At 52.6% G+C, this 217,466-nt stretch carries 192 protein-coding genes, 1 pseudogene and 2 other annotated features; of the genes and pseudogenes, 155 read left to right on the top strand and 38 right to left on the bottom strand.

Features of this window, described 5'->3' with window-relative positions:
* Positions 1–446 precede the first annotated feature (446 nt).
* Together AC0YNV_RS31665 and AC0YNV_RS31660 are read right to left on the bottom strand one after the other, a co-directional pair.
* Positions 447–1,385: a hypothetical protein gene (locus AC0YNV_RS31665; protein WP_475771576.1), complete on the bottom strand. Its 939-nt coding sequence runs from the start codon at positions 1,383–1,385 to the stop codon at positions 447–449.
* A 213-nt stretch (positions 1,386–1,598) separates the two neighbouring features.
* A complete protein-coding gene (locus AC0YNV_RS31660; RefSeq protein WP_475771575.1) occupies positions 1,599–3,107 on the bottom strand; it encodes a UDP-N-acetylmuramoyl-L-alanyl-D-glutamate--2,6-diaminopimelate ligase in 1,509 nt (502 codons plus the stop codon).
* A 474-nt stretch (positions 3,108–3,581) separates the two neighbouring features.
* Between AC0YNV_RS31660 and AC0YNV_RS31655 the strand changes: the two genes are divergently transcribed.
* Both AC0YNV_RS31655 and AC0YNV_RS31650 read left to right on the top strand, forming a co-directional pair.
* Complete coding sequence (locus tag AC0YNV_RS31655; RefSeq protein ID WP_475771574.1) at positions 3,582–4,487, top strand: NAD(P)/FAD-dependent oxidoreductase; 906 nt, start codon at positions 3,582–3,584, stop codon at positions 4,485–4,487.
* A gap of 44 nt (positions 4,488–4,531) precedes the next feature.
* Positions 4,532–6,304, top strand: coding sequence for a glutamine--tRNA ligase/YqeY domain fusion protein (locus AC0YNV_RS31650; protein ID WP_475771573.1), 1,773 nt, complete (start codon positions 4,532–4,534; stop codon positions 6,302–6,304).
* 152 nt (positions 6,305–6,456) lie between these two features.
* Here AC0YNV_RS31650 and AC0YNV_RS31645 read toward each other — a convergent pair whose 3' ends face one another.
* Positions 6,457–8,004: a DHA2 family efflux MFS transporter permease subunit gene (locus tag AC0YNV_RS31645; RefSeq protein WP_475771572.1), complete on the bottom strand. Its 1,548-nt coding sequence runs from the start codon at positions 8,002–8,004 to the stop codon at positions 6,457–6,459.
* 152 nt (positions 8,005–8,156) lie between these two features.
* Between AC0YNV_RS31645 and AC0YNV_RS31640 the strand changes: the two genes are divergently transcribed.
* The 3 genes from AC0YNV_RS31640 (at position 8,157) to AC0YNV_RS31630 (ending at position 13,466) form a co-directional block, all read left to right on the top strand.
* Positions 8,157–9,062, top strand: coding sequence for a TetR/AcrR family transcriptional regulator (locus tag AC0YNV_RS31640; RefSeq protein ID WP_475771571.1), 906 nt, complete (start codon positions 8,157–8,159; stop codon positions 9,060–9,062).
* Between the two features lie 49 nt (positions 9,063–9,111).
* Positions 9,112–9,366: a binding site (T-box leader), on the top strand.
* A gap of 61 nt (positions 9,367–9,427) precedes the next feature.
* The gene (ileS, locus tag AC0YNV_RS31635) at positions 9,428–12,190 is read left to right on the top strand and encodes an isoleucine--tRNA ligase (RefSeq protein ID WP_475771570.1); all 2,763 of its coding nucleotides are present in this window, start codon (positions 9,428–9,430) and stop codon (positions 12,188–12,190) included.
* Between the two features lie 400 nt (positions 12,191–12,590).
* Complete coding sequence (locus tag AC0YNV_RS31630) at positions 12,591–13,466, top strand: CAP domain-containing protein (RefSeq protein WP_475771569.1); 876 nt, start codon at positions 12,591–12,593, stop codon at positions 13,464–13,466.
* A gap of 121 nt (positions 13,467–13,587) precedes the next feature.
* Here the strand turns inward: AC0YNV_RS31630 and AC0YNV_RS31625 are convergent, their stop codons facing one another.
* Positions 13,588–14,376: an SDR family NAD(P)-dependent oxidoreductase gene (locus tag AC0YNV_RS31625; RefSeq protein ID WP_475771568.1), complete on the bottom strand. Its 789-nt coding sequence runs from the start codon at positions 14,374–14,376 to the stop codon at positions 13,588–13,590.
* Between the two features lie 147 nt (positions 14,377–14,523).
* On the opposite strand from AC0YNV_RS31625, the gene AC0YNV_RS31620 reads away from it, so the two are divergent.
* From AC0YNV_RS31620 to AC0YNV_RS31505, 24 genes are all read left to right on the top strand, one after another.
* A complete protein-coding gene (locus AC0YNV_RS31620; protein ID WP_475771567.1) occupies positions 14,524–15,105 on the top strand; it encodes a TetR family transcriptional regulator in 582 nt (193 codons plus the stop codon).
* 543 nt (positions 15,106–15,648) lie between these two features.
* Positions 15,649–16,809, top strand: a complete 1,161-nt coding sequence (locus tag AC0YNV_RS31615) for an extracellular solute-binding protein (RefSeq protein WP_475771566.1) — start codon at positions 15,649–15,651, stop codon at positions 16,807–16,809.
* On the top strand, positions 16,809–17,966 hold the full coding sequence (locus AC0YNV_RS31610) for a CaiB/BaiF CoA transferase family protein (RefSeq protein ID WP_475771565.1): 1,158 nt from the start codon (positions 16,809–16,811) through the stop codon (positions 17,964–17,966). The genes AC0YNV_RS31615 and AC0YNV_RS31610 overlap by 1 nt, the downstream gene beginning before the upstream one ends.
* Entirely contained in the window at positions 17,963–18,424 is a 462-nt protein-coding gene (locus AC0YNV_RS31605) for a MaoC family dehydratase (RefSeq protein WP_475771564.1), read from the top strand. Before AC0YNV_RS31610 ends, AC0YNV_RS31605 begins: the two co-directional genes overlap by 4 nt.
* Positions 18,425–18,487: 63 nt before the next feature.
* Entirely contained in the window at positions 18,488–19,603 is a 1,116-nt protein-coding gene (locus tag AC0YNV_RS31600; protein ID WP_475771563.1) for a Gfo/Idh/MocA family protein, read from the top strand.
* Positions 19,604–19,761: 158 nt separating this feature from the next.
* Positions 19,762–20,436: a response regulator transcription factor gene (locus tag AC0YNV_RS31595; RefSeq protein WP_475771562.1), complete on the top strand. Its 675-nt coding sequence runs from the start codon at positions 19,762–19,764 to the stop codon at positions 20,434–20,436.
* The gene (locus tag AC0YNV_RS31590) at positions 20,433–21,830 is read left to right on the top strand and encodes a sensor histidine kinase (RefSeq protein ID WP_475771561.1); all 1,398 of its coding nucleotides are present in this window, start codon (positions 20,433–20,435) and stop codon (positions 21,828–21,830) included. The genes AC0YNV_RS31595 and AC0YNV_RS31590 overlap by 4 nt, the downstream gene beginning before the upstream one ends.
* 70 nt (positions 21,831–21,900) lie before the next feature.
* Positions 21,901–22,815 (top strand): ABC transporter ATP-binding protein, encoded by a 915-nt coding sequence (locus tag AC0YNV_RS31585; RefSeq protein WP_475771560.1) that lies wholly within the window; start codon positions 21,901–21,903, stop codon positions 22,813–22,815.
* Positions 22,812–23,525 carry an ABC transporter permease gene (locus AC0YNV_RS31580; protein ID WP_475771559.1) on the top strand — a complete coding sequence of 238 codons (714 nt, stop codon included), beginning with the start codon at positions 22,812–22,814 and terminating at the stop codon, positions 23,523–23,525. The genes AC0YNV_RS31585 and AC0YNV_RS31580 overlap by 4 nt, the downstream gene beginning before the upstream one ends.
* 1 nt (position 23,526) lies before the next feature.
* Positions 23,527–24,273 (top strand): ABC transporter permease, encoded by a 747-nt coding sequence (locus tag AC0YNV_RS31575; RefSeq protein WP_475771558.1) that lies wholly within the window; start codon positions 23,527–23,529, stop codon positions 24,271–24,273.
* Positions 24,274–24,431: 158 nt separating this feature from the next.
* Entirely contained in the window at positions 24,432–26,276 is a 1,845-nt protein-coding gene (locus tag AC0YNV_RS31570) for a sensor histidine kinase (protein WP_475771557.1), read from the top strand.
* The gene (locus AC0YNV_RS31565) at positions 26,251–27,756 is read left to right on the top strand and encodes a response regulator transcription factor (protein ID WP_475771556.1); all 1,506 of its coding nucleotides are present in this window, start codon (positions 26,251–26,253) and stop codon (positions 27,754–27,756) included. Before AC0YNV_RS31570 ends, AC0YNV_RS31565 begins: the two co-directional genes overlap by 26 nt.
* Positions 27,757–27,891: 135 nt before the next feature.
* Positions 27,892–29,274, top strand: coding sequence for an ABC transporter substrate-binding protein (locus AC0YNV_RS31560; protein WP_475771555.1), 1,383 nt, complete (start codon positions 27,892–27,894; stop codon positions 29,272–29,274).
* Between the two features lie 130 nt (positions 29,275–29,404).
* On the top strand, positions 29,405–30,274 hold the full coding sequence (locus AC0YNV_RS31555) for a carbohydrate ABC transporter permease (RefSeq protein ID WP_210040007.1): 870 nt from the start codon (positions 29,405–29,407) through the stop codon (positions 30,272–30,274).
* Entirely contained in the window at positions 30,271–31,104 is an 834-nt protein-coding gene (locus tag AC0YNV_RS31550) for a carbohydrate ABC transporter permease (RefSeq protein ID WP_475771554.1), read from the top strand. Before AC0YNV_RS31555 ends, AC0YNV_RS31550 begins: the two co-directional genes overlap by 4 nt.
* Before the next feature lie 124 nt (positions 31,105–31,228).
* Complete coding sequence (locus AC0YNV_RS31545) at positions 31,229–32,317, top strand: Gfo/Idh/MocA family protein (RefSeq protein WP_475771553.1); 1,089 nt, start codon at positions 31,229–31,231, stop codon at positions 32,315–32,317.
* 34 nt (positions 32,318–32,351) lie between these two features.
* Positions 32,352–33,458 carry a Gfo/Idh/MocA family protein gene (locus AC0YNV_RS31540; protein ID WP_210039847.1) on the top strand — a complete coding sequence of 369 codons (1,107 nt, stop codon included), beginning with the start codon at positions 32,352–32,354 and terminating at the stop codon, positions 33,456–33,458.
* A gap of 41 nt (positions 33,459–33,499) precedes the next feature.
* Positions 33,500–34,303 carry a sugar phosphate isomerase/epimerase family protein gene (locus AC0YNV_RS31535; RefSeq protein WP_475771552.1) on the top strand — a complete coding sequence of 268 codons (804 nt, stop codon included), beginning with the start codon at positions 33,500–33,502 and terminating at the stop codon, positions 34,301–34,303.
* Between the two features lie 326 nt (positions 34,304–34,629).
* Positions 34,630–36,132, top strand: coding sequence for a sulfatase family protein (locus tag AC0YNV_RS31530; RefSeq protein ID WP_475771551.1), 1,503 nt, complete (start codon positions 34,630–34,632; stop codon positions 36,130–36,132).
* Between the two features lie 93 nt (positions 36,133–36,225).
* Positions 36,226–37,230: a Gfo/Idh/MocA family protein gene (locus tag AC0YNV_RS31525; RefSeq protein WP_475771550.1), complete on the top strand. Its 1,005-nt coding sequence runs from the start codon at positions 36,226–36,228 to the stop codon at positions 37,228–37,230.
* Positions 37,231–37,256: 26 nt separating this feature from the next.
* Positions 37,257–37,814, top strand: coding sequence for an adenylyl-sulfate kinase (gene cysC / locus AC0YNV_RS31520; RefSeq protein WP_475771549.1), 558 nt, complete (start codon positions 37,257–37,259; stop codon positions 37,812–37,814).
* A gap of 7 nt (positions 37,815–37,821) precedes the next feature.
* The gene (locus tag AC0YNV_RS31515; protein ID WP_475771548.1) at positions 37,822–39,240 is read left to right on the top strand and encodes a sulfatase family protein; all 1,419 of its coding nucleotides are present in this window, start codon (positions 37,822–37,824) and stop codon (positions 39,238–39,240) included.
* Positions 39,241–39,300: 60 nt separating this feature from the next.
* Positions 39,301–40,191, top strand: coding sequence for a helix-turn-helix domain-containing protein (locus AC0YNV_RS31510; RefSeq protein WP_475771547.1), 891 nt, complete (start codon positions 39,301–39,303; stop codon positions 40,189–40,191).
* Positions 40,192–40,242: 51 nt separating this feature from the next.
* Entirely contained in the window at positions 40,243–41,655 is a 1,413-nt protein-coding gene (locus AC0YNV_RS31505; protein ID WP_475771546.1) for a sulfatase family protein, read from the top strand.
* A 95-nt stretch (positions 41,656–41,750) separates the two neighbouring features.
* Here AC0YNV_RS31505 and AC0YNV_RS31500 read toward each other — a convergent pair whose 3' ends face one another.
* On the bottom strand, positions 41,751–43,040 hold the full coding sequence (locus tag AC0YNV_RS31500) for a beta-propeller fold lactonase family protein (RefSeq protein WP_475771545.1): 1,290 nt from the start codon (positions 43,038–43,040) through the stop codon (positions 41,751–41,753).
* Between the two features lie 251 nt (positions 43,041–43,291).
* On the bottom strand, positions 43,292–43,594 hold the full coding sequence (locus AC0YNV_RS31495; RefSeq protein WP_475771544.1) for a putative quinol monooxygenase: 303 nt from the start codon (positions 43,592–43,594) through the stop codon (positions 43,292–43,294).
* Positions 43,595–43,972: 378 nt separating this feature from the next.
* On the opposite strand from AC0YNV_RS31495, the gene AC0YNV_RS31490 reads away from it, so the two are divergent.
* Genes AC0YNV_RS31490 through AC0YNV_RS31470 form a run of 5 tightly spaced genes read left to right on the top strand, consistent with a single transcriptional unit; the run spans position 43,973 to position 49,157 of the window.
* Entirely contained in the window at positions 43,973–44,818 is an 846-nt protein-coding gene (locus AC0YNV_RS31490) for an STM4015 family protein (RefSeq protein WP_475771543.1), read from the top strand.
* Positions 44,819–44,820: 2 nt separating this feature from the next.
* Positions 44,821–46,098, top strand: a complete 1,278-nt coding sequence (locus AC0YNV_RS31485; protein WP_475771542.1) for an STM4014 family protein — start codon at positions 44,821–44,823, stop codon at positions 46,096–46,098.
* The gene (locus AC0YNV_RS31480; RefSeq protein WP_475771541.1) at positions 46,095–46,880 is read left to right on the top strand and encodes an STM4013/SEN3800 family hydrolase; all 786 of its coding nucleotides are present in this window, start codon (positions 46,095–46,097) and stop codon (positions 46,878–46,880) included. The genes AC0YNV_RS31485 and AC0YNV_RS31480 overlap by 4 nt, the downstream gene beginning before the upstream one ends.
* A 43-nt stretch (positions 46,881–46,923) precedes the next feature.
* On the top strand, positions 46,924–48,300 hold the full coding sequence (locus AC0YNV_RS31475; RefSeq protein WP_475771540.1) for an STM4012 family radical SAM protein: 1,377 nt from the start codon (positions 46,924–46,926) through the stop codon (positions 48,298–48,300).
* Positions 48,297–49,157, top strand: coding sequence for an STM4011 family radical SAM protein (locus AC0YNV_RS31470; RefSeq protein WP_475771539.1), 861 nt, complete (start codon positions 48,297–48,299; stop codon positions 49,155–49,157). The genes AC0YNV_RS31475 and AC0YNV_RS31470 overlap by 4 nt, the downstream gene beginning before the upstream one ends.
* Before the next feature lie 61 nt (positions 49,158–49,218).
* Here AC0YNV_RS31470 and AC0YNV_RS31465 read toward each other — a convergent pair whose 3' ends face one another.
* Genes AC0YNV_RS31465 through AC0YNV_RS31450 form a run of 4 tightly spaced genes read right to left on the bottom strand, consistent with a single transcriptional unit; the run spans position 49,219 to position 52,785 of the window.
* Entirely contained in the window at positions 49,219–50,097 is an 879-nt protein-coding gene (locus AC0YNV_RS31465; RefSeq protein WP_475771538.1) for a metal ABC transporter permease, read from the bottom strand.
* 2 nt (positions 50,098–50,099) lie between these two features.
* Positions 50,100–51,029, bottom strand: a complete 930-nt coding sequence (locus AC0YNV_RS31460) for a metal ABC transporter permease (protein WP_475771537.1) — start codon at positions 51,027–51,029, stop codon at positions 50,100–50,102.
* Between the two features lie 10 nt (positions 51,030–51,039).
* Positions 51,040–51,798, bottom strand: a complete 759-nt coding sequence (locus AC0YNV_RS31455) for a metal ABC transporter ATP-binding protein (RefSeq protein WP_475771536.1) — start codon at positions 51,796–51,798, stop codon at positions 51,040–51,042.
* A 24-nt stretch (positions 51,799–51,822) separates the two neighbouring features.
* Complete coding sequence (locus AC0YNV_RS31450; RefSeq protein WP_475771590.1) at positions 51,823–52,785, bottom strand: metal ABC transporter solute-binding protein, Zn/Mn family; 963 nt, start codon at positions 52,783–52,785, stop codon at positions 51,823–51,825.
* Between the two features lie 356 nt (positions 52,786–53,141).
* Between AC0YNV_RS31450 and AC0YNV_RS31445 the strand changes: the two genes are divergently transcribed.
* The 19 genes from AC0YNV_RS31445 to AC0YNV_RS31355 all read left to right on the top strand — a co-directional run bounded on the left by AC0YNV_RS31445 (position 53,142) and on the right by AC0YNV_RS31355 (position 69,460).
* Complete coding sequence (locus tag AC0YNV_RS31445; protein WP_475771535.1) at positions 53,142–53,588, top strand: MarR family winged helix-turn-helix transcriptional regulator; 447 nt, start codon at positions 53,142–53,144, stop codon at positions 53,586–53,588.
* A gap of 83 nt (positions 53,589–53,671) precedes the next feature.
* Complete coding sequence (locus AC0YNV_RS31440) at positions 53,672–54,070, top strand: DoxX family protein (RefSeq protein WP_475771534.1); 399 nt, start codon at positions 53,672–53,674, stop codon at positions 54,068–54,070.
* A 36-nt stretch (positions 54,071–54,106) separates the two neighbouring features.
* Complete coding sequence (locus tag AC0YNV_RS31435) at positions 54,107–54,733, top strand: nitroreductase family protein (protein ID WP_475771533.1); 627 nt, start codon at positions 54,107–54,109, stop codon at positions 54,731–54,733.
* Between the two features lie 53 nt (positions 54,734–54,786).
* Positions 54,787–55,731, top strand: a complete 945-nt coding sequence (locus AC0YNV_RS31430; protein ID WP_475771532.1) for a ring-cleaving dioxygenase — start codon at positions 54,787–54,789, stop codon at positions 55,729–55,731.
* Positions 55,732–55,734: 3 nt separating this feature from the next.
* Complete coding sequence (locus AC0YNV_RS31425) at positions 55,735–56,349, top strand: alpha/beta hydrolase (protein WP_475771589.1); 615 nt, start codon at positions 55,735–55,737, stop codon at positions 56,347–56,349.
* An 88-nt stretch (positions 56,350–56,437) separates the two neighbouring features.
* The gene (locus tag AC0YNV_RS31420) at positions 56,438–57,361 is read left to right on the top strand and encodes an ABC transporter ATP-binding protein (RefSeq protein ID WP_475771531.1); all 924 of its coding nucleotides are present in this window, start codon (positions 56,438–56,440) and stop codon (positions 57,359–57,361) included.
* The gene (locus tag AC0YNV_RS31415) at positions 57,358–58,104 is read left to right on the top strand and encodes an ABC transporter permease (protein ID WP_475771530.1); all 747 of its coding nucleotides are present in this window, start codon (positions 57,358–57,360) and stop codon (positions 58,102–58,104) included. Before AC0YNV_RS31420 ends, AC0YNV_RS31415 begins: the two co-directional genes overlap by 4 nt.
* A gap of 50 nt (positions 58,105–58,154) precedes the next feature.
* Positions 58,155–58,733, top strand: coding sequence for a hypothetical protein (locus tag AC0YNV_RS31410; RefSeq protein ID WP_475771529.1), 579 nt, complete (start codon positions 58,155–58,157; stop codon positions 58,731–58,733).
* Positions 58,726–59,046 (top strand): winged helix-turn-helix domain-containing protein, encoded by a 321-nt coding sequence (locus tag AC0YNV_RS31405; RefSeq protein ID WP_475771528.1) that lies wholly within the window; start codon positions 58,726–58,728, stop codon positions 59,044–59,046. The genes AC0YNV_RS31410 and AC0YNV_RS31405 overlap by 8 nt, the downstream gene beginning before the upstream one ends.
* A gap of 142 nt (positions 59,047–59,188) precedes the next feature.
* Positions 59,189–59,476, top strand: coding sequence for a HesB/YadR/YfhF family protein (locus AC0YNV_RS31400; RefSeq protein ID WP_210039873.1), 288 nt, complete (start codon positions 59,189–59,191; stop codon positions 59,474–59,476).
* A 77-nt stretch (positions 59,477–59,553) separates the two neighbouring features.
* The gene (locus AC0YNV_RS31395) at positions 59,554–59,727 is read left to right on the top strand and encodes a hypothetical protein (RefSeq protein WP_475771527.1); all 174 of its coding nucleotides are present in this window, start codon (positions 59,554–59,556) and stop codon (positions 59,725–59,727) included.
* Positions 59,728–59,918: 191 nt separating this feature from the next.
* Positions 59,919–60,452, top strand: coding sequence for a YceI family protein (locus AC0YNV_RS31390; protein WP_475771526.1), 534 nt, complete (start codon positions 59,919–59,921; stop codon positions 60,450–60,452).
* A gap of 227 nt (positions 60,453–60,679) precedes the next feature.
* Positions 60,680–61,999: a response regulator transcription factor gene (locus AC0YNV_RS31385; RefSeq protein ID WP_475771525.1), complete on the top strand. Its 1,320-nt coding sequence runs from the start codon at positions 60,680–60,682 to the stop codon at positions 61,997–61,999.
* A gap of 6 nt (positions 62,000–62,005) precedes the next feature.
* Positions 62,006–63,796: a sensor histidine kinase gene (locus AC0YNV_RS31380; RefSeq protein WP_475771524.1), complete on the top strand. Its 1,791-nt coding sequence runs from the start codon at positions 62,006–62,008 to the stop codon at positions 63,794–63,796.
* 171 nt (positions 63,797–63,967) lie between these two features.
* Positions 63,968–64,876 carry an ABC transporter permease gene (locus AC0YNV_RS31375; RefSeq protein WP_379113359.1) on the top strand — a complete coding sequence of 303 codons (909 nt, stop codon included), beginning with the start codon at positions 63,968–63,970 and terminating at the stop codon, positions 64,874–64,876.
* On the top strand, positions 64,870–65,730 hold the full coding sequence (locus AC0YNV_RS31370; protein WP_475771523.1) for a carbohydrate ABC transporter permease: 861 nt from the start codon (positions 64,870–64,872) through the stop codon (positions 65,728–65,730). Before AC0YNV_RS31375 ends, AC0YNV_RS31370 begins: the two co-directional genes overlap by 7 nt.
* A gap of 50 nt (positions 65,731–65,780) precedes the next feature.
* Positions 65,781–67,316: an extracellular solute-binding protein gene (locus tag AC0YNV_RS31365; protein WP_475771522.1), complete on the top strand. Its 1,536-nt coding sequence runs from the start codon at positions 65,781–65,783 to the stop codon at positions 67,314–67,316.
* A 106-nt stretch (positions 67,317–67,422) separates the two neighbouring features.
* On the top strand, positions 67,423–68,259 hold the full coding sequence (locus AC0YNV_RS31360) for a phytanoyl-CoA dioxygenase family protein (RefSeq protein ID WP_475771521.1): 837 nt from the start codon (positions 67,423–67,425) through the stop codon (positions 68,257–68,259).
* A gap of 217 nt (positions 68,260–68,476) precedes the next feature.
* Positions 68,477–69,460 (top strand): aldo/keto reductase, encoded by a 984-nt coding sequence (locus tag AC0YNV_RS31355; RefSeq protein ID WP_475771588.1) that lies wholly within the window; start codon positions 68,477–68,479, stop codon positions 69,458–69,460.
* 173 nt (positions 69,461–69,633) lie between these two features.
* Here AC0YNV_RS31355 and AC0YNV_RS31350 read toward each other — a convergent pair whose 3' ends face one another.
* Positions 69,634–69,762: a hypothetical protein gene (locus tag AC0YNV_RS31350; protein ID WP_379113321.1), complete on the bottom strand. Its 129-nt coding sequence runs from the start codon at positions 69,760–69,762 to the stop codon at positions 69,634–69,636.
* 164 nt (positions 69,763–69,926) lie between these two features.
* Between AC0YNV_RS31350 and AC0YNV_RS31345 the strand changes: the two genes are divergently transcribed.
* From AC0YNV_RS31345 to AC0YNV_RS31330, 4 genes are all read left to right on the top strand, one after another.
* The gene (locus AC0YNV_RS31345) at positions 69,927–70,787 is read left to right on the top strand and encodes a hypothetical protein (protein WP_475771520.1); all 861 of its coding nucleotides are present in this window, start codon (positions 69,927–69,929) and stop codon (positions 70,785–70,787) included.
* An 84-nt stretch (positions 70,788–70,871) separates the two neighbouring features.
* Positions 70,872–71,378, top strand: a complete 507-nt coding sequence (locus AC0YNV_RS31340) for a metallophosphoesterase family protein (RefSeq protein ID WP_475771519.1) — start codon at positions 70,872–70,874, stop codon at positions 71,376–71,378.
* A gap of 72 nt (positions 71,379–71,450) precedes the next feature.
* On the top strand, positions 71,451–72,329 hold the full coding sequence (locus AC0YNV_RS31335; protein WP_475771518.1) for a radical SAM/SPASM domain-containing protein: 879 nt from the start codon (positions 71,451–71,453) through the stop codon (positions 72,327–72,329).
* 231 nt (positions 72,330–72,560) lie between these two features.
* Positions 72,561–73,313: a hypothetical protein gene (locus AC0YNV_RS31330; RefSeq protein ID WP_475771517.1), complete on the top strand. Its 753-nt coding sequence runs from the start codon at positions 72,561–72,563 to the stop codon at positions 73,311–73,313.
* Positions 73,314–73,352: 39 nt separating this feature from the next.
* Here the strand turns inward: AC0YNV_RS31330 and chrA are convergent, their stop codons facing one another.
* Positions 73,353–74,564 (bottom strand): chromate efflux transporter, encoded by a 1,212-nt coding sequence (gene chrA, locus AC0YNV_RS31325; RefSeq protein ID WP_475771516.1) that lies wholly within the window; start codon positions 74,562–74,564, stop codon positions 73,353–73,355.
* A gap of 283 nt (positions 74,565–74,847) precedes the next feature.
* On the opposite strand from chrA, the gene AC0YNV_RS31320 reads away from it, so the two are divergent.
* Genes AC0YNV_RS31320 through AC0YNV_RS31300 form a run of 5 tightly spaced genes read left to right on the top strand, consistent with a single transcriptional unit; the run spans position 74,848 to position 79,575 of the window.
* Positions 74,848–75,864 (top strand): NAD-dependent epimerase/dehydratase family protein, encoded by a 1,017-nt coding sequence (locus tag AC0YNV_RS31320; protein WP_475771515.1) that lies wholly within the window; start codon positions 74,848–74,850, stop codon positions 75,862–75,864.
* Positions 75,864–76,940, top strand: coding sequence for a dihydrodipicolinate synthase family protein (locus AC0YNV_RS31315; RefSeq protein WP_475771514.1), 1,077 nt, complete (start codon positions 75,864–75,866; stop codon positions 76,938–76,940). Before AC0YNV_RS31320 ends, AC0YNV_RS31315 begins: the two co-directional genes overlap by 1 nt.
* Before the next feature lie 35 nt (positions 76,941–76,975).
* Positions 76,976–77,662, top strand: coding sequence for an L-serine ammonia-lyase, iron-sulfur-dependent subunit beta (gene sdaAB / locus AC0YNV_RS31310; RefSeq protein WP_475771513.1), 687 nt, complete (start codon positions 76,976–76,978; stop codon positions 77,660–77,662).
* Positions 77,659–78,537: an L-serine ammonia-lyase, iron-sulfur-dependent, subunit alpha gene (gene sdaAA / locus AC0YNV_RS31305; protein WP_475771512.1), complete on the top strand. Its 879-nt coding sequence runs from the start codon at positions 77,659–77,661 to the stop codon at positions 78,535–78,537. The genes sdaAB and sdaAA overlap by 4 nt, the downstream gene beginning before the upstream one ends.
* Positions 78,538–78,597: 60 nt before the next feature.
* Positions 78,598–79,575 carry a Gfo/Idh/MocA family protein gene (locus AC0YNV_RS31300; protein ID WP_475771511.1) on the top strand — a complete coding sequence of 326 codons (978 nt, stop codon included), beginning with the start codon at positions 78,598–78,600 and terminating at the stop codon, positions 79,573–79,575.
* A gap of 118 nt (positions 79,576–79,693) precedes the next feature.
* Here AC0YNV_RS31300 and AC0YNV_RS31295 read toward each other — a convergent pair whose 3' ends face one another.
* Positions 79,694–81,856, bottom strand: a complete 2,163-nt coding sequence (locus tag AC0YNV_RS31295; RefSeq protein ID WP_475771510.1) for a heavy metal translocating P-type ATPase — start codon at positions 81,854–81,856, stop codon at positions 79,694–79,696.
* Positions 81,857–82,132: 276 nt separating this feature from the next.
* Here AC0YNV_RS31295 and AC0YNV_RS31290 point away from each other — a divergent pair, with 276 nt between their 5' ends.
* The 19 genes from AC0YNV_RS31290 (at position 82,133) to AC0YNV_RS31200 (ending at position 115,873) form a co-directional block, all read left to right on the top strand.
* A complete protein-coding gene (locus AC0YNV_RS31290; RefSeq protein ID WP_475771587.1) occupies positions 82,133–82,510 on the top strand; it encodes an ArsR/SmtB family transcription factor in 378 nt (125 codons plus the stop codon).
* Between the two features lie 210 nt (positions 82,511–82,720).
* Complete coding sequence (locus tag AC0YNV_RS31285; RefSeq protein ID WP_475771586.1) at positions 82,721–83,860, top strand: GntR family transcriptional regulator; 1,140 nt, start codon at positions 82,721–82,723, stop codon at positions 83,858–83,860.
* A 372-nt stretch (positions 83,861–84,232) separates the two neighbouring features.
* Complete coding sequence (locus AC0YNV_RS31280) at positions 84,233–85,672, top strand: ABC transporter substrate-binding protein (RefSeq protein WP_475771509.1); 1,440 nt, start codon at positions 84,233–84,235, stop codon at positions 85,670–85,672.
* Between the two features lie 95 nt (positions 85,673–85,767).
* Complete coding sequence (locus tag AC0YNV_RS31275) at positions 85,768–88,719, top strand: extracellular solute-binding protein (RefSeq protein ID WP_475771508.1); 2,952 nt, start codon at positions 85,768–85,770, stop codon at positions 88,717–88,719.
* A gap of 141 nt (positions 88,720–88,860) precedes the next feature.
* Entirely contained in the window at positions 88,861–89,763 is a 903-nt protein-coding gene (locus AC0YNV_RS31270; RefSeq protein ID WP_475771585.1) for a carbohydrate ABC transporter permease, read from the top strand.
* A 6-nt stretch (positions 89,764–89,769) separates the two neighbouring features.
* Positions 89,770–90,642, top strand: coding sequence for a carbohydrate ABC transporter permease (locus tag AC0YNV_RS31265; RefSeq protein WP_475771507.1), 873 nt, complete (start codon positions 89,770–89,772; stop codon positions 90,640–90,642).
* Positions 90,643–90,661: 19 nt separating this feature from the next.
* Complete coding sequence (locus tag AC0YNV_RS31260; RefSeq protein ID WP_475771506.1) at positions 90,662–92,722, top strand: YIP1 family protein; 2,061 nt, start codon at positions 90,662–90,664, stop codon at positions 92,720–92,722.
* Between the two features lie 24 nt (positions 92,723–92,746).
* On the top strand, positions 92,747–95,455 hold the full coding sequence (locus AC0YNV_RS31255; RefSeq protein ID WP_475771505.1) for a DUF5696 domain-containing protein: 2,709 nt from the start codon (positions 92,747–92,749) through the stop codon (positions 95,453–95,455).
* On the top strand, positions 95,448–96,341 hold the full coding sequence (locus AC0YNV_RS31250; RefSeq protein WP_210039897.1) for a carbohydrate ABC transporter permease: 894 nt from the start codon (positions 95,448–95,450) through the stop codon (positions 96,339–96,341). Before AC0YNV_RS31255 ends, AC0YNV_RS31250 begins: the two co-directional genes overlap by 8 nt.
* A 271-nt stretch (positions 96,342–96,612) precedes the next feature.
* Positions 96,613–97,566, top strand: coding sequence for a carbohydrate ABC transporter permease (locus AC0YNV_RS31245; RefSeq protein ID WP_210039898.1), 954 nt, complete (start codon positions 96,613–96,615; stop codon positions 97,564–97,566).
* Positions 97,567–97,593: 27 nt separating this feature from the next.
* The gene (locus AC0YNV_RS31240; protein WP_475771504.1) at positions 97,594–98,622 is read left to right on the top strand and encodes a family 20 glycosylhydrolase; all 1,029 of its coding nucleotides are present in this window, start codon (positions 97,594–97,596) and stop codon (positions 98,620–98,622) included.
* A 130-nt stretch (positions 98,623–98,752) separates the two neighbouring features.
* On the top strand, positions 98,753–101,551 hold the full coding sequence (locus AC0YNV_RS31235; protein WP_475771503.1) for an alpha-mannosidase: 2,799 nt from the start codon (positions 98,753–98,755) through the stop codon (positions 101,549–101,551).
* 454 nt (positions 101,552–102,005) lie between these two features.
* Positions 102,006–103,529, top strand: a complete 1,524-nt coding sequence (locus AC0YNV_RS31230) for a HEAT repeat domain-containing protein (RefSeq protein WP_475771502.1) — start codon at positions 102,006–102,008, stop codon at positions 103,527–103,529.
* A gap of 1,479 nt (positions 103,530–105,008) precedes the next feature.
* Positions 105,009–111,071: a glycosyl hydrolase family 28-related protein gene (locus tag AC0YNV_RS31225; RefSeq protein WP_475771501.1), complete on the top strand. Its 6,063-nt coding sequence runs from the start codon at positions 105,009–105,011 to the stop codon at positions 111,069–111,071.
* 182 nt (positions 111,072–111,253) lie between these two features.
* Positions 111,254–112,477: an enolase C-terminal domain-like protein gene (locus AC0YNV_RS31220; RefSeq protein ID WP_475771500.1), complete on the top strand. Its 1,224-nt coding sequence runs from the start codon at positions 111,254–111,256 to the stop codon at positions 112,475–112,477.
* Positions 112,478–112,501: 24 nt separating this feature from the next.
* A complete protein-coding gene (locus AC0YNV_RS31215) occupies positions 112,502–113,344 on the top strand; it encodes an NAD-dependent epimerase/dehydratase family protein (RefSeq protein ID WP_475771499.1) in 843 nt (280 codons plus the stop codon).
* Positions 113,345–113,674: 330 nt separating this feature from the next.
* Positions 113,675–114,640: an ABC transporter permease gene (locus AC0YNV_RS31210; protein ID WP_475771584.1), complete on the top strand. Its 966-nt coding sequence runs from the start codon at positions 113,675–113,677 to the stop codon at positions 114,638–114,640.
* A gap of 26 nt (positions 114,641–114,666) precedes the next feature.
* Positions 114,667–115,551, top strand: a complete 885-nt coding sequence (locus AC0YNV_RS31205; protein WP_475771498.1) for a carbohydrate ABC transporter permease — start codon at positions 114,667–114,669, stop codon at positions 115,549–115,551.
* A 145-nt stretch (positions 115,552–115,696) separates the two neighbouring features.
* Positions 115,697–115,873, top strand: a complete 177-nt coding sequence (locus AC0YNV_RS31200; protein ID WP_475771497.1) for a hypothetical protein — start codon at positions 115,697–115,699, stop codon at positions 115,871–115,873.
* 248 nt (positions 115,874–116,121) lie between these two features.
* On the opposite strand, the gene AC0YNV_RS31195 is transcribed toward AC0YNV_RS31200, so the two are convergent.
* From AC0YNV_RS31195 to AC0YNV_RS31180, 4 genes are all read right to left on the bottom strand, one after another.
* Positions 116,122–116,343 (bottom strand): DUF2905 domain-containing protein, encoded by a 222-nt coding sequence (locus AC0YNV_RS31195; protein ID WP_475771496.1) that lies wholly within the window; start codon positions 116,341–116,343, stop codon positions 116,122–116,124.
* A 161-nt stretch (positions 116,344–116,504) separates the two neighbouring features.
* Entirely contained in the window at positions 116,505–116,672 is a 168-nt protein-coding gene (locus tag AC0YNV_RS31190) for a hypothetical protein (RefSeq protein ID WP_475771495.1), read from the bottom strand.
* A 1-nt stretch (position 116,673) separates the two neighbouring features.
* A complete protein-coding gene (locus AC0YNV_RS31185; protein ID WP_475771494.1) occupies positions 116,674–116,829 on the bottom strand; it encodes a hypothetical protein in 156 nt (51 codons plus the stop codon).
* Positions 116,830–117,023: 194 nt separating this feature from the next.
* Complete coding sequence (locus AC0YNV_RS31180; RefSeq protein WP_210039908.1) at positions 117,024–117,155, bottom strand: sporulation protein YjcZ; 132 nt, start codon at positions 117,153–117,155, stop codon at positions 117,024–117,026.
* Between the two features lie 261 nt (positions 117,156–117,416).
* On the opposite strand from AC0YNV_RS31180, the gene AC0YNV_RS31175 reads away from it, so the two are divergent.
* From AC0YNV_RS31175 to AC0YNV_RS31165, 3 genes and pseudogenes are all read left to right on the top strand, one after another.
* On the top strand, positions 117,417–119,171 hold the full coding sequence (locus tag AC0YNV_RS31175) for a Rieske (2Fe-2S) protein (RefSeq protein WP_475771493.1): 1,755 nt from the start codon (positions 117,417–117,419) through the stop codon (positions 119,169–119,171).
* Positions 119,172–119,222: 51 nt separating this feature from the next.
* Positions 119,223–119,306: pseudogene (locus AC0YNV_RS31170) on the top strand (S-layer homology domain-containing protein); the annotation flags it as partial.
* Between the two features lie 387 nt (positions 119,307–119,693).
* Positions 119,694–120,341 carry a TetR/AcrR family transcriptional regulator gene (locus AC0YNV_RS31165; protein WP_475771492.1) on the top strand — a complete coding sequence of 216 codons (648 nt, stop codon included), beginning with the start codon at positions 119,694–119,696 and terminating at the stop codon, positions 120,339–120,341.
* Positions 120,342–120,542: 201 nt separating this feature from the next.
* On the opposite strand, the gene AC0YNV_RS31160 is transcribed toward AC0YNV_RS31165, so the two are convergent.
* Complete coding sequence (locus AC0YNV_RS31160; protein WP_475771491.1) at positions 120,543–121,775, bottom strand: FAD-dependent monooxygenase; 1,233 nt, start codon at positions 121,773–121,775, stop codon at positions 120,543–120,545.
* A gap of 228 nt (positions 121,776–122,003) precedes the next feature.
* On the opposite strand from AC0YNV_RS31160, the gene AC0YNV_RS31155 reads away from it, so the two are divergent.
* The 6 genes from AC0YNV_RS31155 (at position 122,004) to AC0YNV_RS31130 (ending at position 128,005) form a co-directional block, all read left to right on the top strand.
* Positions 122,004–122,162: a hypothetical protein gene (locus tag AC0YNV_RS31155; protein ID WP_210039910.1), complete on the top strand. Its 159-nt coding sequence runs from the start codon at positions 122,004–122,006 to the stop codon at positions 122,160–122,162.
* A gap of 60 nt (positions 122,163–122,222) precedes the next feature.
* The gene (locus tag AC0YNV_RS31150) at positions 122,223–122,387 is read left to right on the top strand and encodes a hypothetical protein (protein ID WP_210039911.1); all 165 of its coding nucleotides are present in this window, start codon (positions 122,223–122,225) and stop codon (positions 122,385–122,387) included.
* A gap of 267 nt (positions 122,388–122,654) precedes the next feature.
* A complete protein-coding gene (locus AC0YNV_RS31145; protein ID WP_475771490.1) occupies positions 122,655–123,848 on the top strand; it encodes a beta-ketoacyl-[acyl-carrier-protein] synthase family protein in 1,194 nt (397 codons plus the stop codon).
* Between the two features lie 51 nt (positions 123,849–123,899).
* Complete coding sequence (locus AC0YNV_RS31140) at positions 123,900–126,281, top strand: EAL domain-containing protein (RefSeq protein WP_475771489.1); 2,382 nt, start codon at positions 123,900–123,902, stop codon at positions 126,279–126,281.
* Positions 126,282–126,390: 109 nt separating this feature from the next.
* Complete coding sequence (locus AC0YNV_RS31135) at positions 126,391–126,990, top strand: nitroreductase family protein (protein ID WP_475771488.1); 600 nt, start codon at positions 126,391–126,393, stop codon at positions 126,988–126,990.
* 187 nt (positions 126,991–127,177) lie between these two features.
* Positions 127,178–128,005 (top strand): sugar phosphate isomerase/epimerase family protein, encoded by an 828-nt coding sequence (locus AC0YNV_RS31130; RefSeq protein WP_475771487.1) that lies wholly within the window; start codon positions 127,178–127,180, stop codon positions 128,003–128,005.
* A gap of 163 nt (positions 128,006–128,168) precedes the next feature.
* Here AC0YNV_RS31130 and AC0YNV_RS31125 read toward each other — a convergent pair whose 3' ends face one another.
* Positions 128,169–128,468 carry a hypothetical protein gene (locus tag AC0YNV_RS31125; RefSeq protein ID WP_475771486.1) on the bottom strand — a complete coding sequence of 100 codons (300 nt, stop codon included), beginning with the start codon at positions 128,466–128,468 and terminating at the stop codon, positions 128,169–128,171.
* Between AC0YNV_RS31125 and AC0YNV_RS31120 the strand changes: the two genes are divergently transcribed.
* Both AC0YNV_RS31120 and AC0YNV_RS31115 read left to right on the top strand, forming a co-directional pair.
* Positions 128,414–128,656, top strand: coding sequence for a helix-turn-helix domain-containing protein (locus tag AC0YNV_RS31120; RefSeq protein WP_475771583.1), 243 nt, complete (start codon positions 128,414–128,416; stop codon positions 128,654–128,656). The two genes, AC0YNV_RS31125 and AC0YNV_RS31120, sit on opposite strands and share 55 nt — an antisense overlap.
* 268 nt (positions 128,657–128,924) lie before the next feature.
* Positions 128,925–129,281, top strand: coding sequence for a winged helix-turn-helix transcriptional regulator (locus AC0YNV_RS31115; protein ID WP_475771485.1), 357 nt, complete (start codon positions 128,925–128,927; stop codon positions 129,279–129,281).
* 70 nt (positions 129,282–129,351) lie between these two features.
* Here AC0YNV_RS31115 and AC0YNV_RS31110 read toward each other — a convergent pair whose 3' ends face one another.
* The gene (locus tag AC0YNV_RS31110; RefSeq protein WP_475771484.1) at positions 129,352–129,978 is read right to left on the bottom strand and encodes an FMN-dependent NADH-azoreductase; all 627 of its coding nucleotides are present in this window, start codon (positions 129,976–129,978) and stop codon (positions 129,352–129,354) included.
* A 250-nt stretch (positions 129,979–130,228) separates the two neighbouring features.
* Here AC0YNV_RS31110 and AC0YNV_RS31105 point away from each other — a divergent pair, with 250 nt between their 5' ends.
* The gene (locus AC0YNV_RS31105; protein ID WP_475771483.1) at positions 130,229–130,825 is read left to right on the top strand and encodes a TetR/AcrR family transcriptional regulator; all 597 of its coding nucleotides are present in this window, start codon (positions 130,229–130,231) and stop codon (positions 130,823–130,825) included.
* Positions 130,826–130,890: 65 nt separating this feature from the next.
* On the opposite strand, the gene AC0YNV_RS31100 is transcribed toward AC0YNV_RS31105, so the two are convergent.
* Positions 130,891–131,775: a helix-turn-helix domain-containing protein gene (locus AC0YNV_RS31100; RefSeq protein ID WP_475771482.1), complete on the bottom strand. Its 885-nt coding sequence runs from the start codon at positions 131,773–131,775 to the stop codon at positions 130,891–130,893.
* A gap of 182 nt (positions 131,776–131,957) precedes the next feature.
* Between AC0YNV_RS31100 and AC0YNV_RS31095 the strand changes: the two genes are divergently transcribed.
* From AC0YNV_RS31095 to AC0YNV_RS31025, 15 genes are all read left to right on the top strand, one after another.
* Positions 131,958–132,800: a phytanoyl-CoA dioxygenase family protein gene (locus AC0YNV_RS31095; RefSeq protein WP_475771481.1), complete on the top strand. Its 843-nt coding sequence runs from the start codon at positions 131,958–131,960 to the stop codon at positions 132,798–132,800.
* A gap of 149 nt (positions 132,801–132,949) precedes the next feature.
* Positions 132,950–133,855 (top strand): copper amine oxidase N-terminal domain-containing protein, encoded by a 906-nt coding sequence (locus tag AC0YNV_RS31090; protein ID WP_475771480.1) that lies wholly within the window; start codon positions 132,950–132,952, stop codon positions 133,853–133,855.
* A 142-nt stretch (positions 133,856–133,997) separates the two neighbouring features.
* Complete coding sequence (locus tag AC0YNV_RS31085; RefSeq protein WP_475771479.1) at positions 133,998–134,669, top strand: PspA/IM30 family protein; 672 nt, start codon at positions 133,998–134,000, stop codon at positions 134,667–134,669.
* A 124-nt stretch (positions 134,670–134,793) separates the two neighbouring features.
* Positions 134,794–135,198, top strand: coding sequence for a DUF350 domain-containing protein (locus AC0YNV_RS31080; RefSeq protein ID WP_210039924.1), 405 nt, complete (start codon positions 134,794–134,796; stop codon positions 135,196–135,198).
* A 36-nt stretch (positions 135,199–135,234) separates the two neighbouring features.
* The gene (locus tag AC0YNV_RS31075) at positions 135,235–135,741 is read left to right on the top strand and encodes a DUF4178 domain-containing protein (RefSeq protein ID WP_475771478.1); all 507 of its coding nucleotides are present in this window, start codon (positions 135,235–135,237) and stop codon (positions 135,739–135,741) included.
* A gap of 12 nt (positions 135,742–135,753) precedes the next feature.
* The gene (locus tag AC0YNV_RS31070; protein ID WP_475771477.1) at positions 135,754–136,491 is read left to right on the top strand and encodes a DUF4247 domain-containing protein; all 738 of its coding nucleotides are present in this window, start codon (positions 135,754–135,756) and stop codon (positions 136,489–136,491) included.
* Between the two features lie 248 nt (positions 136,492–136,739).
* Entirely contained in the window at positions 136,740–137,291 is a 552-nt protein-coding gene (locus tag AC0YNV_RS31065; RefSeq protein WP_475771476.1) for an MOSC domain-containing protein, read from the top strand.
* A gap of 116 nt (positions 137,292–137,407) precedes the next feature.
* Positions 137,408–137,737: a metal-sensitive transcriptional regulator gene (locus tag AC0YNV_RS31060; protein ID WP_475771475.1), complete on the top strand. Its 330-nt coding sequence runs from the start codon at positions 137,408–137,410 to the stop codon at positions 137,735–137,737.
* Between the two features lie 94 nt (positions 137,738–137,831).
* Positions 137,832–138,032 carry a copper ion binding protein gene (locus AC0YNV_RS31055; protein ID WP_210039929.1) on the top strand — a complete coding sequence of 67 codons (201 nt, stop codon included), beginning with the start codon at positions 137,832–137,834 and terminating at the stop codon, positions 138,030–138,032.
* An 89-nt stretch (positions 138,033–138,121) separates the two neighbouring features.
* A complete protein-coding gene (locus AC0YNV_RS31050) occupies positions 138,122–140,548 on the top strand; it encodes a heavy metal translocating P-type ATPase (RefSeq protein WP_475771474.1) in 2,427 nt (808 codons plus the stop codon).
* A 16-nt stretch (positions 140,549–140,564) separates the two neighbouring features.
* Positions 140,565–141,431, top strand: coding sequence for a hypothetical protein (locus AC0YNV_RS31045; protein WP_475771473.1), 867 nt, complete (start codon positions 140,565–140,567; stop codon positions 141,429–141,431).
* A 240-nt stretch (positions 141,432–141,671) separates the two neighbouring features.
* Positions 141,672–142,367 carry a response regulator transcription factor gene (locus AC0YNV_RS31040; RefSeq protein WP_475771472.1) on the top strand — a complete coding sequence of 232 codons (696 nt, stop codon included), beginning with the start codon at positions 141,672–141,674 and terminating at the stop codon, positions 142,365–142,367.
* A gap of 37 nt (positions 142,368–142,404) precedes the next feature.
* Positions 142,405–143,520 (top strand): sensor histidine kinase, encoded by a 1,116-nt coding sequence (locus AC0YNV_RS31035; protein ID WP_475771471.1) that lies wholly within the window; start codon positions 142,405–142,407, stop codon positions 143,518–143,520.
* 125 nt (positions 143,521–143,645) lie between these two features.
* On the top strand, positions 143,646–145,022 hold the full coding sequence (locus AC0YNV_RS31030) for a cytochrome P450 (RefSeq protein WP_475771470.1): 1,377 nt from the start codon (positions 143,646–143,648) through the stop codon (positions 145,020–145,022).
* Positions 145,023–145,091: 69 nt separating this feature from the next.
* Positions 145,092–146,060, top strand: a complete 969-nt coding sequence (locus tag AC0YNV_RS31025) for an ArsR/SmtB family transcription factor (RefSeq protein ID WP_475771469.1) — start codon at positions 145,092–145,094, stop codon at positions 146,058–146,060.
* Positions 146,061–146,121: 61 nt separating this feature from the next.
* On the opposite strand, the gene AC0YNV_RS31020 is transcribed toward AC0YNV_RS31025, so the two are convergent.
* Positions 146,122–146,352 carry a hypothetical protein gene (locus AC0YNV_RS31020; protein ID WP_475771468.1) on the bottom strand — a complete coding sequence of 77 codons (231 nt, stop codon included), beginning with the start codon at positions 146,350–146,352 and terminating at the stop codon, positions 146,122–146,124.
* A 40-nt stretch (positions 146,353–146,392) separates the two neighbouring features.
* Here AC0YNV_RS31020 and AC0YNV_RS31015 point away from each other — a divergent pair, with 40 nt between their 5' ends.
* The 6 genes from AC0YNV_RS31015 to AC0YNV_RS30990 all read left to right on the top strand — a co-directional run bounded on the left by AC0YNV_RS31015 (position 146,393) and on the right by AC0YNV_RS30990 (position 155,672).
* On the top strand, positions 146,393–147,286 hold the full coding sequence (locus AC0YNV_RS31015) for a helix-turn-helix transcriptional regulator (RefSeq protein WP_475771467.1): 894 nt from the start codon (positions 146,393–146,395) through the stop codon (positions 147,284–147,286).
* 644 nt (positions 147,287–147,930) lie between these two features.
* Positions 147,931–149,865, top strand: coding sequence for a 1,4-alpha-glucan branching protein GlgB (gene glgB / locus AC0YNV_RS31010; RefSeq protein WP_475771466.1), 1,935 nt, complete (start codon positions 147,931–147,933; stop codon positions 149,863–149,865).
* A 63-nt stretch (positions 149,866–149,928) separates the two neighbouring features.
* Positions 149,929–151,095: a glucose-1-phosphate adenylyltransferase gene (locus AC0YNV_RS31005; protein WP_210039938.1), complete on the top strand. Its 1,167-nt coding sequence runs from the start codon at positions 149,929–149,931 to the stop codon at positions 151,093–151,095.
* Positions 151,092–152,204: a glucose-1-phosphate adenylyltransferase subunit GlgD gene (gene glgD, locus AC0YNV_RS31000; RefSeq protein WP_475771465.1), complete on the top strand. Its 1,113-nt coding sequence runs from the start codon at positions 151,092–151,094 to the stop codon at positions 152,202–152,204. Before AC0YNV_RS31005 ends, glgD begins: the two co-directional genes overlap by 4 nt.
* Before the next feature lie 55 nt (positions 152,205–152,259).
* The gene (gene glgA, locus AC0YNV_RS30995; protein WP_475771464.1) at positions 152,260–153,702 is read left to right on the top strand and encodes a glycogen synthase GlgA; all 1,443 of its coding nucleotides are present in this window, start codon (positions 152,260–152,262) and stop codon (positions 153,700–153,702) included.
* A gap of 2 nt (positions 153,703–153,704) precedes the next feature.
* Positions 153,705–155,672, top strand: coding sequence for a glycoside hydrolase family 15 protein (locus AC0YNV_RS30990; protein WP_475771463.1), 1,968 nt, complete (start codon positions 153,705–153,707; stop codon positions 155,670–155,672).
* A 201-nt stretch (positions 155,673–155,873) separates the two neighbouring features.
* Here AC0YNV_RS30990 and AC0YNV_RS30985 read toward each other — a convergent pair whose 3' ends face one another.
* The 6 genes from AC0YNV_RS30985 to AC0YNV_RS30960 form a co-directional block, all read right to left on the bottom strand.
* A complete protein-coding gene (locus tag AC0YNV_RS30985) occupies positions 155,874–156,002 on the bottom strand; it encodes a sporulation protein YjcZ (RefSeq protein ID WP_210039942.1) in 129 nt (42 codons plus the stop codon).
* A 162-nt stretch (positions 156,003–156,164) separates the two neighbouring features.
* Entirely contained in the window at positions 156,165–156,635 is a 471-nt protein-coding gene (locus AC0YNV_RS30980) for a spore germination protein GerPE (RefSeq protein WP_210039943.1), read from the bottom strand.
* Positions 156,632–156,874 (bottom strand): spore gernimation protein GerPD, encoded by a 243-nt coding sequence (locus AC0YNV_RS30975; RefSeq protein ID WP_210039944.1) that lies wholly within the window; start codon positions 156,872–156,874, stop codon positions 156,632–156,634. Before AC0YNV_RS30975 ends, AC0YNV_RS30980 begins: the two co-directional genes overlap by 4 nt.
* Positions 156,875–156,887: 13 nt before the next feature.
* Positions 156,888–157,682 (bottom strand): spore germination protein GerPC, encoded by a 795-nt coding sequence (gene gerPC / locus AC0YNV_RS30970; RefSeq protein ID WP_475771462.1) that lies wholly within the window; start codon positions 157,680–157,682, stop codon positions 156,888–156,890.
* 28 nt (positions 157,683–157,710) lie between these two features.
* Entirely contained in the window at positions 157,711–157,914 is a 204-nt protein-coding gene (locus tag AC0YNV_RS30965) for a spore germination protein GerPB (RefSeq protein ID WP_210039946.1), read from the bottom strand.
* 9 nt (positions 157,915–157,923) lie between these two features.
* Positions 157,924–158,145, bottom strand: coding sequence for a spore germination protein (locus AC0YNV_RS30960; RefSeq protein WP_475771461.1), 222 nt, complete (start codon positions 158,143–158,145; stop codon positions 157,924–157,926).
* Between the two features lie 214 nt (positions 158,146–158,359).
* On the opposite strand from AC0YNV_RS30960, the gene AC0YNV_RS30955 reads away from it, so the two are divergent.
* From AC0YNV_RS30955 to gndA, 10 genes are all read left to right on the top strand, one after another.
* Complete coding sequence (locus AC0YNV_RS30955) at positions 158,360–158,785, top strand: Hsp20/alpha crystallin family protein (RefSeq protein ID WP_475771460.1); 426 nt, start codon at positions 158,360–158,362, stop codon at positions 158,783–158,785.
* Positions 158,786–158,964: 179 nt separating this feature from the next.
* Positions 158,965–159,165 carry a hypothetical protein gene (locus tag AC0YNV_RS30950; RefSeq protein WP_210039949.1) on the top strand — a complete coding sequence of 67 codons (201 nt, stop codon included), beginning with the start codon at positions 158,965–158,967 and terminating at the stop codon, positions 159,163–159,165.
* A gap of 150 nt (positions 159,166–159,315) precedes the next feature.
* Entirely contained in the window at positions 159,316–161,385 is a 2,070-nt protein-coding gene (locus AC0YNV_RS30945) for a bifunctional aldolase/short-chain dehydrogenase (protein ID WP_475771459.1), read from the top strand.
* Positions 161,386–161,422: 37 nt separating this feature from the next.
* Positions 161,423–161,803: a sensory rhodopsin transducer gene (locus AC0YNV_RS30940; RefSeq protein ID WP_475771458.1), complete on the top strand. Its 381-nt coding sequence runs from the start codon at positions 161,423–161,425 to the stop codon at positions 161,801–161,803.
* A 27-nt stretch (positions 161,804–161,830) separates the two neighbouring features.
* Entirely contained in the window at positions 161,831–163,051 is a 1,221-nt protein-coding gene (rhaI, locus tag AC0YNV_RS30935; protein WP_475771457.1) for an L-rhamnose isomerase, read from the top strand.
* Positions 163,048–164,523 carry a rhamnulokinase gene (locus AC0YNV_RS30930; protein ID WP_475771456.1) on the top strand — a complete coding sequence of 492 codons (1,476 nt, stop codon included), beginning with the start codon at positions 163,048–163,050 and terminating at the stop codon, positions 164,521–164,523. The genes rhaI and AC0YNV_RS30930 overlap by 4 nt, the downstream gene beginning before the upstream one ends.
* A gap of 46 nt (positions 164,524–164,569) precedes the next feature.
* Positions 164,570–165,331, top strand: coding sequence for a DeoR/GlpR family DNA-binding transcription regulator (locus AC0YNV_RS30925; RefSeq protein ID WP_475771582.1), 762 nt, complete (start codon positions 164,570–164,572; stop codon positions 165,329–165,331).
* Positions 165,332–165,568: 237 nt separating this feature from the next.
* The gene (locus tag AC0YNV_RS30920) at positions 165,569–166,165 is read left to right on the top strand and encodes a hypothetical protein (protein ID WP_210039954.1); all 597 of its coding nucleotides are present in this window, start codon (positions 165,569–165,571) and stop codon (positions 166,163–166,165) included.
* 166 nt (positions 166,166–166,331) lie between these two features.
* Positions 166,332–167,924 (top strand): gluconokinase, encoded by a 1,593-nt coding sequence (locus AC0YNV_RS30915; RefSeq protein WP_475771455.1) that lies wholly within the window; start codon positions 166,332–166,334, stop codon positions 167,922–167,924.
* A 296-nt stretch (positions 167,925–168,220) separates the two neighbouring features.
* Complete coding sequence (gene gndA / locus AC0YNV_RS30910; RefSeq protein ID WP_210039956.1) at positions 168,221–169,639, top strand: NADP-dependent phosphogluconate dehydrogenase; 1,419 nt, start codon at positions 168,221–168,223, stop codon at positions 169,637–169,639.
* Here the strand turns inward: gndA and AC0YNV_RS30905 are convergent.
* Positions 169,636–169,938 (bottom strand): hypothetical protein, encoded by a 303-nt coding sequence (locus AC0YNV_RS30905; RefSeq protein ID WP_210039957.1) that lies wholly within the window; start codon positions 169,936–169,938, stop codon positions 169,636–169,638. The two genes, gndA and AC0YNV_RS30905, sit on opposite strands and share 4 nt — an antisense overlap.
* 152 nt (positions 169,939–170,090) lie before the next feature.
* Here AC0YNV_RS30905 and AC0YNV_RS30900 point away from each other — a divergent pair, with 152 nt between their 5' ends.
* From AC0YNV_RS30900 to ptsP, 6 genes are all read left to right on the top strand, one after another.
* The gene (locus AC0YNV_RS30900) at positions 170,091–170,609 is read left to right on the top strand and encodes a shikimate kinase (RefSeq protein WP_475771454.1); all 519 of its coding nucleotides are present in this window, start codon (positions 170,091–170,093) and stop codon (positions 170,607–170,609) included.
* Positions 170,610–170,651: 42 nt separating this feature from the next.
* Complete coding sequence (gene aroA, locus AC0YNV_RS30895; protein WP_475771581.1) at positions 170,652–171,944, top strand: 3-phosphoshikimate 1-carboxyvinyltransferase; 1,293 nt, start codon at positions 170,652–170,654, stop codon at positions 171,942–171,944.
* A 50-nt stretch (positions 171,945–171,994) separates the two neighbouring features.
* A complete protein-coding gene (locus tag AC0YNV_RS30890) occupies positions 171,995–172,429 on the top strand; it encodes a CoA-binding protein (protein WP_475771453.1) in 435 nt (144 codons plus the stop codon).
* A gap of 163 nt (positions 172,430–172,592) precedes the next feature.
* Positions 172,593–173,396, top strand: a complete 804-nt coding sequence (locus AC0YNV_RS30885) for a hypothetical protein (protein ID WP_475771452.1) — start codon at positions 172,593–172,595, stop codon at positions 173,394–173,396.
* 135 nt (positions 173,397–173,531) lie between these two features.
* Entirely contained in the window at positions 173,532–175,415 is a 1,884-nt protein-coding gene (locus tag AC0YNV_RS30880) for a glucose PTS transporter subunit IIA (RefSeq protein ID WP_475771451.1), read from the top strand.
* Positions 175,412–177,169 carry a phosphoenolpyruvate--protein phosphotransferase gene (gene ptsP / locus AC0YNV_RS30875; RefSeq protein WP_475771450.1) on the top strand — a complete coding sequence of 586 codons (1,758 nt, stop codon included), beginning with the start codon at positions 175,412–175,414 and terminating at the stop codon, positions 177,167–177,169. The genes AC0YNV_RS30880 and ptsP overlap by 4 nt, the downstream gene beginning before the upstream one ends.
* Positions 177,170–177,207: 38 nt before the next feature.
* On the opposite strand, the gene AC0YNV_RS30870 is transcribed toward ptsP, so the two are convergent.
* On the bottom strand, positions 177,208–177,729 hold the full coding sequence (locus AC0YNV_RS30870; RefSeq protein WP_210039964.1) for a type 1 glutamine amidotransferase domain-containing protein: 522 nt from the start codon (positions 177,727–177,729) through the stop codon (positions 177,208–177,210).
* Between the two features lie 85 nt (positions 177,730–177,814).
* On the opposite strand from AC0YNV_RS30870, the gene AC0YNV_RS30865 reads away from it, so the two are divergent.
* The 5 genes from AC0YNV_RS30865 to AC0YNV_RS30845 all read left to right on the top strand — a co-directional run bounded on the left by AC0YNV_RS30865 (position 177,815) and on the right by AC0YNV_RS30845 (position 181,197).
* Positions 177,815–178,243 (top strand): VanZ family protein, encoded by a 429-nt coding sequence (locus tag AC0YNV_RS30865; protein ID WP_475771449.1) that lies wholly within the window; start codon positions 177,815–177,817, stop codon positions 178,241–178,243.
* A gap of 208 nt (positions 178,244–178,451) precedes the next feature.
* Positions 178,452–178,865 (top strand): hypothetical protein, encoded by a 414-nt coding sequence (locus AC0YNV_RS30860; RefSeq protein WP_210039966.1) that lies wholly within the window; start codon positions 178,452–178,454, stop codon positions 178,863–178,865.
* Positions 178,866–178,920: 55 nt separating this feature from the next.
* On the top strand, positions 178,921–179,280 hold the full coding sequence (ytxJ, locus tag AC0YNV_RS30855) for a bacillithiol system redox-active protein YtxJ (protein WP_475771580.1): 360 nt from the start codon (positions 178,921–178,923) through the stop codon (positions 179,278–179,280).
* Positions 179,281–179,488: 208 nt separating this feature from the next.
* Complete coding sequence (ccpA, locus tag AC0YNV_RS30850) at positions 179,489–180,496, top strand: catabolite control protein A (RefSeq protein WP_210039967.1); 1,008 nt, start codon at positions 179,489–179,491, stop codon at positions 180,494–180,496.
* Complete coding sequence (locus AC0YNV_RS30845) at positions 180,493–181,197, top strand: 5'-methylthioadenosine/adenosylhomocysteine nucleosidase (RefSeq protein ID WP_475771448.1); 705 nt, start codon at positions 180,493–180,495, stop codon at positions 181,195–181,197. Before ccpA ends, AC0YNV_RS30845 begins: the two co-directional genes overlap by 4 nt.
* 182 nt (positions 181,198–181,379) lie before the next feature.
* On the opposite strand, the gene AC0YNV_RS30840 is transcribed toward AC0YNV_RS30845, so the two are convergent.
* A complete protein-coding gene (locus AC0YNV_RS30840) occupies positions 181,380–182,558 on the bottom strand; it encodes an acetoin utilization protein AcuC (protein WP_475771447.1) in 1,179 nt (392 codons plus the stop codon).
* Between the two features lie 25 nt (positions 182,559–182,583).
* A complete protein-coding gene (locus AC0YNV_RS30835; RefSeq protein WP_379113347.1) occupies positions 182,584–183,216 on the bottom strand; it encodes a GNAT family N-acetyltransferase in 633 nt (210 codons plus the stop codon).
* A 197-nt stretch (positions 183,217–183,413) separates the two neighbouring features.
* Here AC0YNV_RS30835 and acsA point away from each other — a divergent pair, with 197 nt between their 5' ends.
* On the top strand, positions 183,414–185,138 hold the full coding sequence (gene acsA, locus AC0YNV_RS30830) for an acetate--CoA ligase (protein WP_475771446.1): 1,725 nt from the start codon (positions 183,414–183,416) through the stop codon (positions 185,136–185,138).
* Positions 185,139–185,316: 178 nt separating this feature from the next.
* Here acsA and AC0YNV_RS30825 read toward each other — a convergent pair whose 3' ends face one another.
* A complete protein-coding gene (locus AC0YNV_RS30825) occupies positions 185,317–188,460 on the bottom strand; it encodes a transglycosylase domain-containing protein (RefSeq protein WP_475771445.1) in 3,144 nt (1,047 codons plus the stop codon).
* 256 nt (positions 188,461–188,716) lie between these two features.
* Positions 188,717–188,996 (top strand) — a binding site (T-box leader).
* 52 nt (positions 188,997–189,048) lie between these two features.
* Here AC0YNV_RS30825 and tyrS point away from each other — a divergent pair.
* Positions 189,049–190,302 (top strand): tyrosine--tRNA ligase, encoded by a 1,254-nt coding sequence (gene tyrS / locus AC0YNV_RS30820; protein WP_210040023.1) that lies wholly within the window; start codon positions 189,049–189,051, stop codon positions 190,300–190,302.
* A 143-nt stretch (positions 190,303–190,445) separates the two neighbouring features.
* On the opposite strand, the gene rpsD is transcribed toward tyrS, so the two are convergent.
* Positions 190,446–191,045 (bottom strand): 30S ribosomal protein S4, encoded by a 600-nt coding sequence (gene rpsD, locus AC0YNV_RS30815; RefSeq protein ID WP_210039972.1) that lies wholly within the window; start codon positions 191,043–191,045, stop codon positions 190,446–190,448.
* A 366-nt stretch (positions 191,046–191,411) separates the two neighbouring features.
* Here rpsD and AC0YNV_RS30810 point away from each other — a divergent pair, with 366 nt between their 5' ends.
* The 5 genes from AC0YNV_RS30810 to AC0YNV_RS30790 all read left to right on the top strand — a co-directional run bounded on the left by AC0YNV_RS30810 (position 191,412) and on the right by AC0YNV_RS30790 (position 196,160).
* Positions 191,412–193,337, top strand: a complete 1,926-nt coding sequence (locus tag AC0YNV_RS30810) for a sensor domain-containing diguanylate cyclase (protein ID WP_475771444.1) — start codon at positions 191,412–191,414, stop codon at positions 193,335–193,337.
* Positions 193,338–193,485: 148 nt separating this feature from the next.
* Positions 193,486–194,220: a hypothetical protein gene (locus tag AC0YNV_RS30805; RefSeq protein WP_475771443.1), complete on the top strand. Its 735-nt coding sequence runs from the start codon at positions 193,486–193,488 to the stop codon at positions 194,218–194,220.
* 68 nt (positions 194,221–194,288) lie between these two features.
* Positions 194,289–195,404 carry an aminopeptidase gene (locus AC0YNV_RS30800; RefSeq protein ID WP_475771442.1) on the top strand — a complete coding sequence of 372 codons (1,116 nt, stop codon included), beginning with the start codon at positions 194,289–194,291 and terminating at the stop codon, positions 195,402–195,404.
* A gap of 88 nt (positions 195,405–195,492) precedes the next feature.
* Positions 195,493–195,735 carry an HPr family phosphocarrier protein gene (locus AC0YNV_RS30795; RefSeq protein ID WP_475771441.1) on the top strand — a complete coding sequence of 81 codons (243 nt, stop codon included), beginning with the start codon at positions 195,493–195,495 and terminating at the stop codon, positions 195,733–195,735.
* A 137-nt stretch (positions 195,736–195,872) separates the two neighbouring features.
* Positions 195,873–196,160, top strand: coding sequence for an Fpa/YlaN family protein (locus AC0YNV_RS30790; protein ID WP_188992183.1), 288 nt, complete (start codon positions 195,873–195,875; stop codon positions 196,158–196,160).
* Positions 196,161–196,305: 145 nt separating this feature from the next.
* On the opposite strand, the gene cax is transcribed toward AC0YNV_RS30790, so the two are convergent.
* The gene (cax, locus tag AC0YNV_RS30785; protein WP_379113349.1) at positions 196,306–197,367 is read right to left on the bottom strand and encodes a calcium/proton exchanger; all 1,062 of its coding nucleotides are present in this window, start codon (positions 197,365–197,367) and stop codon (positions 196,306–196,308) included.
* A gap of 176 nt (positions 197,368–197,543) precedes the next feature.
* On the opposite strand from cax, the gene AC0YNV_RS30780 reads away from it, so the two are divergent.
* Complete coding sequence (locus AC0YNV_RS30780; protein WP_475771440.1) at positions 197,544–197,927, top strand: Asp23/Gls24 family envelope stress response protein; 384 nt, start codon at positions 197,544–197,546, stop codon at positions 197,925–197,927.
* A gap of 154 nt (positions 197,928–198,081) precedes the next feature.
* Here the strand turns inward: AC0YNV_RS30780 and ftsW are convergent, their stop codons facing one another.
* Together ftsW and AC0YNV_RS30770 are read right to left on the bottom strand one after the other, a co-directional pair.
* Entirely contained in the window at positions 198,082–199,251 is a 1,170-nt protein-coding gene (gene ftsW / locus AC0YNV_RS30775; RefSeq protein ID WP_475771439.1) for a putative lipid II flippase FtsW, read from the bottom strand.
* 16 nt (positions 199,252–199,267) lie between these two features.
* Positions 199,268–199,612 carry a YugN family protein gene (locus tag AC0YNV_RS30770; RefSeq protein ID WP_475771438.1) on the bottom strand — a complete coding sequence of 115 codons (345 nt, stop codon included), beginning with the start codon at positions 199,610–199,612 and terminating at the stop codon, positions 199,268–199,270.
* A gap of 232 nt (positions 199,613–199,844) precedes the next feature.
* Between AC0YNV_RS30770 and AC0YNV_RS30765 the strand changes: the two genes are divergently transcribed.
* From AC0YNV_RS30765 to AC0YNV_RS30720, 10 genes are all read left to right on the top strand, one after another.
* The gene (locus AC0YNV_RS30765) at positions 199,845–201,044 is read left to right on the top strand and encodes a M20 family metallopeptidase (RefSeq protein WP_475771437.1); all 1,200 of its coding nucleotides are present in this window, start codon (positions 199,845–199,847) and stop codon (positions 201,042–201,044) included.
* 162 nt (positions 201,045–201,206) lie between these two features.
* Positions 201,207–201,971: an ABC transporter ATP-binding protein gene (locus tag AC0YNV_RS30760; RefSeq protein WP_475771579.1), complete on the top strand. Its 765-nt coding sequence runs from the start codon at positions 201,207–201,209 to the stop codon at positions 201,969–201,971.
* Between the two features lie 15 nt (positions 201,972–201,986).
* Positions 201,987–203,807, top strand: coding sequence for an FtsX-like permease family protein (locus AC0YNV_RS30755; RefSeq protein ID WP_475771436.1), 1,821 nt, complete (start codon positions 201,987–201,989; stop codon positions 203,805–203,807).
* Positions 203,808–203,912: 105 nt separating this feature from the next.
* Complete coding sequence (locus tag AC0YNV_RS30750) at positions 203,913–205,643, top strand: DNA repair helicase XPB (protein WP_475771578.1); 1,731 nt, start codon at positions 203,913–203,915, stop codon at positions 205,641–205,643.
* The gene (locus tag AC0YNV_RS30745; RefSeq protein ID WP_475771435.1) at positions 205,636–207,396 is read left to right on the top strand and encodes a hypothetical protein; all 1,761 of its coding nucleotides are present in this window, start codon (positions 205,636–205,638) and stop codon (positions 207,394–207,396) included. Before AC0YNV_RS30750 ends, AC0YNV_RS30745 begins: the two co-directional genes overlap by 8 nt.
* A 161-nt stretch (positions 207,397–207,557) precedes the next feature.
* Positions 207,558–208,019 (top strand): YlbF/YmcA family competence regulator, encoded by a 462-nt coding sequence (locus AC0YNV_RS30740; protein ID WP_475771577.1) that lies wholly within the window; start codon positions 207,558–207,560, stop codon positions 208,017–208,019.
* A 24-nt stretch (positions 208,020–208,043) separates the two neighbouring features.
* A complete protein-coding gene (locus AC0YNV_RS30735) occupies positions 208,044–208,307 on the top strand; it encodes a YlbG family protein (protein ID WP_210039983.1) in 264 nt (87 codons plus the stop codon).
* Positions 208,308–208,491: 184 nt separating this feature from the next.
* A complete protein-coding gene (locus AC0YNV_RS30730; protein WP_188992175.1) occupies positions 208,492–208,929 on the top strand; it encodes a hypothetical protein in 438 nt (145 codons plus the stop codon).
* A 151-nt stretch (positions 208,930–209,080) separates the two neighbouring features.
* Complete coding sequence (locus AC0YNV_RS30725; protein WP_475771434.1) at positions 209,081–209,992, top strand: selenium metabolism-associated LysR family transcriptional regulator; 912 nt, start codon at positions 209,081–209,083, stop codon at positions 209,990–209,992.
* Positions 209,983–210,837, top strand: a complete 855-nt coding sequence (locus tag AC0YNV_RS30720; protein WP_475771433.1) for a PHP domain-containing protein — start codon at positions 209,983–209,985, stop codon at positions 210,835–210,837. Before AC0YNV_RS30725 ends, AC0YNV_RS30720 begins: the two co-directional genes overlap by 10 nt.
* A 61-nt stretch (positions 210,838–210,898) precedes the next feature.
* Here AC0YNV_RS30720 and AC0YNV_RS30715 read toward each other — a convergent pair whose 3' ends face one another.
* A complete protein-coding gene (locus AC0YNV_RS30715; protein WP_475771432.1) occupies positions 210,899–212,707 on the bottom strand; it encodes an Rqc2 family fibronectin-binding protein in 1,809 nt (602 codons plus the stop codon).
* Positions 212,708–212,864: 157 nt separating this feature from the next.
* Between AC0YNV_RS30715 and AC0YNV_RS30710 the strand changes: the two genes are divergently transcribed.
* On the top strand, positions 212,865–215,657 hold the full coding sequence (locus AC0YNV_RS30710) for a calcium-translocating P-type ATPase, SERCA-type (RefSeq protein ID WP_475771431.1): 2,793 nt from the start codon (positions 212,865–212,867) through the stop codon (positions 215,655–215,657).
* Positions 215,658–215,843: 186 nt separating this feature from the next.
* The gene (locus AC0YNV_RS30705) at positions 215,844–216,983 is read left to right on the top strand and encodes a serine hydrolase domain-containing protein (protein WP_475771430.1); all 1,140 of its coding nucleotides are present in this window, start codon (positions 215,844–215,846) and stop codon (positions 216,981–216,983) included.
* Positions 216,984–217,466: the final 483 nt, after the last annotated feature.

Genomic DNA, 217,466 nt, shown 5'->3' with positions numbered 1-217,466 from the left:
AATTCCGGGTGTCCAGAGGGCCGGCGGCCCTTTGGGGTCCCTCCTATGGAGGGATTGAGGGAGGAGCTATACGCAGTCCACCAGGCGGCTTGGGAGCTCCGCATGGAAGTGTGTCCCGAAAGGGACGAAAACGATCCATGCAAGGAGCATCAACCAAGCGTTTCTCTGCAACGCCAACGTTATTCAATTCCGGGTGTCCAGAGGGCCGGCGGCCCTTTGGGGTCCCTCCTATGGAGGGATTTAGGGAGGAGCTATACGCAGTCTCCCAGTCGGCTTGGGAGCGTTGCATGCTCCGCATGGAAGTGTGTCCCGAGAGGGACGAAAACGATCCATGCAGGGAGCATCAACCAAGCGTTTCTCTGCAACGCCAACGTTATTCAAATTCCGGGTGTCCAGAGGGTCGGCGGTCCTTTGGGGTCCCTCCTATGGAGGGATTTAGGGAGGAGCTACACATTTTTACGGAATTTCTCAACCTCTGAAGTCAGCTTATAGTCATGATCGGCCACGACATCCATGAATTTCTTCAGCAGCGTCAAATACTCGCTGGAAGCCGGATCGTTCCATTTCAGAACATTGGTATAACCGGTCTTTGCGTTTGCCTGCATTTTTTTGTTTTCATATTCAAACAGCGGCGTGTTGTTGGAACCGAAGAACGTAAGCGTCTTATATTCAGCAAATAAATTTTTGATTTGCGCGGTCCGGTTGGAGTTTGGATACTGCTTCACGAATCGTTCTGTCGCAAGAGCACGGTTGACGAGCTCCTGATAGCCGATCCTGAGGGCGGCATCCTTCAATTTTGCTTTCTCCGATTCAACGGTCATGATATCGACATATGCCCGGATATCCGCATTAATCCCTTTGGTGAAGGGCTGCAGAGCTTTGTAGCTGACCACAGGGAAGAACATGCCTTCTGCGGTCTCCAGCTTGTAGCCGCTCGCGTTGGCTTCCTTCAGCAGTGCTTTCAGCTTGTTGTCTTTGGTCCGATTGAGGACATTGGTCAGGCTGTCTCCGATTTTGTACACTTTGCCGATAGCGGCTTGAATGGATTCCGGATAAAATTTCTTCTCAATAACCGGCAGCTCTTTCTTGATCCCGTTCTCCAGGAACAGCACCATCAAGGAAGCCTGATAGGGAGACACTTCATCGATATGCTCGCTCAAATAAGCGAAGGCTTGGGGCAGCTGCCCTGACTTCTTCAGCATGGCCTGGAAAGTATTGAAGACCTTGGTTGCTGTACCGGTATTTAGAGCTGAAGCTTGCGCGGCCAGCTTCTGGGGAGCTATGGATGAGTTCTGCAGCGGTGCTGCTCCGGCTTGAGTGGACAAGGTCAGTGCTGCAAGCGCGGCTAAAGTGAGAACCTTCGTGCTTTTAGAAAAAGTAGTCATAAGTGTAATCCTCCATCATTCTAGTTTTTCGGGCTAGATATAGATTACCCGAACAATGTTTCGTTGGAATCACAACTTGTTTCCGACTTGCAAACCTTTGCGGTTATGCCGCTGCTTCCGCCGGGCAAAAAAGTGGACGACCCGATAAAAATGTCCATTGCATCAATGACATCCTATGACATCCTGCCGGGTCTCATTCTTCTGCATGCCGTTTCACCCGAAAATTTCATTCGAGGTCCCTGCCATTCTGGCTTCGCGTTTGGCTGCCATGAATTGGCTCACGATCTCTCGTTCGTTAAAAGGCAGTTCCGTGCTGCCCAGAATTTGCGTCGTTTCATGGCCTTTGCCGGCGATCAGCACAACATCGCCTTTCCGGCATTCCCGGAGAGCGAATAGAATCGCTTCCTTGCGGTCAACGAATGAGCGGTATTCGCCTCCGGCCTGCCGGATTCCATTGACGATCTCTTGTATGATGCGCTGCGGGTTCTGGTTTTTGGGATTATCCGACGTGACAACGGACAAGTCGGAATAGGTCGCCGCAATCTTGCCCATGGCGTACCGCTTGCGTTGGCCATGCATGCCTTCGGCGCCGTATACCCCGAACACAAGAATGATTCTGGAGCGTACGAATGGCCGAATCGTCTTAAGCGCCTTCTCCAGTCCGTCCTCGGTATGGGCAAAATCGACGATTACCTTGTTGTCATCATCCTGATAAACGGTTTCCAGTCTGCCGCATACGCCTTTTACGCTGTCAATGCCGGCTTGAATGTCATCCAGGCCAATGCCGAAGCCGATTGCGCAAGCAATCGCCGCAAGCGCGTTATAGATATAAATAATGCCGGGCAGGTGTACCCGCACCGGTATGGATCCAGCGGATGTATGGGCAGTGAAGGAGACCGCATTCTCAAAATACCGGATATCGGCAGCATAGACGTCGCAGTCATTGCGGATACCGTAAGTAATCAGTTTTACCGGCCGCACTTTCAGCTTGTCGATCAGCAATTGGCCGTATGGATCATCGGCGTTGATAATATTGGCGCAGCTGGTTCTTTCGAACAATTGCGATTTTACCCTGAAATATTCATCCATGGTCTGGTGAAACTCCAGATGATCGGGTGTCAAATTGGTAAATATGCCGACCTTGAAGCGGGAGTGGGCGGTACGCCCCAGACTGAGCGCATGGGAGGATACCTCCATTACGCAATCGTCAATCCCGGCTTCCCGCATTTTCGCAAACAACTGCTGAAGATGAAGCGATTCGGGTGTCGTGTTTCTGCTTTTGACCGCCATGCCGTTAATCAGCGCACCCATGCTGCCGATCAGACCCACGGAGCGGCCAGCCTGCTCCAGAATGGATTGTATGAAATAGGTGATGGAGGTTTTGCCATTCGTGCCGGTAACGCCGATCAGATTAATCTGTTTGGTCGGATCATCATAGAAGGCGGCCGACAGATGCGCAAGCGCATAACGTGAATCGGCAACCTTCAAGACTGTGATTGGAGCGTCCACGTCCAGCTCCTTCTCTACAATGACGGCAACCGCTCCCCGTTCAATGGCATTGCCGATATACCGGTGACCGTCGGTCTCGAATCCGGATATCGCCACGAAGACGCTTCCCGCTGTCACGTTCCGGGAGTCGAATGCAATGGCGTTGACTTCAATCTCGAGATCTCCTTTCACCTTGACGAATTCAAGACCGGTAACAATGGACGACAACCACATCGTTTTCCCCCCTTTCAATGGAGTATCTTACTGGTTCAATCATGGCAATCAGATAAAACCGTCCCGTATCGGCGTCTTACTGATCCCGATCACGTTGAAGCTCTTTCACATAATATGTCCGGGAAATACGGCGCCAATGTCATACAGCTCGAGCCTGCTTTTGCATGGCAGTAAAGTCGGCACGGGAGGTAGCGGCAAACTGCCCTATGGTTCACGTTCAGCCCATCTGATTAAAAGAGTTATAGTGTGTAAATCCAAGCAATCCGATTATCTTCATTGCCGAGGCACTATCATTCAAGATTAGCCCGACAATGTTTCCGCGCCAATACGGATTGTTTCCAACTTGCAAATTTTTGCATGATTTGATCAAAAAACTGATTTTAATTCAACCCAGGGTTAATGGATTCTTGCTGAGGAATAATAAAAGAAATGGAATTTTCGGGTATGCGACTTATCAGGCAAAAGGAGGACAACATGATTAGGAGTCCATATGAATGCATCATTATTGGCGGGGGAATTGCCGGTTTGCAGGCAGCAATCCAGTTAGGCAGGTATCAGCATCGGGTCCTGCTGCTGGATGGGGGCAAAGGCCGCTCCACCATATGCCGCCGTTATCATAATCTTATGGGTTGGCCGGAAGGAATCAGCGGGGAAGCGCTCCTTCGATCGGGGAGGGCCCAGGCGGAAAAGCTTGCCATCGAGCTGGTGAAAGACACAGTGGTGATGACACAAATCCGGGATGGCGGGTTTAGGGTCGATACAACAGCAGGAGCCGTGTATGAGGCGAAAAGACTGCTGCTGGCGACGGGAGTTTCGGATCGGCTGCCTGCCGATCTGGATCTGAAGCCCTGCATCGGCACCAGCCTCTATATTTGCCCGGACTGCGATGGCTATGAAATAAGAGGCAAGCGCACGCTGGTGCTCGGCTCGGGCAATGCCGGCGCATCGATGGCCCTGGTGCTGCGTTACTGGACAGAGGAGATCATATATATCAACCATGAGCGGCAGGAGCTGGATGCAGGCATGCACGAGCAGCTCAAGCAAAAGGGAATTGCATATATGGAAGAAGCGGTCGCAGCAGTGGATCATACGGACGGTAAAATGGCGGGCGTGACGCTTTCAGACGGAGCTTACATTGAAGCGGATTGCGGGTTCATCGCTTTTGGAAGAAATAAGGTTCAATCCGATTTGGCTGAGCAGCTCGGCGTCAAGCTGATGGACAACCGTCATATTATCGTGGATGCCCGCACGAAAATGACGAGCGTAAGCCATGTATGGGCGGCTGGCGATGTGACGGTGCATTCCGAACAAGCGGCGATTGCCATGGGGGATGGCGCGCAGGCTGCTATTTGGATACATAAGAGCCTGATCGGGTCTTGAAAATGGATCATATTGATCATTCCCCGGTTTAAAGGTATATTTAAATGAAACTTATTTTGCAGGCAATAGTCGCCAATTTGTACAACGAAAGGTTGATCGATGTGGAGAATGCGAAAACTCCCCCCAATTTTATTAAAAATATCATGACTGAGGATCTGGGAAGCGGCAAGACGAAGCAAGTGGTTACGCGTTTTCCACCCGAGCCGAATGGATATTTGCATATTGGACATGCCCGGGCAATCTGGATTAATTTCAGCCTGGCGGACGAGTTTGGCGGCAGGACCCATCTGCGCTTCGATGACACCAACCCGTTAAAGGAAGATGTCGAATATGTAAATTCCATTAAGGAAGATGTAAAATGGCTTGGCTATGATTGGGAAAGTCTGTTCTTCGCTTCCGATTATTTCGAGGAAATATACAATCGGGCCGAGAAGCTGATCGGGAAGGGCAAGGCATATGTCGATGATCTCAGCGCTGCGGAAATTCGTGAAATGCGCGGCACTCTGACTGAACCGGGCAAGAACAGCCCCTACCGGGACCGCAGCGTTCAGGAGAATCTGGAGCTGTTCCGGAAAATGCGCAGCGGGGAATTGAAGGATGGGGAAAAGGTGCTGCGCGCCAAAATCGACATGGCTTCGCCGAATATCAATTTGCGCGACCCTGTCATTTACCGCATTGCTCATGCTTCCCATCACAACACAGGGGATAAATGGTGCATTTATCCAATGTACACCTTTGCCCATCCGCTTGAGGATGCCATTGAGGGCGTGACGCATTCTCTCTGTTCGCTGGAGTTTGAGGATCAGCGTCCGTTCTACGACTGGGTTGTCGCGGAATGCGAGATGGCGGCCACACCGCGCCAATACGAATTCGGACGGCTCAATCTGGCCCAGACTGTGACCAGCAAGCGCAAGCTGAAGCTGCTTGTCGATGAGAAGCATGTGGACGGCTGGGATGACCCGCGCATGCCGACGATATCGGGCCTAAGACGCCGCGGCTTCACGCCTGAGGCGATCCGCAATTTCATCTATGAGACCGGGATATCCAGAAGCCAGGGCCTTGTGGAGCTGCAGATGCTGGAGCATTTTGTCCGGGAGGACCTCAAGCTGAAGGCCCCAAGAACAATGGCTGTCGTTCAACCGCTCAAGGTGGTCATCACCAATTACCCCGAAGGTCAGGTAGAGTGGCTGGAAGCGGAAAATAACAGCGAGAATCCGGAAATGGGCAATCGCCAAATTCCGTTCTCGCGGGAAATCTATATTGAGCAGGACGATTTCATGATAAATCCGCCGAACAAATATTTCCGGCTGTTCCCGGGCAACGAGGTACGGCTCAAGAATGCTTACTTTATCAAGTGCAATGAGATGATCAAGGATGTGGACGGCAAGGTCATAGAGATTCACTGCACGTATGACCCGGAGACCAAGAGCGGCAGCGGATTTACCGGCCGCAAGGTGAAGGGCACGATTCACTGGGTGGAAGCGAGCCAGGCGGTTGAGGCGGAATTCAGGCTGTACGAGCCGCTGATCAGCGCGGAAGCGCCTGAGGATGAACTGCTTGGCGAAGAGGATGGATTGGATGCGGCAGCGGTTGAGAAGCCGGCCAAGACGTTCCTTGATCAACTCAATCCGAATTCGCTGACCATCAAGCGGGGGTTTGTCGAAGCGGAGATGAAGGAAGCTAAGCCGCAGGACAAATTCCAGTTTTTCCGTCATGGTTATTTTAACGTGGATACGAAATACTCGAAGCCGGGAGCGCCGGTATTCAATCAAGTGGTTTCTCTGAAAAGCTCGTTCCAGCTGCCGGCTGCCGAGTAGGTCAAACTTCACGGTGCCGTCCGCATCCGCAAGCTATCGGATGTAAAAGCGCCTGTGGCCGTGTACGGATACAGACGGCAAGGACAACAAAGAAAGGCCGTCGATAGCAATCGACGGCCTTTCTTATGAGTATTGATTCTTAATAAATGAAATTAATGGCCCATCATCATGGCTGGATCCGGAGCATCTTCTTCCCGTTCATGATCCGCTTTAACCCGCGGTTTGCGGAGGATGATGCTTAATAATACGCCCGCAAGCGCGACGAAGGCTGTTACAAAGAAAGTATCGTCAAAGGCAGAAGTAGCGCTTATCAATGGATCCCCGCCTGCGCCGGCTTCCTTCATATGAACGGATATTTGGGAAGTTAAATATCCTGTCAAACCGGCAATAGCGAATGAAGTAACGACCTGCTGGCTGGCCGTTGTCAAAGGCGTTACCCGGCTTACAAGCCTGCGTGGAGCCGAGTTCAGCACATGCGTATTCAACGACATCATGGACAATCCCATGCCGGCGCCCATCATGGCAATTGGAATCATGACCAAAGCCATCTTGGTATCCACATTGACCTGGGAGAGAGTAAACAGAGCGACAGCTATGATCGTCAGACCGGTGAAGGCCAGGGGACGCGCGCCCAATTTATCGAACAGACGTCCGCCGATCGGCATGAAGATCATCGAGCAAATGGCCATAGGCAAAGTAGTCAATCCACTCTCGAGTGCCGTGAAGCCTCTGACATTCTGCAGGTACAGCGGAATCATCAGGATCGCACCGAACAACGCCACTTGCGAAATCCATAGAATAATTACGCCGCGTGTGAAATCCGATGATCCGAATACACGCAGCTCCAGCAGCGGCTGCTTCTGGCGAAGCTCTACAATAATGAACAGAATCAGGGCGACGCCGCCTACGATCAGACCGGTCAAGGTCTTGGTGGAGCCCCAGTCCGTTCCACCTTCGCTCACGCCGTATGCCAGCATGGAGAAGGCGATGGGAGCAAGGATCATACCGAGAATATCAAGGGCAGGCGCTTTTTGACGTTCAACGTTAGGCAGGTATTTGATTCCGACAAGCAGCGCGGCAATCCCGATTGGCAGGTTGATCAGGAAGATCCAGTGCCAGGACGCGAAGCCGATCAACCAACCCGACAGGATCGGCCCGACAGCGGGAGCAAGCAGCATCGGAATACCGAGCATGCCCATTACAGCTCCCCTTTTCTCGGTTGGAGCGAGCTTGAATATCATCGCCATACCGATTGGGGACACCATACCGCCGCCAACCCCTTGAATGATGCGGAAAAGAACGAGCTGTTCCGGCGTTTGCGCCAATGCGCAGAGCACAGAACCGAGTGTGAACAAGGCGATGGTAATCAGGAAAATCCGCTTCGCGCCGAATTTATCCGTCATCCAGCCGGCCAGCGGAATGACCGCCGATAGGGCAAGGGTGTATCCAGTGATTGTCCACTGAATGGTTTTGAGCGAGCTGTTGAAGTATTCCTGCAAGTTAGGAACGGCGACATTGACGACTGTACTGTCCAGAATAACCATGATCATTCCAATAATGACGGCAAGAAGCGGCGCAATTATGGATTTGATTGAAAATTCCGGCTCTGACGCAGCAGTTGATGCATTTTGCGTGGACATGAGTTTGTTCCTCTCCATCTCAATATATTTGTCTCTTTCTCTATACCGTGCCTGACACAATATGCAGCATGTTCAAGCTCGCCTTGACGGGAGTTGAATAACCTCCTATTATTGACTTATGGTTTTTATAAAAAACCTATCGGTCACGGTAGGCTTAATTTTACCGATATTCTTGTGAAAGTCAAATCATTTTTTTGAAAAGAGGGAGTAAAGTGAGCCTTATCAAGGACAGAATTATTGAGTCCGCTGTTCGTCATTTCTCGGAAAAAGGATATCTGGCAACATCGATCCAGGACATTTCCGATGATTGTGGAATCGCCAAAGGTTCTTTATATAAATACTTTCAGTCCAAAGAGGATTTATTCAGGGAAGTTCATGTGAGCCGTATACAAAATCTGCGTGAGCAGCTTGAGACTATCAGAGAGCATTCGGAGCTTTCCCCGCGCGAGGTTTTTATCCGGGAAACGGAAATTCAATTTGAGTTTTTTATGGTCAACCGGTTTATTATGCAGGAAATCAAAGAGCTGACGAAGTCCGACGGGCAAATGACGACGTTCTTCCTGCAGTTGAAATCCAGCTTGCTTAACTTCCATAAGGAAGGCTTGATCAGGCTGGTGGGTGACGAAATCATTCCGAACATATGGGATCTGGTCGTTATGTATAACGGCATTGTACGGGAATATATCTTCCTGCTGGTCTTCGAGGATAAACCGCTGATTATCAGAGATATCACCTCTTTCATTGTAGACCGCATTGAGGAAATGGCTGCGAGCATCCTGCAAAAGAAACCGCTTCCGGTATTAAGCGACTCGCTGATGAATGAATGCGTGAAATGCGGCATGGAAGGGATTGCGGTCTCTGCTGACGATCATCGGAACGCTCTGCTGGCGGTGCTGCTGACAACCGTGAAGGAGCTGTCCGTCACCAATGCAAAAAGAACGCAGCTGAAAGAGGCGGTTGAGGCGCTTCAGGATGAATTCAGGCAGGAACGACCCAAACTGGTCGTGATGCAGGCGCTGCTCGTACTGCTGGAGCAGGAGCATGAGCTCAAATACTTTGTTTGGCAGCTGAACAGGCATCTGATCAGGTACAGGCATAAGCTGGACGGGATTGGTTGACTAAGGATCCGGTTATCCGCTATACTACTTCACAATAAGCAAAATGACGACCAAAGCGATGACAGGGACGAGTACAAGGCACAGGTTGCAGCCAGCGAGCCGGGGATTTGGTGAAAGCCCGGACTTCAACCGCCGTTGGAAAATCACCCTTGAGTATCTCTTGAACCTTATACAGGCTTAGAGAGTATCGGCAGATCCCGTTAACGATCACCAGAGCGAAGCATTGGCGCTGCCGGTATGTTCCTGACATGCCACAGGCGCCAGGCTTAATCAGGGTGGTACCGCGAGACTTCTCGTCCCTTTTTTCAGGGATGAGAGGTCTTTTTTATATTTATTTACCTAAACACCGACAAGGAGTGAGACGGATGGATTATGGAAAAACGTTGAACCTGCTGCAAACCGATTTTCCCATGCGCGGCAATCTGCCGCAGGCAGAGCCCAAACTGCAGCAGCAGTGGGAAGAGCAGGATATTTATGCCCAGGTGCGCAGCAGCCGCAGGGGCAAGCCGAAATTTATTTTGCATGACGGACCGCCGTATGCCAATGGCAACATCCATATCGGCCATGCGATGAACAAGATTTTGAAGGATATGATTGTCCGCTTCAAGACGATGCAGGGCTTCGATGCCCCTTTTGTTCCCGGCTGGGACACGCATGGGCTGCCTATCGAGCAGGCGATTGCCAACGGCGGCAAGGTGGACCGCAAGAAAATGACGGTCTCTGAGTTCCGTGATTATTGCAAAGAGTATGCCCTGGAGTGGGTGGAGAAGCAGAAGGTGCAGTTCAAGCGGCTGGGTATCCGTGGCGACTGGAGCAACCCGTATATTACGCTTCAGCCCAAGTATGAGGCACAGCAAATCCGCGTGTTCGGCGGAATGGTGAACAAGGGCTACATCTATAAAGGCTTGAAGCCGGTTTACTGGTCCCCGTCCTCGGAGAGCGCGCTGGCGGAAGCGGAGATTGAATACCAGGATAAGACTTCAACCTCCGTATACGTTGCTTTCGACGTGAAGGACGGGAAGGGGAAGCTTCCGCCGGATTCCTCGATCGTCATCTGGACGACAACCCCCTGGACGCTGCCGGCTAACCTTGGCATTTCCCTGAACCCGGACTTTGACTATGTTTTGGTTGAAACGGGCGGGAAGAAATTCGTGGTTGCCGGAGGGCTGCTGGAAACCGTCTCGCGGGAAGTCGGCTGGGAGGGCGTTAATACGCTCTCGTCCTTCAAGGGAAGCGAGCTTGAGGGCGTGCTGTGCCAGCATCCCTTCTACGATCGAACTTCGCTTGTGATGACTGGCGGTCATGTCACGCTTGAAGCAGGAACAGGCTGCGTTCACACCGCCCCGGGACACGGGGAGGACGACTTTATGATCGGGCAGAAATATAATCTGGGTGTGCTCTGTCCGGTGGACGATCAGGGGCATTTCACCGCGGAAGCACCGGGATTCGAAGGCATGTTCTATGAGAAGGGCGGCAAACTGGTCACGCAGATGCTGGAGGAATCTGGCCATCTGCTGCATCAGAATACCATTACACATCCCTATCCGCATGATTGGCGAACGAAGAAGCCTGTGATCTTCCGGGCCACCGAGCAGTGGTTCGCTTCCGTGGACGGTTTCCGCCAGCAGATGCTGGATGAGATCAAGCGCGTAGCCTGGACACCGGAATGGGGGGAAATTCGGCTGCATAATATGATTGCCGACCGCGGCGACTGGTGTATTTCCAGGCAGCGGGCATGGGGCGTTCCCATTCCGATTTTTTACTGCCGCAGCTGCAATGAGCCGCTTGTGAATGGAGAGACCATCGAGCATGTGGCGGGAATATTCGAGCAGGAAGGCTCCAACAGCTGGTTTCAGCGCAATGAGACGGAGCTGCTTCCGGCAGGTACCGCTTGCTCCAAATGCGGACATGATCAATTCCGCAAGGAAACGGACATTATGGATGTATGGTTTGATTCCGGCTCCAGCCATGTCGCTGTGCTGGATTCACGGGAGGATCTGCAGTGGCCGGCGGATCTTTATCTGGAGGGCTCCGATCAATACCGCGGCTGGTTTAACTCCTCTTTGATCACGGGAACCGCAGTGAAAGGGCAGGCTCCATACAAGGCCGTGCTCAGCCATGGCTTCACGCTGGACGGCGAGGGACGTAAAATGTCCAAATCGCTTGGCAATACCGTTGATCCCAATCAAGTGTGCGACAAGCTGGGTGCGGATATTCTCCGTCTGTGGGTTTCTTCTGCGGACTATCAGTCCGATGTCAGAATTTCGGATAACATTCTGGGCCAAACGACGGAGGTCTACCGGAAAATCCGCAATACTCTGCGGTTTCTGCTCGGCAATCTGTTCGATTATGATCCTGCCAGGCACCGGGTTCCTGTAGAGCGGCTGAGCGAGCTGGACCGTTTCGCGCTGCTGCGGCTGCACCGGACGATTGAGCGGGTGACGAAGGCATATGACGCCTATGAGTTCCACCTGGTTTACCAATCGGTCCATCATTTCTGCGCGGTCGATCTGAGTGCATTCTATCTGGATATCCTGAAAGACCGTCTTTATGCCGATGCGCCGGATGACGTCTCCAGGCGGGCAGCGCAAACTGTGCTGTATGAGGCTCTTACCGCCATCACGAAGCTGATTGCGCCAATCCTGCCCCATACGGCCGATGAGGCATGGACCTACATCCCGGGTACGGAGCTGCCGAGCGTGCAGCTGGCCGACCTGCCCGCTGTGGATGCTGGCTTGTTCGATCAGGCGCTGGAGACCAAGTGGGAGCGGTTCATCGGGCTGCGTGATGATGTACTCAAAGCATTGGAGGATGCGCGCAAAGCCAAAGTCATCGGCAATTCATTGAGTGCCGCCGTACATCTCTATCCGGGTGAAGAAGATTATGCGCGGCTTCAGGAATTCCAGCAGCTGGAGCAGCTCTTCATCGTATCAGCGGTACAGGTGCATCCCCCTGGCACTCCGGTTCCGGATGAGGCGCAGGCAAGCCAACAGCTTCCGGTGAAGGTGGTTGTGGCCGAAGGGGAAAAATGCGAGCGCTGCTGGAATGTCACGCCTCTGGTTGGCCTGGATGCCGATCATCCCACCTTATGTCCGCGCTGTGCGGCTGTCATGAAGAAGCTGTCGTAAAAAAACATGTTCGTTCCAGTCTTGAGAGGTCGGCTTCACAGATAAATAATAAGCAAAAAAACCGTCCCCATTGGAGGACGGTTTTTTTAATATCCATGATTAATTGGCGCTTGCCAACATTTTCTTCAGCCTATTCCACGATAAGCACAGAATTCCTTAGAAGCCAAAAGCCCTTTTCCGGCTACGCCAGCTACTCCTGAATTGCTTGCATTCCTCTGCTGCTCATTGAGAAATCGACATCGTCCTATAGACAGCATTCTGTCAAGCTTGGCGATGATGATGGGTCTTTGAGGCATTGGAAAAGGATTATTGAGGGAGGGACTACGAGGAATAATTAGCACATCCGCAGTGAACCTTAAACTTGTTAACATCTCATTAAACGAACCAGGGAGGTTGGAAAGTGATCAAGTTTATTGTATTTGCCGTGTTATTGCTGGTAACGGGCTGTACAGCCAACAACAATGTGGCCCATAAGCAATCGGTTCCCAAGCAGACACGAATTCTAACTCATACGCATACCGCTGCTCCGGCAACTACCGTAACAAAGGCATCATCAACAGCTACATCAGTGGGGTCCAGTGCAAATCAACCGTCTGTCACCACCAAGGAAGCGCCAAATGGAATTGCTTCCGATTTATTGGATCTGATTGGGACTCCGGCTGGAAACCCGGCTAATCAGGCACCTGCAGACGCAAGGGAACAGATGCCTACAGGGAATCCAAACGGCGTACCGGCAGGGAATCCGGCCAACCAGATGCCGACAGGCAATACTGGAACCCAGACTCCGACCGGAAATACAGGTGAGCAAACACCAACGGGGAACCCGGCAGATCATACGGGCACAGAAAGTCCGGGAAATCAAGTGCCGACCGGACCGGCAGGACAGGCGCCCGAAAGCAAAACGGATTCATCGCAATTCGCACAGCAGGTTCTGGAGCTTGTCAATCAGGAAAGATCCAAAGCAGGACTGGGTTCACTGAGTATGAGCAGCGAATTGTCGAATATGGCCATGGTCAAAGCACAGGATATGTACAATAACCATTACTTTGATCATAATTCTCCTACGCATGGATCCCCATTCGATATGATGAAGGAATTCGGGATCACGTATAATTCAGCAGGCGAAAATATCGCAAATGGTCAGACCACCCCGACCCAGGTTATGAAGGATTGGATGAATAGTCCGGGGCATAAAGCCAACATACTGAATAAGAGCTATACCCAAATCGGCATCGCCTTTTATAACAATGAATGGGTCCAGGAGTTTACCGGATAATCAGTCTTTACCCTTAATTGGGCTGTGCATAACGCTGCCTCCAACATCAAACAGCACTCCACGCATGGATGTGGAGTGCTGTTTGATGTTAAGGAAAGAATAGGTCATGAAGCCTTTGGGTTTAGATCGACATGCCGCCCGAGACCTCGATGCGCTGTGCGTTGATCCAGCTGTTCTCATCGGAAAGAAGCGAGGCGATCATCGGCCCGATGTCATCGGGTTGTCCAACCCGGCCGAGCGCTGTCATCTCCGCGACGCGTTTGTTCAGGTCGGGATTATCGCGGACCATGCCGCCGCTGAAATCGGTCGCGATGGCTCCGGGGGCGACCGTATTGACCGCGATCCCGCGTGCGCCAAGCTCTTTTGCCTGATACTTGGTCAGAATCTCGATTGCGCCCTTCATGGATGCGTAGGCGCCGCTCCCCGGCGTGATGATGCGGGTCAGGCCCGTCGAGATGTTCACGATACGCCCGCCATCGTTGATAAGCGGAAGGAGCTTTTGCGTCAGGAAGAATACGCCCTTGAAGTGGATGTCATATAGACTGTCCAGCTCTTCCTCGGTCGTTTGGTCGAATGTGTTGTGGTGAGAGGTGCCGGCGTTATTGACGAGGTAGTCGAAGCGCTCCGCACCCAGCTCTGTGAGGGCCTCGCGCACACTCTGCACGAACGGATCGAAGGAGCCGACATTGCCGGTGTCGAGCTGCAGGGCGATGGCCTTTTGCCCCGTCTCGCGAACCAGGCCGACGACCTTCCCGGCTTCAGCCTGATTGGAATGGTAGGTGAAGATCGAATCGATGCCACGCTTGGCGAGGCTCAGCACGGTGCTGCGGCCCAGGCCGCGGCTTCCGCCTGTTACGATGGCGATCTTGGCGCTTGAATGGGTTGCTTTCCCGGAAGTTTGCTGTGTCATTACGCATTCCTTCTTTCTGTAAGATGCCAGTTCATTGATAATTGACTAACTGGTTAGATATAATATAAACCTAACTGACCGGTTTGTCAAATTATTATGGTCATGATATATTTGTAGCCAAAATGCAAGAAACAAGGAGGAACAGTCATGCGAAACGCCGAAGCGACCAGAGAACGGATACTGGAGGCTGCTATGGCGGAGTTCTCCGCCTATGGCATTGCAGGGGCGCGGGTCGACCGCATCGCCAAGAACGCCGGATGCAACAAGAATATGATCTATATCTACTTTGAAAATAAGGAAACGCTCTTCACCACAATCCTTCAGAAGCACCTCGCGCGCGTCTACGAGGAGCTAACCTTCACGCCTGACGATCTCGCCGGTTACGCGGCGCGCGTGTTCGATTTCACGATGAAGCAGCCCGATTTGATGCGTCTGATGGCATGGTTCAGCCTGGAACAGAAGGCGGATAGCCCTTCCGTACGCGTGGCCGTTCACGACGCCAAAGTTGCGGCATTGCTGAAGGCGCAAAGCGCCGGTCAGGTGGGAACGACTTTTCCCCCGGGCTTCCTGCTGACCGCCATCATGACGCTCGCCACAGCCTGGACGCCGGCGAACCCCTTTGGCCCATCGCTTGATCCGGATGCCGCGAAGGACCCGGCTGCGCTGCGAAACGCGATCGCCGAGGCTGTCAGGCTAATCGCTCAAGGTAATGAGGAAACGCGCAGCTGACAACCAAGGCGATCCGAGGCTATTCTTGACAAGCAAGCTTGGCGGTGGATAGCGCTGCATCGTCCTGATAACTTATACAGGCCGCAGGGCGTATTTCATCCTAAACCCTATTATTTCTCGAAACCGTTTAAACTAGTCGTCGGCGATTGCTTCAAACGTTTTGCAGGCGCATCCAAAGCTCAAGCGGCGAAGCAAGGAGCTGCCTTAAGTGCCTCACAAGTTGGAAAGCCCCGATTTCCACATAAAAGAACCTCCAATTCCGCGTTTCAACAGGGAAAGAGGGAATGCAAGCCCGAACTGCGCGAACTCCAAGAGATAAGTGAATCTGTCCCCACAGGCACCCCTGAAATTTACACGCATCCGCATAAAAATCAATTGTCATTTCCCGCCGCTTTTGTTAATCTGGTATTGTGGTACTACCGCAAGTTTATTATTGTCAGCCATTGAACTTCATTTATGAAATCGGTTTATGTCTTATTTTTATTTAAGAAGTTATTCATATTATTGGTACTACCATAATACCAAAAAAGGGAGAGCAAACAATTGAGTATTCTGCTAAAAGGAATGACATGGAACCATACACGCGGCTACCTGCCTATGGTTGCAACCAGCCAGCGCTATTCGGAGCTCCACCCGGAGGTTCAGATCCAATGGGAAAAGAGATCCCTGCAGCAGTTTGCCGATATGCCCCTGCAGCAGCTGGTGGACGCTTATGATCTCTTGGTCATTGATCATCCCTGGGCCGGCTATGCAGCGGAGCAGGGTGTGCTTCTTCCGCTCAATCTGACCCTGTCGGCTGCTTATATGCAGGATCAGGCGGAAGGCACGGTCGGCGCTTCGCATGCCAGCTATCAGTTCCATGATCGGCAGACTGCTTTGGCCATTGATGCGGCAACCCCGGTAGCGTCCTGGCGGCCGGATCTGCTCGAGGCATGGGATATCGGCGTACCTGAAACCTGGGAGGATGTGCTTGCGCTTGCCGGGACCGGGAAGGTTGCTTTTCCCGCTATCGCCATTGACAGCCTGATGAATTTTTATATGTTCTGCCTGGCACTGGGGGAGACTCCTTTTCTGGATAAGGAATACATTGTGAGCCAGGATACCGGAATTTTGGCGCTGGATAAGCTGCGGGAGCTTGCAGCGCTTTGCAGCGGGGAAATCTTTGGGCGAAATCCGATTGCAACTTACGAAGCCATGGCAGCGCACGGGACCGAATTGGCGTATTGCCCTTTTGCCTATGGGTATTCCAATTATTCGCGCCGCGGCTATGCGGCCAATCTGCTGGAGTTCGGGGATCTGGCCGAATACGAGGGGAAGCGGCTGCAGTCGACGCTTGGCGGGACCGGACTTGCCGTGTCCAGCAGCACCAGGCATAAGGAGCATGCGCTGGCTTACGCGGCTTTTGCCGCAGATCCGCTGACGCAGCGTACGCTGTTTGCCGAGAGCGGCGGGCAGCCCGGGCACCGCTCGGCATGGCTGGATGAGGACAACAACAAGCGTTGCCTGAATTATTTTGGACAGACGCTTCCGGCCCTTGACCGGGCATTCGTGCGTCCGCGTTATAACGGCTATCTGGCGTTTCAGGATCATGCCGGCGACGATGTCCGGGATTACATGATGAATGGCGGCAATGCGGCCGCGATATTGGAGAAGATGAACAGGCTGTACCGGGATTCGCAAAAAAGACAGGGGGAGCACTCATAATGTTTAAACCGCTCGAGGGCTTGCTGGTGCTCGATTTCAGTCAATTTTTATCCGGTCCGTCGGCCGCGCTGCGTTTTGCCGATCTGGGCGCGAGGGTGATCAAGGTGGAACGCCCCGATGGCGGGGATTTATGCAGACGGCTGTATATCTCCAATCTGGAGCTGGACGGCGACAGCACGCTGTTTCATTCCATTAACCGCAATAAAGAGAGCGTATCCGCGAATTTGAAGGATCCGGAAGATCTAAAATTCGTCCGTTCATTGATTGAGAAAGCGGATGTGATGGTTCAGAATTTCCGTCCGGGCGTGATGGAGAAGATTGGCCTCTCCTATGAGACGGTCAGGGAGTGGAACCCGCGTCTGGTCTATGGCGTGGTTACGGGTTATGGCCGGAGCGGCCCCTGGGTGAACAAGCCGGGTCAGGATCTGCTCGTTCAATCGCTGTCGGGTCTGGCTTGGCTCAACGGCGATGCCGATCAGCCTCCTGTCCCGTTCGGTCTGGCGGTTGCCGATATGATGGCTGGCGGACATCTTGTCCAAGGGATATTGGCCTGTCTGGTACGGCGGGGCATAACGGGCCATGGCGGACTGGTGGAGGTCAGCCTGCTGGAATCGACGCTTGATTTTCAATTCGAGGTGCTGACGACGCATTTGAACGATGGGGGCAAAGCCCCGCAGCGCAGCGCGGTGAACAATGCCCATGCGTATCTGGGCGCGCCTTATGGCATCTACAAGACAAAAGACGGCTATATTTCGCTTGCCATGGGCTCTATCATCACCCTTGGCATTCTGCTGGATTGTCAGCCGCTGGCGGAATACTCCGATCCTGCAACCTGGTTCACATCTAGAGATGAAATCAAGGCGCATCTGAGGGAGCATCTACTGAAGGAAAGCACCTCATATTGGCTGGGCAGGCTGGAGCCGGCCGATTATTGGTGCTCCGATGTGCTGACCTGGGAACGGCTGCTTGAGCACGAAGCCTTCAAGGAGCTTCAGATGACGCAGCATGTCCACAGGGACAACGGGGCAGAGCTGGTCACGACACGCTGTCCCATCCGCATCGACGGCCAAATCTACCAATCCGACGTAGGATCTCCCAGAATCGGCCAGCATAATGATAAAATCAAACGGGAATTTGGAGGCGTGGGCATACAATGATAAACTCTGTGTATTATGAGCAGTATGAGCTGGGCGCCGAGCGGCATACCGGCGGACGAACGATTACGGAGACGGATATTATTATGCATGCAGGCCAAACCGGGGATTTCTATCCGCATCATATGGATGCGGAGTGGTGCAAGACCCAGCCCTTCGGGCAGCGCATGGCCCATGGCACTCTGATATTCAGCGTAGCAGTCGGGATGACCGCAGGGGTCATCAATCCCGAGGCTTTCTCGTACGGCTATGAGCGGATGCGCTTTATCAAGCCGGTGTTTATCGGAGATACCATTCGGGTGAAGGTCACCATCAAGGAGAAGCAGGATCACCCCAAACGGACCGCCGAAGGGATTGTCAGCGAGCTGTGCGAGGTCTTGAACCAGCGGGATGAGGTTGTGCTGGTCTGCGAGCATCTGCTTCTGGTCAGGAAGAACGGGGAAGCGGTGCAGCCTGTTTAAACGATCCAGAGAATTATTCCCTATCCATAACAGCAGATCCAGCAGAGGAAGGAGCGCGCATTCATGAGCAAGCATCCATCGCCGGATGGAATAGAGCTGAATTACAAGCCGAAGCTGCCGCGCAATAAGGACTACGGAATCGGTATCGTCGGTGCCGGGGACATCGTATTGAATGCCCATCTTCCGGCATATCGGCTGGCTGGCTTCCGTGTGGCGGGAATCTATGATATTAATCGCAGCAGGGCGGTAGAAGCTGCGCAGCGGTATGGCATCGGCAAAGTCTACGACAGTCTGGAGCAGCTTCTACAGGACCCGGATATCGATGTGGTGGACATCGCCGTTCCCGCTAAATATCAATGGGATGTGGTCCGGGCCGCCGCTGCCAGCGGCAAGCATCTGCTCTGTCAGAAGCCGCTGGCGGAATCCTACCAAATCGCTTCGCAAATTGTGGAGCTGTGCGGCAGGTCAGGGGTCAAAGCCGCCTCCAACCAGCAAATGCGCTGGGCGCCGGGCATCCGCGCTTGCAGGGATTTGACCGGTCGCGGATTGATCGGAGCTCCGCTGCAGGCGACAATACAGGTGAATGTCCATACGCCATGGGAGATTTGGCCATGGATAGCCGGGATCGAAACGCTGGAGATTATGTATCACAGCATTCATTATTTGGATTCGATCCGCAGCGTAATGGGCATGATTCCGGAATATATTTATGCCGATGGGGCCAGATACCCCGGACAAGGGGTCACAGGAGAGACGCGGACGATGATTCATATCAAATTCCCCGGCGACGCCCGCGGACTTATCCACGATAATCATAATAACGGCATGCCTCAGGATGACTGGTATGCGACGTTCCGGTTCGAAGGGACGGAGGGAATCGTCAAGGGGACGAACGGGGCGCTTTATAATTACCCCAACGGCCAGGGCGATACGATAGGCTATTACAGCAAGCTTCTTGAACCAGGCCGTTTGTATGCGCCGAAGCTTGAAGGTTTATGGTTCCCGCATGCTTTCATGGGAACGATGGGAGAATTGCTCTGTGCCATCGAGGAAGAACGCGAACCGGAGAACAGCGTCAGGGATAATCTGGTCACGATGCAAATGATGTTTGCGGCGTACCGCTCCATGGCGGAGAATCGTCCGGTCTATCTGCAGGAAATAGCCGCTTCCGTCTCATAACGAATAACAATGGCAGTCCAGCGCATGAATTCATGCCGGGCTGCTATTTCTTTTGCCTGAAATCATAGATCCATCCGGCATGATGGCCGGTTGGTCTCACATGTTATATTATAATGGAAATGGTTTCTGGCAGGTTCAGACGAAAGGATAGAATAAATATGAAAGCAGTAATTCTATATATCGAAGATGATCGGGAGATCGGCAGCTGGACAAGCCGGCATTTGCAGGAATGCGGCTATGCCGTGAAGTGGCTGCAGAGCGGAGATAAAGCGCTGGAGGAGGCGCCGGGCTGCGGGCTTGTCATTCTCGATGTCATGCTGCCCGGACTGGACGGCTTCACCGTCGGACAGCGGCTTAAGAAAGCGGAGCCGGGCATTCCCATCCTCATGCTGTCGGCCCGGACCGCGATAGACGACAAGCTTGCTGGCCTGCAGTTCGCCGATGATTATTTGACCAAGCCGTTTCATCCCGATGAATTGGTGGCGCGGATTGAAGTGCTGCTCCGGCGCTCCGGCGCTCATCCTGTGGAACCTGTGGCGATCAAGCATCTGCTAGTCTACGAAAAGGAGAAAAGGATCGAGAACACCGAGACCGGAGAGGAGATTTTGCTGACTGGCAAGCAGTTTCAGATCTTCTCCTACCTGTTGCGCCATCTCGGGCAAATTATGACCAAGGAACAAATCTATGAAGCTGTGTGGGGGGAAACGTATTTCGATGGGGACAAAACGCTCATGGTTCACATTCGTTATTTGCGCGAGCGCATTGAACGCGATCCGGCCGCTCCCGAAGTGATCGAAACGCTGCGCGGTATCGGCTACCGGGTGAGGCTGTGAGGAACAAGCGCAGCGGCGCCGGGTTTCGCCGGTCTCTAATGTCCCGTTATTTGTTGATTGTTCTGCTGGCCTTATTGTTTATTCCAGTGATGTTCGCGCTGGCTTCCCTTGCCCTGGTGATCTCGGCTCCGGTAACCCGCAGCCTCGATACGAATACGTCTCAATACGGAAGCGCAGCCGATCTGGAATCAGCCTGGCATCAAGAGGCTGCCATGCTGGCAAATCAGAGCGCCGATCAAATTGATCAGCGCCTGAAGGAGTTAAAGGGGAAGTATCCGGATGCATCCTTGTTCTGGGTGGACGTCGACGGCGGCACCCGGCTTCAGCTGCCGCAGCAGGCGGGGCTTCCCCTGCATTGGACAGCGTCTTCCGCTATCCGGTTCATGAAGGAAAGCGTTAACCGGGATCCGTTCACCGTAATAGCTCTTCTCGGCAAGGATGACAGCGCAAAAGCGTTCATGGTGCTGCAACTACCAAGATCCCTGCTGCGGCATACGGCTCCTTTAGGGTATAGCACAACCTATTTGATCGGATTTATGGTGCTGATGTTCATCCTGTTTATCCTGCTGTCCTGGCTGTTCTTCAGACAGATCCGCGTGCGTCTGCTCGGCCTGCAATCCGCTATGGCGCTGCCGGCGGACAATAGTCTTCCTCTTCCCATTGTGCAGCATAAGGAGGATGAAATCGGTCAGCTTGAGGGCGCTTTTAACGAAATGGTGGTCCAGCTGAGGGCCAGCCGCCAACGGGAGAGGGAAGAAGAGGAGCTGCGCAAACACCTGATCTCCAATCTGTCCCATGACCTGAGAACGCCGCTCACGATTATAAGCAGCCAAATCTATTCGCTCCGCAGAGATGTGCCCGGTCAGTCCGCTCAGATGGCATTGAGCCAAATTGAAGGCAAAATAGGCGATATGGGCAGTCAGATCGAGAATCTGCTGTCCTACACGCTTATGGCGAGCGGCCGATATACGCTGCAAACTGAGCGGCAGAATGTGCTGCGGCTTGTTCGGGAAAGCGCGGCTGCCTGGTATCCCCACTGGGAGAAAGAGGGAATTGATGCTGATGTTCAGCTGCCGGAGCAGCCCCTGATCTGGAATGTGGACAAGGAAGCTTTCAGACGGGTATTGGACAATCTGTTCCAAAATGTCGTCAGACATGCGGGCGGTGGAGCCTATATCGGGATTTATACGGAGGAGCATGATGGGACGCTCGCCCTTGTCATAGCCGACCGGGGTGAGGGAATGGATACGGATTCCCCCGGCAAAGGGGCGGGTATCGGCCTTGCCATTGTCGATTATCTGCTCCGGGAGATGGGGCTTTGCCGCCAGACGGCCGGTTCTGCGGTAGGCACGCGGGTATATATTTATCCCCGCACAATGGATTCTAATTTTTAAACCAAATTTAAACTAAGGGGATCCTTTGTTTTAAACTTCATGCGCTATCATCGTTTAAGAGGTGAAAGACATGAATCAATGGGTGATCCAAACAAATGGGCTATGCAAGAAATACCGCGGGCGCTACGCGGTGTCGAACCTGAATTTGAAGATTGGCCGAGGGGAAATCTACGGCTTTCTCGGGCCCAACGGGGCAGGCAAAACGACCGCGATCAAAATGATGCTGGGACTAATCAAACCTACGAAGGGCTCGGTCAATCTGTTCGGTCTGGAGCTGCGGAAAGAGCGGCTACGCATTCTGCGCAAGGTGGGATCGCTTGTTGAATATCCCTCCTATTACGGGCATCTGAGCGCGGTGCACAACTTGGAGGCGGTGCGGCGCATATTGGATATTCCGGGACCCAAAATAGCCGAGGTGCTGGAAATTGTCGGTTTGACGAAGGAGTCGGCCCGTCCGGTCAAGGGATTTTCGCTCGGGATGAAGCAGCGCCTGGGAATCGCAAGCGCACTGCTTGGCAGCCCGGAGCTGCTCATTCTGGACGAGCCCACGAATGGACTGGACCCTTCCGGGATACTGGAAATCCGCGAATTGATCAAAAGCATGCCGAAGCAGCATGGGATTACCGTCCTGGTCTCCAGCCATATGCTGAGCGAGGTGGAGCAGATGGTCAATACTGTCGGGATAATCCGGCAGGGTGAGCTGGTTTTCCAGGACACGATCGGGAATTTGCGGCAGCAGGCGAAGGGCGCGATTACGCTGGTGGTGTCGGAGCCGGACAAGGCGCTGGTGGCCATGCATGAGCAGGGCGTGCGCGCCAGACTCACGGATAGCGGAATCGTCATGGAGCAGGCAGGCGACGATACGGTTGCAGTGATGGTCAGATGCCTGGTGGAGCGGGAGCATGACGTATACCGCGTGGAGGAAAGAAAGAAATCGCTTGAAGATCTCTTCCTGCAAATTGTGGGGGAGGTTCGAACATTATGATAGCCAAAGCGTTCTCGGCTGACCTGTTGAAAATACGCGGCAAAGGGATCTGGCTGCTCGCTGTTGTGGGACCGGCAGGGCTGATCGCCATGCAGGCGGTTAATTTTGGCCTTCGTTATGATTACCTCACCAAGCAGCATGCGGATGATCTCTGGGGCGGACTGCTGAATAATATTCTGGCCTTTGTGCCGGTCTCTCTGTTCATGGGCATTACGCTCATCTGCTCGCTTACCGCGAATATCGAGCATGGCATGAGCTCGTGGAAGCAGCTGCTTGCCCTGCCGATATCAAGAACGGCGGTATTCGCCGCCAAATTCGCCGTCGTGCTCCTTGTACTCAGCTTGTCCTGTGCGCTGTTGGCAATTGGAACGCTCATTCTTGGGGTTCTGCTGGGGTTCGGTTACGATTTCCCGGTTGGCGCTCTGTTAAAGCTGTGTTTCTTCCCGTTTATCGCCTCATTCCCGGCACTGGCGCTTTTTCTGTGGATGACCTTAACCTTCCGGAATCAGGCTTTGCCGGTTTCCATCGGGTTATTGATGGCGGTGGCTTCATTATTCTCTATGTATTTTACGGAATGGGCGCCCATCAGCTGGCCGCTTCTGGGGTATACGGGACCTCACCGGCTGCTGTTTGTCGGTGCGGGACTGGCGCTTGGATTTGTTCTTTTGTTTGCGGGCAGTCTCCATTTCGAGAGAAAGGATGTGGAGTAAGATGTCATCCTTCCTCAGAGCGCTGGCTACGGAACGTCTGAAGCTGGTCAAATCCCGTATCTGGCTGCTGCTGCCGCTCAGTCCGCTGATCTCCGCGTTGATTGGAATCATGATCACCTTCAGGGCCGAAGATGCCGGAGCTCCTTATCAGGCACTAGTAATGGGGATGACACCTGTCCCCCACGCCATGCTGCTGCTGCCTATCCTTACCGGCATAATCTCCGCATCCGTCTGCCGGTATGAGCATGCTGGGGGCTGGAAGCTGATGCTGTCGCTGCCATTATCGCGATCGGGTCTGTTCTTTGCAAAATTTGTTGTTGTGGCACTGATGCTGGCTGTGGTGCAGCTGCTCTTACTGGCTGCCATACTGGCTGCCGCCTTGTATCATGGAATAGAAGCCGAGGTTCCCTGGTCCATACTGCTGCGGTGCGTGATCGGAGGATGGGTGGCATGTCTGCCTCTTGCCGCCGCCCAGCTGGGGGTATCGATTGCCTGGACCAGCTTCGCTGCCCCTCTTGTCATTAATGTGATGCTCACTCTTCCCAATATCCTGATCGTCAATTCCGCTAGATTTGCCCCTTTCTACCCATGGGCGCAGCCGCTGCTGGCGATGATGCCTTCCGGCTCCGGCTCAGGCGGCGTTGGTGGATTCATGATCCCTTATGAAAGTGTGATGATCACGGTTCTGGGCAGCTTTATGATCTTCTTCATGGCAGGCTTGATTTATTTGAACCGCAAGGAAATCTGACCGGTCTTCAAACAGACCCAATTGAGCCGCTTTAGGGTGGCTTTTTTGGGTCTGTTTGATATTTCCTGCCAATAAATATCACCCCGTACTTCTTACTGCAACAAGCTGCAGCTTGTTGTATAATAACGATCAACAATCGGCGGGAGGGTTGATCATGGATGCGGCGTTGGAACGATATGATGTTGAAGACCAAGATGTTCATCACCTTTTCTGTCGTTTTCCTGCTCACGGTGCTTCTGGCATGCACCATTTTGTATTTCAAAAATGTAAGCGATACCAAAAATCAAACCTATGCCTTATCCAGCACGATTACGAAGCAGTTCAGCCGCACGGTAGAGCTGTACATCCACGAGATGGAGGCGATGTCCGTCTCGATTTTCGGGGATCCTCTCGTGCAGCGCAATCTGCTCGATCACTATGAGACGGATAATCCGGTGGAGCAAAACCGCATCGAGCTTTCGCTGTCGAGCAGGCTTTACACCCTGATGCATCCGCAGCCGAAGGTGCAGAGCATATACTTGTTCACTTTGGACCGGTATGCCTATTATGTATCGCGCTCCAGCGGGCCGAAGCTGACGGACAGCCTGGAGAAAGAAGACTGGTATACCGGGCATGATTACGACTACAAGAAGAAATTTCTGCTACTGCCCACCGTAGTGGAGGACATCCATGATATCGAATCGCCGAAGGTCATTTCTTTTGTCCGCAGCATCAACCGCATTCCTTCGCGCAGCAGCATCGCCTTTATGAAAATCAACATCAACATCGATGTATTCCGGGATATGCTGGTCCAGTCGGACAGCAATGAGATGGAGAAGAATATGCGGGTGTTTATTCTAAACGATGAAGGAACGGTCGTATATGATAACAAGAATGAGCTGACAAGCGGCACACTGCAGAATCTGAGCGCTGCGATGCTGCCGGGTGGGAAAGCTTCTTCGGAGCTGACATGGAACGGCCGGAAATATCTGTATACGATCGACAGGTCCGCCTATACGGGCTGGAGAACCGCTGTATTGATCCCCAATGAGTATCTGCTTGCCCAGATCAAGCGCACACAGCTGATTCTGATCCTGGTGGGGTTTGCGGCGGTTATGATTATCGCGCTTGTTTCCTATATTCTGTCTTATCACATTACAATACCGCTCCATAATCTGATGAAGAAGATGATCCGGGTCGAGCAGGGCGACTTCTCGCAGCGGATGGAGGTCAGAAGCAATAACGAAATCGGCCGCCTGAGCCGGATTTATAACGATATGCTGGGCAGCATATCCCGTTTGATCAACGAAGCGTACCAGTCCAGTCTGGCGGAGAAGGATGCCCAATTATCGGCCCTGCAGGCCCAAATTAATCCGCATTTTCTGTACAATACCTTGAACATTATGAAATCCATCAGCCGCATCAAAGGGATTGAGGAAGTGGCGGAAATGTCGGAATCGCTGGCGGAATTGTTCCAGTACAGCATGAAGAATCTGCAGCATCCTGTTGCGCTCAAGGATGAGCTGGAGCATATCCGCTGTTATATGAACATCCAGCAGCACCGATTCTTTGACCGGTTCGAGCTCCACTGCGATATTCCCGACGAGCTGCTGCAGGCATCCATCTTGAAGCTGACAATTCAGCCGCTTATAGAGAATGCGATCATTCACGGTCTTGGCAAAACGAAGTCAGGAGGCGTCATCAGACTCCGGGCGCACCGAAGCAGCGGAATGCTTCAGATCGAAGTGACGGACAACGGCAGGGGGATGGACGAGGAGAAGCAACAGGAGCTGCGCAGCATGCTGCGCACCCCCATTCTGTCGGGAGAGCTTGATCACGACACACGCGGAATCGGCTTACTGAACATTCAGCAGCGGATTCAATTATTTTATGGCGGGAATTACGGATTACACATCATGAGCCTTCCAGGCGAAGGGACAACCGTCAAGCTGGAAATTCCATACCTTATACCTGCAGATGGAAAGGGAAGGGACGCGCATGAATATATTTCTCGTCGAGGATGAGCGCTGGGCGCTGGAGGAATTGAAGACCTTATTTCAGAGCTATGAAGAGGAGCACCGTATTTTTGCCTTCGAGAACGGGGAGGACGCTTTGGCTGGAGCAGCCAGGGCGCAGCCGCATCTGGTTCTGACCGATATCAATATGCCCGGGATGGACGGACTGGAACTGATCAGCGAGCTGAGCAAAGCCGATCCCGCGGTCAAAGGGATTATCCTGAGCGTTCATGATGAATTCGAGTATGCCCGGCAGGGGGTGAAGATCGGCGTTGTGGACTATTTGCTCAAGCCCGTCAAGAAGGATGCCTTGTACTTGAGCATCGATAAAGCGATAAGCGGCATCCGGAACGAGCAAAGACAGCGGGAAGAGCGGATGAACTGGTCCATCAGCCGGATGCTGTTCGCATCGTGTCCGGCGGAGGAAGAGATGGCTGCGCCGTTCTATGGGCATGGATATTTGATGGCACTGCTTCTGCTGGGAAACTGGGGAGCGCACAGAGGCTGGCAGGATACCGGTATCCGCAATAGCGAGCTGAGGAGCCAGATCGTTTTCGGCAGTGTCCGGGAGGAGGATATTCATTGTCTGGATCTGGATTCCCGGCGGAAAATCATCCTCGTTCCGGTTGCCGCCGACTCCGGCAAATGCGGCATGGAATCCAGACTGATCGCGCTTTTTCAGCGGATGGATGAGAGTGTTCAGCTCAGCTATGTTTTCAAGAACGGGAATGAGCGGCTCAGCAAATGCTTTGCCCTCCTGAACCGGAGGCTGGAAGAAAATATGCGGCTCGGCATGCCGACCTGCATTTCCCCCGATGCCCGGACAATGGACGTGGATATCAGCGGCATCTGGGATAAGGTGCGGATGATCGAAACGCTGTTCAGCCAGGGAGACCTCCGCAGGGGAACGGAAATGATCCACAAAATTACTGCGGAGCTGATGCGGAAAAAAATCACCATGCGGCAGCTGCAAGGTTTTATCCGTGATTTGCTATACTCCCTGCAGTTCAAATGGCGCCTATCGCAGCAGGGCCGGGTCGATCCGCCCAAGATGCAGGATGAGCTGCTGTCGAGTCTGAATGAGCTGACAAGCTACGAGGAGCTGAATGGATGGCTGAGCGCGAAAATTATGAATCTCCATCCAGGCCGGGAAAGCAAGGATATGAAGCCGAAAGGCATGATCCCTCTGCTCATGCAGTGGATACACAGCCATTATCAGCATAATATCTGCCTGCAGCAGTTTGCAGCGGATCATCATGTCAGCCTTGGCTATTTGTCCAAGCTCTTCAAGAATCAGACTGGCTGCACCTTCTCCGACTATCTGATTCATTACCGCATCGGCAAGGCGAAGATCCTGCTCACCGAAGGGATGGAACGGCTCTCGGATGTGAGCGGTCTGGTCGGTTATGAAGATGCGAAGCATTTCAGTCATGTGTTCAAAAAAATCGTGGGCGAATCGCCGCAGGCTTACGCCAAACGAACGAAATAGGGCTGAAAAGCAAAATCACCCTCCCAAAATAGCCAATCTACAGGTAGGCGGAGCATGGCAATCCCTCTAAACTTAATTCATACGGACTGCCATTCATACATGAATGCGCATACAAAAAGGGAGGACAAAAAAAGCATGCGAAAAAGAAGAAGCGTCATGACCATTTTTGCGGCCTGCATCTCGCTTATGATCATCCTGACAACCGGCTGTGGAACAAGCGGCACGACAAACAATGAGAATCCTGGCAACAGCAAGCCTGCCGGTACGAATGCAGCTGATGAAGGCGGCGGAAGCAGCGCGGAAGCGCCTGCCGCCAAGAAGGTAACATTAACGCTGATGGTCGGCAATACCGGAACGACCCTTGATGCGCTCAAGGTCGTGGCGGCAGAGGCTGAGAAGAAACTGAACATTGCCATTGAATTCGATATCAAGCCGGACGGCACGGAGGGCGACAATCTGGTTAAAACCCGTCTGGCTACAGGCGATATGGACGATTTGCTGGTGTACAATTCCGGATCGCTGCTGCAGGCGCTGAGCCCTGAGGAGAACTTTGCCGATCTGAGCGGCGAACCCTTCATGGCGGATGTGTTGGACTCCTTCAAAACGACGGTTACGGCAAGCGGCAAGGTGTTTGGCGTTCCGGTCGGCACGACGGTTGTCGGCGCCGTTCTGTACAACAAGAAGGTGTATGCCGACCTGGGACTTGAGATTCCACGCACATGGGATGAATTTATGGCCAACAATGAGAAGATCAAGGCGGCGGGCAAGACGGCGGTGATCGGCACTTACAAGGACACCTGGACCTCCCAGCTGCTTATACTCGGAGATTATTACAACGTCCAGTCGCAAAATGCATCTTTTGCGGACGATTATACGGCCAACAAGGCCAAATATGCGACCACGCCGGCAGCGCTCAGAGGCTTCGAGAAAATCGAGGACGTATACAAGCGCGGATATATGAACAAAGATTTCCTGGCTACCACGTATGATGCAGGGCTCAAAATGCTCGCGGAGGGCGACGGTGTGCATTATCCGATGCTCACCTCGGCGCTTGACTCGATCTTCCAGAACTTCCCTGACAAAATCAACGATATCGGCGTGTTCCCGGAGCCAAGCGACAGCGCGGACATCAATGGTCTGACGGTGTGGATGCCAAGCGCGCTCTATCTCAACAAGGACAGCAAGAATCTGGAAGCCGCCAAAAAGTGGACGGAATATTTCCTGTCGCCTGAAGGCCAGTCCGTCCTGTCATCCAAGCTCAAAGCATCCGGACCCTATCTGATTAACGGCATTGATCTTCCTGAAGACACCTATGCAGGGGTTAAAGAAATGCAGTCTTACTTTGATGAAGGCAAAACGGCGCCGGCGCTGGAATTTCTGTCCCCGGTCAAAGGCCCCAACCTGGAAAGTATTACAGTCGCTGTAGGCAGCGGGATCAACACCGCGGCGCAGGGCGCCAAGGATTACGACAAGGATGTCGAGAAGCAGGCGCAGCAGCTGGCGCTCCCCGGCTGGTGATGAAGCCATAGGCTAAAACCTATTAATACCCTGCAACTTCTGCTGCAGGGTATGTCTGTTCAATCGGAGCGCGCCGCGAGGGAAGGCCTCCCGGCGGCTTCTACTGTCCAAGAGAAAGGATGAGCGCATGATGAATACCGCCTCCAAGCGGATGTATTCGTATCTTTTTTTTCTGCTGCCTGCAGGTGTGATTTATTTTACCTTCTATTTGCTGCCGACGCTCCTGTCCTTCTTCTTCAGCACGACGAGATGGACGCTCACGAAATGGGAATTTATCGGCATGGACAACTACGTCACCTTCTTCTCCGAAACGGCGCTCAGCATCGGGTTTCGCAACACGCTGATCTTTGCGGTGGTCACCTGTGGATTGAAGGTGCTGCTGGGTTTGCTGCTAGGCGCTTTTCTGACTTCAAGAATTATCGCCAAAAATTATTTGCGCTCCGTTGTTTTCTTCCCCACGCTGCTCAGCACCATCGCCGTCGGGATTACCTTCTCCACGATGATGCATCCGTCACAGGGGATTATTAATGTGGCGCTGGGCGCGCTTGGCATCACAGGTCCCGACTGGCTCGGCAACACGCATATCGCTCTATTGTCGGTTGCCCTGGTTGATGTATGGAAGGGAGTGGGAATCGCCACCGTCATCTTCATTGCCGGGATAACGGCCATTCCCCAGGTCTACTATGAAGCGCTCAAAATCGACGGCGGCAGCAATCTTGCGGCCTTCCGCCATATTACACTGCCCCTGTCCCGTCCGGCGATGAACTCCGTCATTATTCTGGCTTTTATCGGGGGTCTGCGGACCTTCGATCTGATCTGGGCGATGACCAAGGGCGGGCCAGGCTTCACCACCGACCTGATCGCCTCCATTATCTACAAGCAGTATCAGGCCGGCTTCTACGGCCTTGCTACGGCGGGGAATGTCATCTTGTTCATCGGGGTATCGGTGCTTGCTTTCCCGCTATACAAGTTTCTGACCAAAAGCGAGGTAGACCTATGAGCGAACGTGCCAAACGGATTTCCGTCGGCTTTATTGCAGTTGCGGTGACCACGATTATATTCTGGGTGCCCTTTTACTTCGTCATTATCAATTCCTTCAAAAACCAGCAAGATGCGGCGCTGATGTCGATGACCTGGCCGAAATCCTTTGAAATTTTCAGCAATTACAAAGCCGTTCTCACGGCTGCCGACAATATGCTGCTGCGCGCCTTCTATAACAGTACGCTGCTCACGGTACTGTCGATCGTTATTCTCGTCTTCGTCAGCGCCATGGCCGGCTTTGTGCTTCAGCGCAGGGAAGGGGGCAGGGGATCGTCCCTGCTGAATTTCATCGTGCTGGCCGGGCTGATGATTCCGCCAGCTATCGTTCCGACGATCTGGGTGCTGGATTCGATCGGCCTGTTCAAAACATTGGCCGGCATTACGCTGGTCGAGGTCGCGCTGCATTTTCCGTTCTCGGCAATTCTATACAAGGCCTTCGTGGCCACGCTGCCCAAAGAAATCGACGAGAGCGCCTTTATCGACGGCTGCGGCGGCATACGCCTGTTTTTCCATATTATTTTCCCGCTATTGAAGCCGGTTACCTCAACGGTTGTGGTCCTGACCTCCATTAACGTGTTCAATGATTTCGTCAATCCCCTGTATTTCTTCCCGGGGGCGGACAATGCGACGGTGCAGCTGACGCTTTATAACTTTACCAGCCGGTTCACGTCCTCCTGGAATTTGCTGTTTGCCGATATCGTGCTGATCTCCATTCCGCCGCTCATTCTGTTTATCTTCTTCAATAAGAAAATAGTCGCGGGCATGACTGCCGGCGCTGTAAAAGGGTAAAATCTGCAAGCGCTTACCCATGTGCGCTGCAAATGGTCTCGATCGCATTAGTTATTGTCCCGATACGCCAAGATTTTTGGAGTGCGGTTGATTATGATGAGTACAAGAAACCGTTCTCATATCCATGTTGAACCTAAGGAGGCGATGCAGAATCAAGCCGATTGGTGTAGGGATTCTCGGATTTGCCCATGGGCATGTCCATGCGTACTGCGAGGAATGGAAGAAGCCGGAATACGGGATAAGCGTATTGGCGGGCTGGGATCACGATCCTGCGAGACTGGAAGCGGCAAGAAGCGCATTCGGGATAGAAGTCTATGCGAATGCGGATGAATTATTGAAGCGTGACGATATCCAGGCGGTGGTGATCGGCTCGGAAACCTCGAAGCACGCCGGGCTTGCAGAGCTTGCGGCATCGAGCGGCAAAGCAATAGTGCTTCAAAAGCCGATGGCGCTGACGATGGATGAAGCCAAGCGTATCGCGGATGCGGTTCAGACATGCAAGGTTCCGTTCACACTGGCCTGGCAGATGCGGGTCGATCCTCAGAATATGCAGATGAAAGAGTGGCTTCAGAGCGGCGAGCTTGGACGTGTGTTCATGGTCCGCCGCCGTCACGGCCTGCCGATGGGGCTGAGTCCGGATTTTGCCGACAGCTGGCATGTTAATCCCGCTCTTAACCGCGACATTTGGGCGGATGATTCCTCGCACCCGATCGATTTTATTCACTGGCTGCTGGGTGTGCCGGAGACCGTCACCGCCGAACTGGAGTCCTTATATAATCCGCGTATTCCGAATGACAACGGGATTGCTATTTTCCGCTATCCCGGCGGCCCGATAGCCGAGGTGAGCTGCTCCTTCACCTGCACGGCGGCGGAGAATACGACGGAGATCATTTGCGAGAAAGGCAGCATTATCCAAAATTACGGCGATGTGCCCAGCTGCAACGTAGCCCGCACCGCAGGCGCGGCAGGCTTGAAACGATACAGCGCCGGGAGCGGCGGCTGGATTGAAAGCGATATACCTTCTCCAGACAATCATAGTCACCGCATCCGCGGACTGGCAAAGCCGCTGGCTGAATTTCTCCGCGGCGAGCGCGCTCCGCTGGCGACTGCCGAGGATGGAATGATGTCGCTGCGAATGGTTCTGGCTACTTATGTATCGTCGCGGGAAGGACGCCGTGTCGCATTAAGCGATAACGCCATCCAGAATGCGTAGATCTCAAAAAAACCAAATAGGAGGCAACTGAAAAATGGCCGTTAAAATTGGCATTGTAGGGATGAATGGAATTGGCAACAACCATGCGAATTGTTATAGAGAGGATGAGCTTGCTGATCTGGTAGCAGTCTGTGATGTGGTGAAGGAGCGCGCCGATGCCGCAGCTGAGAAACATGGCGTAAAGGCTTATTACAGCCTGAAGGATATGGTGGAGAATGAGCCGGATATCGAAGTGATCGATATAACGACAGGCGGCATCGACAACGGCAGCTGGCATTTTGAGCCGGCTATGGAAGCCATCGGATACGGCAAGCATGTTCTGGTTGAGAAGCCGCTGTGCCACGACATCCGCGAAGGGCGGGAACTGGTCGCTTTTGCCGAGAAGCAGAAGGTGTATCTGGGCTGCAATCTGAATCACTATTTCACCCCGCCGGCTGAAAAAGCCAAGGCATACATGGAGAGCGGCGATATCGGCGAATTGGTGTACTGCATGGCCAAGATGGGCTTCAACGGGGGAGATCTGAATTATGGACTTGCGGGATCGCCGAAGATCAAGGGCCATCCATATTTTCATATGAAAGCGTTTCTGACTCATCCGCTCAGCGTTATGCGTCATTTCTGCGGCGATATTACGCATATTCAAACCTTCTCCGACCGTCCTGGCTTCCGCCGCAGCGCGGGAGACGTTATGGTATCGATCAACAGCATTCATATGAAATTCGCTAATGGCGGCGTAGGCTATCTGCTCAGTCAGAGAGGAGACGCGGTATACGGACTTGGCGGCTGGTGGAGCCTGGAGGTTGCCGGCTCGAAGGGTACCTTCTGCATCGAGAATTGCGTGGAGAAAATCTCCTACTGGAAAGCGGAGAAGGGCATTCCGGCGATAAGCGTTCAGCCTGAGGCCATCGTGACGGATTACGGCACCAATGATTTCAACCGCACATTCAACAACCGGCTTCACGCGTTCCTGGAGGATGTGTCCAACCGTGTGTCGTTCGACCAGCTTCGCGCCAATGGAAGAGACGCGCTTGCCGTTCTGGAATATACCTTTGCCGTCATTGAATCCTATGAGAGCGGCGGAGAGGTTGTTCGTCCGCATCCGCTGCCGCCGCTGCACGGAGATCCGATGTTCATGAAATAGCATCATCCATCCATATATTACTGAAGGAGTGTTCAATACTTATGGTCAAATTAGGCGTAAACTCTGTACTTTTCAAATCGTTCAGCTTCGCCGAGGCGGCAGCTGCAATTGCGCGCTCCGGCTATGACGGCGTGGAAATATCGGCTATCAAAGGCATGTGCGAGCATCTTGATCTTGACCGCTGGCAGGAGCAGAAGGATGAGCTGCAGGTCATCGTGAAGGAGAACGGACTAAAGTTCCTGTCCATGGAGGTCGCTTCGCTGGACGAGGAAAGATTGACCAAGGCATTCGAGGCCGGTGCGGCCATCGGAATTCCCGTCATCAACGTTGGACCCGGCGGAAAATCCGGCAATGAGGAGGATCTTGCAGCATCGATCGCCAAATTGGCCCATCTGGCGGAGAAAGCCGCCTCTTATGGAGTCACGCTGTGCGTGAAGGCTCATGTCGGCAATGCGATTGACAATACGCCGACGACGCTTGCTGCCATGGAAGCTATATCCTCGCCGGCTTTCGGGATAGATATGGACCCGAGCCACATCCACCGTTCCGGTGAAAACGCGGAGGAAGCACTGCCGGCTGTGCTCAGCCGTGTGAAGCATGTACACATACGCGACTGCAAAGGCCGCGCGCAAGGACCCGGCCCGATTGAGCTGCAGGCTTGCGGACGGGGCGATATCGATCTGTTCGGCTACTGCAAGGCGATGGTAGACGGCGGCTATGACGGCCCCGTTGTACTGGAGGTCATCGGAGCCGGACCGGACCACACGATCGATCAGGTATCGATCGTGGCGGCGGAATCGTACGGGTATTTGAATGCCTGCCTGAAGAAGCTAGGCGGCAGATAAGGAGCCGCAAACGCAAGTACCGAAAAGCGTAAATAACGGTTAGAAAAGCGGAGCCGCTTCAGGAGTCCTTTGATCTTCCGATTGCTGTTGTACCCCTGAATTTTTTTATTTTGGATACCTTTATCTGTTAAATTCGGGGTACAAAGGCAAACGCTTCGCTTCTCCAGATTCAAATGCCGCCTTCCGCTCTCGTTTTTCCTTTGGATGACTTATTGTCGCAAACCTGTTCCAGGCTTTTGCTTACGAAGTGAGTTCTTGCTTGATGCTGCTGAATACCGGCAGATCAGGTAAAGCCTCGCAAAAAACTTTCAGGAGGTAATCATGAAATGACAGCTAAAAAACCGAATGTGGTTATTTTCGGTATCGATAGTTTACGGCGCGATCATATGAGCTCATATGGATATTCGCGTCTGACAACACCTTTTATGGACCGGGTTGCAGCGGATGGCGTGCTGTTCGAGAAGCATTTCAGCCCAAGCATTCCGACAACTCCGGCTTATGCTTCCATGCTGACAGGAATGGATGTATTCGGAACCGATGTCGTCGCTCTTCGTCATCAGGGTCCGCTTGGCGGACATGTGAAGACGCTGGCCGAGACGCTGGGCGAGAACGGCTATAACACGACCTGTATCGGCTTTACCGGCAATCCGTCTTCACGCGGCTTCCAGACCTATATTGACTACGAATCCTGGGTTCCCGACGAGACCGGACGTACGCCCAAAGCGCAAAATCTGAACAATGTCGCCGTGCCGGAGCTGGAACGCCTTGCAGCGGAAGACAAACCGTTCCTGCTGTTTCTGCGGCATATGGACCCGCATTCACCTTACCTGCCGCCCGTTCCGTTCGAGCGCATTTTCTACGGCGACAACGAGAAGGATGAGAGCAACCGGTCGATGGAGCCGGTTTACGGCTTCAAGCCCTTCGCGAATTTCCTGAAATCCTGGATACCCGAGGGCGTCACCGATGAGCAGTATGTGGAGGCGCAATACGATGGGGCAATCGCCTATATGGACGCCTGCATCCAAACCTTGTTCGCCAAGCTGGAAGCGATGGGGATTGAAGAAGAAACATTGATTGTCATTACATCCGATCATGGGGAAACGCTTTATGAGCATGATTGTTTCTTCGACCATCATGGACTGTATGATTGTACGCTGGTTGTTCCCCTCATTATCAAATTCCCCGGACGTGTTCCGGCGGGAAAACGGGTTTCCGGCGTCAGCCTGATCTCCGATATTATGCCGACGGTGCTGGAGCTGCTGGATATCAAGACCGATACGGCATTTGACGGTCAAAGCCTGACAGGTTTGATCCAGGGCGAGGATGCGAAGCGGGTCAGCGAGTTCTATATAACGGAATGCACATGGATGCGCAAGCATGGCTGGCGTACGCCGGAGTGGAAGCTCATCTGCGCGCTGGAGCCGGATTTCCACTTCAAGCCGGAAGTGGAGCTGTATAACCTGATTCAGGATCCGCTGGAAAATGAAAATGTCGCAGAGCGCGAGCCGGAGGTCGTAGCCTTCCTGCTGAAACGGATGAACGACTACATCGCCAAACGCGAGCAGGAAGTGGGCCGCACCAATCCGATCTATACGAATCTGAACTGGCATGGACAGGGCAAGACCTTCACTTCCTCCCAGGAAGCGTATGATTCGCTCCATATCGGATCCATCGTCAGCGCCCGCTCGCTTCAGGAGAAGGAGAAGGACGATCCGGCGGCTAAAGGCAAGACAAAAGGCAAAGGCAAGGCCAAGGGTAAAGAAAAGGACAAGGAAAAAAATAAGGCCAAAGAAGAAATTGCGGCAACAGCGGAGTCCAAAGACGAGTAATAGGTCCACAAAAAACCGGCCATAAACAGACTTGTTTTCTTATATGGACGCATGCTTTTTGCAGGTAGCAAGCTCGAAAGGAAGGGACTGCAAATGATCAGAGTAGCTGTTGTCGGCGTCAACAATATCGGTAAAATCCACTGCCGCGCGTATCGAAGCCATCCGGACACCGAGCTCGCTGCCGTCTGCGATCTGATGCCGGAGCGGGCTGAGGCTGCGGGGCGCGAGCATTCGGTTCCCCATTATACGGATTTGCGGGAGCTGCTGAGCAAGGAAACGATTGATGCCGTTATCGTGGCGACTGCGGGCGTAGAGAAAGGCAGCCACCACTTTGAGCCGGCCATGATCGCGATTGAAGCAGGCAAGGCGGTGTTCGTGGAGAAGCCGATATCCAATAATATCGAAGAGGCGCGGAAGATGGTTGCTTTTGCCCGGGAGAAGGGCGTGCGGCTTGCCTGCAACCTCAATCACCGCTTCACCCCTGCGGCGTACAAGGCGAAGGAGCTGGTCACGGAAGGGAAGCTGGGCTCCCTGCTGTTCCTGAATATGAGGCTGACGATCCGCAATCCGCAGGAGGATACGGAGTGGCTTCATATGCGGGCCCTCCATCCGCATTCCATCGATGTTATGCGGTTTTTTGCCGGGGACGTGAAGCGGGTGCAGTCCTTTATGACCAAAGCACCCGGGCGGACGTCCTGGTCCACTGTTTCCGTCAATATGGAATTTGCCAGCGGCGCGGTCGGGCATTTGACGGGAAGCTACGATATGTCCATGCGGCATCCCATTGAATACTGCGAGGTTGCCGGTCACGAGGGTCGGCTTGTTATTGACAATGTATATGAGAGTATGACTTATTTTCCGCATCATTCCGATGAGCTGACGGTTGTCCGCAATCCGTTGTTCGGAGGGATGAAGGGCTTTGACGACACGTTCGGGCATCGGATCAACCGGTTCATCGAGGAGATTCAGACAGGGGTAAAACCGGAGGATATTGCCGCATCCGGGGCAGATGCGCTCGCGGCGCAGGAAGTCATTGAAGCTGCTATACGTTCACATCAGCTGGGCGGAGCTCCTGTAGAGGTTGCGGCTAACGAATGATACAGGGGACGTGGAGGGAAATGGATATGAATAATAACGGGCATGGCTCGGTATTATGGTTTACCGGTCTATCCGGAGCCGGCAAGACGACAACGGCCAAATTCATGGAAGAGAAGCTGCGGAAGCAGGGACGGCGCGTTGAACTGCTCGACGGCGACGAGCTGCGCGATACGATCTGCAAAGGACTCGGCTTCAGCCGCGAAGAGCGCTTCGAGAACATTAAACGGGTTACGTATCTCGCCAGGCTGCTTTCGCGAAACGGGGTGGATGTGCTGGTATCCGCCATCACGCCTTATACGGAGATGAGGGAGCACGCCAGGGCGCAGCTGCCAGGTTATGTTGAGATTTATGTGAAATGTCCCCTTCATGTATGCGAGATGAGAGATGTCAAAGGCTTGTACGCCAAAGCGAGAAGCGGAGCGATTGCCCAATTCACGGGCATCTCCGATTCCTATGACGAGCCAAGCAATCCGGACATTACACTATGCACATCCACTGCGACGCTGGAGCAAAATGGAGATACGATACTTGCATGGCTCGGCCATGCCGCACCACTGGAGAAGTCAACTTCTCGGAGGGATTAGAAGCACTATGAAAATAATTATGATCTCGCTGGATACGCTTCGCGCCTCGCGCCTCGGCTGCTATGGCTACCATAAAGCCACAAGCCCGCATCTGGACCGGATAGCCCGTGAGGGAGTCCTGTTCGAAAAAGCTTATGCGGCGGATATTCCGACCGAGGTCGCGCATACCGGGATTTTTACCGGCAAAATCGGTCTGACCACAGGCGTTGTATCTCACGGCTCGGAGCTGACACATTTGCCCAAGTCAACCGAATGGCTGCCTTCCATGCTGCGCTCCGCCGGCTTCACCACAGCGGCAGTGGACAATTTGTACCAGCTGAAGGAATGGTTTGCCCGCGGCTACCGGTATTATATGAACAGCGTCGGGGGCAACCGCTGGATTGACGGACGCACGGTCAATGAATTGGCGATGCCCTGGATCGGGCAGCACCGGGAAGAGAACTTCTTCCTGTTCCTGCATTATTGGGATGCGCATACGCCTTATCTGCCGCCGGATTCCTATATTCCGGAGTTCTACGAGCCTGGCAGGGACCCGTTCGATCCACGAAACAAAAGCATGGAAGGCGCGTATAATCATCCAGCTTACCCTTTCTTCAAGCATCACCATTATGATCTGGTCGGCGAGGTTACGGACAGTGATTATTATGATGCGCTTTATGATGCGGAAATCCGCTATCTGGATGACCGGTTGAAGGAGCTGGATGATCATCTTGAAAAGCTCGGGATCCAAGAGGAGACCATGATCATTCTGTTTGGCGATCATGGAGAAAGCCTGACGGAGCACGACATCTACTGGGACCACTGCGGCTTGTATGAGCCGACCGTCCATGTCCCGATGATTATCCGTTGGCCGGGAAGAATTCCCGCTGGCCGGAGGGTTCCGGGGCTTGTGCAGCAGGTCGATCTGCTCCCGACAATTCTGGATGCCGCGCGCATGGAGGCAGTATTGGGAATTGACCAGGCGAAGCTTAAGTATCCTGCGGGTCTCGACGGGCTCAGCTTATGGCCATCGATCAGCGGCGAAGCGGAAGGCACGAACGATGCGCTGCTGTTGAGCGAATGTGCCTGGCAGGCGGCAAGGGCGATTCGAACGGACCGCTACAAGTTCATCCGCACCTATGACTCTGGGCCGTTCACACGTCCGCCGAGAGAATTATTCGATTTGACCGATGATCCTGCGGAAACGGTCAATCTTGCAGAGAGGCTGCCGGACGTTGCGGAGCGCTTGGAAACCCGGCTGAATGAATGGGTGGAGCGCAAGCTGGCAGGAAGAGCGGACCCCATGCAGCGACAGCTTCAGGAAGCAGGTCTGCCCTTCCGGAGAAGAATCGAGCAGATTCTCGGTTCGGCATCGTTGACCTGGGAGGAATGGTACCAGAACCCGCAACGGGAGCGTTTCGACAACGCGGTGCTTCACCGCGGCTGACGGCTAGTTTTTCCCGCACGACCGTACAATCGGAGTCTTTTGCAAAGGGTGAATAGAGGCATGCAGGATATTCTGAGCAGAAATAATTATATGAAGGATGAATTTCCGTTCTGGATTACCCGGACTGTACAGGGCTCGATCTCCGAGCATGGGCATGAGTTCGTCGAGCTGGTCTATGTCGTTCGGGGCAAGGGCATGCATATCTTCCAGGGTTCCCCGTATGAGGTTCATGCGGGGGATGTGTTTATTATTAATCCCGGTGAAACCCACGCCTATTATGTCGAGGCCAATGAGCAGATTGATATTATCAACTGCTTGTTTATGCCGTCCTTTATCTCCGATGCGCTGCTCAGCGAGCTTGAAATTACAGGCTCGATGGACTATTTCTACGTTCACCCGTTTCTGAAGCATGACGTGAGGTTCAATCACCGGCTTAATCTGCACGGGCAGGATGCGGACTCCGTTCAGCAGCTCCTGGACAGCATGATCCGTGAGCTGGACAGCCGCGTACCCGGCTATAAAACGCTGATCCGGCTGCAAATGATCGAGCTGCTTGTGCTGCTCTCCCGCTATTACGCGATGATGCAGCAGCAGCGGGTTCACCCTTCTCCCCGTCAACTGGAACGGGAGATGACCGCACGCCGGATTTACGGCTATCTGGAGCGGAGCTTCGAGAAAAAAATCACGCTCCAGTCCTTGTCCGGCTTATTTAATGTAAGCACGCGGCAGTTGAACCGGCTGATGCGCGAGGAGTTCAACCGCAGCGTATTCGATGTGCTGCACGAGATCCGCATGGAACGCGCCAAACACCTGCTGCTGGAGACGGACGACAAGGTCATCAATGTGGCGACTACGGTGGGCTATGAGGATCAATCGTTCTTCAACCGGTTGTTTCTCCGGCATGTGGGCTGCTCGCCCAGCCAATACCGGACAGGTGTGGAGATCGAGTAATCCCAGGCCTTAAGTGTATTCATGAAGAGAGAGGAGCTGACGGCATCTCCTATGCAAAAGCGTTCGCCTAACGTGCTGTTAATTACGGCAGATCAGCTTCGTCATGATTGTGTCGGCTTTAGCGGCCAATATCCTGTACGAACCCCCCATCTTGACCGCTTTGCCGCGCAAAGCACCGTATTCGACCAAGCCTATTCGCATGTGCCGCTGTGCTGCCCGGCCCGGCAGTCCCTGCTGCATGGAAGAAGGCCGGAGACCTTCGGCGCCTTGTGGAACTATAATGCTTTTCTTCCTGTGGGCTCTCTTGAGCCGGAGCATTTCACCTGGTCCGGACTGCTCTCGGATAATGGCTACCGGTCCGCTTATATCGGCAAGTGGGGTGTGAATCCGGAGCATGATGCGACAGCCTTCGGCTATGATTCATATGTAAGCGAATCGGATTACCAGGCCTTCCGGAAGCAGCGATACCCGGATATTGAATTCAAGAACGGATATTTTGGCGAAGCAAGTCCGGTTCCGCTCGACGATTCGCAAACTCACTGGATGGCGGATCGGGCGGTCAGCACGCTCAGGCAGCTGGAATCGGAAGGCAAGCCCTGGCATTTGGCTGTGCATTTTCCCGAGCCGCATCTGCCATGCCGTCCTTCGGGAAAGTTTGCGGAAATGTACGATCCTGCTGCGATGCCGGAGTGGTCGGGGTTCCGGGAGACCTTCCAGGGGAAGCCCTACATTCAGCGGCAGCAGCTGCTGAACTGGGGAGTCGAGGATTATACCTGGGCCAACTGGGCGCCTATTGTGGCCAGGTATTACGGGATTATCAGCCAGCTCGATGAAGCGATTGGCAAAATACTGGCTGAGCTGGACGCGCTTGATGCGTCTGCCGATACGCTTGTTATTTTTACCGCTGACCATGGCGACATGTGCGGTTCGCATGGAATGATGGATAAGCATTATATTCTCTATGACGATGTCGTCCGCGTCCCCCTCGCCATCCGGCTGCCCGGTAAGGATCAGACTGGCCGCGTGGACAGCCGGTTTGTCTACAACCTGCTGGATATGGCGCCGACGCTTATTGATTTGCTGGAGCTTGCGACGAAGAATTCCCCGCAGCTGCAAGGCCGATCCTTGAAACCGCTCCTGACGGGCGGACCGGAAGCTGCTGATTGGAGAGACTCCATTGTCGCCTCTTATAACGGCCAGCAGTTCGGATTGTACACCCAGCGAATGATCCGTACGCGGACCTGGAAATACATTTGGAATTTGACGGATGTGGATGAGTGTTACGATCTTACGGCCGATCCCGGGGAACTGGTGAATTTGATCGCGCATCCGGAATCCGCCCCGATTATCAAAAAATTGCGGACCAGGCTGTATGAGCAGCTGGCCCTGGACGGCGATCCCGTCATTAACAATGAATGGATGTCGCATCAGCTGCTGGATGGGGCGAAGCTTGCGTCCAGATAGATCCGGAACCTGAATGATAAACGCGTGATCCCGCATAGGCTGCGGGATTTGTTGTTTCTAGCGGGCATACGCTATTTACCCTGTTCCCAGTATTCCTACATCAGCACGATCGGCGTCACAGCAATCGATCTTGGCGAGCTTCCCGCAGGGAGGCTCGCTACGACCGTGTTGCTTGCCGTCTCAATAACCGTGATCCCGTTATTAACCTGGGAGGAGACATAAGCAAATACGCCGTCGGGAGTAATCGCAACGGATACCGGCCTGCCGGGTGTTGGTATATCTATCAATACCGTATTCGTTGCCACATTGATGACGGTTACGCTGTTATTGACATTGCTGGCAACGTAGGCTCTGGAACCGTCAGGAGATATTGTAACGCCAAATGGAATGGATCCCGCCGGCAATGGAACCGTTGTTATAATCGTATTGCTGCCGGTATCAATGACCGAAACCGTATCGTCACCCTGATTCGTGACGTAAGCGCGAGTGCCATCAGGAGTAATCGCAACAGCGTCCGGGAGAATTCCGGCAGGAATTGTGGCAATGACGGTATTGGTTAGCGTATCTATCACGGAAATCGTATTGCTGCCGACATTGGCGACATATGCGCGTTTACCGTCAGGGGTGATCGCGATTCCGAGTGGACTGCTGACCGGAGAAATTGGTATCGTAGTTTGTACGGTATTCGTAACCGTATCCAGTACAATGACCGATCCCTGGAAGTCGGTCACATAAGCGCGGAAGCTGTCGGGAGTAATTGCAATTGATGTTGGCTGGCTTCCGGGAGGCGTGGGAATCGTTGTAACTACACTGTTGGTCGCTGTGCTGATGACCGAAACTGTAGAGTTGCCGAAATTCGCAATATACACGCGAGTACCGTCCGGCGTAACCGCAACTCCAATTGGACTGCTACCGGCAGGCAAAGCGATGGTGGATGCGATCGTATTGTTTTCCGTACTAACGACCGTTACTGTATCTTGATCGATATTGGCATTGTAAGCAAAAAGGAGGGTGCCGATAATTGAATCTTCACCTCTTAAAATATGCTTCTCAACCACTTGTCCGCCGCCGTCTATTTCCGAGATTGTCACTGAAATATTGCTGCCGCCCAGGCCGCTTGTAATAACCCTTACTCCGTAAACGTCAAGATCGGCAAATATATGATCAAGCAGAAACACGCTGCCATCCGATCCTGACGGGGATAACGATACCAGATATAAGGTATAGAATGTGGTTGAATGAAATCCGGATGTGACGGGAGTCACTGTATAAGCCTGGATCGAAGCAATAGCGGGATCCCGTCCTCCGTTAGACAGCCAGACAGCAAGCCGGCTCGTTCGAGGGAATGCCCGATTATCGATTGGCCCTGTATCATACACACTCATTTTGTATCACCCTGCTTTTCACATTTGATATAAGACATCATATGTGAAATGAACAGCGGGTAATTGTACGTGCGCTGAACGGCTGTTGTTTTTTTTTGACCAATTGGCATGGCCCATTCATCGCCGGCTATCCCAAAATAGCAGCACGAGCATGTACAAGTATAAGCTAGCTGCTGAACCGGTCTTGATATGCAATGAGGACTCTGTCAATGACCAACGGATTGCATTCCCCGGTATCGCGAGCGAGGTAGTTAGACACCCTTGCCGCCCAGCGTCTGCAATTGAATCTGCTCAATTGCTGCAATTAAAGGCCTTGCCAGCGCGATCAGCGTCTGAGCCTCTTCGCCTAACAGCGAGGCCTGATGGGCAGCGGCATCAGTCCAAACCTCCGTGACCCATATCGTTTCCGGCTCGTTCTCCGTAACATTGATGACATACAGCAGGCAATCCTCGATAACATCCATCTGAGATGCCGCTTCCAGCAGTATTTTCGCAAGCTCATCGCGTTTGCCCGCCTGTGCAGTAAATTTGCCATATAACCCGTATTGGTTCATTTCCGCTCATTCCCTTCGATTAAGTGTCCACATTCATAATAACCAATCTTGGCTGACATATTCAGTCAGTGAAGTCTGACAGATATTTGCTGAAAATTAACTTTCGCAATCGGTTTCAAAGTTAGCGATTATGGTGAATAACAAGTAGTTTTTTGCAATCTGACCCGTAAAACGGACAAGACATATTATTTTGGGTTAAAATCAAAAAGACCGTACATATTTTTACCTTATTAAGGGAGTTTTCAGCTTTAGAAGCGAGCATCAGTAAAGAATCGCCAGAAAGCTTCATTGAACGCATGTTTATGCTTTCTGCCCGAGTTTGCAGCTCGTTTGAAATGCCCCGAGGATATCACTAAAAAACTCTCAGGAGGAACCTACATGTCCGAAGTTAAGCTTAGCATTGATTACGACCAGTATGAGGCTGGCCAAAAAGTCGAAGAATCGATTGAAAAGCTCGCAGACAGTCCGGAGAGTCAAGGGCTGACCAGCCTCATTATCGGAGAGTGGGGCGGAGCGTACGAGAATGATTCCAGCGGAATCGTTGAAACGCTGGTTCGTCTCAAGGACCGTTTTCCCGCCTTGCGCCAGCTGTTTATCGGCGATATGGGCTTTGAGGAATGCGAAGTATCCTGGATTATGCAGTCCAATATAGCTCCCGTGCTGGACGCTTATCCGGAGCTGACCTCCCTCACCATAAAGGGAAGCTCAGGACTTGATCTTGATCCCGCCCGCCATGGGAAGCTTGAAGAGCTGATTATTATTTGCGGCGGCTTGGGCAAAAATGTGCTGAACAGCATCAAGGACAGCCATTTTCCATTGCTGAACAAGCTGGAGCTGTATTTGGGCGTAGAGGATTACGGCTTTGACGGGGGGCTGGAGGATGTTCTGCCGCTTATTGAGGCAGGGCGGTTTCCGAACCTTACGTATCTGGGCCTGAAAAATAGCGAAATTCAGAACGAAATCGCCCTTGCGGTTGCCGATGCGCCTATTCTGGACCAGCTTCATACCCTTGATCTGTCGATGGGGACGCTCACGGACGCAGGCGCGGAGGCACTCATCAACAGCGAAAAAGTGAAGAAGCTGCAGAAGCTTGATCTGAGCTATCATTATATGAGTGACGGGATGCTGCAGCGCTGGGAACAGACGGGGTTGAATGTCGATACAAGCGAACAGCAGGATCTGGATGATGATGAAGATTATCGTTATCCGGCCTTGACGGAATAACGATGCGGCCGATGATACTGATCGGTAACCCTGGCAACCGCCGGACGTCCTCTCTGCAGGAGGCCAGAAGAAGGCTTCAGCTGGCGCCCGCAGTGCTGGTGCCGTATTTGGATCTGCTGCGCGGAACGATGCGGCTGGAGGAAGCTTTCAAGGAAGCCCGCGCCCATTCGGAAAGGCCCCCAGTTGTACGAATTGACGCGCCGGGCGAGGACTTCGAGGTCGAGCGCCAGTTGATTGCCCTGGGCGCGCCCGATACCGGGCCGGAGTATGCGGATGACCGGCTGCTCCCAGTACAGGGGAGAAGCGATCCGCATCCCTTATCTCAAAAATCCGCCCTGGCGCTGAAGGAGCAAAGAGGACGGCTCTATCATCCCTCCCAGTGGTTTCGCGGGTTTACACGCCTGCTGGCCAAGCTGGAAACGGAAGTCGGGCAAATCTGCCCGGACGTTCAATGGACCAACGCACCGGCAGATATTGCCGGCATGTTCGACAAGCGGCATACCCATCGCCTATTATCCGCGGCGGGCGTATCTGTGCCGCGTCTGCTGGAAATACCGGAGGCAATCCCTGATTATGGGGCTCTGCACGAGACGATGTGCCGCAAGCGGATGCACCGGGTATTTGTGAAGCTTGCTTCGGGGTCGGGAGCCTGCGGCATTATCGCGTACCAGATCAATCCGTCTACCGGCGAGGAGCTGGCGATTACGACTATAGGCGTCGATCACTTTATATCCCGTCCGCCGCAATTTTATAATGCGCTCAAGCTGCGACGCTACACGGACACGGCGACGATCCGGCTTATTGTGAACTGGCTGCTCAGTCACGGTGCTCATATTGAGCAGTGGGTAGCCAAGGCCGCTTATGGCGACAGCACCTTTGATTTGAGGCAGCTGGTTGTAGGAGGTGCTGCCTGTCACTGTGTAGCCCGGGTGAGCCGCACGCCGATCACGAATCTGCATTTGCGCAGCAAGCGCATGTCGCCGGAGGATATGGGTTTATCCGAAGCGACGCTCGCTGCGGTCAGAGAATGCGCGGAGTCCGCGCTCGCCGCTTTCTCCGGGTCAAGCGTCGCCGGCGTTGATGTGGTAATCGGCAGCGGTTCGATGAAGCCGCATGTTGTGGATGTCAATCCTTTCGGGGATCTGCTCTATAATGTTCTCTATCAGGGCGTCGATCCTTACGAATGGGAAATGAGGCATCTGGAGCCGTCGTTTTCGCCGCTAATAGCTGCCAACTCCGGCAAGGCGGCGCGTGCCCGCAGCGGGGTGGTACAGATTTGACCGATATGAACCGCATTATCGGGAGTCATGACATCCTGATGATCACATTGGATACGCTTCGCTATGATGCCGCTGTTCTGGAGGAAGCGAGTTGTCCGAATCTATGCGGCAGCGGATCATGGGAGAAGCGCCATACGCCGGGAAGCTTTACGTACGCGGCGCATCATGCCTTTTTCGGCGGATTTCTGCCTACTCCGGCTACAACCGACAAATCGGAACATATCCGCTTGTTTCACTCCAGGCATACGGGATTCAAGACGCATCCCCATACCTGGTTGTTTGACGCGCCGGATGTTGTTTCCGGCCTGCAGGCGGAGGATTACCGGACGATATGCATCGGCGGCGTTATTTTCTTCTCCAAGAAGGTGCCGCTGGCGCGCGTTCTGCCCGGGTATTTTCAGGAAAGCTACTGGCGGATGACGTTCGGGGTGACCAATTCCCGATCGACGGAGCACCAGGTTAATCATGCGTTAAAGCTGCTTGACCGGTCTTCGCCGGAGGAGCGGCTGTTCCTGTTTATGAATGTTTCCGCCATTCATGGTCCCAATCATTATTTTGTGCCTGGGGCGAGGAAGGACTCCGTTGACACGCAGCGGGCGGCATTGCGTTATGTGGATGGACAGCTTGGAAGATTGTTCGAGGCCCTGCGCGCACGTCAGCGTCCCGTGTTCTGCCTGGCTTTCTCGGACCACGGCACCGCCTACGGCGAGGATGGCTACGAAGGGCACAGGCTCGCGCATGAGGTGGTATGGAATGTGCCCTACCGTGAATTTTTGCTCTAGCAGCGGATTGAGCTTGTATATAAAGAAAGGTTGTGACCACCGGATGACATACGATCTTTCTGCTAACGGCGCGGCTGCGGCTGGCGATCCGGGTAATGTCCGCAAATGGAAGGAGGAGCTGACCGCTTCGCCGTACCGCTCTTATTTGTATACCTATCCCCATAAGACAGCTTACAGCGAGCTGGAACGGCCGATTCCGCTGTCAGGAATATGGAAGGACGAACCGACGGAGACGTTCTTCCTCTATATGCATATCCCGTTCTGCGGTGCGCGCTGCGGTTTTTGCAATTTGTTCACGCTGCCGGATAAACGCCAATCGGCGCATGAGCAGTATGTGGACGCGCTGGAGCGTCAGGCAAGGCAGTGGGCACCGCTTGTGAAGCATAAGCCGTTCGCAAGATTTGCCATTGGCGGCGGAACGCCTACGCTGCTTGCGCCCGCATTGCTAAAGCGCCTGTTCGCGATCGCCGGGGACACGATGGGACTCGATTCGTCTCAGGCGTCGATTTCGGTTGAAGCCTCTCCCGAGACGGTGACGGAGGAGAGGCTGCATATCCTGAAGGAAAACCGGGTTGACCGGGTCAGCATGGGAATTCAAAGCTTCGTGGAGTCTGAGGCTGCCGCGATCTACAGGCCGCAGATGCCGGAGGAAGCCGAGCGGGCCGCGGAGCTGCTGAAGCAGTTTGCGTTTCCGATTCTTAATCTTGACCTGATCTATGGATTGCCGGGGCAAACGCTCGATTCCTGGATGTATTCACTGGGGCGCGCGATTTCCTACAAACCGGAAGAGATCTTTATTTACCCGCTCTACACGCGGGAGCATACCATCGTGAAGCCGGAGCAGATCAGGCAAAGCGGCGCCGACAACCGTCTGGCCTTCTATGAAGCGGCGCGCAGCCGCCTGCTTGCCGAAGGCTATGCGCAGTATTCCATGCGCAGATTTGCCCGCAGCGGCGCGTTTGCTGGCAAATCGCTGCTGCCTTACGGCTGCCAGGAAGAAGGTATGGTCGGACTCGGCTGCGGCGCCCGCTCATACACACGGAGCGTTCACTATGCCTCGCGGTACGGCGTCAGCCGCAGTGCGACAGCGAGTATTATCGCCGATTATGTAGCTGCAGAGCGGTATGATACGGCCAATTATGGATTTGTGCTCAATGAATCCGAGCAGAAGCGCCGTTTCCTGTTAAAGGCGATTCTGCATGCGGAGGGCTTGCCGGTCGCGGATTATGCGCAGCGGTTCGGAAGTGAAGTGCTGGATGACCATCCCGAGCTGCAGCTTCTGCTGGATAGCGGATTGGGTCTTCTGCAGCATGGCATCCTGCAGCTGACGGATGAGGGCCTGGCCTACTCCGACGCCATCGGAGACTGGCTGATCTCACCGGAGGTGCGCCAGCGGATGGAAGGATTTGTTCTGGCATGAAGGCGACACTGTATTTTCGGGGCAGCCTGACCTCCTGCAATTATGACTGCCCTTATTGTCCGTTCAGCAAAAATAAGGATAATGCGCTGACCCTTGCCAAGGACCGCCGTCAGGTGGAGGAGTTTGTGGAATGGGCGGGGAATCAGAGGGGGAATGGACACCGGCTGTCGGTGTTTTTTAATCCTTATGGCGAAGCTCTCACCCACAGCTGGTACCATCGGGCGATGATTGAGCTGTCGTATATGGAGCATGTCGACAAGGTAGCCATTCAGACGAATCTGTCCGCGAAGCTGGATTGGACGGAATCGCTCAATCCGCAGAAGGCGGCCTTCTGGGCCACTTATCATCCCGGACAAACCGCGCAGATCCGGTTTGTCCAGCAGTCCGGGCAGCTTCGCAAGCGCGGTATACCGCACAGCATCGGCACGGTGGGGGTGAAGAGCGCCTTTGCGGAGATTTCGTCGCTGCGCCGCGCCATTCCATCCGACACCTATTTGTGGGTGAATGCGTTCAAGGATAAGCCGGATTATTATTCGGAGACGGATATCGCTTTCCTCACCGGAATCGATCCGCATTTTCAGCTGAACACTGTGGATTATGAGAGTGCGGGCAGAGCCTGCAATGCGGGCTATGATGTCTTTTATGTTCAGGGTGCGGGACTGGTGAAACGCTGCTATAAGGACCGTCAGGTCATCGGGCATCTATACCGCGACGGACTGGAAGGACTGTCGAAGCAGAGGAACTGCAAAATGTCATGCTGCGACTGCTATATCGGCTATATCCATATGCCGGAATTAAAGCTGGACCGGCTGTACGGCGAGAGCATCCTGGAAAGGATAGTCGTAAGCCGTCCGTAGCGAAATAGTGTGGTAACAGGAAGCTCCCCGCCGCAAGGCAGGAAAGCTTCCTGTTTCCATTCTAATACGAAGCGATGGAGCGTTTCTGTCTGATTCTTCGGGCGATTACGCCATGTCGGGGAGAGAACAGCAGGGCGATCAGGAACAGCACTCCCGCACTGCAGATCATGCATCCGGCAATGGAGGCATCCAATAGAACCGCCGCATAATAACCGGTAACGGAGCTGACGCAGCCGATCAGTACGCTGTACACGATCATTTTGCCCAGTTTATCGGTCAGCAGGTAAGCGCTCGCGGGAGGAATGACCAGCATGCCGACAACCAGGATAACACCTACGCTTTCGAAGGAAGCGACCGTGCTGACAGATACAAGACCCATCAGCAGATAATGGAACAAGGCGACGGGGATGCCTACAGCCGCTGCCATCGTGGGATCGAAGGAACAGATTTTAAACTGCTTGTAGAAGGCGGCAATGACAATGACGGTCAGAAGAAGCGCAAATCCAACGCCCCACACCGCTTTGGGACCGATATCGATGCCCCCTATTTCGATGGTGTTCCAGGGAACATAGGCGATTTCGCCGTACAGGACACAGTCCAGATCAAGATCGATCCTGCTGGTATACATGCTGACGAGAACGACTCCGACTGCGAAGAGGGCGGTGAACACGACCCCGATGGAAGCGTCGGACTGCACACCGCTCTGCTGAAACAATTGAATCAGGAAGACGGTGATCAGGCCAAGCGCCGCAGCGCCGAGCAGCATGAACAAGGAATCCCGCGATCCGCTGACCAGAAAGGCGATGACAATACCCGGAAGAACGGAGTGGCTGATGGCGTCTCCAATCATGGCCATCCGCCTGAGTACGAGAAAGCAGCCAACAATGCCGCAGGTACTGGCTACGAGCATGCCGGTGAGCAGAACCCAAAATGTGCTCATCGTTATTTGTTCCTCCCTTCCAGCCCGAGAGCGGCATCCTCGCGTCTTACTTTACCCCGTACAGCAGCAAATACCAGTAGCTTGGATATAATGCCCCTGCGGGGAGCCGCCAATAACGAAATGACGAATAATAAAGTGGCTGCAAGTACAACTAAAGGACCGGTTGGCAGCTGGTTGACATTGGCGCTGACGAAGGTGCCCGCCAGGCCGCTGAATGCGCCGAACAGACCGGCGAGGATGACCATAACGCCAAGACGCTCGGTCCAATACCTGGCGGAGACGGCAGGGGTAATGAGCAGGGCTGCCATCAGCACGACGCCCACCGCCTGAATACCGACCACCACAGCGACTACAATAAGCAGCATCAGGAACTGGTCAAGCCAGGCGACGGGGTAGCCAAGTCCCCGGGCAAAATCGGGATCGAAGCTCATCAGCTTGAATTCCTTGAACAGGAGCGAGCAGATCCCGATCAATGCGAAGGAGATCACGGTCATGGTAATGACATCGGATTGCATCATGGATGCGGCCTGGCCGAACAGGAAAGTATCGAGTCCGCTCTGGTTGCCGCTCCCGCTGTGCTGGATTCTTGTAAGCAGTACGATTCCGAAGCCGAAAAACACGGAGAGCACGATGGCCAGAGCCGCATCCTGTTTTATCCGGGTGTGGCGGGTAATATAGCTGATGCCGAAGGTAGCCAATACGCCGGCGGCTGCGGCACCGATCAGGAAGAACAGGATGGACTTCGATCCGCTTAGCATGAAAGCGATGCAAACGCCGGGAAGCGCCGCGTGAGACAAGGCATCTCCCATCAGCGCCTGCTTGCGCAAATAGGCGAAGCTGCCGATGACGCCGCTTCCCAGTCCAAGCAGCATACAGCCGAAGAGAATCCATTGGGTATTGGGATCGAGAAATATATTAAACCAATCCAGCATGTCATTCACCTCAGTTCAGCATAAGTGAAGGCTCGTCGTTCTGTTTAAGCATGGTTAACCTTCCGCCGTAGGTTTCCTGAAGCTTGTCGGCTGTGAAGGTTTCCTCGACCGGACCGTAAGCGATGATCTGTTCATTCAAAAGCATGACCGAATCAAAATATTCCTTGACGGTTGCCAGATCATGATGGACGACAAGGACGGTCTTGCCCTGATTCTTGAGCTCATTCAGCAGCGTAATGATGGCTTGCTCGGTGGCTGCATCCACCCCCACGAACGGCTCATCCATGACGTACAGCCTGGCGTCCTGCGCCAGCGCGCGGGCCAGGAAGACACGCTGCTGCTGCCCGCCTGAGAGCTGGCTGATCTGCCTGCCGGCATAATCGGTCATATCGACTTTGGCCAGACATTCCATAGCCAGCTGCCGCTCGGCTTTTCCGGGACGTCTGAACCAGCCCAGATGTCCGTAACGTCCCATCATGACCACATCCAGCGCGTTAGTTGGAAAATCCCAGTCTACCGAACCTCTCTGAGGGACATAGCCGACCAGTCTCCGCTGCTCGGAATAGGGCTTTCCATAGATGGCCACATCGCCGCTAAGACGGGGGATCAGGCCCAGCGCCGCTTTGATCAGGGTGGATTTGCCCGCTCCGTTGGGACCAACGATGCCAATCAGGCTTCCTTCGGTCACTTCAAAGGAAATGCTTCTGAGGACTGGCTTTTTCTGATATGCGACGGACATGTTATGGATAGTCAATGGCATGAGATGCATAATGGCAGATCTCCTCTACAATATTTATTTGAGCGCATTTACAATGGTTTCCACATTGTGGCGGACCATGCCGATGTAGGTGCCTTCCGCAGTGCCTTCCTCTCCCATTGCATCAGAGAACAATTGGCCTCCGTTATGAATGAGATGTCCTTTTTGACTGGCTCCTTCAATAACGGCGTCGATTGCTTTGCGGGAGACGCTGGATTCAATGAACACAGCCTTGATTTTGTTCGCCACCAAATAATCGCGCAGATCGGTCACATCCTTCGTCCCGGGCTCTGAAGCGGTGCTGATGCCCTGCAGCCCCATCACCTTAATGTTGTACGCATCCCCAAAATAGCCGAATGCGTCATGAGCCGTAACAAGCACGCGGCTTTCCTCCGGAATGGAGCTGATCTTCTCGGCCGTCTCCTGATGAAGCTGTTCCAGTTGGCTGAGATACGCATCGGCATTGGCGCGGTATGCCGCTTCGTGCCTGCCGTCATATTTGATCAAGGTATCCCGGACGGTTTCCGTGGCCTCCATCCAATGTCTGACATCAAACCAGATATGGGGATCGAACTCTGTTCCGGTCTGATTGCCGCCTCTTAGACTTGCGCGGTCAATACCGTCCGAAACAGCGACAATCGTTCGTTTCTTGGCCATTTTCTCGAGAATCTCGGTCATTTTCCCTTCCAGATGCAGGCCGTTGTAGAAGACGATATCTGCTTTATCCAGCTTGTTGATATCTCCCTGGGAGGCTTTGTACAGATGCGGGTCGACACCGGACTTCATAAGCCCTGTGACCTGGACATGCTCACCGCCTACCTGTCTGACAATATCGGCAATCATGCCGATGGTGGTCGTCACTTTCAAAGCCCCTTTCTCTCCGGATGCTGAAGTCGCCGCCGGATCGTTGCCGCCGCAAGCGGAAATGACAATGATTGTGAACAAAGCCAGCATCGTGAGTATGAGCCGCTGCAGCGCCCGTTTTAATCTTGGATTCATCCATTTCTTCATCATTCAGACTCCTTTGGTATTTTTGTGAAGAGGTGCTTCGATGATGGCGGATAGGAAGCGGGAAGGGTGTGCGGGAAAGCAATCTTCTTTCTTGTTGGCAAATAACTTTACCTGATGCAACTTTTATTCCAAAAAAAATGTCGGACCGGTTTGTTTCCTTTTCTCTATAATATTATCCTATACCAAATTAATTGCCTGTACAAAAAAAAATTGTATGTGTGCAAAAATTATGATTCTTTTTGTTTGCGAAATTCTGTTGAAAAAATTATGTTGACAGATAGCTTAAAATCATATATCTTTAATTCAAGATAATTAATTAAAAGATATCGAGGGGGTGAGGTGAGATGACAAGGAAGCTGGATGAGGAGCATCAGGCATCGCTGAAATTGTTCGTTGTTCTGTCCAAGGCCTACAGGGCTGTTATGGACAGGGCGGTGAAGGATATGAAGCAGCAGGGTCTTTCTCCTTCGGAATTTACCATTCTCGAAGTGTTGTATACCAAGGGGAGAATTCCGCTGCAGCAGATCGGGGAGAAGATTCTTGTTACCAGCGGCAGCATCACGTACAACATCGACAAGCTGGAGAAGAAGGCGCTGCTCAGACGCGTTCCGTGCGAGACGGACCGAAGAGTGATATTTGCCGAAATCACGGAATCGGGCAATAAGCTGTTTGACCGTATTTTTCCCAATCATGCCGATACCATTCATTCCGTTATGCATGCATTGTCCCTTGAAGAGAAGCAGCAAACAATTGAAATCATCAAGAAGCTGGGCAAGGGCGCTTCGGAATAAAAAGGCGTAAGGATCAAATTTTTTTTGGCTGATATCTTTAAATAAAGATAATTAAATTCAAACTATATTGGAGGCTGTTTATAATGACTGCACTTGGTTTATTACTGGTACGTTTGGTTGTCGGATTGTTGTTTGTTGGCCACGGAACCCAAAAATTGTTTGGCTGGTTTGGCGGATACGGTCCGAAAGGAACGGGAGGCTGGATGGAGTCAATCGGTATCAAGCCGGGTGTCTTGATGGCGGTGTTGGCCGGACTCATGGAGCTGATCGGCGGACTGCTTCTGGCTTCGGGTCTGTTTACACCGATTGCCGGATTGCTGATCGTTCTTGTCATGCTCGGTGCGAGTTTCAAAGTTCACATCAAGAACGGGCTGTGGATAACGGCTAACGGTTATGAGTATCCGCTGGTCCTGATATCTATCGTAGTAGCCTTAGCCTTGATCGGCGCCGGTCCTTATTCCATTGATGCTTGGATCAATTAATTCAGATCCTATTCATATTAGAGGAGTGTACGGGTCATGAATTCATTTACAGAGCTTGCTAACGCCAGAAGATCCGCTATGAAGTTTATTCCGGAAGTGAAAATCGGCAATGAGGAAATTGAGGATATTCTTCATGTCGTCAAGTCTGCTCCATCAGCATTCAATTTGCAGCATACCCGTTACCTTGTCGTCCGGGAACCCGAGTTGATAGGCGGCATCTATGAAGCAGCCAACAAGCAGTACAAGGTCAAATCGGCGTCGGCCGTTGTCATCGTGCTGGGCGATATGGACGCGTATCAGGAAATTGGGAATATTAATGAGGGACTGCTCAATCTGGGCGTAATGAACAAGCAGGAATATGACATGACGATAAACTCGGTATTGAGCTTCTATGAATCGGGCGGAGAAGTCCTCAGGCGGGATGAAGCCATCCGCAGCGCGAGTCTGTCGGCTATGCTGTTCATGCTCAGCGCCAAGGACAAGGGTTGGGACACATGCCCGATGATCGGCTTTGATCCCGGCATGCTGAAGAAGGCTCTGCAAATTCCTGATCGGTACGTGCCCGTCATGATGGTGACGATCGGCAAAGAGGACACGTCAAGACAGCGGCCGCGCGGTTACCGGAAGCCTCTTGGAGAATTTGTCAGCTACGACAGACTATAAGAAATCATTGTCTCACCTACTTAAAAAAAATCGAAAACAGGGAGCTGTTACACATGTCACTGCAAACAACCGGAATTCACCATATTACCGCCTTTGCCCGCAATCCGCAGGAAAACGTCGATTTCTATGCCGGAGTGCTGGGTTTGAGACTGGTCAAAAAAACGATAAACTTTGATGCGCCCGAGGTATATCATCTGTATTTCGGCAATGAGACGGGAAGTCCGGGCACGATCATTACTTTCTTCCCATGGCCCGCATCGCGGAAAGGCCGTGTAGGCGGCGGCCAGGTCGGAATTACGACATTTGCCGTACCAGAGGGAACGCTCGGCTTCTGGGAAGCGCGTCTGAGCAGCTTCAAAATACCGGTCACCCACGCTTCCCGGTTCGGCGAATCATTTCTTCAGTTCACCGATCACGAAGGGATGAGACTGGAGCTCGTCGAACGCAGCGAGGGAGCCGCAAGCACCTGGTCCTTCGGCGGCATACCTGCAGATCATGCGATCAAAGGCTTCGGCGGCGCTGTTCTGTTCAGCACGAATGCGGCAAAAACAATGGAGGTTCTGGAGCATGTGCTTGGTTTGGCCAGAGAAGCCGAGGATGCCGGCTATGTCCGTTTCCGGGCCGCGGGCGATACCGGCAGTGTGGTGGATATTGACAGCAGTGATCTGGAGTGGGGAGCAGGCGGTGCGGGAACCGTGCATCATATCGCATGGCGTGCGGCTGACTTTGCCCAGCACGAGGAGTGGCGCAGTGCCGTCGCAGAACATGGCTACCAGCCAACCGCCATTATTGACCGGCAGTATTTCAATGCGATTTACTTCCGCGAGAGCGGGGGCATCCTGTTCGAGATCGCAACCGATCCCCCAGGCTTTGCCAATGATGAAGAGGCTGACGCCCTGGGCCATCAATTGATGCTGCCGGAATGGCTGGAGCCCAAACGCCCGCAGATCGAAGCGAATTTACTGCCCATACAGGTGAGAGAGTTGGAGGTGAACTAAATGATGCATCATATTTTTGAGCAGGGAACGCGCCGAGATGCGCCAACATTGGTGCTTTTTCACGGAACCGGCGGCACCGAGCGTGATCTGATTCCGCTGGCCAGGCGGATTTCTCCCGAATCATCTGTGCTCAGTCTGCGGGGGAATGTGCTGGAGAATGGGATGCCAAGGTTTTTCAAACGTCTGGCGGAAGGCGTGTTTGATATTGAAGATCTGATTTTCCGGACGCAGGAGGTCAAGGCATTCCTCGATCAGTCTACCCGTCAATACGAGCTGGACCCCCGCAATCTGGTAGCCATCGGTTATTCCAACGGGGCGAATATTGCCGGCAGCCTGCTGTTTCATTATGCGGATGCTTTCAAAGGGGCTGTTCTCCACCATCCTATGGTTCCTATCAGGGATATCACACTGCCGGCTTTGCCGGGGACGCAGGTCTTTATAGGAGCGGGCAGCAATGATCCGCTTTGCTCTCCAGGCGAAACGGAAGAGCTGGAGCAGCTCCTGAGCGGTGCAGGCGCTTCGGTAACCCTGCACTGGGAGCGCGCCGGACATCAGCTGACGGCATCCGAGGTTGATGCCGCCGCCGCATGGTTCAAGGAGAAATTCGGGCAGCAATAAAGGTAAAATTCCCTTGACTTAAATTGTGAATCAGATTACTCTGTAATTCAGAGTGATCTGATTTTTTATTTTATAGGAGGCTGGTGTCTTGCAAAACGCTGTTGAGCTCCATCAGGTTCACAAACAATATGGTTCTCATCTCGCCGTTCACGACATGACATTGCATATCCGCATAGGTGAGGTCTTCGGAATTGTAGGGCCCAACGGGGCCGGAAAAACAACCTTGATTGAAATGATCGAGGGGCTTCGAACAGCCGACAGCGGAGATATTATCGTGCTGGGCCTGGATGTGCGCAAGCAAGCCAAGGCGATCAAACAGCGGATCGGCGTTCTGCTGCAGTCTACCTCTATCCCGGACAAAGCCAGGGTAGGTGAAGTGCTCGCTCTATTCTCTTCCTTCTATCCGAGCCCCATGGATCGGGGGCAGCTCAGCCGGTTTCTGAACCTGGAGGATAAAATGAATGAGGCGGTTAAGTCCTTGTCTGGCGGATGGAAGCAGCGGGTATCGCTGGCGCTGGCGCTGATCAATAATCCGGACATTGTCTTTCTCGATGAGCCAAGCATGGGACTGGATCCCAATGCCAGAAATGAAATGTGGGCCATGATTCACCGGATGAAGGAGGAAGGCCGCACGATTGTGGTAACGACACATTACATGGAGGAAGCGCAGTCGCTGTGCGACAGGGTCGCGGTTATTAATCAGGGTCGTCTGATTGCCGTCAATACCCCCCGAAAACTGATTGCCACGCTTGGCGGAACGAAGCGGATCAGCTTCAAAGCCGCCAATCAAATGAGCAAAGAGGCTCTTGAAGCATTGATGGGCGTTGTCAGCCTGGAATGGGGCAGCGATTATGTTGGTCTGAATTCGAATGACTTGGATCATACGCTTAAAGGACTGTTTCAGCTGGCTGCCGATGAGGGCTGGACCGTCAGCGAGCTCAGGCTCGAGGACGGCTCGATGAATGAGGTTTTCACCCAATTAACCGACCAAGGGAAGAAGGTGTCCGTATGAATGCAGTGCTGAGACTGATTTCATTCGATTTTCGGCTGTACCTGAGGGATTGGCTGACGATTTTCTGGGTGCTGGTCTATCCTGTGCTCATGCTGGTTATCTTCGGCTCCATGTTCGGCAATCAACCGGGACTTACCGAGGGCAGCCGGTATATAGATTTCTATGTGCCTGCGCTTTGCGCTATGAATGTTCTCTCCGTCTCCGTCTTTACGCTCAATATCAACATCCTCATGCAGCGGGAGAAGGGAATTCTCCGGCGGTACCGGGTAAGTCCAATCGCAGCCCCTGCCGTTCTTGCCTCACATGCCGTACAGGGAGTTTTCCTGATAGTGGCAGGGGCTCTGGAAATCATTATTATTGCCAAGCTCATATGGGGAATAGCCGTATCATGGCCCGCCCTGCTGCTCTTGCTGGTTTGTCTGCTGTTTGGCTGCATCGGCTTTTTCAGTCTGGGGTTTGCCCTGTCGGGGCTTACCAATACGCCTGGTGCGGCAAGCGGCATCGCGATGGTCTTCTTTTTCCCGATGCTCTTCTTATCCGGGATCGCAATGCCTCTGGATATCTTTCCGGCATTCATGCAGCGAATCAGCGACTGGATCCCCATGACTTATTTCGTCCAGCTGGTCCAGGGTGTCTGGCATGGTCAGGGTCTGTCCGCTTTTGGGATGGAGTTTGCCGTGATGGGCGGATTTGCACTCGTTATGGTCATACTTGCCTTTCTGCTGTTTAGATGGGAAAATTAACGGATGAAATGATTTTCACGAAAAAAGCTTCAAGCAGGGGAGTTGTAGCAATGGCCTCACACGAGCCGCAGCAGGCATTACAGGATATTGATTTTATTAAACGGCTGATTGCGAGAAACCAGAGCAAGCTCGCCAGTTCCATACCGTATATGTTCATATGGGGCACCTATCTGATGATCGGTTTTATCGGCATGCAGTTCAATCAGACGTGGTGGCCGATATGGTATTGGTCGATTGCAGCCGTCCTCGGCGGGCTCCTGTCCGCGTTGACAGGGATCCGGCAGTCCCGGAGAGGACTGTTTGCGAAGGATGGAGGCGCTATCGGTTGGATGTTCTGGCTGCCTTTTCTCGTTATCCTGGCAGCCGGTTCTTTCATGATGGCGGCGGATATCATTCGCATGGAGTATGCGGCCTTCTTCTGGTTCATGCTCGTCGGGATCGCCTATGTTTCGATGGGGCCGCTGGCGGGAAAAGGCCCCGTCATGCTTGGAATCTGGTTCGTTGTGCTGTCCATGCTGACCCGGCTGTTTCTGGTGGATTACCAGTATCTCGTGTTCGGATTATTGGGCGGAGGGAGTATTCTCGCAACCGGATTCATCCTGCAGCAGCGGAGGAGGAAGCATGGGTGAGAATATACTGGGAGCGATTGACGAGACGATTCATGCCAAGGTGCGTCTGGGCATTATGAGCCTGCTCACGGTCCATGGGGAGTGCGATTTTGTATTCCTGCGCAATGAGCTGCAGCTGACCGAGGGGAATCTGGGCAATCATATCCGGGTGCTGGAGGAAGCGGGCTATATTGAAGTGACCAAAACCTTTGTCGGCAAACGTCCCAAGACCAGCTGCAAATCAACCGATCTCGGGACCGGAATGTTCCAGCAGTATCTGGAGGGTCTGGAGAAGATCATCCGTATGGCGCAATCCGGCAAGACGGAGCTGTGAATAGGAAGGAAACAGGAATAAATAATCCGGGATAAAGCGTTTTCATTTTTCATATAGTAAGATAAAATGGAGATTACAGGAGTGAGCAAGCCGGCAGACCAGCCAGCGGGATGGACAAATTTTATATAGGGAGAGGAAATCGATGAGAATTGTAGTCGAACAGCCTGCAGCCCAGTGGTACAAGAGAGAAATGGCTCTAACCGAGGGTGACTTCTTGAAATTGTTTGTTCGTCTTGGCGGCAGCGGGAGCGTCCAGCCTGGCTTCTCGCTTGGCGTAACCCGGGATACCCCAAGGAATCTTGGGCTTCATTATTCAGTGGAGGGCATCATTTTCTATATGGAAGAAGACAATCTCTGGTACCTCGACAATAAGGAGCTGCACATTAGCTATGATGAGCAGCAGGATGATATCCGGATTGAAATCCAGTGATTCACCACCCGTCATAAATAAAATTTGCTGAACATATAGATGATGTTGGGAGACGTAAATGAAGGAAGAAGCACAGCTTGAGCTGTCAGAGGACGGCTTGGAGCCATTTTTTCTTTGAGAGGAGAAGCCGGCATCGAAGGAGCATTACCGTAAGCAATGGAGGGAATGAAATGAGTCTGGAACTGCTCATTCAGCTACTCGTGCTTGTCGTAATGATGATCGGGCTGGCCGACAAATCAGGGAAATCCTAACGGAAGAGGAGAGCCGGAATGCACGGGCAAGAGTGTGCTTTCCGGTTCTTTTTACTGTGGCGCTTGACGGTATTTTTTTTGTGCCTAAGGTACATTAAAGTGCGTACTTCAACTATTCCGCCAATCTTGTCATACTGATAGTAAATCTTATTTTGTATGTACAATATTTCAATAACAAAGGAGAAGGAATAATGGCAAAGTCTACCTGGGTTATCGACGCGCCGCACAGCAGTCTGGATTTCTCGATTCGTCACTTGATGGTGAGCAATGTGAAAGGCGCCTTTCATAATTTCTCGGCCAAGGTGGTCGCTGATCCAGAGGATTTGACAACGGCAGAAATCGAATTTGTTATTGATCTTGAAAGTGTGGATACCCGCAATAAAGACCGTGACGAGCATTTGCGCAACGCCGATTTCTTCGATGTTGAGCAATACCCGCAGATGCTGTTCAGGGCAACAAGCATCACAAGAGTCCAGGGCAATGAGTACGACGTGACGGGCGATGTCACCCTGCATGGCATTACCCGCTCCGAAACCTTCTCGGTTACCTTCGAAGGCATGGAGAAGGATCCATGGGGAAATGTCAAATCAGGCTTCAGCGGCAAAGGGGTGCTGAACCGCAGCGATTATGGATTAACCTATAATGCCATTCTTGAGACAGGCGGCATCATGGTCGGAGACCAGGTGAAGATTTTCATTGAGATTGAGGCGGCACAGCAGGCGTAATTTATTTCATCGTATAACATAAGCGGGCAATGCAGCCGTCATATAATTCCAGACGAAGCCACGGATCTATTATCCGCGGCTTTTTGGTCTTGGGTCAATCAGCTCTCACCGCTCACAATCATTTTGCCTCGAATTCATGAACAGCCTCTATTCATATTTGATTTTTGCTGATAATATATCATTTCTAAACCTGTACTTTACTATATCTTGCGGGGGGTTGGACACCAGTGACATCAGAGCCTGCCTTGACTGTTCTTATTGTCGATGACGAGCTGCCGCTGCGGGAGGAATTGCGGTTATTTCCATGGCAGGATTATGGAGCAGAGCTGATCGGCGAAGCCGAAAATGGCGCAGAAGCGCTGCAGATGTGCGGCGGGATGCAGCCGGATGTAGTGATTACGGATATCACGATGCCGGTCATGGACGGTCTGGAGCTGTGCCGGAGCATACGCAGCCAATATCCGCTCACACAGATTGTACTGCTGACCTGCCACATTGAATTTGAGTATGCCAGAGAAGCGCTCAAGCTGGGGGCGCTTGATTATCTTATCAAGGTGGCTCTGGAGGATGAGGAAATGCGTGAGGTGCTCGATAAGGCGCGGGAGGCGATCCGCCGCGAACGGGTAAACCGCCGCAGCGAGCGGTACGGCAAACGGATCGAGCTCTCCAGGCTGCTGGCCAAGCTGGTGAAGGAAGGCGGCAGCGGGGAGAATCTGGTTCAGCGGCTTGCAGCTGTCACGGCGGCATCTGAAAGCGCTTCCGATCCAGATGGTTCTTCTCTTTCAGCAGCGAGGCTGCATGCTGTATGCAAGCCGGAATACCGTTACGAGGTTGCCGTCGCCTTGAATGAGACGCTGGATGACCAACGGCTAATAACGGCGCTGCCATTCGATTGGACTCCGCTTGGAGAAACGGACTATATGCTCTGGTTCAGAGCTGCCGGTAATAGCGAAGCGGCCCAGGCTCAAATCAAGCCGGCAGCCGGGAAGCTGATGACGGCACTGCAGCAAGGGCTGGACCGGAAGCTGCCCTATCTTAGCGGGGAAGTCAAGCTCTTCACCTTGCTTGGAGGCTCTGCTGCCGATAATACGGAGCTGCTTGCCGCGCTTAAGCGAACGGAGCCTGGTCCATCGCTTGCTTATTTTCATAATTCAGGCGAAGTGGTGGCAGACCCGTCAGCCGCAGCCGGCGCTTGGGCAATGGATGAGAACGGGGCAGGCGAGCCGCGGAAACGCCGCAAAGAGGTGCTGCTGGCCATGGAGCTTATGGCCCGGGATCTTGCAGAGCCGCTAACCTTGACTTCCGTGGCGGCGGAGGTGGGCCTTAGCTCCTTTTATCTGAGCCGCTTGTTCAAGGAAGAAACCGGCGAGGCCTTTAACGATTATTTGACCCGCCTGCGGATTGATCAGGCGATCCGTCTGCTGAAGACAACCACGCTTAAGGTCTATGAGGTGGCCGAGCGTGTCGGTATCCCCAGCTACCGCTATTTCTCCGTCGTCTTTCGGGGAATAACGGGCGTCTCTCCCACCGAATTCAAGAAAGGATGATGCGAATTGCCGAGATGGACGCTGAATGTCAGCAGCTGGAGTATCGCCTTGAAGCATTTTCTGTTTCTGTTCATCGGCACTCTGCTGCTTTTTGGCCTGCTCGCCTGGCTGAACCTGAAGGACGCCGAGCAGCTGTTCCGCAAACAGGTGGTCAGCGACTCGGAAATTATTATCGACCGCACCAATCTGTATTTGAACGCTTATCTCGACAATGTGCAGAGCATCCTGCTGATGCTCCGCGAACGCCCCGACCTCCTGGACGAGGATAAAGAAGGGGAAGCGATTGAGCTGCTGCGCCAGTATGCCGGCCAGAACAGCACCTTGTACCGGACGCTGTACCTGGTGCGCGAGGATGGAAGGGTGGTATCCAATACGCAGGTGAACTTCGAAATTATGGGCAACCCCATTCTGGGCAGTCTGCTGGAGCAGGCCAGAAGCAGCTATGGCGTGTTCATTACGGAGCCCTACGATTCGCCGCTTTCCGGCCGGACCGTCGCTTTCGTGCTTCCCATTGCCGGCGGCGACCGCAGCTTTAAAGGGATGGCGGTTGTGGAGGTCGATTTGAACAAGCTGACGGGGCTGCTGGCTACCTTCATGAATACGAAGAATCAGACCTTTGCCATTATTACCAGCAAGGGCAATGCCGTGCAATCCTTTGATGCCAGCCTGCCGCTCAGCTTCTACCGTCTGCTGCCTTACCACACGAACGTATTCCCGCCCAGCCTGGACAGCGGTTTCTTAAGCGAAATGGCCAACCTCAAGGTGGGCGTATCGCAGCTTAACGGGCCAACCGGCAAGCTGGTGGCGGTCAAAGCCGGAGTGAACCGGCTGGGCTGGCATTTCATCGCTTTCTATGAGAACAGCTATTTCTATCAAAATATTACGATGCTGTACCGCAATTACGGCAATGTCGCCGTGATCTGGTTTGTGCTGCTGCTGTTCGGCTCCTACCTGATGAGCCGTTATTTTGCTTATCCGATCCGCACGCTTGCAGCCAAAATGAACCGTGTGCGTGAAGTGGAAATTCTCTCGGCGATCACCGTCAACCGCAGCGACGAGATCGGCATGCTGGCCAAAAGCTATAACGCCATGATGGAGCGCATCCAGCATCTGGTTCATGAAATCAAGGAAGCGGAATCCCACAAGCTGCAGCTGGAGCTAAAGATGCTGCAAAGCCAGATCGCTCCTCATTTCCTGTACAATACGCTGGCCTGCATCAGCAGTCTTGCCAAGCAGCAGAAGACCGATGCCGTCCGCGAGACGATCAAATCGTTGGTCGGTTTGTTGTCGTTCAGCTTCGATAAGCAAAGCGAGTTCGTCACGCTGAAGGAGGAGCTGGACGGGCTGATGATGTATGTCCACATCCAGCAGGTGAGGTATGGCGACAAATTCTCGCTTGAGCTGGATACGGATCCGGCCGCGCTCCGCTGCACGGTGCTGAAGCTGACGCTGCAGCCGCTTGTGGAGAATGCGATTTTCCACGGTATCGCGCCGCAGAGGCGCAAAGGAAGGATAACCATCCGCACAAAGCTGGTTCGCGGCAAGCTTGTTTTCATCATCCGGGACGATGGCGTGGGCATGGACAAGCATCAGCTTGAGACGATTTTCTCCGAGAGGCGCACGCCTCCGAGCAAGGACCGTTTTACGGGTATCGGCATTATGAATGTGCATGAAAGAATCCGTCTGCACTACGGGCAGCCGTACGGACTAAGGGTGTTCAGTCTGCCGATGAAGGGCATGCTGGTCCGCGTGGAGCTGCCTGCGGTCAAACCCGATGAATTTCCGTCTGATTCGTAAGCGGTTGCAAGAATTGGAACAGTTTCGCATAATCACTGCATAGAACGGCTAATCCGGGCTTGCTATACTGAAATCACGCAAAATGTAAGCGCACACATCTTACAGTGAGGTGATTTCATGGATAAGTGGGCCACGGCTGCGGTGACGGCTACCAAGAAGCCCGGGCCACAGATGAAACAGCTGGGAAAAAGGGTATGGGCATACCGTGCATTTTATCTGATGCTGCTGCCCGGAATTCTGTATTACATTTTGTTCCGTTACCTGCCGATGTACGGAGTTATTATTGCCTTCAAGGATTACAGCATCCTGGACGGCATGCTTCACAGCAAATGGGCGGATCCCTGGTACAAATATTTTGAGCAGTTTTTTCATTCGCCTTATTTCTCGCAGCTGCTCGTCAATACGTTTCTCATCAGCTTCTACAAGCTGATATTCGGCATTGTGCCGCCGATCCTGATGGCGCTGCTGCTGAATGAATGCCGGCATAAGTGGTTCAAGTCGATCGTGCAGACACTGACGTATATGCCGCATTTTCTCTCATGGGTCATTATTTACGGGATTCTGCTGGCCCTGCTGTCGCAAAGCTCAGGCCTGTTCAACCGCTGGCTGGAGGATCTGGGCTTCAGCTCCATCCCGTTTCTTACCTCGCCTGATCATTTTCGGGCAATCCTGGTAGGCTCGGAAATCTGGAAGGACCTCGGATGGGGGGCGATCATCTATCTGGCCGCAATGACGGGAATTGATCCGACGCTGTATGAGGCGGCAAGGGTGGACGGGTCAGGCAGATTCCGGATGATCTGGCATATTACACTGCCGGGTATCCGCAATGTCATTGTGCTGTTGTTTATTTTGAAGCTGGGCCAGATCATGGATGCGGGCTTTGATCAGATCTATATTTTATACAATATCCAGGTGTATGCGGTCGCGGATATTCTTGATACCTGGGTGTTCCGGACGGGTCTGCAGCAGCTGAACTTCAGTCTCGGAGCCGCGGTAGGACTATTCAAATCGTTGATCGGCCTCGTGCTTGTGCTCGGCTCCAATCAGCTGGCCAAGAAATGGGGTGAGGGCATATGGTAAAAAGCCTGGAGGACCGCATCGTTAACGTCATCGTCTATGTGTTTCTCGGAATTGCCGCGCTTGCGGCCATTCTTCCGCTCATGTACGTCGTAACCGTATCCATCACGCCGATCTCGGAAGTGCTGAAGAACGGCGGCTTCATTCTTATCCCCAAGCGCATTACGTTCTCGGCGTACGGCCAGCTGTTTACCCAGACCGGCATTCCGAGGGCGCTTGCGGTGACGGCATTCATTACAATCGTCGGGACCTTGGTCAACCTGATTCTGACAGCCTTGATGGCCTATCCGCTCAGCCGCAAGCTGATGCCGGGGCGAAGCCTGTTCCTGATGCTGATCCTGTTCACCATGCTGTTCAGCGGAGGACTGATCCCGACTTATCTCGTGGTGAAATCGCTGGGGCTGCTGGATTCCGTATGGTCGATGATTCTTCCGAACGCGGTATGGAGTTTCAATGTGCTGATCATGAAAAGCTTCTACGAAGGCATGCCTGAGGAGCTGTTCGAATCAGCGCGGATTGACGGCGCGAAGGAGTTGCGGATTCTGCTGCAGATCGTCATCCCGCTGTCCGTTCCTTCCATGCTGACCATCGGCCTGTTTTATATGGTTGGGCACTGGAATGAATTTTTTCAAGCGATTATGTATGTGACGGACCGCACGCTGTTCCCGCTGCAGGTCATCATTCGTGAAATTCTGATGATGACGCAGCAGCCTCTGGAAAATGTCGATAATGTCCTGCCGACCGAGACCATGCAGATGGCCTCCGTTATTACAGCGAGTTTGCCTATTATTATCGTTTATCCATTCATCCAGAAGCATTTCACCAAAGGCATGCTGCTCGGCTCCGTGAAGGGCTAAATCACCGATGCCGGTTATGAAGATGAAAAATACGAGAGGGGTTGGCTCACATGATGAAAAGAAGCAGGATTCTCGGCCTGGTTATGGCAGCCGTACTGTCGGGTACGCTGCTCGCCGGCTGCGGAAGCAAGGATGAAACGACGACAGCGGGAGGTCAGCCAAATGCTGCAGCGCCTGCTGCGGAAGCTCCCGGCAAAGCGGTGAAGATTGATATTATCGAGCCGGGGAACGGCCTGCCTTCGCCGGATCAGGATATCATCAAGCAGGAGCTGGACAGCAAGCTTGGAACGGACCTGAATCTGACGGTCTATGCGTCTGGAGATGATTACAAGAATCAGCTGAATGTCCGTATGGCGTCGGCGAATTTTCCCGATCTGTTCACAGTCGACCGCTTGCAGCTGAAGCAGTTCTCCGAACAGGGGCTGCTGCTGGATCTGTCGGATTATCTCGACAAGCTGAAGCCGACGATTGATTTCATCGGCGAGGACAGCTTGAAGAAAGGCATGTTCAATGACCGCGTCTATGCGATTGCCAAATCGCCGCAAATTCCTTACAACACCTATTGGGTAAGGAAGGACTGGCTGGATAAGCTGGGTCTGCAGCCGCCCAAAACGCTGGATGATCTGTATACTGTCGCGAAGGCTTTCACGGATCAGGACCCCGACGGCAATGGCAAGAAGGACACATTCGGCATGACCGGAGCCAAATTAGGCAGTTTCAGTTCTGTCTTCGGTGCCTATGGCATCGGCTTCGATGGCGGCCCCACCATGTATATCCGCGACAATAAGCTCGTGAATTCGCTCCATGATCCCGGCATGAAGGATGCATTGACCTTTATCAGGAAGCTTGTCGACGCAGGAGCGGTCGATCCGGAGCTGATGGCCAATTCCGGGCTGCAGCATCAGGAGAAGGCGATCAAGGGCCAGGCCGGCATCATCTATATCGACTGGCCGAATATGACGAAGGACCAGTTCACCGAACAGATCAAGGCGGTGAATCCGGATGCCGAGTGGATTCAGATCGAGGCGCCGGAAGGCCCCGGGGGCAAATTCGCCAGCGCATGGGATGTGGGGATGACACCGGCGCTGTATGCGATTCCAAAGGCGCTGGAGAAAAATCCAGAGAAGCTGGACAAAGTGATCGAGCTGCTCAATTATGTGTCCACTGACGGCTCCAATCTGGTTCAATACGGCGTGGAAGGCAAGCATTACAATATCGAGGGCGATACCGTCGTTCCTACGGAGCTGCTGGGCAAGGAAGGCGCCTATTTCTGGCTCTATCAATTTACGGGACGACCGGAGAAGGACTATCTGTCGGTGAAGTTCGCGCCGCAAAAGGCATTCGTCGATTTTGCCGCCAATCAGCCGCATATTGAAACCTATGGCGGATTTATCGATTTCCCGGATAATTATAACGCCGCCGACGCAACGCGCTATATCGAGGAAGAGATGACCAAGTTTGTTTATGGCAAACGGCCGATTGAGGAATACGATGCTTTTCTGAATACCTTGGATACGTCCATGAATTACAAGATGTATATCGATTCGGCACAGGAACAGCTGGCGAAGCTTGGATTTCTGAAATAAAAGAAGCTGTGGGGATGCCGGCTATTTCAGTAGCCGGCAAGATGTACACCGGATGATGTGCAAGTGAAGACGTATTTTGGATTATTAAAGTGTGGAGGATCTGACAATGAGTATTCATCAGCTCAATATTGAGGAATTGGCCAGACAGTTTCACGAGGAAGGTTATCTGCTGCTCAAAGGGGTGCTGCCTGCGGATAAGGTGGCGAGGCTGAATCAGGCGGTTGACGGGATTCTGGCAGAAGAACCGGAGTCGCTGTCCTATAATATTTACAACAGTGTGGAGCGCCATGAGGAGATTGCTTCGCTGATTGATGAACCCGCCGTGCTGCCGCTTATCGTCCGGCTGCTCCGCCACAATATCCAGCTGCATATCTCGCATCTGACCGTGCGCAAGCCGAATCCGGACGACATCAAGACCAGCACGAGCAGCTTTATCAACTGGCATCAGGACGGGCCGCATCCTCAGTTTCCCGAGATCAACGGCCTTGCGGCGACCTACTATATCAAAACCTGCTACATGCTGAGCGACATGTCAGAGCCCAACCGCGGTAACACCAAGATCATTCCCCGTTCCCATAATGTCGTCTACCGTCCGGATACGCAAAATGTGCGGGAGGAGCTGCCGGATGAGATGCAGGTATGCGGAGAGCCCGGCGACGTATTTATTTTTCCGCAAAATCTCTGGCATGCCGGGGCGCCCAACCAATCGTCATTCACAAGGCGGCAGCTGTTTCTTGGCTACAGCCCCATCTGGATGAGGCCTATTGACTACAAAACCGCATCGGAACGGCTGCTGAAGGACGCGAGTCCCATCCGCAGGCAGCTGCTGGGCGAGCTCAGCGACAATCCTTTCAAATACTATGTTCCGGACGATACAATGGTCCCGTTGAAGCAGCTGGCATTTGGCGGTGATGTGGAAAACAATGTGTATAAGCCGAAATAGGCAGTATCGGCGGTCTACGGGCTTCTGCCCACAATGCTGAGGGGAATTGACGTTATTCCATCGAACAGAGATTGCAAGGAACACGCTCTTCTTCATTGAAGGGCGTGTTTCTTTCGTTCCTTGAGATGGCCTCCCGCCGTTTATGTTTGGCTGTAAGCGTATTTTTCTGATAGGATTAAAGAGGAGAATAATAGCAATGGAAAGAAGGGATGATTCCATGAATTATGTAAAGCTTGGCAAAACAGGTCTTGATGTCTCCCGTATATGTCTTGGCTGTATGAGCTATGGCGTTCCGGATCGTGGTCCGCATCCATGGTCGCTGAATGAGGAGGACAGCCGTCCTTTCATCAAGAAGGCGCTTGAGCTAGGCATCAACTTTTTTGATACGGCTAATGTATACTCCGATGGCACCAGCGAGGAAATTGTCGGACGGGCGCTCCGCGATTATGCCAATCGCGATGAGATTGTCATTGCTACCAAGGTTCACGGCCGTATGCATCCCGGTGCTAACGGTGCGGGATTGTCGCGCAAAGCGATCTTCACCGAGATCGACAACAGCTTGAAGCGGCTCGGAACAGACTATGTTGATCTGTACCAGATTCACCGCTGGGATGCCAATACCCCCATTGAAGAGACGATGGAGGCGCTGCATGATGTCGTGAAATCCGGCAAAGCCCGCTATATCGGCGCTTCTTCCATGTATGCGTGGCAGTTTCAGAAATCGCTGTTTGTTTCCGAGCGTAACGGCTGGACACGCTTTGTCAGCATGCAGAACTACCTGAACCTTCTGTACCGGGAGGAAGAGCGTGAGATGCTGCCATTGTGCGAGGCGGAAGGGATCGGCGTTATTCCATGGAGTCCGCTTGCACGGGGACGCCTGACGCGCGATTGGAATGAAACGAGCGAACGTTCGCAGACCGACGAATTCGGCAAAAAGCTCTTCTCCGAAACAGCCGACGCCGACCGCAAGGTCGCTCAGCGTGTTGCAGAGTTAGCCGAGAAACGTGGAGTCCCCCGGGCACAGGTAGCGCTTGCCTGGGTACTGCAAAAGTCGCCTGTTACAGCTCCGATCGTTGGCGCTACCAAATCCCATCATTTGGATGATGCGGTTGCCGCCTTGTCCCTGCAGCTGACTGCCGAAGAAGTTTCGAGTCTGGAAGAGCCGTATTTGCCGCATCCGGTATTGGGCGGCTTGAACTGAGGCCTTCCTGATTTTCTGACAGTTCCTGTCGCATATGCTTCATATCCAAATTGATTATAATTAAGCATTCCGGCAAGAGCAGCCATTACTTCTGAGCCTGAAACAAACCGCCCGGCTACCATTAGCCGGGCGGTTTGTTTCAACCTTATAGAATGGTTGAGTTTGTTTACAAATTATATATGCGGGTGCTTGGCTCTGTCCGCAAAGGACTGCACTCTGTGCATGAGTTTTTCGCGGGCCTCTTTGTTTCTCATTAAATAAACGATTCCTAGTCCGGCTGCAGTCATGAGTACTTTTTTCATGATCTATCCCTCCTCGCGAGAAAATGTCTTCATGAAATTATACCCCGATTGGGCCGATTGTACGCATGAGCGGAATTGACGAAAGATGGCATACCTTGATGTCTTTCCCGAACAGGACCGGTTTCACAAGCTGCTGCTTTTCTAAAACTGAAAGGGGATCCACTATGCCTTATACGCATTATGGCGAAATCGGCGATGTTTGGAAGCATCTGCCCTTATGCTTTTTTCTGAAAGAAGAGCGCCCGAATCGTTACGTTGAATCCAATTCCGCATTTCCGAAGTATCTTCTGGACCGGACAGTCCGGAGAGAATATGGCATCTTTCATCTGCTTCATGAGCTTGAGCGGAACGACTATCCGTTTATCGGTCAATCCCCTTATATTGAGCTTGTGAATCTTATGCAGGGAGCCCAAAGCGGTATTTCCGCTTATCTGGGCTCACCAGGCCTTGCCATGGAGCTGCTGAAGGACAGAGGCAGGTATTTGTTTTGCGATATCGAGGAGGAGCCTTTGACCGATATCAGAAAATATGCGGATGAGCAAAATTTGCACAGCCATGTTCAGACTCTATCGGGCGATTCCATTGATCTTCTCTGGTCTGAGGTGGAACAGATGGGACATGAAACATTTCTCCACATCGACCCTTACCGGATTCTTGAAGAAAATGACAACGGGAGGTGTTATGCCGATTTGTTCATGAAAGCCGCAGGGCGCGGCATCAGAACGATGCTGTGGTACGGTTATGAAACATTGGAGCAGCAGAAGGAGCTGCATAACCGGCTTCAAGCCTTGTTAAAGGATGTGGATGCTAATTTATCCGGTATTGACTTCTATATTGGAAGTATAGGCAGCACCTCCACAGAGGTTAATCCCGGAGTGCCAGGCTGCGGTATTCTGGTTGCCAATTTATCTGCTGCTTCCCTTCAGCAGTTCGACCGGTATGCCGATGAGCTGGAGCGGGTTTACCGGAATGCAAGCTTCATGAACAAGCCTGAAAAACTGATCAAGCTGAAGGTCTCATTATGACCAAATTATGCGGAACCAGGATGCGGCTGCATATCATACCTTGATTCTGAAGGAGAAATTGTGAAAGGCGAGGTGCGGCAGCAAATGAGGATTATTGTTGTTTCGGACACTCATATGCCAAGGATGAACAAGAAGCTGCCTGCGCGCCTGGTGCGTGAGCTTCATACTGCGGACCATATTTTGCATGCAGGAGACTGGACGCAGATGTCCGTGTATGAGGAACTGGCGGGCTATGCGCCTACCGACGGGGTGGCGGGCAATAATGACGGTCCGGAGATTATCGCAAGGTTTGGTCTGATCAAGCTGCTGACCATGGAAGGGTGCCGCATCGGCATCGTTCACGGGCATGGAGCAGGCAAACGAATCGAGACGGAGGCATGCGCGCTCGGAAGCTTCCAGAACGAGGCTCCGGACGTGCTCATATACGGACATTCCCATATCCCCGTATTGAAACGGAATAAAGAGGTGCTGATTATGAATCCGGGATCGCCAACGGACAAGAGAAGACAGTCCTTGTATTCCTTCGGTGTGCTGGAGCTGAATAATGGGGCGGTGAAAGCCAAACATATCTTTTTTGACAAGAAATCGTAGCCGTATTCTCGCATTCCTATGATATAATAATGACATGATTATTCACTCATTTCGCCGAACGGAGCATAAGCATTGAAAAAGTTCAAAAAATTTTATATCGAGATTACGAGCGTTTGCAATCTGTCTTGCACCTTCTGTCCCCCGACAAAGCGGCAGGCGAATTTCATTAAGATAGATGCCTTTACGAAAATTCTCGATGAGATCAAGCCCCATACGGAGCATATTTATTTTCACGTCAAAGGGGAGCCGATGCTCCATCCCAAGCTGGATCAACTGCTGGATCTCAGCCATGAGCGGGGCTTTAAGGTGAATTTGACCTCCAACGGCACTCTTCTTCATAAAGCAGGTCCCAAGATTATGGGAAAGCCGGCGCTCAGGCAAATCAACTTCTCCCTGCACAGCTTTGACGGCCATGAAGGTTCAACCGATAAGCAAGGTTACATCAAGAGTGTGCTGGCTTTTGCCAAGGAAGCGGTAGCGGCCTCGAACATTCTGATTTCATTCCGGCTATGGAATCTGACGCAGGATAATGCCACCAATCTGGAGCGCAACCGCAATCGGGAAATTCTGGAGATCATCGAACAGGAATTCCGGCTTGATTATAAGATTGAGGATAAATTTGTCCGCGGCAGCGGAATCAAAATAGCGGACCGGATCTACCTGAATCAGGAGCATGAATTCGTATGGCCTGATTACAAGGAGCAGGAGGACGAAGGCCAGGGCTTCTGCCACGGACTGCGCAATCAGGCCGGGATACTGGTCGACGGAACCGTCATACCCTGCTGTCTTGATGGCGAAGGCGCAATCAATCTGGGAAACATCAACCGCACTTCTTTCTCCGAGATTATCGAGGGCGAGCGGGCCAATAAGCTGTACGACGGCTTCTCGCGAAGAGAAGTTGTCGAGGAATTATGCAGGAAATGCGATTATCGCAAGCGGTTCAGCATGTAAAAGCAAGGAAAAGACGAAAATTTGCGCAATCTGCGGGAGCGGCGGCGGCTTGGAGCCCGAACCAATGAAAAATTTGTCAGCAAAGTGCCGCGGAAACGCGGCCCTTTTCAATTTACCATAATATAATATTCCATCAGAATGACTTTGAAGAACTTCAGCCGGGCAATCGTAAAAAAATGAAGGAATGAATTAAGGGCTGTCCGTCCCATACTAACAGCAGGAGGCCGCGGCATGTATGGCCCAGCCGGAAGCGAACAGGCGGTGAGGAAAATGATGATGTTGGATGAAGCTCCAAAATGGCATATTTATTTGGTTGCGGGGGTTGCATCGACACCGACTATTTTTGATGATTGCAAACGGGAGCTGAAGCACCGTTTCCACGAAGCAGGGCGGGATCCGGTGATCCGCGAGCTGCTGCCTTATGGCGATCATACGCAGAGCATGGTTCGCCAAATTATTCAGGTTGGCGTGGACTTGACGCGTTTTTGGATTACGCATCGTCCTGGAGGCAGGGCGGTGGCGTCGCAGGTCCGTGAACTCTCGGCAGGTCATCCTGTGCTGTTTATCGGCCACAGCGGGGGAGGCGTCGCAGCTTATCGGGCTGCCCTGCTGTTAAACAGAGAGGGAATCCTTCCGGATTGCCGGATCATTCAGGTTGGCTCGCCCAAGACGCCGATCCGGAGGGATTTGCGTGAAAAGGTAAGCTATTTTCAGGCGGTCGATGAGGACGGAATATTGAAGGATCCCATCACCAGATTGGGGAGCTGGGGCGGCTGGAGCCGGAATAAACTCGGCGTGCCGTTTTGGAACAGGCTCAAGCATGCACCTGGCCACTTGGGGACGATTACGGTACTCGGCGGACATCCGCATTATTTCCGCAGCAAGGAGCCGTATCTGCATCCGCAAAGAGGCTCCAACCTGTCCTTGACGCTTGACCGTATCTGGGAAAGGGTCGCGATGGAAGCCGTTGAACTGAACACGTAAAACAACCGCGCCATCCCGACTGGCGCGTGGCCTGCATGATTACATGCTCAAATAACCGATAAAAGTGCCGCCTGCCGCACCTGCGGCGGCAACGATCCATGGGGGCAGCTTCCAGAAAGACAGCATAATAAATAATACCGCGGCCAGGACAAAATCGACGGGCGTCAAAATGGCAGTGGTCCACAACGGATCATAAAGCGCGGCAAGGAGAAGACCTACAACAGCCGCGTTGACGCCGGTTAACGCACCTTGAACGGCCGGTTTTTGGCGGAGTATGCTCCAATAAGGCAGCGCTCCGACAATAAGCAAATAAGCGGGCAGGAAGATGGCAACGGTTGCTATGACAGCTCCGGATATGCCTTTGGCCATAGCCCCTAAATATCCGGCAAAGGTGAACAGCGGACCGGGAACCGCCTGGGCTGCGCCGTAACCTGCCATGAAGCTTTCCCTGCTGACCCAGCCCGCCGGCACCACTTCCTTCTCCAGCAGCGGGAGTACGACGTGGCCCCCGCCGAATACAAGAGCTCCTGCCCGGTAAAAGCTGTCAAACAGCGGCAGCATGCCATTGATTCCAAGCTGGCGCAGGAAGGGAAGCGCAACCAGAAGAACGGGGAATAACAGCAAACACAGGTTGCCGATGCCGCGGCTTACCGGTACAGCCATCGGGGGAATAGCCGGAACATTGCTATTACGGTACATCACAACGCCGAGCAAGCCAGCGGCAATGATAACTGCCACCTGGCTGAATGCCGTCTGCCACAGCAATGTGACTGCCGCTGCGGCGATCGCCAGGGTAATGCGGTTGCGATCGGGCGCAAGCTTCTGACCCATGCCGAAGATGGCCTGGGCCACAACGGCGACAGCGACGATTTCCAGCCCGTGCAGCCACCCGGCGCCGCTGATATCCATGCCTTTCAGCAGAAAAGCGAACAGCACAAGGGCAATAACAGAGGGCAGTGTAAAACCGATCCAGGATACGATTCCCCCGATCAGTCCTCCCCGGATGATCCCGATTCCCATTCCTACCTGACTGCTTGCCGGTCCGGGAAGGAATTGGCACAAAGCCACCAAATCCCCGTAACTGCGTTCGTCCATCCATTTACGCCTGCGTACGTATTCTTCATGAAAATAGCCAAGATGGGCGACAGGTCCCCCGAAGGAAGTCAGGCCAAGTCTGGTGGAAACCTGCAATAATTCAATAAGCACCTTTATTTTGCTCTTATTCGGGGAATTCGCTTCAACCGTTGCCATATGTATGTTTCTTCCTCCTCCTGTTTTCCTAACAAGTATACAACCCAATTGTAATGATGGTTTAAAATCACGGAAAAATTTCAGCAGATCTGAACAGGACAACTGCCGCGAGTGAAACCAGAAGCGAAAAAAACGAATGGAACGGAATGATTAAAGGCGCCTGCCAAGGCGTCTTTTTGTTCATTCATCATCAGTTATTAAAAGACAATTTAAAGATTTGTCTTAAATGAGGGGGCTTCATTATAATAAGCCTAACAACCATTGGAGAGGAGCTTTCAAACCCATGAGAACCGTAGTTGAATTGGAATCCAGACTGGCTGAGCCATCCGAAAGCCTTGTGCGCGACCTGGCATCGGTTGACGGGGACATTATAATTCTGGGTGCAGGCGGCAAGATGGGACCCAGCCTTGCAAGACTGGCAATGAATGCAATCCGGGATGGAGGACTCGCGAAGCGGGTAATCGGCGTTTCCCGTTTCTCTGACGAGGCAGCAAGAGCCGAGCTGGAAGAAGCGGGAGTAGAGACAATCGCTTGCGATTTGCTCCAGGATGGCGAGCTTGGCAAGCTCCCGGATGCGGCGAATATCATCTACATGGCCGGCAATAAATTCGGCACAAAAGGCAGAGAATATTTCACATGGGCGATGAATGCCTATTTGCCGGGCAGAGTGGCGGACAAATATAAAGAATCCCGTATCGTCGTGTTTTCTTCCGGGAATGTGTATCCATTCTCTCCTGCCGGGAACGGCGGCGTCAATGAGTCCGTTCCGCCGGGACCGATTGGAGAATATGCGCAATCTTGTCTTGGCAGGGAGCGCGTATTCGAATACTTCTCTCAATTGAACGGCACTCCGATGCTTATCTATCGGCTGAACTATGCGATTGATATGCGTTATGGCGTTCTGCTTGAGCTGGCTAAGTCTATTCAAGCGGGAAAACCGATCGACCTCACGATGGGCTATGCCAATGTCATCTGGCAGGGAGATGCAAACGCGATGGCTCTGCGCTCCCTGACCAAATGCTCAAATCCTCCTTCGATTCTGAATATTACCGGTCCGGAGACCATGTCCATCCGCTGGGCGGCACAAGAGCTTGCAGGCCGTCTCGGCAGCGAGGCTGTGTTTGCCGGCGTCGAGGCGGATACCGCTCTTCTCAGCAATGCGTCCAGGTCCCATCAGTATTTTGGATATCCGCGGGTATCCCTGCTGCAGCTGATCGATTGGACGGCTGAATGGATTCAGGCCGGCGGGCAGACCTGGAACAAGCCGACTCACTTTCAGGAAAGAAGGGGAGACTTCTAATGACAGGTCCAGGGAGAGCACTGACTCCGGAGCTGCTTAAGGCGGTTCATGAGGGGATGGTTATACCGGCGCATCCACTCGCATTGGACGAGAACCGGAAGCTTGACGAGCGGCGGCAGCGGGCACTGACCCGGTATTATATGGCGTCGGGATCCGGCGGCATTGCCGTGGGGGTTCACTCGACGCAGTTCGAGATCCGCGACAAGGCGTTTAATCTGTATGAGCCGGTCCTGAGGCTGGCGGCTGAGGAGGTTGATCGGGCCGGAATCAGCCGGCCCTTCATCAAGATAGCCGGCTTATGCGGACCGGCCGGGCAGGCGCTGGAAGAAGCGGAAACCGCATTGAAGCATGGCTACGATGCGGGTCTTCTCAGCATGGGCGGACTTGACGGCTGGAGCGAGCAGGAGATTCTGACGCGGACCCGACAAGTGGCGGAGGTCATCCCGGTCATCGGCTTCTACTTGCAGCCGTCTGTGGGCGGCAAGGTGTTCAGCTTCGGCTTCTGGCGCGAATTTGCCGAGATTCCGAATGTCATTGCCATCAAGATGGCTCCCTTCAACCGTTATCAGACCATTGATGTCGTCAGGGCGGTCTGCTATTCGAGCCGCCGGGATGATATCGCCCTGTATACGGGGAATGATGACAATATCATAAATGATCTGCTCACCCGCTATCAGTTCATGGTGGACGGGAAGCCGGTGGAGAAGCAGATTGTCGGCGGGCTGCTGGGCCATTGGTCGGTCTGGACGCGGGAAGCGGTGAAGCTGCTGGAGGAAATCAAAAAGATGCGCAGGCTGCCGGAAATTCCCCGGGAATGGCTGACACGGAATGTTCAGGTGACGGATTCCAATGCGGCATTCTTTGATTCCGCCCACCAATTTGCCGGGTGCATTCCGGGCATTCATGAGGTGCTGCGCAGACAGGGACTGCTTCAGGGCACTTGGTGTCTCAATCCTTATGAGGTTCTCTCTCCGGGACAAGCGGAAGAAATCGACCGGATCTATCAGGACTATCCGCATTTAAATGATGATGAATTTGTCAAAGAAAACCTGGGCAGCTGGCTTTCCCAAGCGTAGCAATGCTCATTGATTAGTGGAAATGAGGGATAGGGATGCGCTTCAAGGATGTTTTCAGCATCATCGGGCCTGGAATGATCGGACCATCGAGCTCTCATACAGCGGGTGCCGCACGGCTTGGACGCGCAGCCCGCCGGTTGTTCGGGGCGATGCCCGTGCATGCCGAAATTGTCCTGTACGGTTCATTTGCCGAGACCTATCGAGGTCACGGGACGGATCTTGCCATAGTCGGCGGACTGCTCGATTTCAATACGGATGATTCGCGGATCCGCCATTCTCTGGAGCTGGCGGAGTCGGCAGGCATGCAGGTTGTATTCCGCATAGGCACACAGCAGGCCGAGCATCCGAACACGGCCCTTATTATTCTCAGAGACGAACAGCACGAGGACCGGTTGACCGGCACTTCGATCGGAGGCGGAAATATCGAGATCATCGCCGTAAATGGCTTTGATGTCCGATTTTCCGCCCATTACCCGACATTATTGATCTTCCACGATGATTATCCCGGCATGCTGGCAGATATCACAACCATCATGAAAGCAAGGCAATTGAATATCGGCAATATGGATCTGGACCGAAAAAGCAGAAGCGGAGATGCATTGACGGTCATCGAAACGGATGAACCGGTTCTCCCGCAAGTGGCGGGACAAATTCTTGAGCTGACCCATGTTCACCGGGTCAGCCTGGTGGATCTGGCGCAAGGAAAGGAGGCAGCTCTGTGAATTTTGCATCCTTGCAGCAGCTGCAGGAGCGCTGTGAAGCCGGCGGCCTTACAATGGGACGCTTGATGCTGCAGCAGCAGGCGCTGGAGACGGACAAGAATGAAGATGCTGTCTTCAGTCAGATGATTGCCTATTACAAAATTATGAAAGAAGCCGTCCACAAAGGTCTGACAGCCGACACGCTTTCCCGCAGCGGTCTGACGGGCGGTGACGCCAAACGTCTTCATGATTACGCAGGGAACGGGGAACCCTCGCTGGGCGGCAATGCTGCCGCAGCGATGACGTATGCGCTCGCCGTATCGGAAGTGAACGCTTCTATGGGGCGCATCGTCGCGACGCCGACAGCAGGCTCATGCGGGATCATTCCCGGCGTTTTCGTTCAATCCCAGGAACGTTTCGGGTGGGATGACAGCCTGCTTGTAGAAGGATTATTCGCCGCCGGAGCGATAGGCTATGTGATTGCGAACAATTCCTTTATCTCGGGCGCGGAAGGCGGCTGCCAGGCGGAGATTGGCTCCGCCATCGGCATGGCGGCCGGCGCGCTCACCGAGATGAGGGGAGGAACGCCCGCTCAAGCCGTCCATGCCGTCGGTCTTGCGCTGAAGAACTCGCTTGGCCTGATCTGCGACCCGGTGGGGGGACTGGTAGAGATTCCCTGCATTGTGCGCAACGGATTTGGAGCGGTCACCGCTCTTGCGGCGGCTGATATGGCACTGGCCGGCGTGCGCAGTGTCATTCCTTCGGATGAGGTGATTGATGTGATGCGCGAGGTGGGAACGGCAATGCCGGTGAAGCATAGGGAGACGGCCAAGGGCGGTCTTGCGCAGACTCCGACGGGGAAACGGATCATGAAGGAATTGTATGGCCGGGAATAAGTCCGGCGCAGATACAGTCGTGGAATCTTTCTTCTGGGGAAAGGGAGGCGGGAGCAGCAAATGTTAAAAGCAGCGATTATCGGAGCCGGGGGGATATCCGGCGACCATCTGAAGGCGATTTCGCAAATGGATGAGCTTGAGGCCGTCGCCATCGCGGATATCCGTGAAACGAGTGCGGCGCAGGCTGCCGGCGATTATCATATCCGCGCGTATATGGATTACAATGAGATGCTCAGAGAGGAACAGCCGGATGTAGCAGTTATAACGCTGCCGCATTATTTGCATAAGGAAGCGGCTGTCGCCTGTGCGGAGCAGGGCTGCCATATCATGCTGGAGAAGCCGATGGGGCTTGATGTTGAAGAATGCGATCAAATGATAGAGTCGGCAAGGCTGCATGGGGTCAAGCTGATGGTAGGCCATACCCAGCATTATTTTGCCGAGAACATCAAGGCCAAAGAGATTATTGCAAGCGGCGGGATTGGCGAGCTTGTCATGATTAATGATACGCGTCACGTCAATTATTATTTGCCCAATCGTCCCGACTGGTTCTTCGACCGCTCCAAGTCCGGCGGCGGGATATTCATGAATCTGGGCTCCCACTCGGTAGACAAGATCCAATGGCTGACGGACAGCTGTTTCACACAGGTGAACGCAGCTCTCAGTTTTCATGGTACCAAAGGGGATATCGAGGGAAGCGGGGCGGCTTTTCTCCGTACCGCAAGCGGCATTCCTTGCACGATCAGCCAAAGCGGCTACGGCGGAGTGAACCGTAACGAGACGGAAATCATCGGCACTCGCGGCATGATCAAGCTGGCAACGGGAGTCGGTCTATGGATCAGCGAGGGAGGGAAATACCGCCCCGTTGAAGCCCCTCAGACTGTATCCCCGTTTGTCCTTCAGTACCGCGAGCTGCTGGAAAGCATTCAACACGATATAGAGCCTGCATGTTCGGGGGAGTATGCGCGCAGCGTAATCAAGATCGTTCAGGCCTTATATGAATCGGACCGGGCGGCTGAAGAAATTCATCCGGATAAATAGTAGACTGCTATCAAAAAACAGCCACCTGGCAGTTAATTGCTGCTGAATGGCTGTTTGTTGAATCATTAAACCTTTATCTCAAGTCTCGATTCGTGCACCGGTACTGCACAATGGCTGATCAGCCTGCTTTATCCCGGCGGCTGATCAATACCGTCAAGCTCACCAAAGTAACGAATATCGTGGCGCCCATATCCGATAAAATAGCGATCCAAAGCGTCAGCCAGCCGGGGATCGTCAGCAGCAAAGCAATCAGCTTCAGTCCGAGAGCAACGGCAATATTAAAACGGATGACCGCATTGACCCGCTTGGCGATTCCGATGGCTTCCGGCAGCTTGCCCAGATGATCCTGCATAAGCACGATATCCGCCGTTTCGATGGCGCTGTCGGTTCCCTTGCCCATGGCGATGCCAAGCTGGGCGGAAGCGAGAGCGGGCGCATCGTTGATGCCGTCGCCGATCATCGCGACGCGGCCGCGGGCTGCCAGATCCTTGACAATCCTGACCTTATCCTCTGGCAGCAGACCGCTGAAGCAGGAGGTGACGCCGACCATGTCCGCGACCTTCTCGGCCGTTTTTTGATGATCGCCTGTGAGCATGACGGTTTGGCGAATCCCGGCGCGGTGCAGCTTGCGGATGACGGCCGCGCTTTCTTCCCTGATCTCGTCTGCAATGCCGAACATGCCGAGCACCCGGTCCTTATCCGCAGCCAGCACAAGAGTCAGGCCCTGCTCCTTGAGGCTGATAATTTGCCCATGAATGTCATCGGGAAGGCTGATATGGCCGATGCTCTGCTCGTTGCCCAGCCAATAGGTCTCGCCCCGGATCTCGGCTACGATGCCGCTTCCCGGGACGGTCCTGATTTCATCGGCTTCCGGCAGCTCGATGTTTCTTTGTGCAATGTCCTTCATAATGGCCTTGGCAAGCGGATGGGAGGAGGACTTCTCGATGGATCCTGCCACTTGGTAGAAGCGGGCTTCATCATACACGACCGCTTTCTCTACATGCGGCTCCCCTTTGGTTAAGGTTCCGGTCTTATCGAAGGCAAGCGTATCGATGCGGCCCAGCTGTTCCAGGAAGACGCCGCCTTTAATGAGTATGCCGTTGCGCGCATTCCCTGTGATCCCCGATACGATAGCAATAGGCGAAGATAAAATGAGTGCGCAGGGGCATCCCACAATAAGCACGGCTAACCCCTGATACAGCCATTTGATCCAATCCCCTCCGTGGATCAAGGGAGGAACGATCATAACCAGCACAGCCGCAGCCATGATGGCGGGCGTATAATATTTGGCGAATTTATTGATAAAGAGCTCTGTAGGCGTTTTGGTTTCCTGGGCTTCCTCCACCAGATGCAAAATCGTGGCAAGCGACGAGTCCTCATAAGCTTTGTCAATCCGGACCCGCAGCACTCCCTCATTATTAATGCTTCCGGCAAATACCGGCTCGCCGGAGAATTTCTCTACAGGCAGCGATTCACCGGTAATTGCCGCTTCATTGACGGAGCTTTTGCCGTCCACGACTTTGCCGTCCGAAGGGATTTTTCCACCTGGCTTAACAATAACGATATCGTTAACGGCGAGAGAGGCAATCGGAACGATTTTCTCAACGCCATCCTCGAGTCTCACAGCTTCCTTGGGAGCGACCTTGAGAAGGGAGGCCATGGAACGCCGCGCTTTCTCCATGCCGAGGCCTTCAAGAATTTCATTGAGGCCAAACAGAATGGCGACAAGCGTTGCCTCTTTCCATTCTCCGATTGCGATGGCGCCAATGAGCGCAATGGTCATCAGCGTGTCGATCGTAAACCGCAGGGACCATAAATGGCGAAGTCCGCGAAGAAAGGTCGAGTACCCGCTCAGGACGGTAGCAAGCAGATACAAGCTGACCGGAACGGCTTCATGAGCGGAACTGCCGATGATGATTGCTGCGGCAAACAGGACAGCGGACAGGATAAGCAGCCTGATAGGACCTAACAAGCCATGCCCATGACTGTGTGAGTGGCTGTGGGAATGCCCGTCGCCATGCTCATGCCGGTGATCGTGTTCGCCATGGCTGTGCGCATGATCCTCATGCCCGTGATGACTCTCCTGCCCGCGTTCAATATAGGCGTGATCGGCTTTCAGAATGCCCTCCACTGCAGCGAAGGATATGCGCGGATCGAGCTTCAGTTTACCTGTATTGTAATGAAGCTCGGCCGTTTCACCATATTCAAGACGTTTGAGCTGATTCTCGATTGCGAGCGCACAGTTGCCGCAGGAAAGACCTTTCACGCGATATTCCTTCATGGAGGATTCCCTCTTTCATACATATATGAATACATGTTCATATGATACTCTGGATGCGGTTTCCTGTCAAACCCATTTCCATGAATATTATGCCTATTTTTTTGAATGATAACGTAAAATACCGAGAACGCCGTCAAGAGGACAATGCGGCTATTTCTTCTTATTTATTCAATGGAGCCATCTCCGGTTCATACAAGCTAAAGATATAGTTGGACACCCATTCTTCCCCAAAGGAAACCCGGATGCTATAATAAGGAACAAATCTAAAAGTGGTTGGTGAATAACGTGGCGGAGAAATTGATTCAGGATGCCTGTGACGAAGCATGCAGCGGAACGGCAGCGGATATAAGCTCCGTTAAAGCGAAGCTGGTCGACGATTCGGATGCATCGGAAATTGCGGATTTGTTCAAGACGCTGGGAGATCCGACCCGTGTCAAAATGATTCATGCCTTGTCCCAGAGTGAGCTGTGCGTTCACGACCTGACGCAGGTGCTGGACATGGGACAATCGGCCGTGTCGCATCAGCTGCGGTTCCTGAGGAATAATCGGATCGTGAAGCGCCGCAAGGTCGGCAAGACTGTTTTCTATTCCCTTGATGACAGTCATGTAGAGCAAATTTTCGTGCAGACGCTAGAGCATTTGAAGCATCATTAAATAGTTGAAAAAAAGCATCGCCCTGACAGCAGGCGATGCTTTTTCTTGCTTTTCACCGATATTCTCATTATTGGTACGCTAAGGCAGAACAAAGTGAAGAAACTGATGGTCCCCTAAACTAATTTGATATATTTAATTTGCATTATAATCTTGGGATTTGATATAATCAATGGTGAATATGAATTTAGGAACGGACTGGAAGTGAGTGCTATGCAAGGCGAGAATAAGCCGTTGTACATGGTTATTATGGAGGGGCTTAAGGAGAAAATCAAATCGGGGGAATATGCGCCTGACCAGCAGCTACCGACGGAAGTGGAGCTGGCGGAGCAGTCAGGCGTCAGCCGTATTACATCCAAGCGCGCATTGATCGAGCTGGAGCGCGAAGGGCTCATATACCGCATCAGGGGAAGCGGAAGCTATGTCAAGAAACAAGAGGGATTCACACCACCCGACCAGGGGCCTGTTCATTCGAACCGGATTATTTCCATGATATTGCCATATATGGCGACAAGCGAGCTTGATACGATAAAAGGGGCTTCGGATTATCTGGATGCCAAGGGCTATTACTTAAGCATTCATGACAGCAACTGGAGCAAGGACAAGGAGAAGGAGCTGCTGCTGAGAGTGCCGAAGAATGGCCCGAGCGGCATTATTTTGTATCCCATCAGCACGATCAGCAACGTTGACCTGATCCATGCGATTCACTGGAACGACTATCCGATCGTGACCATTGACCAATATTTTGAGAGTCTGCCGATCACAAGCGTCGTCTCGGATAATTTTGAGGGCGGCTATATGACGGCGAAGAGGCTCATTGAGCTGGGTCATGAGCGGATTGCCTTTGTATCCAGCATCAGCATTGAATTCCGCAGCTCTGTCAGGGACCGCTATCAAGGGTACTGCAAGGCGCTCAAGGATCATAAAATAACAATCGATCCGGAGATTGTGGTGACGGATTTTTACCGGGACGTAACCGCCGCGAACAGCAAAACGTTCTATAAAGAAATGATGGCGAAGCTGCTTCAGTCCGGCGTGACGGCTGTTCAGACCGAGCATGACCATCTGGCTGTGGATCTTCTCAAAAATGTGCTGGAGATGGGCGTCCAGGTTCCTGAGCAGCTGTCTATTGTAGGCTTCGATGACCATTTGATTGCCCAGCATGTTGAAGTGCCGTTAACGACAATTGCCCAGAATTATAATGAAATTGGCCGCAAGGCGGCGGAATTGATCGTCCAGCTGATCGAACGGACAGATACCGGGCATCACAGCGTCAAAGTGCCTGTCCGCTGGGTGGAAAGGGACTCAAGCGGCCGCCCTTCCGATATTTTGACCGTGCAGGGCCAGTCTTGAAAATGGGTGGAAGCTGAAGTTTTATAGGTGCGAAAGTAAGAAACCGCCGACCGCGATGGTCGGCGGTTTTTTCATTGAGTATAACAAAATAGATAAAATATAAAATAAAGTATATTCTATATTTACAAAAAATAAATACCCGATTATAATAACTTCTGTAAGCGATGATTAGAGTATATCTAATTACATAAGTCAGTTTCTACGAGGGTCTTATCGCTTATGCTCATTATGTTTTTGGCTTGTAAGCGCATTCTACTTTTCATCCGGGTGTGACAAGGAGGGAGAAGCTTAAGTTTCCATGCTTTCGGGTTCGTCTGCTCATGCTTAAGGTTTTTAAAATTTAGATCCTAAACGGATGATGGGGGATTTTAAATGAAAAAGTTCAATTGGCTCTCTTCGCTGCTCATCGTATTGATCGTTATGGTTACGGCAGCAGGCTGTTCCAGTAATAATGCAGGCAACGGCGGCAATACGGGCGCGCAGGAACCGGCGGCAGCGAATAACGCGGCTCCGGCCAATGAAGCGGCAGCGCCTGAGGAAGCAGCGGCTCCCGAGGAACCGGCAGCGCCGGCGGAAAAGACCTTTGATCTTCAGGGGGCTCCCGTGAAAATCGGCGTTTGGTATGACGATGCCGATCCGCGGACGATCGCGGAGAAAGGCCCTGCGGAAGAAGCGCAGATCAAATTGATCGAAGCGGCCGAGAAAAAATATAACACAAAAATCGAATTCGTTAAATTCGCCGACTATGGCAAGTATGTGGAAAACTTCACTACGACTTCGCTTTCCGGAACGCCTTTCGCGGATATCGTCCTGCTTGAGTTGTTCTGGGCGTTCCCGCAGCTGGTCAACAAGGAATTTATCCAGCCCGTAGACGAGTATCTGGATCTGAGCGATGCCAAATACATCAGCTGGATGAAAAACGGCGGCAGCTACAAGGGCAAGCAGTACGGAATGACGGATTCCGCTCCTTCTCCTTACGGCATGTACTATAACAAAACGCTGGTGCAGAAGCTGGGTCTGGAAGATCCGTACGAGCTGCAGCAAAAAGGGGAATGGACGTGGGATAAATTCCGCGAATTCGCCAAATCGGGAACCAAGGATACCAATGGCGACGGTAAAACGGATGTATTCGGCCTTGCCGGCGCATACGGCAAAACCAAAGCTTTGGCCGAGCAGCTGGTGTACACGAACAAAGGCGCCCTGGATAAAGACGCAGCCGGCGAAATCAAGTTCTCCATGAACAGCGAGAATACGATACAGGCGCTGCAGTTCGTCTCCGATCTCTACAACACGGATAAGTCGATTATGCAGCCTGTTCCAGAAGACGCCAGCAAGGAATTTATCGCAGGCAAAGGCCTCATATATGCAGGATTCAGCTGGGAGCTTGGGACGCTGCTGGACAGCATGAAGGACCAGGAGATCGGTTATGTGTTCTTCCCGAAAGGCCCGAAAGCCGATAAATACGTTTCGTACACGCCTTTTGGCAACATGTTTATGATATCGAAGTATTCGAAGAATGCGGAAGCTGCCGCCAGGATCATGGATGAGATCAGCCTTCATGACGAGGGCCGACAATTGGCTAAGCAGTCATGGGAGTCCTCCTATCCGAGCAAAGAGTCGCTCGATACGCGCACTCAGATGGCCGACAGCATTGAGTATATCTCTTACTACGGCGTGCCGGACGGCGAGAAGCTCTTCGAAGGCGTTGTAACGGATATCACGACAGGCAAAGTATCGCCGGCAACCGCGGTGGATAAAGTGAAACCGCAGTTCGAGGCCAATATCAACAAGCTGCTGCAGGACAGCAAATAAAGCATAGCTCTTGAGGTGAGCCCCTGATCCAAAGTTTGCTGTCAAAACGGGAGCTTGCGGATTAGGGGTACTGCTCAAGAGGAGGGGGAAACCAAGTGCGGCGACCAATCGTGAAAGTGACTGCTTTACTGCTGCTTCTGTCCGTGGCTGTATATGCCTCCTTCTCCATGCGGGGCGGGGCATCCCGCGAAACGGAGACAGCGGCTGCCGCGGCAGCGGCCGATCTGGACCTGACAGCCTTGACCGGTTCGTTCAAAAAAGGCGGATATGACGAGTATCTGTCCAAACAAAGCAGCACAGGCGCATCCGCTGAGGAAGTTGTCATTGAAGGCGAGAATTACAGCGAGATGAAAGGGATGGACGCTGCCGTACTTGAGAATTACGAGGGCAGGCAGGGCAAAGCTGTAAAAACCGGAGATGCGGGTACGATCTCCTGGGCATTCGAGGTCAGTCAGGACGGCCTTTATAACGTAAAGATGAATATGTATACGGAACCTGGCAAGGAATCCGACATTGAACGGGAACTGCGGATTGACGGGAACCTTCCTTTTAACGAAGCGAGAAGCATAACGTTCAACCGGATATGGACCAATGAGCAGCAATCCTTCGAACGTGACGGCCGCGGGAATGATCTTGCTCCCAATCAAGTGGAGATGCCGATGTGGCAGGATACCGTAATCAAAGATGGTACCGGCTTTAACGAGGAGCCATTTTTATTTTATTTCTCCAAAGGCAAGCATACCCTGTCGTTGACCTCCGTGAAGGAACCGCTCGTCATCGATCAGCTGAAGCTGTCCAAACCGCAAACAACGCCTTCCTATCAGGAAGTGGCGAGCAGGTATAAAGCAGAAGGCTATGGACCGGCCAAGGCAGTGTCCATCAAGCTGCAGGCCGAACAGGCCTTGTACAAATCAACGCCGAATCTCCTTCCTTACAATGACCGGTCCAGTCCCGCTCTGGAGCCTTTCCATGTCTCCAAGCTGCGCAATAACGCGATGGGCGGCTGGGCCTGGAGACTGCCGGGACAATGGATCGAATGGGAAATCGATGTGCCGGAGGATGCGCTGTATCAGATTGCGCTCAAAAACAGGCAAAATACGCTGCGGGGAATGTCTGCGCTGCGCACCCTATATATCGACGGTGAGCTGCCTTTTGAAGAGCTGCGCTATATCGCCTTTCCGTACAGCCCGTCCTGGCAGATGAAGGTGATCGGCTCCGGCAAGGAGGAGCCGTATCTATTCCATCTGACCAAAGGCAAGCACCGGATCCGCATGGAGGTCACTCTGGGCGAGCTGGCGCCGATTCTGCGGTCGGTGGAGTCCAGCATTCTTGAGCTGAACGCCATGTACCGCCAAATTATCAGCTATACCGGTACCGTTCCGGATACATACCGCGACTATAATCTGGAGCAGAGAATTCCGGCGATGGCGGAAGTGTTCCGCAAGCAGAGCGCGCAGCTTGCGGCCATTGCCAAACGGATGGAAGGGTCGTCGGGAGAAGGCAATGAGCGTACAGCCATTATTAATACGATAGCCTATCAATTGGAGGATATGGCCGGCAATCCTGAATCGGTTCCTTCGCGGATCGATGCCTTCAAGACCAATGTCGGCGCGCTGGGCTCGTGGATGCTCACCGTTAACGAACAGCCGCTGTCTCTGGATTATTTGATGGTCAGCACGGCGGGTGCAGAGCTTCCCGATCCCGATGCCGGCGCGTGGACGAAGCTGACGTCAGGAACGAAGGCGTTTCTGGCTTCTTTTTATGAGAACTATGATGACTTCTCAGGCGAGGACCAGGGCGGTGAAAGCGTATCGGTCTGGGTCACCTCGGCGCGCGACCAGGCGCAGGTTATTAAACGTCTGGTGGATGACGATTTCACCGCCAATACCGGCATTCATGTGAATCTGAAGCTGGTAAGCGCCGACGTCCTGCTTCCATCGACGGTTGCGGGCAAGGGGCCGGATATCGCTCTGCAGGTTGGCAATGATTTGCCGGTGAACTATGCCAGCCGCAGCGCGCTTGAGGATTTGTCCGGCTTCTCCGATTTTGAGCAGGTGCGGGAGCAGTTTGACGAAAGCGCCATGGTACCGTACGAGTACAACGGAAGCTATTACGCCCTGCCGGAGCAGCAGACCTTCCCGATGCTGTTCTACAGAACGGATATTCTGGAAAATGAGCTGCATCTTGCGGTGCCGCAGACCTGGGAGGATGTGTACAGCATGCTGCCGACGCTGCAGAAGCATAATCTGCAGTTCGGTCTCCCGCAGAAGCCGCTCGATTCACTGGGGAATGATCTGGTCACAACCAACATCATCACACTGCCGCCTAACCCGGCCATGGCGATGTTCCTGTTCCAGCATGGGGGAGAGTTCTACAAGGATGGCGGGATGGCGAGCGGCCTGGATTCGGAAACGGCCATCCAGCAGTTCAAGCAGTGGACGGACTTCTATGTGAATTATAAAATTCCGATTGCCGCGGATTTCGCAAACCGGTTCCGGACAGGCGAAATGCCGATCGGCATCGTCGATTACACGATGTATAACAAGCTGAGCGTATTTGCGCCGGAGATCAAGGGTCTGTGGTCCTTTGCCCCTGTGCCGGGAACCGCTGCCGGAGATGGCACGATTCACCGCGAGGTGGGCAGCGGCGGATCGTCAGCGGTCATGTTCAAGGGTACCAAGAACAAGGAAGCGGCCTGGGCGTTCATGAAATGGTGGACGGGCACAGACACGCAAGTTGCCTTCGGACGCCAGATGGAAATCCGCATGGGCGCGGCGGCCAGATATCCGACAGCCAATATGGAGGCGCTTGGCAGGCTGCCGTGGCCAACCAGGGATTTTCAGAAGCTGAAGGAACAAATGCAATGGGTGCAGGGGATTCCTGAAGTGCCCGGCGGCTATTTGACCGGTCGCAATATCGACAATGCGTTCCGCAGAGTGGTTGTTCAAGGGGACGATCCGCGCGAGACGATGGAAAACTATGTGCGCACGATGAACGACGAGATCACCCTGAAGCGCAAAGAATTCAATCTTCCCTATGAGGAGTAGTTCATAAAAAACGCGCGGATGCCGAGCTTTCTGAACGAACTATTGAGAAATGAGGGACTCGAAATGAAACCGCAGGCGGCAGAACGCTCCCTCATGGGGAGAACGGGTATTCCAGGCAGCCAAAAGCCGGGCAATTTGTTGATGTCCAGATGGACGCGCCTGTTTATCGAAATGAAAAAAAACAAGCATGCTTATGTGCTCATGGCGCCATATTTTATTATTTTCGGCACATTTACGATCGTCCCGGTCCTGCTGTCGCTGGTGCTGAGCTTTACGAACTACAATCTGCTGGAGGCGCCGAAGTGGATCGGCTGGCAGAACTATGCGCGTCTGTTCGTACAGGATGACATCTTCCTGATCGCGGTCAAGAATACGTTCCTGTTCGCCGCCATAACCGGACCGGTCAGCTACCTGGCCTGCTTCCTGTTCGCATGGCTGATCAATGAGCTGCGTCCGAAGCTGCGCGCCCTTCTGACGCTGATTCTGTATGCCCCGTCGATTGCGGGAAACACCTACCTGATCTGGCAGCTGCTGTTTGCCAGCGATTCGTACGGTTACGCGAATTCCTTCCTGATGAAGTGGGGAATCATCCTGGAGCCGATCCAATGGCTGCAGGATCCCCGCTACGTGCTGGGGATTCTGATCATGGTGCAGCTGTGGCTCAGTTTGGGAACGGCTTTCCTCGCTTTTATCGCCGGGCTGCAGAATGTGGACCGTACTTTATATGAAGCGGGAAGCATCGACGGCATCCGCAACCGCTGGCAGGAGCTGTGGTTTATTACCCTGCCGGCCATGCGGCCGCAGCTGATGTTCGGGGCGGTCATCCAGATTTCGCTGGCCTTCTCCGTCGCCGAAATTTCGATCTACCTGATCGGCTTCCCAAGCGTCGACTATTCCGCCCACACGATTGTCACGCATCTGGTGGATTACGGCTCCATCCGGTTTGAAATGGGTTATGCCTCGGCCATTGCCACCGTATTGTTTAGCATTATGCTCGGCGCGAATCTTCTGACTCAGAAGCTGCTGGCCAAAGTGGGTGAATAGAAAAAAATGAGACTGACATTCAAGCTGCCTAAAAGATTGAACCGATCGTGGACGGGGGATATTCTGCTGTTTCTGCTGCTTGCTGGGGTCGCCTGCTTCATGGCGCTGCCGCTGGTGTTCACGGTAAGCAACGCGTTCAAGCCGCTGGATGAAATTTTTTCGTTTCCTCCGAAGCTGTTCGTACGCAATCCGACCTTCAAGAACTTTACGGATCTGGTCGGCATCTTCAGCGATTCCTGGGTTCCGTTCTCCAGATATGTGTTCAACACGTTTTTTATTGCCATCGTGGGTACCGTAGGCCATGTCATTCTGGCCTCGGCTGCGGCTTATCCGCTTGCCAAGCTCCATTTTCCGGGTAAACGGATTTTGTTCGGGGCCGTGGTGCTTTCCCTGATGTTCACGGCTTATGTTACCCAGGTGCCGAACTATATGATCATCTCCATGCTGGGTCTGATCAACACCTTCTGGGCCATTCTGCTGCCGGCCTTCGGAATGACCCTGGGCCTGTACCTGATGAAGCAGTTTATGGAGCAAATTCCCGACGCACTGCTGGAAGCTGCCAAGATCGACGGGGCCAGCGAGTACCGGATCTACTGGCAGATTGTCATGCCGATCGTCAAGCCGGCATGGCTGACGCTCATTATTTTTTCCCTGCAAAATTTATGGACGAACGGCTCGGTGACCAGCCACAAATATATTTACAGCGAGCAGCTCAAGACGGTTGACTACGTATTCGGACAAATCGCAAGCGGCGGCCTTGCAAGGACGGGACCCGTGGCAGCTGTAACGCTGCTCATGATGCTCGTGCCGATCACCGTATTCATCGTGACGCAGAGCAACATCATTCAGACGATGTCCACATCGGGGCTGAAGGAATAGCAGGGGGGGGGAGCTAAAGATGAAACGAATCATCGCCGCATTATTTATCATGACGCTCTTGACCGGTGTGACCGCTCCTGTTACGGCCTCCGCAAGCGATACCTATAATTATTCCTATTGGGGCGATCCCGTCCCTTCGCCGAATCCCTATACGCTCGGCAGGGTGATGGGCGGAGACGATTGGAATATCGGCCCGCTGTCCTCGCCGCAGGACCTGTTCGTCGGACCGGGCAATCAAGTATACATAGCCGATACGGGGAACAACCGGATTGTTGTGCTGGATGAACAGCTGCAGATCTCTGCGGTGTTCCGGGAATTCGATAATGACGGCAGCAAGGACGGGTTCAACCAGCCGGAAGGTGTTTTCAGCGATGAAGAGGGCCATGTTTATGTGGCGGATACCCAGAACCGCCGATTGGTTGAGCTCACGAGCGAAGGCCGCTTGGTCCGTATCGTGGACGAACCCAAATCAACGCTGCTGCGCGAAGGCTTCCAGTATATCCCGATTAAAGTGGCCGTGGATAAAGCGCTGCGGATTTATGTCGTCAGCCGCGGCTCCTATGAAGGCATCATGGAATTCGACGCGGACGGCCTCTTCAATGGATTCATTGGCACCAACCGGGTGAAATTCAGTCCTGCCGATCTTTTCTGGAAGCGGATCTCCACCAAAGCCCAGCGCCAGCAGATGGAGCAGTTTATTCCGCTGGAGTTCAACAATCTGGATATCGACGGGGATGGGTTTATCTATACCTCGACCTCGGAGGAAAATTCCGATCAGCCGATCAAACGGCTGAATCCGTCAGGCGTGGATATTTTGCGCAGCAAAGGCTATTTTCCGCCGAAGGGGGATATCGGGACGCTTGAGACAGGCAGTTCCCCGGGCAGCTCGATCTTCGTCGATATCATCTCGGATGAAGGTGGCATGTACAGCGCGCTGGATTCCAAGCGGGGCCGGATCTTCACCTACGACAAGGACGGCAATCTGCTGTATCAATTCGGCGGGCTTGGCAGCCAGCAGAGCAAATTCCGCACGCCTGCCGCGATTGAAATGCTGGGAGGCAGCATGCTGGTGCTGGACAAGGACAATAACCGGCTGTCCGTCTTCGAGCCGACCCCCTATGGCAGCTGGATTCGCGATGCTGTCGTCTCGCTCTATAACGGCAGGACGGATCAATCGACCGCAGCATGGAAGAAGGTGCTGCAGCTTAACGGCAATTTCGATGTCGCTTATATCGGCATTGGCAAGTCTCTGCTCAAGCAGGGCGATAACCGCGCGGCGATGGATTATTTCAAGCTGGGCAACAACCGGGAGTATTATTCGGAAAGCTTCAAGCGGTACCGCAAGGATGTCGTATTCGCCCATTTCGGCACCATCGTGCTCGTTATCGCGCTGCTGGCTGCAGGCCTGGTCACGGCTGTGAAGCTTGGAGGCCGAAGGAAATCCGCAGGTCAATACGAGCGGGAATTCGGGATCATCCAGAATCCGTTCTATACGATGATTCATCCCTTTAACGGATTTTGGGAGATGAAATACGAGCATAAGGGAAGAATCAAGGTTGCGCTTGGCATTGTGGTCCTGCTGGTCATTGCCACGATTGTCAGAAGGCAGTACAGCGGCTTTGTCGTCAACTTCAACAACCCGGAGCAGCTGAGCAGCCTGGATGAATTGAAATTTATCGTGCTGCCGTTCCTGCTGTGGTGCGTGGCCAACTGGTCTCTGACCACGTTGATGGACGGGGAAGGCAAATTCAAGGAAATCGTCATGGCGACCGCTTATTCCCTGCTTCCTCTTGTCATCATCTATATCCCGCAAACACTGTACAGCAATATGATTACCAGCGGTGAAAGCGCGTTTTATTATCTCCTGGATGCGCTGGCGATCATATGGTTCATCTGGCTGCTCTTTACCGGCACAATGACGGTTCATCAATATTCCGCCGGCAAAACGGTCGTGACGATGCTGCTCACGCTTGTCGTGATCGGGATCATTATTTTCCTGGGCGTTCTGTTCTTCAGCATGCTTCAGCAAATGATCAGCTTTGCCGCATCCGTCTACAAGGAAATCTCATTCAGATTGTAATCGGCTGGGAAGGAGGGATGGCCCTTGGCTGTCAAGAAGAAAAAGATCGCCGTTATCCTGTGTGCGGCGCTCCTGATAAGCGGCATGGGCTCCTTGAGCTACAGCGAACAGGGGGCTCAAGTGGGCAGCTCCGGAACCGGGCTCTCTTCGGGGAATGGCGAAGGGACGGAGCAGCAGCAAACCGGGGCAGGTGCGCATACCGGAGTGATGGAGCTGACCGATACGACGGGACAGCCTGAAATTCAAGGTCAGACAGATAACAAGAGGCAGCTTGATACTAAAGGGCAAACCGCAGCGCTTTCCGCGAACACATCCCAGGAAGCTCGAACGCTCTCTTCCAACACGCCGCAGGAAATTCAGGCGCTCGGGGCAATGGAGAAGGTTGCGGAAAATGAGTCGCTCCAGCTCTATGTAAACCGCGAAACGGCGGAAACCGCCGTGAAGGATTTGCGGGACGGTTATATCTGGTTCTCTAATCCACAGGGCAGAGCAGACGATCCCAAGGCTTCGCCCTTGTATAAATCCGAGCTGTCCGCACAGGTGCTGGTTACCTACTACAACGAGAAAGGGCAGGTCAATGCGTTCAACAGTTATGATGACAGCGTAGCGAAGGAGCAATTTGAAATCTCGGCCATGGACAACGGGCTCAAGGTGGTATACCGGATCGGCAATATTGCCAAAAGCTATGCCAACATTCCCAAAGTCATCGGCAAGGAGCGGTTTCAGACGCAGATCCTCGATCAGATTGCCGATGAGGAAACACGCAAGGATGTCGCGTTCAAATTCAGTCTGGATGAGCAAAAGCAGATCTACATGGTCCGCAAGCTTCAGGATTATGTCGCGGAAGAGCTCTCCGCTTTGCTTGAGGCGGCAGGCTACACAGCCGATGACGCCGCTGAAGACAATAAGGCCAATGGAGCCGGTGAAGCGGCCGCCGCCGCAAATGCGGAGTTCACCGTGCCGGTTGAATATACGCTTGACGGCGGGAATCTGATCGTAAGCGTGCCGGCCCGGGAGCTGGTCTACAATAAAGCCTATCCCCTGGCAACGGTGCAGGTGCTTAAATACTTCGGCGCTGCGGGTACGGACAAATCCGGGTATCTGTTTGTACCTGACGGCTCGGGAGCCTTGATCCATCTGAACAGCGGCAAGCAGAACGCGGAGCCCTACAGCCTGTCCGTATACGGCAATGACGGCACCTACGATGTGCGGGAGAGGATTCAATCCAATCAAATCACCCGCCTTCCGGTATTCGGTATGAAACAAAATGATCATGCGCTCCTTGGCATTATTGAGGACGGCGATGCACTGGCCAGCGTGACGGCGGACGTGAGCGGGCGCAATGATTCCTATAACGCGGTCAGCGGCAAGTTTCAAGTCGTGGCGATGGATTTCTACACCTTGACCTCGGGCACCAAAACAAGCTCCGTCCCCATGTTCCAGAACAAAATCTATGGGGGCAGCCTGCAGCTTCGTTACTCCTTTCTATCCGGAGCATCCGCCGATTATGTCGGAATGGCCGGACAGTACCGGACATATCTAGCGGAGAAATATCAATTGAAGCCGCTTGCGGAAGCTGCAGATGCGCCATTTATCCTGGAGCTTGCCGGAGCGTTCCGCAAAAGCAAATCATTCCTCGGCATTCCCTATCAAGCTGCGGAATCCTTGACCAGCTTCGGCGAGGCGCGGACGCTGCTCGAGAAGCTGAGGGCTGCCGGGATCAAGCAGATCGATCTGCGTTATGTCGGCTGGTTTAACGGCGGCATCAACCATTCTTCCCCGTCCAGGATCAGCATTGCCGGAGCATTGGGCGGCAGTGGCGGATTCCGGGATTTGGCCAATTATGTGAAGCAGAATGGAATCGGCTTTTATCCGGATGTGGCTTTCATGGAGAAATACAAGGGCTCGTCAGGCTCGGCAACCTTCCTGGACCGGAGCAAAGCGGCTATTTATCAATACGATCCGGTTATGTATGCCAAGAATACGGCGAGGTTCTCCCACTACATCCTGTCGCCGGCGGCGCTGCCGAAGCAGGTGGACGGTTTTCTGCGTGACTTTGCGGATATCGGGAACAGGGGCTTGTCCCTGCGGGATATGGGCAATGAAGTCAATTCGGACTTTGACCCAGGCAGGTCCGTTAACCGTCAGGACGCGCTCGCGGTCATTGCCGGTCAGACGGATAAGCTGAAGAAGCAGGCAGGCTCGCTGATGATAAGCGGCGGCAGCGCCTACAGCCTGCCTTATGCGGATATCATTGTGAACGCGCCGGTCCGGAGCAGCCGCATGAATATTACCGATGAGGATATTCCGTTCTATCAGATAGCCCTGCATGGCTATTTTGATTTGGCAGGCTCCCCTTACAATATGGATGAGCTGCAGAATCCCCGTTTGTCGATGCTCAAAGCGCTGGAGACCGGCTCCAATGTCTTCTATCAGTGGACGTACAGCGATTCAGCCAAGGTAAAGGATACGGAATTCAACAGCTTGTATGCGCTGAGCTACGAAAGCTGGTTTGAAGAAGCGGTCGGGCTGTATGACGAAGTCAATCCGGTGCTTGCCAAAGTGCGCAATCAACCGATTGTGAAGCACAGCAAACCGGCGCCGGGCGTCGTTCGGACAACATTCGGGAACGGAATAACCATCACAATCAACTACAACAATACGGCGGCAGCGGTGAACGGCTTGCAAATCGAGGCCTTAAGCTACCGGGTAGGCGGTGAGCAGAATGTTTAGGAAGCCATTGACCTTAACGCAGAAAAAAGCCTGGTACGGGGTTCTGTTCGCATCCCCGCTCATGCTGGGAATGGTGCTGCTGTTTATTTTGCCCTTGATCGAATCCTTCCGTTTCAGCTTAAGCTCCATTCGTCTGGTTGAAGGCGGCTTTGCGGTCGATTACGAAGGGTTCTCGAATTACGGCAATCTGTTTACGACCAATCCGGAATTTCCCCGGAGGCTGACGGAATCCATTACGAATATGGTCGTCAATGTGCCGATTATCATTATCTTCAGTTTGTTTGCCGCTGTGCTGCTCAACCAGAAATTCAGAGGCCGCGCCGTTGCCAGGGCGATCTTCTTCCTGCCTGTGATCCTGGCCTCTGCCGCAATCGCCAACCTGGATATCAGCAGCTTTGTCGGCGGCTCGGCTCCCGCTGGCGGCGGAGAGAGCGAAGGCAGCCTGATGCAGAGCTTCGAGCTGAAAAAAATGCTGATCGAATCGGGCCTTGCTCCCGTGTTCGTCAACTACATTACCGGTGCGGTGGACCGGATATATGAAATTATCAGCTCATCCGGCGTGCAGATTCTGATTTTTCTGGCGGGTCTGCAGTCGATTTCGCCATCCCTGTATGAATCCTCCAGGATCGAAGGGGCGACAGGCTACGAAATATTCTGGAAAATTACGTTTCCGATGATGACGCCGCTGATTTTGACCAATTTGGTGTATTCCATCATTGATTCGTTCAATCACAATACCATCAACTCGCTGATTTCGGAGACGGCCTTCAAGTCCTTCGAATTCGGCCAAAGCGCGGCCATGTCATGGGTGTACTTTCTGGTGGTTGCTGTGATTCTGGGCGTGTCCACAAGCATCATATCGAGGAAAGTGTTTTATTATGACTAGCAAGAAGAAACGGCTGTCGCCGTCCTTTGGCGGCGAAGCAAGTTTCTTCCCTCAGACCTTATAGAAATGGATAAAGGTGAAACTTATACATTCTATAAGGTTAAAAAGATACGGCTTTACCGTCCTCTGGCGGGCAAGTTGGTTTCTTCCCTCAAAAATATAAGCAATGTATGGGGAAATTTTATACTTTCTTATATTTGCATCAAAAGGGCATTCTGCCCGCTCTGGAGTTTTCTTAAACCGGTATGATTACCGAAGGGAGGAATCGTCAATGAAATCGCCTGCCGCTTATGCGGAGCTGCTGAGTACCAAATTTAATCCGCTGGAGAAGATCAAGCAATGGCTGTGGATCATCGTCCGGACCGTGCTGGTTGTCGGGTTTTGCTTTATTATCTTGTTCCCGCTGTTCCTTCGTCTTTCGGTCGCTTTCCGCAGCAAGGTGGACATTTATGACCCCACGGTGCTGTGGATTCCCCGGAACTTTACTCTGGATAATATCAAGATTGCCATGGAAGCGACCAACTATTTCTCTACGCTCCTGAACACGTTTCTGATTTCCTCTGGTACGACGCTGATTCAGCTGGCGACCTGCGCGCTGGCGGCTTACGCGTTTGCCAGGCTGAAATTCAAAGGCAGCGGACTGCTCTTCGGACTGGTCGTGTTCACGATTGTCGTTCCGCCGCAAACGATCATGATTCCGCTATATCTGACCTATCGTTATTTTGATTTATTCGGTCTGGTCGGACTGTTCTCCGGCAGGGAGAGTCTGAATTTGATCGATACGTTCTGGCCGTTTCTGATTTCCTCCGCGACCGGAATGGGATTGAAGAACGGACTGTATATATTTATTTTCCGGCAATTTTTCCGGGGGATTCCCAAGGAAATTGAAGAAGCGGCGCTGGTCGACGGAGCGGGGATCTTCAAGACCTTCTACCGCATCATGCTCCCGAACGCCCTGCCCGCGATAGTGACGGTGCTGCTGTTCTCCTTCGTGTGGCAGTGGAATGACAGCTATTATGTCTCCTTGTTCTTCAGCAAAGTGAAGGTGCTGTCGACCCAGCTCATGGATATGGGCTCGGTGCTGGGCAGGGAACCGGATCTGGTCTATCAGTCGATGCTGCTTAATACCGGCGTTCTTCTATTGACAGCGCCCCTGATTATTATGTATTTCTTCGTTCAAAGGTACTTCGTCGAGGGTGTGGAGCGTACAGGACTTGTCGGTTAGCAATCAGCTTCGAGGAGGGTAACAACCATGAATAATGAATGGAGTCTGCGCGGTTTTCATATGCGTTTCGGATCGCATGAGGATGTGGATCATTTAAAAAGAGTCATTGAGGAAGCGCTGGTGCCTATGGGCGTCAATGTGCTGATTCTGGAAGTGAATACAAATTTTCAATTCAGCACTCATCCGGAGGTATCCGGCGGTACGCTGACCAGACAGGACGCGCGGGAATTATCGGCGCTGTGCAAAAGCAGGGGAATCCGCCTGATTCCCCTGCTGGATTGTCTGGGCCACCAGGGATGGGGCGGCGGAAGGAATTCGCTGCTGCGCGCTTATCCCGAATTTGACGAAACGCCGCATGTTCCAGCCGACGCCAAATGGCCGGAATTTTATTGTCCGAGCTGGTGTCCGTCGCATCCGGATGTAAACGCGCTAGTCTTCGACCTGATGGATGAATTGATTGATGCGTTCGAGGCGGATGCGCTTCATGTGGGCATGGATGAGGTGTTCGCCATTGCCGACGAAGGATGTCCCCGCTGCCGCGGCAAGAACAAAGCGGAGCTGTTCGCGAAAGCTGCGAATGATTATTACGGCCATGTGGTCGGCAAACGCCAGGTGCAGATGCTGATGTGGGCCGATCGCCTGATCGACGCGCATGGTCTGGGATATGACCAGTGGGAGGGGGATATTCACGGTATATGGCCGGCAGTGGACTGTATCCCCAAGGATATCGTGCTGTGCGACTGGCATTACGACATGCTGGATGCATACCCGTCGGTGGGTCATCTATTGGATAAAGGCTTTACGGTATGGCCCTCCTGCTGGAAAACGCCGGAAGCGGCGCTTGAATTTTTCCGCCAGTCCGTGCAGCAGGCCAAGGAGCGCGGCGCGCTGGACCGGATGCCGGGCATGCTCGTGACCGGCTGGAACGCCACCGGAGCCAAGCTGGTATCGGCTCTCTTCGGCGAAGGCGGTCTGGGGGAGGATAAAGGGGATATTGCCGGCATTGCGGCCACGCTGAGGACAATGATGAACCGTCTGCAGGAAGATACGCAGTGACAGGCTGAGCCCAGGGCGGAGCTGCATTGTCTGCTGCAGTCATGTATTAAACCGTGGAGTCGGCCGCTATCAGCGTGTTTACTATCTGTACTATACATCGAACCTACATCCGAGAATGGAGAAGAAGCTATTGACCTCATCCACAACGGTGCATATTATTTCACATACCCACTGGGACCGCGAATGGTATTTGCCATATGAGAAGCATCACGTCCGGCTAATCAAGCTGATGGATACGCTTCTGGAAACGCTGGAACAGGATCCCGGCTTCAGGAGCTTCCATCTCGATGGCCAAACGATCATCCTGGAGGATTATTTGCAGATCCGCCCGGAGAAAAGGCCGCTTCTGGAGCGGATGATCCGTGAAGGGCGGATACATATCGGTCCCTGGTACATTCTGCAGGACGAGTTTCTGACAAGCAGCGAAGCCAATGTGCGCAATTTGCTCTACGGCCATCAGGATGCGCGTCTATATGGCGCTATTTCCAAAGTCGGCTATTTTCCGGATTCGTTCGGCAATATGGGGCAGGCTCCGCAGCTGCTGCTGCAGGCCGGAATTGCGAATGCGGTATTCGGCCGCGGCGTCAAGCCGACAGGCTTCAATAATCAGGTGTCTGATTCGCAGGAGTATGAATCCCCATTCTCGGAAATGGTCTGGGAAGCGCCGGACGGCTCGCGGGTGCTCGGCATCCTGTTCGCCAACTGGTACAGCAACGGGAATGAAATCCCGAAGGACCGTGAGGCAGCCCGGGACTATTGGAGCCGCAAGCTTGAGGAAGTAGCCAAATATGCCTCAACGCCGCATTGGCTAATGATGAACGGCTGCGACCACCAGCCCGTCCAGCGCGATGCTGCAGAAGCCATCAAGACAGCCTCGGAGCTGTATCCGGAGCTGAACTTCGTCCATTCGAATTTCGACGATTACATCAAGGCTGTGCAGGCATCGCTGCCTGAGCGGTTATCCGTCGTCAAGGGAGAGCTGCGCAGCCAGCATACGGACGGCTGGTCCACGCTGGTCAATACCGCGTCCTCCCGGATCTACCTGAAGCAGATGAATCAGCAGGGCCAGGCGCTGCTGGAGAAAGCCGCCGAGCCGTTGGCGGTCTTCGCCCACATCGCCGGGGCAGCCTATCCGCATCATCTGTTTACACATGCCTGGAAAACCTTGATGCAGAACCATCCCCATGACAGTATTTGCGGCTGCAGCGTGGATGAGGTCCATGCGGAGATGGTCGCCCGCTTTGCCCGAAGCAGGCATCTGGCGGAAGCGATTATTGAAGATAGCCTTGCCTCGCTGACCGGCAGCATCGATACCAGCGGCTTTGCCGCTGTTGAAGCGGAGGAGGCGTATCCGCTTGTCATCGTCAATTCTTCCGGTTGGAAGCGCAGCGGCGTGATTACAGCCGATGTTGAACTGCAGCGCATCTATTTCAGTGAAGGAATGGGCTTTCGTGATATGAAGCAAGCCTTGAAGGCAATCGACATGCCGGGGCTGCGGATGATTGATTCACAGGGCGGCGAGATCAGCGGCGATATTACGGATCTTGGCCTGCGTTTCGGTTACGATCTGCCGGAGGACCGGTTCCGTCAGCCTTATTTTGCGAGATCCGTACAGGTCCGGTTCGAGGTGGAGAACGTTCCGGCACTTGGGCACGCGACGTATGCGCTGCTGCGCGATCACCAGCCGGTTGAAACGCAGGAAGCTCTCGGCTCCATGATCACCGGCAGCACCACGATGGAGAATAACAACCTTGCGGTGACCATTGAAGCAGACGGCTCCTTAACAATCACCGACAAACGGACGGGAGTTCAGCTGCCGGGATTATGCATTTATGAGAATACCGGAGATATCGGCAATGAATACATGTACCGCCAGCCAAACCATGACCAGCCGATTACCACCAGAGGAACGCATGCGGATATCCGGGTACTTGAAGATACGCCGTATCATACGGCCTTCGAGATCAGGCACCTGATGATGATTCCCCAATCGGCGGATTCTCTACTGGAGCAGGAGCGGCGGGAGCTTGTCTGGTTCACGGGCAGGAGGTCCGGCCGGTCGCCTGCGCTGATTCCTTTTGAAATTACTACCCGTGTATCGCTTGACCGCAGCGGCTGCGGAGTGAAGGTAGACAGCTCGTTCAATAATCAGGCGCATGACCACCGTCTGCGGGTGTTGTTCGAGACCGGGTTCTGTGCCAAGAAGCATATGGCGGATTCCATCTTCGAGGTAGCCGAGCGCAATAATACGCCTTCTGCCCAGTGGTCCAACCCGAGCAACTGCCAGCATCAGCAGGCTTTCGTTACGCTGAAGGGGGACTCCGAGGGCTTAACCATTGCCAATCTGGGACTGAACGAATATGAAATTCTGCAGGATGGAAAAGGTACCATTGCCGTCACGCTGCTGCGTGCCGTAGGCGAGCTTGGGGACTGGGGCTACTTCCCGACGCCGGAAGCCCAGTGCCTTGGCGGGCATAAAACGAGCCTGGAAATCATTCCATTCCCGGTCATGGAAGCTCCCTCCGGGGAGGATGACCTGCTGTGCAACGGCTCAGCCGCCTCTATGAAGGAAGCCTATCAATTCCAGATGCCCTTGCTGGTGAAGCAGACGGGCATTCATGCCGGGAAGCTGTCGGCGGATCATTCCTTTCTGCCGTGGCAGGGGGATATGCTGTCTTTTTCCGCTCTGAAGGTATCGGAGCAGACCGGCGATGTAATTGCGCGCTGGCACAATCTTTCGAAGCGGCCGCAGGTTTTGACTGCTGCTCCTTCATTCGGAGGCAAGGCGGACAACGCTGCCAATGAAGCCCCAATCCCGGACTGCTGGCGGAGCGGCATCATGGAAGAGCGTCTGGAGCGGGCGGATTTGAATCATATCCCGGTCCGGGGGGCGGAGATTGTTACCCTCAGTCTGAGGCTTCACGAATAGCAGATGATCAAGCGGAAGGAGATGGCTCAAAGCTATTTTCTGGCTTTCTGACGCACATGATAGGAGTTTTCTTATAATAAGACGCCTCCGCCTCCACCTGCAAAGTGGTGCTGGAGGCGTCTTTGCTTATATGAGCTATCTCCGCACAATCACAGAGCCGCAATCAATTCCGCCTGGCTGGCTTGTATGAGGGGGTTAGCTTCTCTCGCTGATGCCCTTATGGAACAGCATCTCGCTTGTTCCTTGATGGCATTGGCAAGACAATAGGTGGTTGGTGAATGTAACGGAGAAATCTTGTATTCAAAAGGAAGCGGAAAGCTTCTCTAATCTAAGTATTGTGCAAATGCATCATAGTAACGTTCATATTATGTTATTTGCCTCCGCTGTATAATGAGGACATCGTTCCCGGCAAGGAGAGAAGGGAACCAACTTTAATGAAAAGCGAAGGTGACCCATGGAACAGAAAGCGCTTCAACTATTAAACGACGAGCAGATGAAAACATTTATCTCACAGGGCTTCTTGATCCTGAAAACCGATTTCTCCGACGAATTTCATTCGCGTTTGTTGGGCCAGCTGGATTATGTTTACGAGAAGGAAGGCAATCCCGGCAATAATTTGCTTCCGCGCATCAGAGAGCTGCAGGTTGTTTTTGACAGTCCGGTGATCAAAGGCGCATTGACCAGTGTTCTGGGAGCGAACTATATGATGCACACGCACCGTTACGGCCATTTGAACAAAAATCCGGTTCCCGGCAACTGGCATAAAGACAGCTACTGGGGTTATAAAAGACTGCGCAATCACAAGCCTTGGTGGGCCATGATTATGTATTTCCCGCAGGATACGCCGCTTGAGCTGGGGCCGACCGGCGTCATGCCGGGCACGCAGTATCATGAGAGCCGGATTTTTGAGAATGACGATAACGAGTGGGAAGGCAAAGCAAGCGGTAGCGCAGGCACCTTTGCCCTGATTCATTACGATATCTGGCATCGCTCCAACGCCAATATGATGGGACAACAGCGTTATATGCTGAAGTTCGAGTTTATGCGCACGGAGGCTCCCACTGCTCCTACCTGGGATTGTGCGGATACGGAGTGGCATGCGCCTGCTGAATTTGATATTCCAATGGACCGGCATGATCTGCTGTGGGAAAACAACTGGAACTGGCTGGCCGGTAAAGGCGGTTACCTGTCAGGGCGCAAGAGCGACAGCTCGAGTGCGGATCTGAATGAGCTTGAGAAGCAGCTTGGGAATGAGGACCGGCGCCTCAGAGCGGAAGCCGCAAACCAGCTGGGTCTGCATGCGGATGTGGATGCCGGCCGCGTTCGGCGGTTGCTGGAAGCCGCTCTGCAGGACAGCTATGAACCTGTCCGCCTGAATGCTGCTTACGGTCTTGCTGCAGATGGCACAGCCGGAACAGCCATTCTGCTTGATGCCATTAAGAACGAGGACAAGAAGATTGCCGAAGCGGCTGCTTATGCGCTGAGCGCATCGGGGCCGTCGGCAGCGGAAGGTTTGATTCGCCTTCTGGACGACGGGAAGGAGCTGACCGTGAATCTTGCAGCTTTTGCGCTGGGTGAGTTAGGCGTCTCCGGAGATCAGGCAGCGGAAGCGGTCATCGGCTTGACGAAAAATGACTCTGCCGTTATCCGCCGCACAGCCGTTGAGGTACTGGGCAATCTGTCAGTGACAGAGAAGAGCGGGGCGGTTACCGCCGCATTGATTGAAGCACTCGGCGACGAGGACCATCAGGTTCGGTTCTGGGCCGGGTTATCGCTCGCCAAGAAAGGGCCGCAGGCGGAGCCGGCTATTCCGCAGCTGGTTCATGCCCTTGACGACGACAGCCGGTATGTGCGCGGCCATGCGGCCGAAGCGCTGCGGCGCATCGGAACGCCGGAAGCGACGGATGTCCTGCTCGATTATTTGCTCGCCACTCGCTGGTGCGCCATCTCTTCCCCGCAAAACGAGTGGTACCCGTAACAACAATCATGACTGACCGCTGTCGTACGCCATAGATCGCGCACACGACAAATGGCCGGGATACCACTTATATGAATACCCGGTTTTCGGAAAGGCTGTCAAGAGCGATGTTCTTGGCAGCCTTTTTGTATCTTGCGATATGTTCCTTCCATATGAAAATTCCACCTGTATGCTGTGTTGAAATATTTTTGGGCCGCTACTTCAAACGATTACCGTTTGATCTTCTTCTGGCTCCTGCAAACGAAGACCAAACGAAGACCAAACTTATCAATTAATTGCCTGCGGTGTATCGATTGCGATTGCTTGTGAAGAGCAGTATACACTTTAAGATTTTTATGTTGGCTCTAAATGACAGCCTTTCATCCAGCAATAGAAATGGCGGTTTAGGGCCGCTTCTTTCCCAAGAGCTTTGTTATCAAGCTGCTTTTGATAAGTGGATGCGCTCATACGCTACAACCGTTGGCTCCAGCAAGGTACGCACGGTGCAGCCGGGGGGTTCGGTGCTGTAAACAGTAAAAACCTTGCTGCATGATAACTTCGGCTTGTGCCGGGACCCAAAAGCGGCTCCAGCAAGGAAAAACCTTCGTACGCACGGTGCAGCCGGGGGTTTCGGTGCTGTAAACAGTAAAAACCTTGCTGCATGATAACTTCGGCTTGTGCCGGGACCCAAAAGCGGCTCCAGCAAGGCAAAACCTTCGTACACGCTGTGCAGCCGGGGTTTCGGTGCTGTAAACAGTAAAAACCTTGCTGCATGATAACTTCGGCTCGTGCCGGGACCCAAAAGCAGCCCCAGTAAGGAAAAACCTTCGTACACGCTGTGCAGCCGGGGGTTTCCGTGCTGTAAACAGCCAAAACCTTGCTGCAGTATAACTTTGGCTCGTGCCGGGACCCAAAAGCGGCTCCAACAAGGAAAAACCTTCGTACACGCGGTGCAGCCGGGGGTTCCGGCCCTGTAAACAGTAAAAACCTTGCTGCACTATGACTTCGGCTCGTGCCGGGACCCAAAAGCAGCTCCAGCAAGGAAAAACCTTCGTACACGCGTTGCAGCCGGGGGTTCCGTGCTGTAAACAGCAATAACCTTGCTGCACTACTGGCCCTTCACTTATTCCTCATCGTTAACTTGGCTAAATGCCGGATGGTCTGCTTCGCACATGTTCTCCTTTCGAATACAGTCTGCTTCATCTCCCATACCAATCAGACAGGGTGATTTGTGGTAACGCGCGGCAAAAATGTAACCATGTGTTACTAGTGTATCCGCTCATTATGGACGGGTGGAAGCTGCAGGAACCCGGAATCCTTGGCAGATCGAGCCTGTAATGCAGATACAGGAGAGGCCCTATCGTTCTTTTTTACTCCAGATATCCGCTCCATAACGTAACAAAGCCAAGAACGGACTGCATAGTTTAGGAACGTCTTATGTTTACGCTTTCAAACAATCCTTATAATGGAAGGGAGTTGAAAACGAAGGAGGAAGATGAGATGACAAACAGCTTCAGACGCATGGCCCGGCTGTCTGCGAAGACGATGCTGGCGCGAATTCTTATTCTGCTGATGATAGCGGGCGGAATCCCCGTCCAGTCAGCAGTGCATGCGGATGCTCCGCCTGACCATGCGGGTATAACGCTCGGGGAAACAGTGACTGAGAGCGGAATTCATGCCTGGGCCGGCGACAATCCGGATGGCCTGCGAACAGGTACCGTCACCGGAATCACCTATTGGCAGACCGACAAGCTGGCAGCAGCGCCTGGCACTCATTATTTTTACATGGATGTGGACGATACATATTTGCATGATACTAACGATCAAAACGTCCAGGTAACGGTGGAATATTTTGACGAAGGCAGCGGCAAGATGGTTCTGCAATACGATGCGGAATCCGCAGCCTTCAAGGATGCGCCGCTGTTTACGTACACGGATACCAAGACATGGAGGACGCATACGTTTGATCTGACGGATGCCAGGTTCGCTAACCGGACCAACGGTGCCGATTTCCGGCTGGGCATTGAAGGAGGCGGAGCCTCCGCCAGCACCAATGCGGATCTGAAGGTAGCCTCCGTCAATGTGACCAAGACTCCCAAAAACCCGCCTGAGCCGGACAACAGCGTTGGGATAACGCTTGGCGAGGTGCCTGTAACAAACGGCATAACGGCAAATGCGGGCGATTACCCGGAAGGGCTGCAAACGGGAGAAATAGCGGGCAAAGGCTACTGGAAAACGAATAAGGCCGCGCCTAGTCCCGGCACTCTGTATTTCTACATGAATGTCTCGGATGAGTATCTCTTTGACAATCAGGATCAGAATGTTTTTGTGACGATTGAATATTTGGATAAAGGCAACGGCAGCATCGTGCTGCAGTATGATGCGATTACGGCGGCTTTCAAGGACGCGCCGCTGTTCACGTACACGGATACTAATCAATGGAAAAGCTATACGGTCAAATTAAGCGATGCCAAATTCGCCAATCGGGCAAACGGCACCGATTTTCGCATCGGCGTGGAGGGTGCGGGAACCGTGCCCGGCAATCCGGATCTGTCCATTGCTTCGGTTAAGGTGACCAAGGAGCCGCGGGTGAGCGTGGGAAGCCAGACCAAGGTCATCGATACCCAATACGATACGAAGGATATTGTAATCGCGAATTATGAGGTGACGGACTTCGGCGCAAAAGGCGACGGCGTGACCGATGACACGGCAGCCTTCGAAAGCGCGCTTGACGCGGCCCGCAATGACGGAGGCGGAGTTGTTTTTGCACCGGCCGGCCATTACAAAATCACGGGAAATCTGCTTGTGCCGACAGGAGTGACCCTGCGCGGGGATTGGGCTAACCCCGATTCTTCCGATGGAGTGGAAGGAACCGTTCTGGACGCATACAGCGGCCGAGGCGAAGAGAATGGAAGAAGCTTCATCCAGCTTGAGCAGTCCAGCGGGGTTACGAACCTGTCCATCTGGTATCCGGAGCAGGCGGCGGACGATATCACGCCTTATCCCTGGACCGTCGAGCAGTTGACCGGCGATAATGCGACAGTGGAGAATGTTACGCTGGTCAATTCCTATAACGGGATCAAAATCGGTCCGGTCTGGAATGAGCTGCATTATATCCATAATCTGTACGGGACGACACTGAAAACCGGTATTTTCCTGGATTATACGACTGATATCGGCCGTCTGGAGGGGATCAGGCTGTCGCCTGATTACTGGTCCAATTCCGGGCTGGCCGGCGCTCCTGCGAGACCGGAGCTGCTTGCCTACATGACTACGCATGCCGAAGGCATCGTGATGGGCAGATCGGATTGGGAGTATATGTCCGATGTTCATATTTCCGGTTATCAGACCGGCATGCGCATTACGACCCGAACCGGCTCTCTGGAGACGGCAAACGCGCAGCTGTACGGCATTCACATCGATTCCTGCAACGTGGCGCTCAAGATTGAAGGCGTCAACGATTACGGGCTGCTGATCTCAAACAGCGAGTTTCTGGCCGATGCCGGCGACAACCCCATGTCCATATACGCCACATCGGGCTTCCATTCCATCGTCCAGTTTAATACGGTGACGGTGGGCGGCAATCCCCGCAATGCGGTAGTTAATGAAGGAACGGGCGTAATTTCCTTCGAAAACAGTACCATTGCGAACTGGGATCATGCAGGAGGCGCCTATGCGATTAAAGCGGATGCTGGATCGGTCATATTGGGTCAAACCGGATTTGGCCTGCCTGATCACCATCTGTCCTTAGGCAAAAACGTGGAAAAGGTGAATACCCTTAATTCCGGTTACGAGGGCGAGCTGGATATTAAGGATGACAGCGATGCAGCCGATTTGAATGTGCATCAGAATGGGAACATTCAGCTGAAAACCATGCCGGCTGATATTCAGACGGATATTGCAGTACAGCCGAAACCGGCGGCAAGCGCACTCTTCGACGTGACCGCAGCGCCCTATAATGCCGACAAGCAGGGGATGGCCGATGTTTCCGCAGCGGTGAAGCAGGCGTTAGCCGATGCGGCGGGCACGGGTGGAACGGTTTATTTTCCGGCCGGAACTTACCGGATTAATGAAGCCCTTACCGTTCCAAGCGGCGTTGAGCTTCGTGGATCCTGGGATGTTCCTCATCACACGATCGGTGGAGGCAGCGTTATTTTCACGAATTATGGCGAAAACGCCCCGGACGGAGATGCTTTCATCACTCTTGAGAGCAGCAGCGGTATCAGAGGAATCTCGGTCTATTACGACGAGCAGGACTGGAGCAGCGTCAAGCCTTACGCCTGGACGATCCGGGGCAAAGGCCACGACGTATATGCGATCAACACAACGCTTGTGAATCCTTATCAGGGCATTGACTTCGGGAGCTACGACACAAGCGGACATTATATCGACTACGTTGCCGGTTCACCACTGAAGGAAGGCATTTACCTGGGTGGCGGGGCGAGCGGCGGAATCATGCGGAACGTGCAGTTTAATCCCCATTATTACTCCAGAAGCACCTATCCCAACCATGTGCCGGGAGAGCAGCAGGACGTGGTCTGGAATTACCAGAAGGAGAATCTGGATGCTTTCCGTATCGGTCATACAGAGGGGGAGACGATTTTCAATACCTTCGTTTACGGCTCCCAGTACGGCATTCATTTTGTGGCGCAGGATGGGGTCGGCCCCGAGGCTGTTGTTCTCGGTCATGGCACCGATGGAAGCAAGAAGGGTGTATTTGTGGAGGCGGCGGGAGACAGCGGCTTGACATTCATCAATACCGAGCTGGTGTCCATGAGCACATCGGATAAGGTCTATATCACGGTTGATGAAGGATTTGACTCCGAGGCCACTTTCTTCAATACATCGATGTGGGGCGACACGACCCGCTCCGTCGACGCGCTCTCGGGAAAAGTGAATCTGCAGCAGAGCAATTTCACCGTTTCCGGCGCAAGGGGCGTCAATGCTCTGGGCGGAGAAATCACATTATACGATTCGTACTTTCAACAGGCGGGATCGACGCATATCTATGCCGGTCCTGACATTGTGGCGCTCCGTGAGGGCGCGAACCTGTTCCAGGGCGGAATCAAGCTGGAGGATCATTCAGGCGGAAAGGTCAGCGGAACGGATCTAACGCCTGTGGCGCTGGAATTATCCAAAAAGGCGGTTGACCCGGCTCATCCGGAAGAGTTGAACCATACGCTTACCTTCCGCAATGTCTCCCAGCTGGAGCCGATGAAAGGCAGGATTGAGCTGATGGAGCCCGTGCAAATTGCAAGTAAGTGGGATCCGGTCCGTTTCGAAGGCGTTGGATATGGCGAGAGCTTGGCTTTCAAGCTGCCCTTCCTCGCCAGTGATAACGCCAAGTTCAAAATAACCCTGGATGATGGGATGTCCTATGTCGTGACAACCGGAGTGGGTCAATCGCTTGCCTACCCGCTTGCTGACGGCGGCGGGGATGCGGGAACGCTTCCGGCTGTCGATATCGACAGAGCCAATCAATATATCAGCTTGGGCGGCAGCTGGAACGGGGTGGATGATCTCAGCGCGCATGCCGAGCTGCAATGGGATGAATCCAACCTGTATATGAAAATCCGTGTCCGTGACGACAGTCAGTATCAGAACTGGACGGGTGTGGATATCTGGCAGGGCGACAGCATCCAGGTGGGGATCGACCTGTCCAGACAGGATGGTACAGCAAGCCAAAACGTGAACGAACTGGGTTTTGCGCTCCACAATGATGGAACCGTAACGAAATGGCGCTGGAGAGCCCCATCCGGTGTGGACACGGGAGATTTGGACGATGCCGAAGCGGCCATTACACGCGAGGACGGAACAACCGTTTATGACATCAAGATTCCGTTTGCAGCGCTGCATTCGCCTGACTATGTATTTACCCCGGGTGCTCCTATCGGATTCTCGCTGCTGATGAACGAGAATGACGCCGAGGGCAGAAACGCCTTTATGGAATACAACCAGGGAATAGGCTCAAGCAAGGATGCGACGCTGTTCGGCGATTTGTATCTGTTGAGCGGCAGCTATTGGGCTATCGCAGAAGCAGCTGCGGAAGCTGCGGTGGAAGAAGTCCGCCAGTACCCGGATATTACTCATCTGGATGCCGCGGCGAACTTTGTGAACCCGCTGCCCGAAGGAGAGGTTAAAACCCGATTGAAATCGGTGCTTGAGGAGCTTGGCGCGGGGATAAATCCAGATCCGGGAACAGACCCAGGAACAGACCCAGGAACAGACCCAGGGACAGATCCGGGAACAGACCCAGGGACAGATCCGGGAACCGATCCAGGGACGGATCCGGATACCAACCCGTATCCATCATCGCCCCAATATCCGGCGAGTGCAGCCCCGCCTGTCGTTGAGCTCGATGATCAGGGAGATGTCGTCATCACGGCGGATGCGGAGATGGACTTGGCAGCGGGCATCGCCAAGGCAGCGGTAAAGCAGGAGGTATTCGACAAGGCTTTGGAGCTTGCGACAGCGGATCAGGACGGCATCAAGCGGCTTCAATTGAAGCTTACGGATGAAGCGGATGTCAAGGGCTATGCTGTGGAGCTGCCGGTTGATCTGCTGCGGGCAGACACCTTAAGCATGCACCTGATTATCTCGACTGCACTGGGAACCTTGGAGCTTCCCGGCACCATGCTTGATGGCGCCCTGCTTGATGGCGCCCTGCTCGATGCCGAAGACCATACCATTGTGATTTATCTGGAGAAGGCGGATGTGACCGCGTTAAGCAGCGATCTTCAAGCCCGCATCGGGACCCATCCGCTGCTGAACATTCATCTGGAGGTTGACGGTAAGCCGCTAGCCTGGAGCAGTGCGGATACGGCTGTAACCGTGTCAATTCCTTATGAGCCGACTTCGGAAGAAAGGAATGATACCGACAAGCTTGTTATATGGTATATCAATGGGCAGGGTGAAGCCGAGCCGGTCCAGAATGGTCATTATGACAGCAAGAACAGTCAGATGGTATTCAAAACCGGACATTTCAGCACTTATGCCGTCGCGTACGTTCAGCAAAGCTTTAAGGATCTGTCCCGTTATCCATGGGCGAAGCAGGAGATTGAAGCGCTTGCAGCGAAGGGAATAGTCGAAGGGATATCGGCTGATCGTTATTCCCCGGGTTTCTCCATCACAAGAGCAGATTTCCTCGTTCTTCTGACCAAATCACTTGAGCTTACCGCTGCTGAGCCAGGCAGCTTCGCCGATGTGAAGCCGGATGCCTATTATTATGAGGCAGTGGGCATTGGCAAAGCGCTGGGGATTACGCTTGGTTCCGGCAGCGGCCGCTTCGAGCCGCTGAAGCCGATTACCCGGGAAGACGCGATGGTTCTGTTGAACCGGGCGCTGGCCTTTAGCGAGTTGAAGCTGGCGGCCGGCAAGGCAGCGGATTTGACCGGTTATAAGGATGCAGGCGCTGCAGCAGCATATTCACGGGAAAGCATAGCCGCCTTAATGAAGGCGGGCATCGTGGAAGGCAGCGGCGGCGCCCTTCATCCGAAGGCTAATCTGAACCGCGCTGAAGCGGCTGTGCTTCTCTACCGGATCTATTCATTGATCAATCCGTAAAGCATCTCGGAAAGAAGCAGGCACAACGAAAAGAAGACAGCACAAGAAGAAACAGCTTCCGCAGTCTTCTGGCGGCGGGAGCTGATTCTCCCTTCAGAACTTATAGAATTCTGCAGATGTGAGCCAATACGAATATACGAATTTTATAAGTTTAAAAAAGTCTGGAAACGGAGGAAGCGCAAGTGGCAAAAATCACACAAGTGAAATGTATCCGCACCCGGCATGACGGAAGCTGGACGATTGTCAAGGTATTGACCGATCAGGAAGGGTTATACGGGATTGGATCGGCAAGCGACATGTACAATCCCGAGGCTGTTGTACAGATCGTCGAGCAGCTGCTCGGGCCATTGCTCGTCGGCCGGGATGCTTCCCGGATCGAGGATATCTGGCAGACCATGTATACAAGCGGGTACTGGAGAAACGGCAGCACCCTGCAAACTGCGATTGGCGGCATCGATATGGCACTGTGGGACATTAAAGGGAAAGAAGCCGGACTCCCGGTCTATCAACTGCTCGGCGGTGCCTGCAGGGCTGCCGTCCCGTGCTATGGCCACGCAGGCGGATCCGATCTGCAGCAGCTGAAGGATGAGGTTCACCGCTATCTGGAGGAAGGGTATTCGGTTGTCCGCTGCCAGCTTGGCTCTTATGGGGGCGGAGGATTCGTGGATGGGGAGGGGGTGCGCCGTCCGGAGCAGCCCTGGAGCAGCGGCCCTGTTTTTGACGAAGCCGCTTACCTGAATGCGATTCCGCAAATGTTCGAGCAGCTGCGTCTCACCTTCGGTATGGGCGTTCAATTCACACATGATGTGCACGAGCATCTGCATCCGATCGCAGCGATACAGCTGTCCAAACGACTGGAGCCTTATCAGTTGTTCTTCCTTGAGGATGTGCTGCCGCCCGAGCAGATCGGCTGGTACCGCCAGCTCAGGCAGCAAAGCTCGACGCCGCAGGCAGTCGGAGAGCTGTTCAGCAATCCGCAGGAATGGACGGAGCTCGTCAAGGAGCGCCTGATTGATTTTATCCGCGTGCGGGTATCCAAGGCCGGGGGAATCAGCGCCTGCCGGAAGATCGCTGCATTATGCGAGACCTTCGGCGTCCGGACGGCCTGGCAGGAAGGCGGAGAGAACGATCCGGTCAATCAGGCCGCAGCCGTCCACCTGGATATGGCGGTATGGAACTTTGGCATACAGGAAATCAATCATTTTAAAGAAGCGGAGCGAGAAGCCTTCCCCGGGCTGATTGAACGAAGAGGAGGCTTCCTCTATCAGTCGGGCAAGCCCGGACTGGGCATTGATATCGATGAAGAGAAGGCGGCCCGCCTGCTTCAGGATAATTGGAGCAGGACGGCCTATCATAAGCCTTACAAGCTGGACCGAAAAGCAGACGGTACACTGGTACGCCCATAATTTAGCATAGGAGTGATCGGAATAATGAATATTGCTGTAACGGGAGCAAGCGGAAAATTGGGGCACGCGGTTGTGGAACATCTGCTCAGAGAAGGACATCAGGTGACCGCACTGGATGAGCGTCGTTCCGACAAGCTGCGCTGCAAGCAGATCAGAGTGGATTTGAAGGATTTGGGGCAGGTGATCGGAGGAATGTCCGGCACGGATGCGCTTATCCATCTGGCAGCCATTCCTGCTCCGGTCAGTTATACGCATGAGTATATTTTTTCCAATAATGTTATTTCGACCTATAACGTGCTGGAGGCGGCATCCGTGCTTGGGATCAGAAAAGCGGTTATTGGCTCCAGCGAATCCTCGTATGGTTTTGCTTGGGCACCAGCGCCCTTTGATCCGCGCTACGTGCCGGTGGACGAGAGCCACCCCCAGCTTCCGCAGGAATGCTACGGTTTGTCCAAGGTTGTGAACGAACAGACCGGAGACATGTTCAACCGCAGGAACGGAATGCAGGTACTGTCGCTCCGGTTCTCGACGATCATAAGACCGGAGGAATACAGGGCGATGGAAGCGAGTATCCGCACTCCCGAGCGGCATAAACGGACTCTGTGGAGCTATATCGACATCCGCGACGCCGCCGCGGCATGCCTGGCCTCCCTCCAGGCAGAAAACTGCGGCTCGGCATCGCTCAATATTACCGCCCCGGATACGCTGAGTGACTGGGAAACAGCGCGACTGTTAGCCGAGTTTTATCCCGGGGTTGAAATCCGGGGCAAGCGGTTCGAGGCAAGGGAAGCACTGGTCAGCAATGAGCAGGCATGCCGCATGCTGAACTGGCGTGCCGAGCATTCCTGGACGGAAATTGAGGAATAAAGGGTTTTAACCCTGTAAGTGTTTAGCAATATAAACATCGCTTGTAGCTGTCCCATCCTTGTGGTGGGGCAGTTTTTTTGTTTGCCCTGCAGATTTTATAAGTTTCACGCCTATCGGCCGCCGAAGGACGGCGACAACCAGTGACAAGCGGCAGGCGCGCTTGTAACACCTGCGCACATCGAAAGAAGGTTCTGAATGCGCAGCCGCTCTTCTTCTCCCCGCCCTTTGGAACAAGCCAAATCTGAACCACAAAGTTTAATTCTGACTCATGGTTCCCTTTTTCCCGATTCGCTATCATTGAAGTAACAAGAGACAGGAGATGAAGAAATGATGAACCCCCTAACCAAGCCGTCGGGCAGCCCGCTAAGAAAAAAAAGCTCAGGGCTGATCAGGGATTTGATAAACAACCGCGCTCTGCTGCTCATGTTCCTGCCCGTTGCCGTCCTGCTGTTCCTGTTTAACTATTTGCCGCTGGCAGGGCTTGTCATCGCCTTCAAAAATTTTGATTTCAGCAAGGGGATATTCGGGAGCGACTGGGCGAGCCCTTTGTTTAATAATTTCGATTATCTGTTTTCTTCCTCGGCGGCCTACCGGGCAATCCGCAATACGATTTTGCTCAACGCGCTGTTTATTGCGGTCGGCCTCGTGTTCGAAATTGGACTTGCGCTGCTGCTGAATGAAGTGCGCAACAAATATTTTAAGCGGGTTACGCAATCGCTCACCTTCCTGCCTTTCTTCATTTCGTGGATCGTAGTAGGGGTGTTCGTATACAATCTGCTCAACTATGAGAGCGGGGCCGTCAACCGGATTATTGAATCGTTGGGATTCACTCCCATTGATTTTTACAGCGAAGCGGGATTATGGCCCTTTATTCTAACCATGACGCTGCGCTGGAAGGTGACCGGCTATGGAACGATTATTTATTTGGCAGCCCTGTCGGGCATCGACAATTCCTATTACGAAGCCGCATCCATCGATGGCGCATCGCGCTGGCAGCAGACCCGCTACATCAGCATTCCGATGCTGAAGCCGACGGTGATTATCCTGACCCTGCTTGCTGTCGGGCGGATCATGAACGCCGATTTCGGGATGTTCTATGCCATGATTGGCGATGCGTCGCTGCTCTTTCCGACAACGGATGTCATAGATACACTGGTTTACCGCAGCCTGAGAAAATCCGGAGATATCGGCATGGCATCCGCGGCAGGCTTCATTCAATCGGTGGTGGCTTTTGTACTCGTAATCGGAAGCAACTATGCGGCGCGGAGAGTAGATAAGGATTCAGCCATTTTCTAAATGAACGATAGAGGAGGCAACAAGCCGTGCACAGCAAAAGCTTTTCCTTCAGTCAGGCTTTTATTATTCTCGTTATCTCGTTATTCAGCCTTTCCTGCCTGCTGCCGTTCATCATGGTGATCAGCGGCTCGCTTAGCACGGAGAATGATATAGTCAATTACGGCTATGCGCTGATCCCCCGGCATATCACATTTGACTCCTACAAGATCCTGCTGCTCGGCTCCAACCGGATCGTGGACGCATACGGAATCAGCCTGCTCGTAACCGCGGCCGGAACGCTGCTGTCCCTTCTCGTGACCAGTATGGGCGGTTATGTGATGGCAAGGCGATCGTTCAAATACCGCAATATTTTATCCATCTATGTTATTATCACGATGCTCTTCAATGGCGGGCTCGTGCCCTGGTACATTATCTGTGTCAACTATTTGCATCTGAAGGATACGCTGTGGGCGATGATACTTCCGCCGCTCGCCAATGCGTTCAATATGTTTCTGATCCGCAATTTTCTGCTCTCCATTCCGGAGGATATCTATGAATCGGCCAAAATGGACGGAGCCGGCGAATTCCGGATCTTCTTCCGGCTGATCGCTCCGCTTGCCAAACCGGTCCTGGCGACGGTCGGATTATTCATGGCCCTGAGCTACTGGAATGACTGGTTTCTCGGTCTCATGTTTGTCGACAAGCAGGAATTGCAGCCCCTGCAGCTGCTCCTGCGGACGCTGGTCTCGAATGTGGAGTTCCTCAAAAGCTCCAGCAATGCGATGGATATGCAGCGGATTTCCGCTCAGATTCCTTCGGAGTCCATCAAGATGGCGCTTACCGTTGTTACGATTGGACCAATCATATTCCTTTATCCATTCCTGCAAAGATATTTCGTGAAGGGCTTGATGGTCGGAGCGGTCAAAGGCTGACAGTCAGGCTGAAAAGCATCCACTGACGAACTTTAATATAAACAAACGAGAATGTATGGAAATCTAGCCAAAGTCATAATTCCCTGTCAAACAACGCATAATAATGGCTGGGGAATTCCCTGGAATGTTGAGGGAGGTGACAACTATGACATCAAGCCGTTATCATCAAGAGGCTCATGGTACCGGGCAAATTGAAGAGCAATTGAAGCAGCAGGCAGATGCGGCGAAAGCCATTCAAGGTGAAAATGAAAGTGATCGTGAAATTGCCGAGATATTGAAGCGTGATACACAATCATCACTGGATGAGATCATCGATAAGTAAAACGGAGAGAATGTACCTGTTAAGCTCATGTGAAGCAGGTTAATTTAATGCTGGAGGCTGCCGAGCGGCAGCCTTCTTTATTTATATGCCGCTTTGCTTTGCAATTTTCGAATAGTTCCGAAGGCTTTTGACGTTCCCTACTTCCTTCTAGACAATGGTGCATCTTCCTCTGCACTAACTATAATAGGAATACAATGGAGCTGAGTATAAAGAATGAATGCGGACGGTCGACCCGAGAAGGAGATGATCTACTTGGTGAACCAGCGAACGATGTATGAAATTAAAGTCAGAGCGACGCTGATCACGATGCAGGTAACAATCGGGAAGTAAAATTTGAAATTTCCTTTCTCGACAGCGATGTCACCCGGCAATCGGCCCAGGTTAATAAACCTGCCTAGAAAAGCCCATATCAAGCCAATCCCGATTATGACAACACCGGCAACGATGAGAAACTTGGAAACGCTGTTCATGAGGAAGTCTCCTATCCTGAAAATCTTGCGCATGAAGCCGGTCTATCCCGGACTCAAATCCTCTGGATCAAACCGGCAGCAGCTCTAATTCCAAACAGGTTCGTTTATGTACTGCACATCCTTGTTAATTGCAAACGACCTGACAAACGAAAGTTATAGCTTTAAGTTTTTGTTCGGTACTTTAGATGCAATACAGCGCCGGCAACGGTAGCGATGATGCCGACGATCGCGAGGATCGACACGACAGCCCGGTTTGTATCTGTTGTCCATAGAATTCCTGCGACAATGACGAGGAACAACCCGACAAAGAAGAGGAGGGAATTGTTCATATCAATCCTCCGGAGTCCGATCGAGATAGAGCCGTGTCACTTCTGTATATTCGCCTCGCTCCCGTTCTTCTTCGGTCGGTTCCTCTTCAAGGGAGTTATGAGTATCCATCTCAGGCGCGACAGTCGGTTCATGTTTTTCTTTTTTTTCTTTAGGCAAAATGATCACTCCATTCGCGGGATTAAAGCTAGTATGGAAAACTTTATGGAACATTATCCAAATTCAAATCAGCAGTGTGCGGTCGGGAAGCAAAATGATTTGCCGGGGAAACGGCAAAAGACCCGCAGAGCGGGTCTATTAGGGAGGTTAACAAGTACGGAACGTTTCAGTGTGTTACGTTCCATAGGGATTAATTAGTAACCGAATCCGCCAAATCCGCAACTGCAAGCGATAATGACCAGCAAGATGAAAAGCACGAGAATAATTCCGATTCCTCTGCCAGCACCGCCGTAGCCAACTCCGCCGACTTCGCCTTCACAACCCATTTCAAAGCACCTCCTTATGTTTGGGGTACTTTGTAAGTGTATGCTGAACCGCTCCGCCGTGACTGGGTGTTTGTTATGGAATGGCATTGGCCCATGTATCCTTGGTCCGGCAAGTGTTCAAAGTGGTTCCGTCTGAGTTGCTCTGTATCATTTGGCGGGGAGCCGCGTCATTTTCATGGCTGTTTTCATGGTTGTGAACCATACATCACTGCTATAATAAGATGCAAGCTTATTATACGGGCCGAAAGGGGTTTGTTCCTAATGAGTATGGCAAACGTGACGGAAGATTGGCTATTCGCCGGAACACTGGAAGCGCTTCAACAGGAAAAAGCTAAAGTCATTAAAGGCGGCATCGCCGTATTTTATCATGAAGATCAGGTATACGCAGTGGATAACCGCTGTCCCCATCTGGGATTTCCCTTGCATGTGGGAAGCCTGTGCGACGGTATCCTGACCTGCCACTGGCATCATGCCAGATTTGATGTGTGCAGTGGAGGAACGTTTGATCCATGGGCGGATGATGTTCCCTCGCATGAAGTGAAAGTAGGGGAGGACGGCGTTTGGGTGCATTCGCGCTCGCGGGGCGTCCGGGATAAGGAAAAGCAGTTGGAGCGGTTGAAGAGCGGGCTGGAGCAAAATATCGGCATTGTCATCGCCAAAGCGATTGTCGGCCTGCTGGAATCAGGCGTGCCGGCGGATGAAATCGCCCGGACGGGCATCGAATACGGTACCCGTCTTAGCGGCGGCTGGAATTCGGGACTTACGATTCTGACTGCGATGACGCGCATCCTGCCAAAGCTGGATGGGATGGGCAAGCTGCTGGCGCTGTATCAGGGGCTGCATCATGTGGCCCGAAGCAGCAGCGGCAGAGCGGAGCATCATCTTCTGGGCAGGCTGCCGGGCGATGAGGTTCCCCATGAGAGGCTGACCGCATGGTACCGCAGCTGCATGGAAGTAAGGGATACGCAGGGAGCCGAGCGGATTTTGCTGACTGCCGTCGGCAGAGGGGCTTCGGATGAAGAGCTTGCGGACATGATGCTCACAGCGGTCACTGACCACTTTTATCTCGATGGCGGCCATACCCTGGACTTTCATAATAAAGCATTCGAATCGCTAAGTCTGGTCAATCCCGAGACGAGAATGCAGGTGCTGGCTTCGCTGGCCCCTCTCATGGGCAGCCCCACGCGAAGCGAAGAGCTGCATCAATGGCAGGCGCCGGTCAATCTGGTTGATCCGCTTCGGGAAGCGTTCAGCCAGCTGAGTGTCCATACCGGAGGCGAGAAAGCCTATCAGCCGTTTAGAATGGAAGAGGAGGAAATTCTGGTTGCCGCGCTGCTCGGCGATCAGCCGCTTCATACCATTAATATGATGCTTCAATTCATCAAAGAGGGGAAAGACCCTCTTCACCTGGCGCAGCTGGTCGAGCTTGCAGCAGCGGAGCGGATTGTGCGCTTTCATACGCAAAATGATTTTGGCGATTGGATTGCGGTATTGCATACCTTCACACATGCGCATGCGGTGTATGAAATGATCTCCCGCAGCCGTCAGCCGCTGCTCCTGAGGGCGGTCTTTTATGGAGCAATCAGCGTTTACCTGGACCGCTTTCTCAATGTTCCCGCTGCTGCAAGGCCGAAGCCCGCACCCGGCGGCAAGCTCCCGGAGCTGGATGAGCTGCTGCAGCTCATGGACCAGAGGCAGCAGGTGAACGAGGCCGCCGGATGGGTGATCCGTTATTTGCGTGCCGGAGGCGATCCCGCCGCGCTGATGAACACGCTTGGTCATGGGCTGTTGAGAGAGGATGCGGAATTTCACTCTTTTCAGCTGTATGAAGCGGCTATGACCGCCTACGGCAAATGGAGCGGACGTAATGATCTTTTTGCCGAGCGCGCGAAGGAAACGCTGCTGCTCGCAGCTGCGCGTTACTTGGCCGCCCACGCGCCGACTGCGAGGGAAACGCCGCATACGGCGCGGATAGCCTGGCGGCTGCATAGGGGAGAGAAGCTTTTCGAGGAATAGGGCATGCCCCTTCAGGCGTCGGAAGTTTTTTTCGGCAGCATGTAGGATAATGGCCAAGGCAGCGGAATGTTTAATCCCCAAGGCTTTGCGACAAGGGCGGAAGCTGCGCAGATCATTGCACGTCTCCCCCTGTAATGTAAGATGGAGCTTGCCAAGGTTAAAAAATGTCAACCTCTATCACCAATGTTGACGCCGGAACGGAATTACAAGGTTGGCAGTTCACTCATGCCGTTTACCGACAAGTTCCCTCGCCACACGAAGCTATAATCATACGGAGCTTATGTTCAACTGCTGTAGTTGTCATAAGCTCCATTTTTTTGATACAATCCAGCTTTAGTTAGCAATATGCCAATTCCTTGTGAATCAATAAAAGCCGGTAAACAAAACCCTCTCACCACGCATCTCCTGGTAGTATAATGGGAGAAGGAGCAAAGCCCCGTCATTACCACGCCGGAAAGAAATAGCGAATATTTGCAGCGAAAAATAGAAAATGATAAAAATGTTGAAAGAAGGAAAGCAAGTATGGATGAAAAAATGGATGAGAGGTCTTCCGATTCCCACGGATCCATTCAAAAAGAGAATCAGAATACAGGCACACGGCGACGTGGCGATATCCTCGAGAATGCCATTCTGCAGGCCGCTTGGGAAGAACTTAACGAGGTTGGCTATGCCCGATTGTCCATGGAGGGAGTCGCCGTGCGGGCAAAAACAAATAAAAATGCGGTATACCGTCGTTGGCCCAATAAAGCTAAGCTTGTCGTTGCAGCCATAATCAAGCATGTGCCCAAGCCTTCCATCGACGCTCCGGACACAGGCGATTTGCGTAAGGATGTGCTTATCCTGCTCCAGAGAATAGTCAAACCTCTGCAAATGATCGGTGCTGAAACCATACACGGCATAATGGTCGAGTATCATGGCAAGGATTTAATTTCTTCATTGCCGCAGCTTATGCAACCGAGAACCGAAGACAAACTGACATTAGCCATGAAGACAATTTTGAAAAACGCTGAGGATCGGGGAGAGGTTAACCCGAAAAGAATCAATGCAAGGGTTATAGCCCTCCCCGCAGATTTGCTCCGATACGAATTGCTTACAACCCATGAGGCATTATCCGACCAAGCTATCACAGAAATTATTGACGATATTTTTTTACCGCTTGTTCTTGCATAACTCATTTTCTCAAAATGGGCGCTGCGGGATTACCTTATTTTTTGCATCGAACCACGATATTATGCTGAACGCAAACAGCGCGCACCGGATGAAATAACGGCAGCGCGCTGTTTGCGTTCAGCTCTTTTCTAATGTCTTCTCGGCAAGAGAAAGGGGAAAACCGCCCGGCGTTTGCCTGCCTGTCTTTCGTTCTCACGGGTTCTAGATCCTCTTTGCTGCAGCCTCGAGCGCAGCAGCGTAATCAGGCAGGCGAAGCGAGCTGTGCACGTCTCTGGACTCATCACCGGGCATGTTTTCCTGATCTGATGATTGCAATGCAGCCAGCGCTTGATTGCGGGCTTCAAGCTCCTCACTGGTGCGCGGCAAGAGGAATGCCGCACCGCGGCCGGCCAGGGCCTGATTCGCTTCAGCAAACGGCCGCATGATTTGCTCATAAGCTGCGAAAGCCTCTCCGTGCTCTTCATGGGAAGCCAGCTCTCCGGCAAGAATATACGCGCCTACGAGCGCCAGACTTGAGCCCTGTCCGGACAAGAAAGAGGGCGCGAAGGCTGAATCGCCCACCAACGCTACCCGTCCCGCCGACCAACGAGGCATGTGAATCTGGCTGACGACGTCGTAATACAGGTCGTCGGATTCCATCATCGCCTTCACCAGACGGGGGATTTCCCAGCCGCCGCCGGCAAATATCTCTGCAGTCAGCTTGCGCTGTTTGTCGGCATCGTGGTTCTCTGAAAATGGCGGCCGCTCAGATGCGAACGTCAGGAAGGCATGCAGCGTATCGCTGTCTCCAGAGGCCGATAACACGGCAATCCTCCCCGGAGTGGCGTAGGTGACGGACTCGTGGGACAGGCCGAGATCATTCGGGATAGAAAAGCCGTTAAAGTAATAACCGAGATATCGGTTGAACGGCCCCTCCTGGCCAAAAACAAGACGACGCGTGTTCGAGTGCAAGCCATCAGCCCCAATGACGATGTCAAATCTGCTGCGCCGGCCGCTCTTGAAGCTGACATCCACACCGGAGCCGTCGTCATTCAGGGTGGCGATAGAGTCATTGAACCAGTATCGGACCGACTGGCGCTTCGTCAGATCAAACAGCGATTCCGTCAGCCTGCCCCGGGGCAGTTCAATGTCCCGTTCTTCTTCGCCGCCAGTAAGCTCCTCTGGCCTGATCACGCCGGCAATGCCGCCATCGGGATCGTAAAAAGTAATCTTCTGCGAATGGATATGAGCCGCCTGGAGCTGCTGGAGTATCCCCATCCGCTCGACCACGTCGACCGCCGTCCCCCGGACATCGATGGGATAACCGCCGCCCCGGATCGTCTCCGCGCGTTCGACCACGGTTACATCAAATCCATATTTGGAAAGCCAGTAGGCCAGGGTCGGGCCGGCGATGCTTGCACCTGAAATCAATACAGTCCTATTTCTTTCAGCCATATAAATTCTCCTCCCATAAATCTCAATAAGGTACGATAAGTACCTAATATGAACATGCTAATATATATTCATCCGAAATGCAATAAAAAATTCATAAAACCTCAATTCCCGTCCTCGCAATCTCTAATCGGCAATCGCCTCTTTTAAATTACGAGTCTTATAATCGCGGATACCGTGAGGGAATCTATTACATATAGTAAATAGAATCTCAGGATGGGAGGACAGCAGATGATCAGATCCCGAGTAAAAACGTACCGGTACCGGACGGGTAAAAACCAATATATCGTGATAAACATTTTTCAAACGGCTTCGGCTGAATCAACAATAGGCAATGCTTTGGCCAGCAATGCCGTCAATGTGCAGATTTTAAAGAAAAACCGCAAATAGTTCTCCTACACCCGATTGCCAAATGCTGTCCAACAGTCAGCAGGGGAGGGAGGTGATCTCATGAAGAAAAAGAAAAGCAAACAAACCAATAATGTCAGCTTCGAAAACAGCAAGACGAAATTCAAGGCCAGCCAATTGGCTAATGCCACTGTCGCTCAAGGAGGCAACGCATTTGCTATCAATGCCAATGAATTAGGCATTATCCGGATCCGTCCGGGCCAGTAAACAGCACGTCAGTCAGGCGGAGTGCAGCGATGCCTCTGCTTGACTCAGCGTAAAATCGACTGCATCAGCCGCTGTTTCCAGAAGGGACGAAAGCAGTCATTCCGCAAGAGATAATCCGTTTATTTCCCGGGTAAGCGCAAAAAGAGCCAAGCGGATAAAATTAGCGTGTTGAAAACGCCGGATTCAGCTATAATGGACTCGAACAATGTCGAATTACAAGATTCATTGTAGAAATAAATGATGATATAGAGAGAGTGTTGGGAGACCGTGGAGAAAATAGTGGTGACAGGGTACGGGATTAAAGCTCCCGGTGCGTTGGATGTGCATCAATTCAAGGGGATACTGGAATCAGGCATATGCACGCATGAGGTGGTCAAGGGGATAGGGCCGCATGGGACAGATCTCGTTTGCGGTATTGTACAAGGCGATTTCAAACAGATCAATGGCTTCAACTATAAGAATTATCCCCGGACAGCCCGCCTTGCGGTTGCTGCTGCCGAGGATGCCATGCTTATGTCAGGCATACATAAGAATAAAGAGGGTTTGCGTGTTTCGGTTATTATGGGGACTTCGGTTGGCGGCTTGTCAGAAATTGAGCAGTATGCGGTATTGAGCAACAACAGCCAATATGAGAGATTTCCGCTTTCAAGCGCCGGGGCCGGGAATCCTCACAGTCTATCATCGGCTGTAGCGGGCCACATTGGGGCGAACGGTCTGGTTTTTACGTTGAGCACGGGCTGCACGGCCGGGCTTGATGCGATTCTGATGGCGAAGCTGCTGCTGGAAGCCAACCAGACGGATGTATGTATAATCGGCGGGTCAGATGCTCCGGTTACAAGAGGGTGCGTATACAGCTTTTCGAAGATGGGCGCGTTGGCCATGGAGCTGGACAAGGAACAGGCGGGAACTCCTTTTTCCCTGGATAGAGAGGGGTTTGTTCTGGCAGAGGGTGCGGGTGTCCTCGTACTGGAAAGGGAGAACGACGCTTTGCGGCGGGAGGCATATCTATACGGGGTGATAGACAATATATATACTAATAATGATGGACAATCCATATTCGCGTCCGACCTTTCCGGACAAATGATGACCAAGGCGCTGCAGGGTGTGCTTGGCAGCCATGTGCCTACATATGTGAACAGTCAGGCGCTTGGCCTGAACGCCAACGACAGGGTGGAATACCTGGCCTATAACAATACCTTTGACGGCGATGTTCCGGTTACGACGATTAAAAGCATGTTTGGACATGCTTTTGGAGCAAGCGGCATTATGCAGGCCATTGCGTCGCTTATTTCTATTGAGCATCGATTTATTCCGCCAACGATCAAATCGTCGCGGCAGGGCTTCGCAGATTTGCCGGTCGTTGCCGAGACCCGTTATCAGGAGATTAACCAGATTGCGGTTACTTCCCATGGTTATGGCGGGAACAATACCTGTCTGCTGCTGTCCAAATACGATAATTGACTTTTATTTAACGGATTTCATATAAATTCATCTATCGCGAGGGTATGATCTATGTTCTTTCTAATGCTAGTTTTTTCAATCGTGCCCTTGGGCCTTGGCCTCGCCATACAAACCTTGTTCGGAAGAAGCATCCTGTCCAAGAGCTTGTTTATTTTTATGGTATTTATCGGCGTCTGGCAGCTGGATGTGGCCATATTGTTCGCGCATAATTATTTTCCCCTCGGTTGGATTGATTTTCTGTTTCGCCTGTTTCGTTTCGGATCGATTATGCTTCCGCCATCTTTGCTCTATGTGACTTATGCCATTTACCGCAGTTTGGCCCACAGAGAGGAGCTGTCCGGCAAATGGGCCTGGGTTATCAACAGGAAACTGATCATCGCCCTATCCGTATGGAGCATGATTGTGTATGCCGCCGGGTGGACGCAGCAAGGCATCCAATCCTTGCTCCTGGTTGAATCGCAGCATTACGCAAGCTTCCTGTTTCCCGTCTATGGATCATACAGCTGGATCTTTAATCTGAACGTTCCGCTGTTCTTCATCGTTATCGGCTTCTGCTTTTTCCTTAGTCTGAAGGTCTCGAATTCCCATCGGAGATCCTTTCTGGTACTGTTCAGCACAACTTCGATCGTGGCTTATTCCATCGGTACGCTTAATATGTCGCAGCAAAGCGGCTTATACCCGAGCAGCATTGCGGTCCTGATTTTTGCCATTGCCGTCTTTATCGGCTTTTGCTTTATGCATGCCAATGTCGTCAAGGAAATGAACCGCGCGCTGATGAACCAGAAGGAATTTCTGCGGACCGTCATTGATACCAATCCAAGCTTTATCTATACCAAGAACGAGGAGGGAGCGCTGACGCTCGCCAATCTTTCGCTGGCCAATATGTATGGAGAGACGATTGACAATATTGTCGGCAGAAAAGAAACGGATTTCATTAAATACGAGGATGATGACCGCCACGGGGATGACGATGAGCTCGAACTGCTGGCAGCGGGAGAGGGCGTCTACAATCTGGAGCAGCTCATCGTCGATCACAAGGGCAGCCGCAGATGGGTGCAAACGGCAAAAATTCCAATTGTCCTATCTGATTCCCGCCAGCTGCTGTGCGTATCCACCGATATTACCGAGAGAAAAGAATATGAGCAGCGGATTATGGAGCTGGCCTATCATGATACGCTGACAGGACTGCCGAACAGAAGATCCTTCAATCAGATGCTGAATGATGCCCTGCACGTAATTCCTCATGGAATCGTCCTGATGTTTATCGATTTGGACCGGTTTAAAATCATCAACGATACGCTCGGCCACTCGGCTGGAGATCAATTTCTGACATTGGTTGCCCGGCGGCTGCAGGAGGTATTGGACGGGAAGGGCGATGTGTTCCGCATCGGCGGCGATGAGTTTGTTGTGATGCTCACAGGCAGCTCGCAGCCCGAGGCGGTTCTGGCTGCGGAGAAAATCCTGTTTGCTTTCAGGATCCCATTCTCGTTGAAAGGGCAGGAGGTGCATTCAACCCCGAGTATCGGGATGAGCCTGTCCTCTGAAGGCAATTCGGATGCCGAGACTTTGATGAAGCAGGCAGATACGGCGATGCATCGGGCCAAGGAGCAGGGCAGGAACAAGTACCGCTTCTATAACAGCGAGATGGACCGGTCCTATTTGCGGAAAATGGTGCTGGAAAAGGAACTGCGCAGAGCTGTCCATAATGAGGAGCTGCTCCTCTACTACCAGCCTCAGATTGACCTGCCGACCCGCAAGCTGGTAGGTGTCGAAGCGCTGCTGCGCTGGCATCATTCCGAGCTTGGGGAGATATCCCCTGTCGAATTCATTCCTCTGGCGGAAGAAACCGGTCTTATTGTTTCGCTGGGCGAGTGGGTGCTCCGAAAAGCCTGCCGGCAGCTCAAGGAATGGGAGTTCAGCGGCTACAGACCGGTCCGCGTGGCAGTCAATATTTCCTTGCGTCAATTTTATGAATCCAACCTGGTGGAATCCATCGCCGTCATTCTGAACGATACAGGCATCACTCCGCGCTGTCTGGATCTGGAGATTACCGAAAGTGTCGCCATGCACGATACGGATCTTGTGATAGAAAAGCTGAATCAACTGAAGAATTTGGGCTTGTCGGTGTCCATGGATGATTTCGGAACAGGCTATTCCTCGCTCAGTTATTTGAAGAAGCTGCCGATTGACAAGCTGAAGATCGACCGCTCTTTTCTCGTGGATGTGACCAGCGACAGGGATAATGCCGCAATCGTAACGACGATTATCGCAATGGCCAAGAACCTCGGTCTGCGGGTCGTTGCAGAGGGGGTCGAGCATGAGGAACAGCTTCAGTTTCTTGCCGACCAGGATTGTCATGAAGCGCAGGGATTTCTGTTCAGCCGTCCGGTTCCCGAGCAGGAGATCAGGAAGATGCTCCAGCCAAATAGATGACAGCAGGCTGTCCGGCGCGCATTGCCGGAGCAGCCTTTTTTTGCTGGTTAATGAAATAGCAGTCGGGATATCATAATCAAGTAGTAATTTTTCAGAGGAGTGATTAGCAATGAGTCAGGATTTCTTAACAGCCTTAAAAAAACGCAGAACCTATTACGCCATCGGCAGCGACAGAATCGTTACCGATGGGAGGATCCAGGAAATTGTGAGTGATGCTATCCTGCATACTCCGTCATCGTTCAATTCGCAGAGCGCCAGAGTGGTTCTGCTGTTTGGCGCGCAGCATGAGCGGCTGTGGGATATAACGAAAGAGACCCTGCGCAAAATGGTCCCTGCCGAGAGCTTCCCGCAGACAGAAGAGAGAATCAACGGCTTCCGCAGCGGCTACGGCTCCGTGCTGTTCTACGAGGACCAGACCGTCGTAGGAAATCTGCAGCAGCAGTTTGCGACGTATAAGGACAAGTTCCCGGAATGGTCCAATCATTCCTCAGGGATGCTGCAGTTTGTGGTCTGGACCGCACTGGAGCTGGAAGGGCTGGGCGCATCTCTGCAGCATTACAATCCGATCATCGACGAAGAGGTCAAGCAAGCGTGGAACATCCCATCAAGCTGGCTGATGATTGCCCAGATGCCTTTCGGCAAGCCGTTGGCGGAGCCTGGACAGAAAGAATTCCAACCGATTGAAGAGCGCTTGAAGGTTTTCAAATAAGCTTGCTCATGGCATTCAAGCCTGCCGGGAAGATGCTTCTGAAACAGGGAATAACAGCGCCCTCCTATCCATGGGAGGGCGTTGTCAATTTCCATCCGCGTGTAAATTACATATTGAAATTCCCGATGGTTCTGCTAAGCTGGGTAAGTCAGGATTGAAAGCGTTGTATTTGAGGAGGTTTTTATTCATGTCCTATTTATCAGTGAGTACCTGGAGTCTGCATCGGCTTCTTGGTCCGCTCCGCTGGACCGTGTGGAACGAAGAGACGGGCGAGCATACGACAAATGAACAGACGCAGGATGAGATTCACACCCTTCTGGAGCTGCCTGCAGAAGCCTCAAGGCGCGGTTATCAGGCCATCGAAGTTTGCCACTTTCATTTTCCATCGACAGAGCCTGCTTATTTGGAGTCGCTGAAGCAGTCTTTTCTGTCCGCTGGCGTATCCTTCGATACGCTTCTGCTGGATTATGGCAATTTGACAACGGAAGACGGAAAGCGGCTGGCTGCGGATATGGAGCTGTCCCGCAAGTGGATCGATATTGCGGCGCTGGCAGGGGCGAAGCAGATCCGAATTATTGCCGGCGAAGCCGATCCTGATAACGAGAAGGCACTGCGGCAGTCGGCATCCGCCCTACAGGAGCTGGCTGCATACGGTTCATCGAAGGGTGTGCGTGTGGTCAGTGAAAATTTCAAGGCGCTGACCTCGACAGGCGGCAGCTGCAGGAAGCTTCTGGAGCTGACGGAGGACGCAATCGGATTTATTACGGATTTCGGCAACTTCAAGGCCCCTTACAAATATGAAGAGTTTGAGCTTATTCTGCCGGCAAGCGTGTCCGTTCACGCCAAAGCGGATTATGACGAGCAAGGTTTACCGGATGAAGAGGAGTTCCGTCTCTGTCTTGACCGTGTAAGTGCTTCCGGCTTCGACGGCGCGATGGTGCTGATCTATGATGGGCCAGGCGATATGTGGGAAGGGCTGGAGAGGGTCAAGCGGATCGTTCAGCCGTATTTGTAAAAAGCGCAGAGATTCTTGTGGCGGCTTCTAGTGAGCCTCCAGGATGGAGGGGAAGGCACTTGCCTTTTCCTGGAACCTGCAGCCTTGATCCGTGATTTTTTTTTTTAAAAAGGGCGCTATCGAAAGCCGAATGCTTTCGATAGCGCCCTTGCTGTTTGCCGGGTTAAACCATTTTCAATACCGGTTTAACCGATACCCCTGTTTTTGTATCCTTAAAGGCCTGGTTGATATCTTTGAACTCATAGAATTTTACAAGCTTATCAAAAGGAAATCTTCCTTCTTTATAATATTCAATGAGTTGGGGGATAAATAATTGTGGAATGGAATCCCCTTCCCAGAGCGTAACAAATGACTTGCCGAAAATAGCGGTGGGAGCTTGCGCCAGATCAGGTACTTTAACGACAAAGGCTGCGGTTCCCTTTACTCGGATCGCTTCTGCCGTCTGGATCCCGATTTCCGTCATTCTCCTCCTTTGTTCGGATCGAACGGATACGTGCCATTGAGCATCTTCTCACTCACACGGATATGCCGATCAAAGAAATTGCCGAGCGGACCGGTTTTTCATCTGTCCACTATTTTACCCGCGTGTTTACCAAAGCCAAGGCGATTCCTCCGGCAGCCTTCCGTGAGGCCGGGCGGAGGAGCAAGTAGGACGTTCATCCCGTTTTCCCCTGATCGCCATTTTGCTCAAATATGCGGTTGTTGACCAAAAACAAACAAGTGGATGAGCAGAGATCATACTCTGTTCATCTACTTGTTTGTTTTAAATTAAGTTCATCACTTGATTTGAAATGCAAATCAGATTTTATTGACTATATGTGTTATTATGTAACTTATGGTTCAATAAGAACACTAGGTATATTCAAATACTATAGTATTGAAAAAACAACCTTCAAGCTTAAAAAGGAGTGGAAGATCTATGAAATCTCTTCCAGACATGTGCCGGATCAATCCGGTGCTGGAAGTATTGGTTGGAAAGTGGAAAAGCACCATTTTACTCCATCTTTATTTTGAAGGGACCAAACGGTTCAGCGAGCTGCAAAAGGCCATTCCGGATATAACCAAGAAAATGCTGACCTCCCAGCTGCGGGAATTGGAGGACCAGGATGTTGTCAGGCGTGTCGTCTATCCCGTCGTGCCTCCCAAAGTCGAATATTCGCTTACAGAATACGGTTATACATTGGGTCCCATATTGAGATTAATGAATGAATGGGGAACCGCTCATGATATCAGAATGAGAAATAAACAAATGGAATTACAGACGGTTCCGGAATAGCAATCAGCCACAGCAAGCTGCTGTGGCTGATTTATTTGTAAATAGCGGATCACAACAAAGCTGTGAGAATTTAGAACCTTGCTGCCAAATCCGCAGTTTCTTTTAATCCACTGTCAATGATATCCTGAGCGCGGTCCTGATACTGCGCATGTCCTTCGATGACTACGGAATCGGGATTATGAATGCCCATAAGGCGGATGGCGGTTTTTATATAATTTAAAGCCATTTCCATAGATGCCATGAATTCAAGGGAATAATCTCCACCTCTTGCGGTGAGAAGCGCGACTTTTTTGTCGGCCGCCAGACCGATTGGACCTTCTGACGTATATTTGAACGTTTTCCCTGCTTGCATAATATAGGAGATATAGGTGACCAGCGGACCTGGCACTGTGTAATTCCAGAGAGGGAAAGCGAATATAATCTTGTCGGCTGCCATAAATTGCTCCAAATAAAAATTGGCAATATCAGCAGCTTTCTTCTCTTCCGGCGAAGTCTCAAGCCCTTGGCTGAGTTTATAAAGACCGCTCAGCGTCGTATTTCCGAAATAGGGAAGCTCGACGTTAAACAGATTAACCTCCGTTATACTGTCATTCGGGTGGCTCTTGCGGTAGTTATTCAAGAAAGTATCGTACATTCTGCTGCTGACGGCTTGATCCGACGGACGGTCGTTTGCTTTTACGAACAATATGTTTTCCATTATTGCATATTCCTCCCAAGTATATATAGTTATGCTTCATGCGTCTTAACGTAAGGCGAATCCGCTCCCTGTCATTATGAAGATAAAAATTATTTTTGAGAAGAAGGCACATTAATGTAATCGGGTTACTTAAATGTGCCCTGCGGGTCAGCAAGGACCAATCCTATTTGTGAAATGGTGAAATATTTTATTGTATATATTACATATGTTATAATACGCCGAAGGTCTTTTTCAAAAAGGGGAAAACGACATGAACGGATTTGAGAAGAGAGCCGAGCGTATTAAAGAGAAGATTATGATGAGTACCTTTGAAATGCTGAAAACATGGGAGCCCAAGCGGATACGGATAGCGGATATCGCAAAGAAGGCGAATGTGTCGCAGGTTACGATTTATAATCATTTTGGAAGTAAAGACCTGCTGCTGCGGGAAGTATTCATGGATTATATCAACAAGTACACGGCGGAATTTGAAGCCTATATCACAGAGAAGCATTCCTTGAAAGAGATCGTACAGTACAGCATTATCCGCGGCAAAGAATCGTATAAGACGCTGCCCGTTGCCGTGATCAAGGAAATCATGATTGAGGACCATGAGATGAATCAATATTTTGAAACGGAATATAAGGAAAAAGTCCTGCCGCTTATTGTTCGTTTAATCAATGAGGGGAAGGAACGGGGAGAAATTTCAAGCAAGGTTTCGATTCCAACGATACTGTTTTATATCGATATGTTTTTTCGGCAATCCGAACAATTGCTGGATTACGCCCGGCAGTATGGAAATATGGAACAATTTATCGAAGAAATGAATATTTTATTTTTCTATGGAATTTGCGGGAAAGACGAGTAAGGGTTCGGCTGCACCGAATATCTTTGGTTGAAATGAAAAATTTTAGCATGACAAAAATTCCAGTCCTATCCTCTACCCTGATCCCGCCACTGCCCGGGAGAGAACCCCGTGCGTTTTTTAAACGTTTTGGAGAAATGGTGAATATCGGCAAAACCGCAGTAGGAGGCTATTTCCTCCTGGGTTAACAGTGAGCTTTGCAGCAGCTCACGGGAATGCGTAATGCGCATCTCCAGCAGGTACTGGTGCGGGGAAACCCCATAGCGCTGCTTGAACAGCGCGCTGAACCGGGACGGGGAGAGATTGGCTCTGCCGGCCATGTCCTGGATGGAAAGAGGCTCGTTCAGATGCACCGAGAAATACGAAACGATCCAGCCGAACGGATCCTTGGCGCTGCGCATGCTGAAGCTGTTTTCCCGGTCGTAGGCTTCCAATACGGCAATCATCAGCTCGGAGGCAAGCAGGTGCGCCTTCAGCTGCATCAGGGGATTATGCTGCTCCCACAGCTCGGTTAGCCGAATGATGGTTTCACTGAATTTTTTCGGATTGCCCACCGTAAGTCTCACCGGAATATGAACCCCGTATACCTGCTCCAGGCTGGGCTGCATCAACTCCTTGTATGCGCTCAGATCGAGCTGCCCCGGCCGGGTTGCGAAGCTTCGTTCACGCTCCGGATTATAAAACACATCCAGATGGGCATAGGGAGTGATGGTATCCGTAAGCCCTTCCAGCACGACAAGACTCCCCGGCTGAACGAGGCAAAATTGTCCGGCTTCAAAACGGTGGACCTGCCGGTCGACCGTTATTTGGCATATTCCTTCCTGGATATAAATAAGAAGATAATCAAGCAGCCTTCTCTCGGGGTAATCCCACGGCCGCCGAATGGCATATTCACTATTCCGGATATAAGGTACGAACGGGGGAGAGCTGCGCTGAACTTCACGGATATTCATACTGTGGTCCCCTCTCCTCTGACGGTGTTTCACTAACTGGAGTATATCATAGAGAAACGCAGATTTTCAGTTGTTTTTGACAAACATCCAATAAGGATTGACAATGACCATCCTCATGCAAATGAATATAATCGTCATATAACGAGATGATGATTCCGTATTCCATGAAGGAGGAATAAACAATGTCAGCCGATGAACAGATCACCCTGCTGCCTGCTTTGGATGAACCGTATGAAATAACAGAAACGCAGATCAAGAACTATCAGGAGAAAGGGCATGTCCTGCTGCGCGGCGTCGCTTCGGCCAGCGAGGTTGCAGCTTATGAACCGATAATCAGCCAGTGCGTCCAGCGGTTGAACAAGCAGAACAAGCCGCTTGAAGAGCGGGACACATATGGAAAGGCTTTTATCCAGATCGGCAACCTTTGGGAAAAAAGCGAGGCAGTGGCCAAATTTTCGTTGGCCCGGCGTTTCGCCAAGATCGCTGCCGATCTGATGGGCGTGGATGGCGTCCGGATGTATCATGATCAGGCCTTGTTCAAAGAACCATACGGCGGCCATACCCCCTGGCATCAGGATCAGATCTACTGGCCGCTGGATACGGACAAGACGATCACGCTCTGGATGCCGCTTGTGCCGATTTCGGAGGAAGTAGGCTCCATGACTTTCGCGTCCGGGTCGCACAGCCAAAGGTACATCAACCGGATGGTGATTTCCGACGAATCCCATAAGACGCTTGCACAGTATATCGATGGCAAAGGCTTTGAACAGTGGACGTACGGAGCAATGGCCCCGGGAGATGCCACATTCCACTCCGGCTGGACGGTGCACAGCGCACCGGGCAATCCAACGGATCATATGCGCAAGGTTATGACAATTATCTATATTGCGGACGGGCTGCGGATAGCCGAGCCGGAAAGCAGCGCGCACCGAAACGACATGGCTGCCTGGTTCCCCGGTCTTGGACCGGGCGATCTCGCAGCGAGTCCGCTCAACCCGCTGCTGTACAGCCGCAGCAGCAACTGAATCCAGTCTAAATTTCTCTTAAAGAAACCTCCATCGCGGCTCTTTCTGCGATGGGGGTCGTTTCCAGTTTGCCGATGATATGATAATCTATAACCATGACAATAATAGAATCTTGCCTGCGAACCAACAAGCAAGGAGGAAACAATCAAATGATCAAATGGTTTAAAACAGCCGCCGCTGTCTCCTTGCTGTTGGCAGGCACAATGACAGCAAGCATGTCCGCATATGGCGCAGCTCCCGTACAACCACAGGCATTTATTGACGGCAAGCTGCAGGAACAGCCCATTCTCCTGCAAGGCTACACGCTCGTTCAATTGATTGCCTTTAACGACCCCGAATGGGTGAGCTATTCGTACGATGCGTCCGCGAGGACAGTTGTCATCACCAATCCGAGCCAGAACATGACGGTCATGCTGCAGGAGGGGGCGACGGAAGCCAATGTCAATGGAACCCGCGTGAAGCTGGATGCGCCGGTTCAGATTATTTTCGGCCGCACTTATGTTCCGCTTCGTTTTCTCTCCGAGACTCTGGGCGGCACAGTGGATTACATCACTGCCACCAGACAGGCGATCGTCCGCACACCATCCGGAGAAGCCGACTACCGGAAGCTTATGACAGGCAGCCTCCCGGATGCCCGCAATATTGCCGCCAATCTCAGTCCAATCCCGCTGGAGAAAGGGCTAGCTCCCTTAGGGGAAGGATTCTCTGAGGATTATGTCTTTCCCCAGGGAGAAGCTCTTCGATTTACGAAGGAATACAAAGGCTTAATCAGCTATATTGAGATTAACGAACAGGGACTGGCCGAGGTGAAGTGGCAGAAGGATACCTGGTCGGCGAGCGGCAAGTATCGGGAATCCGGATCAAAACCGCCGGCATTTGGCGAGTCTACTTATTTTATGTATAATTTTTCAACACCGGCATTCATAAAATACGGTACGATCGGAAGCGATGGCAAGGTGAGCGATCTGCCTCCATATGCGATTTCGGAGCAGCGCGGGAAGAGCAGAGAAATTTTTAATCCGGTTGAAGGCGAGCAGCGGACGGATAAACGGTAACGTCATTATCATTTTTTTCCAAATGAAATAAAATCTTCAGTTGATTTTAGTTCCGCTTCGGATACATAATTGAAACGTATCTTGCTCTAATTGCGTAATAGGTAACATCAACGCAGAACATATTAAGGGAGGACTACAAAAAATGTCGATTTTTAAACGTCTGAGAGATTTAACTTTATCCAATGTGTATGCCATGATTGAGAAAGCCGAGGATCCGGTTAAACTGACTGACCAATATATTCGCGATATGCAGGAAGACCTGGAGGATGCGGAGAAAGCCGTCGCCGCTCAGATCGCGATCGAGAAGAGATTCAAGCAGCTGTATGAAGAGCAGGAAGCGCTCGTGAAGAAACGGCAGGAGCAGGCCCATACGGCAGCTCAGGCGCAGAATCTCGATCTTGCCCGCCGCGCTCTCGAAGAGAAGAAAGCGGCCGAGCAGAAAATGAACGAATACAAAACCAATTATGACCAGAATAAAGCATCAGCCGACAATCTGCGCGATAAACTTGCAGAGATGCGCAAGCAGCTGACGGATATGAAGAACAAACGCGAAACGCTGGTTGCCCGCTACAACGCAGCGAAGGCACAAGCGGACATCAACAAATCGATGGCTGGCTTCAGCGCCGATACGGCAACTGCGGGAATGAAGCGGATGGAGGAGAAAATGCTCCAGATGGAAGCGCAGGCGGAAGCAAGCAACGAAATGAACAGCAAGGAAAAGTCGCTTGACGACGAGATCGAGGCGCTTGGCAAGGATAAAGCGGTCGAAGATGAGCTGGCAGCTCTGATGAAGCAGTACGAGAACAAGAACTAAACAAAAACGTACCTAAGAAGAACGTCCGCCGACGATGATCGCGCTCACCCGCTGATCTGACGTCCCCCAGACGTTTTTTCTTTGCACGAATGGATGCGGCAAAATTGATGATGGAGGATGTCCGATGACCTTACAAGAAGTAGTGGGCATGTTGGTGTGGACCGGAGCGGGAGCAGTGCTCCTGATTGTACTGATGACAGTGGATTCAATGTTCACGCGATACAAGGATATGGAAGAGATCAAGAAAGGCAATGTAGCGGTTACCACCAGATTCGTCATGAAGCTGCTGGCGCAAGCTTACATTCTGTCCCAGTCCATTGCAACCTCCAACCATTTGGGCGAAGCGCTGCTGGTTTCCGTGATCTCCTTTGTGATTCTGCTTGTACTTGAAACCCTGCTGGAGCTAGTCTTCCGCTCCATGTTTAGCCTGCACCTGGACAAAGGCACGAAGGAAGGCAAAATCGCCCACGCGCTGCTTGCCGGCTCCTTCCATGTTGCCGGTGCATTGATTATCGGGGCGTGCCTGTAACAACAGGGCCAATCCACATAATAAGGAGCGATGGCGATGGGCCTGTTTAAACGTATCAAGAATATAATGGCAAAGCCGGAGCCGCCAAAACCGGAGAAGACTATCCTTACCATTGGACCCGGTGATATTTGTGAAATATCGCTGGTCACCTATCAGGTCATTGGCCGTACCCAGAACAGACAGCGCAGATTGATTGTGCTGACCCTGCAGGATGGGGCTGCCGTCTCCTATCTGACGATTGAAGAACGCGAGCAAACGGTATATGCCATTTATACGCCCATTGACGGCAGGCTGGATTCGGTGGATGAGGTCCCTACCGTCATCGAGCTGGACGAGAGGACCTATCATCTGGAGGAGCAGTATTCCGGGCTGATTACGGTCATGGGCAAGGCTCCTTTTGTGCAGGGCGGCGAGCAGTATGTATGGCAGTATCAATCCGACGATATGAAGCTGCTCCGGATCGAATGGCAGGATGGGCGGTTCATGATGTATGAGGGTGAAGATGTGCTTCCGGCCGACGTCCGCGTCCTCCGCGGAAGTTAGGGGGTTCAAGCAATGAGACGAAGGTTGTCATTCTACCTTAAGAATCTGCTCGCTATCAGTCTGATTGTTCCGCTTCTTGCGGCATGCGGCGTGACGAGCACGATTGAAGACCAATACCCGCTGGAATCAGTGAACGGCAGCGGATCCGCGACATCGTACATCTATCGGGCGGAAGGTCTCAGCGTTCCGGAAGTGGCCAAGGCTCTGGCGGATGAGAATAAACCGCAGCAGGTCTCGGACGAGAAGACTGACCATATGTTTCTGGTCTATTCCGATAAAATCATTCACCTGCAGCAGGATGTGAAAAAGCCCGAAGATACGTTGATTGAAGTCGATTCCAAAGAATATGTCCGCAACAATTACAGCTCCAGCTTCCTTCAGGGCTATATTGTGGCCAGCCTGCTTGGCGATCTGTTCGGAGGCAGCCGCGGCGGCTCTTATCGCGGATATACGGATGCGGATACTTATAAACCGAAGACAGGCAGCTACCATGCGCCTACCGCAAACGAGAAAAAAGCGATTCCGCCGATGACGGTGGACCGCAAGGGCTCTATTTTCAAAAGGGCCAAGGACGCCGACTCGAGCAAAGCCGGCAGCGGCAACAGCATTTTCAATAAGTCGCCGCCCAAATCCGGTACGATTACGAGGGATTCGGGCAGCGGCGGCAAGAAATCAAGCTGGCTCACCCCGCGCAAATCAACCAAGCCCAAAACCCGCGTAGGCATGGGGAGGATTTCCAGGCGAAGGTAATGGTTAATCGAAATGGCAAAAGGACAGTTGGAGCCCGAATATGGGCTCCATTGTCCTTTTTATTTCGTATACAGCTTTAATTTTCACATAAAAAGAACTTCCGGATGCGATCCTCATTGTTATATAGTTAAGGAATCATGTTTATTAGAAGAAAGGCGGCAATTATGGCGGGTTGGCCGGTTGGGATGGCGCCGCAGCATGCCAGCCATAATAAGCAATGACGCGATGAAACTGGGAGCGTGAGAAGAATGGCAGAAAAAAGCATAGCAGTTGTGGAAGCCGTCCTGATTGCGGATGCACCATCCTCGTTTGTTACAAGAAGGATCGAGGAAATCCAGGTTGAGCTTGGCGGCATTCCGGGCGACCGCCATTTCGGTCTGCTGCGCAAGGCTGATTCGCGGCAGAAAATCTATCCGCGGGGACAGCTTATTGCCAACCGCCGTCAAATCAGTATCGTTTCTGTCGAGGAGTGCCGACAGATCGCCCGCAATATGGATGTGGTGGAGATCAGACCGGAATGGCTTGGCGCCAATTTGCTGCTTAAAGGTCTGGATCCCTTGACCATGCTGCCCTTGGGTGCCAGACTGGTATTCGCCTCGGGGGCGGGGTTGATTTGCGAAGGTGAAAATATGCCGTGCAAAGATCCTGGAGAGGTTATTGATTCGGAAATATATCCATCAACGGCGGCCAAAAAATTCGTGCCTGCGGCTAAGAAGCTCCGGGGCATCGTCTGCTCTGTCGAACGGGAAGGGGCCATTCGGATGAATGATGTCGTAACCATTATCAGGCCCCAGGCATGATAATGGGCAATTATGGAATATACATAAGGAAGATTGAACGGAAAATTTAATGCCGCTGCCCGCTTGACATACCCATGGGGGGTATTGTATATTATAGTAGAAGAGGTGATCCGCTCATGGATGAGTCAGTCGAACTGCATGATAAGGATAGCTGTGCAAGTGAAGGAGAGCGCAAGAGTCATCACTCAAACGCCATGAAGACCAATTTAATAACCCGTCTCAACCGGATTGAAGGGCAGATTCGCGGTGTTAAGGGACTTATCGAGAAAGATACCTATTGCGACGATGTCCTGAATCAAATCGCCGCTATTCAATCCGCACTCAACGGTGTAGGCAAGCTTCTTCTGGAAGGGCATATGAGGTCCTGTGTTGTGGAGCGCATTCAGGCTGGCGAGCATGAAGTCATTGATGAGCTGCTGATTACAGTCAAGAAGCTGATGAAATAAGAAGAAGCTGCGTTTCATCTCCTGCTTGCGGTGCTGCGCGTCTCTTCCCATTATAATATCCGGCGGACTAAGGCCGCCTATAGGAGGAATCATTATGGAGCATGTTCTGTTGAATGTAAAAGGAATGTCCTGTGGTCACTGTGTGAATTCTGTTGAAGGGGCCGTCAAAACATTAGGCGCTGCCGCCAAAGTGGATCTCGCCAAACAATCGGTCAGCATTGATTACGATGCATCGAAGATCTCACTGGCCGCAATCAAAGAAGCGATAGAAGATCAAGGGTATGACGTAGTGTAAGGATCCGGAGCCGCCGGATGGACGGCTCCTTTTTTATACGTATAATTATACCCTACTGGGGTACCATATAGAGAGAATGGGTGATGCATATGAGTCCGGTGCCAGAGAAGGAATATGAACAGCAAACGACCCTGCAAATTTCCGGTATGACCTGCGCCGCCTGCGCAAACCGGATCGAGAAGGGATTGAACAGGCTCACGGGTGTATCGCAAGCCTCCGTTAATTTTGCTCTGGAACAGGCTTCCGTCCACTATGATCCGGAGCAAGTTGACAGAGAGCAGCTTGAGAATAAGATCCAGGCGCTTGGCTATGGCACAGTTCATGAGACCGTCGATCTGGCGATCGAAGGCATGACATGCGCGGCTTGCGCAGCCCGGATCGAGAAAGGCTTGAATAAGCTTGAGGGTGTGCAGCGGGCTGCTGTCAACCTTACGCTGGAAACCGCAAGAGTGGAGTACTCCTCCGCGGATGTGTCTGTTTCCGATATGGTCAGCCGCGTGGAGAAGCTGGGCTATAAAGCCAGACTGAAGTCTGAAGTCATGGATGCCGGAGAACGGCGCCGCCAGGAGATACGCCGACAGAAGAGCAGGCTGCTGGTGTCAGCTGTATTGTCACTGCCGCTGCTCTGGGCGATGGTTGCGCATTTCTCCTTTACCTCCTGGATCTGGCTTCCGGAATTGTTGATGAACCCCTGGTTCCAGCTTGTGCTGGCGGCTCCGGTCCAGTTTATAATCGGCGGACCTTTCTATATAGGGGCTTATAAAGCGCTGCGCAATGGCAGCGCGAATATGGATGTGCTTGTCGCACTGGGCACATCGGCGGCCTTTTTCTACAGTCTTTATCTGACTTTTCAGTCGATCGGCAGCCATCACCAGGTAGACATGTACTATGAGACAAGCTCGATCCTCATTACCCTGATCCTGCTGGGCAAGCTGTTCGAGTCCCTGGCTAAAGGGCGCTCCTCGGAAGCGATCAAGACGCTGATGGGTCTGCAGGCGAAGACCGCTTTGGTCATTCGTGACGGGAGAGAGCTGCATATCCCGATTGAAGAGGTCCTCATCGGAGATGTCGTGATTGTGAAACCGGGGGAGAAGATACCGGTTGACGGTGAAGTGCTTGAGGGAATCTCCGCTGTTGACGAGTCCATGCTGACCGGGGAGAGTCTGCCTGTCGATAAACATGCCGGAGAGTCTGTGTTCGGCGCCACGATCAACAGGAACGGGCTGCTGAAAATTAAGGCGACGAAAATCGGCAAGGACACCGCGCTTGCCCGGATTATCAAGGTAGTAGAGGAGGCGCAGGGCTCGAAAGCTCCGATCCAGCGCGTTGCCGATGTAATCTCCGGTATTTTCGTCCCGATTGTCGTTGGCATAGCCGCCGCGGCTCTATTGATCTGGTACTTCGGAATCGAGCCGGGCAATTTTGCCGGAGCGCTGGAGAAGGCGATTGCCGTTCTGGTCATTGCCTGCCCGTGCGCCCTTGGTCTTGCGACACCGACCTCCATCATGGCGGGATCAGGACGCTCGGCTGAGCTTGGCATTCTATTCAAGGGCGGCGAGCACCTGGAAGCTGCGCACAGGATCGATACGGTTGTGCTGGACAAAACGGGCACTGTGACCAAAGGGCAGCCTGAGCTGACAGACATTCAACTGGAAGCGCCATGGGATGAACAACAACTGCTAGGCTGGATAGGAGCGGCTGAGCAGGGCTCGGAGCATCCGCTTGCTGCAGCCGTTGTCCAGGGAATTCAGCAGCAGGGAATTACGCTTGTCAGCGCGGAATCGTTCGAAGCTTTGCCGGGGTTTGGAATCCGGGCCAAAGTAGATGGCCGCGAGCTGCTGATCGGGACACGCAAGCTGATGAAGGCGAACAACGTGACGGCGGATACCGTGCAGACGGAGATGAACAGGCTAGAAGAACAGGGAAAAACCGCCATTCTGGCTGCTGTTGACGGTCAATATGCAGGTATGCTCGCCGTTGCGGATACCATCAAGGAAACATCCAGTCAGGCAGTCAGCCGTCTCCGGCAGGCTGGTCTTGATGTGATAATGATAACCGGAGACAACGAGCGTACTGCCCGAGCTATTGCCAAGGAAGCCGGAATCAGCCAGGTGCTCTCGGAAATACTGCCCGAGGGAAAAGCGGCTGAGGTGAAGAAGCTGCAGGCGACGGGCCGAAAGGTCGCGATGGTGGGCGATGGCATTAATGACGCCCCGGCTCTGGCAGAAGCGGATATCGGCATGGCAATCGGGACAGGTACGGATGTGGCCATGGAAGCAGCTGACGTGACGCTGATGCGGGGAGATTTGAACAGTATCCCGGATGCCATTGAAATGAGCAGGAAGACAATGCGCAATATCAGGCAGAACCTGTTCTGGGCGCTGGCTTATAATGTCATCGGCATTCCAATTGCGGCAAGCGGGTTCCTCGCCCCATGGCTGGCAGGCGCTGCGATGGCGCTCAGCTCGGTATCTGTCGTGCTGAACGCACTCCGTCTGCAGCGGGTCAAGTTGTAATTCACGGAGGTTAACGATGAGACGATTATTAATAGTAGCGCTGATTGCTGTGTTAAGTCTTGCGACTGCATGCACCAGATCCAAGCATGATGAGGCGCCTCTTGCGGCAGAGAATCAGGATAGTGCCGAAATGAATCAAATGAATCATGATGGTCATGATGCTACAGGGCATGCAGCTTCCGGTACATCCCATATTCAGACGGAGGCGGTCTGGAAGCTGTCGGACGAGAAGCCTCAGGCGGGGAACACCACTGCGATAACTGTACAAATTAACGATGGGAAGGGCAAGCCTGTCGCGGAATTTGATTTGAATCACGAGAAGCAGATGCATCTGATCATCGTCAGCAGGGATCTCGCGTATTTCGATCATATCCATCCGATATATAACGGGAATGGACAATTTCAAGTAGAGACGAATTTTCCTGCGGGGGGCGACTACAAGCTGATTGCGGATTACGTGCCGACTGGCGGTTCTGCAGTGAACAACAGCATCTGGATTTCCGTGCTTGGGTCGGCGGGTGAAGCCAAACCGATCGAACCCGATAAAAGCCTGGTCAAGACAGTTAATGGCGTAGAGGTGACACTGTCTTACGGCCATCTGATGGCTGGCATGGATTTGGAGCTTGATTTTCACATGACCGATGCCAACACGCATGAACCGGTTACCGATCTTGAGCCTTATCTGGGCGCTGTAGGTCATGTCGTAATCTTAAGCGCAGATGCGGAGCAATATCTCCATGTGCACCCGACGGAAGAGAAAGCCAAGGGACCGGATGCCGCCTTCATGACCCGTTTTCCGGAAAGCGGAATTTACAAGGTATGGGGCCAGTTCCAGCGGGAAGGAAAAACGTTTGTGGTGCCTTTCGTCATCGATGTTCCTTGACGTGTCAGATTGAGAGACCGAAAAAGCCATCAGCAGTCAGCTGCACAATAAATAGTGATGCAGCAGGAGGCGCCGTTCATGCGGCGCTTTTTTTGTTGATTGTTCGCAAGGGAGCGCCACTTACGGCGCTCCCTTCTCGCGTTCTGCCCGATTTTAAGAAAAAGATAAGAACTTCAGAATGTGAAAAGCCTTTCCAGAGTTGGTATAATGAAACGTACTTATGAAAGGACGTCATAAAAAGTGAATCTTAAAACGCTGCTTCTGGTCGACGATGAACCCGAAATCATCAAGCTGATGCAGATTTATCTGCAGCAGGAAAGCTATCGTCTTCTTATTGCCGCAAGCGGAGAGGAAGCGCTGGCAATCATAAGGCGGGAGCCCGTGGATCTGATTGTGCTGGATATCATGATGCCGGGAATGAATGGAATCGACACCTGCCTGAAAATTCGCGAGCTGGGCGAAATGCCCATTATTTTCCTGTCGGCCAAAGGTCAGGAAATTGATAAAATTACCGGACTCAGCGTAGGAGCGGACGATTATGTCACCAAGCCCTTCAGTCCGCTGGAGCTGATCGCAAGAATCAAAAGCCAGCTGCGCCGGTACAACAAATATACTTCTCCCCAGACAAGCGGCGATACCATGATCATTGATGGTCTTGTGATCCATTCGGCCGCGCATGAAATAACGGTGGAGGGAATTCCCGTCAAGCTGACTCCGCGGGAGTTTGCGATTGTTGAGCTGCTTGCCCGCAATCGCGGAATCGTCTTCAGCATCGAGAATATTTATGAGAAGGTGTGGAAGGATGCTTTTTTTGAAGCGAATAATACCGTTATGGTCCATATCCGCAAAATCCGCGAGAAAATCGAAACCGATCCCCGCAAGCCCCGTTACATCAAGACCATATGGGGAGTGGGCTATAAGATCGATAATCAATAGTTTGCGAGTCCGTTAAGCCGAAAGGAATCTGTTTCTGATGAAACCCCGATTATTCCGAACATTTCTGTGGAAGTTTCTGCTTGCCTTTCTGGCCAGCCTGCTGGCCTTGGGCTTGGTGCTGACGCTCGGTTATTTTCTGGCTGCCCAGCTCATCCGCTTCAATCCTTCCTCCTCCTTTCCGCTTACCTCGCTGCTGCGCTGGATCATTAACAGGGTCGGATCGGTCACGGTCATGTCGGTGACGGGATGTGTCTTGTTTCTTCTGTTCTTCTTTATCTTTTCACGAAACATAATCCGGTACCTCGAGCTGATTACCTCCGGATTGCAGCAGATTGCCGGAGGCGATTTGTCTCATCGCATTCCGGTCACTTCCTCCGACGAGCTGGGACAGGTTGCCCGGACGGTCAATGATATGACGGCGCGGCTGAGTCAGGCGCAGGCAGAGGAACGTGCCGCCGTCCAGGCGCGGAATGATCTGATCACCGGCGTCTCCCATGATTTGCGGACTCCGCTTACTTCCGTACTCGGCTTTCTGGGGTATATCGAGCAGGATCGATACAGGGACGAGCTGGAGCTTCGCCAGTATGTGAGCATTGCCTATGAGAAATCGCTTGTTCTGGAGAAGCTGATTGATGATCTATTCGACTATACACGTGTGACCAGCAGCGATATTCCGCTAAAATTGGAGCAAATCGATCTGGTTCCTTTCCTCCAGCAGCTGGCGGATGAATCGGTGCCCGCGCTGGAGGCGGCAGGCATGATCTGCCGGGTTCACGCGCCCCCTGCACCGATTATCGTGGAGGGAGATGGCGAATTAATGCTGCGTCTGTTCGAGAATCTGATGACCAACGCGATCCGATATGGCCGGGATGGACGGTATCTGGACATTGAACTGACAGAGGAGCGGGGAATGACATCGGTCATTTTCCGCAATTATGGCGAACCCATACCGGTGAGCCATCTGCCGCATCTTTTTGAACGCTTTTACCGTGTGGAGGCTTCCCGTTCCAAAAAAACCGGCGGAAGCGGGCTGGGCCTGGCCATTGCCAAAAGCATCGTGGAGCTGCATGGCGGCACGATTACGGCGAGCAGCGACAAGCGCAAAACCGAATTCAAAATTCTGCTGACCAGCATGCAAGCGGCATTGCGGTAATCCGGGATTTAGAGAGCGGGAGGCGGCTTCAGGCAAATGCGCCTTTTTCGTTTGCATTTGGACTGGGACTGCCGGTATTCGCTCCAATTTGAGCATTGGACAAAAGGGCGGTATGATGGAGGAGCATGAACCGCAATCGTAAAGGGGAGATCAGCTTGACCCGAGTGGTCGGAATTCCTTCATCCCGAGTTGCCAATTTTCTGAGCTTTCAGCGGGATCCGCTCCAATTCCTTATCAATGCGCTGCCCTTAGGGGAGATGGTATCCCTGCGGACAAGCTCGTTCCGCCCTACCTTTATCGTAAACTCGCCTGCCTTCGTACAGGAAATTCTCGTACATCAGGAAGAACGCTTCCGCAAAGGCCGCAGCTCCAACGTACTGCGCAGAACCATCGGCGACGGTCTGCTGACCGCCGAGCATGAGCGCCACAGGCAGCAGAAGAAATACCTGACGCCTGTTTTCTATAAGGAACGCATTCAAGCATACGCCGAGGTCGTTATGGAAGAAACAGAGCGGCTTGCCGATACGCTTCAGGAAGGCGTCATGGTTCCGATGCATGATGTGATGATGCAGCTGACGCTCGGCATTATTTCCAGAAGCATGTTCAAGACAGAGCTTCATGAGGCCAAGACCGAGCTTGCGCAAGCGGTGGACGATACGATCAGGCTAAGCGCCAAAACCATTTTCTCGCCAATCATCCTCCCGCTTGCCGTGCCGACTCCGAAAAATCGCAAGCACCTCAAAGCGATCCGTTCTCTGGAGGATATGATCTATGATACCATTGCCGAAGCCCGCAGGAACCCGGAGCAATATGCCGACAGCCTGCTGGGGCTGCTGCTGGATACCACGGATGACCAGGGCGATCCTATTCCCGATGTGGAAATTCGCGATCAAATGATGACCATGCTGCTGGCCGGTCATGAGACCACAGCCAATGCCATTGTATGGGCGCTTTATGCGCTTGACCGCGAGCGTTCAGTAGATGAACGGCTTTATGAAGAGATTCGGGACAGACCGCTGACCGTTAGACAAATGCGTGAGGGACAATCGGCTTTTGACCTTTACCGCGGGCTGGCTTACACCAGGCAGGTTATACAGGAAACGCTGCGCTTATATCCGCCTGCATGGGCGATTCTCCGTGAAGCGGAGCAGCCGGTCGAGATGCTGGGGGATCATTTTCCGGCAAACAGCAGCTTCCTGATCAGTCCGTATGCCATCCACCGGAATGACCGGGTATTCGGAGATGCAGCCGCATTCCGGCCGGAGCGGTTCGACTCCGGCATTTCGCAGTGGCCGAGGTTTGCTTATTTTCCATTCGGCGGCGGCGCCCGCGGCTGTATCGGGTCGCAGTTCGCGCTGATGGAGGCCGGTCTGATTCTGGCAGTGCTGGCGCGCAGATTCCGCTTTACATCCGCTCCCGGCCAGGGCGAGGCGGAGCCGGAGCCGCTCGTGTCGCTGCGCATCAAGAACGGACGCTGGATGATCCCGCATCGCCGCGTTTGACACATAGTAGAAACAAGTTTGGCATTTATTATGCGTTTAAGAGATACGCCTGTCGAGAGGAACGAGTAGATGAGCGAGATAAAAGATTTCGTGCAGCGTTACCCGGCTAACCGCATTGTCGATGTTGCCAAAGCGCTGTCCGGTGATTTGAGGCTGCGCATATTGGAAACGCTGGGTGAGCGCCCCATGAGTATTTCCCAGCTTGCGGGTACGCTGGGCGTTGCGCAGCCGACCATTACGATTAATATTCAGATGCTGGAGCATGCCCAACTGGTCAGCTCGACGCTTGGCGCCAACAGGGAGAAGATTTGCACGGTCACCTGCAGCTCCATTCTGCTTGAGCTGCCTTCCAAACGGGGGGAAGGACTTCACAAGCTGGAGGAAATTCATATGCCGATCGGCATGTACTCCCAGTGCTCCATTGAACCGTACTGCGGGATGGTGAATAAAGAGGGGGTCTACATCGGCTGTGTCGATGACCCAAGAGCTTTCTATATGCCGGAGCGGGTGGAAGCCTCACTGCTGTGGTTTGGGGGCTCAGGCTATGTGGAATATTATTTTGCCAACCCGGTTCCTCCTGGCGTCAGCTTCAGCGAGCTCCGCTTTCAGGCGGAATTATGCGCGGAAGCCCCTGGCTTCGATATGAATTGGCCTTCGGATATTTCGCTGTTTATCAATGATTGTCCCGTCGGGATGATAACCATTGAAGCGGATTACGGAGACCGCATGGGCAAGCTGACCTCTGCAAAGTGGAACGGCGGCACACAATACGGGAAGCTGATCCAGTGGAGAGTATCGGAAGAAGGCAGCTACATTCATGTAGACCGGAAGTCCGGGACAACGCTGCGTGACTTGAATTTGACCTTCAACAAGCCCATTCGCGTCCGGATCGAGGTGTCCGGGGATGCCGTCAACCGGAACGGGCTTAATTTATTCGGCGCCTCTTTCGGAGATTATCCGCAAGATCTGATTTTGTCCTTCGTACAGATCCATGAATCGGGGGAGCAAGGAAGAAGCCTGATTCAGGACGATAAATGAAGATAAACTGAAATGTCAAAAAGACCCGGGACATCGCTATTGGCGATGTCTTTTTTGTTTATTACAACGCAGCGGCAAGATCCGACGCCTCGCAGCCGGGATCCAGGGCAAAGCCAAGCTGGTCCAGATTGAAGATCAGAACCAGCCGTTGATCATCACCGTGCAATTCCGGGTCTAACGCTGCTTTATTTCCGGAAGCGGCACCCGAATTGAAGTTTTTTTGCAGTTTAGGGTCAAATGCTGTTTCATTCGGCTGCAAATGTTTGATAGAATAAACGGGCGGAAAAAACATAACATTCCGTTTAAGCTTACTTCAACAGGGAGGCCTTCTTTTGTCGTCCGATCCACTGCTTACTTTTTTATCTCCACCGCTGCCTTATTTTATCGAATCCAACCGCAATACCTATCCGCCCGGCGGCGAGCATCCAAACCGACGAAATATAGGTGTCTTCGATTTGCTCTTCGTTCATAGCGGAATGCTATATATTGGTGAAGAATCGCGTACATGGGAGCTGGGGCCGGGACAAATGGTGATTCTGCGCCCCGACCGCTGGCATTATCCGGTCAGGCCCTGCTCGGAGCATACCATCATAGACTGGGTTCATTTTCAGACGGCAGGTCTCTGGGAGGAGCTCGACGAGAACAACTGCGGCACGCTTCGCGGCGATTATTATTCGTATGCCATACGGCTGCCCAAGTCAATGACGCTCCCCTTTCCGGAAGAAGCGATTTCCTTGTTCGGCAAGCTGCATGAAGCGGCCCGCGGCACCTCGCACAGCGCCTTCTGGCAGCGCCAGCAATGGTTTCTTCATTTGCTGCAGCTTTTTGACGAGGGCTGGCGGACGGATGCGGCCAAAGCGCCGATTTCTGTTGCGGAGCAGGCAGCCGCTTATTTGAAGCTTCATTTTCGGGGCTCGGTCACCAACAGCAAGCTTGGCGAGGCGCTGGGCCTGCATCCCAACTATATTGCAAGATGCATGAGCGAGGTGTTCGACTGTACGCCTCAGCAGTATCTGCTCTCCTACCGGCTGGATCAGGCGAAGCTGATGCTGCTGCAGACGAATTGGCCCATATCCCGCATAGCGGATGAAACCGGATTTAAGCAGACCCCGCACTTCTCGCGTTCCTTCTCGGACCATATCGGCATCACGCCGCTGCTTTACAGAAAACGGTTCACAGGCGCTGCGCTTGCCCGGAACATCACGAAGCAGGAGGATTTTGAATAAAGGGAGCCCCGCGTTTCCCCGCTAGGATGATCATACAGGCAGCTCCGGACTTGAAGCAGGTCTGGGCTGCTTTTTTTCTTCCATGTTAGAGCCCCATTGACATGGAAAGCAAATTCACCTCCAATGCAACTTCTTTTGCATTCATCGGCTATTATCCGTTTTAAGGATTCTCCAACAAATTTATTGCTGCGTAATCGCTGGTCGGGCCATAAAGGCATAGGGATTATGAACGTTCCGGCAGACTGCCAATCCGCTATCAGCTGGCTCCTCAAGGCACGGTCAGACTTTCCGGCTGTACCGTGAAAGATTTCTTTTGAATATAGACAGGCTCTCGGCTATGATGATGATAGAGCCTGATTGCGAAGCATGCCTTAATGGTTAATACGGACTATAAGCAGGCAATCGCTGATTCCGGCAGAAATTTAAGGTGAATCTCCACATAAATGGAAACTATTGTGTTATGTTGTGATGGCAATTTGTATAAATTAGAATAAGCCATAAGGCTTAGCTGACTGGCGCAATTTTCAGAAAATAGAGTGCCAACTTGAATACGGCGGTGTATAATGAAAGAAAATCGCGCATTCATGTCAGAAAACTTGACAAATATTTAACAATCATTTTTCTTGGGGAGGTCACTGCCGCTCATGATAAATGCCGCATCAATCGGTTTGTCCACGCGCGATTTATATTTGTTTAACAAAGGCAATTTATATCACAGCTACCGGACCTTAGGCGCTCATCCCATTCGCCTTGGCGATGAAAGCGGCGTCCGTTTTGCAGTGTGGGCCCCGAATGCCCGCAACGTCCGTGTAACCGGCTCCTTCAATGACTGGAACGGCGAGAGTCATGCCATGCAGAAGGTGGGAGAGACCGGGATTTGGAGCCTGTTTATTCCGCAGATCGGTCCAGGAACGCTGTACAAATACGAAATCGAGACGATTCAGGGGAACCGTCTGCTGAAATCCGATCCCTTCGCTTTCCAGTCGGAGCTTAGACCGAAGACGGCTTCCATAGTGGCGGATCTGGGTAAATACAGTTGGCGCGATGAGAAATGGCAGCGCCGCAAACAGGAAGAAAGTCCTTATCATGAACCTATGCTGATCTATGAACTGCATTTGGGCTCATGGAAGAACAACGGCAGAGAATTGTTTTGGACTTACGAGCAGATGGCCGGCGAGCTCGTGGATTATGTGGTTGAAATGGGATATACCCATATTGAGCTGCTTCCGATTACCGAGCATCCATTCGACCAATCGTGGGGCTATCAGGTGACGGGCTACTATTCGGCCACCAGCCGCTACGGCTCTCCGGAGCAGCTGATGCTTCTGATCGACCGCTGCCACGAGCGCGGGATCGGTGTTATTCTGGATTGGGTTCCGGGCCATTTTTGCAAGGATGACCATGGACTCCGGTTATTCGATGGAACGCCAATCTATGAAGGAATGAACCCTCTGCGGGCGGAGAAGCCCTTATGGGGGACGCTCGCATTTGATTTTGGCCGCACCGAGGTGCAGAGCTTCCTCATTTCCAATGCGGTCTTCTGGATGGACGTCTTCCATGTGGACGGTCTGCGCGTGGACGCGGTCGCCAGCATGATCGATCTTCACCTGGATAAGCCGCCGGAGATGCGGACTTATAATAAACACGGGGGCTCGGAGAACACGGACGCCATCCAGTTTCTGAAGCATCTTAATGAAACGGTATTTCATTATTTCCCCGACGCGCTGATGATTGCGGAGGATTCCTCCTCCTGGCCGGCCGTCACATCACCCACCTACATGGGCGGTCTTGGATTCAACTTCAAGTGGAATATGGGCTGGATGAATGACATGCTCCGTTATATGGCGCTTGACCCCGGAGAGCGAATTCACCACCATAATCTGATTACCTTCTCACTGGTATACGCATTTTCCGAAAACTTCGTTTTGCCGCTTTCCCATGATGAGGTCGTGCACGGCAAAAAATCACTGCTGAACAAAATGCCCGGCACCTATGAGCAGAAATTTGCCCAGCTTCGGCTATTTTACGGTTTCTGGATGACGCATCCCGGCAAAAAACTGCTCTTTATGGGGAGCGAATGGGGCCAGTTCGATGAATGGAAGGATGCGGAATCGCTGGATTGGCAGCTGCTCGAGTATCAATCCCATCATCGTATGCACCATTATGTGAAGACGCTGAACCGTACATACGCCATGGAACCCTCGCTGTGGGAGCGGGATTGTGATCCCGGCGGCTTCGAGTGGATCGATGTGCACAATGCTGCGCAAAGTGTCGTCGTCTTCATGCGCAGAGGCCATGCGGCCAACGAATTCTCGGTTTCCATATGCAATTTCTCCAACCAACAGCTTCAATCCTACGTTATTGGCGTCCCCGAACCGGGTCAATACCGGGTCGTTATAAATAGTGAGTCAAACGCATTTGGCGGTGCCTGGAAACATGTGCCGGATATCATTGAGAGCCGCGCTGCTGCCTGGCATGGAAGAGCGTGCAGCCTGACTGTGGATGTGGCTCCATTCAGCTTTCAATTACTCACTTATGTTCAAGGGGAAGGGCCGCAATCTTTCCAGAAATTTCATTAGCGTTTATGCAGGCGGACTTAATTACTGCGGTGGCGAGCTGCAGTAGAAAAGGAGAGAGTGTCCATGGGCAGAAAAAGAATGTTAGCGATGCTGCTTGCAGGCGGAGAAGGTAAGAGGCTGGGTGTGCTGACCAAAGATTTGGCGAAGCCGGCAGTTCACTTCGGCGGCAAATATCGGATTATTGATTTCACTTTAAGCAACTGCACCCATTCGGGCATCGACACAGTAGGCGTGCTGACGCAATATCAGCCGCTGGTGCTCAATACGTATCTGGGCATCGGCAGCCCCTGGGGACTTGACAGGCGGGACGGCGGGATGGCTATACTCCCTCCTTATATGAAACAAAAAGGCGGCATGTGGTATAAAGGCACGGCCAATGCAATTTATCAGAATATGGGCTTCATCGATCGTTTTGACCCTGAATATGTGTTGATTATTTCCGGCGATCATATTTATAAAATGGACTATGAGCTAATGCTTCAGCAGCATGAAGAGCGCGGGGCGGATGTTACCATTGCTTGTATCGAAGTGGGCTGGAAGGAAGCGAGCCGCTTCGGAATTATGAGCATCGACGATGATGGCGGCATCACCGCCTTCGAAGAGAAACCGAAGGTGCCGACCAGCAACCTGGCCTCCATGGGCGTCTATATTTTCTCCTGGCCGGTGCTGCAGCAGTATCTGATCCGCGACGAAGCCAACCGCTTGTCGGGCAATGATTTTGGCAAGGATATCATTCCGGCTATGCTCCAGGACGGAGTCAAGCTGAATTCCTATACCTTCGACGGCTACTGGAAAGATGTTGGTACACTGGAAAGCCTTTGGGAAGCGAATATGGATCTTCTCTCCGACGAGCCGGCACTGGACCTGAACGACCGCAATTGGAGAATCTATTCCGTTAATCCCAACAGGCCCGCCCACTTCATCGCGTCTGGCGGTGAAGCCTCCCATTCGCTTATTACCGAAGGCTGCATAGTTGAAGGGCGTGTTCACCGTTCCGTCCTGTTCTATGGCGTGCAATGCGGTGTTGATAGTGTTATAGAGGAATCGGTAATCATGCCGAATGTCAAGATTGGCCGGAATGTGCGAATCTATCGCACGATAGTCGGGGAAGGTGCGGTTATTGCCGATGGCGTGACGATTGGCAATCCGGACAAGGGACCGGTTACGGTCATTGCAAGCGACGAGAATGTGACCCTGAGCAATACTCTGCAGGAGGTGGAGCAGCCATGAATTCCAACATACTTGGTGTGATCAATCTGATCCATGAATCGGATGAGATGGAGTCGCTCACGGCAGACCGTTGTCTGGCCACCGTGCCCTTCGGAGCGCGTTACCGTCTGATTGATTTTACATTATCCAGCCTGGTCAATTCGGGTATTTCCAAAGTGGCGATATTCGCCCATACCAAATACCGCTCCCTGATGGATCATCTGGGATCGGGCAAGCATTGGGATTTGCATCACCGGCAGGGCGGATTATTTATGCTTCCTCCGATTACGGATGATGTGAATGAAGTGCGGCGGGGCGATCTGTTCCACTTTTATCAGCATCGGGATTATTTTATGCGCAGCCAGCACGAATTCGTCGTCATAACACGCAGTCATATGATATGCAATATCAACTTCGAGCCCATTATTGCCGAGCATAAAGCGAGCGGCGCGGATATCACCGTTGTCTGCAAGCGGCAAATGGATCTGATGGATGGGAAAGCGCGAAAAGTGCTGATTAATGAGAGCGGCAGAATTACGGGCATTCAGGACCATTACGGCCGCATGGAGAGCGACCTTGTCTCGATGGAAATGTACATCATGCGCAAGGAACTGCTGATGGAGCTGGTTGAGACTTCACTGGCCCAGGGACAGGATCATCTCGTACGCCACGCCATCATGTCGCGTGTAGATAAGCTTCATATCCAGAGCCATATGTATGAGGGATACCTGGGAATTGTCAATACCGTTTCCAGCTACTATCAGAACAGCATGCAGCTGCTGCGTCCGGAAGTGTGGAAGAGTTTGTTCTTCGAACCTGGTGTTGTTTATACAAAAGTCAAGGATGAGCCGCCTGCGCGTTATGCGGAAGGGGCGAAAATGAGCAACTCCCTGGTTGCTAACGGCTGCATTATCGAGGGGACGGTCATCAACAGCATCCTGTTCCGCGGCGTTCATGTTCATAAAGGCGCTGTCGTCCGCAACAGTATTGTTATGCAAAATGGAATCATTGGCGAGAATAGCAATGTCAATCATGTAATCCTGGATAAGGATGTAACGATCGAGCCAAGCCGCGACCTGCGCGGCGCGGAGTCCTCGCCGTTCCTGGCGATGAAACGCAAAGTCATCTAGCTTCTTGTCTATGGATTGGATAGGGCAGATAGAGAAATAGAGGTGGAATCATACGATGAATATCCTGTTTGCCGCTTCTGAAGCGGTGCCGCTGATCAAAACCGGAGGCCTGGCCGATGTTGCCGGGTCTTTGCCTGCCGCTTTGAAGGAGAATGGCGCAGAAGTCCGTGTCATTCTCCCCAAATATGAAGCGATGCCGGAAGCGCTGCTTGCCGGCTTTGAACGGATTGCTGAATTCCATGTACGGCTGGGCTGGCGCGATCAGTACTGCGGCCTTTTAAAGGGAGAAATCGACGGAATCGTTTATTATTTGATTGACAACGAGTATTACTTCAAGCGCGGAGGGCTTTACGGCTACGGCGACGATGCCGAACGCTTCGTATTTTTCTCATCTGCGGTGGCGGAATCCTTGTTTCATATGGATTATCGCCCTGATCTCGTTCACTGCCATGACTGGCAAACCGGGCTCGTTCCGTTCCTGCTCAAAACGAGGTACCGGGATGAGACGATCACCCGGAATATAGCAACTGTATACACCATACATAATTTACGTTACCAGGGTGTGTTCGGACAGCAGCAATTGATGGACCTGCTTGGCAGCGGTAATGAGCTGTTTGGCTCGGAGGGCATTGAATTCTATGGCGGCGGGAGCTGCATGAAGGCCGGTCTTCTCTATGCGGACAAGCTGACAACCGTCAGTCCCACCTATGCGCAGGAAATACAGACGGAAGCCTACGGCGAGCTGCTGGATGGGCTGCTTCGTCAGCGCTCGGGAGATCTGACCGGTATCGTGAACGGCATCGATACGGTTTCCTTCGATCCCATGAATGATGCGGCTCTTCAAGTTCCTTACAGAGGATCATTGCCGCGCAAACGGAAAAATAAGCTGAACCTGCAGCGTGAGCTGGGACTTGCTGAATCCGAGAGCACGCCGCTGATTGGCGTGGTTTCCCGGCTTGTGGACCAGAAGGGTTTTGATCTGGTGGAGGCGGTGCTGGAGGAGATTCTGCAGGAGGATGTGCAGATTGCGGTGCTGGGGTCAGGGGACTGGCGGTACGAGCAGCTGTTCAACGATGCAGCGCGGAGACATTCGGGCAAGCTCGCCGTCTGGCTGGGCTTTAATGACGGCCTGGCAAGACGGATCTATGCCGGAAGCGATATGTACCTGATGCCCTCGCAGTTCGAGCCCTGTGGCCTCAGCCAGCTGATTGCGCTGCGCTACCGCTCGGTTCCGATAGCCCGTGAGACCGGTGGTCTCAAGGACACGGTGATCTCGTATAATGAGTTTACGGGACAAGGAAACGGCTTCACCTTCACGCATTATAATGCGCATGATTTGCTCTTCACGGTGCGCAGAGCGCTCTCGTTCTATCGGGACGAGGTGGCGTGGCAGAAAATTGTCGCCAATGGAGCCAGGGACGACTGCAGCTGGACGAAGTCCGCGAAGTCTTATATGAATCTGTACGATGAAATTCTGTCGAATCGAAAGGAGAACTGACTATGGCTCGCCATCTTGTGATTGGCAATGGTAAAATCCTCGTTAATCTGGATCAGAATTGTTATATCCGCGACATTTATTATCCCTTTGTCGGTCAGCTGAATCATGTGGGGGGACAATACTGCCGCTTCGGCATTTGGGCGGCCGGGCAATTCTCCTGGCTGGAAGAGCCCGATTGGACGTTCGAGCTTGGCTACGTTGAGGATTCGCTTGTCACGAACATTATTGCGCGGAATGATCGCCTTGCTGTGGAGCTGCATATTAATGACGGCATCCATCAGCGCGAATCCATTTATCTGAAGCGGGTCGTCATAAGAAATAAAGCGGACGATGAGCGGGAATTCCGCCTGTTCTTCCATCAGGATTTGATGATTGACGGCTCCGAGGTAGGAGATACGGCAGCGTATTATCCGGATAATCATACCCTGTTTCATTATAAAAGGTCCTCATACTTTATGTTTAACGGCTTCTCGGACGAAGGCGGGATGGTGCAGTATACGACCGGCATCAAGCGGTTCCACTCGGCCGAAGGCACATGGCGGGATGCGGAGGACGGCACCTTGATGGGCAATTCCATCTCGCAGGGCTCGGTTGACAGCACGATGAGCTTCCGAACTGTCGTGCCGGCTGGCGGAGAGAAAACCGTGTATTACTGGATGTCGATCGGCAAGGATCTCGAAGAAGTTAAAAGTCTCAACCAATATGTGCAGGACAGCCATCCGGAGAAACTGCTCAGCCGGATTGTGATTTACTGGAAGCACTGGCTCCACCGGGCGGAGATCGATCTTGGAGATCTCCCGCCGGAGGTTGCGAGAATGTTCAGGCTTAGCCTGCTGATCGTACGCACGCAGACGGATGAGCGCGGAGCCATTGTAGCTGCCAATGATACCGATATCCTGCAATATAACCGCGATCATTACAGCTACATGTGGCCAAGGGACGGAGCGCTTATTGCCGATGCCATGTCGGCGGCAGGCTTCCAGAGTGTCATTGCGCCGTTCTTCCACTTTTGCGCACAGACGCTTTCGCCCGAAGGTTATTTGTTCCATAAATACAATCCCGATGGAACTGTCGGCTCCAGCTGGCATCCTTATATTGTACAGGGAAGCCGCAGACTTCCGATCCAGGAGGATGAAACGGCGCTGGTCCTGTTTGCCTTGTGGAAGGATTACATCCGCAATCAGGTTATCGAGCTGCCGCAGTCGCTCTACAATAATCTGATCCGCAAGGGCGCGGCATTTTTGAGCGAGTATATTGAGCCGGCCTTGTCTCTGCCCAAGCCCAGCTATGATTTATGGGAGGAACGTTACGGGATATGGACGTACACCGTGGCTTCCGTATACGGCGGTCTGATGGCAGGGGCATTTTTTACGGAATTGTTTGGCGATTACGAGCGGAGCGATCATTTCCGCGATACCGCCAGGATGATTAAGGAAGGAATGCTGAAGCATTTATGGGATGAGGAAACCGGACGTTTTGCGCGCGGACTGATCCAGAAAGATAATGTCTGGGTGAAGGATATGACGCTGGAAAGCAGCTTGTTCGGTATTTGGGACTTCGGCGTTCTGCCTGTCGATGACAGCAGAGTAGTCAGCACGATGAATGCGATCCGGGAGGGCCTGTCGATCCGCAACGGGATAGGCGGGGTTGCAAGATACACGAATGACTACTACTTCCAGCAATCGGGAGATATCGATAATGTGCCGGGCAATCCATGGATTATATGTACGCTGTGGATCGCCAACTTTGATATTGAATCCGCACAAGGTCTGGCCGACCTGGAAGGTCCGCGCAAGGCGCTGGAATGGGCTATCGAGCATGCCTTGTCGAGCGGTCTGCTGCCGGAGCAGGTTCACCCGGGAGACGGAACGCCGCTTTCCGTGGCGCCGCTTACCTGGTCGCATGCTACTTATGTGCAGACCGTCAGCCGCTACGCCGCCAAATATGCTGAACTGGCTGTAGTGAAATAGTCGGCCGTACAGTTCAGAAAAATCAAAGAAGAGCCTCTCGCGGAAAGCGGGGCTCTTCTTTGATTTATAGTGTCTGGATCATGTTTATATCATATTGTTGGCAGGAAATCTCACCTTCCGGTCAAGAGCAGAGAGCTCATGCGGAAGCATTCCACATGGTCCAGACATCGCGGATTGTTGATTCCATATTGGCTGCTTAACTTAATATACGCCGGCACGAAGAATAATGACCAATAGAATGAAGAGCACAAGGACTACGCCTGTACATCCCCATATGCCGCCGACTACTGGTCCGCAGCCTACGCCGCCAACCCCACCTGGGTATCCCATATTGCATACCTCCTGAGTGTTTGATTTGTGATGTTTGTTATCACATATTTAATGTATGACCAATCCGCAAAATCGTTTGGACGTTTATACCGTATGCATTTGCAATTGGTTATATATCCTGTATGCAATTGATATAAAGGCGGGCTTGGCAGAGCGGTGATATCAGGGCGGGGCTTCCGGCAGTCCCGGGGAAGGGAGGGGCTCGGCGAATTGACGAATATTCTTGATGCGGGACTCAGCGGTTTCAGTCAGGCCGTTGCCGATCAGAATGTTCGCAGCAGCGCTTATGGCGATAATCTGGATGCAGCCAACACGGATGGCAGGCTGTCTATGACAAGTTGTCATCTGCACATCATCGTCCTCTTCAGCCGAACCCGGCTTTTCGGGAAAAACCTGCCTCGGCCGGTTATAGATAGAATAGGCTTCAAAGTAGACATCATTTTTCGACTCATGATCGCTTTCTCTTTGAACAGCCAATGCCCTCAAAGAAGCATTCACCTCCGCCCGGTCTCCGAATTGTACGACGGAAGCGTCGCCAGCACTGATCAGATAAAGGTAACCAAGCTCCGATACACGGATGGGATAACAGAGGTTCGAATCGTTACCCGGATTCTGGGGTGTTCTCATGCTCATGACGAACTGCTCTCGGTATCGGGGTTACTGGCGGAATCCTCAGCCTCCGCTTCTTGTGAGTCAGCAGGCGCGGATAGCGGTACGAGCGGACCTACAATAACCGATTCCGGCGGCGTATCGAACATGGAATAGAGATTGATTTGCCCGGTATCCCCGACCTGCAGGATGGAAGCACTGGCCACCGCGGTGAGCTGGATGCAGCCTACAGACAATGCATGATTCACAACATTCAAATTCATGGCAGCTTTTCTCCTATTCATTCTGGTTGGTTGCTTGGGACGCCAGGCCGGCTACATAGCTCTGAAGCGCCGCATCGATATCGCGGGTTGTCTTCTGGATGATATCCGACTTCAGCTCATCCGTAATCTGGGGCGGATTTTGGTCATTTGTCTTTCCTTTGGGCAGAGCGACATTTATATAATATTGAATCCGGGGACTCATTTGCTTGCGGATATCCTCCACAATCAATTTGCGGTGGAAGGGGTCAAGCGTGATGCCATAACTTGCTTCAAGCTGCGAGAGAATGACAGGCGCCCGCGTACTCAGATAAAAATCAATATCGCGGCGGATTTCGGGATACGGTGGACCAGGCATGGTCGCATCCGGCGCGCCCGAGGCAAAGGCGGATGGGAACTGATTGGGGCCGCTAAGCGCCTGATCGTTCACATCCCCGAGGGGTAAAGCACCGTTATCAGATGTAAAGGCAGAGGCTGGTGGGGGTACGGCCGCAGGCGAAGGAGCGCCGGGAATGACAAGCTGGCCGATCTCCTTCATCTTCTCCTCACTGGGAGGGGTCATGCCGATGTTCAGCGTTCCGTCCAGCTTCTCCACCTTCAACTGGTCAAAATGATATTCCATGCGGTCGATATGATACTGCGGTTTTGTCTCTGCGGATTTCAACCGTTCGTTTAAGCTTTCCACCTGTTTGCTGAGCGAATCGATTGCGGCTTGCTGTGCTTCCAGTCGGATGTGCAGCTGTTGAACCCTTTGGGACCATGCCATCCACACCTGTTGGGGGGAATAGGCGGGTTCGTTATAGGATTGCATGATACGCACCTCCTGAAGGACTTAATAGCTAAACCGGATTGGGCAGAGGAACAAAGGAAAGCGGATTTTCTTCGCCGAATTGCGGCGCAGGACCGGTAAAGCCCCCGGTATTGTAGAGCTGGGACAGGGAGCGCACAGATCCCGCTGTGCCGATCTGAAGGACAGATGAATTCGTAACGCTATCCACCCGCAGCTGGTGAATGGTGATGTTTTGATGAACAGTCCAATTCATGGAGATGACTCACCCCGCTTGGGATTGTATGCTGTCTGCAATATCCGGTTCAGAGGTATCCGCCGCGCTGACGGCATGATCGGCATTGGCCGGACTGCCTGTGAGGAACGATCCTGGACCGGCATAGGTTATCGATATGCCCGGAGGCTTTCTCTGGAAGGAATCACCTGACGGGACGAATGGGCTTGAGCCCACCCGGATGAAATTGACAAAACCGATGACAGCAGGCATTGTTTCCCACTCCCTTTCTTATAGGCTGAAATTGCCATTGCTGCTTGAGGGCAGCTTCCTCGCATCCAAAGCTGATGTTACATCCTATGCGGCAAGCGCCCAGTGGTTCCTTTTGCGTGTCAACTGCAGATCTTTTTTTGGGTGATGGAGTGGCAGCGTATTTGATTCCGGCATATATTAAACAGGCGATTCTGGAGCGGAGGTGTCAATCGATATGGAAGAGGGGCTTGACGATCTGGAGAAATGGATGGAGAAGCAGCGGCTTCCCAAAGACTTTGATATGCTTAGCCAGCCTGACTGGATTGGCGACTATGTCCGGAGCATGATGATCAAGGCGATTCCCGCTGCATCGTCGGTGCTAAACGCATCCAGGGCGGAAATCACAGAGTCCAAGCAATATATGATCATTATATATCCGCTTGGCGGGAATGCCGACTTGACCCGGATCAGGCTGGTTGCACAGGAAGACCGCATCAGGCTGTCGGGTCATCGGGAGGGGGAAACGGAAGTCATCAAGCTGCCCAGGATGGTGATTCCCGACTCTTGTCAAGCCAGCTATGACGGCGCCCAGCTGAAGGTCCGGCTGCGCAAACGTCCCCGCAATAAGCGATCTTTCGAAGCCAAAATCCATGGGAGCTGAAGGGGGAGGCGTTTGCCTTTTACAGGGACAAGCCCGGATTGCGGCAGGAGCTTTGGCGAAGCCGCATGTAAAATGTCAATAATTTGTCCCATCTTCAGGTTGGCGGCAGGTGGAAAAAAGCCGGATCAATCGCTTATAATAGATGCTAATGGTCGGAAAAAGCAAAAGGAGTGGTCGAATTGACAGTTGGAGATATCAGTGCCATATCCGGTGGTTTGTTTGCCACGGGAGCCATATTCATCCTGCTTATCTTTTCACTGCTGAGCTTCGGGATTCTGCGTATGTTTCAGCATAAAATCCGCACAGGCTGGTTCAGCTTTGCCGGAGCGGTGGTCAGCGCTGTTGCATTCGGGTTGATTCTGAACCAGTGGTTTGTATAGCGGATTTACTTCGTTACCTCTATAAAATAAGGCATATTCGTTCATCGCGAATATGCCTTATTTTTGTATATACAGAAAACCAAAGCTGTGATACCATAAAAACAAACACAAACAAAATAAAACAATCAAAAACAAAGGTGATGACAAAACATGGCTAAATCATTATGGGAATCGCAAAAAGCATCTGCACTTGAAAGCGGCGTCGAAGAACTTGTTTACCGTTCCAATCTGATCGGCACTGACCGGACCGTATGCAACTGGGGCGGCGGCAATACATCAATGAAGACGGTTGTGAAGGATTTCCGCGGCCGCGATATCGAAGTCATGTATGTCAAAGGAAGCGGCTCCGATCTGGCCTCTATGAAAGCGAAAAATTTCACGGCTCTTCGCATGGAGGATATCCGTCCATTATTCGAGCTTGAGAGCATGTCCGATGAAGACATGGTCGCTTATCTGGCGAATTGCATGATCGACAGCAAGCACCCGCGCGCATCCATTGAGACTCTGCTGCACGCCTTCCTTCCTTTCAAGCATGTGGACCATACTCATCCAGACTCTATCATCAGCCTGTGCTGTACCGACAATGGCCGCGAGCTGGCGGCAGAAATCTTCGGCGACCGTTTCGTCTGGGTTCCCTATGTCCGTCCCGGCTTTACCCTGTCGAAAATGATCGCGGAAGGGGTGCTTGCCAACCCCAGAGCCGAGCTTGTGCTGATGGAGAAGCATGGTCTGGTGACATGGGGGGAAACCTCTGAGGAAGCCTACAACAAAACACTGCAAATCATTACCGAGGCGGAGGAATATATCGCAGGCCGCATCGATGAGAACGCCGTATTCGGAGGCGCGCGCTACAGCTCTCTGGAAGCTGGCAAAAGACGCGAGCTTGCTGCTGCCGTCATGCCGACGATCCGCGGCGCAGTCAGCGCGGAGAAGCCTATGCTGGCCGTCTTCGATGATGAGGCTGATGTGCTGGAGTTCGTCAATGGCCGCGATTCCGCAAAGCTCTCCCAGGTTGGCGCAGCTTGCCCCGATCATCTGGTTCATACCAAAATGACGCCGCTGTACATTGAATGGGATCCTGCATCAGGAACCCGGGAAACACTGATTCAAAGCGTAAAAGAAGGAATTGCCGCATTCAAAGCAGAATATACAGCTTACTTTGAACGCAACAAGAACGAAGGCGACGTCATGTTCGAGGCGGCTCCTCGCGTGATCCTGATTCCGGGCATCGGCATGTTCAATACTGGCAAATCCCGCGCCAATGCTCAGGTCAGCGGTGCGCTTTATCACCGTGCCATTGCGGTTATGCGCGGCGCGACAGCGCTTGGCTCCTTTGTTTCGCTCAGCGAAAATGAGTCGTATAATGTAGAGTACTGGCCCCTTGAGCTGTACAAGCTGACGCTTGCGCCGGCCGAAACCGAATTCTCCCGCAAAATCGCCTTCATTACCGGCGGAGCGGGCGGAATTGGCAGCGAAACGGCCCGCCGTCTGGTATCGGAAGGCGCGCATGTCGTGCTTGCCGACCTCAATCTTGAAGGCGCACAGAAGGTTGCGGACGATATTAACGCCAAGCATGGCGAAGGCCGCGCTCTCGCCGTAAAGATGGATGTGACAAGCGAAGAGCAGGTTATAGCCGCTTTCGCTGAATCCGCCTTGTATTACGGCGGGGTGGACATTCTGGTGAACAACGCAGGGCTTGCCACCTCCAGCCCGTTCGAGGAAACATCGCTGAAAGAATGGAATCTGAACATGAACGTACTGGGAACCGGCTATTTCCTTGTTGCGCGCGAAGCTTTCAAAACCATGAAAATTCAAAGCATTGGCGGCAGCATGGTATTTATCGGCTCCAAGAACTCGATCTTTGCTGGCAAAAGCGTTACGGCGTACAGCTCGGCCAAAGCGCTTGAAGCGCATCTTGCACGCTGCATCGCAGCGGAAGGCGGAGCGGACGGCATCCGAGTGAACACTATTCTTCCTGATGCCATTCTTCAAGGATCTGCAATCTGGAATTCCAACTGGCGCAATGAGCGCGCAGCGGCATACGGCATCGAGCCGGATCAGCTGGAAGCACACTACCGCAACCGGACAACACTGCTTGTGAACATCTATCCTTCCGACATCGCCGAGGGCGTAGCTTTCTTCGCCTCATCGAAATCAGCCAAAACAACAGGCTGCATGCTGACTATCGATGGCGGAGTGCCGGCGGCATTCACACGCTAATTCAACTATCCGCTTTTCTTACAAGGAGGAAATCGCATTGGCTGCAAAAAAAGGCGAAACATTATGGGTGATCCCGGACGGTTACATTCCACCGCATAGCAGCGGGGAGCTTGAGAGCCACGAATCCATCTGTGTTCTGAATACCAATCATATGGACGCGCAACTGATCGTCAACGTTTATTTTGAAGACCGTGAACCGCTGGAAGGCATTACGGTGCTGGTTCCGGCCAAACGGACGCTTCATCAGCGCACTGCGCTGCTCAGAAGCGGCTCTGAGAGCATCCCCAAGGGTGTTCCCTATGCGATGGAAGTCATGAGCGATATTCCCGTTTATGTCCAATACAGCAGACTTGATGCGACACAGCCGGCCAACGCTTTAATGTCGGTGATGGCTTATCCGGTAAGAGATAACCAATAGTCCGGGAATGAGAGGATGATACGTACCATGAATGATCGCGCCTATGCTTTATTCGAAGAGCAGCAGAAGAGTCGCGGCATCGACATAAACAAGGCCAAGGAAAAGCTGAAATCCCTTCGTATTGAAACACCTTCTTGGGGCTACGGCGATTCAGGAACCCGCTTCAAAGTGTTCCAGAAGGTCGGCGTTCCCCGCAATCCGTTCGAGAAATTCGATGATGCTGCCGTAGTGCAAAAGCTGACAGGCCTCTGCCCGTCGGTAGCTATCCATATTCCTTGGGATAAAGTGGACGATTACGACAAGCTCCGCAGCCATGCGGAGGGTCTCGGTCTTCAAATCGGAGCCGTTAATCCCAATTTGTTTCAGGATGAGGATTATATGCTGGGCAGCGTAACCAACTCTGATGCCGCTATCCGCCGCAAAGCGACCGACCATCTTCTGGAGTGTGTAGATATTGCCAAAGCTACAGGCTCCCGCGATCTCAGCCTCTGGTTTGCGGACGGCACGAACTATCCGGGTCAGGCCGATATCCGCAGGCGCAAAGCGTGGATGCATGAAGCGCTGGCCGAGATGTACAAGGCGTTGACGCCGGATATGCGGATGCTGATCGAATATAAATTTTTTGAACCGGCTTTCTATCATACGGATCTTGCCGATTGGGGCATGGCATTCAATCTGGCAGGCAAGCTCGGCGCACAGGCTTCTGTTCTCGTCGATACCGGCCACCATGCGCCTGGTACCAATGTGGAGCATATTGTCGCTTACCTGCTGGATGAGCAAAGACTGGGCGGCTTCCACTTCAACAGCCGCAAATATGCGGACGATGATCTGATTGTCGGTGCGATTAATCCTTATGAATTATTCCTTATTTTCTATCAGATTCTTGAAGCGGCGAATGACGTGAACAGCGGCATTCGCGGTGATGCCGACGATATTGCCTATATGATCGATCAATGTCACAACATTGAACCGAAAATCCAGGCGATGATCCGTTCCGTATTAAACGTCCAGACCCAGTATGCCAAAGCTCTGCTGATCAATCTGGATGAGGTGCATGCGGCACAGGAAGCACAGGATGTCATGGCTGCCGAGGATGCAGTGCGCAGCGCGTTCGAGTTCGATGTAACACCGCTCCTGCATGCGGTGCGCGAGGAGCAGAATCTGCCCCTTGATCCGATGAAGGCTTTTCGGGAAAGCGGTTATTATGAGTCCGTTGCCCATCGCGGCAAAGGCGGAGCGAGCTGGTGAAGGCGCTCGCATTCGATCTTGGCGCAGGCAGCGGACGCGCAGTGCTGGGATGGATCGAGGAGGGCCGGATCGTCATCCGGGAGGTGCACCGGTTCACGAATGAGCCGGTACAGGTTGGCGGGCGTCTCTATTGGGACATCTTAAGGCTGTATCACGAAATCAAACAGGGTATCCGCAGTGCCTGGCGTGCTGCGGACGGGCAAATCGGCAGCATCGGCATTGATTCCTGGGCCGTCGATTTTGGCTTGATCGGCAGCAATGGCGAGCTGCTGGCAAATCCCTATCATTACCGGGACGGCCATACGACGACAGCCATCGAAGAGGTGCTGAAAATCGTGCCGGAAGCGGAGATATTCGCACGCAGCGGGATTCAGTTTCTCCCTTTTAATACGCTGTACCAGCTCCATGCCATGAAGCGGGACGGGAATCCGTCGCTTGCGCAGGCAAAGCATCTGCTTATGATCCCTGATCTGCTGCGCTACTTCCTATCCGGTGAAATGCACAGCGAGTTCACGAATGCCTCGACTACGCAGGCGCTCAATCCCGCAACAGGGCTTTGGGATGAACGGCTGTTGACGGCGATCGGCATCGATCCGGCGATTATGCTGCCTCCGGTTCAGCCGGGCACGGCTGTCGGAGCCTTAAGCGAATCCGTTGCGCAGGAGCTTGGCACCGCGGCAATCCCTTTGATTGCCGTTGGCGAGCACGACACAGCATCAGCTGTCGCAGGGGTGCCGGCACTCGAGCCGTCCTTCGCTTATCTGAGCTGTGGAACCTGGTCGCTGATGGGAACCGAAGTTCTTGAGCCGGTGCTGAGCGAGCATGCGCGTGCGCTGAATTTCACCAATGAAGGCGGCGTCTACGGGACGTACCGGCTGCTTAAGAACATCATGGGTCTATGGCTGCTGGAAGAGAGCAAGCGGGCATGGGAAAGAGAAGGCGGCAGCAAGCTGGCATACTCTGACCTGCTTGGACGTGCAGCTGCATCCGAGCCTTTCCGCTCTCTGATTGATCCGGATGACATGCGGTTTCTGAATCCGGCGCATATGCCTTCGGAAATTGCCGCGTATTGCCGGGAGACCGGTCAACCGGTTCCGGCATCGGATGGAGAGATTGTCCGCTGCGTATTGGAGAGCCTTGCCTTGAAATACCGTTATGTGCTGGAGAAAACGCAAGAACTGAGCGGGACGGTCTATGATGGACTGCATATGGTTGGCGGCGGCATTCAGAATGAAATGCTCTGCCGCTTTACGGCGGGAGCGCTGGGTAAGCCCGTATGGGCAGGACCTGCGGAAGGCAGCGCGCTGGGCAATCTTGCCGTCCAGTTTATCGCTTCCGGTGAAGCTGCCGATATTGCCGGGGTGCGCAAGCTGATCGGAGAATCCTTTGCTGTCAACGTGTATGAACCGGATGACTCCGGTATCTGGGAAGAACAATACGGAACTTGGCGGGAGCTCACAGGTCTGCAATAATGGAAATAAAGCCGTGGCTTTTACTATTCGGATTGGACTGAAGCTTATGTTGGTAGCCGAAAGATATGCAAAAATCATCCGCCTCGTCAATGAGCGGGGCAGTATCCGGGTGAGCGAGCTCAGCGAGCTGTGCGGCGTTACCGAAGAGACGATCCGGCGCGATCTGGACCGGCTCGAGCAAACAGGCAAGCTTGAGCGCAGTCACGGCGGCGCCATGAGCGTGAAGGATGCGCAGGCTGAGATTCCTTACTTTGAACGTGAGGTTATGAACGCAGCGGAGAAGAAACGGATTGCTGCCGAAGCGGTCGGTCAAATCGAGCCCTACAGCAAAATTGCGCTTGATGCAAGCACCACGGCTTACTATATGGCGGCTGAGCTTCCGAATATCCCGTTGACTGTTCTGACCAATTCGATCAAGGTAGCGCTGGAGCTCGCCGGGAAGGAGAAGATTCAGGTCTTCTCCACCGGGGGAATCCTTTCGCCCCGCTCCTTGTCCTACCAAGGGCCTCTTGCAGAGAGCAACCTGGAGCAGTACCACGTGAACAAGGCTTTTATTTCCGGCAAGGGCATTCATCCCGAGCGGGGAATAAGCGAATCCAGCGAGCTGCAGGCGGCGGTGAAACGGAAGATGATCGGTTTGGCAGACGAGGTATTCCTGCTTGTCGATTACAGCAAATTTGGCGTTCGCGCGTTCTCCCACATCGCTGACTGTGAACAAATCGATCATCTGATTACAGATGACCGGGCCGACCCGGAGGTACTGCGTATTTTGACCGGGCAGGGCATTAAAGTGACGATCAGCCATTAGCAAGACGCTAGTTGAACAGGGCGGCCGCAACCTCATGCGAATGGGGCCGGGCGCCTGTCTTTAAATTTGGGGAAATCATGCAGAGTATCTAAATTTATTATTCAAATTTGCGGTACAAGTTTAAAAATAGTCAATAAACCAAGTTGCCATAACATAAGATGGAGTATAAGATAGTTATTAAGAAAGAATATTCAGAACATTTCGTCAACGGATCAACACTGGGGGGAGGAGTTGCCGATGAACAAGAGTCATGAAGTGGAGTACTGCAACCTGGAGCTGCGTTTTGACCGGCGGCAAATCCAGAATTTGATTCGGGATTTGATACAGGAGGGTTATTCGCTGTATTGGAGCGAGTCGGACGTTTACTTTCTCATATCGGTACGCAGCGGGCGCAAGCTTGTGAAGCTCCGGTTCCAGAGAGTGCGCAACCGTTACAAAATCATCGGCGATTATATCATTAAGGATGAGAAACTGTCGGAGCTGCTTGAGAAGCTGATTAACGATTCCCGTGGTCATGCGGTTGTTAAGCGCTTTAAGGACCGCCAAATCGTGATTGAGAGCATCATGTTCGGCGAAATCATTCGACTTGTGGAGGTGTCCGGGATGGAGCATCGGATTATTTACCAGAAGAAACCATTGGTCACTGTAGAAGAAATGATTCAGGCTTTTCAGTCTAAACGTGCGGAAGAACGGGCGGTTGTGCTGAGGTATGAGCTGGATTATGAGCTTTCGGTCCTGCATGAGGCGATCAAAGAGGAACGCGATGAAGATGCGGCGCTTTCCAAAGAGCGGCTGCAGTCGCTGAGGATTGAGATGATACAGCTTGAATTATAGAAAGAGGATTGGAGCTTTCCCATTCAAATAAGCCTTTTGGAGCTTACGCGCCAAAAGGCTTATTTTTGCATGCCGCCCGTTCCATTGTTTACACGGCTTGCCCGCATGTTCTACAATGTAACGATAGCAAAAAGTGCTGTTTGGCTTGCTGCGGGAGGAGAGACGGATGGTGAGGAATGCAACCGGTAAGATTATTATAGCCGTAGATATCGGGACGACGAGCACCAAGGTACTGGCGTTGAACGCGGACCGCTATAAAGGCGCGCAGGCATCGAAGGAAGGCGTTTCGATCCGCGCCAGGGCGGAAGAAGGCTACCCTCTGCTCGAGCCCCATCCGGGACATTTCGAACAGGACCCCGGACTGATCGCCGAGGCGGTGGAAAGGTCAATCCGGGAGGTTATGCGCAAGGGCGGGATTCAGGCTGACGAGGTGTCTTGCCTTACATTCAGCTCGGCTATGCATGGATTAATCGCAGTTGATGGGGCTGGAGAGGCTTTGACGCCCTGTGTGACATGGGCTGACTTAAGAGCGGCGGGTTATGCGAAGAAGCTCAGAGACAGCGGGGAAGCCGGAGAACTGACGATGCGGACGGGAGTCCCCGTTCATGCGATGACCCCGCTTTGCAAGCTGCTGTGGCTCCGCGATAACGAACCGGAAATATTCGCTTCCGCCCGCTGCTTCATCGGAATCAAGGAATTTGTGCTGCACCGCTGGTTCGATGGTCCTTATCTGATGGACGAGTCCGTAGCCGGGGGAACGGGCCTATATCACCTGGAGAACCGCAAGTGGGATGAGCAGGCTCTGCAGCTTGCCGGCGTAGGGCTCGACAGGTTGCCGCAGCTTGTTCCGTCGGAGCATGTGCTGCAGGGGCTGCGTCAGACCGCCGCGGATGCCATGCTGCTGCCGGCAGACGTGCCGGTCATCGTGGGCGCAGCGGATGGCGTGCTCGCGAATCTGGGCGCGGGAGCGGTCGAGAGCGGGATTGCCGCTGTCACAATCGGCACGAGCGGCGCCGTGCGCATCGCGTTGGATACGCCGGCTGCAGATCGCGAAGGACGGCTGTTTTGCTATCCGCTGGCGGATTCCCTGTGGATCGCAGGCGGGCCTGTAAACAGCGGCGGCGTGGTGCTGCGCTGGCTACGCGACAAGCTGTTCCCGGCCGAAACGGCTGCGGCGGCCGGGCAGGGAATTGATCCATACGAGCAGCTGATTGCGCTCGCGATGGAAACGCCGCCAGGAGCGGAAGGGCTGCTCAGCCTTCCGCACCTGGCGGGAGAACGGGCGCCGCATTGGGACGAGAATGCGCGCGGAGTCTACATCGGCCTGTCGCTGCATCATGACAGGCGGCATATGATCCGCGCCACGCTGGAGGGTATCCTCTTCGGTCTGCGCGCCGTGGCCGAGCTGGTCGCCGCAAGCTCCGGCGGCGGACCGCTCCGGGAAATCCGTGCCTCGGGCGGCTTTGCCCGCTCGGGCGCGCTGCGGCAGATGATGGCCGATATATTCGGCTGCCCGGTTACCCTCACGGACACCGAGGACGCTTCGGCCATCGGCGCCGCAATGCTGGCGCAGTTCGCGCTTGGGCAGGCTCCGCACGGCCTGCGCGGGCTTGCGGCGGCGGTCGAGGTCGTTGACCGCCGCGATCCGGACCCTCGGGCGGCGGCCGTCTATGACCGCCTGTTCCCGGTCTACCGCTCGCTGTACAGCGCGCTCGCTCCCGCTTTTGCGGAGATCGCCGCCTACCAGCGCGGCGAATAGTCCGGCGCGGCCGGAACGCCGTTCTCTTGACGTACGCCGCTCCCGGCGTGCGTCCTCGCGCGGCAGTGCCGGCTATCGGACAGCATCATGCAGTCGCGGCCAGTAAAGTCGGGCCCTGATAGGGCCCGACTGGTCCATAAATCCGATTTTTTTTGGCGCCGGTTTTCATTCCCTTGCAAAAAGAGTAAAATAAAAGTACTGTGTGCGTAAGCGTTACAATCCAACCCTTTCGGGGACAGGCTGTAACAGACGCATAGAAGCTCAACTATAAATGAGATAAGGGATGGGAAACCACAATGTCTAAACAACAAATTGGTGTAGTTGGTTTGGCCGTAATGGGCAAAAACCTTGCGCTCAACATTGAAAGCAAAGGATTTACTGTCTCGGTCTTCAACCGCTCACGCGAAAAAACGGACGATCTTCTCAAGGAAGCTGCCGGAAAAAATCTTGTGGGTACATTTACAATCGAGGAGTTTGTCGAATCACTGGAAACCCCCCGCAAAATTCTGATCATGGTTCAAGCCGGCAAAGGTACGGACGCTACCATTGATGCGCTTGTCCCTCATCTGGACGAAGGCGATATTATCATCGACGGAGGCAATGCCTTTTTCCCTGATACCCAGCGCCGCAGCAAGGATCTGGAAGGACAAGGCATTCGTTTTATCGGCACAGGCGTTTCCGGCGGCGAAGAAGGCGCGCTGAAAGGACCGTCCATCATGCCGGGCGGCCAGGAATCTGCTTATAAGCTGGTTGAACCCATCCTTACTGCAATTTCCGCGCATGTCAATGGCGACCCTTGCTGTACATACATCGGACCTGATGGCGCAGGACACTATGTCAAAATGGTTCACAACGGAATTGAATACGGCGATATGCAGCTGATTTGCGAAGCCTATGATCTGCTCAAAAATGTTTTGGGCGTTTCGACGGAGGAGCTGCAAAGCATCTTTACCGAATGGAATAAAGGCGAGCTTGACAGCTACCTGATTGAAATCACAGCGGATATTTTCTCCAAATACGATCCGGAAACGAAGCAGCCGATGGTGGATGTCATTCTGGACGAAGCCGGCCAGAAGGGTACTGGCAAATGGACTAGCCAAAGCTCGCTTGATCTTGGCGTCCCGTTGTCGATCATCACCCAATCCGTATTCTCGCGTTTCCTGTCTGCCCTCAAGGAAGAGCGCGTGGCTGCCAGCAAACGGCTGAAGGGCCCGCAAAGCGCTCCGTTCCAAGGCGACAAAACCGCGTTCATCGAAGCGATCCGCAAGGCGCTGTTTGCGAGCAAAATCTGCTCCTACGCACAAGGCTTCGCTCAAATGCGCGCCGCCTCCGAAGAGTTCGGCTGGGATCTGCGCTACGGCGACATCGCCATGATTTTCCGTGGCGGCTGCATTATCCGTGCCCGTTTCCTGCAGAACATCAAGGATGCATACGATCGTGAGCCGGGGCTCCGCAACCTGCTGCTGGATTCCTACTTTCAGGAAATTGTGGAATCGTATCAGGGCGCGTGGCGCGATGTCGTTGCCGCCGCTGTTCAGTATGGCGTTCCGGTTCCGGCGTTCTCCAGCGCGCTGGCCTATTACGACAGCTACCGTACCGCCCGTCTTCCGGCAAACCTGCTGCAGGCGCAGCGCGACTACTTTGGCGCTCACACCTTCAAGCGTGTGGACAAGGAAGGCTCCTTCCACTTTGACTGGCTTCACCTGCACGATTAATTGGCGCCTGCAGGATAGAGGCCAAGAACGCCTTCAATCAGGCAGCTCCGCAGTCTGTCCCCTTCCGGGCCGCAGCCGCTGCGCTGCTTGATCAGAATCATGGAGGCTTCGGAGAAGGATTGAAATATTTTTAATAGCTGTGGCTGGGGAAGGCTGAGTAATTCAGGCGCTTCGTCAGCCACTTTCTTTTTCATAAATTCCAAAATCCATACCACATCCTCACGGCAAAGCGGATAATCGGGATTGAACAAGTGCCCCATAGGTCCAAGCGAAAGATGCGGCTCCCGGTTGTATGCCATAGGCGTCCTCCTTTGCATAATTGGTAACAATAGCGGTATTATCATCTCTACGGCAGGATGAACTTTTTTATACCCGATCTGCGCTAATAATGATATGATAAGCAAACATGTGTAAAATCAATCTGCAGCAAATAAAGAAGGTGTGCTAACGAATGGCGGACAAGCAGCAAGTCCATATTGTACTGGTCGGATTTATGGGGACAGGCAAGTCAACGGTCAGCCAGCTGCTGGCCAGGCGTCTGGACTGTGAGACCATAGATGTGGACGCAGAGATTGAGCGCCGCGAAGGAAGAAGCATTCCGGAAATCTTCGCGCATCGCGGCGAGTCGTCATTCCGGGAGGCGGAAACGGCTGCGCTGGCCGATGTGCTCAGCCATGAGGAGAGGAAGGTCATCGCCACTGGCGGAGGCGCGGTGCTGGCTCCCAGCAACTGTGAATTGATGCTTGATTCCGCTTTGGTGGTGGCGCTTACGGCGGACGCGGAACAGATCATTTCCCGTGTCAGCCAAGACGCTTCGCGTCCTCTCCTGCAGGGAGATCTGAGACAGCGGGTCAACCAGCTTATGGAGGATCGCAAGCATGCTTACGATTTTGCCCATCTGACCATTGATACATCCAAGCTCAATGCGCATGAAGTGGTGGACAAGATCGTAGCCTTCCTGCAGCAATAGCAATAGACCACCCAACTTAAATAAAGGAGCATGATTTCAAAGATGGACGTTCTCGTAACCCCAACCCCTAAACTGCATGGAGAAATCCAGGCGCTCTCATCCAAAAACTACACCACCCGCTACCTGCTCGTTGCGGCGCTGGCGGAAGGAACGAGCACGGTTTACTATCCGGCCCACAGCGAGGACAGCGATGCCATGCGCCGCTGTATCCGGGATCTGGGCGCGGTCATCGAAGAAGACGACGAGAAGATGATCATCACGGGCTTCGGCCGCAGCCCGAAGGATATCAATGAGCTGGATGTGGGAAATGCGGGCGCTGTTCTACGCTTCCTGATGGCAGTTGCCGCCCTATGCCCGGATGTTACCTTCATTAACCGTTACCCGGATTCGCTCGGCAAGCGTCCGCATGACGATCTGATTGATGCTCTTGGGCAGTTGGGCGTAGAGGTCCGGCATGATCAGGGACGTCTTCCCATCACGATTCGCGGAGGATCGGCCAAGGGCGGAAAAATCCGTGTTTCCGGCAGTGTAAGCTCGCAATATTTAAGCGCGCTGCTGTTTCTGACGCCGCTGCTTGCGGAAGACAGCGAGATCGAGGTGCTGAATGATCTGAAATCCAAGGTCGTCGTGGGACAGACGCTGGAAGTGCTTAAGCAGGCGGGTATCGTCATTGAAGCGAGCGATGATCTGATGCATTACCGCATTCCCGGAGGACAAAGCTATGAAGCCAAGAAGTACGTCGTCCAGGGTGATTACCCCGGCTCTGCGGCTATTCTTGCAGCGGCTGCTGTCACCCAGTCCGATGTTACGCTGCACCGGCTGGAGGAGCACAGCAAGCAGGGAGAACGCGCCATCGTCGATGTGCTCCGCGCTATGGAGGTTCCTTTGACCCATGAGGGAGGGGTTGTCCGCGTTCAGGGCAACGGCAAGCTCAAGGCAGTTGAGTTTGACGGGGATAAAGCTACCGACGCGGTGCTCGCCATGGTGGCGGCCGCTGTGTTCGCGGAAGGAACCTCGCGTTTCTACGATGTGGAGAATCTGCGCTATAAGGAATGCGACAGAATTACGGATTATTTGAACGAGCTGCGCAAGGCCGGGGCGAATGTCGAGGAGCGTCAAAGCGAGATTATCGTGCATGGCCGTCCCGAGGGTGTCGAGGGCGGAGTTGAAATCAACGCTCATTATGACCATCGGGTTATTATGGCACTCGCTGTTGTCGGACTCCGCGCCAAGCAGCCCTTGCGCATTCGCGATGCCCATCATGTCGCCAAGTCGTATCCGCAATATTTTGACCATTTGAAAATTCTGGGAGCCAATGTCGAATGGATCGAATAGACCATATGAAAAACTTATAAACCATTATAACCAAAGGATGTGTGTCTCTTATGGCATTTGAAAACCCTTCACGCGAGGAAATCAAGGAAATTCTGGAACAAACGAATACGATCGCAGTGGTTGGCTTATCCGATAATCCCGAGCGCACATCCTATTTGGTGTCGCAGGCGATGCAGGCCAAAGGCTACCGGATTATTCCGGTCAACCCCAATGCCGATACCATTCTGGGCGAGAAATCCTACCCTTCCTTGCGGGATATCCCGGAGAAAGTGGATCTGGTCAATGTATTCCGGCGCAGCGAGCTTACTCCGCCCATTGCGGCTGAGGCTGCAGCAATCGGGGCAGCAGTCATTTGGCTCCAGCTGGGCGTTTACCATGACGAGACTGCCGAAATCGCGGAACGCGCTGGCCTGAAGGTCATTATGGACCGCTGCATCAAAGTGGAGGATTCCTTATTGTTGCCGCATGGAAAAACAAAGGCATAAGCAGATTTTGCTTCTGGTAATTTCCTGAAACCCGCCCATTATTTATACGGGCTGTATATTCATAATTCACGCCAGTCTCTCCCACAATAAGAAAGGCTTTTGGAAGGTGCAGCCTATAAGGCATCCGGAGGTCGACATTTTTTTATTCCAAGGAGGACAACACGTGAACTCGATGTCGCAGCAAGGCGGGTTTCAAAACAGTCAGTTCAGACAGCAGTTTAGCAACCAAGGCAGCCGGAACAGCTTCCAGCCACTTGGGTATGTTCAATCCCAATATCAAGGACAGCCAAAGCAGCAAAACCAAGGGATGTCTTCAGGCGCAGGCTTTTCCCAAATCAACAGCTTTGGAATGAATCAAAGCCGTAACCAAAATCAAAACCAGCCTGTGATCTCTCACGTGGGCTACACGGCTAACCAGGATTACCAACCGCAAAACCATTTTAACACTGAGTTTTCTTCAATGGGTTCTTCAAACCAGGCCAACCAGTCCCAACCTGTTATTTCCCATGCTGGAGGCTACAGTGCCAATCAAAATTTCCGCTCCAATTCAACCAGCCAGTTCAATCAATCGAACCAAATGCAGCACCAACCGGTGATCTCGCATGCCGGTTACACGGCAGGATCGAATCAATCGAATCAAAACCAGTTCAACCAATCGAACCAAATGCAGCAGCAACCGGTGATCTCGCATGTCGGCTACACGGCCGGAACGAATCAAATGAACCAAAACCAATTCAACCAGAATCAATTCAATCAACCGCAAAACCAATTTGGTTTCCGCTCCAACCTGCAAAGCCAAAACAACTTCTCGCAGGCGAATGCGCACACTTCTCAAAACCCGGTATACCAAGCCACCAACGCGGTCTCGAATTCGGGTCCGGTTCTCTCCAGGCTTGGTTATTCGTCTGGCTCGCAAGCAAGCTCCTTCCAGGGCGCACAAAATACCTTTGGCGGCTTTCAGCGTTAAACGGCAGGCCAATACCAGAGAAGCGGCGGACCAGCGGGTCCGCCGTTTTTTTTTGACAAAGCAGAGCCAAACGCTTACGATCAATAGAGAAAAATTCTATACGGCATAGGCGACAAAAAGGGGAGGGTTTCACGGATGAACATAATGGGGCACCTGCAGCAGCTTGGACGATCTTTAATGCTGCCGACCATCGTGCTCCCGGGAGCGGCTGTATTCCTCAGCCTCAGTGCATTGCCTTGGGACGCGTTGGGACTTCCAGGCATGCAGTCCCATTTACATATGGCGGGTGAAGCGTTATTCACTTTTCTGCCCTATTTATTTGCGTTCGGTGTGGCGATGGGCATGACCAGCAATGCAGGTGCTGCAGGCCTTGCAGCATTGGCAGGCATGTTTATTTATACGGGCATCATAAATGCCAGTCATTACGAGCTGGAACCGACTGTATTTACCGGAGTCATTATTGGCGTGGTTACGAGCATCTTCAATGAACGGTTCAAATCGATCAAATTTCCGGAATACATCCAGTTTTTTGGCGGACCTCGTTTTGTGCCGCTGGCTGTAAGCTTCTTCTCAGCGATACTGGCCATCGTCATGGTGCGTCTTGCGCCAAGTGTGCACGAAGGGTTAATGGTACTTGGCGATATCGTATCCTCTGGCGGGGGCTTCGGCGTTTTTCTTTTCGGTTTTGTACTGCGGATTACGGTTGTTTTTGGCCTCCATCACCTGGTCAGTCATGTTTTCTGGTTCCAGGTAGGCGGCTACCAGCAGAGCGACGGCTCCGTTCTGTTCGGCGATCTGCCGCGCTTTTTTGCCGGCGACCCGACCGCAGGAGCTTTTATGGCGGGGCTGTATCCCACGATGATGTTTGCGCTGCCTGCCATTGCCTTCGCGATCATTCACGAGGCGCGGGAGGATTTGAAGCCGAAGATCCGCAAAACCTTTATGATCGCGGCGCTTTCGTCTTTTCTGACCGGGGTAACCGAGCCGATCGAGTTTGCCTTTCTGTTCGTCGCGCCGTATTTATTTGTGGTGCATGCGCTGCTTTCGGGCCTGATGATGTGGTTCACTTACGAGCTGGGCATTTTACATGGATTCTCCTTCTCGGCAGGGGCCATTGATTTTCTGATTAATGAGCATCTTGCGACGAGGGGCTGGCTGCTTATCCCGATAGGCATCGTCTTTGGACTTCTATATTATTTTCTGTTCCGCTGGGCGATACGGCGTTTCCGTATTCCGACTCCCGGCCGCGAGGAAGGCTCCCAGCTCGATGAGTGGGCAGGCGATATCCCTTACCGGGCGCCGCTTATTCTGCAAGCGATCGGGGGCAAAGAAAATATACTGCAAATGGAAGCCTGCATTACCCGTCTTCGTCTTAAGGTCGGCAGCGACCGGCTGGTGGACAATAACGCGCTGAAGCATTTGGGCGCTGCCGGCGTGATCCGGCTGGGCGGAGGCAATGTGCAGATCGTCTTCGGCACCTATTCCGAGCTTATCCGGGAAGAGATGGACAAGGTAATCCGCCGGGACATTACACGAGTGCTGTTCAGCTCGCCCCTGCAGGGGAGGATGATTCCCCTGACCGAGGTGCCCGATCCGATATTTGCGGGCAAGCTTGTCGGTGACGGAGTGGCTTTTATACCGGACAAAGGCGAGCTTGTTTCTCCGGTGAAGGGCAAGGTTATCCATGTATACCCATCCATGCACGCCATCGGTATTCGAACGCCCGAGGGGCTGGATGTGCTGCTGCATATCGGCATTGACACCTCACAGCTCAAAGGCAAAGGATTCCATGCGATCGTCAAGGAAGGCGACCAGGTGAAGCCGGGCCAGCTGCTTATCACGTTTGATCTGCAGCAAATCCGCAAGGAAGGCAAATCCCTGGCGACACCGATGGTGATCACGAATTCCGATCGTGTTCGTTCATGGAGTTTTGCTCCGTTCAAGAGCGTTAAACGGGGGCAAGCATCTGTAATGTCAGTCGTTCTGAAAGAGAGAAGCAGTGGGGGGGATACGACATGATTCAAGGAATTGGCGCATCATCAGGCATTGCAATCGGCAAATCATTTGTTCTGCCGAACTGGGAGTGGGATTTGCCGGAGCAAAAAATCGACGTGGCGGATCTGGCTCGTGAGTTCGAGCGGCTATACGAGGGCATCCGTACCTCGAAAGTGGAAATCGAGCAAATGAAGGATGAGCTTCGCGAAGTTGTGGGTACGGAGGAAAGCTATATTTTCGACGCCCATCTGGCCATTCTGGAGGATCCTGTTTTTATGAACGAGATTCAGGGCATCATCCAGCGGCAGTACAAGGCAGCCGAAGTGGCGGTAAAAGAGGCGATTGACCACTTTGTCACGATGTTCGATCTGCTTGATGATGAATATATGAAGGAGCGGGCTTTGGATATCAAGGATGTCGGCAACCGGCTGCTCAAGCATCTGCTTGGCGCTCCGGAGATTACACTGCCGTCCGATACGCAGCCCTTCATACTCGTGGCCAAAGAGCTTTCGCCTTCACAGCTGGCTCATTTGAATCCCAACCATGTGCTCGGTATCGCTACGCTTGTTGGCAGCACGACCTCCCATTCCTCCATTATGGCCAGAGCGCTCGGCATCCCGCTGGTTGTCGGACTGGATACGAAGATTGAAGATGCCATTCAAACCGGAGATATGCTTATCATTGATGGTGACACCGGAGTTGTTCATCTGGACCCCGAGGCTCATTTGATCGACCGTTATACCCAGCAGCAGAAGCAGCAGCAGGAAGCCAGCCAGCGGCTCAAAGGCATCGTCAGCTTTCAACCGGTTACCCAGGATGGCAAGGAGATAGAGCTTGGCGCCAACATCAGCTCGCTTAAGGAGCTGGATATTGCGCTTGCCAGCGGTACGAGCGGCGTTGGGCTGTTCCGAACGGAATTTCTCTACATGGACAGGAGCCGGCTGCCTATGGAGGAAGAACAGTTTGAAGTTTACCGAAGCGTCGCAGAAAAGCTAGCCGGGCGGCCTTTGATTATTCGCACATTGGATATTGGCGGCGATAAGCAGCTTGATTATTTTGAGCTTCCGGAGGAGGAGAATCCGTTTCTGGGTTATCGGGCAATCCGGATATGCCTGGACAAACCGGAGCTTTTCAAAACTCAGCTGAGGGCCATCTTGCGTGCAAGCGCCTTTGGTAAAGTGAAAATCATGTATCCGCTGATTTCATCGGTCGAAGAGGTTCAGACGGCGAATTCGCTGCTCTCGGATGCGAAGCGCGAGCTTGTGGAAGAAGGACATGCTTATGACGGGGATATTGAAGTGGGGATCATGATCGAGCTTCCGGCTGCCGTGATGATAGCCGATTTGCTTGCGAAAGAGGTGGATTTCTTCAGTATAGGAACCAATGATCTTGTTCAGTTTACGCTGGCCGTCGACCGGATGAACGATCAAATCTCGCATCTGTATGAGCCGTATCATCCAGCTGTGCTGAGAATGTTGAAATTCACTGTGGAGGCAGCCAAGCAAGCCGGTATTCATATCGGTGTGTGCGGAGAAATGGCCGGGGATTTGAAGGCACTTCCGATTTGGCTCGCCCTGGATGTGGATGAGCTCAGCATGTCGCCGCATGCCATACTGCCCATTAAAGAACGGCTGCTTTCCCTGACGCAGCAGGACAGCCGTTCATTGTTCAGTGAAATATTAACCTGCCGCACGAGTCGGAGCATCCATGAAATGCTGGCATCTTTCCAGAGCATGCAGCAAAGCGGCGGGAATCAGGGTTCGATGACCACCCGGTAGCAGTTATCACAGCTGCTGCTTAGCTGGAGGAGATGACCTTATCCCTTGAATGCATCTACGAAAGCCTTGGCATACGGAGGCAAATCTGGCGGTCTCCGCGAGGAAATCAGATTGCCGTCGACGACCACTGGCTCGTCGATCCAGACAGCGCCGGCATTTTCCATATCATCGCGTATTCCAGGCGTGGATGTGACCTTACGCCCGCTGAGTATCTTTGCGGAAATAAGCACCCAGCCGGCATGGCAGATCTGACCGATCGGTTTGGCCGCGGCATCCATATCCTTGACCAGCTGAAGCACCTGCGGATAGCGTCTCAGCTTGTCCGGCGCCCATCCGCCGGGAACGAGCAGGCCGTCAACCTGCGAGCTGTCTACTTCGTCGAATGACAGATCGGCTTTTGCCGGCACGCCGTATTTGCCAATATGAGTGCGGTTCTTCTCCGGCCCGGCGAACAGTACGGCTGCCCCTTCTTCGCGTACGCGATAAACGGGATACCAGAGCTCCAAATCTTCGAATTCATCGTCCAATAAACAAATAATGGTTTTACCTTGCAGCGTCATTGTAATCCTCCTTAACGTCAACATTATGAAACTGTCAGGCTTGCTTCTTGCAGTCTATCAGCAATATTGTATCGAAGGTGATCCCGTGAAGCAAACTCTTCATGCCAATAAGCGGCGCAGTCTCCTGTATGCGGTTCCGGCGCTTGCGGTCATGGCGGCTATATTTCTTCTTTCCTCCCGGACCGGTGACGAGATCAATCGTTTTCTGCCGTGGTTTCAAAAGCTGCTTCCGGCGATGTCCAGCTTTGATTGGGGACATTTCATGGCATATTTCGTACTCGCGCTTGCATTTGATTATGGATTCGGAACACGTGCGGACAGCTGGGGCATGAAGATCCTGATCGTGGCTCTTTGCGGCTTGTATGGCTTGACCGATGAATATCATCAGTCTTTTGTCGGCGGGCGCACCCCCGATCTGCAGGACATCCGCAATGATTGTATCGGCGGCGCCATTGCAATGGCGGTTACTGCCATACCCGCTGTTCGCAGGAGATGGCGGAAGATCACATCCTAAAGCAGGGCGGTTATGCAAAAATTACATCTGCCGTTTAAGCAGGACTTTCAGCAAAAGTAGTCGAATACTCTTATCGAAATGGCGGAAAATCATATGCCTGCTGTTCTGGCACATTCCGGTATTTTCGACGGGAAGAAATGTGCGCCGCCCAAAGGCAGGCTGTTTCTTCTTAAACGACGGCAAATGCCGTGAGAAGGAGTGGACGATTTTGCAGAAACGGTGTCCTTGCGGCGACGTCATGCTTATCAAGCTGCGCACTGTTATTTACTCTGGTAAAGTGGAAATTGACAATGTACCGATATACTCATGCCCTGCATGCAGCCGCAGCGAAGTATTTCCTGAGGTCAAACCGGACCTGACCGGGCTGATCGGGAAATTGGGAACTGAACCGGATAAACAAACCTACTTGTTTAACGAGTGGAACGAATGGGCAGATTTATTAGTAGAAGCCTATCATGACCGCAAGCTGTCCGATTCCGAGGCGATCAGGCAGCGTACGGAGAACCGGATCAATACTCTTCTTGATTTGTATGCCGTCGCCAAAGCGGCTGAAGATGAAGTCTGGATCGCGGATATACATAAACGGCTCACCCAGTTAAGCCGGAAAACCCCTACATTCTAAACATAGGTATTATTTATATTCATTATGATCTTAGGACAGAGATAAGGGGGGCTGCCTGCTGGAGCGAATCACATCTCTCAATACCGTTCAGCAATGGAATGAAGTGCTGTCTGCCTCCAGGGTTAAGCCGCTGCTTGTTTTCAAACACAGCTGCCGCTGCTCCGTAAGTACGGGTGCCTATGACGAATTAACCGCATGGCTGGAGGATGCAGGAGAGCTTTCCCCGCCTTGTTTTCTGGTTGAAGTTGTGGATCATCAGGAGCTTTCCAGGGCGATTGCCGAGCAGACAGGGATCAAGCATGAATCCCCCCAAGCGCTTCTTATTGAGAACGGAATGGTTTCCTGGCATGCTTCCCATTGGGGCATAACCTATTCGACATTAGATGATCATCTTGGGAATCATTGCGAAAAGTAATATTTTGTCGTATCATTACGATAAAGTAAGACGGCGCGATATTTGAAGAAGAAACCGCATTTGCCAAGGTCAAGAACCTTGAGCCGGATAAGGTTCAGTTGCGGCAGACGCCTCTTTGCGGGCAAAAGCAGGTTTCTTCCCTAGAACGATAGAGAAGATGTAAGGAAAACTATCGTTACAAAAATTTGAACTAATGGAGAGAAGGACCTTGACGGTAACCATTTATGATGTAGCACGAGAAGCAGGCGTATCCATGGCCACGGTTTCACGGGTCGTGAACAACAATCCCAATGTGAAGCCTCAAACACGCAAAAAGGTATTCGAAGCGATCGAGCGTCTGGGCTATCGTCCAAACGCAGTAGCTCGTGGTTTGGCCAGCAAAAAAACGACGACAGTCGGCGTTGTCATTCCTGACATTTCCAACGCAATTTTTGCAGAGGTCGCCCGGGGTATAGAGGATATTGCGAATATGTACCACTATAATATTATTTTGTGCAACGCCGATAAGAAGAAGGACAAGGAGATCCGCGTTATCAACACGCTGCTGGAGAAGCAGGTTGACGGTCTTCTGTTTATGGGCGGCGCTGTGACGGACGAGCATCTGCAGGCTTTCAAAACCTCCAATGTGCCTGTTGTGCTCTGCGCCACAACGGATGAGAATGGCTCCATTCCTTCTGTTGATATCGATCATGAGTCTGCGGCCTATGACGCCGTGGATACTTTGATCAAACAGGGGCACACACGGATCGCGATGATCAGCGGGACTTTGCAGGATCCATCCAATGGCTATGCAAGGTTTCAAGGATATAAGCGGGCGCTGGAAGCGGCGGGAATTTCCTATGACGAGAATCTGGTGCGTACCGGAAATTACCGTTATGAATCCGGCGTTGAAGCAATGAAATATTTCCTGGAGCTCTCCGAGCTGCCAACAGCCGTATTCTCTGCAACTGACGAGATGGCTATCGGCGCTATCCACTGCATCCAGGATTCGGGGCTTAAAGTTCCGGATGATATATCCGTCATCAGTGTGGACAACAGCCGCATGGCTTCCATGGTTCGTCCGCAGCTGACGGCTGTCGCCCAGCCTATGTATGATATCGGCGCGGTGTCGATGCGTCTGTTGACCAAGCTGATGAAGAAGGAATCGGTGGAGCAAGCCCGCGTCGTTCTTCCGCATGAAGTGATTACGCGTCAATCGGTGGGTAGCCGGAAATGACCAAGAAGGCTTTGAAGATCGGTATTATCGGGGCTATGGTGGAGGAAATCGAACTGCTGCATAAGCATGTCGAGAGAACCGGCTCCTTCGACAAAGCGGGCATCACCTATGTTGAAGGGAAGCTTCACGGACATGATGTTGTTTTTTGCAAATCGGGAGTCGGCAAGGTAAACGCCGCTGTTTGTACCCAGCTGCTCATTGACGCAGGTGTGGATTCTGTTTTATTTACCGGCGTAGCCGGCGCACTGGATCCCGGTCTGAATATCGGGGATATCGTCGTCTCGACCTCTTGCGTCCAGCATGATATGGACTGCAGACCACTTGGCTTCGCCCGCGGACAAATCCCTTTTCAGGAAACTTCGGAGTGGGTGGCGGATGCTTCACTTGTCGAGCTGGCTGCCAGCGCCTGCGAAAGTCTCTTTCCGGGACGCAGCATGAAAGGCAAAGTGCTTTCAGGCGACCAGTTTATTGCATCCCGTGAAGCCGTTCGCGAGCTGCATGAGGAGCTTGGCGGTGCATGCACGGAGATGGAAGGGGCATCGCTTGCTCAGGTCTGCGGGATGAATGGCGTGCCATTCGTTGTGATTCGTTCCATGTCGGACAAGGCTGACGGATCGGCCCATGTTAATTTTGCGGACTTCACTGTGGAAGCTTCTATTAACTCCCACCGGATCATTGATGAGATGCTCCGGTATATGTAAGAAGCAGTTCCGCTGTCCTGTGGGGGCTGAAGCATGGTTTCTCCACAGAACAAATTATAATTTTCAGGTATGAACAGATATACTCAATAAGTTTCAAAAAGGCAATTCGGCAGCCCGCCTATAGAAGCGGAGCTTGCCGGATTGCCTTTTATTGGTTTATGGTGGTGGATTGTTTTATGCAGCTATAAGTCCTGCACGACAATTTCACTGGTCCGGCGGTTGGAGGATTCGATTTCGGAACGACGCGGCATCGGCGGCCAGCTCCTTGTATCATCCATCCAATGCGTCGGCAGCGGCTCCGGACTCTCCTTGGAATAACGGTTCAGCCAAGAGGCCGGGAGAGGCACGTCGCTGTGCTTCTCAGCGAGAGCAGCAGAGATGGGGTGATTAATCATCTCCAGCCATACAAGCGCCCAGGCACGCGGTACAACGCGCCAAATATCATATCCGCCCCCTCCGACAGCTACCCAGCGTCCTTCCGCATATTGATGGGCAAGCGCATGAATAATGGCAGGCATCTCCTGATAAATGCGCATGCTGCAGTGGGTATGCGACAGCGGATCAAAGGCATGTGCGTCGCAGCCGTGCTGGCTGACAATAATATCAGGCTTGAAGGCGGCCGCAACCTTGCGGATCGAGGCCGTGAAGCTCTCCAGCCAGGAATCGTCTTCCGTATACGGATCTACCGGGACATTGAAGTTGGCGCCATAGCCATGCTCCGCACCCCGTTCATGGACAAACCCCGTTCCGGGAAAAAGAAATTTGCCGGTCTCGTGAATAGAATACGTGCACACTTCGGATTCATTATAAAAGGTCCACTGAACACCATCGCCATGATGGACATCAGTATCAATGTAGAGCACCCTTACGCCATACTGCTTTCTGATATGGGCTATCGCGATAGAAGCGTCATTATATACACAAAATCCGGACCCATGGTCGGGAAACGCATGATGCAGTCCGCCGGCCATGTGATACGCATGTAATGTTTGTCCGGACATCACGAGGTCGGCTGCGAGTACGGAGCCGCCGACAATGGCCGAGGCTGCTTCATGCATGCCGGGGAAAAAAGGGGTGTCCTCGGTCTGCAAACCGTAAAGCTGCGCTTGCCGCACCCACTGCTCCGGCGGCGGATCAAGGCTGAGCTGCTTCACAGCTTCAATATAGTCGCTGCGGTGAACGAGCGCGAGAATATCTTCCGATGCCGGCGATGCGGCGACGATATCCTGTGCCTGCAGCGCATTCACTTCCTGCAGCAGATCGATAGCCAGAGCAAGCCGCTGAGGATTAAAGGGATGCTGTTCATTGAACTTATACCGGGACGCGCCCGGATGATGGATAAATACGGCGTTGGCCGTCATCGGACTTCATCTCCTTTCTGTCTGACTAGTACATGAATCTCTGGCGAAAACGGACACGGTCAAATTGCTCGACCGAGGAGAGGGGAACTTCCCTGCCGATGCGAACCATCAGGCAATTGGCGGGGTGCGAACAAATTTCCGGATCATCTGTCGCAAACCAGATCATCCCTACGGACTTCATCAGCCTTTCCATCATCGCACGATAATCCCATACGTTCAGACCCGTGTTTTCAAGATCCCAGTGCCAATAATATTCGGTTGTATAGACTATAGCGTTCTCCAGCTGCTCTTCCGCAAAAGCTGTCTCGATCAATCGTTTCCCGAGGCCCAAGCCCCGATAGCTGTTTGCCACTTCAATCGCTCCGAGCTCGATCAGATCGTCCATTCCGCCTTCCGACCAGCGCTCCAGCTCGTCCGGGTAATGAAAGGTGACATAGCCAACGATCGTTTCCGCGTCTCTGACGGCGATAATCCGCCCTTCTGTAAGTTCGGCAATTTCGACCAATGCCTTATGCTGCTCGATCGGCCTGCGAAAAGCATCCAAGTCGGGGTGGAGGACATATCCTGACAGAATATCTGCAGGGATCGGCCCTTCAATCACAAGCTCCCGGTCCTGGCAGGCCAGGCGCCGAACCTGCATTATTTTGCGATGTTCCAACAGTCATGCTCCTTTCGGGATCACCTTTACTTATAACAAATAATCAGTGTGATGAAAAGGATGGTTGAACCATCGGAGCCTATGTTATAATATGAAAGCGTATTCTGTTTCCGAGGCGGTTTTTGTATGTTTTTCACCCTAACTCAGCCGCTTCTTTTTGGCAGAATAGTTTTACAATGGGCAGGAGGATGATGATTATGTTAGATATGCATCAAGAACGGATACCCGCAACGGCTTCCGGCTCCAACATGACAAATTATGACGAAATGGCAAAGCATTTCAGCTTCGATCAGATTGAAAAGCAGTTTTCCTGGAATGAAACCGGCAAAGTGAACATGGCATTTGAAGCGATTGACCGTCATCTTGAACAAGGTCTCGGCGGGAAAACCGCCCTCTATTATAGCGATAACGCTCGGGACGAATCCTACACCTTTGAACAAATGTCCAAACAGTCGAACCGCTTTGCGAATGTGCTTCGCAGTTTGGGCATCCAGAAGGGTGAGCGGGTATTTATTTTCATGCCGCGCACACCGGAGCTGTACTTCAGCCTGCTCGGATCGCTTAAGGTAGGAGCTGTTGTTGGGCCGCTGTTTGAAGCCTTCATGGAGACCGCCGTCAAGGACCGGCTGCAGGACAGCAGCGCGACAGCTATCGTCACCACACCAGCGCTGCTTTCACGGATTCCTCGTGCAGAATTGCCGGATTTGAAGCATATTATCGTATATGGCGAAGACGTGGAAGCAAGCGGGATCGTTGTTGATTACAAGAAAGAAATGGCTAAGGCATCCGACGCAACGGAGATTGAATGGCTCGATCGGGAAGACGGGCTTCTGATTCATTATACGTCAGGCTCCACAGGCAAGCCGAAGGGCGTATTTCATGCCCAAAACGCAATGATACAGCATTATTTCACCGGACGCGTGGTGCTGGATCTGCAGCCGGATGACATTTACTGGTGTACTGCCGATCCGGGATGGGTCACCGGAACCTCATACGGGATATTCGCGCCATGGCTGAACGGGGCAACCAATGTTATCCGCGGCGGACGGTTCAGCCCGCAGGACTGGTATAAAACAATCGAGAAATATAAAGTAACGGTATGGTACAGTGCGCCAACGGCTTTCCGTATGCTCATGGGCGCAGGCGACGATGTCGTGAAGGAATTCGATCTGTCGAGCCTCAGACATGTGCTCAGCGTGGGCGAGCCCTTGAACCCTGAGGTGGTCCGATGGGGAGTGAAGGTCTATAATCAGCGTATTCATGATACATGGTGGATGACGGAGACAGGCGCGCAGCTGATTTGCAATTATCCAAGCATGGACATCAAGCCAGGCTCAATGGGGCGGCCGTTGCCAGGCGTACAGGCATCCATCATTGACGACAGCGGCAATGAGCTGCCGCCGTACCGGATGGGCAATCTTGCGATACGCACGCCTTGGCCATCCATGATGCGCAAGGTCTGGAATAATCCAGCCAAGTATGAAGAATACTTCCGAATTCCCGGCTGGTATATTTCCGGTGATTCCGCTTATAAAGACGAGGACGGGTACTTCTGGTTCCAGGGCCGAATCGATGATGTCATCAATACGGCGGGAGAGCGTGTTGGTCCCTTCGAGGTGGAGAGCAAGCTGGTTGAGCATCCGGCAGTTGCCGAAGCCGGCGTAATCGGCAAGCCTGATCCCATGCGCGGCGAGATAATCAAGGCGTTTGTGGCGCTCCGTGAGGGCTATGAGCCTTCGGAGGAGCTGAAGGCGGATATCTCCCGCTTCGTCAAGGAAGGGCTCTCTGCGCATGCTGCACCGCGCGAAATCGAATTCAAAGACAAGCTGCCCAAGACCCGCAGCGGTAAAATCATGCGGCGTGTACTGAAGGCCTGGGAATTAAATCTGCCGACAGGCGATTTGTCGACCATCGAGGATTAACCGACATTTAGTAAGCAGCAAGCCATTATCCTTATAGTATTCATTGCTTCTACACAAAAAGCCCGCCCCTCTGCCGTTTATGCATTGGGGCGGGCTTTTTGCTGTGCATTCACCAGGGGCAGCGTTGTGAAGAAACCAGGCTTCACCGCCAGAGGACGGTAAAGCCTGGTTTCTATTGTTATTTAAGCTGAACGGTGTACGAAGATGCGGATTCGCCTGATTCATTGACCGCAGTAACCCGGAAATAACCGCTTGTGATTGTGGACAGATATTCGAACCTGGCTTCAGCCGTTGAACCGAGTCTGGTGAACTTTCCGCCCTGGTCGGTGCTGTAATAGACATTGTACGAAGTTACGTTCTCGGCAGCCGTATTTGTTTCCCATGTCAGCTTGATGCCGATATCGGTAACTTCCCCTTTAATGCCGGCAGGTGCGGATGGAAGCGCCACTAGATTTTGGCCCGTATTCCCTTGGTCGATCGTGACGGCGTCGCCCTGTGATGTTCCTTCAGATTGATTGACAGGCGTGCCTGCACCCTCGTCCCCAGTGCCTGGTATTGACGGTGGTTGAATTGGCGGAACCATCGAATTATTGGAGCCCACAATTGCACTTGGTGCCGATTCATGTCCTCCTACGTCAACAGCAGTAATGTAATAACGGTAAGACAGACTTGGCGTAATCGAATTGGTAAATTCGGTGTCTGCGCCGGCCAACACAGGCGCGCCTGCAATTTTATAAGGCTCTTCATTGAGAGAACGGTACAGACGATAGCCGACGACGTCTGCTTCCGGCGATTTGCTGAACGATATTTGATTGGAGCTTTTCCCCGGAATAGGCTGCAGCCGGACATTAGCAGGCGGAGTTGGCGCGCGGCCGTCCTCAACCCGTGGATCCACCTTGGATGGGGCATCTTTACCCGCATCCGCCGGCAGATAAGAACTCATGGAACGTCTGCTGCTTGCCGGCAGCTTCGCCTGCGCCGCTGAAATCTCAGACATGAGCTCGTCAAGCGGCTTCTGGCGTTTGATGACAAGCTGTTCGCTGACCATGTCCGAAGGCGTCGATGGCTGCGGTACATAGTTAACGCCATTGAATGTGATATAGGCCATATTAACAAGGGCATCATCCGATTCTTTTGGCAAATATTTTTGGTTGAAATAGTCGGTGACCAATTTTCCTGCCTGTCTGGTCAGATCGGTAGGCAGCTTTCCGCTTACGCTGGATACGGTCGCTTTAACAATGCCGGATGGCTTCTTGAATGCCTCCGTCGGGAACAGGTCAGGCCTGTCCTTGGTGACCGAATTCATGATCAGGGTCCAGATGGATCTGGCCCGTGCCCGCCCATCCTTGGACAGGGTATGGACCTGCTCCTCATATCCCGCCCATACGCCAAGCGTGACATCAGGCGTGAAGCCCATAAACCAGACATCTCCGTAATCCTGGGTCGAGCCCGTTTTGCCGGCAACTGGAATTTTGCCGTAGCCGGTAAAGTTGGAAGCAATGGAATGTCCCGTACCGCTGGGATCGGAGATAACAGTCCGCAGCATATCGGTCATCAGAAATGCAGTTTGCTCCGAGAACACGCGAGTGGGCTGATTCTTGTGCTCATAAATAATATTGCCCTTGTCATCGGTAATTTTACTGATCATGTAAGCGTCATTGAATACTCCGTTATTCGGAATGCTGCCGTAAGCATTCGTCAATTCCTCTACGGATACGCCGACGCTTAGTCCGCCGATTACTCCTGTCTGCGCATAATCGTCTTCAGGCTTAATGGAGGTTATGCCCAGCTTGCGCGTGAATTTCCACGCCTCCGGAATCGTCACCATCTCATTGAAAACTTTGAGCGCCGGCAGATTCATGGAGCGGTTCAGGGCTTCCCTGGCTGTAACCAGACCGGCAAAACGCTTGTTGGAGTCCATCGGGATATGAAAGCCTTTCTGCCCATCCTTCAGAACCATAGGAGCATCGTCAATAATGCTGCCGGGCTGGACCAGCCCTTTTTCAATAGCTGGCAAGTAGGCAGAGATCGGTTTCATGGTGGAACCGGGCTGGCGGGTCATCTGTGTGGCATGATTCATCTGCTCCGTATAGAAATCGCGGCCCTCGATCATGCTCGTGATTGCCCCTGTTTTGTGATTGATCATGACGGCGGCGATTTGCTCCATGCCTTTTTCTTTGCTGTCCGGCGTGAAATTATCGGGATCATTGCTGATTTGGTGCATCAAATTGTATACACGCTTGTCAATCGTCGTATAAATGCGGTAACCCCCGCGGAGCAGCTGGCTTCGAGACTCCTCCAGCGCCGGGGCATTTTCCTTCTTGCGGACATCGGTCTGTGTCAGGCTCGGGTCCTTCTGCATCAGCAGAACCTCTGCAGCCTGGCGCTCCGCTTCAAGCATCAAATAAGGGAACGTGGAGTAAGCCTTTTCTGTTGGCTTGGCAAGGGATGAACGCAAGTCGAATGCCAACGCTTCATTATATTCATCCGAGGTGATGCGTCCGTTTTCCAGCATATATTTGAGCACATTATGCTGCCGTTCCACGGCAAGCTTGAATCCGTCTTCGTTGAACTTTCCTTTGCTTGTGAAGGCCGCATATGCGGAGGGGCGCTGCGGCAATCCAGCCAGGTAGGCCGACTGTGCGATATTCAGCTGTTTCAAATCGACAATATTAAAAATACCCTTGGCCGCAGCCTGGATTCCATAAAGATTATAGCCGCTGTTGCCAGTGCCGAATTGAACCTTGTTCAAATAGGCGGTTAAAATTTCGTCCTTGGTCAGAAAACGCTCAAGCCGAAGGGAGAGAAAGATTTCCTTCGCTTTTCGGCTGTCCGTCTTATCCAGTGTAAGAAAGACTTGACGGGCCAGCTGCTGTGTCAATGTACTGCCGCCTGTTTGCGTATCTTCGTTAAGCAGCTTCTGCTTGACGGCGCGTCCCAGGCCGTTGACGTCGACACCGATATGATTGTAAAAATTATTATCCTCTGTTGCCAATACGGCATTAACCACCTGATCGGGTATTTCCGCGCGGGTTACAATTCGACGGTCTTCTTCGGTACGAAGCTGACCGACAGGTGTTCCATCATTGAAGTATACGAAGCCCGTAGTAGCATTCTCGTCGATTTTCTCTTCTATTTCAGCGCGTGAACGGATCGGTTCGTCTTTGACGAACGATGCGACATAGCCGGAGGCGATACCTCCTGCGAACAAGCCGATCAACAAGCCGAATATGAACAACCATTTGACGGTAATGAGGGTCACAATTCCGAATGTCCGCCATTTGCTGTGTCCATTCTTGTTCTGCCCTTGGTCTTGATCCATATGTACATAACTCCTCCTCCGATTAACAGAAATATTATAGCATAAATCCCCAGCAGCGTGCAGTTACAAAGCTGCATTTTGTCAGCTCTCAAGCAAGTTCAGGTTGAAAGGCCCCTTGTATACAGGAGTAAGGATACAAGCCGTCCGTTGACTATAGTCAATGTGTATGATATAACGGGAATCAAGAAGAAACGTCTTTCGCCATTCTTGGCGGCAAGGTTGGTTACATTCCCTGGTTTTAAAAAAAGATCATATCAGAACAGCATTGACAGGTTGCAGTAGGGCTGCGAATTGACGATAACCAGAGAGCCGGTGGCAGGTGTGAACCGGTACGCGCCGCAGCGTGAATTACCACCTCGAGCTGATCGGACGAACTTTCGTTCCTTTATGAAGGGGGACATTCAGTAGTCTGCTTCCGGATGATATCCGTTATGAAATGAAGTGAGAGCTGTTTGAGCATGCATCCTGATTAAATACTTCGGATCATGCAGCTCTAATGAGGGTGGTACCGCGAGCAAATCCTTCTCGTCCCTTGCGACGAAAGGGTTTTTTTGTGTTCAAAATTTTTTGTAGGAGTGAATCGGCATGGTGAAATGGGATGAATTGACAGACGGGCAGAAGCAGGAAGTGGAGCGTCAAATGGACGTGATCCGGCGGGGAGTAGTTGAAATTGTACCCGAGGATGAATTAAAAGCAAAAGTGATTCATGCGGTAGCAACGGGAAAATCGCTGAAGGTGAAGCTCGGCCTTGATCCTTCCGCGCCTGATATTCATATCGGACACACCGTCGTGCTTCACAAGCTGCGTCAATTCCAGCAGCTGGGGCATGAAGTGCAGCTGATTATCGGCGATTTTACGGGGCGGATCGGAGATCCTACAGGCAAGTCAGAGACGCGCAAGCAGCTCAGCGAGGATGATGTCAAGCGAAACGCGGAAACCTACAAGAAGCAGATTTTCAAGCTGCTGGATCCTGAGCGCACCACAGTCTATTACAATTCGGAATGGCTGGGTCCCATGAATTTTGCAGAGGTGGTCACACTCTCGGCGAAATTAACGGTAGCCCGCATGCTGGAACGCGACGACTTTACCAAGCGCTACCAGTCAGGCCAGCCGATCAGCATTCATGAATTTTTCTATCCTTTGATGCAGGGCTATGATTCCGTTGCCCTTGAGAGTGATGTCGAGCTAGGCGGAACCGATCAGAAATTCAATGTTCTGATGGGTCGCACACTGCAGAAGGAGTATGGCAAAGCGACGCAAGCTACTATTATGATGCCGCTTCTGGAAGGTCTGGACGGCGTACAAAAAATGAGCAAGAGCCTTGGGAATTATATTGGGATCGATGAGGAGCCCAATGAAATTTACGGCAAATCGATGTCCATACCGGACGAGCGGATGGTAAAGTTCTATGAGCTTGCTACAGATATGAGCAATGAGGAGCTTGCAGAGCTGCGCATTGGTTTGGAGAACGGGTCCAGGCATCCGCGGGATGTGAAGATGCAGCTAGCCCGCACATTCGTGCGTATGTATCACGGTGAAGAAGCCGCAGAGGCAGCTCAGCAGCATTTTGTTACGGTATTCCAGCAGCGGGCTCTTCCGGAGGATATCGAAACGGCCGTTCTGCCGGCAGCTGAGCTTGAGGAAGGGCGCATCCGAATTGTGAAGCTGCTGACGACGCTCGGCCTTCAGCCATCGGGCAGTGAAGCCAAGCGCAGCGTTCAGCAGGGCGCAGTCCGGATAAACGAGCTGAAGATCGATGATCCGGGCGCAGAGGTGTTGGTATCCGAAGGTGATGTTATTCAAGTGGGCAAACGCAGATTCGCCAGAATAACGATCCAATAGCAGAGGCCTGACCTGGTGTAAACGCCGGGCAGGCTTTTTTTCAAAGTCATAAGCAAGTATAAATTTCTGAGGGGGAAGAAAACATGCTTATAAACATAAAGAAAAGAACGGCCCGGGAAGGACCGTTCTCATGTTGATTGGGATTAACGGCTGTAGAACTCGACGATTTGTTTCTCATCGATTTCTTGTGGAAGCTCAGCACGTTCTGGAAGGCGAAGGTACTTGCCTTCTACAGCAGTATCATTGAACTCCAGGTAGTTAGGAAGGAAATTGCGTCCTTCCAAAGCTTCTTTAACGGATTTGATACCGCGGCTGCGTTCACGAAGTCCGATTACATCTCCGATGGAAACAGTGAAAGAAGCGATATCCACTTTCTTGCCGTTTACCGTGATGTGGCCATGTGATACCAGCTGGCGGGAACCGGAACGGGAATTAGCAAATCCAAGACGGTAAACGAGGTTGTCCAGACGGCTCTCAAGAAGGGCCATAAAGTTTTCCCCGGAAATACCTTTCATTTTGGAGGCTTTATCAAACAGGTTGCGGAACTGCTTTTCATTCATGCCATACATATGGCGCAGTTTTTGTTTTTCTTGCAATTGAATGCCATAACCGCTCATTTTTTTGCGTTGGCCTGGACCATGTTGTCCCGGTGGAAATGCGCGTTTCAATTCTTTACCAGTACCGCTTAAGGAAATGCCGAGGCGGCGGCTTAATTTAAACTTAGGGCCCGTATATCTTGACATGTGTCGTAAAACTCCTTCTTCAAATGGGATGTTTGAAAATGGGTGTTTCGCCGAGTACTGTCTGCGCTTAAACGACAATCGATCAAGTCCTGACAGGCATGTTCAGCCGCAGTCCTGCCAGAGACAGCCTCAATGAGGGTGACACAAAACCGTTCCCATATATTCAACTATAAATATTATATAAATGTAGGGGCTAAAGTCAAGTAAAATCAAGGAAATAATCAAATCTTACATACCATGGCAGAATATGAACCTAAAGTCCTATATCCTTATGACTAAAGTAGTGCATATTTTCAGAGATTGAAGTATGATAGATCATATCCATCCTGTTGTGATCCTTGCTACATAGAGAAGAGGCGATGCTGTTTGATAAAGAACTTTGTTCGTGCAGACAACCCGATTCTAAATGAACGCTTGTCCGGGAATGAACAAGTATTGCCGCTGCCGTCCCTCTGGTTTGCGAACGAGGATATTTATGAAGAGGACCAAACGCTTCTGACGGGCCTGCTTCGGAGCAGCTTTCAGGACTGGCTAAACGAATCTGCGGGTTCACCGCTTCTGGACGGTTTCCTTTTGCTGACTGATCCACATGGACAAATAATCGCAGCATCGGATCAAGCGAATCCAGATCAATCCATCTCCCATGATCTTCGGCAATTGGCCGAAGAGGCTTCTATAAAAAGAAAGAATCTGATTAGAGGCGGAATTCTGGTTGTGCCGCTTTTGAAAAAAAAGAACGAGGACTGCCTCGCTGTTTTGTTCGCAAGCAATCTTTCCCCCGCCCAAAATTTTGCTGCGCTGCTCGAAACGGCGGCACTTCATTTTCGCGTGCTTTTCTACTCTCATCTCGAGAAGGTGTTTGTGCAGAATTTATTGATCCGGCAGCAATCAAGCGAGAAGGAAGCTTTTCGAAGGGATACGCTGTTTCAGACGGCCAAGCGGCTGCATGACCAGAATGAAGTCACCTCGGTGCTGAATGTCCTTCTTGTGGATGTGGAGAACCTGTACCCGCATGCCGAGGTCGATCTGTACTTATCGCAGGATCATGTTAATGGCGACCCTCGCGTAAAGCCGCTCATGCTGAGGCATTCCGCAGCCGATCTCTATGCACAGGCTTTTCTGGAGGGCAAGCCTGTCATGGAATATGAGGATGATGCTTTATTCAAGCTGGCGATACCGATGAGCGGCAAGCAGGCTGTCTACGGTGTTTTAAGTGTGACGATGAAGAAAAAATATTTGGAAGATTCCGATATTGGAGCGCTTGTCATGCTTTGCGATACGGCTGGCTCGGCTTTTGAGAATGCCAAGCTGTTCGAGCAATCCAATCTGCTGATCGGGGAGCTTCGGCTTATCAATGAGCTGACGAAGCGGCTCAATCAGTCCCTGCATCTGAAAGAAATCTTTCAGTTTGCAATGAGCGAGCTTCTGCATATTTTCAAAGCGGACTACTGCAATGTGCTGCAGTTGAATAACGAAACCAACGTTTTCAAAATGATGGCGAGCAATTTGCCTTCGGCTGCAAACGAAATATATTCCACATCACATGGTTTTTGCGGCATCGTATACGAGACGAAGGAGCCGCTTATTATTTCCGACTACCAAAGTACGCCGGTCGTGTCGTCCAAGCTGATGGACGGGACGGGGTCGCGCTCGCTGATTGCAGCTCCAATCATGGCCAATACGGAAGTGGTCGGGGTCATCATGGTCACTCACAAAAGTCCGAATTACTTTTCATATGATAACTATAAATTGCTGCAGGTGCTGTCCATCCATATCGGCTTGGCTGTTACCAACGCTTCGCTGCATGCGGAGGTGCGGCGGATGGTCATTACCGATAATTTGACAGGCTTGCGGGCAAGGCATTATTTGAACGAACAGATCCAGGCCAGGCAGCGCAAAGACAAGTGCGGATCCCTTGTTCTGGTCGATATCGATTATTTCAAAAAAGTGAATGACACTTATGGACATCAGATCGGTGACCGGATTCTGATCAGTGTCAGCGAAGTGATCCGATCCTGCATCAGGGAAAGCGATATCGCAGCGAGATGGGGCGGCGAAGAACTGGCGGTCTACCTGCCGCAAATCCGTTCCGAGCAGGCTTACCGGATCGCCGAGAGAATCCGCAGCCGGGTGGAGATGCTCACGGACCCCTCCGTAACCGTGTCATGCGGGCTTTCGGAATGGGTCTTTGAGGATGATCTGGTCAGTGTGGAATCTCTTTTTTACCGGGCGGATATGGCGCTTTATGAAGCCAAAAACAATGGGCGCAACCGGGTGTTTGTCGGAGCTTGAGCAAAGGATGAAACGTAGGGGTGAGCAAGGGCTGTCAGAGCCCGAAGCTGCCCCTTTTTTGCGTTATTCGCCGGCAGGCCGCATAAAGTGGGCGTTATCAACAGAGGATATTCTTGAAGAAGACTTTGTTGCATGAGGAGAGAAAAGGATGAAACAATATTTTGCCATAATGGTTCTCTGCTTGACAGTGACAGCAGGCTGCGCTTCATCTGTAGAGGACGGATCGCCCAAGGAGCTGCTTGCTCTGACGGTATCGGGTTTGTCCGGCGTCGATCACTATACGTTCAAGGGCACCACGAATATTGCAACAGGGGACGGGATGGTCATAAAACCGTTGTCGTTTCAAGGCACAGTGAAGGATCATGAACGGCTGGAAGTCAAATCAAGCGATATCGGCTCTTCGGAGGACGTCATCCATCCCCTGGAGCTGCTGAAACAGATTGAGGACACTGCAAGCGCTGCAGAACTCGTGCCGGCAGAATCGGGAAACACGACTGCTGTGCTGCTGGTGAAGACGGAGGAGAAGGCGGCTGCGGAGAAGTGGACTGCCAAGCTGCGCAGCGAATTCAAGGATCTGCAGAACAGTATGCCGCTTGCGGCGGGAAGCGGGATCCGGCAGCAAAGCACGAAAGAGGAGACCGAAGCCAGTTTCCAAAAGGAATGGCAGGCCGAAATAACCCGATCGGGCAGGTTGCTTGAAGACATGCTGTCTACGCTGCAGGTCAGTTCCACCTATAAATTGATTGTGGATAAGAAACGCTTGCTGCCTTTGCGGCTTCAGGAACATACGATTTTGCGCTATAAGACGCAGGGCGAGCAGCGGCAGGAATCCAGAATTTCAGATATTACCTTTCAGGTATTGTCCGATGCCAAACAGAAATGAACCACTGCTCGTGCAGAGTCACTAAAAAAGTGGTAGGATTATAGAAAAAGAAACAGGAGGTAACTTACATGCGTGATCCGCGTCTGCAAGCGCTGGCTGCCAATCTGGCCGGCTATTCCGTCGATGTTCAGCCAGGAGAGAACATTCTGATCGACATGATAGGTTCGGAGCGCGAGCTCGCGATATGTTTAATAGAAGAGGTTGCCAAACGGGGCGGACGTCCTTTTGTCGAAACAAGCGACCGTTCTGTTCTGCGTGCGCTGCTCAAAAATGCAACCAAAGAGCAGATGGAACTGTGGGCATCATTCGATCTGAAGCGCATGGAAGCGATGGATGGTTATATCGCGGTTCGTGCCGGAGAAAATGTAAATGAACTGGCCGATGTCCCAAGTGCAAATATGCTCTTGTACGATCAATTGTACCGCCATCCGATACATCTTGAACGACGTGTAAAACATACCAAATGGGTGGTATTGCGTTATCCGAACGCTTCGATGGCCCAGCTCGCCAATATGCCTACGGAAGCGTTTGAGAATTTTTATTTTGACGTATGCAATCTGGATTATGCCAAAATGGACAGGGCGATGGATCCGCTGGAGAAGCTGATGACAGAGACGAACCACGTCCGACTGGTGGCGCCTGGAACGGATTTATCGTTCTCCATTCAGGGAATCGGAGCGGTAAAATGCGCAGGTCTGCGCAATATTCCGGATGGTGAAGTCTACTCGGCACCCGTGCGCGATTCGGTGCAAGGAACGATTACATATAACACGCCATCCGTTTATTCCGGAGTGACTTTCGAGAACATATCCTTCACTTTCGATAAGGGAAAGATTGTGAAAGCAACGAGCAGCGACACGGTGAAGCTGAATGAAATTCTGGATACCGACGAGGGAGCAAGATATATCGGGGAGTTTAGTCTGGGCTTTAATCCCTACATTTTACATCCGATGAAAGATACGTTGTTTGATGAGAAAATTGCCGGAAGCCTTCATTTCACACCCGGCCAGGCTTACGAGGAGACAGACAACGGCAACCGTTCTGCGGTTCATTGGGATCTGGTGCTCATTCAACGTCCGGAGTACGGTGGGGGAGAAGTATACTTCGATGACCGTCTTATTCGCAAGGATGGAAGGTTTGTCGTACCTGAATTGGAACCGCTGAATCCCGAAAATTTGAAATAAAAGCCCCTTGTCTGTGATACGAAATCGGGTTATGATGAATGCAGCTACAGCAATTATAGCAAATGCAACTAAAAATGGAGGGATTCACATGTCCAACAATGCAGCAATCGTTGACATCTCACAGACGGCGAATAAATTCCGTTCGTCCATCGTACTACAAGCCGAAAATAAATATATTGACGTTAAAAGCATTCTCGGTCTATTCACTACGTTGGTTGGCGGACATTCCTATGAACTTCATGTTCACGGTCCGGATGCGGACGATGCCAAAGCAGCCATGGCAGAAGTGTTTGCAAAACACAGCCTGGACATCAAGATTCTATCCGAATAGCCAACCAAATCAAAAAGAAAGCGCTTCGCCGAATAATTGGCGGAGCGCTTTTGTCGTTTTGACCTTGTACATTGTCCCGTTTTCGTCTAATATAAAGATAAACAAGGGCGATAGCTAGACGCACAAGGGGGAGTACGATGTCTTCATCCGATGTTCTCATTCATCTACATCAAAAAGCGATCAATCTCCTTCAGGAAGATGCTTATAAAATTGAGAAGCTGATCGAAGTGCAAATGGAAAACTTGGCCACGAGAAAATGTCCCCTCTACGAAGAGGTATTGGACACGCAAATATATGGCTTTTCCAGGGAAATCGATTTTGCTATTCGGGCAGGGCTTGTTGCCGAAGTGATTGGCAAAGAGATTATCAGCAAGCTTGAGCGCAATTTGGCACAGCTGTATGAGGCTATGAATAACAAGGTTTAGCCGCGGGCAACGCGGTTTTTTTTTGTTTTCAATCCAGCTGCCGGCGGTTCTCCGATATCAAGGCCACTTGTTTAAACGGATAACGAAGAAGACGCTCCGCAAGCTTGCAGAGCGTCTTCTTCGTGTGCGGCAAAGGGAATTGGCGCTAAACAAGATAAAAGGCAAACCCGAGTATGACATATACGATGATCAACAGAGATCCTTCATACCAGTTCGTCCGCCCGTCCTGGGCTATTGATTTGGCAATAAAGACGGCTACGGCAATAGCAGCCAATTCAATGGGGGTAAATACGATATCCATCGTATTGCCGAATAATAGGCTGATGAAAATAAGCACAGGAGCAACGAACAAGGCAATCTGGAGGCTGCTGCCCACGGCAATTTCCACTGCAGCGCCGATCTTGTTCTTCATCGCCAGCATGACGGCTGCGCTGTGTTCCGCGGCATTGCCGACAATGGCGATGACGAAGGCGCCGACAAACAGCTCCGACAAGCCGAATTTATGGGTAAGGCTGTCCAGCGTGTGGACCAGCCACTCGCTGACGAATGCGGTCATAACCGTAGCGATCACCAGGAAGAGAATAGAGGTCCGCTTGGACCAGGCGGGTTGCTCCCCATGATCCGGCGTTGCTTCCTCCACGTCGGCCAGTACGTCCTTATGGGTGATCATCGAGAACACCAGCCACAGGATATAAGCCACAATCAGAAGTCCGGCGATGGAAAGACTGAGCGTCCGGCTATGCTCGATGGAGAAATGCTCGCTTGAAATAAAGATAGCCGGGATGGCAAGAGCGATAACAGCCAGTATCATCAACGATGAATTGTGGCTGGCCAATTGTACATTGAATCGCTGTTCCTTGAATTTCAATCCTCCGAGAAAGACGCTTGCACCCAGCACAAGCAGCAAATTGCCGATGATGGAGCCGGTGATGCTGGCTTTCACCATATCGAATAATCCTTCCTTGACCAGGAAGATCGCGATAATAAGTTCTGCTGCGTTTCCGAAGGTAGCGTTCAGAAATCCGCCTAATCGCTGTCCGGCGTAGTGGGCCACGCTTTCGGTCGCTTTTCCGAGAAATCCAGCCACGAACAAGATGGCAATCGCGGAAATGATAAATTCGGCAATTGTTCCGAAATGGGCGTAATGAGCGACGCCGCTAAGTACAAACAAACCAATCAATGCTGTGAAAAACAATTTCTGATTCAACGTTCCTGAACACCTCGTCTTTGGATGGGGTAAGTGGAAATCTGATAACACTATAGCGGAAAATACTGGACATGTAAACTGACATCTAAACTTAATCAACATGACTCATTATAATCTTGCTTCGCCAGTTCGCTTCATTTACAATGGAAGCATATTGGAAAAGAGGAGTGTGTGGCATGTCCGATGAAGTTCTTACCGGCATTATTCGAATTGCAGATGATGTAGTCGCCACCATCGCGGGGCTGGCTGCGCTTGAAACTCCAGGGATTGCCGCTATGTCGGGCGGAATATCAGAGGGTCTTGCCAAACGGCTGAGCGGTAAAAATGTTCAAAAGGGTGTAACCGTCGAAGTTGGACAGCTCGAAGCAGCTATCGATTTGCGTGTTATAGTGCAGTATGGCATTCCGATTCAAGAAGTATGCCGCAGACTGCAGGATAATGTTCGCGAGGCTGTAGAGAACATGACCGGCCTGAATGTCGTGGAGGTTAACTTAAAGGTTGAGGGCGTTGCCTTCAAGGAAGACAACGAAGCGGAAGAAACTATGACCCGAATTAAATAATTCATGAGAAACCGTCCCATGTCCGGGCGGTTTTTTTGTGCTGGCGGGAGGAAGGATCGGAGCTTTCCTGGCTGCACAAAAAAAAGCCGACAAGGCTCATCGCTTGTCGGCTTTTGAGGATCTTAACCAATCCGGTGCAGAATGGTTCACCAAGTTAGCTGGCGAACCGGTTGCTGCTCTTATCCGGCTTGTCATGCTCGCGGGATATGCTGAGCAGCACACCGATGCAGGCCAGAGAAACAAGCAGGGAGGAGCCGCCATGACTGATGAACGGCAGAGTAACGCCTGTAAGCGGCATGGCACCGGTGACACCGCCGATATTAATGATGGTCTGTACGGCGAGCAGGCCCACTATGCCTACACCTACAACGGTTCCATAGCTGTCAGGACACCGCAGGGCAATGATGAGCCCGCGCCAGAGGAAGACCAGATAAAACAAGAGAAACAGCACACTTCCGATAAAGCCGAATTCCTCAGCTATGACCGAGAAGATAAAATCGCTGTAAGCATAGGGCAGATACTTCAGCTTCTGCACGCTGTGGCCAAAGCCGGCGCCCGAGAAACCGCCGTGGCCCAAGGCTTGGAGAGATCGCGATAATTGATAGGTACTGCCAAGCTCATCGGCCTCAGGATTTGTAAAAGCCGTAAAGCGGTCGATCCGGTAGTTCCAGCCTGTAGGATCCTTCATCATGGAGATGCTTGCCCCTGCAACGACAATCAGCGAAATGACCACGCCGGCAAGGAAGAGCTGCTTCAGGTTGGCGCCGCCCGCTACAATGATGATAATCGAGCATGCCGCTATAACAATACAAGAGCCCAAATCCGGCTGCAGCATAATCAATCCGCAAATAAAGCCGATGACAATAAACACAGGAACAAGCCCTTTTTTGAAATCCCTGAACTTCTCGCCTTTCTTGGTGATCAGCGAGCCCAGGTAAAGAATGAGTCCGAGCTTGGCAAACTCCGTCGGCTGTATGCCGAGCGGTCCGATATTGAACCAGCTGCGCGCCCCGTTGATTTCTTCACTGACGAATGGAACAATCATAAGCATTATGATAACGGGTACAAAATAAAGAATGTAGGCCTTCTTGAAAACGGTGTAGGGAATGTTCATGATGATAAACATGATCCCGGTCCCGAGCACCGCCCAGATCAGCTGCCGTTTGGTGAAATAGAGCGCGTCATAGTTGTAGTTCTCGGATATGACAGCGGTGTTGGAGCTGGCGCTAAAAACCATCACAAGACCAAAACCGACAAGCACAAGAGTCAGGACGAGAAGTAAAAAATCCGGCCTGCCGCGCAGGCCGTTCGTCTTTTGTTTCATCCGAGGAACAAGCCTGTTAGGCGAGTAGTTTCTTTAATTCTTGCAGCCGTTGTGTAGCCGCATTCAAGATCGGCTGCGGAATGGCTGATTCATAATCAAGCCCGTGCGGAAAGGTAGCCCTGCCTATGTATACGGCTTCCACTTTCAGAACGGTGTGCGGCGACTCCAGCTTGCCCTCAATTGCGCGGACATTAAAACGCAAGAAGTAGTCTTCGCGGTTGGCGCTGTCTTCCAGTTTCAAATCATAGGTTGCGCGATAATATTCCCACTGCCAACGGACGAAGCCGAGCTTGTCCGCAGATTCGTCGAGATGCGCAAGATCGCTTGTCATGCCGTTTAGGCCAGTATTCTCAATAATCATGGATGGATCCTCCTTCAAACGTAAGGGACGTATCTGTACTTACTTCTTATCCATGATAGTATTTTTCACTTACTAGTGCAAGCCTGACTCTGGCGCTGTCTGCAGGCCAAAAGTGACAGCTTTACGAAAAATGATCGCCGAAAGCGGCGAAACAACTTTCAGCACCTTCCATCCTTCTGGTACAATAAGCAGTAGAGAATAAGTCTGGTGTGAGCGAGGGAGGTTTGTGCGCATGGGAACAAATGAAGAAATCGACGCAATGCTGCAAACCGGATATCCGGATATGGTGCAGTGGAGGCGATATCTGCACCGGCATCCGGAGCTGTCCTTTCACGAAAAAGAAACATCGGAATGGATCGCGGGTCAGCTGTCTGCATTCGGTTGTGAAGTGGCAAGAACCGAAGGCGGTTACGGCGTGGTTGCGACGATCAAAGGAGAACAACCGGGGCCGGTCATCGCGCTGCGCGCCGACATTGATGCCCTGCCGATTCAGGATGAGAAATCATGCGAATATGCATCGACGGTTCCCGGAGTCATGCATGCATGCGGACATGATGCGCATACAGCGACGATGCTTGGAATAGCGCGGTATTACAGTGCCAATCGCGCGCAGCTGCAGGGGGAGCGGCGGCTGCTGTTCCAACCGGCCGAGGAACTGACGCCAGGAGGCGCACTCGGCATGATCCGCTGCGGCGTGATCGCGGATGTGGATGTCATATACGGCGTGCATTTGTGGACACCGCTGCCTTATGGTGTTGTGGCAACCCGCAGCGGGCCGCTGATGGCGTCTCCCGATGAAATCTATATTGATATTACAGGCCGCGGAGGTCACGGCGGAATGCCTCATGAGACGGTGGATGCGGTGCTGGTCGGTTCGGCAATGGTGCAGGCGCTGCAGACGATAGTAAGCCGCAATATAAACCCTCTGGAGCCGGCTGTGGTCTCAATAGGCTCCTTTCATGCAGGATCAACCGGAAATGTGGTTGCCGAGCGCTGCAGGCTGACCGGGACGGTCCGCACTTTCAATGAGGGAACGAGAAGCCGGATTAAAGCGCGGCTTGAACAGATTGTCAAGCAAACGGCAGAAATGCATGGCGCAACAGCCGAGCTTGACTACCGTTTCGGATATCCGACGGTAGTAAACGATTCCGAAGAGGCTGAGCGTTTCTTCGAGGTTGCCCGCCGCCGGCTGGGCGAGGAGGCAGTAAGGGAATCAACGCTGATTATGGCAGGGGAGGATTTCTCCTATTATCTGAAGGAGATTCCCGGCTGCTTCATGTTTGTCGGGGCCGGGAATGAGGAGTGCGGCGCTGTCTACCCGCATCACCATCCCAAATTCGACGTGGACGAGCGGTCGATGCTGGTCTCGGCGAAACTGATGATCGCGATGGCCGAGGATTATGCATCAGCTAATGTTTCAAAACAAGAATAATCATTTATAGCAAGCCAAGTGATCCGGCGATGTTGTGCGCCGGGTCTTTTTGCGATTACCTCTTAATAATTCTTAATTTTTTCGTAATACCTCCTTACGGATCATTTTCTATAATAAACAGGCTAGTCAAGTAATCCGCTTATAGAAAAGGAGGCGCCAATGATGGTATTGCCGGTAGTGGACGTCAGAGACGTTAAGAAGATATATGGGAAAAAAAATGAACATCCATTTCTGGCGTTGGATAATATTTCGTTTTTGATTCAGAAGGGAGAATTTGTGGCGGTTATGGGTCCTTCCGGATCAGGGAAAACAACGCTGCTTAATGTGATTTCGACGCTGGATTCCACTTCACAGGGGAGCATCAAGATTAACGGAACCGATATTGCGGGGATGAAAGAGGATCAGCTTGCGGATTTTCGCTCCCGGGAGCTGGGTTTTATTTTTCAGGATTTTAACTTGCTGGAAAACCTGAGCGTTTATGAGAATGTGGCGCTTCCGCTCTCGCTGCAGAACATGCCTTCCAAAGAAATCGGGATCAGAGTGAATAAGGTGCTCGGCACATTAGGCATTGAAGGAATTGCCGACAAATACCCTACGGAGATTTCAGGCGGGCAGAAGCAGCGGACTGCTGCCGCAAGAGCGGTTGTGCATGAGCCGGCGCTCCTTCTTGGCGATGAGCCCACAGGATCCCTCGATTCCAAAAATGCGATGAGCCTGCTTAAGGTCATGAAGAGTCTGAACGAGAACCAGGGAATCTCCATTATGATGGTAACTCATGATGCTTTCAGCGCAAGTTATTGCAGCCGGATTCTGTTTATACAGGATGGCCGGATGTACAAGGAATTACGCCGTACAACGACTCGGGAAATCTTTTACAGACAAATTCTTGATGTTCTGGCGGAATGGGGCACGGTCCAGGATGAATAAAAAGGAGGTGCCCGAGTGTTAATCAAACTCGCATTAACCGGCATGACAAGCAAGTTCAAGAATTATGTTGTCTTATTGGCGGGTCTAATCATGGCGATAGCCATTTTCTATATGTTCCAGACTTTGGCCTGGAATAAGGAATTTATTAAAAGCAATTCGGTAATCAATCATATAGAGCTGGTTTATTTGATGGGTTCCTTTCTGCTGTCGGTTGTGACCTTTTTTTATATTATTTATGCCAGCTCGTTTCTCTTCTCACTGCGTCAAAGGGAATTCGGCATGTATATGACGCTCGGAGCCAGGAAGAAAAAAATTAACACGCTGTTGTTTATTGAAAATATGGTCATGGGCGGTATTTCTTTATTGCTTGGCATCGCTCTTGGAATCGGCCTTGCGGCCGTGGTCGGCCAGCTGATGGCGTCGCAGCTTGATGTGGATCTCGCAGGCTATCATCCGTTATTCGGACCCTCCATCGCCATTACGATTATTTTCTTCATCGCGTTGTTTCTGCTGTCCGCCTTGTGGAATTATGCCAAGCTATCCCGCATGCGGCTTCTGCAGCTGATACATGCGGACAAGCAGCCGGAGCGTATTCCGGTCATGAGCCGGATAAAATGGTTCATAAGCGTGTTAGGTATCTTGGCGCTTGGGATCGGTTATGTATGTCTGGTGTTTATGGAGCAGCTTAGGGAAATCGGGCTGCTGGTGGCCACAGTCATGACTACTCTTGGGACGTATTTGATCTTTATCTCGCTGGTGCCGCTCCTCATAAACCGCTTGAAGTCTGATAAGAGTCAGGCGAATAAAGGAATTCATGCCTTCACGTTCGGGCAGTTAAGCTTTCGGATCAATGGATTGACCAAAATGCTGGCGACAGTTGCGATGCTTATTGCCCTCTCGGCAGGGGCGATTTCCGGCGGGATGGCTTTCCAGAACAATGCTTTTATCGCTGCCGAGAGCTATAAAATCTATGATGTCACCATCCATAACCCGACAGCGGAAGAGCTAAAGCTTCTAAGCGGCACAACGTTCACCGAAGAGCATGCCTATCATTATAAGATGCACGGCCAGACGGTATATTTTCTGCTTGAAGATATGGAGAAGGGCCGTCCGCTGACACATACCGGAACCACGAAGAAGGAGTGGGACCAATATACGAGACTGGCCGACAAGATAGCGGCTGGTTCAATGGATGATGGCTCTTTGTCCCAAGAATGGATAAATTTCTTGTATGAGCTGCAGCCTCCTGCCGTAGAAATCGGGCAGATGCAGCTGGTGGATTCCGGCGCGTTCAATAAGATTGAAGCAGCCAGTCAGGTTGCCATGATCGGCAAGACAGCGAGTTTCACCGCGAATAAACAGACATGGAAGCAGCTCGACCAGATGGAAGCGAAGAAATACGAAAATGTCGGTTATTATCCTCAGAGTAAAAATGAATATTATCAAAGCAAGCTCGGCTTTGCCAGCGGGACTGTATTCATGGGCTTCTTCCTGGGAATCGCCTTCCTGGCGATGATGGCCAGCTGTCTGATGTTCAAAATTCTTAGCGGCGCGAGCCGTGATGTCAATCGATACCGGATGCTGCACAAGATCGGTGTGCGGCGGAGCAGGCTGTCCGCTTCCATATATAAAGAACTGTTTCTGGTGTTTTTGATTCCAGGAGTCGTAGGATTGTCCCATGTGCTTGTCGGAATGAACTTGTTCTCGTTCATTCTGGTGAATCCGTATTACCGGATCTGGATTCCGCTTGTAATCTTTATGGTCATCTATACGATTTATTATTTTCTCACGGTCTATTTGTACAAACGGGCAGTTCTTCCTGGAAAACAAGTATAAAAACATCAAATTATCTCAAACTATAAGAACATGATGGTTTGCGTTCCGCCGGCAGTACCCAAGCGGCCGCGCAAGCGATGTTTTTAGGAGATGATGAGCTTGTTTATGCGCAAGGACCGGCCTTTGATTGTACAGGGCGATTTCACCGTGCTCCTTCATGATCTGCATCCGGACGCAGAGGAGGCGCGTGAGCAGCTGTCCTGTTTTGCCGATTTGACCAAGCGTCCGGGAGACATTCATACCTATCGAATCACGCCGTTGTCGCTTTGGAATGCAGCAGCGTCCGGGATGGGGGCCGATCAGATTCTCGAAGCTCTTGGCGCCCACAGCCGGTACGAGCTGCCCGTTAAAGTAACGAGCGGCATCCGCATGCTGACGGAACGCTACGGCAAGCTGACCCTTGACCGGTCCGAGGAAGGCGATCTCGTATTGTGCGGGGACGAGACGCTGCTTGGCAACCTGGCGGAGGATGCCACAATCTCCGCATTGCTGACTGCAGGAGCGGAGACGGGCCAGCGTCATGCCAGTCCGGAAAACCGCGGGAGCCTGAAACAGGAGCTGGTCCGCCTGGGTTACCCGGTCATAGATCTCGCAGGCTACCGGCACGGGGAGTCCCTGCCCGTCCAGCTGCGTCAACAGACGCTGGGAGGACGCGGCTTCCAGCTGCGCGACTACCAGAAGCTGGCTGTGGATCTGTTCTACCGGGAAGGAAGAGAGGATGGAGGGAGCGGGGTGCTCGTTCTGCCGTGCGGGGCGGGCAAAACAGTTATCGGCATTGCCGCATTGGCCAGCCTGGGCTGTGATACTTTAATCCTTACCTCCAATGTCACCTCTGTCAGGCAGTGGAAAACGGAGCTGCTTGATAAAACAACTCTGGATGACAGCGATATCGGAGAGTATGCAGCCTCTTCGAAGCAGGTGCGTCCGGTTACGATCGCGACGTACCAAATTCTAACCGCCCGCCGCCAGAAAGACGATGAATTCACGCATATGAAGCTGTTTCAGGAGAGGAACTGGGGACTCATCATTTATGATGAAGTCCATTTGCTGCCTGCTCCGGTATTCCGGATGACTGCTGAGCTGCAGGCCACGCGGCGTCTGGGGCTTACGGCTACGCTTGTTCGTGAGGATGGACGGGAGAAGGATGTGTTTTCTCTTATCGGTCCGAAGCGTTTCGACATGCCCTGGAAGACGCTGGAGTCCCGTCAGTGGATTGCCACGGTCCACTGCGCTGAGATCCGCATTCCGCTCTCCACGCCGGAAAAACAGGAATATGAGGCGGCAGAGGCCAAATCCAAATTTCGCATTGCCGGTGAGAATGGGAGGAAAATCGATGCGGTCCGGACCTTGCTGACGAAGCACGAAGGCAAGCCGGCGCTTGTCATCGGCCAATATTTGCAGCAGCTCCATGCCATGGGAGAGGCCCTCCAGGCGCCTGTGCTTACAGGCGAGCTCCCCCATGCCGAGCGCGAGAAGCTTTACGATTTGTTCAAGGAAGGCGCCATTCCGGTATTGGTCGTCTCCAAAGTGGCGAATTTTGCAGTCGATCTGCCGGATGCGGCGGTGGCGATTCAAGTATCCGGAAGCTACGGGTCCCGCCAGGAAGAGGCCCAGCGGATCGGCCGTATTCTCCGGCCCAAGCCCGGCGACAACAATGCCTGGTTCTACACGCTGGTTTCCCAGGATACCAAGGAAGTGGATTTCGCGCATAAGCGACAGTTGTTTCTGCTCGAACAGGGCTATCATTATGAAGTGAGCGACTGGCGGCTGGATAAGAACAAGTGGAAGCGTGAGAGCTACGTTCAGTGGGATGAGAGGCGGAAAATCAATGAATAGCCGCCAGGTTGCCAGCCGTCTGAATGAAGCGGAGCTGCAGCGGTACGCCTCGGCTCCCTTGTGGGCCTCGCCGGGAGTTGCGCTGCCCTGGCCGGAAGCGCTGCGCGACAAGCCGAGCCTGGCTGCCGCCTGGTCGTCTATGCCGCGGCCCGCTGCGGCGGCGCTCAAGATCATCCTTGGGAGGTTTGGCGCGTTGCCCTTCAAGGAGGAGCAGATGCTGGGCTTCAGCGAACCGGGAATCGCAGGAGCGGATTATCGGATCGGGCTTCTTATGCTGGCCGAATCAGGCATTATTTTCGCGGTACGCAAAGGTTGGGGCGAGAAGCTGTATTTTCTGCCGCGCGATACCTTTGTGCCCTGGCACCATACGCTGTTTGGATCCTTTATTCCCCCGGCAGCAGGCGCTGTCGGGGATGCGGATATTATTTTCGAAGAGAATGATGTTTATATCCCGGAGCTGGGACTTCAGCTGCTTCATGCATTGGCTGAGCTGGTGCGGTCGGGTATGCACAAAACGGTCAAAGGAATGCTGACCAAAAGGACAATTGAAAAATGCAGCAGCCAAATGGCCGTACAACCACGCGACCTGTCCCTGATAGGTTTAAAAACAGTTCCGTTTGCCGAATACCCGCTCCCGCTGGCATTTGTTCTTGAGATTGCATCCCGTAAAGGGTGGCTAAGCGAGGATGCAGATGCGTTCAGACTGCATTCCGGCCGTCTGCAGGAGTGGTTTGAGCTTACAGGAGAGCAGAGGGAGTCCGGGCTGCTGCAGCTCGTCATCGAACAATACGCGGTTCTTGACAGCGCCATTGCGGGCGCTGCTGCAGTCACAGCCGCTCTGGCAAGCGGGCAATGGTATAAGATCTCCGATGTGGAGAAGCAGCTTGAACAACACGCCTTCACGGGGGACAAGGAAGGTCTGACGCCCATGCTGCGATGGGTCGGTCTGATGAAAGCCTGCGGTTATATGGAGCTGATGACAACAGCGAGCGGCGGCGGGTTCTTCAGATGGCTTATTTCGCCTGACTTAGTGCAGACGCAGTGTGCCAAGGAGTTTGCAGAGCCGATTGCGGTCTCTCCTGACGGAGATATTTACGTATCCGCCTATGTGCCCGCGGCAGTCAGATGGGAACTGGAGATGGTATGGGAACGCAAAGTCGTCGAAGTGATTACGATCTATCGGGTAACCAAAAAAGCGGCTGTCAAAGCGATGGAACGAAGGTTTACCTGCGGGGATGTCATTGCCATGCTGGAGCGGGCGGCGGATCAGCCGCTGCCGGAGCCTCTCCGCTTTGCCATTGAAGGGTGGATGCAGCAGGATAACGTCACGGAGAATATGGAGACTAGAGCCTGCCAGCCGCTTGATGGAGTTCATCCGCCAGAGATCAAGCTTTATTTTCAGGATCCCTGTGCGCTTCATGCCTATGAGCTGCTTACTGAAGTGCCTTCAATCAGGTCCTTGTTTGGCGGGCTTGAGGAGGTGTCCTCCATGTGGGTGAAGCAGTTAAGATCTTATCATGTCTCAACCCGCAGGGAACTTCTGGAGAAAGCGCTCAGCTGGAGAACGGCAGTCAAGCTGCAGCGCGAGGACGGTCTGCAGCTGTTTGTGCCCCATGAAATCCAGGATTACGACGGGCAGTGGGCCGTTATCGGCCACATTCATGGGGATGATGCGGATATGCGTTCTCCGCTTCGTCTGAAACCGGATATGTGGGGGGAAATGATGCTGGTCATCCCGCTGGAAAGCGATTGAGGGCCAGGGCTTGGATCAGGCGGCAAAAGCCCCCGTTTCTTCTTGAAACCTATTATGGTATGATAGCAAGTAGGCGAAAGCCTAACCTTCATACCAAAGGGGTGGGTACAGTGCAAGCGATACCAATGACTGAGCCTGCCGAGTTTGCGGGAAGCGGTGCGATGCTTGATTTCGTTCCCGATCCATCGCCCTCGCTCGATATGGCAGCATTGCTCATCAACGCTTATGAAATAGGCGACATGATTAATCAATCGGCGGAAGTTGCCGAATATGCATACTGGAAAACAGAAGTCGATCAGAGCCAGGAAGTCAAGGCGCTGATCCGGAAGTTCGAGAAAGCCAAGGAGCTCTTCGATGAATGCCAGCGGTTTGGACGGTTCCATCCCAACTTTCATGAGGCGAAGGATAAAGTGAAAGCCATCGAGAAAGAGCTTGCGGCGATTGAATGCGTGACCCGCTACAAAATCGCGGAGCAAGCGGTGGATGAGCTGCTTCATGACATTGCCAAACAGATCGCCGGCTCCGTGTCCGAAACGATCAAGGTGCCAGGCAACGAATCTTCCGGCGGAGGCTGCGGCGGAGGCGGTTCCTGCGGATGCAGCACCGGCGGAGGCTGCGGATAAGGAAAAGGAGGACGATCGCGAGCTATGTTTTCAGAACGTACCGGCTATATTATTTGGGTCAATGATATCAAATCGGCCCGTTCATTGGAGAAATACGGCAACATCCATTATATTTCAAGGAAAATGCATTATGTCGTGATGTACATGAACAGCGATCGGGAAGAAGAGATTATCCGCAACATTCAACGGCTGCCTTTCGTGAAGAAGACGGAACGTTCTTACCGGAACGAAATCAAGACCGAGTATGAGCGCAATGTTCCTGACAAAACACGGTTTTACAGTTTGTGATCTCACAAGCTTCCGATACCGGTCAACGGAGCGGAAGCTGTTTTTTTAAACTTCTATATCCATAATGTACCAGTATTGGTGCAGCTTTATTTTTATTTTGTATTATTGGACATGCATGCTACAATGGATATAATTATAAACATAGTTAATAAGGCCTACTTCCTGGGGAGGGGTGGATCGTGCGATGAAAGACAAGACGACGGAGAGATGGAGCACCTACGAATCATTTCATGTCGTGTTAGGGGACAAGAAAGTAGCGGATATCGTCATCACGAACCATGCCAAAATTCGCTGGGCGGATCGCGTCGAAAGTGAAAAAACCGGATTTGAGGATATCGCCGATTTCATGTGGCAGTGTCTGAAGCAGGGACGTATTGAGCCTTATTATCGCAATGAGCAGGATGTTTATTTGATCGATGACGATCTGGTATTTGTAGCGGAATTCGCCACTTTGGATAAAGAAACCGATTTGGCCGGCAATCCGCTCCACAAGATGATCGTCGTCACGTTTCTCGGGCGGATGTCCGAGACCATTGAACTACGCGATCTGAAATCGTATTATTCCTGGCTGAGACATTCCCGGCGAATGACCTTAATAAAAAACAGCAGAAAACGGAAATAATCGCCGCATATTTTGTTTAAATAATAAGCATGCGCTTCCAAAGAGCGTATGCTTTTTTCTGTGGAACCGCCTTTATTTCATGATTTGGCATTGGATACTCTTTGCATGGTTTGTTGTATAATGAATTTTAATGAGAGAGAGGATGAATGGGATGGCGCTTAATTTTCACCAGCTCCATATATTTTATACCGTGGCGGAGCGGGGGAGCTTCTCGGCTGCTGCACAAGCGCTTCATATGACGCAGCCTGCTGTAACGATGCAGATCCAGTCGCTGGAAGATTATTTTGGCACCAAGCTGCTTCAGCGCTCCACCAAGAGAATCGAGTTGACGGAAGCGGGCAGAGCCTTGATGCCGTTTGCCCAGCGCAGCATCGATCTGATCCGGGATACGGATGCCTCGATGTCGAAATTTACGAAACAGCTGAAGGGCCGGTTGCAGCTCGGCGCCAGTTTGACCATCGGCGAATACATTCTGCCCCGTCTGCTCGGACCGTTCGGCCAGGAATTTCCCCATATTTCAATCAGCATGAAGGTGATGAATACCGCACAAATCATGGAGGAAATTTTGAACCATCAGCTCAATTTCGGTCTTATTGAAGCGCCTGTCAATCATCCGGACATGCATATGGAGGCGGTCATGAGCGATGAACTGAGGCTTATTGTAGGCAAATCCCATCCGCTGGCCGGTGCCCGGGAGCTGGTTCTGGCCGATGTGCTGGAGTATCCATTTGTGCTCAGGGAGCAGGGCTCGGGGACAAGGCTTGTAATGGAGGAGCAGCTGAGGAACAAGGGTTTCGATCCCGCTGATCTGAAGATCGTGATGGAGCTGGGAAGCACCGGCGCCGTGAAATCGGCCGTCGAAGCAGGTCTTGGCGTTTCTTTCGTATCCGGATCATCCGTCAAGCATGAGGTTGCACTGGGTCTTATTCATACGATTCAAATTACGGACGCCAGCTTCAAACGCCAATTCTATTCGATTTATCTCAAATCCGCGCTGCTGCCTATTTCCGCGGTTACTTTTCTTACTTTTCTGCGTGAAAGGGATCTTCAGCAATGGCTATAGACCGCGTTGATCTCCACAGCCATACGACCGCTTCCGACGGACTGCAGCAGCCCCGGGAGAACGTGCGCATGGCCAAGGAGGCCGGACTTGCAGCAATCGCCATAACAGATCACGATACGGTCGATGGCATCGCGGAAGCGATCGAGGCGGGTAAAGAGCTCGGTGTGATCGTCGTTCCGGGCGTAGAAATCAGCACAGCCGCAAACGGCAGCGATATTCATATTCTGGGTTATTATACGGATTGGCAGAGCGAGTCCTGGCGCCTCAAGCTCGGCAGTCTGCTTCAGACGAGGGACCGCCGGAATCTGATGATTATCGAGAAGCTCCGCAATCTTGGGATTTCCATCACCTTGGAAGAAGTGGTGGAGGAAGCCCGGAAGCAGGGCAAGGAGGGCGGAACGATCGGAAGGCCCCATATGGCCTCCTTATTGGTGGCCAAAGGGATTGTCGCTTCGATCCAGGAGGCATTCGACCGTTATCTCGCCTCCGACGGAGCAGCCTTCGCGAATCCGCCGCGGCTTCATCCCTTCGAGGCCATCGATTGGATTCGGGAGGCTGGGGGCACAAGCGTTATTGCCCATCCCGGATTGTATGGCGATGATGTGCTGGTGGAAGAAATTATCCGCCATGGCGCACAGGGAATTGAAGTCTATCACTCCGATCACGGGCCCGAGGATGAAATCAGGTACATTAGATTAGCTGAGAAGTACAAGCTGATCATCACAGGCGGCTCCGATTATCACGGCAAGCGTGAGGAAGAAGTCTTCCACGGGCCGATCGGGAACCGCACGGTGCATGTGGATGTGCTGAAGCAGCTTGATCCGGTCAGGAGAGGCAGCCTCTAAATTGCAGCGGAATAAAAGCGCCGCGACTTGTCTCTTTAGTCGTGGCGCGATTGGCGGCAATCTAAGTTTTGATCTGCGATGGCAGAGCCTTTAAGCGTTGTTCATCCGGTGTGATGAAGAGCGTTTTTTGATGATCGTAAATAACAAATCCCGGCTTTGCTCCGCTGGGCTTCTTCACATGCCGGATCAGTGTGTAATCCACCGGAATCTGGCTTGATGACCGCGCCTGGCTGTAATGGGCCGCCAGCATGGCTGCTTCCTCCAGCGTCTGTTCGTTAAATTCGGCTGCGCGGATAACGACATGAGAGCCCGGAATATCCTTGGTATGCAGCCAGGTCTCGTTCGCAGAGGCTGTTTTATTGGTCAAAAATTCATTTTGTGTATTGTTCTTGCCCACATAAATCGGAATTCCTTCCGAGGACGTGTAACACAGCAGTGCGGGCCGGGTCGGCTTGCGCTTCTTCGTCCCCCGCTTGCTGCGGTCCCTCAAATACCCCTGTTCGACCAATTCCTCGCGTATTTCATCAATATCCGACAGCGTAGCGCTCTCCAGCTGCTGCAGCAGGGAAGCGATATATCGCATTTCCTCCTGCGCCTGATCCATCTGCTCGCCTACCACCGTCAGACTGTTCTTATGCTTGGTATATCTTTTGAAATATCGCTGCGCATTTTGCGACGGGGTGAGCTGCTTATCAAGCGTGATAGTGACCGTCCGCTGCTCCTCGTCATAATAGTCAACAACGTCCACCGACTCATCGCCCCGCTGAATCTGATGCATATAGGTGGTGATAAGCTCGCCGAGAATGCGGAATTTGTCTGCGTCCTGAGCATCGTTTAGCGTCTCCTGCAGCTTCTCCAATTTCTTCACGTTCTTGTTGTACTCATTTTGCAGAAAGCGAATCAGATCCGACACGCGCTGCTTCACGGTGTCCCGGGTTGCTTTATCTCCATAAAAGGCTTCCAGGCAGGAGCTGATTGTATCGTAGCTCTCAGATATGCCTGTTAAATGAGTAAGCGCAGTCACGGAGAATGCCGATTTTCCGGTAGTCTCATCTGTAATGATTTGCGGATCGTACTGTTGGTCGTGAAACGTGTTCATCATTTGGTCAAATGCAGGCCACAGGACCATAGGATCATCGCTCAGCTTGGCCTGGATCCCGCTGCGGTGAACGATTTCTTTGGCCAGCAGCGGACTCATTCCGCTGAAGGCTGCCACCAGCCATTTGTCCGGTGCCAGAACAGCGGGGGGAGCAGGCGGCTTATCACTGAATTCAGTATCTTCCGGCCGCTGAAGCACTTTGGCAGCCTGGGCTTCGATGATGGAGGCATACCCGCTTTCCGTTGTAACGGTAATCGGATCACGCTTATCCTGCTCCGGAGGCGCAGCGTACACTGCACCCGGCATGACGATCCGGAAGCTGCTGATTGCCGGCGTAACATGATGAATGCCGTCATGGATGATCCGGGTAGCGGCATCGATCAGAATGATATTGCTGTGTCTGCCCATGATTTCGATGATGATGGTTTTTAAGGAAATATCGCCGAGCTCATCCCGCTGGCGTATGTCAATATGAATAATGCGCTCATTGTCGATCTGGCGGACATCCTCGATCAGACCGCTTTCACAATGCTTGCGGAGCAGCATGCAGAACATGGGTGCCTGGGTTGGATTAAGAAAGGATTGCTCCGTCCAATGGACCCGGGGATAAGTGGGATTTGCAGAAAGCAGCAGCTTGCTGTTTGAACCCCTGCCTTTAATCTGAAAAACCAGGTCATGGTCGGTGGGCTGATGTATTTTATGAATGCGCGAACCGATGCAGGATTGCAGGTCGTTTACGATCGCGCGGGTGACAATACCGTCTAAAGCCATGCGTGTTCAAATCTCCTTTGTAATGGTTCATCTCTCTATCATGCCATAGTTGGGACAAAAACTTAAGCCCCCGTTGGGATATTTTGCAGGTTGTCCGAATACATTTAGGCAATATAGGCTGTCCGCCGGGCGGCAAGTAACGGGAGGGAGACAGGGCATGGAACAAGGAAAGTGGCATCAGATGGGGACAGATGAGCTGGCACAGTCGTTTCAAGGATCCTTGGAGACCGGTCTTACGCCGGAAGAGGCAGCAGACAGACTCAGCCGTTTTGGGCGCAATGAGCTGACGGAGGGAAAGAAAGCTTCACCCTGGAAGCTGTTTTTTGGCCAATTCAAGGATTTCATGGTGCTTGTGCTCATAGGCGCAACGCTGATCTCAGGCTTGCTTGGCGAATATTTGGATGCGATCACGATTGTAGCCATTATTGTCATAAATGCGGTTCTCGGATTTGTACAGGAATACCGGGCGGAAAAATCGCTGCGAGCCCTCAAGGCGCTGTCAGCGCCGGCTGCAAAGGTCATGCGGGGATCCACGGTTATCGTTCTGCCTGCAAGCGAGCTTGTTCCAGGCGATATTGTATTGGTGGAGAGCGGGGACCGGATTCCGGCCGATATCCGGTTCATCGAAACCAACAGCTGTTACGCGGAGGAATCCGCTCTTACCGGAGAATCGGTTCCGGTCGGGAAGCACAGCCTGCCAATTAATGAAGCGGATCTGCCGCTGGGGGATCAGCGCAATATGGGCTTCATGGGAACTATGGTCACACGGGGTACAGCCAGAGGCTTGGTCATTCGAACCGGCATGGATACCGAGATGGGTAAAATCGCCGATTTGATCCAGCAAACGGATTCCATGGAGACGCCGCTGCAGCATAGATTGGAGCAGTTGGGCAAAATTTTGATCGTTGTCGCGCTTGGCTTGACTGTTATTGTGGTGCTTGCGGGTATCCTGCACGGGCAGCCTGCTTACGAAATGTTCCTCGCGGGAGTCAGCCTGGCTGTCGCCGCAATTCCCGAGGGGCTTCCGGCCATCGTGACCATCGCGCTTGCCCTTGGTGTGCAGCGCATGATCAAACGGAGGGCGATTGTCCGCAAGCTGCCATCCGTTGAGACCTTGGGCTGCGCATCCGTAATCTGCTCGGACAAAACCGGTACATTGACACAAAACAAAATGACGGTCACAAATTTGTGGATTGGCGGACGTCAGATGCAGGTAACCGGCGAGGGTTATGAACCGGTTGGCGCAATTATGGAATCCGGGAATGCACTCGATACGAAGCATGATCTGTCGCTGCGCCGGCTGCTGCAAATCGCAGCTCTTTGCAACAATGCTGCTTTGTCGCAGGTCGAGGTGGATCCGGACATCAAGCGCAAGAAAGGCAAAGATACGGCTGTCAATGAAGAATGGGTGCTCAAGGGTGATCCTACCGAAGGGGCATTGACCGTACTTGCCGCGAAGCTGGGCATCACGATGAAATCAATGGAAGGTCTTTATAAACGGGTTAAGGAATATCCCTTCGATTCCGAACGCAAGCGCATGTCCGTGCTCGTCACCCATCAGGGAGGACGGTTGATCTGCACGAAGGGCGCGCCGGACATGCTGATGGATCGCTGCGCTTATGTGCTGTGGGACGGCAAAGTCGTTCCGTTCACCTCAACGCTGAAGCAGAAGGTAACGGATGCAGGTGAAGCGATGGCGCTATCCGCAATGCGGGTCCTGGGGTTCGCTTACCGCGATTTGCGGCCGCAGGACGCTACGGAGGTCGAAGACGACGTTGAATGCCAGCTGATTTTTGTCGGTCTGAGCGGAATGATTGATCCCCCGCGGCGCGAGGTGCGGGAGGCGATTGCAACCTGCCGCAGAGCGGGAATCAAGACGGTGATGATTACAGGAGACCACCAGCTTACGGCAGAAGCGATTGCCGGCCAGCTGGGCATCATGCCAAGGGGCGGCTTGTCCATCAGCGGCCAGCAGCTTGCAGCCATGAGCGAAGAACAGATTGATCGTCTCGTCGATAACATCTATGTCTATGCGCGTGTATCCCCCGAGCACAAGCTGCGGATCGTCAAAGCTCTTCAGCGCAAGGGCCATGTCGTCGCGATGACCGGCGACGGCGTCAATGACGCGCCGGCAATCAAAGCGGCGGATATCGGAATTGCGATGGGCATCACGGGAACGGATGTGTCGAAGGAAGCGGCTTCCCTTGTGCTCAGTGACGACAACTTCTCCACAATCGTAGCAGCTATTGAAGAAGGCAGGGGGATCTACGAGAATATCCGTAAATTTATCCGCTACCTGCTTGCCTCGAACGTAGGCGAAATTCTCACGATGTTCCTGGCGATGATGGCCGGTCTTCCGCTGCCGCTGGTGCCCATCCAGATTCTGTGGGTGAACCTGGTTACCGATGGCCTGCCGGCGATGGCGCTGGGTGTGGATCAGGCCGAGAAGGATCTGATGCAGCATAAGCCGCGCTCTGCCAAAGAGAATATATTTGCCAGAAGGATGGGCTGGAAAATCATCAGCCGCGGTATTCTGATCGGCGTATGCACCCTGGCTGCCTTCTGGATTACCTTGAACAAGGACCCAGGCAGCACGTCCAATTTAGTGGAGGCTCAGACGGTTGCTTTTGCCACCTTGGTTATGGCTCAGCTGATCCACGTATTCGACTGCCGCAGCTCGCGGTCGATCTTTCACCGCAATATTTTTCAAAACAAATATCTGCTGCTTGCCGTCCTGTCGTCCGTGCTCCTGATGCTGGGAGTACTGTATATCGAAGCGCTGCAGCCGATATTCAAAACCGTTCCGCTCGGCTTCCGCGACTGGTGTCTGGTGCTTGTAGCAGCCGGCATTCCGACCTTCCTCATGGGCATCGGCAGCGTGCTTGGCACCACAGAGAAGAAGAACAAAAGCAACTGGCCGCTTAAAGGCTCCCGCACACTGACGAGATGATCCCGTACTATTTTGATTAAGCCGCACCCGGCGAGGGTGCGGTTTCTTTTTGTTTGGAGAAGCGCATATTTTCGGTTTGAGCGAGGGATTTGTTTCCGTTCAAATTCCGTTCATAATCGGGGTGTATGCTTCAATCTAGAAGTGGTGAGATGTTAAATAAAACCAAACTATAGAGGATGAGATGATATGGAAGCTATTCAAAATCAAGTGCAGAGCCTGCTGGATGAATTGACTGGCAGCGGGAGGGAAGACGGTGTTCAAGTGGCCGTCTATCATCATGGTGTGCTGATCGTCAATGCCTGTTCTGGAAAAGCCGACCGAAAGACGGGCCAACCGGTGGACGAAAATACGCTCTTTGTTGCAATGTCCTGCTCGAAGGGAATCACCGCAACGGTTATTCATATGCTGGCCCAGCAAGGGAAACTGGATTACGATGACCGCATTGCAGACTATTGGCCCGCATTTGCAGTGAACGGCAAGCAGGATATTACGATCCGGCATGTACTTAGTCATGAAGCGGGAATTCCCCAGATGCCCGAGAACAGCACCGTGGATATGATCTGCGATTGGGATGAAATAATTGGGGAGGTGGAGCGGCTTACGCCTGTTTGGGAGCCTGGAACCAAAACGGGCTATCACGGTTTTACCTTCGGCTGGATTCTGGGCGAGATTGCGCAGCGGGCCGATGGCCGCCCGTTTGCCCAAATTGTCTGCGAGGAAATTTGCAAGCCGCTCGGCATATCGGTGGAGCTTTACTTCGGTGCACCGGAGGCGGCGGAGCCGCGGATTGCCAAGCTGAGCGGAGAGCCGCTGCCGTGGGACGAAATGCCGGATGAAATGCTGTTGAAAAGAATGCTGCCGCCATCCGTCTCGCCAAACAACAATTTGTCAGCCTGGAACGGACCGAGCGTACATCAGGCCGTCATGCCGGCATCCAACGGCATCATGACGGCAAACGCGCTCGCGAGGATATATGCCTCCTTGATCGGAGACGGTGTAGATGGTGTAAGGCTGCTTACACCTGCCCAGTCTTGGGCAGCTACCGGGCTGCAGACCGAGCAGCCGGATGAAATCTTCCTGGGCCTCCCCATCCCCAAGGCGCTCGGATACTGGCTTGGGGGAATCAAAGTGGGACTGACAGCAATGGGTTCCAGACAGTCCGCATTTGGCCACACCGGCAACGGGGGCATGATTGGATTCGCCGATCCTGAGCATAATCTCGCGATCGCGATCCTCAAAAACCGAATGACCTATAACCGCGGCGAGCAGGAAACGGATATATTTCTAACCACTAAAATCAGACAATTACTAAATCTTCCAATCTAACACGGCAACTCCCTCAAAACCCTGCCCGGTTCCACAACCGGAGCAGGGTTTTGTTTCGAGCCCCAACGGGGCACCAGGTACCAAAGGTACATGGAATGGAAGTGAGTCACGTAAGGGATGTAAACGCTGCATGCTCATACCTGATCAGGGAGCATCTCTGTCCATCCAACGTTATTCAAGCCCCAACGGGGCACCAGGTACCAAAGGTACATGGAATGGAAGTGACTCACGTAAGGGACGTAAACGCTGTATGCTCATACCTGACCAGGGAGCGTCTCTGTCCATCCAACGTTATTCAAGCCCTAACGGGGCACCAGGTACCAAAGGTACATGGAATGGAAGTGAGTCACGTAAGGGACGTAAACGCTGCACGCTCATACCTGACCAGGGAGCGTCTCTGTCCATCCAACGTTATTCAAGCCCTAACGGGGCACCAGGTACCAAAGGTACATGGAATGGAAGTGTGTCCCGCAAGGGACGTAA

It is taken from the genome of Paenibacillus sp. JT31N11 (assembly GCF_056269285.1).
The sequence above is the reverse complement of the archived record's forward strand: the minus strand, read 5'-3'. Positions and strand labels throughout refer to the sequence as shown.

Coding starts and splice junctions, on each gene's coding strand:
- AC0YNV_RS31665 (WP_475771576.1), bottom strand. CDS start 1,385: ATGACTACTTTTTCTAAAAGCACGAAGGTTCTCACTTTAGCCGCGCTT.
- AC0YNV_RS31660 (WP_475771575.1), bottom strand. CDS start 3,107: ATGTGGTTGTCGTCCATTGTTACCGGTCTTGAATTCGTCAAGGTGAAA.
- AC0YNV_RS31655 (WP_475771574.1), top strand. CDS start 3,582: ATGATTAGGAGTCCATATGAATGCATCATTATTGGCGGGGGAATTGCC.
- AC0YNV_RS31650 (WP_475771573.1), top strand. CDS start 4,532: ATGAAACTTATTTTGCAGGCAATAGTCGCCAATTTGTACAACGAAAGG.
- ileS (WP_475771570.1), top strand. CDS start 9,428: ATGGATTATGGAAAAACGTTGAACCTGCTGCAAACCGATTTTCCCATG.
- AC0YNV_RS31625 (WP_475771568.1), bottom strand. CDS start 14,376: ATGACACAGCAAACTTCCGGGAAAGCAACCCATTCAAGCGCCAAGATC.
- AC0YNV_RS31620 (WP_475771567.1), top strand. CDS start 14,524: ATGCGAAACGCCGAAGCGACCAGAGAACGGATACTGGAGGCTGCTATG.
- AC0YNV_RS31610 (WP_475771565.1), top strand. CDS start 16,809: ATGTTTAAACCGCTCGAGGGCTTGCTGGTGCTCGATTTCAGTCAATTT.
- AC0YNV_RS31605 (WP_475771564.1), top strand. CDS start 17,963: ATGATAAACTCTGTGTATTATGAGCAGTATGAGCTGGGCGCCGAGCGG.
- AC0YNV_RS31600 (WP_475771563.1), top strand. CDS start 18,488: ATGAGCAAGCATCCATCGCCGGATGGAATAGAGCTGAATTACAAGCCG.
- AC0YNV_RS31595 (WP_475771562.1), top strand. CDS start 19,762: ATGAAAGCAGTAATTCTATATATCGAAGATGATCGGGAGATCGGCAGC.
- AC0YNV_RS31585 (WP_475771560.1), top strand. CDS start 21,901: ATGAATCAATGGGTGATCCAAACAAATGGGCTATGCAAGAAATACCGC.
- AC0YNV_RS31580 (WP_475771559.1), top strand. CDS start 22,812: ATGATAGCCAAAGCGTTCTCGGCTGACCTGTTGAAAATACGCGGCAAA.
- AC0YNV_RS31575 (WP_475771558.1), top strand. CDS start 23,527: ATGTCATCCTTCCTCAGAGCGCTGGCTACGGAACGTCTGAAGCTGGTC.
- AC0YNV_RS31570 (WP_475771557.1), top strand. CDS start 24,432: ATGCGGCGTTGGAACGATATGATGTTGAAGACCAAGATGTTCATCACC.
- AC0YNV_RS31565 (WP_475771556.1), top strand. CDS start 26,251: ATGAATATATTTCTCGTCGAGGATGAGCGCTGGGCGCTGGAGGAATTG.
- AC0YNV_RS31560 (WP_475771555.1), top strand. CDS start 27,892: ATGCGAAAAAGAAGAAGCGTCATGACCATTTTTGCGGCCTGCATCTCG.
- AC0YNV_RS31555 (WP_210040007.1), top strand. CDS start 29,405: ATGAATACCGCCTCCAAGCGGATGTATTCGTATCTTTTTTTTCTGCTG.
- AC0YNV_RS31550 (WP_475771554.1), top strand. CDS start 30,271: ATGAGCGAACGTGCCAAACGGATTTCCGTCGGCTTTATTGCAGTTGCG.
- AC0YNV_RS31545 (WP_475771553.1), top strand. CDS start 31,229: ATGTTGAACCTAAGGAGGCGATGCAGAATCAAGCCGATTGGTGTAGGG.
- AC0YNV_RS31540 (WP_210039847.1), top strand. CDS start 32,352: ATGGCCGTTAAAATTGGCATTGTAGGGATGAATGGAATTGGCAACAAC.
- AC0YNV_RS31535 (WP_475771552.1), top strand. CDS start 33,500: ATGGTCAAATTAGGCGTAAACTCTGTACTTTTCAAATCGTTCAGCTTC.
- AC0YNV_RS31530 (WP_475771551.1), top strand. CDS start 34,630: ATGACAGCTAAAAAACCGAATGTGGTTATTTTCGGTATCGATAGTTTA.
- AC0YNV_RS31525 (WP_475771550.1), top strand. CDS start 36,226: ATGATCAGAGTAGCTGTTGTCGGCGTCAACAATATCGGTAAAATCCAC.
- cysC (WP_475771549.1), top strand. CDS start 37,257: ATGAATAATAACGGGCATGGCTCGGTATTATGGTTTACCGGTCTATCC.
- AC0YNV_RS31515 (WP_475771548.1), top strand. CDS start 37,822: ATGAAAATAATTATGATCTCGCTGGATACGCTTCGCGCCTCGCGCCTC.
- AC0YNV_RS31510 (WP_475771547.1), top strand. CDS start 39,301: ATGCAGGATATTCTGAGCAGAAATAATTATATGAAGGATGAATTTCCG.
- AC0YNV_RS31505 (WP_475771546.1), top strand. CDS start 40,243: ATGCAAAAGCGTTCGCCTAACGTGCTGTTAATTACGGCAGATCAGCTT.
- AC0YNV_RS31500 (WP_475771545.1), bottom strand. CDS start 43,040: ATGAGTGTGTATGATACAGGGCCAATCGATAATCGGGCATTCCCTCGA.
- AC0YNV_RS31495 (WP_475771544.1), bottom strand. CDS start 43,594: ATGAACCAATACGGGTTATATGGCAAATTTACTGCACAGGCGGGCAAA.
- AC0YNV_RS31490 (WP_475771543.1), top strand. CDS start 43,973: ATGTCCGAAGTTAAGCTTAGCATTGATTACGACCAGTATGAGGCTGGC.
- AC0YNV_RS31485 (WP_475771542.1), top strand. CDS start 44,821: ATGCGGCCGATGATACTGATCGGTAACCCTGGCAACCGCCGGACGTCC.
- AC0YNV_RS31475 (WP_475771540.1), top strand. CDS start 46,924: ATGACATACGATCTTTCTGCTAACGGCGCGGCTGCGGCTGGCGATCCG.
- AC0YNV_RS31470 (WP_475771539.1), top strand. CDS start 48,297: ATGAAGGCGACACTGTATTTTCGGGGCAGCCTGACCTCCTGCAATTAT.
- AC0YNV_RS31465 (WP_475771538.1), bottom strand. CDS start 50,097: ATGAGCACATTTTGGGTTCTGCTCACCGGCATGCTCGTAGCCAGTACC.
- AC0YNV_RS31460 (WP_475771537.1), bottom strand. CDS start 51,029: ATGCTGGATTGGTTTAATATATTTCTCGATCCCAATACCCAATGGATT.
- AC0YNV_RS31455 (WP_475771536.1), bottom strand. CDS start 51,798: ATGCATCTCATGCCATTGACTATCCATAACATGTCCGTCGCATATCAG.
- AC0YNV_RS31450 (WP_475771590.1), bottom strand. CDS start 52,785: ATGAATCCAAGATTAAAACGGGCGCTGCAGCGGCTCATACTCACGATG.
- AC0YNV_RS31445 (WP_475771535.1), top strand. CDS start 53,142: ATGACAAGGAAGCTGGATGAGGAGCATCAGGCATCGCTGAAATTGTTC.
- AC0YNV_RS31440 (WP_475771534.1), top strand. CDS start 53,672: ATGACTGCACTTGGTTTATTACTGGTACGTTTGGTTGTCGGATTGTTG.
- AC0YNV_RS31435 (WP_475771533.1), top strand. CDS start 54,107: ATGAATTCATTTACAGAGCTTGCTAACGCCAGAAGATCCGCTATGAAG.
- AC0YNV_RS31430 (WP_475771532.1), top strand. CDS start 54,787: ATGTCACTGCAAACAACCGGAATTCACCATATTACCGCCTTTGCCCGC.
- AC0YNV_RS31425 (WP_475771589.1), top strand. CDS start 55,735: ATGCATCATATTTTTGAGCAGGGAACGCGCCGAGATGCGCCAACATTG.
- AC0YNV_RS31415 (WP_475771530.1), top strand. CDS start 57,358: ATGAATGCAGTGCTGAGACTGATTTCATTCGATTTTCGGCTGTACCTG.
- AC0YNV_RS31410 (WP_475771529.1), top strand. CDS start 58,155: ATGGCCTCACACGAGCCGCAGCAGGCATTACAGGATATTGATTTTATT.
- AC0YNV_RS31405 (WP_475771528.1), top strand. CDS start 58,726: ATGGGTGAGAATATACTGGGAGCGATTGACGAGACGATTCATGCCAAG.
- AC0YNV_RS31400 (WP_210039873.1), top strand. CDS start 59,189: ATGAGAATTGTAGTCGAACAGCCTGCAGCCCAGTGGTACAAGAGAGAA.
- AC0YNV_RS31390 (WP_475771526.1), top strand. CDS start 59,919: ATGGCAAAGTCTACCTGGGTTATCGACGCGCCGCACAGCAGTCTGGAT.
- AC0YNV_RS31375 (WP_379113359.1), top strand. CDS start 63,968: ATGAAACAGCTGGGAAAAAGGGTATGGGCATACCGTGCATTTTATCTG.
- AC0YNV_RS31370 (WP_475771523.1), top strand. CDS start 64,870: ATGGTAAAAAGCCTGGAGGACCGCATCGTTAACGTCATCGTCTATGTG.
- AC0YNV_RS31365 (WP_475771522.1), top strand. CDS start 65,781: ATGATGAAAAGAAGCAGGATTCTCGGCCTGGTTATGGCAGCCGTACTG.
- AC0YNV_RS31360 (WP_475771521.1), top strand. CDS start 67,423: ATGAGTATTCATCAGCTCAATATTGAGGAATTGGCCAGACAGTTTCAC.
- AC0YNV_RS31355 (WP_475771588.1), top strand. CDS start 68,477: ATGAATTATGTAAAGCTTGGCAAAACAGGTCTTGATGTCTCCCGTATA.
- AC0YNV_RS31350 (WP_379113321.1), bottom strand. CDS start 69,762: ATGAAAAAAGTACTCATGACTGCAGCCGGACTAGGAATCGTTTATTTA.
- AC0YNV_RS31345 (WP_475771520.1), top strand. CDS start 69,927: ATGCCTTATACGCATTATGGCGAAATCGGCGATGTTTGGAAGCATCTG.
- AC0YNV_RS31340 (WP_475771519.1), top strand. CDS start 70,872: ATGAGGATTATTGTTGTTTCGGACACTCATATGCCAAGGATGAACAAG.
- AC0YNV_RS31330 (WP_475771517.1), top strand. CDS start 72,561: ATGTATGGCCCAGCCGGAAGCGAACAGGCGGTGAGGAAAATGATGATG.
- chrA (WP_475771516.1), bottom strand. CDS start 74,564: ATGGCAACGGTTGAAGCGAATTCCCCGAATAAGAGCAAAATAAAGGTG.
- AC0YNV_RS31320 (WP_475771515.1), top strand. CDS start 74,848: ATGAGAACCGTAGTTGAATTGGAATCCAGACTGGCTGAGCCATCCGAA.
- AC0YNV_RS31315 (WP_475771514.1), top strand. CDS start 75,864: ATGACAGGTCCAGGGAGAGCACTGACTCCGGAGCTGCTTAAGGCGGTT.
- sdaAB (WP_475771513.1), top strand. CDS start 76,976: ATGCGCTTCAAGGATGTTTTCAGCATCATCGGGCCTGGAATGATCGGA.
- AC0YNV_RS31300 (WP_475771511.1), top strand. CDS start 78,598: ATGTTAAAAGCAGCGATTATCGGAGCCGGGGGGATATCCGGCGACCAT.
- AC0YNV_RS31295 (WP_475771510.1), bottom strand. CDS start 81,856: ATGAAGGAATATCGCGTGAAAGGTCTTTCCTGCGGCAACTGTGCGCTC.
- AC0YNV_RS31285 (WP_475771586.1), top strand. CDS start 82,721: ATGCAAGGCGAGAATAAGCCGTTGTACATGGTTATTATGGAGGGGCTT.
- AC0YNV_RS31280 (WP_475771509.1), top strand. CDS start 84,233: ATGAAAAAGTTCAATTGGCTCTCTTCGCTGCTCATCGTATTGATCGTT.
- AC0YNV_RS31270 (WP_475771585.1), top strand. CDS start 88,861: ATGTCCAGATGGACGCGCCTGTTTATCGAAATGAAAAAAAACAAGCAT.
- AC0YNV_RS31265 (WP_475771507.1), top strand. CDS start 89,770: ATGAGACTGACATTCAAGCTGCCTAAAAGATTGAACCGATCGTGGACG.
- AC0YNV_RS31260 (WP_475771506.1), top strand. CDS start 90,662: ATGAAACGAATCATCGCCGCATTATTTATCATGACGCTCTTGACCGGT.
- AC0YNV_RS31250 (WP_210039897.1), top strand. CDS start 95,448: ATGTTTAGGAAGCCATTGACCTTAACGCAGAAAAAAGCCTGGTACGGG.
- AC0YNV_RS31245 (WP_210039898.1), top strand. CDS start 96,613: ATGAAATCGCCTGCCGCTTATGCGGAGCTGCTGAGTACCAAATTTAAT.
- AC0YNV_RS31240 (WP_475771504.1), top strand. CDS start 97,594: ATGAATAATGAATGGAGTCTGCGCGGTTTTCATATGCGTTTCGGATCG.
- AC0YNV_RS31230 (WP_475771502.1), top strand. CDS start 102,006: ATGGAACAGAAAGCGCTTCAACTATTAAACGACGAGCAGATGAAAACA.
- AC0YNV_RS31225 (WP_475771501.1), top strand. CDS start 105,009: ATGACAAACAGCTTCAGACGCATGGCCCGGCTGTCTGCGAAGACGATG.
- AC0YNV_RS31215 (WP_475771499.1), top strand. CDS start 112,502: ATGAATATTGCTGTAACGGGAGCAAGCGGAAAATTGGGGCACGCGGTT.
- AC0YNV_RS31210 (WP_475771584.1), top strand. CDS start 113,675: ATGAACCCCCTAACCAAGCCGTCGGGCAGCCCGCTAAGAAAAAAAAGC.
- AC0YNV_RS31200 (WP_475771497.1), top strand. CDS start 115,697: ATGACATCAAGCCGTTATCATCAAGAGGCTCATGGTACCGGGCAAATT.
- AC0YNV_RS31195 (WP_475771496.1), bottom strand. CDS start 116,343: ATGAACAGCGTTTCCAAGTTTCTCATCGTTGCCGGTGTTGTCATAATC.
- AC0YNV_RS31190 (WP_475771495.1), bottom strand. CDS start 116,672: ATGAACAATTCCCTCCTCTTCTTTGTCGGGTTGTTCCTCGTCATTGTC.
- AC0YNV_RS31180 (WP_210039908.1), bottom strand. CDS start 117,155: ATGGGTTGTGAAGGCGAAGTCGGCGGAGTTGGCTACGGCGGTGCTGGC.
- AC0YNV_RS31175 (WP_475771493.1), top strand. CDS start 117,417: ATGAGTATGGCAAACGTGACGGAAGATTGGCTATTCGCCGGAACACTG.
- AC0YNV_RS31165 (WP_475771492.1), top strand. CDS start 119,694: ATGGATGAAAAAATGGATGAGAGGTCTTCCGATTCCCACGGATCCATT.
- AC0YNV_RS31160 (WP_475771491.1), bottom strand. CDS start 121,775: ATGGCTGAAAGAAATAGGACTGTATTGATTTCAGGTGCAAGCATCGCC.
- AC0YNV_RS31155 (WP_210039910.1), top strand. CDS start 122,004: ATGATCAGATCCCGAGTAAAAACGTACCGGTACCGGACGGGTAAAAAC.
- AC0YNV_RS31150 (WP_210039911.1), top strand. CDS start 122,223: ATGAAGAAAAAGAAAAGCAAACAAACCAATAATGTCAGCTTCGAAAAC.
- AC0YNV_RS31140 (WP_475771489.1), top strand. CDS start 123,900: ATGTTCTTTCTAATGCTAGTTTTTTCAATCGTGCCCTTGGGCCTTGGC.
- AC0YNV_RS31135 (WP_475771488.1), top strand. CDS start 126,391: ATGAGTCAGGATTTCTTAACAGCCTTAAAAAAACGCAGAACCTATTAC.
- AC0YNV_RS31130 (WP_475771487.1), top strand. CDS start 127,178: ATGTCCTATTTATCAGTGAGTACCTGGAGTCTGCATCGGCTTCTTGGT.
- AC0YNV_RS31125 (WP_475771486.1), bottom strand. CDS start 128,468: ATGACGGAAATCGGGATCCAGACGGCAGAAGCGATCCGAGTAAAGGGA.
- AC0YNV_RS31115 (WP_475771485.1), top strand. CDS start 128,925: ATGAAATCTCTTCCAGACATGTGCCGGATCAATCCGGTGCTGGAAGTA.
- AC0YNV_RS31110 (WP_475771484.1), bottom strand. CDS start 129,978: ATGGAAAACATATTGTTCGTAAAAGCAAACGACCGTCCGTCGGATCAA.
- AC0YNV_RS31105 (WP_475771483.1), top strand. CDS start 130,229: ATGAACGGATTTGAGAAGAGAGCCGAGCGTATTAAAGAGAAGATTATG.
- AC0YNV_RS31100 (WP_475771482.1), bottom strand. CDS start 131,775: ATGAATATCCGTGAAGTTCAGCGCAGCTCTCCCCCGTTCGTACCTTAT.
- AC0YNV_RS31095 (WP_475771481.1), top strand. CDS start 131,958: ATGTCAGCCGATGAACAGATCACCCTGCTGCCTGCTTTGGATGAACCG.
- AC0YNV_RS31090 (WP_475771480.1), top strand. CDS start 132,950: ATGATCAAATGGTTTAAAACAGCCGCCGCTGTCTCCTTGCTGTTGGCA.
- AC0YNV_RS31085 (WP_475771479.1), top strand. CDS start 133,998: ATGTCGATTTTTAAACGTCTGAGAGATTTAACTTTATCCAATGTGTAT.
- AC0YNV_RS31080 (WP_210039924.1), top strand. CDS start 134,794: ATGACCTTACAAGAAGTAGTGGGCATGTTGGTGTGGACCGGAGCGGGA.
- AC0YNV_RS31075 (WP_475771478.1), top strand. CDS start 135,235: ATGGGCCTGTTTAAACGTATCAAGAATATAATGGCAAAGCCGGAGCCG.
- AC0YNV_RS31070 (WP_475771477.1), top strand. CDS start 135,754: ATGAGACGAAGGTTGTCATTCTACCTTAAGAATCTGCTCGCTATCAGT.
- AC0YNV_RS31065 (WP_475771476.1), top strand. CDS start 136,740: ATGGCAGAAAAAAGCATAGCAGTTGTGGAAGCCGTCCTGATTGCGGAT.
- AC0YNV_RS31060 (WP_475771475.1), top strand. CDS start 137,408: ATGGATGAGTCAGTCGAACTGCATGATAAGGATAGCTGTGCAAGTGAA.
- AC0YNV_RS31055 (WP_210039929.1), top strand. CDS start 137,832: ATGGAGCATGTTCTGTTGAATGTAAAAGGAATGTCCTGTGGTCACTGT.
- AC0YNV_RS31050 (WP_475771474.1), top strand. CDS start 138,122: ATGAGTCCGGTGCCAGAGAAGGAATATGAACAGCAAACGACCCTGCAA.
- AC0YNV_RS31045 (WP_475771473.1), top strand. CDS start 140,565: ATGAGACGATTATTAATAGTAGCGCTGATTGCTGTGTTAAGTCTTGCG.
- AC0YNV_RS31035 (WP_475771471.1), top strand. CDS start 142,405: ATGAAACCCCGATTATTCCGAACATTTCTGTGGAAGTTTCTGCTTGCC.
- AC0YNV_RS31030 (WP_475771470.1), top strand. CDS start 143,646: ATGAACCGCAATCGTAAAGGGGAGATCAGCTTGACCCGAGTGGTCGGA.
- AC0YNV_RS31025 (WP_475771469.1), top strand. CDS start 145,092: ATGAGCGAGATAAAAGATTTCGTGCAGCGTTACCCGGCTAACCGCATT.
- AC0YNV_RS31020 (WP_475771468.1), bottom strand. CDS start 146,352: ATGTTTTTTCCGCCCGTTTATTCTATCAAACATTTGCAGCCGAATGAA.
- glgB (WP_475771466.1), top strand. CDS start 147,931: ATGATAAATGCCGCATCAATCGGTTTGTCCACGCGCGATTTATATTTG.
- AC0YNV_RS31005 (WP_210039938.1), top strand. CDS start 149,929: ATGGGCAGAAAAAGAATGTTAGCGATGCTGCTTGCAGGCGGAGAAGGT.
- glgD (WP_475771465.1), top strand. CDS start 151,092: ATGAATTCCAACATACTTGGTGTGATCAATCTGATCCATGAATCGGAT.
- glgA (WP_475771464.1), top strand. CDS start 152,260: ATGAATATCCTGTTTGCCGCTTCTGAAGCGGTGCCGCTGATCAAAACC.
- AC0YNV_RS30990 (WP_475771463.1), top strand. CDS start 153,705: ATGGCTCGCCATCTTGTGATTGGCAATGGTAAAATCCTCGTTAATCTG.
- AC0YNV_RS30985 (WP_210039942.1), bottom strand. CDS start 156,002: ATGGGATACCCAGGTGGGGTTGGCGGCGTAGGCTGCGGACCAGTAGTC.
- AC0YNV_RS30980 (WP_210039943.1), bottom strand. CDS start 156,635: ATGAGCATGAGAACACCCCAGAATCCGGGTAACGATTCGAACCTCTGT.
- AC0YNV_RS30975 (WP_210039944.1), bottom strand. CDS start 156,874: ATGAATTTGAATGTTGTGAATCATGCATTGTCTGTAGGCTGCATCCAG.
- gerPC (WP_475771462.1), bottom strand. CDS start 157,682: ATGCAATCCTATAACGAACCCGCCTATTCCCCCCAACAGGTGTGGATG.
- AC0YNV_RS30965 (WP_210039946.1), bottom strand. CDS start 157,914: ATGAATTGGACTGTTCATCAAAACATCACCATTCACCAGCTGCGGGTG.
- AC0YNV_RS30960 (WP_475771461.1), bottom strand. CDS start 158,145: ATGCCTGCTGTCATCGGTTTTGTCAATTTCATCCGGGTGGGCTCAAGC.
- AC0YNV_RS30955 (WP_475771460.1), top strand. CDS start 158,360: ATGGAAGAGGGGCTTGACGATCTGGAGAAATGGATGGAGAAGCAGCGG.
- AC0YNV_RS30945 (WP_475771459.1), top strand. CDS start 159,316: ATGGCTAAATCATTATGGGAATCGCAAAAAGCATCTGCACTTGAAAGC.
- rhaI (WP_475771457.1), top strand. CDS start 161,831: ATGAATGATCGCGCCTATGCTTTATTCGAAGAGCAGCAGAAGAGTCGC.
- AC0YNV_RS30925 (WP_475771582.1), top strand. CDS start 164,570: ATGTTGGTAGCCGAAAGATATGCAAAAATCATCCGCCTCGTCAATGAG.
- AC0YNV_RS30920 (WP_210039954.1), top strand. CDS start 165,569: ATGAACAAGAGTCATGAAGTGGAGTACTGCAACCTGGAGCTGCGTTTT.
- AC0YNV_RS30915 (WP_475771455.1), top strand. CDS start 166,332: ATGGTGAGGAATGCAACCGGTAAGATTATTATAGCCGTAGATATCGGG.
- gndA (WP_210039956.1), top strand. CDS start 168,221: ATGTCTAAACAACAAATTGGTGTAGTTGGTTTGGCCGTAATGGGCAAA.
- AC0YNV_RS30905 (WP_210039957.1), bottom strand. CDS start 169,938: ATGGCATACAACCGGGAGCCGCATCTTTCGCTTGGACCTATGGGGCAC.
- AC0YNV_RS30900 (WP_475771454.1), top strand. CDS start 170,091: ATGGCGGACAAGCAGCAAGTCCATATTGTACTGGTCGGATTTATGGGG.
- aroA (WP_475771581.1), top strand. CDS start 170,652: ATGGACGTTCTCGTAACCCCAACCCCTAAACTGCATGGAGAAATCCAG.
- AC0YNV_RS30890 (WP_475771453.1), top strand. CDS start 171,995: ATGGCATTTGAAAACCCTTCACGCGAGGAAATCAAGGAAATTCTGGAA.
- AC0YNV_RS30880 (WP_475771451.1), top strand. CDS start 173,532: ATGAACATAATGGGGCACCTGCAGCAGCTTGGACGATCTTTAATGCTG.
- ptsP (WP_475771450.1), top strand. CDS start 175,412: ATGATTCAAGGAATTGGCGCATCATCAGGCATTGCAATCGGCAAATCA.
- AC0YNV_RS30870 (WP_210039964.1), bottom strand. CDS start 177,729: ATGACGCTGCAAGGTAAAACCATTATTTGTTTATTGGACGATGAATTC.
- AC0YNV_RS30845 (WP_475771448.1), top strand. CDS start 180,493: ATGACCAAGAAGGCTTTGAAGATCGGTATTATCGGGGCTATGGTGGAG.
- AC0YNV_RS30840 (WP_475771447.1), bottom strand. CDS start 182,558: ATGACGGCCAACGCCGTATTTATCCATCATCCGGGCGCGTCCCGGTAT.
- acsA (WP_475771446.1), top strand. CDS start 183,414: ATGTTAGATATGCATCAAGAACGGATACCCGCAACGGCTTCCGGCTCC.
- AC0YNV_RS30825 (WP_475771445.1), bottom strand. CDS start 188,460: ATGGATCAAGACCAAGGGCAGAACAAGAATGGACACAGCAAATGGCGG.
- rpsD (WP_210039972.1), bottom strand. CDS start 191,045: ATGTCAAGATATACGGGCCCTAAGTTTAAATTAAGCCGCCGCCTCGGC.
- AC0YNV_RS30805 (WP_475771443.1), top strand. CDS start 193,486: ATGAAACAATATTTTGCCATAATGGTTCTCTGCTTGACAGTGACAGCA.
- AC0YNV_RS30800 (WP_475771442.1), top strand. CDS start 194,289: ATGCGTGATCCGCGTCTGCAAGCGCTGGCTGCCAATCTGGCCGGCTAT.
- AC0YNV_RS30795 (WP_475771441.1), top strand. CDS start 195,493: ATGTCCAACAATGCAGCAATCGTTGACATCTCACAGACGGCGAATAAA.
- AC0YNV_RS30790 (WP_188992183.1), top strand. CDS start 195,873: ATGTCTTCATCCGATGTTCTCATTCATCTACATCAAAAAGCGATCAAT.
- AC0YNV_RS30780 (WP_475771440.1), top strand. CDS start 197,544: ATGTCCGATGAAGTTCTTACCGGCATTATTCGAATTGCAGATGATGTA.
- ftsW (WP_475771439.1), bottom strand. CDS start 199,251: ATGAAACAAAAGACGAACGGCCTGCGCGGCAGGCCGGATTTTTTACTT.
- AC0YNV_RS30770 (WP_475771438.1), bottom strand. CDS start 199,612: ATGATTATTGAGAATACTGGCCTAAACGGCATGACAAGCGATCTTGCG.
- AC0YNV_RS30765 (WP_475771437.1), top strand. CDS start 199,845: ATGGGAACAAATGAAGAAATCGACGCAATGCTGCAAACCGGATATCCG.
- AC0YNV_RS30760 (WP_475771579.1), top strand. CDS start 201,207: ATGGTATTGCCGGTAGTGGACGTCAGAGACGTTAAGAAGATATATGGG.
- AC0YNV_RS30750 (WP_475771578.1), top strand. CDS start 203,913: ATGCGCAAGGACCGGCCTTTGATTGTACAGGGCGATTTCACCGTGCTC.
- AC0YNV_RS30745 (WP_475771435.1), top strand. CDS start 205,636: ATGAATAGCCGCCAGGTTGCCAGCCGTCTGAATGAAGCGGAGCTGCAG.
- AC0YNV_RS30740 (WP_475771577.1), top strand. CDS start 207,558: ATGCTTGATTTCGTTCCCGATCCATCGCCCTCGCTCGATATGGCAGCA.
- AC0YNV_RS30735 (WP_210039983.1), top strand. CDS start 208,044: ATGTTTTCAGAACGTACCGGCTATATTATTTGGGTCAATGATATCAAA.
- AC0YNV_RS30730 (WP_188992175.1), top strand. CDS start 208,492: ATGAAAGACAAGACGACGGAGAGATGGAGCACCTACGAATCATTTCAT.
- AC0YNV_RS30725 (WP_475771434.1), top strand. CDS start 209,081: ATGGCGCTTAATTTTCACCAGCTCCATATATTTTATACCGTGGCGGAG.
- AC0YNV_RS30720 (WP_475771433.1), top strand. CDS start 209,983: ATGGCTATAGACCGCGTTGATCTCCACAGCCATACGACCGCTTCCGAC.
- AC0YNV_RS30715 (WP_475771432.1), bottom strand. CDS start 212,707: ATGGCTTTAGACGGTATTGTCACCCGCGCGATCGTAAACGACCTGCAA.
- AC0YNV_RS30710 (WP_475771431.1), top strand. CDS start 212,865: ATGGAACAAGGAAAGTGGCATCAGATGGGGACAGATGAGCTGGCACAG.
- AC0YNV_RS30705 (WP_475771430.1), top strand. CDS start 215,844: ATGGAAGCTATTCAAAATCAAGTGCAGAGCCTGCTGGATGAATTGACT.